This window comes from Sphingomonas aliaeris (genome assembly GCF_016743815.1).
In the GTDB taxonomy this organism is placed as follows: domain Bacteria; phylum Pseudomonadota; class Alphaproteobacteria; order Sphingomonadales; family Sphingomonadaceae; genus Sphingomonas; species Sphingomonas aliaeris.
In genome coordinates this window covers 3,399,958-3,628,768 of the sequence record NZ_CP061035.1, presented here as the reverse complement: position 1 = coordinate 3,628,768, position 228,811 = coordinate 3,399,958, and the positions used below count along the sequence as shown (strand labels likewise).

Sequence of the window (228,811 nt, the reverse complement as noted above, 5' to 3'; positions counted from 1 at the left end):
CCTGCGCCACGTCGCGCGCGGCATAGCGTTCCCGGTCCGCCTTCACCGCGACCTGCAACTGGTGCGATTCCCAGCCGACCTTCACCTTGGCGATACCGAGGCGGTAGGCGGGCTTGGCCAGATCGACCAAGGCGGTCGGTTCGTTTGCCTGTGGGGGGCCGTCGACCAGCCCGATCTTCTGCCCGATCCCGCTCAGCCAGTTCCAGAAGCCGCCTTCGACCCGCCCGCGCACCGCCATGACGGAAACGAACACGTCGGGGGCATAACTGCCCGGCATCGGCACCTCGACCACCGGGTCCTTGCCCGACAATTCGGTGACGAAGCTGGACAGCACGCCTTCGCGCTCCACCGTGACCAATGCGGTCGCGCTGCGGAACGGCATGCGGACCTGGAAGCGCGCGGTCTCGCCGGCCTTGTACGTCATCTTCTCGGGCACGATGTCCATGCGGTCGCCATTGTCGCCGCCGAACCACCAGTCATCGTCGCCCGCCAGCCACACCGATTTGGTCGCGCGCGCGACATTGCCGTTCGCATCCGCCGTCGTCGCGACGGCATAGACTTCGCCCGACACGCCGGGATCGACCGCGCATTGGGCGAGGCCCTGTGCATCGGTGCTGGCCGAACACGTGCCCGACAGCTTGGTCGTGCGCATCTGATTGTCATAGGCGTAGAAGCCGCCGATCAACCGGCGGCGCGCGGTCAGCACCTGACGGCTGTACAGGGCGACGGAGATCTTCTGGTTCGCGATCGGCTTGCCGTCCGTATCCAGCGCGACGAAGCGCAGGCGCAGATCGTCCTGCTTCATCAGCCAGCCATCGGTCTTCACGCCCAGTTGCACGCCCGACATGAAGATCGGGATGCGGCGCGACGCGGTCAGCACTTCGCCATTCGCGTCCTGATAATCCATCTCGACCAGCATGTCGGTCGTGTCGGCCAGCGTCTGCGGCACGTCGATCGTCGTGCGCGCGGTGCCGTCGCCGCCGAGCGTGGAGGGCAGGGTCTGGGTCGGGGGCAGGGGCGTCCTGTCCTCCTCGCCGTCACCGTTCAGCGGCTTCACGCCTTCGGCAATGTCGATCCCGCCGAAGCTGTACGCCTCGTAATCCTTCGGGGAGTCGCCGTGCGTGGAATAGCCGACGCGCAGATCGACCGGCATGTTCGACGCGCCGCCGCCGGACAGATAGCCGACGAACAGGTCGAGCGGCAGCATCTTCGGGCGGACGACCGCGTCCTTCGGGCCCGCGACGCTCGCGCGCATCGTCGGCAATTTGTATTCGTCCACGCGGAACGACTGGCCGGTATAGATCGTGCGGTCGCCGACGATCACCTGCAGATCGTAATCGCCCATCGGCGCGCCCGCCGACGCGGTCCAGCTCGATTCCCCGATCCCGCTCGCATCGACCGACAGCGGCATGTCGAACTGCGTATCCGATCCGCGGTGCGACAGGCGCAGCGTACCGGTGAAGGCCGGGGTCAGCGCGAAGCCCGCGCCCAGCGGCTTGCGGACGATATGCTTCATGTTGATCGTCTCGCCCTGACGCACCAGCGCGCGATCGAACACGGTGTGCAGGATCTCCTCGCGCGCGTCATAGCCGTAGGGCAGGTCGAAATCGTATGGGCGGATGCCCTCGCCCCAACTGGTCAGAGTGAAGCTGAAATCGTCACCGGCGCGGGCGGAGATCATCAGCGGCGCGGACGACCCGTTCTCGCAACTGCCATAGGTTTCGACCTCTGGCAGACCCGGTGGGACGTACAGTCCGCCCGATCGGTCGGTCGTCCCGCGCGCGAGCAGCCGCCCGGTGCAACTGTCCGTCACGCGCACCTCGGCATTGGCGACGGGCTTGCCGCTGTCGAGCGCGGTGACCCAGGCGAGGCTGCGTTCGCGGCCCCATTTGAAATGCACGGCCATGTTGGTGACCAGCGCCGCACTCGCCACGTAGCGCGGCGCTTTCCGCCCGAGCAGCGCCTGGCCGAGTACCGGGCTGGCCAGCTCGACGACATAGAATCCGGGCTTGGTCAGCGGTACGCCGACGACCTCGAAATCCTTGCCCTTTCCGGGCAGGCCAAGCTGGAACGGCGTGGATGCGCCCGCGGCGCTCGTCAGGACGGGCTGCGATCCGGTGTCGTTGATCCGCACCGTCTCCTTGCCGCGCTTGATCTCGTGCGATGCATATTCGTCGGACTTGTCGACCGTGCGCAACCACTGCGCCACGTCGCCGTCCGATCCGTCGACGCGCAGCGACTGACCCTCGACACCCCTCGTGCGGCCCTGCAAGGCGGGTTCGATATTGCGCACCGTGACCGGCAGGATCCCGCCCTCCTTGGCCTCGATAATGCCGAATTTCGCGGCGAACTTGACCAGCGGGGGTGCCTCGTCGAAGCGCAGGTCGAGCGGGAAGCGCTCGGCATTCGCGAGCACGCGGCCGCTTTCGTCCTTCAACCCGGCGGGAATCGACAGTTTCGCCGTCATCGCCGAAGGCAGCGGGGCGGCAAAGCCTATGTCGCTGATCGTGGCTTTCTTCTTGTCGTCATCGCTGAACACCGGCGCGATCGTCTTTCCGTCGGCGGTGGTGATGGCAATCTTCGCGGCATCCGACATCGCGATCGGCGCGGTGAAGCGGACATGCGCCTTTTCGACCGGCGAACATCCCGCCTGCGCGTTGACGCGGCTGCATTCGAACCGCGCGGTGAACGGCTTGCGCACGGTATAGTCGAACCGCTGATCCGCCCCGGCCAGCTTGCCCCCGGCGCCGGCGATCCGCGCGCCCCAGACCAACGCCATCTCACGTCCGGCCGGCAAAGGGCGGCGGCATTTTAGTGCGGTGACCCCGGCGAATGCCTTTTGCCGATCTGCGGCGCTTGCGGGTATCGTCGCGGGCAGCCCGGCGCTTTCCAGGAAGCTGCGGACCGTCCAGCTTTCGGTGCCGATCTCGCCGAGCAACGTTGCCGGCACGTCCGCCGGCAGCACGTCGACCGCGATCTTCTCGCCCAAACCGTCGACCGCGCAATAGGCGTTCGCCGCGACCGATGACGGTGTCGCGGGCAGGTTGGCGGCGACGAGGAAGACCTGCCCTTCCTCGATCTCGCCATCATATTGCGCGGGCAATACGGCGCGCGCGACCGGGCCGCCGGCATCCACCTTGAACGCGCGTTGGCCGGTCGCGGCATAGCCACCGGCGCTCTTCAGATCGCTGCGGAGCTTGAAGTCGCACGTCGTGCCGCCGGGCAGGGGCGATTTGAATTCGTGGACGAAGGTCTGCGGATCGACCCAGCGGCCCTCGCCCTCGACCGGGCATGCGACGGTGAAGGGACTGGCGGCGCGCGGATCGCCCAAAGCGACCATCGGCTGGCTGAAGCGCGCGGTGAAGCGTTCTATCGCGCCGCCACCGATCCCCGGCGTCGCCATGATGACCTGCGGGCTGTTATCGCCGAACCCGGCGACTGGCGCGATCGCCAGCGTCAGAAGTGCGATGCGCCATGCGATGTTCATTCCGGCACCCCCCGTTTGGTCCGGGATAGTGGTTTTGAGGATCGCGATCCAGCGCAGTTTGCGGCACTTAACTCGCCGCCCTTGCGCCATGGTTGCACTTGCGAAACATGTAGATTGCGTATCGGGTTTCGGGACGGAATCGGGGGACTTCATCTGGACGGCTGGACTGGCATCATTGCCGTCGTGGATGTGTGCGCCCGCGAGGCGATGCTGTTCGCCGCGATCGGGTTCTTGATCGGAGGAATCGACGATGCGACGATCGATCTGGTCTATGCTCGTCATCGCGGACGGCGGGGTGCCGTTCCGTCCGTTGCGGACCTTAGGTCTCCGGACGAGCCGGGCCGCATCGCCGTGTTCGTTGCCGCCTGGGACGAGGCCGCGGTGATCGGCGCGATGCTGTCCAACGCGCTCGCCCGTTTCGACCATCCCGACTATCGCATCTATGTCGGCACCTATCCCAACGATCGTGCGACGATCTGGGCCGTGGCGGCGGTCGCGGCGCGCGATCCGCGCGTCAGGCTGATCGTCGGGCGGGAGGATGGGCCGACGACCAAGGCCGATTGCCTCAACACGATCTGGCGCGCGATGCTCCGCGACGAAATGTGCGACGGCATGCCGGTCAAGGCGATCGTCCTGCACGATGCGGAGGATGTCGTGCATCCGGCCGAGTTGCGCATCTTCGATGTCATGACCGAGCGGCATGCGGTGGTGCAGTTGCCGGTTCACCCGTTGATCGATCCGCGCGCACGCTTCGTCTCGGGCCATTATGCGGACGAATTCGCCGAGGCGCACAGCAAGACGCTGGTGGTGCGGCAGGCGCTCGGGGCGAGCCTGCCGCTGGCCGGGGTCGGCTGCGCGATCGAACGGATCTGTCTCGGCCATATCGCCGAGCGGCGACACGGCGCGCCCTTCGATGCGGGCAGCCTGACCGAGGATTACGAACTGGGGCTGCTGATCGCGGGACTGGACGCGGGAAAGCGGCGCGGTGGCGGTGTGTTCGCAAGGATCGCGGAATATCCCGGCGGGCCGATCGTTGCGGTGCGGGCTTATTTTCCGGCGCGGATCGACGCGGCGGTCCGGCAGAAGACGCGGTGGATGATCGGGATTGCGCTCGCCGGATGGGACCGGGTGGGATGGGGCCGCGCGCGCGACTGGCGCGAACACTGGATGCGGATGCGCGACCGGCGCGCGCCCGTCGCCGTTCTGGTACTGATAGCGGCCTATCTGGCGGCCTTGTTCTGGGCGACGTCCGCGATACTGCACGCGATCAGTGGTATCCCGCCGGTCGCATTGTCGCCCGCCATGACGGTGTTGCTGACGATCAATTCCGGTCTGCTCGTCTGGCGACTGGCGGTGCGGGCGGCGTTCACCGGGCGCGCTTATGGCTGGCGACAGGCTTTGTGGTCTCTGCCCCGGGCGGTGGTGGGGAATTTCATCGCACTCGCCGCCGCGCAGCGCGCCGTGTTCCAATATATCGCGATGCTGCGTGGTGCGGCGCTCCGCTGGGACAAGACGGCACATGCCTTTCCCGACGATCTGCACGAAAGGTGATCGTCGGCCGCCCGCTGCGCTTTCTGGGCGTGACATGCAGCGGCTGGATCGCGATTCGGGCTGCGATCCTATGGTGGCCCATGCCGGACGCCACCGCTTCCCGAACACCGATGACCGACACGCGACCCACACCTGCGACGGTTGTTGCCCTGCTGCCGCGGGCGAAACCGCCTGTATCACGACCGGAGCATCGGTCGCGGCCGCACCCGCCGGTCGTCCTGCGGAGGGTCATGAGCGGAGAACGGGATCGTCCTGGCTCCGAACCCGTGCCGGACGGGATCGGACGCGCTGCTGCGGCAGGCATCGTCGCGTCCGTGCGTCCGGCGCTCGTCCCGCCCCGCCAGCCGCCGCTCTCGCGTTTCGGGGGAAGTTTCTGGCTCGTCGCCCGGGGCGGCAGCGGTCCGATCGCGGGCGTTCTGGGGCCGCAACTGGGTGGGTCGCAGGCGGGGGCTCGCATCACCTATGCGCTGGATGCCAGCCGCCGCTTCGCTCTCGCCGCGCGAATCACGTCCCCGCTTGGCCCCGGCGCGCAGGAACTGGCGCTTGGGGTCGACTGGCAACCGACGCGCCTGCCGGTGCGGCTGATCGCCGAACACCGGATCGGGTTGAACGGGGGGCGCGGGGGGCCGGGCATCGGGATCGTCGGCGGCTTTGGTCCCCGCCGGATCGGGCGCGGCTTCGCCGCCGAGGGCTATGCACAGGCGGGCGCGATCGCGCGAGACGGGGGCGAAGGCTTCGCAGACGGGGCGGTTCGCATCACTCATCCGGTCGCATTGCTCGGCAGGGTACGCTTCGATCTTGGCGCGGGCGCGTGGGGCGCCGCACAACGGGATGTGTCGCGTATCGATCTCGGCCCGTCGCTTGTCGCTAACGTGCCGATCGGTCCACAGAAAGTTCGCGTGCGGCTCGACTGGCGCCAAAGGATCGCCGGCAATGCCACGCCGGATTCGGGATTGGCTCTGACGGTCGGCGCGGATTTCTAGGTCCCAGAACGGCGGATAGGCCTGCAACCGCTTCCGCCCGCGCCGCTTAGCGGTTAGTCCGGGCTTGTGGACCTGTACCTGCCCATCGCCAATCTTTCGGTCAACGCGATCTTCATCGTCCTGCTCGGCGGTGGCGTGGGGATGCTGTCGGGCATGTTCGGGGTCGGCGGCGGGTTCCTGACCACGCCGTTGCTGATCGTCTATGGCATACCGCCGACCGTCGCCGCCGCATCGTCCGCCAGCCAGGTGACCGGCGCGAGCATCTCCGGCGTGTTCGCGCACGTCCGGCGGGGCGGCGTCGATTTCAAGATGGGCGGGGTGCTGGTCGCGGGCGGGGTGGTCGGATCGCTGGCGGGCGCGTGGATCTTCCGGCTGTTACAGGCGAGCGGCCAGATCGATATCGTCATCGCGATCGTCTATGTCCTGATGCTGGGATCGATCGGCGGCCTGATGGCGAAGGAATCCTGGGGCGCGATCGCCGCCCGTCGATCCGGCCAGTCGGCGCGGCCGATGAAGCGGCGGCATCATCCGCTCGTCGCCGCGCTTCCGCTCCGCACGCGCTTCTACGCGTCGGGCCTGTACATTTCACCCCTTGCCCCGCTGCTGCTCGGCTTCTTCACCGGCATCCTGACGATCCTGCTGGGCGTCGGCGGCGGGTTCATCATGGTCCCCGCGATGCTGTATTTGCTCGGCATGGGGACGTCCGTTGTGGTTGGTACGTCGCTGTTCCAGACGCTGTTCGTCACCGCCGCCGCGACGATGGTGCACGCGACGACCACCAAGGCGGTGGATATCGTCCTCGCCGGGCTGCTGCTGCTGGGATCGGTGATCGGCGCGCAGGCGGGCGTACGCTTCGCCGGCAAGGCGAGACCGGAATATCTCCGGCTCGCGCTGGCGATGATCGTCCTGCTCGTCGCGGTACGTATCGCGCTCGGCCTCGGCTGGCGCCCGGACGAGATATATTCGGTCGAACTGTCGTGAGGCGGATCCTGCCGCTGGTTCTCGCGCCGCTGCTGATGGCGCAGGCGAAGCCCGTGTTGGTGCCCGACGTATCGCAGCGCAATATCGAGATCGCCTATTCGTTCACCGGCGCCGAATTGCTGCTGTTCGGCGCGATCCTGTATCCGGGCGGACGATTGCCCGACGATACCAAGCCGACGGACGTGGTGATCGTCGTCAAAGGACCGGTCCAGTCGATCTTGGTCCGGGAAAAGGAGAAGGTCGCGGGCATCTGGGTCAACGCCTCGCGCCTGCGCTACAGATCGGCGCCCAGTTTCTACGCGATCGTCTCGTCCAAACCGATCAAGCGTCTAGTCGACGATCGTACGCAGGCGATCTACGAACTCGGGCTGGATTCGCTGCAATTGTCGCCCGCGAGCAATGCGCCGCCCGCGGAGCAGGACCGGTTCGCGCGCGGGCTGGTCGATCTGAAACGGCGCGCGGGCCTGTATTACGAGGCGCCCGGCGCGGTCGAGATCACCGATGGCGTGCTGTATCGCGGGCGCGTTTCAATTCCCGCGCGCGTTCCGGTCGGGCGCTTCACGGCGGAGACGTTCCTGATCCGCGACGGCCGCGTCCTCGCCGCCGCCACGCGCGACATCGACATCCGCAAGTCCGGGTTCGAACGATTCGTCGCGCGATCAGCGGACAATCACGCGATCCTCTATGGTTTGGTCGCGGTTGCCGTCTCCGTGCTGTTCGGATGGGCCGCGGGCTGGATCGCTCGCCGCATCTAACCCCTTACGACGGAACGCTATCTTTACCTTCGCTGCATAGGATGGGTCGGTAATCCCCGGGGGACAGACTGATGACCGAGATGATGGGCAGCGACGCGTTCGCGATGAGCGCCCCGGCCGTATTGGTCGGCGCACCGATCGGCATCGTACTCGAAATCGCCGGATCGAGCAGCCAGGTGATGATCGATTCGCATGCGCTCGTCGCGACGGCGGGCAGTTCCGATCCCGCCATTGCCGGCGCCGGATCGGTCGGCAGCCAGATCAAGATGCGCGTCGGCGGCACCTGGTTGATCGCCAATATCCGCTCGCTGCGGCTGGTCGGGGGCGCCAACGCCCTGGAGGACGGACGCATCGTCGCGCAGGTCGATTTCCTGGGCGAAGGCGACGAGGAGCGGCTGACCGGCAAGCTCTACAAGTTCCGTCGCGGCGTGACGCGCTACCCGAATCCGGGATGCGAGGTGTTTCCCGTCTCCACCGCCGATCTCAAGCAGATCTACGCGGCCGAAGACCGCGCGACGATCGAGATCGGCACCGTCTATCCGACGCGCGATATCCGCGCGTCGATGTATGTCGATGCGATGCTCGGCAAGCATTTCGCGCTGCTGGGATCGACCGGTACGGGCAAGTCGACCGGCGCGGCGTTGATCCTGCACCGGATTTGCGAACTGGCGCCGCAAGGTCATGTCGTGATGATCGATCCGCACGGGGAATATGCGACCGCGTTCAAGACGAACGGCGCGCTCTACGACGTCGGCAATCTGCAGATGCCGTACTGGCTGATGAACTTCGAGGAACATTGCGAGGTGTTCGTCACGAGAGAGGGGTCCGACAGCCAGATCGATGCCGACATCCTCGCCAAATGCCTGTTGATCGCGCGCGGCAAGGGGCGGCTGGGGCAGGAGATCGGCAAGCTGACCGTCGACGCGCCGATCCCCTATCTGCTCAGCGACCTGACCAACATCATTTCGCTCGAAATGGGCAAGATGGATCGTGCGGGCGATACCGCGCCCTATTTGCGGCTCAAGACCAAGATCGACGAGATCAAGGCGGATCCGCGCTATGGCTTCATGTTTTCGGGCATGCTCGTCGCGGATACGATGGCCGACTTCCTGGCGCGCATCTTCCGCCTGCCGGGCGACGGAAAACCGATATCGATCATCGACGTATCGGGCGTGCCGAGCGAGATCACGTCGGTCGTCGTCGCGATGCTCAGCCGCATGGTGTTCGATTTCGCGATCTGGTCGCGCGGCGAGGCGCAGCGCCCCGTCCTGCTCGTCTGCGAAGAGGCGCACCGGTACATTCCCAACGAGCGGAATGCGGACTCGTCATCGGTCGGCCGTATCCTGGGTCGCATCGCGAAGGAAGGGCGCAAATACGGCGTGTCGCTGGGCCTGATCACGCAGCGCCCGTCCGATCTGGCCGAAGGCGTGCTGTCGCAGTGTGGTACGATCATCTCGATGCGCCTGAACAACGATCGCGATCAGGCCTTCGTCCGCGCCGCGATGCCCGAGGGTGCGCGCGGGTTCCTCGATTCGATCCCGGCCTTGCGCAACCGCGAATGCATCATCTGCGGCGAAGGCGTCGCGATCCCGATCCGCGTCTCGTTCGACGATCTGGACGACAATCGCCGCCCTGCGTCGGACGATCCGATCTTCTCCGATCTGTGGCGTCAGTCGGGCGGCGAGGACCAGATCATCGCGCGCACGATCAAGCGCTGGCGTTCTCAGGGGCGGTGAGGCGGACCCGCCCGGGCGGGTCGAACCATCTTCGATCGTGTGTGTTGGGGGGGCGGGTCAGCGCTGGCCCGGCTTTACCGCCATCAATTGCGCGACGCGCGACTTGAACGCGCGGAGCTTCTCGCCCGACAGCGTCGCGACGCTGGAGAAGGAGAAGCCGCGCGGATTGACCGACACGCCGTTGCGCCACACTTCCCAATGCAGGTGCGGGCCGGTCGACATGCCGGTCGAGCCGACCGCGCCGATCTGCTGCCCGCGCGAGACGTGCTGGCCGGGACGGACGAGGATGCGGCTCATATGGCCGTATCCGCTGGCGATCCCGCCGGCGTGCGACAGCTTGACGAAATTGCCATAGCCCGCGCTGCGCCCGGCGAACTGCACCGTGCCCTCGATCGCGGCATAGATTGGGGATCCCCAGGCCGCACCGATATCGATGCCCTTGTGCATCCGCATGAAGCCGAGCAGCGGGTGGCGGCGCATGCCGAAATTGGACGAGATCCGGCCGCTGACCGGCATGCCCATAAAGCCCTGGCGCTGGCTCTGGCCATTGGCTTCATACCACTGCCCGTCATCCCATTTGACGAGCTGCGTCTTTTTCGAACGCTGCTCCAGCCCCGCGAACATCAAATCGCCCAGCTGGACTTCGCCGGTCGCGGCGCGTGCCTGACGCAGTACGAAATCGAACGTGTCGGACGGGGCCACCGCGCCGATCGAGATGCGGCTGGCGATCGCCTTGATATAGGCCTCGACCGCCTTGGCGGGCGCACCGGCGGCGCGGGCCGAGCGGTACAGGCTGGACCCGGCCAGACCCTGAATGCGCAACGGCGTGTTGTCGATCGCGATCGCATGACGCGTCATCGCCAGCGTATCGCCCTGCCGCGCCAGCGACAGGTTGAGATCGAACCGCGCACGGAAAGCGAGATGATCGAGCGGGCGGGCGACGTTGCGGCTGGGCCGGCGGCCGAGCGTCATATCGATCCGCGTACCGGGCTTGATATCGTCGATGGCGACCGCGCCGGACACCAGATCGGCGGCGCGCGATGCGTCCGAGGCGGAAACGCCCGCGCGCTGCAGCAGGCGCGTGAAGCTGTCGCCGGTGCCGAACGTCGCGGTCATGTCCAGCGTCGGGCGCTCGGGCGTTTCGGCGAGTGGTGCGACGAGGTCGTTCGCCGCCATCCGCCGTCCGGTCGATCCGCCCCAGGCGAGCGGTGCGATCGATTGCGCGCGCGCCTCGTCCCACTGGCTGCCGGCAAGCGCGGGGGCGACGCTGCCCGGAATGGTCTGGTCGAAGCCCGGTGACAGCGCGCAGGTCGCGGCGATCAGCGCGGTGCAGGTCGCCGCGCCGCGCCACCATTCGCGCGATCCGATGCGCGATCCGAGGTCGGGTGCCCAATCGGTGCTGGCGATGAAGGCACGAGCCCGGTCGAGTGCGGAAACGGGTGCAGGAAGGATGACCGCGCGACCGAAGGACAGGGTTGCGGTGCCGCCAGCCTGATCCTGTCCATGATCGGTGTTCAAGAACAAAGCGGATATGCCCTTCGGGTCGTCCGCCGATCCCCCCGGCGTGGGTTGGATCACTGTGGGGGGCAAAGCCTAAAGTCAAATTAACCGGGCTGTTGCAGGGCTTTGCATCGGGCGAACCGTTTGCGAGATGCGGCGAAGCGAGGTCGCTCGCGGAACGATGCGGTCTATGCCGCTTTCCGGGTGCAATTCGACATCGGGCGGGTTGCGCAGCGCGCCGCGCGCGCCGATGTTGTTTATCGACATGTCGCGCAACGAAGAACGCCCCGTCACCGCGGTGCTGGGCCCGACCAACACCGGCAAGACGCACCTCGCGGTCGAGCGGCTGTGCGGACATTCCAGCGGCATGATCGGCTTCCCGCTGCGGCTGCTGGCGCGCGAGGTCTATGACCGCGTGGTGAAGATCAAGGGCGCGAACCAGGTCGCATTGATCACCGGCGAAGAGAAGATCGTACCCAAGGACGCGCGCTGGTTCCTGTGCACCGCCGAGAGCATGCCGCTGGACAAGGATCTGGCGTTCGTCGCGCTGGACGAGGCGCAACTCGGGGCGGACCGGGAACGCGGGCATGTCTTCACCGATCGTATCCTGCGTGCACGTGGGCGCGAGGAGACGATGATCCTGGGATCGGAGGCGCTGCGCCCGATGCTGAAGACGCTGGTGCCCGGCATCGACATCCTCAATCGCCCGCGTTTCTCGACGCTCAGCTATGCGGGGGCGAAGAAGATCAGCCGCCTGCCCAAACGCTCCGCGATCGTCGCCTTCAGTGCCGAGGAAGTCTATGCCGTCGCGGAGATGCTGCGCCGGCTGCGCGGCGGCGCGGCGGTCGTGATGGGCGCGCTGTCGCCGCGCACCCGCAACGCGCAGGTGGCGATGTTCCAGGCGGGCGAGGTCGATTACCTCGTCGCGACCGATGCGATCGGCATGGGGCTGAACATGGACGTCGCGCACGTCGCCTTTGCCAGCCTCGACAAGTTCGACGGGCAACGCCAGCGCCGGCTGACGGTCGCCGAAATGGCGCAGATCGCCGGACGCGCCGGACGGCACCAGCGCGACGGGACGTTCGGCGCGCTGGTCGAGGAAGGGCCGGGGGCGTTCACGCCGGAGGAAGTGCTGGCAATCGAGGAACATCGTTTCCCGCGGCTCGATCATCTGTTCTGGCGCAATGGCGAGCCGGATTTCTCCAGTGTCGACGCGCTGATCCACAGTCTGGAGGAACGCCTCGACCTGCGAGAACTGCGCCCCGCACCGAAGGCGCTCGACCTGCTCGTGCTCAAGCGGCTGGCGGAGGAGGATTGGGTGCGCGACCGGGCGCGCTCGCCGTCGATGGTCAAACGGTTCTGGGCGGCGTGCGGCGTGCCGGATTTCCGCAAGGTCGGGCTGGATCCGCACAGCCGCTTCTGCGGCAAGCTGTTCGGCTATCTGAGCGAGGGTGCGGGCCATATCCCGCACACCTGGTTCGCCGAGGAGATTGCGCGGCTCGACAATATCGCGGGCGATGTCGAGACGCTGGCGGGGCGGATCGCGGCGGCGCGCAGTTGGGCCTATATCGCCAACCGCGCCGACTGGCTGGCCGATCCGGCGCATTGGGCGGGACGCGCGGGCGCGGTGGAGGAACGGCTGTCCGACGCGCTGCATCTGAGCCTGACGCAACGCTTCGTCGACAAGCGCACGACGATGCTGCTGCGCCAGATCGGCGCCAATCCCCGCGACCTGCCCGTGACGATCGGCGAGCAGGGCGAGGTGATGGTCGAGGATCATACGATCGGCCATTTGCGCGGCTTCGGCTTCACCGTCGCGCCGGATGCGCGGGCGAGCGACAAGCGCCTGCTGCTCGCCGCCGCCGACCGGCGTCTGGGCGACGAACGCGCGCGGCGCGGTCGTGCGCTGGCCGAGGCGGAGGACAGAGCCTTCGCCTTGCTGGCGGAGGCGGGTGATGCCCCCGCGATCGCTTGGGACGGGCTGCCGGTCGCGGCGTTGCGCCAGGGGCCGTCGCTCGCACGGCCAGCCGTCGTGCTGGATCGCACGCTCGACTGTCTCGACGTCGCGTTGCGCGGCAAGATCAAGGCACGGATCGCCCTGTGGCTGGGGGCGCAAATGGACCGGCACGTCCCGGCCCTGCCCGCGCTGGAGGCGGTGACGCGCGATGCCGATGCGGGTCCGTCGCTTCGTGCTGTCGCCGCGGCGTTGATCGATCATGCCGGGCTGATGCCGCGGATCGACCACCGGATCGCGATCGACGGGCTGGATCCGGCGGCGCGCAAGCGGCTGCGCAAGATCGGCGTGACGATCGGGGCGCTCGACCTGTTCGACGCGCGGCTGCTGAAACCGGCCGCCGCGCGCTGGCGGCGCGCGCTGCTGGCGGCGCGTCACGACCGGCCGGTTGCGGATGCACCGGCGGAGGGGGCGACCGTCCTGCCGCGCACGGCGCCGGGCGCACATCTGTCGCAGGGGTATCGCGCGATCGCCTTGCAATCCGTCCGCGTCGATCTGGTCGAACGGATCGCCAAGGCCGCGTTCGAGGCGCGATCCGGCCGCAAGTCGTTCGCGCCCGATCCGGCGCTCGCCATATCGATCGGGGTCCATCCCGCGACGCTGGAACGGCTGATGGTCGGCCTCGGGTTCAAGATGGCGCGGGCGGAGGACAAGGTGTCGCGCTGGGTCTGGCGTGGACGTGCGCCTGCGCCGGTCGCCGCCCCGCGTCGCGACAACGCATTCTCCGCGCTGGCGGACCTGAACCTGCGCCATGGCTGATGCCGGTGGAGCGGGCGGGGGCATATCGATGCGCCTCGATCGGTTCCTCTGGTTCGTGCGCCTGGCCAAGACGCGAAGTGCTGCCCAAGCCCTTGCCGCGCATAGCCGGCTGCGACTCGACGGCCGCCCGATCGACCGCGCCCATGCCCAGGTGAGAATCGGCAACGTATTGACGTTGTTGTATAATGACCGCGTCCGCGTCATCCGGGTCGCGGCATTGCCGGCGCGGCGCGGGCCGGCGCCCGAAGCTCGCGCCTGCTATGACGAACTGACCGCCGCGGCGGGCGAAGCGGGGCATGAGAATGTCTCGCAGCAAGCCGCATCCGATTGACGGGGCGGAACGGCGGGCATAGCAGGCACCGTTCGTCTAACGGGAAGACCAAGAATGACCTATGTCGTCACCGACGCCTGCATCAAGTGCAAGTATATGGATTGCGTCGAGGTGTGCCCGGTCGATTGCTTTTACGAAGGCGAGAACATGCTGGTGATCAACCCCAGCGAGTGCATCGATTGTGGCGTGTGCGAACCCGAATGCCCGGCCGAAGCGATCCTGCCGGATACCGAATCCGGGTTGGAACAGTGGATGGAGTTGAACAACACCTTCTCCGCGCAATGGCCCAACGTCACGCGCAACGCCGGGCAGACGCCCGCCGATGCGGACGAGCATAAGGGCGAAGAGGGCAAGTACGACAAGTATTTCTCACCGGAGCCGGGCGCGGGCGACTGACCAGCGGCGGGCGTGCCGACCGTTCCGGTGCGACACCAACATAGATAAATCGGGGCAATCGTCCCGTTTCGGCGCGCCGGCCGCGCTGACAGTCATGTCAGGCTGGTAATTTTATTACGACTCTGCTAAACAGGCGGGGACGGAAGGCGTGTTCGCGCGTTATTCCGATCTGGAGACATACCAAAACCCACATCCCCCGCATCGCGCGTCCCCCGACATCGTTCGTGGGTCGCTTCCTTTGGGGATCAGTACACGGAAAGGCTCAACGATGGCTGCCAAGGCGCTGTCTTTCGACGTCGGCGATTATGTCGTTTACCCAAAGCACGGCGTCGGCCGTGTGATCGAACTGCAGAAATCGGAAATCGCCGGCATGCAGCTCGAACTGTATGTCCTGCGGTTCGAAAAGGAGCGCATGACGCTCCGCGTACCCACCAACAAGGCGGAAAGCGTCGGCATGCGCAAGCTGTCGAGCGACAAGACGCTGCGCGAGGCGCTGGACACGCTGACCGGCAAGCCGCGGGTCAAGCGGACCATGTGGTCGCGTCGCGCACAGGAATATGAAGCGAAGATCAATTCGGGCGACCTCGTGTCGATCGCCGAAGTGGTCCGCGACCTGTTCCGTGCCGAGGACCAGCCGGAGCAGAGCTATTCGGAGCGTCAGATCTTCGAAGCGGCGACCAGCCGGCTCGCCCGCGAACTCGCGGCGATGGAGCAGGTCGACGAGCCGACCGCACAGGAAAAGATCCTCGACATCCTGCGCAAGGCGGCGGCGATCCACAACAAGGACAAGACCCCGGCCTGATCGCCGGATCCTGTTCGAACGACAAAGAGGGCGGCCAAAGATGGTCGCCCTTTTTGTTGCTCCGCGCCTGTCCGCGGCTTGAAGCGGCGGGGCGTCTCCAATAGCGCTATGGCCGATCCGGCATCAGGCCGGACGCGAAGGGAGAGCGGACATGTTCAATCATGTGATGGTCGGCACGGACGATATCGAGCGGTCGAAGACGTTTTACGATGCGGTGCTGGGCGTCCTCGGTGCAGGCGAACCGATGCGCCACAAGAGCGAAGCGGGCCAGACGCGGCTGTTCTACGTGCATGCCGGCAATACGTTTTCGGTGAGCGAGCCGATCAACGGCGAAGCGGCGACGTGCGCCAATGGCGGCACGATCGGCTTCAAGTGCGATTCCGCGGAACAGGTGAAAGAGTTTCACGACGTCGCGGTGGCGCATGGCGGCACCTCGATCGAAGGCCCTCCCGGCCTGCGCGAAAGCAGCATGGGTGCGCTACACTTGTCCTATGTCCGCGATCCGGACGGCAACAAGCTGTGCGGTATCCACCGGCCTAAATAAGAGAGCGGCGGGGGAAGCCCCCGCCGCATTCATCCGGGCGTCAGGCCTTTTCCAGCGTGCATTGCAGCGGATGCTGATGCTGCCGGGCGAACTCCATAACCTGCGCGACTTTCGTCTCGGCGACTTCATAGCTGAACGTTCCGCACACGCCGACGCCCTTCTGGTGGACATGCAGCATGACGCGTGTCGCGGCTTCCATGTCCATGCGGAAGAAGCGCTGCAGCACCAGGACGACGAATTCCATCGGTGTATAATCGTCGTTGAGAAGGAGCACGCGGTAGGGGGTCGGCTGCTTGGTCTTGGCGCGCGTGCGCGTCGCGATTCCCAGACCCGTGCCGTCCTCGTCCCCGCCATCCTCGCGGCGTTCGGCCATGGCCGTGATATCCTGCTGATCGATCATGTGTTCCCGAAATATGGCATCCCCGGCGGTGAGGGCAAGGGCTTGTAACAACGAAGTGCGTGGTCCGCCGCTCCGTTCCTTCCGGCGGGCGACGCCGGGTTGACCGAAAAACAAAAGGGCGGCCCCTCGCGGAGCCGCCCTCTTTCGTTCCGATAAACCGGCGTAAGGGTTTACGCGGCGATCTTCACCTTTTCGACGGCGACCGCGACGCGGTTCGAGATCGGCTGGGCGACTTCGCCGGCCAGCTTCAGCATCGTCTCGGTGTTCTTCGACGTCTGGGCGACCAGCGAGTCGAAGGCCGCGCGGGCGTAATCGCTCTGCAGCTTGAAGAAGTCGGTCGGCGACTTGATAGCCGACATGCTCTTCAGCGCGGCAGTCGCGGATTCTGAACTGCTTGCGGCTATATTCCGCAGCGTCCTGCCCCATCGCTTCCATGCCCTTTGCGGCGATCTTGCCGCTCTCGACGATGGCTTCGATGTTGCCCTTCGAGAATTCGTTCATGTCTTCGAATGCCTTGGTGCTCTTGGCATTGGCATCGGTGAACATGGTCTTGGCCTTTTCGGCGGCGTTCTTGATCGAGGTATCCATGATGTTCGCTTCCTTGCTGACGACGGCCTTCGCCTTGGCGGCGACCGGCTTGATGGTTTGAATGGTCTTCTGCGCGACGATTTTCGGGGCGGCCTTCACGGACACCTTCTTCTTGGCCACCGGCGTTGCAGCCGGGGCGGTAATGATCGCCTTGCGGGCGGTCTTGACGGGGCTGGCCGCGGCCCTGGCGACCGGCTTCACCGCATCCTTGACCGCTTCGACCGCGGTCATTCCTTCAGGCTTGGCGACGGGTGCCTCGACCTTGGCGGGAGCGGCAGCGACCTTCGGGGCGGGCGGGGTGACCGCGTCGATAACGGCGGCCGGAACTACAGGCGCATCCACCTTGGCGGCAGGCTCGGTAACGGGCGTGTTGCTGGCCAAGGCGGGCCTCCTGTTTGTCGTTGCTGCACTGCAATATAATCGGCCCATTGGCCAACGCAAGAACTTTCTTGCTGCACCGCAACATTACTGCCTTCAAGGGGCAACATTCCAGAAACTTACGGCGTCACCTCGCCCGGACATACTCTCCCGGCGCATCGCCGATCGCCTTCAGTTTCCCTTCGCCAGGAAGGCGTGCGCCCGTCGCTGACACAGTTGCATCGTCCTGATCGTGCAACCAGCCGATCCAGTCCGGCCACCAGCTTCCCTTGGTCTCGGTCGCGCCGGCGATGAACTCGGCCAAAGTCTCGACGCGGTCAGGATTGCTCCAATACTGGTATTTGCCCTGTGTCGGAGGATTGACCACGCCCGCGATATGCCCCGATCCGGCGAGCAGGAACTTCACAGGTCCGCCGAAATGCCGGGTAATCTCGAACACGCTTTCCACCGGCGCGATATGATCGTCCTTGCCCGCCTGAATATAGGCGGGCGTCTTCACCTTGGTCAGATCGATCGGCGTGCCCCCGGCGGATAAGGCCCCCGGCTTGACCAGAAGATTGTCGCGGTACAGATCGCTCAGATACGACAGATGCCATTTCGCCGGCAGGTTGGTCGTATCACCGTTCCAGTGCAGCAGATCGAACGGCGTATAATCCTCACCCAGCAGGTAATTGTTGGTGACGTAGTTCCAGATCAGGTCGCGCCCGCGCAACATGTTGAACGTCAGCGCCATGTAGCGCCCGTCGAGAAAGCCGTCCGGCGACAATTTGGCGATCGTCTCCAGTTGCTCGTCGTCGATGAAGTTGAGCAATTCGCCCGCGCGCGTGAAATCGACCTGCGCGGTGAAGAAGGTCGCACTTTTCACCTTCTCCGCCTCGCCGCGTGCGGCAAGGACCGCGAGCGTCGCGGCAAGCGTCGTGCCCGCGACACAATAGCCGATCGCATGAACGCTCGGCACGTCCAGCGTGTCGCGGATCACGTCCACCGTCTCGATCTGCGCGGCGATGTAATCGTCCCAGACGATATGGCTGAGGCTTGCGTCGGCCGACTTCCACGAAACCATGAACACGGTGATGCCCTGTTCCACCGCCCAGCGGATGAAGCTCTTTTCCGGCGTCAGGTCGAGGATGTAGAAGCGGTTGATCCACGGCGGGAAGATCACCACCGGCACCGCCAGTACCTTGTCCGTGGTCGGGCTGTACTGGATCAGTTCGTACAAGTCAGTGCGATGCACCACCTTGCCCGGCGTCATCGCCAGGTTGCGGCCCACTTCGAACGCGTTCGGGTCGGTATGCGTCAGCTGCCCCTTGCCGAGATCGGCGAGCATGTTCTGCAAGCCTTTCAGCAGATTCTCACCGCGCGTCTCGATCGTCTTTTCCAGCACGACGGGATTGGTCGCGGCGAAGTTGGACGGGCTCATCGCCTCCAGGAAGCCGCGCATGGCGAAGCGGATCTGTTCCTTCTGCTTCTCGTCGACGCCGTGCAGTGCGTCGATGCCCTGCATCATGTGGTCGGAGATCAGGAAATAGCTCTGGCGGATCCAGTCGAAGACCGGGTTCTCGCGCCAGGCCGGATCCTTGAAGCGCTTGTCGCGCGCATGGTCCGGCGATTCGACATGATCCGACGCCTTCGCCGGATCCAGGAAACGCTGCCACAGGTTCAGGCTATCCGCCCAGAAATTCTCGGTGCGCTTCAACGTCGCCGGGTCGGTCAGCCCGGGAATGGGTGGGATGGCCGTCGGCATTGCGGGCAGATCGGACGGGGCGGTCGGGATGCCGCTTTCCATCATCAACTGCTGCGCCCGGCCCATCACCCAGGTCCAGTGCTGCATATCTTCCAGCGTCGGCAGCTTAGCGTCTTCGGCCATGTTCGCTCTCCTGCGGACGACCTTAGCCGCACTCCTCATTCCCACGATAGCCCGAATGCCGTATGGCGGCGCTTCCTCGCATTAACGAGAGTTTCGATGTCCGAAGAATTCTACCGCATGAAGCGCCTCCCGCCGTACGTGATCGCCGAAGTGAATGCGATGCGGGCGCAGGCGCGCGCGGGCGGGGAGGACATTATCGACCTTGGCATGGGCAATCCCGATCTGCCCCCGCCCGAGCATGTGATCGCCAAGCTGGTCGAGGTCGCGCAGAAGCCCGACGCGCATGGCTATTCCCAGTCGAAGGGCATTCCGGGACTGCGACGTGCGCAGGCGAACTATTATGGCCGCCGCTTCGGCGTCGATGTCGATCCGGAGACGGAGGTCGTCGTGACGATGGGGTCGAAGGAGGGGCTGGCCAGCCTCGCCACCGCGATCACTGCGCCGGGCGACGTCGTGCTCGCGCCGAACCCCAGTTACCCCATCCATACGTTCGGCTTCATCATCGCCGGCGCGACGATCCGCGCGGTGCCGACCACGCCCGACGACGCCTATTTCGAGAGCCTGGAGCGGGCGATGGCGTTCACCGTGCCGCGTCCGTCGATCCTGGTCGTCAACTATCCGTCGAACCCGACGGCAGAGGCGGTCGATCTCGCTTTCTACGAACGGCTGGTGGCGTGGGCGAAGGCGAACCAGGTCTGGATCATCTCCGACCTCGCGTATTCGGAACTGTATTATGACGGCAATCCGACGCCCTCGATCCTGCAGGTGCCGGGTGCCAAGGATGTGGCGATCGAGTTCACCTCGCTCAGCAAGACCTATTCGATGGCCGGCTGGCGGATCGGTTTCGCGGTCGGCAACAAGACGCTGATCGCCGCGATGAGCCGCGTGAAATCCTATCTCGACTACGGTGCCTTCACCCCGATCCAGGCGGCGGCCTGCGCCGCGCTGAACGGCCCGCAGGACATCGTCGAGAAGAACCGTCAGCTGTATCACAAGCGCCGCGACGTGCTGGTCGAAAGCTTCGGCCGCGCCTGGTGGGACATTCCGTCGCCGCGGGCGTCGATGTTCGCCTGGGCACCGTTGCCCCCGGCGCTCGCGCATCTCGGCAGCCTGGAATTCAGCAAGCAGATGCTGACCCATGCCAAGGTCGCGGTCGCCCCCGGGGTCGGGTATGGCGAGAATGGCGAAGGTTATGTGCGCATCGCCCTGGTCGAGAACGAACAGCGGCTGCGTCAGGCGGCGCGGAACGTGCGAAAATACCTGCAATCGATGGGCGTCAACGTGCCGACGACGAAGGCCGGCTGATGTTCCTGTTCCGCGGCGTGGAGAGCCATCCACGCTCGCTGGTCAAGGCGGTGTCGTGGCGCACGGTGGGCAGCATCGACACGTTCGTGCTGGGGCTGTTGTTCACCGGCGGCAATGCGAAGATCGCCGGATCGATCGCCGGAACGGAAGTGATCACCAAGATCCTTCTCTTCTATTTTCACGAACGCGCCTGGTCGATGGTCAAATGGGGCCACCGTCCGTTCCCGGTCGAGCCGGACCAGTCCGGCGAGGGTGCCGCCACCCCCGTCTGACCACGAGCCGGTGAGCAGCCGACGGGCACCCGGCCATTGACGCGCCCGCCGCGCCACGGCATCCCGCCCCGATGACCGATCGCATCGCATCCAAACTCGCCGAACTTGGCCTCGAACTGCCGCAGGCCCGCAGCCCCCGTCGCCAGCTATGTCCCCGCCGTCACGGCGACCGGGCTGTTGCATATCTCCGGGCAATTGCCGTTCAAGGACGGTGCGGTGATGACCGGGCGGCTGGGCGAGGACAAGGATCTCGCTTACGGGCAGGACGCGGCGCAGCAGTGCGCGCTGATGCTCGTCGCGCAGATGAAGCTGGCGCTGGGCGAACTTCACCGCGTGAAGCGGATCGTGAAGCTGGGCGTGTTCGTCAATTCGGCCGGCGACTTTACCGACCAGCCGAAGGTCGCGAACGGCGCGTCGGACCTGATGGTCGCCCTGTTCGGCGATGCCGGCAAGCACGCCCGCGCCGCGGTCGGCGTGCCCGCATTGCCGCTTGGTGCGGCAGTCGAGGTCGACGCGATCGTCGAGATCGGCGACTGAGTGCGGTCGGGGTGCAGGGGCTGGCCTAGAGCCGCTCACGCCCGAAATTCAGCCGCTTCGTCACGTTATAATCCAGCACCGCGATGACGAAATAGGCCGCGGCCTGTTTCGTCCGCCGCCAGAGCGTGGTGCGGGACTTGTACAGCGCCTTGGTGATCAGTTCCGACTGCGCGATTTCGCCCTCGACATAGGCACGGGCATGATCGGCGAACGCCGTGTCCTCGATCCGCAGCATGATTTCCAGGTTCAGGAACATCGACCGGATGTCGAAATTGGCGGAGCCCACATAGACGACCGAGTCGATCACGAAGAGCTTCGTGTGCAGCTTGGTCAGCAGATATTCGTAGATCTGCACGTTCTTGCGCAGCAGCCCGGCATAGGTGAAGCGCGACGCCCAGATCGCGGCGGCATGATCGTTCTTCGACGGCAGCACGATCCGCACCCGCCCGCGCTGCCCGACCTTGTCCAGCCGCCGCAACATCGCGGGATTGGGGGCGAAATAGCCCGCGATCAGATCGAACGTCCGCGCCCGCCGCAGGTCGGCACGCACCGCCTTGGCCCAGGGGCTCAGATGCCGCGTCGGCCCGCCGAGCAGCCAGCGCGTCTGTCCGTCATGCTGGCTCCACTGCGTCAACAGGCGGCGGAGCGCACGGATCGGCGCCTTGGGCGTGCGGATCCACGTCGCCAGCGTATCGAAATAGCCGGTGAGCGCCGCCGCCGACGGCCCCTCCACCAATAGCCCCAGGTCGCGCCACGCCTGTTCGGCGGGGGTGCCGAAATACGAATCCTGGATGTTGAATCCGCCGATGATCGCGCTGGCATCGGCCTGCTCGCCATCCGCCAGCGCCAGTTTCTGATGGTTGCGCAGCAGGTAGCGCCGCCCCAGTCGCGGTTCGAAGCGGCACACCGATGCGCCGGCCGCGACCAAAGGCTCGAAGAAATTCTCGGATGCGGCGGGGGCGCTGCCCATCCCGTCGACGATCACCGACACGCGCACCCCGCGCGCCGCCGCATCGATCATCGCCTGTCGCACCTTCACGCCGGCATCGTCGTCGACATAGATGTAATAGAGGATGCGGAGCGAGACGCGTGCGCCGTCGATCAGCGCGATCAACGCGGCCAGCCGGCGCGGGCCGGTGTCGATCATCGTCAACCGATCGCCATCGACCAGGAAGCTCGGCTGCGGGGGCGGTTCGGCCATCGTCCGGCTGTGGCGGCGGGCGGGGCCGCGCGCAAGCCGGATTTCTTGACTCCGGCGCCTGCGCGCCCTAGATCGCGGCGCTTCACCTATTGTCCGTTCACGAAGGAAGCCATTCATGGCGCGCGTCACCGTCGAAGATTGCGTCGACAAGATCCCCAACCGCTTCGATCTGGTCCTGCTGGCCGCACAACGCGCCCGCCAGATTTCCGGCGGCGCCGACCTGACGATCGACCGCGATCGCGACAAGAACCCCGTCGTCGCGTTGCGTGAGATCGCCGAGCAGACGGTCAAGCCGCCGCATTTGGAAGAAGCCGTGATTTCCGGCCTGCAGCGCGTCCAGGTGGATGACGAGGACGAAGCGGATGCCGTCGGCAACCTCGCCGCCTCGGCCGAAGCGCTTCGCCTCACGGCTGCCGCTCCGCCGCGGAACCAGAATCTGGGCGCGGATTACGACGGTTGAGGCAGGGGATTAGCGAACGCTAATCCACGTCGCGGCCGAAACCGCGGCCGGCGGGCACAGCCCGACCGGCGACGCGGCTTCGCCGCGGCGCAGCCCCAAACGCAAAGCCCGCGAGGTCGCCCCTCGCGGGCTTTTTCGTGTCTGCGGCTGATCAGTAATGTCTGGCCGCTGTCCCGGTCAGCCATGGCATACGCCCCGATCACACGACGGACGGCGGGCACGCACGCGCCGAAGTTCACACAAAGTCACACGGTATCGGGTCTGACGACGGCACGGATGACCGAAATTCACACAAGGTCACACGCTATGCGGCTTGAATGGGGCGCGGCCGGCGGGGGGGGCGGCGATGTCAAAGAGCAGCGGCAAGCGTAGCGGAATGCCGAGGTGTAGGACATCGTAGCGATCAAACTTGGTAGCGTCCAAACTTGGTGGAGATCGGACTGGCGCCTTTTGGGGAGGCGAGTGGCAATAGCTGACATTGCGCGGCTGACCTTCCCCAAAGGATCGAATTTTGGGAATAGTCGGGTTTGATGGAAGGCCGTCGCTAGACGATCTGTGGTCCGTTGCGTAGAGATCGAGATAATGTCGCCAATGTTCACATCCGTTCAAGATTTTAGCCAATCGCATAAAGTGCGAATCGGTGTAGACGTCGCATTCGGCTTTGCCGGGGCCAAGGAAACGCTGCTCGAGGCACCAGTCAGTATCCGCAACGGTATTTATGACGTCGATTTTGTCGGCGCCTACAGTTACATCGGTGGGCGAGAAACGTTAATTCGGCATGTATCTACGATCGGTCGGTTCTGTTCTATCGCCAGTAACGTCGTTTCAGGGCAGGTCGAACACCCAACCGATTTCCTGTCCGCATCACCTGTTTTGACCGGATTCGATGAATTCGGCGATTTAGATGATTTCTATAATGGCAACCGTCCAATGGTAGACAAGGCGATCGCCGCGCTCAGCACTTCAATGTCGAACAGGATCGAAAAGATCACTATCGGTAATGATGTCTGGATTGGCGAAGGTGTATTTATTCGACGTGGCGTAAAAATAGGCGATGGAGCAGTTATTGCTTCACGCTCAGTTGTCACAAAAGACGTTCCGCCATATGCAATCGTCGGTGGTGTTCCCGCTAAAGTTATCCGATTGCGGTTTGATTGCAAGGTAATCGACGCACTTATCGGACTTCAATGGTGGAACTATGGATTGTCGGCGATAAAGGGCGCGGACTTCACCGATGTCCATCAAGCGATACCTGTCATTGAGCGCAACATTGCGTCGGGTGATGCCCAGCTATACAGTGGAACGCTAATCAAAATTGGCGAAGATGGGCAAGCAACAGCCTGGCGCTACAGTCGCGAACAAAACGCCTTGCTTCCCCACGGCTGAATCTGGTTTTCAACGCTTTTCCCGGACGTTTTTAGATGCCCGCTGGTGAGCGCAGGCTGTCAATCTAAGTTTCTTGAAAACAAACGGGTTTTTTGGGAACGTCTTATTGGCTTGCAGAGTAAGCCCTATGCTCTTTGGGGACGCAGAAACAAGCGTGATATTATGAGAACCGCAGCAACGAGACCGGCGATCAGCATTACAGTCTGCGACGGCGAAGCCATTCGATTTTTCAAGAGCCAAAAGATCACAAACGCACCCGAGCCGATCCAAAGATTTTTCGGAATGATAAGCCGATCCTCACAGCCATTGTAGGCAAATGGCTTTCCAAGGCGCCACTGGGTCTTAAGAAATGGCACCGGTTTGCCACAGGTGGGACATCAGGGCGACAGAGAAAACATGCATGCAAAAGCTATCGATTATTTTGACGCTTGCAATAGCGTTGTAAGCGAATGCTGTGTTCTCTTCATCCCCGGCGTTCGTGGCGTAACGGCAGCCGAATAGCCCCGTCGCGGCGAAGCCGCGCCGTCGGTCGGGTGCTGCGCCCCGCCGGCCGGGGCTCGGTGCTCGCTGACGCTCGACGCGGAATAGCGTCGCTATTCCGCTCGCCGGCCCTTGAACCCCTGCGCGACCACGAACCATTCCACCGATCCCTTGCGGCTCGCCGGGGGCTTGGCGTGCTTCACGGTGGTGAAGTTGCGCTTCATCTCCGCGACCAGTTCGGGATCCGCGCCGCCCGCGAACACCTTGGCGACGAACGCGCCGCCGGGTTCCAGCACGTCGACCGCGAAGGCCAAGGCGGTCTCGACGAGGCCCATCGTGCGCAGCGCGTCCGTCTGCGGGTGGCCGACGGTGTTCGCGGCCATGTCGGACAGGACGAGATCGGGCGCGCCGCCCAGTTCGGCGATCAGCGCGTCGGGCGCCGCATCGTCCATGAAATCCATCAGCAGGATCGTGACGCCGTCGATCGGATCGACGGGCAACAGATCGATCCCGACGATCGCCGCCTTGGGCACCTGCCGCCGGACGACCTGGCTCCATCCGCCGGGCGCGAGGCCGAGATCGATCACGCGCCGTTTGCCGCGCAGGAAGCCGAAGCGTTCGTCAAGTTCGATCAGCTTGTACGCCGCGCGGCTACGATAGCCATCCGCCTTCGCGCGCCGGACGTACGGGTCGTTCAACTGCCGCTCCAGCCAGCGCGTCGATTGCGCGGTCCGCTTGCGCGCGGTCTTCACGCGGACGCGCAGTCCGCCCCCATCCTTGCTCACAACCGTTCCCTGTTCATCAATCGCCGCAGGATTCCCTCGCGGATACCGCGATCCGCCACGCCCAGCCGTTCCGCGGGCCACAGATCCATGATCGTCTCCAGGATCGCGCAGCCGGCGACCACCAGATCGGCGCGTTCGGTGCCGATACAGGGCAGGGTGGCGCGTTCCGACATCGCCATGCCCGACAGGTCGCGGCTGATGCGGCGCATCGAGGCGGCGGGAACGATCAGCCCGTCGACCTGGCTGCGGTCGTAATGCGACAGTTCCAGATGCACGCTGGCAAGCGTCGTCACCGTGCCACTCGTCCCCAGCAGGCGCGGGCGGACGATGTCGCGCGGCAGACGGCTGGCAAACCCGGCAAAGCTTTCCGCGACGATCTCGCGCATCCGGGCATAGGCGGCCAGCCGACCCTCGCGGTCCTGCGCATGGCCGATATGCTCCGTCAGCGAAACGACGCCCCACGGCGCGCTGTGCCAGTCGAGCACGCGCGGCACGGGGCCCTTCGTGTCCACCAGCACCAGTTCGGTCGATCCGCCCCCGATGTCGAAGATCAGGGCGGGATCGTCGCCCGGTTCGATCAGCACGTGGCAGCCGAGCACCGCCAGCCGCGCCTCTTCCTCGGCGGAGATGATGTCGAGATGGATGCCCGTCTCGGCCAAAGCGCGCGCGATGAAGTCCGGCCCGTTGGTCGCGCGGCGGCACGCCTCGGTCGCGACCGAGCGGGACAAGGTGACGTTGCGGCGCTTCAGCTTTTCCGCGCAGATCTTCAGCGCGGTCAGCGTCCGCTCGATCGCCGCATCGCTCAATCGCCCGGTCGAGGCGAGGCCTTCGCCCAGCCGCACGATACGCGAAAAGGCATCGACCACCGCAAAGCCATCCGCCTGCGGACGGGCGATCAGCAGGCGGCAATTGTTGGTGCCGAGATCCAGTGCGGCGAAATGTTGCGCCGCGGGCCAGCGCCCGCGCGGCCGTTCACCGTCCTTGCCGCCGGCCTTGCTGCCGTCCCTGACGGACGCCTTGGGCCGTTCGGGCGCGTTCGTCTTGTCGCGCGCCGGAGCGGCGGGCGTCTTGCCGGAAACCGGCGCCGAACGGGCAGGGGGTCCGCTGGACGATCCCGGCCGGTACGGCATTCTGGGCGAATGATCCCCCATGCCGTCTATACTCGCAATTCTGTTCTGCCGTCGCGGGGCCGCAGGTGGCGATCCCGTCCGGTGCTTGAAGGCTTAGGTAGCGTAACGACAGGCGACCGGCAAGCATCCGGCCCGGCGTACCGGCTGGCCCCCGCGTCGTGCCTGATCGACCGTCCTCCTCCTTCACGCCGCCATCCGCTCGCGTCGCACATGCGGTTGACACGCCCCGGCACCGCGCCTATTCGCAGCCCCCCGCTGATGCCCCGTCGTCTAATGGTAAGACTGCGGTTTCTGATACCGCCTATTGAGGTTCGAATCCTCACGGGGCATCCAGCGCTACGAACACTTCGGCAGATCGCACCGGTTCAAACGGGTTCCGGCGAGACGGCTGTGATGTCCAGAACAGCATAATTACCCGAACGACAGGGATCGGAGACAGGCGGTGCCTGTTGCCGTTACCTTCCGTCGCTCGATGAAAGCTGGCGCGCCGACGACGCGAATCAGCGGGAATTGCACGTACGGCGCATCTTCCCGGTAACCGTCGGCTTGGCGTACCGCCCGGGGTCACGGATTGACCCTGGACGTTCGCCTACTCTCTCGGCCCGGAAGCAGGGACGACGCCGTCCGGTCCAGCTGCGGGTGCGCCGACTTTCGACGCTTCCACCCCTTCGACACCCCTGACCCTCGCGACGAAGGAGAGATCGTTTGCGGAGTGCCAGAACCGGTTTCTCGATGACATGCCAGGAGAACATCGAGAACAGGATGATGACTGGCAGTGCCAGGCCCAATTGCAACAATGGGTCTCGAACCGAGGGAAAGAGCGCGACCATGGTTTGCTGCACTGGCATACCGTAAAGGTACACGCCGTAAGAATAGTCCCCATGGTGGAATACCGGCAACGTGGGGAGATCCGTCGCCCCCAGAAAGGCGGTGATATAGGCAAGCGGAAGCGCAAGAATGCATGCCAGTGCCGGGTAGCTCATCCATTTTGCCGGCCCAATGGCTGCAACGACGACGCATATCCCGACCGCGGCGGCAAAGAGAATGGCACTATAGGGAATACGATGACGATACAGGTACATCGTGATGCCGAGCAGAAACCCCACGTAAAGTCGCGAACCGCGACCGACGAACAGGAAATCGAGAACTCGCCCTACAAAGCCCAGCGATTTGAACGCCCCGGCTTCGCCTATGAACCCGGCCGCGATGATGAACACGATCGCCATCAGCACCACTGAAGGACGACGCAGAAATCCGGTGATCATCAAGGCCGACATGATGGCATAGCAGACGAATTCGTGAGGCACGGTCCAGAGCGACCAATTCACGACACTTACCGGATTCGATAGAAAAACGCCGGGCAGATGGAAATTCATCTTGCCGACGATGTTCGTGAAATAGCTCGCCGTCCCGGGATCACGGAAATATTCGCCAAGGGTCAGCGTGGTGAAGAGCGGACCGAGGACGAGGGCCGAAAGGGCAATCTCAACCCCCAGGGCCGGGAAAATGCGCAGCCCACGGTTGATCAGGAAATCGTGCAGCTTAAGCCGCTGAGCGCTGCCGGAGATGAGAAACCCGCTGAGTGAGAAGAACATCACCAGCATTCCGTACCCGAAGATCCAGGCGAAAGGCGTCCCGTCGCCCCATACCGGGTTCCTCGCCACGCCGAAAGAATGCCAAACTACGATCCCGACTGCCAAAGCCACGCGCAGAAAGTCGAACCCGGGACCCATCCCGCGTCGCGCATCGAGTTTGTCGCCGATCGTTTGCATTGCCGCCCCGCTTCGTTGCGCGCCCCCATCGCGCCCACACGGCTGCTATCTCCTATATGAGTTAAATGGCAATACATTAGTGCGGCACCGTATGACGGCAGCGCTTTTCGTAGTTTTCGATAGCGCACCGGTTTGCCTTTGGGCGTTTTTGGCGGGCATAGAAGTCGCTGGATTGCACGCTGAAGGCTCACAGGATACGCTTGGCGATGGTCTTCATCAGGAGCGCGTTCGCTGCCGGCCGACGTTTTTCGGACTGGTTTGCGAACAAAGGCGGGGCGGAGGCTTGCGTACGGAGAAGAAGGTCTAAAAGACCTGGCAAGGAACCTGTGCGCGGCGCGATGTGTGGGTGGTCGTGACTAAGCGTGGGCGGGGCTGCCCCGCCGACGGTTTCGTAACGCTTGCATAGTAGGTGCAGGCAACGCACCCGGGGCCGAATGGACGGCTGTATCGGAACTGAGATTTATGGACCGCGTCAAAGCTCATCGTTACGGTGCCCTGGACAGCCTTCGAGGTGTCTGCGCATGCATGATCGTGCTGCTGCATTTTCGAACCTTGGGCACAATCGGTGGCTTGCCGTTCGTTCAAAATGCCTTCCTGTTCGTCGATTTCTTTTTCGTGCTCAGCGGGTTCGTGATCGCCGCGAGCTATGGGGAGAAACTGCAGGCCGGGTTTTCGATCGTCCGTTTCATGGGGCTGCGGCTCGGACGTATCTACCCACTTCACATCTTCGTCCTGGGCATCTTTTTATTGTTCGAGATAGCCACGATGGGCGTTGCGCGGAATACATCCCATCAGCCGTTCGCCGGAAACTACAGCCTAGAGCTTTTGTTGGCGAACATGGCGCTTGTCCAAACGTTCGTCGGACCGGAAGGCGCCTCATGGAACATGCCCGCGTGGAGCATCGCCGTGGAGGTATGGACCTACCTCGTCTTCGCGATTAGCTTCCGGTACCTCGGGCGCTTCATCGTGCCGACGGCGATCGCGCTGGTATTGGGTTGCTCGCTCTATCTCGTGTTCGCGACCGATCGCTATCTCAACGTCTTCCATGACGGCGCGTTCGCACGGTGCCTTATCGGCTTTTCTATCGGGGTGATAACGTACCACGCCCACCGACGTCTCCAACTCGAACCGCCACGACCGTTCGCTTCGGCTATCGAGATCGCGGTGGTGGTCGCGGTGACGGGAATGGTCAGCGTCGCGGGAATGGGCGCCTTGTCGCTGCTATTGCCTCCCCTATTCGGCGTTGCGATTTTCGTCTTTGCCACACAGTCCGGCATTATAAGCAAACTTCTTCTGGCTCCTGTGCCGCGTTATCTGGGCAAGATATCCTATTCGATCTATCTGGTTCACCTTTTCATCGTGTACCGATTTTTCAATATGCTTGAGGTCGTGCAACGTAAACTCGGAATCACCGGCCTCGTTACCTCCGTCAACGGCGAAGATTTGGCAGGCCCAACGCCTTTGTGGGGCGATCTGCTTTCGATTACGATGCTGGTCACCGTCATCGCGGTCGCTTCTTTTACCTATTCGTATGTTGAGCGCCCGGCCAACGAATGGTCCCGCCGAAAGCTTCTCGGCAGACGGGAGAAAGGCGTTCCGACAGGGCTTTTGGGCGCGGAAATGCCTGCAACCGAAGGCCGTCCGCGAATATAGCAAACGTGTAACATCGTACTGCGATGTAAGTCGGATAGTGCCGAAACCGCGTTGCTGCGCGGGTTGTGGGACTATTCGACAATCGACGTGGCCATTACACTCCATCAACCACAGTTGAAAATTTGCCGTTCATGCTATAGAGCCATGTCGTGCGCCGGCAACGAAGTTTGTGAGCCGGTTTTAAAAGAAACCAAAATGGGTTAGTTAGGTTTCCTTAAATCGTCGCAACTAGTTACATCGCGCCGGGCCTGAAAATCCGCATGTCCGGGGGGAGATGGAATTTTGGATCGAAGCGCGGAAGCCGGCCTGCTCGGTGCATCGGGGACGATACCCCTGTGCGAACGCGCGGCGACTTCGATCGCGCGCGAGGCCTACGCCCTTTTAAGCCAACCGAACCGGATCGCGCTGGACGATATGCTCAGCCGTGCCGGGATCGGCATCCTGCACCGCGATCTCGATCTGCGGGTCCTGTCGGTCAACGACTATTTCTGCGAGATGGTCGGGCGCAGCAAGGATGAGCTGTGTTGCCTGCCGATGGCGGCGTTCAGTCATCCGGACGATCTGGCGTGGAATGCCGCGCTACACGACGCGAATTTCAGCCGCGCGACCTCGTTCCAGATCGAGAAGCGCTATGTGAATCTTCAGGGCAAGATCACCTGGTGCGATGTGCACGTCTCGTTCGTGTGCGACGCCGACGGGCAGGTCACGTCGACCCTCGTCGTGGCGAAGGACATCACCGCGCGGCGGCTCGCGGAACAGGATCTGCGCGAAAACGAGGAGCATAACCGGCATTTCGCGGAACTGAGCGCGCAGATCACCTGGACCGCACTGCCGAGCGGCGGGATCGATGCCGTCAGCCCGCGCTGGGCGGACGTGACGGGCAGCGATCCGGAAGAAGCCTTTGGCGAGCAGTGGCTGGACAAGCTTCATCCCGATGACAAGCCGGAGACGATCGCGTCCTGGCGGTTTTCCACCGAAACCGGATCCCCCGTCGATGTGGAATACCGGCTGGAGACGTCGCTCGGCCAGTATCGCTGGTTCCGCGCGCGCGCCGCACCACGCGTCGACGAGGCCGGAGCGGTGGTGCGCTGGTACGGTACGCTGGAGGATATCCACGATCGCAAGATCGCCGAATGCGCATTGCGGGACAGCGAGGAACGCTTCCGCTTCGCTGCTCAGGCTGCGGGGCTCGGCATCTGGGACTATGACGCGCGGCATGACCGGCGCGACTGGTCGGACGAATTCAAGCGGATGCTGGGCCTGCCGCGCGATGCCACGGTGTCGCTGGAGGCGGCGATGGCGATGGTCGTGCCGGAAGATCGCCACCTGTTGCAGGCTTTGGTCGATGCGGTGCGCGCCGGGGATGGCGATGCCCGGTTCGAGATCACCGTGCGTATCCACCGGGCGGATACCGGCGAACAGCGCTGGATGAAGACCGGTGGCTGGCGGATCGATGCCCCGTCCGGCCGGCTGGAGCGCGTGCTCGTCACGATCCGCGACGTGACGGAGGAGCGGTCGGTCGAGGATCGCGTCCGCTGGGCCGCGGAACACGACATGATGACCGGACTGCCCAACCGCGCTGCCTTCGGCGACCGGCTGGAAGCGGCGATCCAGCGCGCGACGCAGAACAAGACGACGATCGCGTTGATCCTGTTCGACGTCGATCATCTGAAGGAAACGAACGACACGATCGGACACGATGCCGGCGACGTGCTGCTCAAGACGTTGGCGTCGCGTTTGCGCGATGCACTCGGCCCGGATTGCATGATCGCGCGACTGGGCGGCGACGAATTCGCGGCGGTGATCGAAACGATCGATGCGGATGCCGCGGCGGACCGCGTGCAGGTCGCGCTCAAGACGTTGCGCGAACCCTTCACGCATGACGGCCGCATCCTGGATTGCCAGGCGACGGCGGGCGCTTCGTTGTTTCCCGTGCATGGTGAAGTCGCCGCGGAACTGCTCAAGTCGGCGGACATCGCGTTATATGCGGCGAAAGCGCGCAATCGCGGCATATTGCTGACGTTCCGCCCCGAAATGCGTGCCGACCTGCAGCGTCGATCCTCGATGATCAGCGTCGCGCGGGATTCCGCGCGCGATGGCCGGATCATTCCGTTCTACCAGCCGAAAGTGCGGCTCGGCAGCAATGCGATCTGCGGGTTCGAGGCGCTGTTGCGCTGGCAGCATCCCCGGCTCGGTCCGCAATTGCCCGGCACGATCTCGGCCGCGTTCGAGGATCTGGATCTCGCGGTCGCGCTCAACGAACGCATGCTCGACCATATCACGCGCGATATGCGCGATTGGCTCGACGCGGGGCTCGATTTCGGGCGGATCGCGGTCAACATCTCGCCCGCCGAATTCCGCCACGACTCGCTCGTGTCACGCGTGCTGGATCGGCTGCACCGCACCGGAATCCCGACATCACGGTTGGAACTGGAAGTGACGGAAACGGTGTTCGTCGGACGCGATGCGGAATCGGTCGCGCAGGCGCTGGAGACGTTCAGCCGCGAAGGCGTGAAGATCGCGCTGGACGATTTCGGCACCGGCTATGCATCGCTCACGCATTTGAAGGCGTTTCCGGTCGACGTCATCAAGATCGACCGCAGTTTCGTCAGCAATCTCGACAATAACAGCGGCGACGCGGCGATCATCGACGCGGTCGTCGGCCTCGGCCACCGCCTGTCGATGGAGGTCGTCGCGGAAGGCGTCGAGACGGAGGCACAGGCGCGCTACCTGCTCGCGCAGGGGTGCGATTATGGTCAGGGCTGGCTGTTCGGCCACCCCGCGCCGGCGGCGGACGTGCGGACGATGCTAGTCGACGCGTCGCGTAGTCTGGCGGGGTAGGGGCGGCCGGGCCGGCGTTCAGAGCGGCGTCTCAAATACATCGTCATTCCCGCGCAGGCGGGAATCCATAGTGGCTGTCGTGCGTGAGACATGACCACACGGTGTGGGTTATAGATTCCCGCCTGCGCGGGAGTGACGACTTTGAGAAGTGTCGCCCGGCGTTGGTGAGTCGCGGACGGCGGCGGCAGGTGCTTAGACAGGCTCAGCACGAACGTAACGGGGGGCCCCTGTTACGTTGCCTCCGCCAGCAAAGCGGTCGCCTTGTCCGACGTCCAGTCCATCCCGCCGGTCACGCGCCACACTTCCTTGCCAGCGGAATCGTACAGGATGCTGGTCGGCAGGCTCGTTTGATAGGTGGTGCTGAGCGCGACCGCGGTGTCGAGATACGGCTTGATGTTCTTCAGGCCGGCTTTCGCCATATAGGGCGCGACCTTCGTCGTGCCGTCCAAATCCTGCGACACCGCGACGACCGTCATCCGCCCGGCCAGGACGTCCAGCGTGGGCATCTCCTTCAGGCAGGGGGCGCACCATGTCGCCCACAGATTAACCAGCACGGGCTTGCCCTTGAACGCGGCAATATTCGTCTGCTTGCCGTCCGGTGCGGCGAAGGAGACGGCGGGGGGGGGGCCTCGCCCTTGTGGCTGCGGTCGATCGGGCCGGCGGCCTCGTCGGGCGCGGTGGCATTGTCCTGCGGGGCGGCGGCGTCGGCGGCGTTGGTCGCCGCTGCTCGCCCGCGCGAGTCTTGCCCGTTGCCGGAGTCTTGCCTATCGCACGCGGCGAGGCAGCCGAGCAGCAGGAGCGGTACGATCGTCGATCGGAAAGACATGAACGCATCCAATACGATGTGGGGTGGGCGCTTCGCGGAAGGGCCCGCTGCGGTGATGCGCGAGATAAATGCCTCGATCCCGTTCGACAAGCGATTGTGGCGGCAGGACATCGCCGGGTCGCTGGCGCATGTGAAGATGCTGGGCGACAGCGGCATCGTCTCGGCGGAGGATGCGGCGGCGATCTCGGCCGGGTTGGAGCGCGTCGCGACGGATTACGAGGCGAACGGCGTCGCGGAGGATCTGACGCTCGAAGACATCCATATGCAGACCGAGGCGAAGCTGGCCGACATGATCGGTCCGGTCGCCGGCCGGCTGCACACCGCGCGCAGCCGCAACGATCAGGTCGCAACCGATTTCCGCCTGTGGGTGCGCGATGCGATCGATCAGGCGGATGCCGCGCTCGCCCGGTTTCAGCAGGCGTTGCTGACGCGTGCGGAAGAGCATGCCGACAGCGTGATGCCCGGCTTCACGCATCTGCAAAGCGCGCAGCCGGTGACGCTCGGGCATCACCTGATGGCGTATCACGAGATGATCGCGCGCGACCGCAGCCGCTTCGTCGATGCCCGCGCGCGCGCCAACCTGTGTCCCTTGGGGTCTGCGGCGCTCGCCGGAACCGGCTTCCCGATCGATCGCGAGTCGACTGCCCGCGCGCTCGGCTTCGACGGGCCGACGCGCAACTCGCTGGACGGCGTCAGCGACCGTGACTTCGCGATCGAATATCTCACCGCCGCGACGCAGACCGCGTTGCACCTCAGCCGGCTGGCGGAGGAATTCATCTTGTGGGCGTCGCAACCGTTCGGGTTCGTGTCCCTGAGCGACCAATGGTCCACCGGCAGCTCGATCATGCCGCAGAAGCGCAATCCCGACGCGGCCGAACTGGTGCGTGGGCATAGCGGGCGGATCATGGGTTGCCTGACGTCGCTGATGGTGACGATGAAGGGCCTGCCCCTCGCCTATTCGAAGGACATGCAGGACGACAAGCCGCCGGTGTTCGAGGCGCACGACCTGCTCGGCCTGTCGATCGCGGCGATGACCGGGATGGTCGAAAGCGCGACGTTCCGCACCCCCCGGATGCGCGCGGCGGCGGAGGCGGGCTTCTCCACCGCGACCGATCTGGCCGACTGGCTGGTGCGCGAGGGCGGCATCCCGTTCCGCGAGGCGCATCACATCACCGGCAGCGCGGTGAAGCGCGCCGAGGATCTGGGCGTCGCGCTCGACAAGGTGCCGCTTGCCGACCTGCAAGCAATCGATGCGCGAATCGACGAACGCGTCTATGGCGTGCTCAGCGTCGATGCCTCGGTCGCTAGCCGGGTGAGTTTCGGCGGCACCGCGCCGGCGCGGGTGCGCGCTGCGATCGCCGCTGCGCGAGAAGGATCGTGACGATGAAAGCTGCCTTGCCCATCCTCGCACTGGCCGCGCTTGCGCTCGGCGGGTGCGGCGCGTCGACCGGCCTGTCGCCGGCCAAGGGCGACAAACTGCCCGTCGCGCCCTACGGCGCCACCGCGACGCCGACGCCGAACCAATTGCTGACGCCCGACAGCCAGGCGCGGCCGCAGCGCAGCGACGAACTGCTGACCCAGTCGCAGGAACGTCGCAGCGACGAATTCGACCTGCCGCCGTCACGCTGATGGACTATTTTCACACCCAGAACGGTGCCTTGCACTGCGAACAGGTCGACCTGACCCGCATCGCGGAAGAGGTCGGCACGCCCGTCTACGTCTATTCCACCGCGACGTTGCGACGCCACGCGCAGGTCTTTCGTGACGGATTGAAGGCCGCAGGCCGAGTCCATCTCGCGTTCGCGATCAAGGCCAATCCCAACCTCGCCGTGCTGCGCGTCCTGGCGCAGGAAGGCTATGGCGCGGACGTCGTTTCGGGGGGGAAATGCGCCGCGCGCTCGCCGCTGGCATCCCCGCCGAAGACATCGTCTTTTCGGGCGTCGGCAAGACGCGCGCCGAATTGTCCGCCGCGCTGGATGCCGGAATCGGCCAGTTTAACCTCGAACTGGAAGAGGAAGGCGAAGTCCTCGCCGCGATGGCGCATGCCCGGGGCCTGCGCGCGCCGTGCACGCTGCGCGTCAATCCGGACGTCGATGCCGGGACGCATGCCAAGATCTCCACCGGCCGCAAGGAGAACAAGTTCGGCGTGCCGATCGCGCAGGCGGTCGAGATGTACGGACGCCTCGCCGAACTGGATGGCATGTCGTTGCGCGGCATCGCGATCCATATCGGCAGCCAGTTGCTCGATCTGGGGCCGCTCGAGGCCGCCTATGCCCGTATCGGCGAACTGATCGCGGAACTGCGCAAGTTCGGCCATTTTATCAGCCGCGTCGATCTGGGCGGTGGTCTGGGTGTCACCTACAAGGCGGGCGACGTGCCGCCGAGTCCGGCCGAATATGGCGCGATGGTCGCGCGCGTGACGAAGGACTGGGACGTCGAACTGATGTTCGAACCGGGCCGCGTGCTCGTCGCCAATGCCGGCGTGCTGCTGACGAAAGTGATCTGGGTGAAGCCCGGCGCGGTCAACCCGTATGTCATCGTCGATGCGGCGATGAACGATCTCGCGCGGCCGGCGATGTACGATGCGTGGCACGATTTCGCCGCCGTCCACCCGTCCGGCGCGCGGATGACCGCCAACATCGCCGGGCCGGTGTGCGAGACTGGCGACACGTTCGCGATGGGCCGCGACATCGACCTCGTCTCGTCGGACGATCTTGCCGTGTTCCGCTCCGCCGGGGCGTATGGCGCGACGATGGCGAGTACCTATAACAGCCGTGCGCTGGTGCCCGAAGTGCTGGTCGATGGCGATCGCTATGCCGTGGTCGCCGACCGCATCCATCCGGAAACGATCCTCGCGGCCGAACGCGTGCCGGAGTGGCTCAAGCCGGAATGACGCTGCACAGCCTGCCCGTGTTCGTGCGGCTCGCCGGGCGAGGCGTGATCCTGCTCGGCGATGGCGAACCGGCCGAGGCGAAGCGGCGGCTGCTGGTGCGTGCGGGCGCGGTGATCGGCGGCGAGGAAAGCGACGCGCGGCTCGCGATCGTCGCGATCGAGGACGAGACGATGGCGCTGGCGGCGATCGCCCGGCTGAAGGCGCGGGGCGTGCTGGTCAATGCCGTCGACCGCCCCGATCTGTGCGACTTCACCCTTCCCGCGATCGTCGACCGCGATCCGGTGCTGGTCGCGATCGGCACCGGCGGCGCGTCGGCGGGGCTGGCGGCGGCGCTGCGCCAACGGCTCGAGACATTGCTGCCCGCCACGCTCGGACAGTTGGCGCGCGACCTGTTCGACGCCCGCCCGCGGCTGCGCGAACATTACCCCGAAGGCGGCGCCCGCCGCCGGGCGCTGGGCGCGGGGATGCGCAGCGGCGGATGGCTCGACCCTATGAACGGCGATGCCTCGGTCGCAAGGTGGTTCGAAACGCAAGGGGCGGTCGACGACGCTCTGGTCGAGATCCGATTGACCTCGGCCGATCCCGACGACCTGACGTTGCGACAGGCGCGTCTGCTGGGGCAGGCCGACCGCCTGTATCACCGCGCGGACGTGCCCACGGCGATCCTGGATCGCGCACGTGCGGACGCCGAGCGCTTCGAATGCGATGTCGCGCCTGCCGAGCCGGGGCCGGGTCTGTCGATCGATCTCGGGTTCGGGGAGCGTAGGACCGGGTAAAGCTCGTCCTGCCCCCCGCGTTCGTGCTGAGCCTGTCGAAGCACCTGTCCACCGGGCCCGCCATTCGACAAGCTCGGGACGAACGGGGGGAGATTTATAACGGGAAGTTCAGACGTGAACGGATTCCGTGCCCAGCCGCTCGACCTGATCGTTCAGCGCCTGGATCGATGCGATCAGGCGCTGCCGGTCGGCGCGGGTTTCGGCGAGTTCCATCTTCGCCTCGCCCAGTTCCATCGCGCGCGTGGCGATGCGGGCGTCGAGCGCCTTGTTCGCGCGCTTCAGTTCCGCGATCCGACGACCACGCGCCAGCACCCGTTCGATCCGCGCCGCCAGTATTTCGAAATCGAACGGCTTGGCGACATGATCGTCCGCGCCCGCCGCCAGCGCCTGCACCGCGGCGGCCGGATCGCTGCGCGCGGTCAGCATGATGACGGGCAGGTCCGCCGTTTCCAGCGACCCGCGAATTTCCTGCAGGACGCGAAGCCCGGGCATAGTCGGCAGCGCCATGTCCAGCAGCACCACGTCGAACCCGCGACCCGCGATCAGGCTCAGCGCCTCCGGCCCATTGTCGCTCAGCGCGGTCAGATAGCCCAGATGCCCCAGCCGCCGGCCGATCACGCCCAGATTCGTGCGATTGCCATTGACCGCCAGAACGGTCCGTACGGTCTTCCCGGTTTTCCCGAACAACTCCATCATGCCAGCTCCACCTGCGATCCGGGCCAGCCTAGGCGGGGGAGAGTCACGAAATGGTTAATGGCGTCGCAACCGTAATCGAGCGCGCCTGCTCACGCGTCGGTCCTCCCACCCTCCGTTCGTTTCGAGCGAAGTCGAGAAACCTTGGCCTGTCCCCGGTTTCTCGACTTCGCTCGAAACGAACGGGAAGGGATGTTTCAAGGCGGTTCCGGGCCTGAGAACCTCAAGTCGTGCGGTTCGGTCCACCACTCCGTTCGTCCTGAGCTTGTCGAAGGGCGGGCCCCAGGTGCTTCGACAAGCTTGTCTGTCTGGAATGGTGTAATCGGCAAGGTGCCTGAGCCGGGTGGCCACCCGGCTCAGGCGGCGGATGTGAGGCCGTTCGACAAGCCGGTCGACAAAGACCGTTCCTGAGCAGGGCCACATCCGTCTTCCCAAACCCCGGACAGTTGCCTGGGGCCGTGCTTACGGACCCCGCATGACAAGCTTGGGAGACCGGATCATGTCACACTCCGACCTCTTTGTCGGCATCGATGTTGCCAAGGACGAACTCGTTATCCACGCTCATCCGGCAGGAATGCTCTGGCGGGTACCCAATACCAAGACCGGCATTGCCGCACTCGGCCGCAAGCTTGTCCGGCTTGCCGGTACGGCGTGCCTGCGGATCGGCTTCGAGGCATCGGGCGGTTACGAGCGCAAGCTCGCCATCCTGCTCGATCGGATGGACGTTACAGCCTATCTCCTCGATCCGGCACGCGTGCGCAGTTTCGCCCGTGCCGAGCGACAACTCGCGAAAACCGACCCACTCGATGCGGCCGTCATCGCGCGGTGTCTGGCAGCACTGCATCCCGAACTGACGCCCTATGTCCATGATCCCGAGGCCGTGAGGCTGGCCGAGCATGTCCGCATGCGCGATCTTGCCGTCGCCCAGGCGGTCCAGTTCGGCAATCAGTTGGAGAGCATCGCCGATCCCGCCATGCGCCGCCTCGTCGTCGCGCAGGTCGCACGGCTCAAGGCCCTGGTTCTGCGCATCGAAAAAGCCATTGCCAGCGTCATCGCCGCCTCGCCCGATCTGGCCGCTCGCGAAGCCCTGCTCCGCACAGCACCCGGCGTCGGGCCGGTCGTTGCCGCATGCCTGCTGGCACGCATGCCAGAACTCGGACGCCTCTCCAGTCGACAGGTCGCAGCGCTTGCTGGCCTCGCCCCCTTCGATCGCCAAAGCGGCAAGACCAGCCGGCCGGGGCGATGCTCGGGCGGCAGGCCCAGCATCAGGCGTTGTCTCTATCTGGCCGCGCTCAGCATCGCGCGCTCGGGCAAGGGGCAACTCGCCGCTACCACCAACCGCCTGCGAGAGGCCGGCAAACCCTTCAAGCTTGCCATCGTCGCCACAATGCGAAAACTGCTCATAACCCTCAACGCGATGGTCAAAAACAATACCGAATATCGCACCGCGTGAACACAGTTGCTCAGCACGAACGGTCTGGGATTTGCGTCGAACGGAGGGAAAGTGGTCTCGCCGACACCCACCGCCCCCCTCAAGCCGCGCGCATTGTCGCCCACGCCGCCGAAATCTCCTCCAGGCTCGTCGCTACCTCGCGAAACGGGGCGGGGTCGTGCCCGATGCTCGCATCGACGATCTGCCGCCGCGCGCCGCCGTAAACGCGCGCCAGCGTGTAGGACAATTCGCCGCCGGCCTGGTAATCCAGCCCCGTTTCCAGCGCGAAAAGGATCGCGGTGGCGCGGGTGATCTTCTCGCTCTTCATGCGGAACTGGCGGTTTTCCGTCGCCCATGCCGCGACGCGCAGCGCGCGGACGAGTTCGTCGTACAGCACCTGCACCAAGGCGGGGCCATCCGCCGTCGCAGTCTTTCCGGCGATGTCGATCTGGCGATACGTCGCCTCGGGGTCGCGGCCCAATGCGCTGGCGTACATCATGAGCTGCTATTCCATGCTTCGACCTGTTGCTTCAGGAATGCCTGGGTCGATTTGTACGCCGCCACGCGGGCATCCATCGCGGCATATTGCGCGGTCAGCCGCTTGGTCATCACCGCTTCGGCATCGCTCAGGTCCGACTGGTCGCTCGCCACGTCGCCCTGCGCCTTGGAATAGCGCATCGCGCTCGCGCCGAGGCCCGTCTTGACGTTGGTCGCCGCTTCCGAGATCGCGGCGAGCGCACCCGAAATGCCGTTGCCCGACGCACCCTTGCCGTCTGCGAACATCGCCTCGACCGCGGTCGGATATTTGTTCAGCATCGAAGACAGTACGTTGGAATCGACCGACAGGGTGCCGTCCCGATTGGTCCTGACGCCGATTTCCGCCAAGGTCGTCGGCGCGCCGGTCGCGGCGCCCGTCGACAAGGGGGTCAGCGTCAACTGACGCAACTGGCGTTGCAGTCCGGTCGCCGCGGCATCGCTGCGCAACGCGCCCGTCACCGGATCGGTCTGCTCCTTGATCGCGCTATTCAACTGGTTGAACGTCTCGACGAAGTCGCTGACCGCCTGGCTGAGCGACGCGGTGGGCGCGGTGCTGCCGATCGTCACGGTCGTGCCGACGGAAGCGGAGACGAGGTCCAGCTTCACGCCGGTGATCAGGTCGCCGATGCTGTTGGTCGGGCGTTTCAGCGCGGTGCCATCGACCGCGACGATCGCGTCCTTGGCCACCGTACCGATCGTCGTGGTCCCGCCCGGCCCGATGTTGAGGGCGGACAGGCCGGGTGCCTCGGGGTCTTCCGTCGCGGTCAGCGTGAAGGCCTTTGCCTCGCCCGTCGCGCCCTTGATGCTCAGGCGGGACCCGGCGGAATCGGTCAGCACGGTCGCGGTCACGCCCGCCCCCGCCGCGTTGATCGCGCGCGCGATGCCCGACAGGCCGGAATTGCCCGCCGTGATCGGAATGGAGATCGGCTCGCCGGCGCCCGCGGTGAAGCCGGTCATCGCGCCGTTGGCGACCTCCGCCGTGCCAAACGTCAGCGTGAAGCTGCCACGGCCGACCGCCGCGATCGTATCGGGGCGGGGCGTGCTGGTCGCGACCTGTGCCGTCGCCAGCTGTCGCACCTCGACGCTGGCCGACAGTCCGGCGAGCTTCGCCCCGGACAGCGCGCTGACATTGACGATCCCGGCGTTGGAACTGGTCGGCGCGGTGGCCAGCGATCCGCCCTTGACCAGGCTGGTCAGCGCGCTGGCAAAACTGGTGATGCCGCTCTTCAGCGACGAGACGCCCGAAATCTGCTTGGTGATCGTCGCACTCTGGTTGGTCAGCTGCGCGGTCTTGTTGGCGAATTGCGCATCGACCAGGGATCCGACCAGAGCGGCGACGTCCACTCCGGATCCGGCGCCCAGCGCATTGGTGATCGACGATATGGCCATGCGCGGTTCCCGGAATGTCTATCCCCAGGAACGACCGGCGCAGGGAAATCTTTAGGCCTGTTTGACGCCGTTCTCGTCGAATTTTGCGGTCGGCGGGACGGCGACGACCGGCGCGGCGGCGGGGGCGGTGCCGCCGGCTGCCACGTTGATGCCGAACACGAACGCCAGGATCGTCGCGATCGCGATGTACAGGTCGTCGCGCACCTCCTGCCCTTCCTTGCTGGTGTAATAGACGGCGCGCGCGATCGCAGGATATTCCAGGATCGGCACCCGGTGCTCGCCCGCCACTTCGCGGATCGCCAGCGCCAGCACGCCGCGCCCCTTCGCCACCACCACCGGCACCTGGTCGCGGCCCCGGTCGTAGCGCAGGGCGACGGCGAAGTGCGTCGGGTTGGTCAGGATGACGTGCGCCTCCGCGACGGCCTTGCGCATGCCGCGCCGCAGGACCTGTTGCTGGCGGCTTCGGATCGCGTGCTTCGCCTCGGGCGACCCTTCGCTTTCCTTATGCTCGTCCTTGATCGCCTGCTTGGTCATGCGCAGCTTGAACAGGCGGCGAATGATCTGCACCGGCACGTCGATGCCGGCGATGATCACCAGCCCCGCCGCCATCGCGAACAAAATCCCCATCAACGTCCCGCCGAGCGCCCCCGTCGCGCTCTCGACATCGGTCGAGACCAGCCCGATCGTCATGTGCGATGCAGACATCAGCATGTAGGTGCCGATCGATCCCAGCAGGATCACCTTCAGCAGCGACTTGCCGAGTTCGATCCAGCCCTGCGACCCGAAGATCCGCTTCAGCCCCGATGCCGGGTTGATCCGCGACGCCTTGGGCGCGAGCAGCTTGCCGTTGAACCCGATCGAGCCGAGCCCCGCCTGGCTCAGGATCGCCGCGGCGACCGATATGACGAACAGGCTTATCATCGACGGCGCGAGCTTCCACCCCGACGCCATCAGTGGGCGGAACGGTTCGAAATCCTCCACGTCGCCGCGGCCGAACTGGAAACTGGACATCATCACCGCCTTGCACGCGCCGACCAGCGACGGTCCGAACATCGCCAGCCAGCCGCACCCGGCCATGATCACCAGCGCGGTCGCGAACTCTTTCGATTTGAGGATGTCGCCCTGTTCGGCCGCATCGCGTTTGCGCTTTGCGGTTGGTGCTTCTGTCTTTTCGCCGAATTCCTCCGACATCAGAACACCAGGCTCTCGACCGCGGCCAGCCCCTCGCGGACGATGACCAGCATGAAATCACCCATGGCCGGGAACGCCATCGCCAACGCGACCACGCCGACCGCGAGGCTGGCGGGCAGGCCGACCGCGAACAGGTTCAGCGCGGGCGCTGATCGCGACAGCATGCCGACGACGAGGTTGAGGCACAGCAGAAGGAATCCCACCGGCAACGCCAGCAACAGCCCCGCGGTGAACGTATATCCCCCGAAAAATGCGATGTTCTTCAGTTGCGCGGCGCTCAGCCATGCGCCGCCGACGGGCAGCACGTCATAGCTTTTGACGATCATCTCGACCAGCACGAGGTGCCCGTTGACCGACAGGAACAGCAGCGTCAGCATGATCGAGAAGAATTGCCCGAGCGCGGGCGACGACCGGCCGTTCTGCGGATCGATCGCATTGGCGAACCCGATTCCCATCGAAATGCCGATGATCTCGCTCGCCAGCATCGGCGCGGCGAACGCGATCTGCAGCACGAATCCCATTGCCAGCCCGACCAGCGCCTCCGACGCGACCGCCAGGAACGTCGCGAAACCGAACACCTGAGCCGGCGGCACGACGCTGTGCGTGCCGAGCACGAGCACGCCGATCGCGCCCGACAGCGTCACGCGCACCATCACCGGCACCGTCACCGCGCCGAACACGGGCGCCGCGACGAACGCCGCACCGATCCGCACCATGACGAAGATCAACGCCCACAATTGCGGCTCGATCGAAAGGCCGAAGCCGAGCATAGCTAGATTCCCCTCCCGCTCGCGGGAGGGGTTAGGGGGCGTGCCTCATACGGGATGCCCCGAGATGGTAAGGCCCTCCCCCGACCCCTCCCGCAAGCGGGAGGGGAGAAGAAAAAGGGCCCCCTCCCGCAAGCGGGAGGGGAGAAGAGGAGGCCCCTCCCGCACGCAGGATAACAGAAGACGATCGACGCGACACTGCTACCGGACCAGTTCCGGGATGCGTTCGAAGATCCCGATCGTGAAGTCGCTGAGCAGCCCTAGGATCAGGCTGCCGAACACCAGGATCGACACCGCGACGACGATCAATTTGGGGACGAACGACAATGTCTGTTCGTTGATCGACGTCGCCGCCTGCACCATGCCCAGGATCAGCCCTGCGAACAAAGCCGGGATCAGGATCGGTGCGGCGGCGAGCGCCAGCACCCACATCGTCTGGTTGGCAACGGTCAGGAAATATTCCGCGTCCATCGGCCTAACTCACGAAACTGTTGGCAAGCGATCCCATCGTCAGCGCCCAGCCGTCGACCAGCACGAACAGCAATAGCTTGAACGGCAGGGATATGATCGTCGGCGACAGCATCATCATGCCCAGCGACATCAGCACGGTGGCGACGACCAGGTCTATTACTATGAAGGGTAGGAAGATCAGGAAGCCGATCTGGAAGGCGGTTTTGAGTTCGCTGGTCACAAACGACGGAAGGAGTACGGAAAAAGGGATGGCGGCGGGGCTGGCGAACTTGCCCGTTTTGGCGATGGTCGAGAACATCGTGATGTCCTTGATCCGCGTCTGCTTGACCATGAAGTCGTGCAGCGGGACGCCCGCCGTCTTGATCATGTCGGTCGCCTGCATGCGGCCTTCGGAATAAGGCTGGATCGCGGTCGTGTTGATCTGGCTGATCACCGGCGACATGATAAAGAAGCTGAGGAACAGCGACAGGCCGATCAGCACCTGGTTCGGCGGCGTCTGTTGCAGCCCCATCGCCTGGCGCAGGATCGCCAGCACGATGATGATCCGCGTGAAGCTGGTCATCATCAGCAGGATGCCCGGCAGGATGCTGAGCAGGCCCATGATGATGAGCACTTGCAGCGACAGAGCGAGCGGCGCCTGTCCGCCCGTGCCGCCGGCATTCGCGCCCAGATCCTTGATCGCGCGGTCGATGCCGTCGCCCACGCCGGGTGCGGCGGGAATGGCGGGAGCAGCCTGCGCGAAGGCGGGATGCGCGACGACCAACGCGACGACGATGCCGAGCATCACCAGCAGCGTCTTGGCGAACCAGCCGAGCGGGATGGTGTGGACGATTCCGGGCAGCTTGACCAGCGACGGACCGTGGCCGTGACGGGAGATGGAGGTCTTCATTTCGGTTCGATCTTGTCGATCAGCGTCACCCCGCCGCGACCGACCGCGACGAGCAGCTTGCGGCCTTCGAATTCCAGCACCGCCATGCGCAGGCCCGGGGAGATCATCATCGTCTCCTGCACCTTCATCATGCGGTTGGCGGGCTGGCCCGGCATGCGCGATGCAAGCTTCCGCCACGCCCACAGGCACCCGATCATCAGCCCGCAGACGAGCGGCAGAAGGACGACCAGCTTCAGGATATAGGACCACATCATGATCGATCAGGCCCGCTTTTCCGGCGAGACCAGTTCGGTCATCCGCACGCCGAACCGATCGCCCACCGTCACCACTTCGCCGCGCCCGATCAGCGTGCCGTTGACGAACACGTCGAGCAGTTCGTTGGCCTGGCGATCCAGCTCGATCACGCTGGATTCGCCCAGCGCGAGCAGCTCGCGCAGCGACAGCTGCGTCGATCCGATCTCGACCGTCAGCTTGACGTCCACGTCCTGCAACAGCCGGAAATTGGCCGCCAGCCCTTGCGGGATCTGGCCGTCGATCGGGAAGCCCCCGGTCATGTCGTTCATTGGAAATCCTCAACCATATGCGAGATCGAATTGAGCCGGATCGCGGCCTTGCCGTTGGACGTGCCGACCGTGCCGAAGCCCAATTGGTCGCCGCCGACCATCACCGGCACTTCCGCGCCGAAGCTGATCGGGATGACGTCGCCGGCCTTCAGGTTCATCAGCAGCGACAGCGGCACCGTCGGTTCGGCCAGCACGGAGCGGACCGGAAACTTCACGCCCATCACCGCACGGGTCAGGCCGTTGCGCCACGCCGGGTCGGGTGCCGCGGTCTTCGCGTGCACCTTGCCGATCAGCGAGGGCGTGTGGGGTTTCAGCGCGGCGACCGGATAGACGATGTCGACGAACACCGGCTTGGCCGTCCCCGCCGCGATGCCGAAGCGCGTGACGATGACGGCATCGTCGCCGTCCAGCCCCTGGATCATCGCCGGATTGGCCTCGACATGACCCGGCACGAAATCGATCCGCGCCAGCGGTTCCCATGCGGTCTTCAGCGGATCGGCGATCAACGCGCCCATCCGCGCGATCATTGCCTCGGCGGCCGGGGTGAATTCGGCCGGCAGTTCGCCCGGCGTCGCGCCCGTGCCGCCGAAGAACAGGTCGAGCACGCCCAGCACGAAGCGGCCGTCCAGCACCATCATCGCCTGCCCGCCCGCCTGACCCGCACCCTGGGTCATGGCCAGCGGCAGCCATGCGGTCAGCCCGTCGGGCCGTTCCGCGCGGTAATCGGCGAATCGCTGCACCACCAAGGGTTCGGCGAAGCTGCGGCATTCGGTACGCAACAGGGGTTCGAACACGGCGCGCAACCCCCGCGCAAGCCGCGCGGAGAGGTGCTGCAGCGTGTGCAGGTCGCCGAACGGATTGAGATTGGCCGCGCCCAGGGTGGCTTGCGCCACCTCCGGACGGGACCGTTCCCGCCGCTCGTTCGCCGTGTGTGAACCCTCGTTAACCATCGATGTTCACTGAACAACAAAATTGGTAAAGTAGACGTTACCAACGCCCCCAAATCCTTCCTTTTCTTTCAACGTCGCATTGATCGCCTTGGCCAGGCGGACCTGCAATTGCTTCTTCCCCTCGGTGCTGAACACCTGGTCCTCGGTGGTGTCGCTCAGCGCCAGCAGGATCGCGGATCGCACCGCAATCTCGTTGGTCTTGATGTTGTCGATGACGGTGTCGTCATAGGGGGACGAGATGGCGAGCCCGACCTGGATGAAGTGCACGCTATCCTGCAGGTTGGAGGTGAACTCCTTCTCCATCGCGTAATAATTGGAGGCATATTTGTCGCCGCCGGCCCCGGACGGCGGCGCCTTGCCCGCCTCGCCGCCTTCGCCGCCCTCTCCACCGGCCGCGCTGAATCTTTTCTGCTCGCTCTTGGGGACCAGCTTCGGGCCGACCGCTTCCTCTTCCTTTTCCTTGCCGTGGCCGACCATGCCGGTCGCATACAGGCCACCGCCCACGCCGCCGCCCAGCACGACCAGCGCGCCGATCCCGATGATCAGCTTCTTCATCATGCCGCCCTTCTTTTTCGGTGCGGCTTCGGTCTTGTCACTCATCGGTCAGTCCTTCGTTCGGTTGATGTTTGAAATGTCAGGCGATTCGCGAATCGCTCGCGGCCGATCCGTCGGTGCGGGTCGCGCGTGCCGGGCGAATCGGTTGCGCCGGTTCCGCCCGCTGCTGGCGCGTCTGGCCGCGGTTGGGATCGGTGCCGGTATCGACGCTGGTCTGGCCCAGCTTCACGCCGCGCGCTTCGGCCAGGTCGGCGAGCCGCGGCTGCGCATCGCTCAACAATTGCGCGCTGGCGCGATTCTCGGCGGCGAAATGGACGTGGACGCGGTCGCCATCCTTGCGCACCGACACATCGACCGCGCCGAGTGCGTCGGGGACGAGCCGGATGCGCGTATCGTTCGCGTCCGCACCGTCGCGCAGCATCTCGATATGGTCGATCATCCCTTGCAGGCCGGCATCCTGTTTCAGGTCCAAGGCGGCCTGACGGACGTCCGTCGTGGCGGCGACGGCATTGGCGTGCAGCGCGTCGAACGTCGTCGCGCCGATCGCCACGGCTGCGCGCGGGTCGCCCGGTTCGCGATCGTCGCGGCGGGATTGCTGGACGACGGCGGCGATCGCGGCGGCGAAGACCTGTCCCGCCGGCAGCGCGACCTGCGCCGTCGTCGGGGCGGTGGTCGGCGCTGCCGTCGTCGTCATCGAGACGGGGGCCTGCGTCTGGCTGGCCGATTGCGCTGTCGTGGCGGCAGGGGCCGCGGGTGAAGGCAGGTCCGTCTTGCCGACGATCTCCGTCGCGACGGGTATCGTCACGACGGGTGTCGTCAGAACGGGTGTCGTCACGACGGGCGCCGTCGTTGCGCCAATGGGAGCCGCCGGGCTCGATACCGCGCCTGTTACCGGGATGCGTACCGGATCGAGGTTGGTCGCAACGTCCCGAACGATCTGCTGCGCGATCGGCTCTGCCACGGGGGCGAAGCGGATCGGCGGCGGGGCGGCGCTTTCAGCCACGACCGGGATGTCTGGCGCGACTGGTGTCTTCCCCACTCGATCCGCAGGCGTGGCACCGGTCGTGTCCACCCGTATGACCGGCGCGCCCGGCGACGCCTTGATGGGCAGCGGCTGGTTGCTGCTCGGAATGTGAATATCCGGCGTCGTGGTCGGGCTGGCTTCGACCGGGCCTGCGCTGACCGGCGAGGTTGTGGCCGCGATCGACGCCGGATCGGAATTGGGTAGCGGCGGTGCTACCGCGATCGGCCGATCAAGCGTGCCGACCGGAACCTCCGGTGCGGGGACGACCTCGGGCGAAGCGGGCAGCGGAACGGACTTGGTCGTCTGGCGTGCGGCAAGGGTCTGGATCGTCGGGACGCCCGGCGCTGCGGGCATGGGTGTGGCGGGCGATTTCTGCGCTCGAACGGCCTTGTCGGGTACGGTCGGCGCGGCCGGTGCTTGGTTCGCGCGCCCGCGCCGAACCGCCACGGGGCTGGCTGGCGGCGCCGTCCTGTCGCCCGCCGGTGCCGCGACCTTCGGGTTTGCTGACACAGCGACTGATGCGTCGCGTGCGCCGGGCTTTGTTGCAGCCTCGGGCAGGGTCGGGGTGCCATCGGCCACCGGAGTGCCGGGCGCGACCGGGATCGGTTCGACGGGCTTCTCCGGGCCGGCGGGATCGACGGCCGGTATCGCCGGCGCGGCTGGATCCTGCTTCACCGGGGCGGTCCCTACGGCTCGGGGCGTGGCGGGCGGAGCCGCCGCGACGGCGCCGGATGCGATCGGCGCGGCCTCCACCGACGTTGCTGGCGCGGCGGCGAATTTCGGCGGCGTTGCGGTGCGGGCGACGGGCAGGCTGGTCGGCAGCAATGCGGACGGCAACCAGATGGTGTCCGCCGCCATGTCCCGGGTCGCATCGTCGGTGGCAATGTCCGCAGGCAAGTCCTTGCCGTCCACGGCAACATCCTGCCCCGCGGCGGGCGGCAAAAGCATGTCGGGCAGGGCCGACGCCGCATCGTCCGGAGACGCTACGGATGGGACTTGAACCGGCAGGTCCGGCAGTTCGGCCGCACCCGCCCGGCCGGGCTTTGCAGGCTTGCCGACGATCACGTCGCACCACGCCATCGCACTGGGCGAGGCGGCGACCGTCAGTCCTGCAAGTGTCTCGGAAAAATCACTTTTTGCCTGATCGACGGCAAAGCCGGTCGCCAATGCGGCGACGCCGGTCCCGGCGGTGCCGACAGGCGGGATCGCGCCGGTCAGCGACGGTGGCAAAACGGATGTGGAAAGTGCGATCATGCGATAACCCCGGTCGGGCGAACGTCGCCCTCCGGGCTATCAGCAAGGACCGTGCCGATTTTTACGCGTCGGCGGCGTGGCCTCCAGCGCGCGCATTTCCTTCAGGGCGTCCTCGGCGGTCGCGCGGTCCAGCAGCTTCTCGATCGCGGACTGGTCGCGCTTGGCTTCGCGCGTCTTTTCCGCCGCGCGCATCGCGACCTGTTCGGCCGCGCGCATGCGACCTTCGGCAGCGTGCGCCGACTGGTGCAGCCGGTCGCGGAAATGCGCGGCCGCACCCAGGGACGCGGCATTGGCGGTTTGCGGGGCAGGGGCGATCCCGGCGGCGAGCGAGGCGATCCGGTTGCGCAGCGAAACCTCGCCCGCGAACCGCTCGTTCGCGCGCGCTTCCTCGGCCCGCACCAGCCCCAGTTGCAGTGTCCGCACCTTCAGGATGCGGTTCAATTTCTTCGCATCAGGCATCGCCGAACACGCCGACCAGCTCGGCGACCGAATCCGCCAGCGTCACGGTTTCGTCCGGATCCTGCTTGATATATTCCATCACCGCCGGGTGGCAGGCGATTGCGGTATCGATCGCCGGGTCCGCGCCCGACCGGTATGCGCCCATCAGCACCAGATCGCGATTTTCCTCATAGGTCGCCAGATGCCGGCGCAGCACGCGCGCGGCCATGACGTGCGGGCGTTCGGCGATATCGGTCATCACGCGCGACACGGACGGGCCAAGGTCGATCGCGGGATAGACGCCGCGTTCCGCCAGCTGGCGGCTCAGCACGATATGCCCGTCCAGGATCGATCGCGCGGAATCGACCACCGGATCGTTGCCGTCGTCGCCATCCGCCAGCACGGTGTAGATCGCGGTGATCGATCCGCCGCTATGCACGTCGGTGCCGGCGCGCTCGATCAGATTGGGCAGCATCGCGATGGCCGACGGCGGATAGCCGCGCGCGGACGCCGGTTCGCCCAGCGCGAGACCGATCTCGCGTCCGGCATGCGCGACGCGGGTCAACGAATCCATGATCAGCAGCACCTTCTTGCCCTCGGCGCGGAACGCCTCGGCTATGGCGTGGGTGCGGAGTGCGCCGCGGATGCGCAGCACGGGGGAATGGTTGGCAGGCACCGCGACGATCACCGATCGCGCGCGCGCCGCGCCGGCGACCTTGGTTTCCAGGAAGTCGGCGACTTCGCGGCTGCGTTCGCCGATCAGGCCGATGACGATCACGTCCGCTTCGGCGGCGCGCACGATCATGCCCAGCAGCACCGATTTGCCGACGCCCGATCCCGCCATGATGCCGATGCGCTGGCCTTGTCCGATCGTCAGCAGCCCGTTGATCGCGCGCACGCCGACATCCATCGGCTCCAGCACGCGCCCGCGGTCCAGCGGGGATTGCAGCTTGCCGCCGATCGGCCAGCGCGCCGCACCGCGGATCGGGCCGAGCCCGTCGATCGGCTTGCCCGCGCCGTCCACCACGCGCCCGAGCATCGCCGCGCCGACCTCCGCCTCGCCGGGCGCGCCCACCGGACGCACCGGCGCCTGCGGCAGCAGCGGCGCGGGGCCGCCGAGATTCATCAGCAAGGTACGGCCGTTGCGGAAACCGATCACCTCGGCCTCGACGCCTGTTCCGGGCGTGCCGATCTCGCAGACGGTGCCGACCGGCAATTGCAGCCCGACCGCCTCCATCAGCAGCCCGTCGAACGACGCAAGCCGCCCGGAAACCTTCGGCTTCGGCGCGAACCCCGATGCGGACAGGGATTCCAGATATTCCTCGGTGAAACGGTTCAACATCCGGGCCGCTTCAGACGGACGGCACGGCGACGCGGTCGATCGCGGCGGCAAGCTGTTCCAGCCACAATTCCGGCCCGTCCTCGACGATCGTCGATGCGGATTCCAGCACGAAACTGCCCCGCGCGATCGCAGCGTCGCCGACCGCGAAGATGCTGCGCGGCAACTTGCCCTCCAGCAGCGCGACATCGTCCGGATGGACGCGCAGCATCGCGGATTCGGCGGCGTCGGCAAGCATGTCGGACGCGGCGTCGATCCGGCCCGCCAGCATGTCGGGTGCGACCCCGATCTCGCCGACCAGTTTCGACACAAGGAACAGCACCGTCTGGCGCAGATGCTGTGCCATCCGGTCGCGGTCCAGCCGGTCCTCGCTGCGCAACGCCTCGCCCAACCGGGTCAGCAGCGCACGATCGCGTTCGCCCGCTTCCGCGGTTTCGGCGAGCGCGGCGGCGATCCCCTCGGCATAGCCAGCGGCATGCGCGGTCGCGACGGGATCGACGAAATGCGGTGCCTCGGCCGTCGCGTTCGCGTCGAACGGGTTCCACCCCTCGGTCGGGTTGGTGCCGGGGTTTTCCGGCGCGAAATGCTTCGGGCTCGGGTTGTGCGGCGAAAAGCCCACCGGCCCGGATTGCGCCGCCCGCTCGCGCAGGTCGTAGGCGGCGAAGCCTTCGCCCGGCCGGTCGAACGCCTGATGCAGCACATGCGCGGCGGCATCGTGCCGCGCGGAAAATCCGGCCTGGAAGGTCGCGTGTAGTCGCGGCGACATATCAGACATAATCGTCTTCCCCTCCGCCCATCTGGATCGTGCCGTCCTTCGCCAGGTTGCGCGCGATCTGGATGATCACCTTCTGCGCGTCGAGCACTTCGGTCAGCTTCATCGGCCCGCGTGCTTCCATCTCGTCGCGAATGCCGTCCGCCGCGCGGCTCGACATGCAGCCGAGGAAGCGGTCGCGGATGCTTTGGTCCACGCCCTTCAGCGCGCGCGTCAGGATCTCGCCGTCGATGTTGCGGATCAGCGTGCCGAGATTCTTGTCGTCCAGCTCCAGCAGATTGTCGAACACGAACATCGCCTCCTCGATCGCCTTGGCAACTTCGCGGTCGATCTTGAACAGCTTCGGCATCACGCGCTGCTCGGTCGCCTTGCGCGCGCTCGACAGGATCTTCGCCGCATCGCGCGTGCCCCCCATCGTCAGCCCCGCCGACGCCTGCGGCTTGCTCGACCGGCTGGCGAGCATCGCGGTCAGCGTCTCGATCGCCTCGGGCGTGATCGGCCCCAGCTTGGCGATGCGGTGCAGGATGTCGGGCTGCACGCCGTCGGGCAGCAGTTCCAGCACCTGCGCCGCCACCGCCGGATCCAGATTGGCGATCAGCACGGCGGAGATCTGCGGATGCTCCTTCTCGATCATGCTGGCGATCTCCGGCGCATCGAGCCAGTCGAGCAGGTCGATCTGGCACGCATCCTCCGCCGGCACGATCCGTGCGAGCACGCTGTCGGCCTTTTCCTGGCCCAGCGCGCGCGTCATCACCGCCTCGATCTGCGGGCGCGGATCGAAACTGATCCCGGTCCGCTCGCGCGCCTTGCCGACGAAATCGTCCAGCACGTCCTCCACCTCGCGTTCGCTGACATCGGCGACGGCGAACATCGCCTTGCCCAGCTGGCGCACTTCCTCCGGATCCAGCTTCTGCAGGATCGCAGCCGCTTCCTCCTCGCCGACCAGCATCATCAGCACCGCGGCGCGCTCGACGCCGGTATAGCTGCGGCCCATGCCTCCCGTGGGTGCGTTCATGACTTGATCATGTCCCGGACGGCGAGCGCGGCGCGCGCCGGATTGTCGCGCGTAAAGCCGCGCACCATGCCGATACGGTCGTCGTAATTCGTCGCGCCTTCGATCTGTTCGATCCCGACCGGCGCGTGGTTCGATTGGCCGCCCTCGCCGGATGCCGAATTCATGTCGCGGCCGAGCGCCGGACGCGACGCATCGTCGCGCTTCTTCATCAGCGCCTTGGACAGGGGACGCACGCCCATGATCAGCACCAGCAGTGCGATGACGATCGCGGTCACGTTGCGTGCGACGATCGGCAGCCACGCATTGTCGTACCAGGCGGGCTTGTCGGTCAGCGTCGCGGCCCCGGCGAACTTGCGGCTGATGACGGTCACCTGATCGCCGCGCGCCTGCGCATAGCCGACCGCGGTCTGCACCAATTGCGTGATCTGCTGGATCTCCACCGGGCTGCGCGGCTTGCTGCCCTCGACATCGCGCAGCAATACCGCGACCGACAGGCGCTTGACCCCGCCCGGCGCGGCGCGCGTGACGGACACTTCCTTGCCGAGATCATAGGCGCGGGCGAACTGGTCGCTCTGCTTCATCGTCGGCGGGGGGCGTTGGCGGGGGCAGTGCCCGGTGCGGCCGGCGCAGCCGCCGCGCCGTTCGGGGCGACCAAAGTCGAGGCCGGCGGCGGCGTGTTCGACAGCGCACCCGGGATACCGCCCGGCTGCTGCCCGGCACTCTCCGGCTGGTTACCCGTCCAATTGCCCTGCTCGACCTTCAGCGATCCCTGCTTGTCATAGGATTCGCGCGTCGCCTGCGTCTCGTCCAGATCGACATCGGCTTGCACTTCGGTCGAGAAATTGCCCGCCCCGACCAACGGCGTCAGCAACTGCACCACCTGCGCGCGATATTTGTCCTCGATCCGGCGCTGGAACGCGATCCGCTCGTCGCCGGCCGCGCCGAGGCCGCCATCGCCGGACGACGACTTGGTCAGCAATCCACCCATCTGGTCGACGATCGTCACCGAATCCGCCTTCATGCCCGGCACGGACGATGCCACCAGATTGATCACCGAATTGACCTGCGCCTCGCTCAGCGATCGGCCGGCCTGCAATTTCAGGATGACGGACGCGGACGGCGCGGCATTGTCGCGCACGAACACGGAGGCTTCGGGGGTCGCGAGATGCACGCGCGCCTCGGCGACCGAATCGATTTCCTCGATCGATCGCGCCAGTTCGGTCTCGCGCGCCTGACGCAGGCGTTCGCCTTCCACCGCGCGCGACACGCCCATCGGCAGTTGGTCGAGGATCGCATAGCCGCCCGGCGTCGCCTTGGGCAGGCCTTGGCCCGCCAGCAGCATCTTCGCACGCGCATAATCGTCTTCATCGACGGTCAGCGCGCCGGCATCGTCGATCTTCGATGCGATGTTCGCCTGTTCCAGCGCCTGCGTGACGGATGCCTTGTCGGCATCGGCAAGCTGCGCGAACAGGATCTTCTGCGGTGCGGCGGCCAGCGTCATCCAGGCGAGGATGGCGGCACCGATCAGCCCCAGCATCAGGATCATCGGCAGGCTGCGGCGCACCGCGGGCTGGCCCATGAAACCGGAAATCTGGTGCAGCGGATTGGCGAACCGTTCGGGAACGGCGCCGTTGGGGATGAGTGCGTTGCTCATATTACACCGGCATGCTCATGATGTCCTTGTAGGCGGACAGGAGTTTGTTGCGGACCTGCAAGGTCGCCTCGAAGCCGACGCTCGCCTGCTGGCGCGCCAGCATCACCTTGGCGATGTCGACCGTTTCGCCGCGTTCATAGGAAGCGGACAGGTCGCTGGCCTTTTGCTGGCCCTCGTTCACGCTTTTCAGCGCGTCTTCCATTGCGGAGGTGAAGCTGGTCGGCTTCGCTTCCGTCGCGGGTGCGGGCGCCCCTGCGGCGGAATTCGCACGCGCGAGCGCCTGATTGCGTTCCAGGATCTGCGCACGCAGCGCCATCACCCGGTCCACCCCCATCGGGGCGCCTACGCCACCGACGCTCATGCCCCGGCCGCCTGATTGGCGGCGCTAACGCCCCACGCTGCCTGATTGGCGGCGGGCGTGATCGCCTCACCCTGTTCGCGCGCCTTGGCGAGCCGGTAGCGCAACGTGCGTTCCGAGATACCAAGCCGCTTCGCCGTCTCGATCCGGCTGCCGCCGCACGCGGCCAGCGTCTCGCGGATCGCCTGGAATTCATGCATCTGCACGATGTTGCCCAGCGTCGCGGGCTGTCCCGGTTGATCGTTTGCTGCATTTTGCTGCACCGATGCTGCGGGCCGGTCGAACACGATATGGTCCGCCCGGATCGTGTCGCCGCCACACAGCAACAACGCGCGCTGGATCACGTTTTCCAGCTCGCGGACGTTGCCGGGCCAGTCGTGGCCGACCAGCGCGTCGATCGCCGCGGTTTCCGGCCACGGCACGATGCTGCGGCTGCCCGCGTGGCGCAGGATCATCGTCGCGGCGAGCGCGGGGATATCCTGACGACGCTCGTTCAGCGGGCGCGTGCTCAGCGGGAAAACGGACAGGCGGTAATACAGATCGGCGCGGAAGCGGCCTTCGGCGACTTCGGTCTGGAGATCGCGGTTGGCGCAGGCGATGACGCGGACGTCGATCTTCTCCGGCGTCGACGCACCGATCGGAACGACCTCACGCTCCTGCAACGCGCGCAGCAATTTGGCCTGCAACTGGATCGGCATCTCGGCGATCTCGTCGAGCAGCAACGTGCCGCCGTTCGCCGCGCGGAAGAAACCTTCGCCGCCGGACGATGCGCCGGTGAACGCACCCTTCTGATGCCCGAACAGCAACGCCTCCAGCATGGTTTCCGGCAAGGCCGCGCAATTGATCGCAATGAACGGGCCGTCGCGGCGTTCGGACGACAGGTGGATATGCTTGGCCAGCACTTCCTTGCCGGTGCCGGTCGGGCCGTTGATCAAGACGGTGATGTCGGCACCCGCGACGCGTTCGGCCAGCGCGTACAGCGCCAGGCTTTCGGGATCGGCGGCGGTCGGTGCATCGGCCCCGGCGACCAGCGCGCGGACGAAGCCGTTGCCGACCGCGGCGTTGGCGGGCGAGAAGGCGATGCGCGCCGGGCTGCCGTCGCGCGACGGCTGGACGTAATCGCCATCCTCGCCGACGATCACCGTACGGGCGGGGGCGGGGGGCGTCTCGCCATCCGCGATCAGGAACAGTTCGCCCGGCTGCGGCTTGCCGTCCTCGAACGACCGCACCGCGAACCCCTGAGCGCGCAGGCCCGAGACCAGCGCATATCTCTGCCGCAGGATCGCTGCGGATGGAACGATGGACCGGATCGTGTTGGTGAGCGGCGGACGCATGAGAAATCCCCTTGATGTCAGGGGGTAATGCGGGGGAGTTGGTAAACAGCGCGTTAAGTACATTGCCGGGCGGCAAAATATTTCCGGGCGCGCGGCCCGCCGGTGCGTGCGTCGCCCTACGCGTATGCGCGCGTGAGGGGCCGGACCTGCCCCGGTCGCCCTTGCGCCAAAAGATTTTCGCGGGGGTACTTAAAGTCCGGCGATAGCGGTCGTTATCTCTGCTGACGGCTCAGCCATCCGCTAGGGGGCGGCGAGGATCGTCAAGTCACATACGGAGACTTTGACATGACTGTAATCGGAACCAATATCGGTTCGCTGCGCGCATCGAATGCGTCGAATTCCGCGAACATCAGCCTTCAGCAGAGCATCGAGCGCCTGTCGACCGGCAAGCGCATCAACTCGGCCAAGGACGATGCCGCCGGTCTCGCCATCGCCTCGTCGATGACCTCGCAGGTCAAGGGCATGAACCAGGCGATCCGTAATGCGAACGACGGCATGTCGATGGCGCAGACGGCAGAAGGCGGCCTGAGCGAAGTCACCAACATGCTGCAGCGAATCCGCGAACTGTCGGTCCAGTCGGCATCGGGCACCTATGCGGACGAAGACCGCGAGAACCTTCAGACCGAAGTCGGCGAACTCACCAGCCAGATCACGGATATTCTCGAGAACTCCAAGTTCAACAATGTTGAATTGTTTACTGGTGACGCCGGCGCTAGCGGCGTGGTCAAGATTCAGGTCGGCGCAAATGCTGACGAGACGGTCGATCTATCGCTGGCCGTTGTTACCCTCGACGGTGTAGCCGACATCGATATCTCAGATGCCGATGGCGCTAACGCGGCCCTGGCGACGGTCGACGCTGCGCTGAAGACGGTCAACACCAACCGCGCTTCGCTGGGTGCGTCGCAGAACCGCCTGCAGTCGGTGGTCAACAACCTGACGTCCAACGTTACCAACCTGACCGACGCGCGCAGCCGTATCGAAGACGCCGATTTCTCGGCCGAAACGACCAACCTCGCAAAGGCACAGATCCTGAGCCAGGCATCGACCGCGATGCTCGCCCAGGCGAACCAGTCGCAGCAGAGCGTGCTCTCGCTCCTGCGTTAAGGATCGGAAGCGGCCCCGGCACCGCCCCCCTATGGGTGCTGGTGGCCGACCGGGCCCTTCCTTCCCACCCGATGCGAAGGGCAAGCGAGAACCCCGGTGGCCGACAGGCCGCCGGGGTTTTTGCATCTGCACACCATATTCGTCCGGTGTCAGCGGATATTCAGCGCGACCGGCACATTCTTGCGACAATTGGCCGCTACTCGCTGCCCCATCACGGTGTCGGAGAATGTAATGCGCGTTTCGAATCTGGGTTTGCTTGCGGTGCTGGGCGGGATGCCGACGATCGTCGCGGCGCAAACCACCCCCGCCCCCCAGACTGCCGCCCAAACTCCGTCGACCTTCGCTGCGCAGACGCCGGAACCTGCATCGGATGCGGAAGCCGACGAAGGCGAGATCGTCGTTACCGGGCAGCGTCCGCGCGGATCGGTGATCGGGGATATTCCGCCCGAACAGCAATTGAGCCCCGCCGACATCCGCTCCTACGGCGTCGGATCGGTGTCCGAACTGCTCAGCGAACTCGCGCCGCAAACCACTTCCGGTCGCGGCGGCGCACCGGTCGTGCTGTTGAACGGCCGCCGCATCTCGGGCTTCCAGGAAATCCGCGACCTGCCGACCGAAGCGATCCAGCGTGTCGAGATCCTACCCGAGGAAGTCGCGCTGAAATACGGCTATCGTGCCGACCAGAAGGTGGTGAACTTTGTCCTGCGCCGCCGCTTCCGCGCCGCGACCATCGAACTGACCGACCGGATCGCGACCGAGGGCGGACGCAATACCCCGAACGGCGAGATCGACCTGCTCCGCATCGCGCAGGACAAGCGCACCAACGCGCATCTCGAATATACGCGCAGCAGCGCGCTGACCGAGGACGAGCGCAACATCACCCCGCTCGCCACGACCAGCATCGATCCGGTCGACCAGCGCCCGTTCCGAACCCTGCTCGGCTCGTCGCGGGCGTTCAGCGCGAACGCGAGCCACGCGCGCAACATCTTCGGGAATATCGGCGCGACGCTCAATGCCAGCCTCGATACGAACGACGGCAACGGGCTGAACGGTCTGCCCGGCCTGTCGCTCGGCGTGCCCGCGGGCAGTCCGTTCGCCACCGGCGGCAGCGCGGGGACGGTCGTGCGCACGCTGGGGCTGAACCCGTTATTGCAGCGGAAGACGTCGCTCACCACGCATCTCGGCACGACGCTGAACGGCGATGTCGGCACGTGGCGCTGGTCGCTGACCGGCAATTACGATCGGGTGCGATCCAAGACCTATACCGACGTCACCGACGCCTCCGCCTTCCAGGCGCGGATCAATGCGAACGATCCCGCCGCCGATCCGCGCGGCGTGCTGAACGCGGGCGATTTCGTCTCCACCAACCGCGCACGCTCCACGTCGAACGTCGCGGGCGCGGACATGCTGGTCAACGGCACGCTCTTCTCGCTCCCGGCCGGCAAGGTCTCGACCAGCTTCCGCGTCGGCGCATCGACCAGCGATTTCGACAGCGATTCGCTGCGTCTCGGCGTCACGCAGCGCGGCAGCGTCTCGCGCGACATCGTCAACGGCCAGGCGAATATCGACCTGCCGATCGCCAGCCGCGGCAAGGACGTGCTGCCGTTCCTTGGCCAGTTGTCGGCGAACTTCAACATCGCCGCGGATCACCTGTCGGACTTCGGCACGCTGACCACGATCGGCTATGGCGCGAACTGGGCGCCGGTCGATGCGGTGCGTTTCATCCTGACCGTCACCGATCAGGACGAGGCGCCCAGCGCGCAGCAGCTCGGCAACCCGACGATCGCGACCGCCAATGCGCGCGTGTTCGACTATATCGCCGGCACCACTGCGACCGTGACCCAGCTGACCGGCGGCAATCCCAACCTGATCGCCAGCAACAAGCACGTCATGCGCCTGGGCCTGACGGTGAAGCCGTGGAGCAAGAAGGACATTTCCTTCACCTCCAGCTTCGTCAAGAACCGCACCGACAATCCGATCGCGTCCTTCCCCACGCCGACCGCGGCGATCGAGGCGGCATTCCCGCAGCGTTTCCTGCGCGATGCCGCCGGCAATCTGCTGCAGGTCGATGCGCGCCCGATCAACTATGCCGAAAGCAGCAACTCGCTGCTCCGCTGGGGCGTCAATTTCTCGACGCCGCTCAAGTCCAAGATCCAGAAGGAATTGGAGGCGTTCCGCGCCGGCACCGGGCCCAACCCGTTCGCCGGCATGACCTTCCCCGGCCGTCGCCCGGGCGGCGAGGGCGCACCCGCAGCCGGTGCTGGCGGTGAGGGTCGGCCCGCGGGCGAAGGACGTGCGGCGGGCGAAGGACGTGGCGGCGGCGAAGGCCGGCCCGGCGGTGGCGGTCGCTTCGGCGGCGGCGGCGGGCAGGGCGGGGGACGCCTCAACTTCGCGGTCTACCACACGTACAATTTCACCAACCGCGTTACCGTCGCGAATGGCGGACCCCGGCTCGATCTGCTGAACGGCGATGCGATCGGCGGAAATGGCGGGCAATCGCGCCATCAGGTCGAGGTGCAGGCCGGCTATTCCAACAACGGCATCGGCGCGCGCCTGTCCGGCAACTGGCAGAGCGGCACGACCGTCAACGGCGGCACGCCGACGTCACCGGAAGTGCTCAATTTCGGCGGCCTCGCCACCGCCAATTTGCGCCTGTTCGCCGATCTCGGCCAGCGGCTGGATCTGGTAAAGAAGCACCCCTGGGTGCGCGGCATGCGGATCAGCGTCGGCGTCGACAATCTGTTCAACACGCGTCAGCGCGTCACCGACTCAGCGGGCGCGACCCCGGTCGGCTTCCAGCCGGATTATCTGGATCCGCTCGGCCGCACGGTGCGGGTGACGGTGAGGAAATTGTTCTTCTGAGGCGGGGAGTGGTCGTCCCCGGCCAGTTCCGTCATTCCCGCGCAGGCGGGAATCCATAATCACGACGTTGGAAATGGATCACCAGCGACAGCCAGTATGGATTCCCGCCTGCGCGGGAATGACGATGATGTGGTGACGTAAAGGGCTGCACCACCGAGCGAACATCACCGCGCCGCCCCCAGCGCCTTCTTCAGCTTCTGGTGCGCGCTAGCCTTGATCTGGCACACCCGCGCCGCGCCGACGCCCAGCACCAGCCCGATCTCCTCGAGGTTCAGTTCCTCGACATAATATAACTGCACCACCTGCGCTTCGCGTTCGGGCAGAGCGGAGATCGCCGCGATTAACGCGCCGCGCAGATCGTTCTCGGACAATTGCTCGAACGCATCGGGCTCCGCACTCGCAAACCACGGCTGGTCGTCGGCATAGACCTCGTCGATCGATTCGAAGCGCAGCGGTTCCGCCGCCGAATAGTCGAGCCGTAGTTTTTCCAGCGTCACGCCAAGCCTTTCCGCAATCATGTCGTCCTTCGGTTTCACACCCGTCTCGTCGGTCAGCGCTCTTACCGCCTCGGCATAGGCACGCCGCCGCTGCATCGCGCCGCGCGTCAGCGTCGCCTGCCGCCGCAGCGCGTCGATCATCGATCCCCGCACCCGCGTCAGCAGATATTGCTCGAACGTCACTTGCCCGCGATCCTCGAATCCGCTCGTCGCCTCGACCAAAGCGACAAGCCCGATCTGGATCAAATCCTCGACCTCGATCGCGCTGCTCATGCTGCCATGCACATGCCACGCGACGCGGCGGATCATCGGCAGATGCTTGCGCGCCAGCGCGTTGGCGTCCGCCGCCGGCCCGGTGCGACCATAGGTCAGCGGCACCGCACCAACGAAGGCGTTCTGGTTGGGCATCATGCTCATGCCGCCAACGCTTGCGGAGCACCGATCACGGCGACGACCTCGACCGCCTTTTCCTCCGGCACTTCGAAGAAGCTCATCACCGGCGTATCGGGCAGGATCGTGCGGATCAGCTTGCGGATCGCGACGCGGATCGCCGGCTGCACGACCAGTACGAACGGCTTGGCCTCCGCGATCAGCGGGTTCGCCGCCTGTTGCAGCGCATCGACGATGCGACGCCCCAGATCGGGTTCGATCGTGTGGCGGCGCGACGGATCGCTACGCACTGCCTGCCCAAGAAGACCTTCCAATTGTCCCTCCAACGTCATCACGCGCAACGGCTCGCGCACGCCGCACAATTTGCCGATGATCAGCCCGCCCAGTTCGGGGCGGATCAGTTCGATGATCTCGTCCGCGTCCAGCGACTTCTGCGCGGCGATCGAGATCGCCTGCGCGATGCTGCGGAATTCCTTCAGCGGCACGTTCTCCGCCAGCAGGCCCTTCAGCACCTGAGTCAGCGTGGTCAGCGGCAACGGATTGGGCGACAAAGCGGCGACGAGGTTCGCGGCGCGCTCCTTCAATCCGTCGAGCAAATTCTGCACCTCGTCCGGGCCGAGCAGGTCGGCCGCATGGCTGCCGAGCATGTGGTTCAGATGAGTCGCGACGACGGTGCCCGGATCGACCACCAGATAGCCGGCGCCGGTCGCGGCATCGGCATCGCCCTGCGAAATCCACACCGCGTCCAGCCCGAACGTCGGGTCCTTCGCCTTCTTGCCGACCAGCGACCCGATCGCCTGACCCGTGTCGAGCGCCAGCATCTCCTCCGGCGACACGCTGTCCTCGCCCAGCACGACGCCGCCGACCAGGATGCGATAGGCGAACGGCGCCATGTTGATGTCGTCGCGGACGCGCACCTGCGGCACGACGAAGCCCAGTTCCTTCGACAATTGGCGGCGCACGCCGGTGATCCGGCTCATCAGCGGCGAACCGCGACGTTCGTCGACCAACGGCACCAGTCCGTATCCGATATCCAGGTTGACCTGCATCGTGTCGGTCACTTCGTCCCAGCCGATCTTCGACTGGTCGACCGGCTCGATCTCCGCGACCTCGACCGGGGCGGGGCGCTTGGCCTTCTGGTTCAGCTTGTACGCGGCATAGCCGGCGGCGGCTGCAGCGGGCAGGATGATGATGTGCGGCATGCCCGGCATCAGCCCCAGCAGCCCGAGGATGATCGCGACAGGCGTCCAGGTCCGCGCGCTGGCGAACTGCCCGCCGATCTGCCCGGCCAGATCCTGGCTGGAGGTGACGCGCGTCACGATCGCGGCGGCGGCGATCGACAGCAACAGCGACGGGATCTGCGCGACCAAAGCATCGCCGATCGCGAGCAGCACGTATGTATGCGCCGCTTCGCTGATCGACAGGCCGTGGCTCACCGGGCCGAGGATAAGGCCGCCCGCGATATTGGCGAACAGGATCAGCAGGCCGGCGACCGCATCGCCTTTCACGAACTTCGACGAACCGTCCATCGACCCGTAGAAATCCGCCTCGGTCGACACTTCGACGCGGCGCGCCTTGGCTTCGTCGGGGGTGATCAGCCCGGCGTTCAGATCGGCGTCGATCGCCATCTGCTTGCCGGGCAATGCGTCCAGCGTGAAGCGTGCGGACACTTCGGACACGCGGCCCGCGCCCTTGGTCACCACGATCATGTTGATGATGACGAGGATCGCGAACACGAACAGCCCGACGATATAGTCGCCGCCGATCACGAACGTGCCGAACGCCTCGATCACATGGCCGGCGGCGCTTTCGCCCTGATGCCCGTGGCCCAGCACGACGCGCGTCGATGCGACGTTCAGGCCCAGGCGGAACAACGTCGCGAACAGCAGGACGGTCGGGAAGGCGGAGAAATCGAGTGGCTTCTGTGCATTGAGCGCGACCATCAGCACTGCGAGGCTGATCGCGATGTTCATGATGAAGAAGATGTCGAGGACGGGCGTCGGGATCGGCACAACCATCAATACGACCAGCAACAGCGTCGCCAGCGGCAAGGCCGAGGATCGCAGCAGCGGCAGGATGCGGCCCTGTTTGAGTGCAGCGGCCATCGTTTACGCCCCCAACGTCGCGAGCATCATGTAGGCCAGCTTGGCATTGGCCGGGGTCGGGCGGATCAGGCTCGCCATCTGGCGTTCGCTGCGATTGCCGCCGAACTGGTCCAGCGTCGCCTTCGCCCACGCGCCCGCGCTATGCGATCCGCTGTCTTCGTTATTGCCGGGAATGACGGTCGCGCCGTCTATCTCCATCGCCGCGGATGCCATCGTCACCGCCGCTTGGTCGAACAGGCCGCTTGCCGTCCCAGTCGCGACGCCCGCGCCCTTGTCCAGCTTCGCGGCGAAGCGGTCATAGACCTGTGAAAGCGACCGCGCCTGCCCGCCCGAGGTGAAGAAGACGCTGCGGTTCGCGCGCGCCGCGGCGGGGAACAGGCCGGCGGCGGGGCGGTCGGGCGTGTTCGCCATATTCTTCAGGAACGACTTGGCGCCGCCCAGTCCCAGGAAATGCGCCATGTACAGATCGGTGCCGGTCGCATCGCGGCCCAGCGAGTTTTCCAGCGCGTCCTTATTGTCCGATGCATGTTCGGCCGCCATCAGCGACGCGGCCTGCGGATCGTTGCGGAGCGCCATGATCGCGCGGCGCGTGGCGGGGATCGCTCACCGTCATCCGCCCGCTGCCGGTGGAGGAGATCGCATCCGATGCCCAGGCCATGCCGTGTTCGGCGCCATGCTGCTTCATCACGCGCAGCCAGCTCTGGTCGATGAACTGGTACAGGCCGGACGCGCTCGACGTCCCGGCACGCGCATCGCTGCGCATCCCGCTTTCCAGCTGCGCCTGTCCCATCAGGTACGAGAAGTCGACGCCGGTCTTCTGGCTCGCCAACGCGATCGCGGACTTGGCCGAGACGTTGGTGCGGGCGGCAGTGACGGCAAATGGGTTGAAGCTCATCGATCCTCGGCTGATTGACCTTGTCGGGGCCAGATCAGCAAGGAACGTGCCAGTTCGGGGCGTTTGGTGGGGAGGGCGTTCGGTGGGGGGGGCGGGGAGGGGTGTTCGGGGGGGGCGTAGGACCGCCTCCAGCCACCGTCATTCCCGCGAAGGCGGGAATCCCTAGGGGCTGACGCTTGCCGTCTTCAACGGGGCGTCGTGATTATAGATTCCCGCCTGCGCGGGAATGACGGTGGCTGGGTAATGTCCCGGTTTTCAACCGTCAGAAGTGGGATCGGCCCGACCTAAACCTGACATCACACCCCCACCCGTTCGTGCTGAGCCTGTCGAAGCACCTGTCCCCGGGGCCCGCCCTTCGACAAGCTCAGGACGAACGGAGGGTGTGGGGCGGCATACGGTCCGCGACGACGGCACATGCGGTGGCCAGTCTCGCAAAAACCCTCAGGCGTAAGCGCGCATAGACCCGGTCGCGCGGTAGATCGCGCCGCCCTGGCCGGCATCGCCGGTCAAGGTTTGCAGGCGGCGGCGAACATTTGCCGCCATCAGGTTGACGTAGATGCGGCACGTTTCGTTCAGCCGGTTGGCCTCGTCCGCCAGATCGCGCAGGTCCGTGCCCGCCGGGCCGGTGCCCAAGGCGGCGACCGCCTCGACCCCCTGCAACTTGTCCTGCGTCGCGCGTTCCAGCGCGGCGATGTCATTCGTCTTCAGCGCGGCAATCTCCTGATGCAGCGCTTCGATCACCCGGATCAGTGCGTCGCGGCGGGTGTCATTCGCCGTCATTGCGCAACCAGTCGTATTTCGACGCGATCAGCCGATCCGCGATGGTCGACGGATAGATCGGGAAATTGCCGTCCGCGATCGCCTTGCGGATCTTGGCGATCCGTTCGAGATCGATCGGCGGGGACGATGCGAAATCCTTCGCCGTGCTGGCGACGGTCGATTTCTCGACCGTCGACTGCTCGCCCCCGGATTGCTTGACGGTCGTCGCCTTGACGGCGCCGCGGTCCGCATCCTGTTCCACCGTCGGCGCGACCGTTGCGGTCGGCACGACGCGTGCGACGGGCGCGATGCGCTCGCCAGTCTGTACCGGCTTTACGCCGAGAGGATCCACCATGTTCGCCCCTTTCCGGGTCCTGCCACACAGGGATAAACGGCAGGCCGGGGGAAAGCTTTAGCACGATTTATTCGCTCCATCCGGGCAGGGTCGCGCGGCCGCTTTCGACCGCGACCGCCTGGACCGGTGTCTTGGCATCCTCCACCCGGACCATGAAGCGCGCGCCCGGTGCCGCATCGCCCAGCGCGACGCCCTCGCGCGTGATCGAAAAACCGTTCGATCCCGCGGCGATCGTCACCGGATCGCCGCGTCTGATGACGGGTTCGGCCTTGACCGGTGCCGCAACGCTCTGCCGGGCCGGCTTGTTGGTCTCGGTGGGGGTGAACAGGACCGGCACGAAGATCCGCCATTCCGGCCCCGTGCAGCTGACGACGACCGCATCGTGCACTTCCGACCGCCACGACATGGCGAGCGTCGGGCATTGCGCCAGCTTCAGCCGCGCATCGACCACGCTCCGCGCGCCGCCCTGGCTGCCGATGCCGCGCCCGGTAAAGGCGGCGACCGCGCGGTCCAGCGCCGCCGTGTCCTGAAATGCGGGCGCGGCGATCGCGGGGGTGGCGCACAATAATGCGGGGATCAGCAGGCGGTACATCTTGGGTCCTCCGAAACGGCAAATCATGGCCGGTCGCCCGGCAATCGGCCGGCAAAGCCGAGCGTGACGACGACCGACCGGCTCTTGCTGCTGCCGGTCACGATCGTCATGCGGTCCTGCGGCACCGCGCGGGCGCGGGCGAATTCGGCGGCGATCGCGCGCGCACGGTCGGCGGCGAGCACGGTGGCGCTGCCGGTCGCCGCATCCACGTCGCCGGTCGATCCGTCGCTATTCCCGCTGATCCTGATCGTCACGCGTGGATCGCGCGTCGCCTCGCGCGCCCAGCCGATCAGCGCATCGGCGGGGGCGGGCAGGGCGGCGGATCCGGCAGCGAAGTCCGCCATCGACGCGGCCGCGACCGGCATCGGATCCTCGACCACCCGGTCCGTCCCGAAGCCCTCGCGGATGCCCTTGGCCAGTGCCTTGCGATCCAGATGCCCGGTCGCCTGGATGAACACGAAGAACCCGACCAGCAGCAAGGCGAGATCGGCGAGCGTCATCAGCCAGGCCGGGCGGCCGGGCGCGTCGTCGGGGAAGTCGTCCGGCATCATGCCGCGTGCGCCATATCGCGGGCCAGATCTTTGGGCCGTGCGCGCGCGGCCAGCGCGACCAGCGGCGCCTCCAGCCGCGCGCGCTCGACCGCCTCCACCCGCACCTGCCGCCGCAGCCGCACCGCGATCGGGCTGCAGACCAGATTGGCCAGGATCGCGCCGTACAATGTGGCGAGCAACGCCACCGCCATCGCCGCGCCGATCGCGCTCGGGTCGGTCATCCGCGTGAACATCGCGACCAGCCCGATCAGCGTGCCGATCATCCCCATCGCCGGCGCGACCTCCGCCGCACCGCTCCACATTTCGACCGCCGCCAGCTGCCTCTCGGTCCGCAATCGCCGTGCATCGCGCAGCATTACGGCGACGTCGTCCGGCCCCTGTCCGTCGATGATCGCGAACACCGCGGCGGACACGTCGGGGTCGGTGATCACCGACCGGTCCAGCGCCATCACCCCGTGCCGCCGCGCGATCCGCGTGAAGGCGCCGACCTGATCCAGCAACCCGCCCGCATCGAAGCGCCGCCGCGGCAGTCGCGCCAGCGCCGCCATGCCGTCGGCCAGATCGCGCACGGGCGTACGCAGCATCGTCGCGACCACCGTCCCGCCGACGACGATGCCGGCGGCGACGGGGTCCAGGAACGGTGCGAGCGCGGAAGCGAGGTCGAATGTCATCGCTCGTGACGTAGCAAGAGGCGGGCCAGTTTCCCCCGCCGCCGCGGCCACCCCAGCACCGGCCGAAACCACCGGCAAAGCTTGCCGCCACCGGCAAGTCCTTGCCGCCCCGCCCTGCCGCCCCCCGGCAAAACACCCCGCCACGCCCGGCGAACGCAAACTGGCACGGCCATTGCTTAGCCATCGACGCACACTGACGTGCGGAGACCGACCAAGGTGGACGAGAACAGTCTTTTCGGAGTTCATGGGGCAGCCCTGCAAGTGCGTTCGCAGCGCATGGGTCTGCTCGCCTCCAATATCGCGAACGCCTCGACGCCCGGCTTCAAGGCGAAGGACCTGGATTTCAAGGTCGCGCTTTCGGCGGCGGAGGGCTCGGGGGGCTCTCCGCCACCGGCATGGACAGCGCCACGCGCTACCGCAATCCGATGTCGCCCTCGATGGACGGCAATACGGTGGAACTCGCCGCCGAACAGACCGCCTTCGCCGAAAACGCCGTCCAGTATCAGACGACCCTGTCGTTCCTGAACGGCCGCATCAACACGCTCACGCGCGCGCTGAGGGGAGAATAAGCCGTGGCCGATCCGCTGACGATCTTCCAGGTGGCCGGAAAGGCGATGTCCGCACAGCTGCTGCGGATGAACACCACCGCCTCCAACCTCGCCAATGCCGGCGGCATCGCGTCCAGCGAAGCCGCCGCCTACCGCACGATGAAGCCCGTCTTCCGCACCGAATATGACAAGGCGACCGGCCTCGCGACGGTCAATGTCGAAAGCGTCGTGACGGCGGGCGCCACCCCCACCAAGCGCTACGATCCGTCGCACCCGATGGCCGACAAGGACGGCAACATCTGGGAAAGCGCGGTCGATGAGACGCGCGAGCTGGTCGACATGATGGAGACCGCGCGCACCTACCAGAACAATGTCGAAGTGATGCAGACCGCCAAGTCGCTGATCCTCGATACCCTCAAGATGGGCCGCTGATCATGAGCAGTTTCGATACCACGCTGGCCAATCTCGGCATCGCCAAATCCTCCGGCGCCGCGGCCAATACCGCGACGACCAAGTCGTCCACGCTCGGCCAGGCGGACTTCCTCAAGCTGATGACCGCGCAGCTGAAGAACCAGGATCCGTTCGCCCCCGTCGACAATACGCAGATGGTCGCGCAGATGGCGCAATTCTCGTCCGTCGCCGGCATCAGCGAGATGAACAGCACGCTGAAGGCGATCTCCGACAAGCTCGCCGGCACCAGCCAGAGCGACGCTCTGTCCTATGTCGGCCGCACCGTGCTGATCGAGGGTACGAGCGCCTACGGCCGCACCGCAGGCGGTATCGCCGGCGCGATCGAACTGGACGACGACGCCGGCGAGGTCAACGTCTCGATCCAGTCCGCCGATGGTCAGGTGCTGAAGACGATCCAGCTCGGCGCGCACGTCAAGGGCACGGTCGATTACGAGTGGGACGGCAAGACCGCGGACGGCGCGGATGCCGGCAGCGGCCCGTTCAACATCAAGGTCAATGCCGGCACGGACGGTGCGGAAATCACCAGCCGCTCGCTCGTCTGGGCACCCGTCGCCTCGGTCTCGATGCCGTCCTCGGGCACCCCCGTCCTCACCCTGCCCGGTATCGGTCAGGTCCCCATAACCAGCGTCCGTCAAATCGGCTGAACCGCCAAAAACCGCTAATCTTCAGGAGTTTACTATGTCCTTTTACACTTCGCTCAGCGGCCTTCAGGCAGCACAGACCGAGATGTCGACCATCTCGCACAACCTCGCCAACGTCGGCACCGACGGCTTCAAGAAGAGCCGCACCAACTTCGCCGACGTCATCGCATCGAACCTGCAGACCGATCCGCGCAAGCTGGTCGGCTCGGGCACGGTGATGAAGGGCAATACGCAGCAATTCTCCGAAGGCAGCCTGAAGACGACCGGCTCCTCGCTGGATCTCGCGATCAGCGGCGACGGCTTCTTCGCGGTCAAGACCAACGGATTGAGCGCGGCGGTCGCCTATACCCGCAACGGCAGCTTCCACGTCGATCCCTCGACGCACAACGTCGTCGATGATCAGGGCAGCAGGCTGCAGGTCTATCCGGTCGATCAGGACGGCAACGTCACCGCGACGGGCAGCGACGGGCTGACCAATCTGCGCCTGCCGAGCACCAGCGGATCGCCCAAGGCGACCACCGGCGTATCGCTCGGCGTCAATCTGCAGACCACGGCGAAGATCCCGGTCGGCACGTTCGATCCGCTCAACGCCTCGACTTACAACAACGCCACCACCACGACGGTCTACGATTCGACCGGCAAGGCGATGACGATGACGAACTATTTCCGTCACGAAGCGGACAATAGCTGGTCGGTCCGCTCCTATGTCGGCATTCAGGAACTGACTGTCGGCGGATCGGCCACGCCGACCACGCTCAGCTTCGACTCGAACGGCAACCTGACCGCGCCCGCTGCGCCGATCGCCTATGACGCGATCCTGCCCGCGACCGGTGGCGCATCGCAGTCGATCGGCCTCGATCTGGCCGGCACGACGCGCAAGGCCAGCGCCTTCTCGGTCGTCGGCCGCAGCCAGGACGGCACCGCGGTCGGCGAATTGTCGGGCGTCACGGTCGACAAATCGGGCATCGTCACGGCCAGCTTCTCGAACGGCGACACGATCGCGCTCGGCAAGGTCGCGCTCGCCAACTTCACCAACCCGGCCGGCCTGCGCCAGAACGGCAACAGCTATTGGTCGTCCAGCGGCATTTCGGGCCAGGCGTTGCTCGGCAGCGCGAACGACAATGGCTACGGTTCGCTCAATTCGGGCACGATCGAGGGGTCGAACGTCGATGTCACCGAAGAACTGGTCAACCTGATCGCGGCACAGCGCAATTTCCAGGCGAATGCCAAGGCGCTCGATACCGCGAACCAGATTTCGCAGACCATCTTCAACATGCGCAGCTGATCGATCTGACGGACGGGATCACCTGAGTGGACAAACTGATCTATACCGCGGCCTCGGGGCTGAAGGCGCACATGGCGTCGCAGGCCTCGATCGCGAACAACATGGCGAACGCGTCGACGATCGGCTTCCGCGCCGACCGCGTCGTGTTCGACCGGATCGAGATCAAGGGCGCGGGCTTCGAAGCGCGCACGCCCTCGTCCGAAGAGGTGATCGACGCCGATCGCAAGCAGGGCGCCGTCCAGCAGACCGGCCGCGCGCTCGACGTGGCGATGGGCGGCGACAGCTGGCTCACCGTCCAGGCGACCGACGGCAGCGAGGCGTATACGCGTCGCGGCGACCTGTCGGTCACCGAAACCGGCGTGTTGCAGACGGGCGACGGCTTCCCGGTCATGGGCTCCGGCGGCCCGATCACCATCCCGCCCTATCAGTCGATGACGATCGCCGGCGACGGCACGATCAGCATCATTCCGATCGGCGGCGATGCGAAGAACCCGCAGGTGATCGACAAGCTCAAGCTGGTCAGCACCAAGGGTTCGCAGACGCTGAAGGGTCTCGACAACCTGCTCCACGTCAAGGGCGGCGGCGTCCTGCCCGAGGATTTGGAAGGCAAGGTCACCGGCGGCGCACTGGAAGGGTCGAACGTCAACATGACGCAGGCCCTGGTCGACATGATCGAGAATCAGCGCGCGTACGAGGTTCAGGCGAACCTGATGAAAGAAGCCAAGACGATGGACGAAAGCGGCGCATCCCTGATGCGCATGCCGTCGTGATGGCCCCCGGTTCTTCTTCCCTCGCTGAAAGGGAGGGGCCGCCCTCTTCTCCTCCCCTCCCTGAAAGGGAGGGGCCGGGGGTGGGTAGGTTGCGACAGCTCCCCCCTCACACCGCGCGAACCCGTAAGCGTCCGCCACACGCCGCAACCGGGTATCGAACGATCGGAACGGCATCCCGGGCGTCCACCCACCCCCAACCCCTCCCTTCCAGGGAGGGGAGTAAGATCAACACCCCGCACGTCCTTCACGGAGCAAGACCATGAGCAGCGCAGCAATGCACATCGCCCGCACCGGCCTGGATGCCCAGGACATGCGGATGCGGGTGATCTCGAACAACCTCGCGAACGTCAACACGACGGGGTACAAGCGCGACCGCGCGGCGTTCGAAACGCTCGCCTATCAGACGGTCACCGCCCCCGGCGCGCCCAGCACCGCGGAAACCAGATTTGCGACCGGCCTCAATCTCGGCACCGGCGTCCGCATTCAGGGGACGGCGCGGATCGATACGCAGGGGTCGATGCAGACGACGGGCAACTCGCTCGATCTCGCGCTCGACGGCGACGGCTATTTTCAGGTCCAGTTGCCCGGTGGTACGCTCGGCTACACCCGTGCGGGCAATTTCTCGCGCTCGCCCGAGGGGCTGATCGTCACGTCCGAAGGCTATCAGGTGATGCCCGGCATCACCGTGCCGGAAGGCGCGACCGCAATCACGATCGGCACCGACGGCACCGTCTCCGCGACGATCCCGGGCCAGGCCGCCGCCAGCGAACTCGGCCAGATCCAGATCGCCGCCTTCCCGAATACCGAAGGGCTGCTGCAGGGCGGGGACAATTACCTCACCGAAACCGCGGCCAGCGGTGCGGCGAATCTCGGCGTGGCCGGCGTCGATGGGCGCGGCGGCGTGCGTCAGGGCATGCTGGAGGCGTCGAACGTCAACGTCGTGCAGGAACTCGTCGACATGATCGAAACGCAGCGTGCGTACGAGGTGAATTCGAAAATGATCTCCGCGACGGACGACATGTTGAAATATGTTAACCAAAATATCTGATGATGGTTAACGCCATGAAACAGATCATCTTCTCCGCGATTCTCATCGCCGTCACCGCCTCCGCCGCCCCGGCGCCGGCCGATGCCCGCCTGTTCGGCCGGAAAACGCCGCCGGCCGATTTCTCGGCATCTCTGCCGCAGCCGGTGGCGCTGCCGCCGGCGGTCGCGACGGGGTCGATCTTCCAGATCAACGACGGCTATGCCGCGCTTTACGAGGGATCGCGCGCGCGCCGCATCGGCGATCCGCTGACGATCGTCCTGGTCGAACGCACTGCCGCGTCCAAGTCGGCGGGGACCAAGCTCGATTCGGGCGGCAGCTTCGGCATCACCCCGCCGACCACCGGCCTCGCGTCCAAGCTGTTCAATCCCAGCGACGTCGCCGCCAGCGGCAAGCGCAATTTCGCCGGCAACGGCTCCGCCGATCAGTCCAACACGCTGTCGGGCGAAGTCAGCGTCACCGTGGCGAAGGTGTTCCCGAACGGCACGATGCTGGTGCAGGGGCAGAAACGCGTGACGCTCAATCGCGGCGACGAGTTCGTCCAGATCAAGGGGCTGATCCGCACCGCCGACATCGACGCCGAAAACCGCGTCCTCTCGACCCGCGTCGCCGACGCCCAGATCGCCTATACCGGCAAGGGCGACGTCGCCCGTGCCAGCCGCCAGGGCTGGCTCAGCCGCTTCTTCTCCGTGGTGAGTCCGTTCTGATGGGTGCGCTGATGATCTGGAAGTTGATCCCGAACCTCCCCCCGTTCGTCCTGAGCTTGTCGAAGGGCGTGTTCCGGGCACGGGCTTCGACAGGCTCAGCCCGAACGGCGGGGGGGATTGCTTGTCCTCCTCGCTACACGCCTCGCCACACTAATCCCGAACCTCCCCCCGTTCGTCCTGAGCTTGTCGAAGGGCATGTTCCGGGCACGTCCTTCGACAGGCTCAGGACGAACGGCAGGGATCATGGCCGCACTATTGGCCACCCTCCTCGCCACCCCAGCCTCGGCCGACCGGATCAAGGATCTCGGCGGGTTCCAGGGTATCCGCTCGAACCAGCTGACCGGCTACGGCGTGGTCGTGGGCCTGCCCGGCACCGGGGACGACAATCTCGAATATACCGTCCAGTCGCTGAAGGCCGTCGCCTCGCGCTTCGGGCTGCAATTGCCCGCCAGCGCCAATCCGGGGATGAAGAATGCCGCGGTCGTGCTGGTCACGGCGGAACTGCCCGCCTTCGCCAAGCCGGGCCAGCGGCTCGACATCACCGTCGCGTCGATGGGGAAGGCCAAGTCGCTGCGCGGCGGCAGCCTGATCCTGATGCCGCTGCTCGGTGCCGATGGCCAGATCTATGCGATGGCGCAGGGTAACCTCGCGGTCGGCGGCCTGGGGGCGGAGGGCAAGGACGGGTCCAGCATCGTCGTCAACGTACCCTCGACCGGCCGTATTCCGGAAGGCGCGACGGTCGAACGTGCGGTGCAGACCGGGTTCGAAACCAGCGCCGCTCTGACCTTCAACCTCGCACGCGCCGACTTTACGACCGCGCAGAACGTCGCTTCGGCGATCAATGCGCGCTTCGGGGCGGGCATTGCGGAGGCGACCGACGCGGTCTCCGTCTCCGTCCGTGCGCCGCGGGGGCCGACGTCCGCGCGACGCTGATGAGCCAGATCGAGAATCTCGACGCGGCCTCCGCCGAGCCATCGGCCAAGGTGATCGTCAATGCGCGCACCGGCACCGTCGTCATCAACAGCGCGGTGCGCGTCAGCCCCGCCGCCGTCACGCATGGCAAGCTGACCGTGCGGATCGACGAACAGGAACGCGTCGCGCAGCCCGCGCCGCTCAGCGACGGCAAGACCGCACGAGAGCAGAAGAGCGGCGTCGCTGTGGACGAGGAGAAGCGGCCTATGTTCTTGATTCAAGGCGGCCCGAAACTTGCCGATGTGGTCAAGGCGGTCAACGCGATCGGCGCCTCGCCCGCGGATTTAGTCGCGATATTGGAAGCACTTAAGGAAGCCGGAGCGCTCAAGGCGGAGTTGATAGTGCTATGACCGACATATCGCTCCGTGCGGCACCTTCGCCACCATCCGGAACTTCCACCGACACCACCCGCCTCGGCAGCCGCGCCAACCTCGAAAAGGCGGGCAAGGAGTTCGAGGCGGTGTTCGTCGGCATGATGGTGAAATCGATGCGATCGGCCCACCTCTCGAGCGAATTGTTCGAGAGCAAGGGCCTCGACACGTTTCGCGAGATGCAGGACCAGAAAGTCGCCCAGTCGATGGCCGACACCGCACCGCTCGGCATCGGCAAGGCAATGGTCGATTTCCTCGCCAAGGCCCAGGCCGCGCAGGAAGCCGCCGCCGCGTCCGAAGGCACGCCCGCATGAGCGACCTGCTCGGCATCGGCGCCAGCGGGGTGCGCGCATATCAAAGCGCGCTGACCACCACGTCCGAGAATATCGCCAACGCCTCGACCCCCGGCTACACCCGCCGCACGTCGACGATCAACGAGATATCCTCGACCGGTGGTTCGGTCGTCACGCGCACCGCGAACGACGTCAACGGCGCGCTCCTGTCAGGCGTGAAGCGCGCCGACGACATGTTCCGCAGTGCCGAAGTCCGCACCGCCGGCGCGGATCTCGCGCGGTCGGAAACGAGCATCGCGTGGATGGGCCGAATCGAAACCACGTTGTCGGGCAATCAACTCGGCGACCGGCTGACCAGCTTCTTCAACGCGGCAAAGGCGATTGCCGCCGATCCCACCGCGACCACGCCGCGTCAGGCGATGCTCGAGTCCGCTACCTCGGTCGCCAGTTCGTTCGGCGCCACCGGCAAGGGGCTCATCGCGATCGAGCAGGATATCGACGCGACGGCCGACGCTGCAGTCGCGACGCTGAACGGTCTCGGCGTATCGCTGGCCAAGGTGAATTCCGCGCTCGCCCGCGTCCAGCCGGACACGGCGGCGGCGGCGCAGCTGGGCGATCAACGCGACCAGTTGCTCGAACAGATGAGCGCGATCAGCGACGTCAACGTCGTCACCGACGATTTCGGCCGGGCGACGGTTCGCCTTGGCGGGGGGCGGGCCGGTCTTCGTCGCCGGCACCGATTCCGGATACGTCACCTTCGCCCGCGGCGAGGCCGGGGCGGTGAGCTTCGCCATGCATCGCGCGGGTACGACGTCCGGGCTTTCGCCCAATGGCGGCGTCCTGGCCGGTGTGGCCGAAGGCGCCGCGCGCGTTACTGCCGCACGGGATTCGCTGGATACCATTGCCAGCGGGTTCGTCGATCTCGTCAACAAGGTGCAAGACAAGGGCGAGACGCTCGATACCATTAAAGGCTCCCCGCTGTTCGATGTCGGCACGAGCCCGACCGACATCACGTTGGTCATGACCGATCCGCGCGGTATCGCGGCCGCAGTGCCGGGCGGCGGTGCGCGCAACAACGGCAATCTCGCCGGTTTCGAAACCGCGCGTACCGCCGGCAAATTCGAAACGGCGACCACGGCGATGGTGTCCGGCAATGCGGCGGCGCTTGCCGCGCGCAAATCGGTCGCCGAGGCGCAGGGCGCGATCCGCGACAATGCGATCACCTCCCGTGATGCCGTCAGCGGCGTCAACCTGGACGACGAGGCGGTCGATCTGATGCGCTTTCAGCAGGCGTATCAGGCGTCGGCGCGCGTCGTGCAGGTCGCGCGTGAAATCTTCCAGTCGATCCTGACGATCCAATAGGCCGTATATCATGCAGATCAGCACCAGCCAGCTTTACGATCGGTCATCCACGCTGATGCAGCAACTGGCGGCAAAGGCCGACAAGCTGCAGACCCAGATATCGACCGACAAAAGGATCAACACCGCATCGGACGATCCCGTGGCGTTCCAGAAGCTCGCGCTGATCAAGCGCGCGAGCGCGAACGACAGCGCTTACGGTGCGAACATCAAGGTCGCGCAGTCGCTGCTCGCGCAATCCGATTCCACGTTGGGATCGATCGAAAGCCAGTTGCAGAAGGCCGCGGAACTCGCCGTGCAGGCGAACAGCGACGCGCTCAGCCCGGAGAATCGCCGCGTGATCGGGGATCAGCTGACCGCGATCGTGCAAGACCTCGTTGGCTTGGCCAATACGAAGGATGTGCGCGGCCAGCCGCTGTTCGGCGGGGCGTCCGGAGATACGGCCGTTTCCCAGGCGCAGAATGGCAGCGTCACGTTCAAGGATGTCGGTGAGCCTTCACCTATTCCGGTCGGCGAAGGCGTCGACGTCCACGCGACCGACAGCGCCAAGCGCCTGTTCGGCAACATCCCGACGGCGAACGGCCCAAGCGACGTGTTCGCGATCATCTCCAAGTTTGCCACCGCACTGACCAGCAATACCGGCGCGACCGCTGCCGCATCCGAGGCAGGTGCGGACCTGAAGACCGCGCTGACGCAGATCGGGGCTGCGCGCGGTTCGGTCGGCGCGCGCGCTGCGCGGCTCGATCTGGAAACCGCGCGCCTGACCGAAGTCGCGACGATCCGCGAAGGCGACCGGTCGAGCCTCGAGGATACGGACACCGCCGCCACGATCCTCGAATTGCAGAAGACGATGACGGTGCTGTCGGCCACGCAGGCGAGTTTCTCGAAACTCTCCTCGCTGTCGCTGTTCAATTATATGAACTGATCCGGGAGCCGTTTATCCTAACGCGGCTTAACTAAAAAAGCGCCTCTGGTTAACGGCTTGGCTACCAATATCCCCTAATCATGAGGATCGCAGGCCAACAGGCCCAAACCCCGGGGAATACGCACTCACATGTTCGTCGTAATCGGCCTCGTCGTCCTTCTCGTCATGATCTTCGGCGGGTTCGCGATCACCGGCGGCGCGCTCGGCCCGGTGATGGAAGCGATCCCCCACGAAATGCTGATCATCGGCGGCGCCGCGGTCGGCGCGCTGATCATCGGCAACTCGATGAAGGAAATCAAAGCGCTCGGCGGTGGCCTGGGCAAGGTCTTCAAGGGGCCGAAATACAAGAAGCAGGACTATCTCGACGTCATCTTCCTCGTCAGCAAACTGATGAAGATGTTGCGCACCGAGGGCCCGATCGCGCTGGAGCCGCACGTCGAGGATCCGAAATCCTCCGCGTTGTTCTCGGAATATCCGCGCCTGCTGGCCGATCATGCATTGACCAATCTGATCGCCGACACGTTGCGCCTGGTCGTCGTGTCGTCGGGGACGCTCGACGTGCACGCGGTCGAGGACGTCATGGACAACATGATCAAGACGCATCACCACGAGGTCGAAGGGCCGCACGGCACGATCGCGTCGCTGGCCGATGCCTTGCCCGCGCTCGGCATCGTCGCCGCCGTGCTCGGCGTGGTGAAGACGATGGGTTCGATCGACAAGCCGCCGGCCATCCTTGGCGCGATGATCGGCTCGGCGCTGGTCGGTACGTTCATGGGCGTGCTGTTGGCATACGGGATCGTCGCGCCGCTCGCCAACCGGCTGAAGCAGGTGCTGGACGCCGATGCCGCAATCTATCACGTCGTGAAGCAGATCATCATCGCGTCGCTTCACGGTCATCCGCAACCGCTGGTGATCGAAGCCGCACGCTCGGGCATTGCACACAACAACCAGCCCGGCTTTGCCGAAGTGTTCGACGGCCTGCGCGGACGCTGATCGATGGCCGCCCGCGCACCGCACGGTAACAATCAACCCCCGAAGATCATCTACAAGAAGATCTATATAGAGGGGCATGGCGGCCATCACGGCGGCGCGTGGAAAGTCGCCTATGCCGACTTCGTCACCGCAATGATGGCGTTCTTCCTGCTGATGTGGCTGCTCGGTGCGACCAACGAGAAACAGCGCAAGGCGCTGGCGGATTATTTCGCGCCGACGCTGATCGAGTTCAAGCAGAACAGCGCAGGCTCGAACGGCCTGTTCGGCGGGTCGTCGTTGATCGACAAGGACAATTACCCGCACAAGGCGGCGCAGACCGGAACGCGGTCGCTGACCGTCCCGGCGGATTCTGACCGGGGGTGTCAACGTCGGCACCGGACAAAAGGGCAGCCTGAAGAACCGCGGAAAGACGGGCGCGGAGGACCAGAAGAATTTCGAGCGCACACGCCAGCGCGTCGAGGCTGCGATGAAGGTCAATCCCAATCTGGCGAAGCTCGGCAAGCATGTCCGTTTCGTCAAGACGCCGGACGGGATGCGCATCGATCTGGTCGACGACGCGGACTATTCGATGTTCGCGCTCGGCACGACGCAGCTGGATCGTGAGGCATCGGCGCTGATCGGGCTGATCGCGTCATCGATCCGCGATACCGACAATCCGATCATGATCCGCGGTCATACCGACAGCCTGCCTTATGGCGACCCGATGGCGATGAACAACTGGATCCTGTCCTCCAGCCGGTCGGAAGCGACGCGGCGGCGGCTGCTGGCTGGCGGTATTCCGGAAAAGAGGTTCGAGCGGATCGAGGGCGTCGCGGATCGCGAACCGATGATCACGGCCAACCCGTCCGATCCGCGCAATCGCCGCGTCGCGATCACGCTGTTGTACCGCCCGGGTAAATTCGGCGAGTGATTGCACCCGCCGCGCCGGATACGGCGTTGAGTGGCGTGATGTCTGTTTCCGATCCATCGCGCCGGCCGCCGGCATGGCCCTTGTGGCTGGGGCTGGCAGGGTTACTGCCGCAACTGCTCGCATTGTTCGCATTGATCGGCGGCAATCCCGATGCGCGCTTCATCGCCCTGGCCTGTGCGTTCGCTTATGGCGCGCTGATCCTGAGTTTTCTCGGCGGGATGTGGTGGGGTCTAGCCGCAGCGAAGGGGCGTATGCCGCCATGGATATGGATCGCAGCGGTGCTCCCGTCGCTGATCGCCTTTGCCAGCGCCTATCCGTGGATGGTCGGGCAGCCCTGGCCCGGCCCGTCGCTGATCTGGCTCGGCCTCGCGATCATCTTGTCGCTTGGCGTGGATTGGAGACTGCGCGCGATGGGCGTGGCGCCCGACTGGTGGATGTCGCTCCGCATACCCTTATCGATCGGGCTGGGCGGGATGACGCTGGCGATTGCCTGGTTGTAGCGAGTCAGCCCTTTGGCTGGACGTCGCGCAGCCCCTGCCACTCCGGATCGTCCACCGCTTCCAGTTCGATCGGATAGATCGTCTCGCCAGCGAGTGCTTTGGTGAAGCGGTCGATGAAATCCTCGGCATTCGCGGTGTAGAAGCGCCATTGGCGGGCGCCGTTGCCGGTGATCGCCGCCGCTTCCGTCGCCCAGTCGCCCTCGTCCAGCGCGGCGAACAGCACGTTTTCGAACCCTTCGATCCGGTCGTAGACGGGGCGGGGCGGCATTCCGCCGGTCGCTTCCCCGTCATAGGCCCAGGTGATCGACACGAGCACCGGGCGGGCGGCGCGCTGCTCCGCCATCGGCACGCGGGCGAGCGCGCGAATGATCGTACCGTTGCCGCCGGCCTTGCCCTGCGCCAGCGTCCAGTCTTCGGGATTGCGTACCGGCACCGTCAGGCGGCCTTGCGGAGTTCCAGACGGCTCCAGATTTCCACCAATGCGCCGGTCAATTCGCGCATCATCGCCTCGTCATGCGCTGGACCCGGCGTGAAGCGAAGGCGTTCGGTGCCACGCGGTACGGTCGGATAGTTGATCGGCTGAACGTACACGCCGTATTCCGCGAGCAGGATGTCGCTGATCTTCTTCGCCTTGACCGGATCGCCGACCATCAGCGGCACGATGTGCGTGGTCGAATCCATCACCGGCAGTCCGGCATCGGCGAACATCGTCTTCAACGTCCGCGCCGCGGCCTGTTGCCCATCGCGTTCGACGCTGGAGGACTTGAGATGCCGCACGCTGGCCAGTGCGCCGGAAACCAGCACCGGCGACAGGCTGGTCGTGAAGATGAAACCGGGGGCATAGCTGCGGATGACGTCGATGATCGTCTGGTCGGCGGTGATATACCCGCCCATCACGCCGAATGCCTTGCCCAGCGTTCCTTCGATGATCGTCAGCCGATCGGCCACGTCGTCACGTTCCGAAATGCCGCCGCCGCGTGCGCCGTACATACCGACCGCATGCACTTCGTCGAGATAGGTCAGCGCGCTGTATTTGTCCGCCAGATCGCAGATCTCCGCGATCGGGGCGACATCGCCGTCCATCGAATAGACGCTCTCGAACGCGATCAACTTCGGCGCGGCGGGATCGACGCTGGCGAGCAATTCCTCGAGATGCGCGAGATCGTTGTGGCGGAAGACGTGGCGTTCGCAGCCCGAATTGCGGATGCCCGCGATCATCGATGCGTGGTTGAGTTCGTCCGAGAAGATGATGCAGCCGGGGAGGATCTTGGCCAACGTCGCCAGAGTTGCCTCGTTCGAGACGTATCCCGACGTGAAGAGCAGGGCACCTTCCTTGCCGTGGAGGTCGGCAAGTTCCGCTTCCAGATTAACGTGATAGTGGGTGTTTCCGCCGATATTCCGGGTCCCGCCGGAGCCTGCGCCGACGTCGTGCAGCGCCTCTTCCATCGCGGCGATGACCGCCGGATGTTGGCCCATCGCCAGGTAATCGTTGGAACACCAGACGGTTATCGGCTTCGGGCCGTTATGCCCGGCAAAGCAGCGTGCGTTCGGAAACGCGCCCTTGTTGCGGAGGATGTCGATGAACACACGGTATCGCCCCTCCACATGCAGGCGATCGATCGCCTGGGTGAAGATGCGCGAATAATCGACTCCGCGCCCGGCCTTGAGGTCCGCGTCCATGCCAGCGCCCCTAAACCCATGAGCTGCGGATTTCCAGCGATTTCGCGCGCCTTCACCGGACCGCGTGACGACATTGCTCGAAATCAATTTCCAGCGCTGCGTCCCGTGCTAAATTCCTCGAATCGCGGGCCTACAGCCCTAGAGCACGTCCGCGACCGAGAGATACTTTGCGCTCCCGCTTTGATGATGACGGGACATATGATGAACGAGATGACGATGATCGCTCCCGCCACCACGGGTGCGGATACTGGCCTTGACTCCGGCGGTACCGTCAAGCGCGACTATTTCGTGCGGCGCGAGGCACAGGAACGAAGGCTCGTCGAACGCGCGACCGATCCGGTCGCCCGTCGCGTGCATGCCGAACTCGCCAAGCGCTATGCCGAATTGATCGGAAACCCCGCCTAAAGCGCTTCGAGGCGCGTCAGGCCGTAGCGCGCGAGCGCCGGTGCCAGAGCCTGCGCATCGGCATCCAGCCGCGTGAACACCGCGATGCCCTCACCGGGCGAGTCCGGCCAATCCTGTCCGTCGGTCAGTGCGAGCACGCGACGCGCGATCCCCGCGCTGCCATCGATGAAGCGCACCCCCGGCGGCGCGGCTGCGGCAAGTTCGTCCTCCACCAGCGGAAAGTGCGTGCAGGCGTTGACGATCGTGTCGATCCGCGCGCCCTCCGCCTGTCCGAGCAATCCCTCCAGGATCGCCGCATAGCGACCGGCCGGCGCAGGCTGCCCGTGCAGCTTCGCCTCGGCCAGCTTTACCAGTTCGGCCGATCCGTGCCGCAACACCGTGCAATCGCCGGCAAAGCGCGCTGCGAGATCATCGACATAGGGTTGGCGCACGGTGGCGTCGGTGCCCAATATTCCGATCACGCGCGTTCGGCTCATCGTGGCCGCCGGCTTGATCGCAGGCACGGTGCCGACGATCGGCAGGTCGAGCGCGGCCCGCACGTCGCCGAGCGCGATCGTGGACGCCGTATTGCAGGCGATGACGATCAGCCGCGGGTGATATCGCTCCGCCAGTCGCCCGAGCAATGCGGGCACGCGTACCGCAATCTCGCGCTCCGTCTTGGTCCCGTATGGAAAACCCGCCGAATCGGCCGCGTAGACGATCGGTGCATTCGGCAGCAGCGCGCGGACCGGACCCAGCACCGAAAGCCCGCCAACGCCGGAATCGAACACGAGGATGGGGCGGGTGTCGGGCATCGTCGCTGCATGTAGGCGAATGGCGAGGCGTGTCGAGTGGTGGGGCACGCGCGCGCGCCGCTTCGTCTCCTGTCGGCAGGTCAAATCCCGGCGCGCTCTCGAACGCCCATTGGCACGCACGGCGCTCGGCGCTATACGTGAACATAAGGGGGCCATGCGCTACAGTGCAGACTGACATCTTCTGGATCGCGCAGATCTGCGCCGTGCTGCTGGGCTATCTGCTCGGCTCGATTCCGTTCGGGGTCATCCTGACCCGGATGGGGGGTGCGGGTGACCTGCGCACGATCGGTTCGGGCAATATCGGTGCGACCAACGTCCTGCGCACCGGCCGCAAGGGCCTGGCCGCGGGCACGTTGCTGCTGGACGGCGCGAAGGGCTGGGTAGCGGTGGTGCTGTGCGAACATATCTGGCCCGGCACCGGGCCGATCGCGGCCGGGGCGGCGTTCATCGGTCACCTCTATCCCGTGTGGCTGAAGTTTCGCGGCGGCAAGGGCGTGGCGACGTTGATGGGCATCGTGCTGGCGCTGCACTGGCCGAGCGCGCTGGTCTATGCGGTGCTGTGGCTCGGGTTGCTGGCGACGCTCCGCATATCCTCCGTCGCGGGAATGGTCGCGGCGGTCAGCACGCCGGTCAGCGCGGCACTGTTCGGCCGGTTCGACATCGTGCTGCTGCTCGGCGCGCTGGCGGTGCTGGTGCTGTGGAAGCATCGCGAGAATATCGATCGGCTGCTGAGTGGAACGGAGCCGCGTATCGGCCGCAAGCGTGAGTGAGCCGGGAGCGGTCGATACATCCGCCGTCGCGCGGCTACGATTGATCCGCACGGCCCAGATCGGGCCGGTCACCTATCGTCAATTGATTGCGCGCTTCGGCGATGCGGCGGCGGCGATCGAGGCTTTGCCCGACCTTGCGAGGCGTGGTGGCGGGCGATCCCCCGTCGTCGCACCGGCGGCAGTGGCCGAGCGCGAACTGGCGGCCGTGGCACGGCTTGGGGCGCGGCATCTGTTCATCGAGGATGCCGACTATCCGCATCTCCTGGCAGAACTGGACGACGCACCGGTGGCGATGACCATCCGCGGCGATGCGGCGCTGTTGCGCAAGACGGCGGTGGCGATGGTCGGTGCGCGCAACGCCTCCGCCGCCGCCTGCCGGTTCGCGCGCGAACTGGCGTTCCGGCTGGCCGAGGACGGCGTCGCCATAGTGTCCGGACTGGCGCGCGGCGTCGATACGGCAGCGCATGTCGGCGCGGTCGGGCAGACCGGGTCGGGCGGCGGCACGATCGGGGTGATCGCGGGCGGCATCGATGTGGTCTATCCGCCCGAAAACGCCGCGTTGCAGGAAAGGATCGCGACGGAGGGCCTGTTGATCGCCGAACAGCCGCCGGGCACGGAGCCACGCGCGCGGCATTTCCCGTATCGCAACCGGATCATCGCCGGGCTGGCGGTCGGCACGGTGGTGGTGGAAGCCGCGCCGAAATCCGGATCGCTGATCACCGCGCGCCTTGCGGGCGAGGCCGGACGCGAGGTGATGGCGGTACCCGGATCGCCGCTCGACCCGCGCGCGCAGGGGTGCAACGGACTGATCCGCGACGGCGCGATCCTGATCCAGTCGGCGGCGGATGTGCTGGAAACTATCCGCCCGATCGACGCAAGGACGGTCCGCGCGCCGGGCCGTACCTTTGGCGGGCCACCACCCGAGGATGCGAGTGACGGCGAACGGCGCGACGTCATCTCGCTGCTAGGGCCGGTTGCGGTGCCGGTCGACGAACTGATCCGCCAGTCCGGGTTGGCGCCCGCGATCGTCCAGACGGTGCTGCTGGAACTCGAACTGGCGGGGCGGCTGGACCGGCATGCGGCGGGGCGCGTGAGCCTGGTTTGAAGGCGAGTGACGGAATTGGGGGGGCGTGCGACGCCTTTGCGCCACAGGGGAAATGTAACGCTCCTCGGCTGATCGATCTTCACAATCGAAGGACATGAGCAGCCCAAAACCCGCCGTCACCCCGGACTCGTTCCGGGGTCCACCGCGGCAGGCCGGTCGGAAAGGGGCTCGAATTACGTCCCTTGATGCGCCGTGGACCCCGGAACGAGTCCGGGGTGACGAGGTGCGATGGAAGCAACCGTTTCCCGCCTTAATCCCGAATGGGGCCTGATCCCGTCCCGTCGCGAAGTATTCTGTTCAACGGTCGGAAATCCGTTATCCTACAGCAACTTGCGCGCTTCCCCCGGAACGCGCCGGACGTGTGGGACATTTTGTCTAATCGTCGCCCCGACCCCGCGACCTTAGGTATGCGCAATGGACAGCAATTCGGTTTCCGCCCCGCACTTCGCATCGGACAGCGAGAAATTTCGCTGGATCGTCAAATGCGGCTGGAAGGGCCTGTGCCCGCGCTGCGGCAAGGGTGCGATGTTCAAGTCGTGGTTGAAGGTGGCGGACCGGTGCGGCGTGTGCGGACTGGATTACAGGTTCGCGGCGCCGGATGATGGGCCGGCCTTTTTCTCGTTGTGCATCATCGCCTTCCCGCTCGCCTTCTTCGTGGTGTGGGTACAGGTCGCTTTCGATCCGGCCTGGTGGGTGCACCTTTTCACATCGCTACCGGTAATGGTGCTGGGCACGCTGCTGCCGCTACGGCCGATCAAGGGCTGGCTGGTCGCGTCCCAATTCGTCAATCGCGCGCAGGAAGCGGGCACGCGACAGCTCTGGTCGCAACTTCACGGGACGGAAGCGGATTCGAACGACTTCGACCAGTGACGCGCGTTGCTCGCTCAGGCTGACGGAGATGCGCCGCGCCGGTCGCGACGCACCAGCCAGCTGACGATCGGCGATCCGACGACCAGCATGGCAAGCGCGAAGATCGGTTGGATCATCCCCAGCGCAAATGCAAGCGTGCCGATGATCAGCGGGATCAGGCTCGACCTGCGCATCAGTTTCACGTCGGCCGGATCGGCATCGTCGCGCAGCATCGCAGGATTGCCGAGCGCGCTCACGATCAGCCAGCGGTTCATCACGCCAAGGACGATCAGCCAGCCGGCATAGAATCCGACCGCGACGCGCAGTCCGTTGTAATCGCTGAACACCGCGGTCGGGAACGGCATGAATGCGATCGCCATCAGGAACAGCAGGTTGATCCAGACGAGCCGCCGGTCGAGCCCCTTGAGCAAACCCATCACCGCGTGATGCCCGACCCAGAAACGACCCACGACCATGAAGCTGACGACGAAGCCGATATATTTGGGCAGAAGGTCGAGCAAGGCCTGGCCGAGCACCGCGTCGCTATGGACGTGGATTTCGGGCACGCGAACCTCGATCACGAGCAGCGTCATCGCGATGGCGAAGACGGCGTCCGAGAAGAAGGTCATCCGCTCGAGCTGCTGATGGCCCCCATTATTGACGCTATGAACCACCGCAACTGCCCCCTATTGACCCGCCTATTGACGGGGCCAGCCCCTGCTTGCCACCCTCGCGCGTACACGTAAGGACATCGCACACCTCCATGCAGCTCGTCATCGTCGAATCGCCCGCCAAGGCGAAAACCATCGAAAAGTATCTGGGCAGCGATTATCGCGTCCTCGCCTCGTACGGCCATGTCCGCGATCTGCCGCCGAAGGACGGTTCGGTGAATCCGGACGAGGGCTTCGCGATGGAGTGGGAGAATTACGCAGACAAGTCGAAGCAGCTGAAGGCGATCACCGATCTCGCCAAGACTGCCGACCGACTGATCCTGGCGACCGATCCGGATCGCGAGGGCGAAGCGATTTCCTGGCACGTGCGCGAAGTGCTGCGCGCGCGGAAGGCATTGCCGAAGGAGGTCGAGCGGGTGACCTTCAACGCAATCACCAAGGCGACGGTGACGGCGGCGATGAAGGCGCCGCGCGAACTGGACGACGACCTGATCGACGCATACCGGGCGCGCCGCGCGCTGGACTATCTGGTCGGCTTCACGCTGTCGCCGGTCCTGTGGCGCAAGCTGCCGGGGGCGAAATCGGCCGGGCGCGTGCAGTCGGTCGCCTTGCGCCTGATCGTCAGCCGCGAACGCGAAATCGAGGCGTTCCGGGCGCAGGAATATTGGTCGGTCACCGCCGACATGGAGCAGGACGGCACGCCGTTCCAGGCGCGGCTCGTCACGTTCGAGGGCAAGAAGCTGGATCGCCTGTCGATCGGCGAGGAAGGTACCGCGATGCGCGCGAAGGCGGCGGTCGAGGAGGGACGGTTCGCGGTCCAGTCGGTCGAGACGAAGCCCGCGATGCGCAACCCGCCCGCGCCGTTCACGACATCGACGTTGCAGCAGGAGGCGTCGCGCAAGCTGGGCTTCTCCGCCGACCACACGATGCGGATCGCGCAAGGCCTGTATGAGGACGGCGCGATCACCTACATGCGTACCGACGGCGTGCAGATGGATTCCAGCGCGATCTCGGCCGCACGTCTGGCCGTCGCGAACCGCTATGACGCGAGCTATGTGCCCGACAAGCCACGGCAATATACGTCTAAGGCGAAGAACGCGCAGGAAGCGCATGAGGCGATCCGACCGACCGATTTCGCCAAGGACAAGGTGGGCGGCGGGGATCATGCGCGGCTGTACGACCTGATCTGGAAGCGTGCGCTGGCGAGCCAGATGGCGAGCGCGCGGATGGAACGCACGACGGTCGAGCTGCTCGATGGCAGCGGCCAGACCGGTTTGCGCGCGACCGGGCAGGTGGTTCTGTTCCCGGGCTATCTCGCCTTGTACGAGGAAGGATCGGACGACAGCGAGGGCGAGGATGCGAAGCGCCTGCCGCGACTGCGCGAGGGCGATGCGCCGGCTAAGAAGGCGGTGAATGCGGAACAGCATTTCACGCAGCCGCCGCCGCGCTTTTCGGAAGCGTCGCTGGTCAAGCGGATGGAGGAACTCGGGATCGGGCGCCCATCGACCTATGCCTCGATCATCAAGACGCTGAAGGACCGCGCGTACGTCCGCGTCGAGAAGAACCGCTTCTTCGCGGAGGAGAGCGGGCGGCTGGTGACGGCGTTCCTCGAACGGTTCTTCGAGAAATATGTCGGCTACGATTATACCGCCGGCCTCGAGGACGAACTGGACGAAGTGTCCGGCGGGCGTGCGGAATGGCAGGCGGTGCTCGCGGCGTTCTGGCAGGACTTCAAGCCGCGTACGACCGAGGTGATGGAGCAGAAGCCGTCCGAAGTGACGGCGGAACTCGATATCTTCCTGGAGCCGTATCTGTTCCCGGCGCAGGCCGATGGCGGCGATGCGCGGCTATGCCCGAATTGCGGGCAGGGGCGGCTTGCGCTGCGTGGCGGAAAGTTCGGCGCGTTCGTCGCATGTTCGAACTATCCGGAGTGCAAATATACGCGGCGCTTCGGTCAGGGCGGTGGTGAAGATGGCGCGGATAGCGGGCCGGAGACGCTGGGCAACGATCCCGAGACCGGTTTGCCGGTGGAGCGCAAGTCGGGGCGGTTCGGTCCGTATATCCAGCTTGGCGAGGGCAAGGAAGCGAAGCGCGCGTCGATCCCGAAGGATTTGCCAGGCGAACTGGACCTGGAATGGGCGCTGAAGCTGTTGGGCCTGCCGCGCACCGTCGGGACGCATCCCGAGAGTGGCGAGCCGATCACCGCGTCGATCGGACGCTATGGGCCGTATCTGGCGCATGCGGGGAAGTATGCGCGGCTGCAATCGACGATGGACGTGTTCGAAACGGGCATGAACGCTGCGGTGGTCAAGTTGGCCGAGGCGGCGGCGGGCGGCGGCCGTCCGCAGCGCGGCGCGCAGGCGCCGCTCAAGGTACTCGGCCTGCATCCGCGTACCGAAGCGGAGATCAAGCTGATGGAGGGGCGTTACGGCGCGTATGTGACGGACGGCGAGACCAATGCGACCTTGCCCAAATCGATCGAGAAGGACGCGCTGACGCTGGAAGAAGCCGCGCAATTGATCGACGCTCGTGCGGCGGCGGCACCGGCGAAGAAGGGCAAGAAGAAGGCCCCGGCGAAGAAGGCGACTGCGAAGAAACCGGCGGCTGCGAAGGCAGCGGCGGTGGACGGCGCGAAGCCTGCTGCCAAGAAGGCGCCGGCCAAGAAGACTGCGGCGAAGAAGGCGCCGGTCAAGAAGAAGGCGGTGGTCGAAACGGAGGCGTAATCCCGTCCGCCGGTCGCGGTCGCTCGCGGAGAGCCACCTCTACCATTCGCTGAATGCTTATGGTCCCCTCCCCGTGCCGGGGAGGATCGGATTCAGGCGGCGCGGCGCTGCGTGGTCCGGAGCCAGGCACGGGCGGCGGTCTGCGCGGTCGCGATCTCGCGGGCCGTCATGTCCTCGGCGATTTCCGCGCGGCAGGCCTTGGCTTCCTCGCTGCCACCGACGGCCGCCAGGTTGAACCATTTGTGTGCCTCGATCAGGTCGACATCCACGCCGCCGCTGCCGCTCGAATAGGCCATGCCCAGATCGTAATAGGAGTCCACGTCACCGCGGGCGGCACCCGCCAGCCGGCTGTCGATCAGAAATTGCGCGCTCTTCAGGCTGCTGCCCATTGCATTCACCCCGTTAACCAATGTCCACGGCCTCACCTTGGCAAGGCGCGGTCAACAAATGGTTAACGGGGATCGGCGGCAGAGAGCGGAATCAAGACCCGAAACAATTCTATTCGGGTGCCGGACAGATGCAGCAGAGATGTGGCAGGCCGATCAGGGTTAATTTCGAAGCGTTTTCAGGTCCTCGGCAAAGTCGTTCTAATTCTGTTGGGCCGGTAATATTGCGAGATTGTCGATCAGTCGCGTGGTACCGATTCGCGCGGCGGCAAGCAGCCTCCGATCGCGTGTCGCATCTGGTACGCCGAGCGATTCGGCATCGACCAGTTCGACATAATCGATCGTGAAGCCTGCCGCGATCAGCGTCTCGCGCGCGGCATTCAGCGCGTCGTCCACGGGATCGCCCTTCGCGATCGACTTGGCTGCCACGCCGAGCGCACGGGGCAAGGCGACGGCGCGTCCACGTTCGCTTTCGTCGAGATAGATGTTGCGCGACGACAAAGCGAGACCGTCATCCTCGCGCTGCGTGGGGACGCCGACGATGTCGATCCCCATGTCGAGATCCGCGACCATCCGGCGGATCACGGCCAGCTGCTGGAAATCCTTCTCGCCGAAATAGGCGGTGTCGGGGCGCACCTGGTTGAACAATTTCGTCACCACGGTCGCGACGCCGTCGAAATGGCCGGGCCGCGCCGCGCCGTCCAGCCCGTCGCTGACGCCTGTGACCGAAATGTTGGTGGCGAAGCCCGCCGGATACATGATGTCGACCGGAGGCATCCACAGCATGTCGCATCCCGCATCGTTCAGCATCCGCGTGTCGGCCAGTTCCTTGCGTGGATAGCGGGACAGATCCTCGTTCGCGCCGAACTGTTTCGGATTGACGAAGATCGACGCGACGACGCGCGTTCCCGGCCGTTTCGCCGCCTCGATCAGCGCGATATGGCCGGCATGCAGCGCGCCCATCGTCGGCACCAATGCGATCCGGCTGCGATCGCCGCGCAGTTCCGCCAGTCCCGAACGGAGAAGATCGAGGGTACGGATGGTTTGCACGGGCGAAGGGCCTTCGGTAAGGGTGCGTACAGAACGCAGGATGCGGTTGGTCGGCCTTCTATGAGGGGGCTTCCGACCTAGCAACCAAGCAGGCGCCGGGGGCAAGTTTTCAAAGTGACGACGGTTGCGCAAAAGCCACACATCATCGTCTTCGCCAACGAAAAGGGCGGGACGGGCAAATCGACCACCGCTGTGCACGTGGCGATCGCGTTGCAGGCACGGGGCGCACGCGTCTCCGCGATGGATCTCGACCACCGGCAACGGACTTTAGGCCGATATTTCGACAATCGTGCGGAAACGGAGCGGCGCACGGGCAAGGACCTGTTCATCCCCCGCCACGCGACGCATGACGGCGAAAGCCTGGAATTCTTCACCGATACGTTCGACGCGCTGTGCGAGGGGGCGGACTTCATGGTCATCGATACGCCCGGTCGCGACGATCGCTTCGCCCGGATCGCGGCACAGCGCGCGGATACGTTGGTCACGCCGATGAACGACAGCTTCGTCGATTTCGACCTGATCGGTCAGGTCGATCCGGATACGTACAAGGTGACGCGCCCCAGCTTCTACGCCGAATTGATCTGGGATGCGCGCAAGGCCCGCGCCAAGGCGGACGGATCGACGATCGACTGGGTCGTCCTGCGCAATCGCGTCCAGCATATCGAGGCGCGCAACATGCGCCGCGTGTCCGAGGCGCTGGACCAGCTGGCCAAGCGCGTCGGTTTCCGCATCATTCCCGGCCTCGGCGAGCGCGTGATCTATCGCGAACTGTTCCCCAAGGGGCTGACGATGCTGGACGCGCGCGAATTCGGCGAGATGGGCCTGTCGCATGTCGCGGCGCGCCAGGAACTGCGCGAGATGATGGCCGCACTGGCCTTGCCCGAACGGACGGGCGACGCGACGATGCCGCTCTTCGCATGATGTCGTCCGCTCCGGCCGCGAACGGAGCCACCCCATGTCGAAGCTGATCCTGATCGGCCTGATCCTGTTCGGGGCATGGCTGCTGATCCGCAAGCCGCGTGCCGCACGCAAGGCCGCACAGCGCCCGACCTATGCCGAGGCGGAGGCGCGATCGCTGCTGGGCGTCTCCGCCACGGCGGACGACGACGCGATCCGCGCGGCCCATCGGCGATTGATCGGTACGGTCCATCCCGACCGTGGCGGATCGCAGGACATGACCAGCCGGATCAACGCCGCACGCGACCTGTTGTTGAAGCGTTAGGCGGTTGGTCCATAAGAGTTGAACCAAATTCGGTGCTGCGCTTTTCAGCGGCGACCGAAACTTCCCCAAGGAGCACCGATGACCCATCGTTTCGACCCCACGTCCCTGCGCGAATACGACATTCGCGGCATCGTCGGAAAAACCCTGGGAACGGCGGACGCCAATGCGATCGGCCGCGGGTTCGCGACACGCGTTCGGCGGGTCGGCGGGACGCGTGTCGCGGTCGGATATGACGGCCGTACGTCTTCGCCGGAACTGGAGGCCGCGCTCGTCGCCGGCCTGACGGCCGGCGGTGTGGACGTGGTGCGGACCGGCATGGGGCCGACGCCGCAGCTTTATTATGCCGAGGCGATCCTGGAAGTGGATGGCGGCATCCAGATTACCGGCAGCCACAATCCGGCCGAATATAACGGCTTCAAGATGGTGTTGCAGCACAAGCCGTTCTTCGGCGCCGATATCCAGGATCTGGCCAAGCTGGCCGAGGAAGGCGATTGGGAAGAAGGCGAGGGAACGGTTTCCGAGGTCGATCTGGTCGACGATTATGTCGGTCGCCTGCTCGCCGGTTATGCCGGTGGCGCCTACAAGATCGGTTGGGACGCCGGCAACGGCGCCAGCGGCCCGGTGATCGAGAAGCTCACCAAGCTGCTGCCGGGCGAACATCACCTGCTATACACCGAAGTCGACGGCAATTTCCCCAACCACCATCCCGATCCGACCGAGGAAAAGAACCTCGAGGACCTGAAGAAGCTGGTCGCCGAAAAGGGGCTCGATTTCGGGCTGGCATTCGATGGCGACGGCGACCGGATCGGCGCTATCGACGGTGAGGGCCGCGTGATCTGGGGCGATCAGCTGCTGTCGATCCTGGCGGTCCCGGTGCTGAAGGAACTGCCCGGTGCTACGATCATCGCCGATGTGAAGGCCAGCCAGATGCTGTACGACCGGATCGCGGAACTGGGTGGCCAGCCGCTGATGTGGAAGACCGGCCATTCGCTGATCAAGACGAAGATGCGCGAAACCGATTCCCCGCTGGCGGGTGAGATGAGCGGGCACATCTTCTTCGCGCACGAATATTACGGCTTCGACGACGCGCAATATGCCGCCGTTCGCCTGATCCGTGCGGTTCACATGATCGGCAAGTCGATGACCGAGATCCGCGGCGCGATGCCGGCACTCGTCAACACGCCCGAAATGCGGTTCCAGGTCGATGAGAGCCGCAAGTTCGCGGTGGTCGAGGAAGTGCTGAACCGTCTGGAAGCCGAAGGGGCCGATGTCGACCGTACGGACGGCGCGCGCGTCAACACGCCGGACGGCTGGTGGCTGCTGCGTGCATCGAACACGCAGGATGTGCTGGTCGCACGCGCCGAGGCGAAGGACGAGGCGGCGCTGGAACGGCTGCTGGCGATGATCGACGCTCAACTGGCGGCGAGCGGGCTGGAGCGGGGGCCACAGGCAGGACACTGATCCAAGCCCCCGCTATCCTTGGATAAAAACCTGGCATAGGACGTTAGGGACTGCATCGGCCGGGGGCTATGGACCGGCGCAATCGGGAGCGACGGTGCAGCCAGACCATTCCAGCGCAGGACCGGTGTCGCTTCACCGGGCGGCCATGACGGCCGCTGCGCTGGCAACCGCCATCGCGATGATCGGACTGTTCGGTCACGCGATGGCGGTGCCTGCGCTGTATTCGCTGCACGTCGGATTTCAGGCGATGTCGCTGACGACGGGGCTTGGGCTGGCGATCGTCGGCGCCGCGCAGATCGCATATTTCACCGGGCGACGGCCGATCGCCGCCGGTATGGCGCGGGTTGCGTTGACGCTGGCCGCTATCGTGCTGACCAGTCATGCCGTATCGAACGGCGATGTCGTCAACCCGACGCTCGCCACGATAATTGGGCTGGATCCGGCGATGATCGGACGGACATCGGTCAGCACCGCGATCGCCATCGTCTGCCTGTCGTTCGCCTTGCTCCCGCGCGCGGACCATGTCGGCTGGCTGGGCGATGCACTCGCGACCACCGCGTTCCTGATCGCGCTGCTCGCGCTCGCCGGCTATGCCTATAGTTCGACCGATCTGTACGCGCTGCCGATGTTCAGGACGATGGCGCTGAACACCGCGGTGGTGACGCTGCTGCTCAGTATCTCGTCGATCCTCGGCAAGCCCGGTCAGGGATGGGCAATGACGATCGGCGCGCCGGGCGAAGCGGGGGCGACGACGCGGCGGCAATTGATCTTCCTCGTCGTGCCACCGGTGCTGGGCTGGTTCCTCGTGCGCGCCGCGAACGCCGATCTGCTCCAGTTGGGCAGCGCGATGGCGCTGCTGGTCGTGCTGACGATCGCGCCGTTCCTGTGGCTGATCCTGCGCGACGGGCAACGGCTAATGGCGCTGGATCAGGAACGCGCGCGCAGCGATGCGCTGGAGGCGGCGCATCTGGATACGCTGGAGGCGCGGCTGGCGGCGCAGGCGGTGGAACTGGACGACAAGAACCGTGCGCTGATCCAGTCCGCCGAACGTGCGCAGGCCGCCAGCGAAGGGCGTTACCGGCAATTGTTCGATTCCATCGATGCCGGTTTCTGTGTCATCGAAATGCGCTTCGCGGCGGACGGAACCGCGGAGGATTACCGCTTCGTGGAGGTCAATCTCAGCTTCGTCTCGGCGACGGGGTTGCAGGACGCGCAGGGGCGGTGGATGCGCGAGCTTGCGCCCGAGCATGAACAGCATTGGTTCGACACTTATGGCGAGATCGCCCGGACGCGGACGCCGCTGCGTTTCGAAAGCCCGGCGCGCGCGCTGGAGGATCGCTGGTACGACGTGCATGCCTTTCCGGTCGACGATCCGGCGCTGCACCGGGTCGGCGTGCTGTTCAACGACGTCACCGTGCGGCGGCGGGCCGAGATCGCCCTTCGCGAGTTGAATGCCACGCTGGAACAGCGCGTGGAGGCCGAGGTGGCCGAGCGCGAACTGGCGCAGGCGGCGCTGCGCCAGAGCCAGAAGATGGAGGCGATGGGCCAGTTGACCGGCGGCGTCGCGCACGATTTCAACAATCTGCTGACACCGATCGTCGGCAGTCTCGACATGCTGTCGCGACGCGAGGGCGCAACCGACCGGGAGAAAAGGCTGATCGACGGCGCGTTGCAATCGGCGGAACGTGCGCGGGTGCTGGTGCAGCGCCTGCTCGCGTTCGCGCGACGCCAGCCGTTGCAGCCGGGGCCGGTTGATGTCGCCGCGCTGATCGAGGGGATGGCGGATCTGGTGATCAGCACGTCGGGTCCGCAAATCCGCGTTCAGGTCGAAACGGGGGATGCGCTGCCGCCGGCGATCGCCGATGCCAACCAGCTAGAGATGGCGATCCTGAACCTGTGCGTGAATGCGCGCGATGCGATGCCCGATGGCGGCACGCTGACGATCGCCGCCGCCGCCGAAGCGGTCGATCCCGGGGCTGCGCTTGATCTCCCCGCGGGGCGCTACGTGCGGTTGACGGTAGCGGATACCGGCATGGGCATGGATGAAGAGACGGCGAAGCGCGCGGTCGAGCCATTCTATTCTACCAAGGGCGTCGGCAAGGGGACGGGGCTCGGCCTGTCGATGGTGCACGGACTGGCGGCTCAGCTTGGCGGGACGCTCGACATACGCAGCCAGAAGGGGTTGGGAACGCGGATCGACCTGTGGTTGCCGGCCAGCGAGGCGGCTGCGGCGGTCGAGGCGGCGGGCGGCCCCGACACCGCAATCGAACGCGTGCGCGGGTCCGCCTTGGTGGTGGACGACGAGGCGGTCGTGCGCATGACGACCAGTGATATGCTTCAGGACCTGGGGTATGCGACGACCGAGGTCGCGACCGCGCGGGAGGCGGTGGAACTGCTCGAACGCGGCGCGGCGTTCGATCTGGTCGTGACCGACCACATGATGCCGGGGATGACCGGCGGCGATCTTGCCGTGGCGATCCGCACGATGCGGCCCGGGCTGCCGGTGTTGCTCGTCACGGGCTATGCCGAGGCGGAGGGCATAGCGGCGGATATACCGCGTCTCGCCAAGCCGTTCCGGCAGGAGGAACTCGCGCGGGCGCTGGCCGAAATCGTCTGACGCTACCGTATCCGGCGGGCCTTACCCGCGCAGCCGCCGTTCCTCCTCGATCATGTAATCGCGGGTGATCGGGACGCCGATACGGCTGCGGGACAGTTGGAGCTGATAATTGCACAGCCCGCCGAAGCGGAACGCCTGGCTCGCGCCCGCCAGATAGAAGGTCCACATCCGGTAGAAACGTTCGTCGTACAAGGCGACGATCTGGTCCTTCGCCGCCACGGTGCGATCGTACCATGCGTCGGTGGTGTAGGAATAATGCAGCCGCAGGATCTCGATATCCGTCGGGAACATGCGCAGCCCTTCATAGCCGCGAACGATCTCCGACAGAGCCGGGCTGTAGCCGCCGGGAAAGATGTATTTGGCGGTGAAGTCGTCCGTCACCCCCGGACCACCCATACGCCCGATCGTGTGCAGCAGCATCACACCGTCGGTGGTCAGCAGTTCGCGGCACTTGCGGAAGAAGGCGCGGTAATGTGCGGGACCGACATGTTCGAACATGCCGACCGAAACGATGCGGTCGAAATGCCCGCCGAACCGGTCGGGCGTGACGTGGCGGTAGTCGACCAGTTCGAAGCGCACCTTCTCGGCGACACCCGCTTCGTCCGCACGGCGACGCGCGACTTTCAATTGTTCCTCGGACAGGGTGATGCCGATCACCTCCGCGCCGGTTTTCTCATGAAGATACAGCGCCATGCCGCCCCAGCCGCAGCCGATGTCCAGCACGCGCATGCCGGGCTTCAGCGCAAGCTTCGCAGCGATGTGCGCTTTCTTGTCGTCCTGCGCCTGCTCCAGCGTGTTCGACGGATCGGTATAGTAAGCGCAGCTATACTGGCGGTCGGCATCCAGAAACAGGTCGTAGAGCCGGTCGCTGAGATCGTAATGATGCGCGACGTTCCGCTTCGACTTGCGTGCCATGTTGATGCGGTTCAGCCGGTGCGTGACCGCGGCGACGGCTCGGCGTCCCGGCGACGGTTTCAAACCACGCCCGCCTTCTTCCCACAATCCATTGCCCGACAACAGGTTGACGAGATCGCGAATGTCACCCTGTTCGATCAGCAGGCGGCCGTCCATGAACGCCTCCGCCGCGCCAAGCCCCGGATTGCGCACGATGAAGTTCGCCGCGCCGCGATCGGCGAAGCGGATAGTGACGTCGTTGAACGCGGCATCCGCGGTGCCGAAGCGGCTCGTCTTGCCATCGGCGTGGTGGACGGTCAGCTGCCCGCGCTTGACGCGGCGCGCAAGAAAGAGATCGATCAGGGCCATGACCGATTTCGTAACCAATCCGAAGTGGTTTGAAAACTTAGATAGGTAAAGCGGCGGACTTAAATCCCGGCGAACCAGTCATAGTCGATCCGGTCCTCCCAATAGCCGCCCTTGCCCAATCCGATCCCTGACAGCGACGGTACGGCGTCGATCGCCATGACATATTTGGCATGCTTGTAACCCAGTTGCCGCTCGACGCGCAGGCGCACCGGCGCGCCGTGGCCGACATCCAGCACGCGATCGTTCATTGCCCAGGCGAGGATCGTCTGCGGATGCAGGGCATCCGTCATGTCGATCGTCTCGTAATATGGTTTGCCGCCATACAGGTCCGCGCAGGTGAACAGCACATAGCGTGCCTCGGGTTTCACGCCCGCCAGTTGCAGCAGGGATTTGAGCGTCGGACCGTGCCATTTCCCGATCGCGCTCCACCCTTCGACGCAGTCGTGACGCGTTATCTGCGTGCGGGCGGGGATCGACCGCAGTTGCGGAAGCGAGAGTTCGGTCGGCTTCGTCACCAGCCCGCCGATCTTCAGCCGCCAGTTAGCGAAATTCTCCGCAACCATCCGGCCATATTCCGGAGTACCGGGGTTTGCGGTGCCGTTGGTGCGAAAGCGGGGCGACATCTGGTCGGGGCGGAATTCGGGCGCGAGCGCATTCCGGTCAACAACCAGACGCTGCAGATGGTAATTGATCTTCTCACCCGAGAAGAGGATCTGCCGGAACTGTTCGTTCTCCGCCAACCGGTCGCAGCCGGACAGCAGCATCCCCCCAGTCGCCGCCGCACCGCCGGCCAGTGCGCCCCGGGAAATCAGGGCACGTCGCGTCATCAGCGTCATATCTCGCCCTCCGGCGGTACGGTCCAGCGACCGGTGATCATCGATCGTACCTCGTTGAACGGGCCGGCCAGAATGACGAGCGCGAGATGCACGATGGTGAAGGCGACCAGACCGGCGGCGGCGATGAAGTGGATGGACCGCGCTGATTGCCGCCCGCCGAACAGATCCAGCAGCCACGGCCACCCCGCATTCATGCCCGGCGACATGGCGAGCCCCGTCAGGATCATCAGTGGGATCAGGACGAAGATGACGAGCGCGTAGGAGAGCTTCTGGAAGACGTTATAGGCCTGGGGATTCTTCGGATCGTGGAACCGCAGCGCCAGATGTTCCTTGAAGTCGTGCCACAATACGCCGCCGCGAAAATCCCGCGCGCGCAGCCGGAGATCGCGCTGGAAATGTCTGTTCAATAGGCTGGCGATGATCAGGAACAGCAGGCTGAATGCGAAGATGAGTGCGAAGCTCAAATGCCAGCGGCGGGCGATGGCGAGATTGTAACTCGCTGGAATCGTAAGGTAACTTGGCCAGTGCGGCGTGTGAAGCCAGGCATGGTCGAAGTTCGCACCATAGACGCCCCAATACAGATGCGGATGCGCATTCAGGATCGTAAGCCCGCTGCCGAGAAGCACGAAGATCGCGATCGCATTTACCCAGTGCCACAGGCGCGTGGCAATGCGGTGACGATAGACGGTCGGTCGTGTACCGGGTGACGCCGCAGCGGGCGGCAGCATTTCGGGGTCCATCGTGTCAGGCATGTACGCCCCTATTTCCCGGACCCGATCGTTCGCGTTCGGCAGCGGCCTGCTTATCGGCTAACGCCTTCGAAGTGAACAGCCTTCGCCGGAACGGAGACGCATAAACATGGTCGATCCTCACTTCTACCAGCCCGCCGACGGGCATGGACTGGCGCACGACCCGCTGAACGCGATCGTCGCACCGCGCCCGATCGGCTGGATCAGTACGGTGAACGAAGCGGGGGTGCGCAATCTGGCGCCTTATTCCTTCTTCAACCTGTTCAATTATTCGCCGCCGCTGATCGGTTTCTCGTCGATGGGGTGGAAGGACAGCGTCGCGAATATCGCGGCGACGAAGGAATTCGTCTGGAACCTCGCGACACGTCCGCTGGCCGAGGCGATGAATGTCAGTTCGGCGATGACGACGGAGGACGAATTCACGCTCGCCGGTCTGGAATCCACGCCCTCCCGGCTGGTCGCGCCACCCCGCGTCGCATCCAGCCCCGTCGCGTTCGAATGCCGCCTGACGCAATTGATCCGGCTGGAAACGAAGGAGGGCCGAGCGCTCGACCAATGGCTTGTGATGGGCGAGGCGATCGGCATTCACATCGATCCCGCGCTGATCGAGGACGGCGTGTACCAGACGGCGAAGGCGCACCCGATCATGCGCGGCGGCGGCTGGGGCGATTATTTCGAGATCGGCGAGGACCAATTGTTCAGGATGCGTCGCCCGACCGGCCCTCATCCATAAGCGCGCCAGAAGAAGACCAGGGTCGTCACGCCGGTGACGAGCAATGTCCAGATTCGCACCGCGAGCGGCGGCAGCATCCGCCCGACCTTCGCGCCGAACCAGCCGCCGAGGATCGATCCGGCCAGCATCGGCAGGCACGCGGCCCAGGCGACCAGCCCGAAGGCGACGAACACGATCGCGGCGGCGGCGTTGGCGACCGCCAGCATCAACGTGCGCGGCGCGAACAGGGCACGCGGCGACATGCCCGCCAGCAGCCCGTAGATCGCGGTCGTCATCAGCCCCACGCCGCCGCCGAAATAGCCGCCATAGATGCCCAGGATCGTCTGCGCCGCGACCAGGCTCCGCGCGCCGATCGTGACGCGCGAATGCAGCCAGTCGGCGGCATGATGCCCGAACGCCAGCACGACGAACGCGAACAGCAGCAGCCACGGGATGATGACGTCGAACGCGCGGCTCGGCGTGACGACGAGCAACAGGCTGCCGGCAAGCCCGCCAGCGAAGGTGATTCCGGCCAGCAGGCGATGGCCGACGCCGCCGACCGGGCCCAGTTCCTCGCGAAAGCCGTACGCGCTGGTCGCCGCGCCCGGCAGCAATGCGACGTTCGACGTGGCATTGGCGACGTTGGCGGGCAGGCCGATCGCGATCAGGGCGGGCAATGTGGCGAAGGTACCGCCGCCCGCGAGCGCGTTCATCGTGCCCCCGACGATCCCGGCGCAGAGCGCGAGCGCGATGGTCGTCGGTTCCAAGTGTCGGCGCTCCCCCGGTTAAGCTGCGCGCCGTAGCCGGATATCCTGCCGGAACGCCAGTTATCTGTGGTGCGCGCGTAGGGAGCGGCGCTGTTTTCCCGATCGTCCAATCGCGCGGCAGGTCTTCCCGGCGTCACGCCGCTTCGACCCTTCACGGCCGGTGCATCACTCCACCGTCACGGCCGCGTGGCGCCGCATCATCGCCGTCACCGCCTGCGATACCCGGCGCAGGCACGCAATCTCCGCGTTGCTCAGCGAATCCCGCGGGTGCTTGTCGATCACCCACAAGGCACCGAGCGGCATCCGGTCGTCATCGAGCAATTGCATGCCGGCATAGAAACGAAACCCGTCCCGGCGGTCGACGGTCGAATGGCTGCTGAAGCGATCGTCTTCGCGCAAGTCGGGTACGATCATCAATTCTTCGGATTGAAGTATCGCATGCGCGCAAAACGAGTCGGATCGATTGTATCGGCCGACCGGAAAGCCGGACGCGGCAATGATGAACGCCGACTCTTCATAGATGATCGTAATGCCCGCAGCGTCGCTATTCAGCTCGTTCCGGATGACCTCCAGTATCGGCGTGAACGCCTGACGCTGAAACAACGTGAGTGCCCCGGACCGGATCACGGAACGCCCGCGCCGTCTTTCCTCGGGATGTTTCCCGGGATCTGTCGAAGTCGAAACTGTCATGGGCGGCGAAAGAAACCGAATAACCGGGATCGGTCAAACGAATTCAGAATCAAAATGGTATATAAATTTTCAGGGCTTACGGGAACCTTCGACGAAAGCACGTAAAGCGCGGTGTAAAAGAAATCGAGATCAAGTAACGAATAGGTCGATCCGCGTTTTAAGCGTCGGACACCAAGCGAAGTAATTGTAAAAAAACGACAGGAATTTGCGGCTCTGCTTGTTGTGTTGCCGTAACGTAGGTCGCGGCGGATTCGTGCCGAGTTATAGTAGGTGGGACCCGCAACGCCTTCACGTTGCGCAGGACTTAGCCGAGCGCAGCCTGCTTTTCGGCGGCCATGCGATCGAGATCGGCGCGGCTCTGCTTCTCGCTCGCAGTCTTCAACTGGCCGCAGGCGGCGTCGATGTCGCGCCCGCGCGGCGTGCGGATCGGTGCGGAGATTCCGGCGTCGAAGATGATGTTCGAAAACGACTTTATCCGCTCGGGCGTCGAACATTCGTAAGGCGCGCCGGGCCACGGATTGAACGGGATCAAATTGACCTTCGCGGGCAATTGATAATGCTTGATCAGCCGGACCAGTTCATGCGCCTCGGCGTCGGTATCGTTCTTGTCGCGCAACATGACATATTCGAATGTGATGCGGCGGGCATTGTTCGCACCGGGATAATCGGCGCAGGCCTGCAGCAATTCCTCAATGCCGTACTTCTTGTTGATCGGCACGATCTCGTCGCGCACTTCCTTCGTCACGGCGTGCAGCGACACGGCGAGGTTGACCGCAATCTCTTCTCCCGCGCGCGCCATCATCGGCACCACGCCCGAGGTGCTGAGCGTGATCCGGCGGCGCGACAGGCCAAGCCCGTCGCCATCCATCACGATCTTCAGCGCATCGCGGACATTGTCGAAATTATACAGCGGCTCGCCCATGCCCATCATCACGATGTTGGTCAGCATGCGCCCCTCGGGCTGGCTCGGCCATTCGCCCAGCGCATCGCGCGCGAGCATCACCTGGCCGACGATCTCACCCGGCGTCAGATTGCGCACCAGCCGCATCGTGCCGGTATGGCAGAACCGGCAATTGAGCGTGCAGCCGACCTGGCTGGACACACACAACGTCCCGCGATCCGCATCCGGGATGAACACCATCTCGTAATCCTGGGCATCGTCGCTGCGCAGCAGCCACTTGCGCGTGCCGTCGGCCGACACCTGCGCCTCGACTACTTCGGGACGGCTGATGACGAAGCGCTGTTCGAGCCAGGGCTGCATCGTCTTGCTGATGTCCGTCATCAGCGAGAAATCGGTGACGCCGCGATTGTAAATCCAGTGCCACAACTGCTTCGCGCGCAGCTTCGCCTGTTTTGGCTCCAGCTGCGACGTCTCCAGCGCCATGCGCAGATCCATCTTGGTCAGGCCTAACAGGTCGATCCGGCCATCGGCGCGCGGCTTCAATTCGCGCGGCACGGGTACGGGGTCGAAATGCCCGGGAATGGGCATGAGAGCAGTCGCGGAATCTTGCATGCGCTACATATAGCGTAACTGGCGTCTTTTTTCCAGCGCGCGGGGCGACGGTCCGGCCGCGACTTGACCACGCTATATGTTCTTTATATGTTCCAATTCTGAAATGGGGGGGCAATATGATGATACGTGGAAGTTGTCTGTGTGGGGACGTTGCGTTCGAGCTATCCGGAAAACCGCATTCTCTCAGCTATTGCCATTGCAGCAGGTGCCGGAAGTCGGAGGGTGTGTTTGCCGCGGTACTGATCGGTTCGGCCGAGGACTTCACGCTCGTGCGTGGGGCAGACAAGATCACGCGGTTGGAGCCTGTCGCTCCCTGGACCCACGCGCGGGCGTTTTGCCGAACTTGCGGGTCGGCACTGGGCGAAATGCAGGCGGGGAAAATCTATGTGGTCGCGGCGTCGGCGCTGGATGACGATCCGGGCCTGCGCCCAACTGCGCATCTGAACATTGCATCGAAACCGGCATGGTATGAGATCGAGGACGATCTCAAGAAGTTCGAGGGCAATTACGTCCCTGCTTGAATCCGATCAGCGCCCCGCGCAACCCAAAGCGGCGGCATCGATCGCGGTCGCTGCGCCGCGCAGGGCGTAGACGTCGGCAAAGGGCTGGCCGCCCTTGCCGAGCGATTCGACGCTCATGCTGCGGCCGGACCGGATCGCGGCGACGATCGCGGCGTCGGTGCGCTTGTCTGGCGACCAGGCGTCGGCGGCGCCCGCGATCAGGGCGAAGCGCCGCTCCCCGACCGACAGCGTCACGCGCGCACGCGGGTCGCGTTCGCGGCTCAGGCGGATGTGGAGCTGGTTGCGCGCACCGCGGCGTGGCCAGCTGGCGATGCTCGCGAACGGGCGCCAGCGGGATGCGCCGCCGGACTGGACCGGCTGGGCGATGGCATAGCAGCGTAAGGGTGCCGGATCGACGAACGCGCCCCAGCGATCGAACACGCCGAGCGATTGCCTGGCGGGCGTCGCGCTTTTCGGATCGGCGGCCGCCTCACGCGCGGCCAGCAGCGCCAGCAAGGCGATCGGCAGCGCGATACGACGCCGGATCAAGCCCCGCCGCCGCCCGTGCCAAGATGCACGACACGCTCCAATCCGCCCCGGATTTCCACCACCGAGCCTTGCGGCAGGCCGGGCAGGGCGGGTGCCCCGAATCCGGCGACGTGTGGCGCATCGGTCAGCACGCCGCGCAGCACGCGGCTGGAAATGCCGTGCATCACGACCAGACGGTCGCCGTCATCCTCCGCCGTCTCCGCCGCCCATGCGCCGACGCGGGCGGCGATCTCGGGATAGGTTTCGCCATCGGGCGCGCAGAGCAGCAGGTGGCTGACGGGATCGAAGACCGGGCCGACCTCCGCAATGACGTCGGCATAGTATCGGCCGCCCCAACCGCCCATGCCGATCTCCACGAGCCGCGCGTCGGTGCGCGTGTCGTGCCAGTCGAGTTCGAGGTGTTCGGTGATCACCGCCAGCGTCTGCAAGGCCCGTCCGGTCGGCGACGACCACAAGGTCAGGCGCGGTTTCGCCCCCAATTCCTTGCGCAGGGCGATCCCCATTTCGTGCGCCTGCGCGAAACCGGCATGCGTCAGCGGGGTGTGCGGGGCGTCCCCCTGCAATCTTTTCGCCGCATTGAATACGGTTTCCCCGTGCCTTGCGATCAGGTCGCGGCCTTTCCTCCGGCCGGTATGCGGCGGCATTGTGGCGTTGGTTTCCATCGGCCGTCCTTCAACCCCGTGTGACCCAAAAGCAACGGATTTCCGCGTTTATCTGAGGTTCATGCAACCTCCGATCGCGCCGCCTATTTACGCAGTCCCAGCCGCGAACCGGCGGGCCCAGCCGTCAATCGGCGGGATAGTCGCAATGGAGTTACCAGTATGAAGATCGTTATGACCGCCGCCACCGCCGCGATGGCCCTGGGCCTTGCCGCCCCCGCATTCGCACAGGACGTTCCCGTCGAGCGCGCGCCGTTCACCGGTGCCCGCGCCGAAGCCATCCTGGGCTATGATCGCGTCGCGGACGGCGAAGACAATTCGAACGGCAAGGACGGCCTGCTGTACGGCGGCGCGGTCGGTTACGACGCGCAGGTCGGCGGTGTCGTGCTCGGCGTCGAGGGTGAAATCACCGGTTCGACGATCAAGACGCGCACCAACAACCTGCTGACCGCAGGCGACAATGTCCGCGTCAAGGCCGGCCGCGACCTGTATGCCGGTGCGCGCCTGGGCTTCGTGATCTCGCCGGACACGATGATCTATGCGAAGGGCGGCTACACCAATGCGCGCTTCAACACCGACTACCGCGTCGGCACCGCACGGCTCGAGCAGGGTGAGAATCTCGATGGCTTCCGCGTCGGCGCGGGCATCGAGCGGATGCTCGGCGCGAACACCTATGTGAAGGGCGAATATCGCTACTCGCATTACGGCGAACTCGACGGCTACGATATCGATCTGGATCGCCATCAGGTCCTGGCCGGCGTGGGCGTGCGCTTCTAACCACACCACCAATTCCGATATTTCGGACAGCGGAAGAAGGGCTGGAGCGCTTGCTCCGGCCCTTTTTTCGTTAAGGTTGGACGACGAACAATACCCCCGACTCCTTACGCTCGGCGGGAACGAAATTTGGGCGGCGGCCCGGGGGAATCACGATGAAGGCGACGATCGAACGCGCAACCCTGCTGAAGGGGCTGAGCCACGTCCAGTCCGTGGTCGAGCGGCGCAATACCATACCGATCCTCAGCAACGTGCTGATCGAGGCGACGGCCGAGGGCGGGTTGAAGCTGATGGCGACCGATCTCGACCTGCAGATCAACGAGACGATCGCGGCGGCGGTGGATCAGCCGGGCGCGACCACCGTCTCCGCGCACACCCTGTTCGACATCGCGCGCAAGCTGCCGGAGGGGAGTCAGGTCAGCCTTGCCGCGGCCGAGGGCAAGATGACGATCATGGCGGGGCGTGCGAAGTTCCAGCTCGGCACGTTGCCGCGCGACGACTTCCCGGTGATAGCCGAGGGCGAGTTGCCCGTGTCGTTCGAACTGCCGGCCGAGACGCTGAAGCAGATCATCGACAAGACGCGTTTCGCAATCTCCACCGAAGAGACGCGGTATTATCTGAACGGTATCTTCTGGCACGTGTCGGACGATCCGCAGCCGGTGCTGAAGGCGGCTGCGACCGATGGCCATCGCCTCGCGCGCATCACGCTGCCCCGTCCGGACGGGGCGGAATCGATGCCCGACGTGATCATCCCGCGCAAATGCATCGCCGAATTGCGCAAGCTGCTGGAAGAAATCGACGGCTCGGTCGGCGTGTCGCTGTCGCCGACCAAGATCCGCTTCGATCTGGGGCAGGCGCTGCTGACGTCCAAGCTGATCGACGGTACCTTCCCGGATTACAGCCGCGTCATCCCGACCGGCAACGACAAGATCCTGAAGATCGACCCGCGCAGTTTCGAGGAAGGCGTCGACCGCGTCAGCACGATCGCGACCGAAAAGACGCGGGCGGTGAAGATGGCGCTGGATCGCGACAAGATCACCTTGTCGGTCACTTCGCCCGAAAACGGCACTGCGGCGGAAGAGGTGCCCGGCGACTATACCTCGCTGGGGTTCGAAATCGGCTTCAACAGCCGGTATCTGCTCGACATTCTCGGGCAGCTGGATGGCGACACGATCGAAGTCCATCTCGCCGACGCGGCTGCCCCAACGCTGATCCGCGAGAACGACAAGAGCCCCGCGCTCTACGTCCTGATGCCGATGCGCGTCTGAGCGGCGCTCAGCGCAGGCGCATGACGACCGTCGTGATCGTGCGGAGCGACGCGGCGGTGCGAACCAGCGGTTGCGCGTGACGTAGCGGGAAAGCCCCGAATGTCATGCCGGCCGGGCTGGTCCGACGGTCCCGGCCCTCAGCGCCGACATGGCGACAGCGAGAATGTCGCCGCCGCCCTCGACGAGGATGTCGGGTTCCAGCAGCCAGCGTGGCCGGTCCATCACGTCGTAGACCGGCTCGGCCGAATATTGCAGTTCGAGCCCGGTCCGATCGAGCCGCAGCGGAAACACTGCGGCGCCGACGCGCATCATCGGCGTTCCGACGATCATCGCGCGGCCTATCCCGCGCATGCCCATCGGAAATCCTTCCGCCATGCTCGCGCTCCAGCGCGTCGTCAGGACCGCCACCGGCTTGTCGTACGTGAAGGGACCACGCGGCTCGACGGTCTCGGTCCACGCGGAACGCAGCCGCGCGCCCTCGCGGCGGCGCATTCGGGCATACGGTTTGGGGCGCGTGATGAAGCGTCCCATGATCGGCCGCGCGACCGCCGTATCGCCGCCGCCATTTTCCCGCACGTCGATGATCAGCCCGGCCGTATCCTTGAAGCGCAGCAAGGCGGCATCGACGGCAGCGACGACCGCATCGTCGTCGAAGTTCCGAATGACGATAAGCCCGATATCGTTCGCGAGCATCCGACTGTCGACGTTGGGCTGTGCCACCGGGGTCTTCACCGGCACCCGTATCTCGCGCACGCTGCCGTTGGCTGAGCGCAGGGAGAGGCTGCGGGGCTGGGCGCGGCGGCCGGACACCGCGACGTTATAGGCAAAGGCTGTGGCGGCGGGGTCCGGACGGGACAGGCACCGGGGCATCACACCGGCGGCGATCGTACGGATCGGGCGCCCGTCCACGGCAAGGACCGCATCGCCGACCCGTATGCCGATATCCGCCGCGGCCGAACTGGCCCGCACGCTGGTGACGAGCGCGGATCCGTCCTGCGCCGGTTCGACCCATAGATCGAAATACGGCCCGCGCGGCCCATCGGCGGGCGGGTCGCTCATATGCGTATGCGCGTCGTACAGCTCGCGCAGCACGTCCGCGACGATCGCGCCGAACGCCTCTCGGGATTCCGCCGCAAGGGCCCGCGGCCGGTAGAAGCGGCGCACGGCGTTCCAGTCCGTCGTCTTTTCGCCAAAGTAGCAATAGCGCTCCCCCAGCGTCCGCCAGAGTTCGTCGAAGTCCTCCGCAAAGGTTACGTCGTGCGGGGGTTCCTTCGCCCATGCCGGTACGACGCCGATCGCCTGCGCCCCGATCAGTCCGAAGCCGGTACGCAAAAGCGATCGTCGTGTGGGAAGGGTCATCATTGAAGCGGCCTCGACTTCAGAAAGGTTTGCAGAGCGCGCCCCTGTCGACTACGCTCGTAAACATCGTTCAACCACATTTGTAGTCGGTGCGGAAGGCTATTTATCACCGCCATGGTAACGAACGCGAATTTCCGAAGCGCGCTGAATAATTTTCGAAGCAGGACACTTGTTGCCAAGCAGAGAATGGCATTAAGCTCAGAATCCTGCCGGGCGGGGGACGTCCGGCGTCAGGGGAACAGGTATGATGATCCACCGCCTCGGCACCATGCTGCTTCTCATCGGTATCGGCGCTCTTCCGGCACAGTCGCAAGTCGCTCCGCTGGCCCCGAGCGACATCACCAACATTCCGCCGGACCCTGCGCTGAAGAACTGGAGCGTCCGCACGGTGCAGATCCCGATGCGTGACGGGGTGAAGCTGAACACGATCGTAATCCTGCCGCGCGGTATCAAGAATGCGCCGATCATCTTCGCGCGCACGCCCTATGGCGCCGAAAAGGCGCTGACCGGGGCGCCATCGAACGATTTCCGGTTGGCCTTGCCGACCTCCTATGCGGATCTTGCCGCGGCGGGATACATCGTCGTCGTGCAGGACGTGCGCGGGCGGTACGGTTCCGAAGGCGACTATATCATCAATCGGCCGCTGGTCGGGCCGCTCAACGACACGAAGGTCGATCATTCGACCGATGCCTATGACAGCATCGACTGGATGGTGAAGAACATCGCCGAAACCAACGGCAAGGTCGGGACGATCGGGGTCAGCTATGGCGGTCTCACCACGCTGTACAGTATCGTGAATCCGCATCCCGCGCTGAGGGCCGCCGTGCCGATCAACCCGTTGGTCGATGGCTGGATGGGCGACGACTGGTTCCATAACGGCGCCTACCGCCAGAGTTTCCTGGACTGGGTGTACCGGATGAGCGCGGACAAATCGTCCAAATATGCGCTGCAATTCGACCGGCAGGACGTCTATGAAAGCTGGCTGAAGGCGGGGTCGGTCAGCGACATGGCGAAGCAGTTGGGCGTCGATACGATGCCGATGTTCCGCAAGCTGGTAGACCATCCCGCCTATGACGAGTTCTGGCAGTTGCAGGCGCTCGACAAAAGGCTCGGCAAGGAGCCGCTCAAGGTGCCGACGCTCCACGTCCATAGCCTGTGGGATCAGGAGGATATCTACGGCGCGCCCGCCGCCTATGCCGCGATGGAGCCGAAAGACCGCGGCAATGACGAGAATTACATGATCATCGGCCCGTGGCGCCACGGCCAGGGCATGGTCGCCGACGGATCGAAGCTGGGCGCGATCACCTTCAACGGCAATTCGGCGTCATGGTATCGGCAGAAAGTGCTGATCCCGTTCTTCGACAGGAATCTGAAGGGCAGCGCGGATCCCGGAATCGCTCCGGTGACCGCATTCGAGACCGGCGCGAACGAGTGGCGGCGGTACGATCGTTGGCCGATGTCGTGCGCCAGCGGCTGCCCGTCGCGGTCGAAACCGATCTACCTGTCGTCAGGTGGAGGTCTCGGCTGGACTTCGCCGACCGGCGCGGGCGGGTTTTCCGAATACGTCTCGGACCCGGCCCGGCCGGTCACGTACCGCCAGCGCCCGATCCTCGGCACGTACAACCCGCTGACCACATGGGGCCAGTGGCTGGTCGACGATCAGCGCTTTGCCGAGGCGCGTCCCGACGTCGTCACGTTCGTCAGCGAAGTGCTGACCGACGAGGTGCGCCTTGCGGGGCAGCCGATCGCCAAGTTCTTCGCCTCGACCAGCGGCACCGACAGCGACTGGGTCGTCAAGCTGATCGACGTCTATCCCGCCGAATATGCCGAGGCGCCCGAAATGGGTGGGTACGAACTGGCGATCTCGATGGACATCCTGCGCGGCCGGTATCGCGAGAGCTTCTCCAAGCCCGCACCCATCCCGGCCAATCAGGTGCTGCCGTACGAGATCAAGCTGCCGAACGTCAGCCACCGGTTCCTGAAGGGACACCGTATCATGGTGCAGATCCAGTCGAGCTGGTTTCCGCTGTACGACCGCAACCCGCAGAAGTTCGTGCCGAACATCTTCACGGCGCAGAAGTCCGACTATCAGAAGGCGACGCAGCGTATCTGGACGAGTGCCCGCTATCCCAGCCGGATCGAACTGCCCGTCATGCCTTGACGTGGGATCGGGGCACGACGTCGGACGGCGCGATCATTGCGATACGCGCTTCAGCTTGGCCTGCGCGGTTCCGACCTCGACCTCCAGCGTATCGCCGCGCGGATCGAGCGCGATCGCCGGAATGTCGAACGGCTCCTGGTCGCTGGGATAATAGGTGAAGCGGAAGCTGTTCGGACCGCCGGGCGTGAACTTCACCGTCCGCAGGATCGTGCGGTCGGACGATCGTACGATCTTCACCAGCGTCGCCTTGTCGATCTCCTGCGTCCGCGTGACGTGTCGGCCGTCCGACATCATGTACAGGCCGTTCGCGTTTTCCCATGTCACCCCCAGCCCCTGGGCGGGACTGCCATCCGCGTTCGTCGCCTCGACCGACAATCCCACCGAGCGATCGCGCGTCGGCGTGCCTTTCGGCTCCAGCCGGACCGGCCCGGGCTTGTTGTGGATGTGAATGTACGGATTATCCAGCGTCCAGAACCCCGTCAGGCTGATGAAGTCCGCCTGATCTTCACCCGTCCTGATCCGGTAGAGCGCGGTGTGATCCGCGTTCAGATGCACGTCCATCTTGAAGCCGTCGCTCTCTTCCTCGTAATGATAGTTGCCGATCAGCACGCGCTCGTCAGCGATGAATTCGGGAAGACTGTTCGACGGCAATTGCGCGGCCGCGGGGGCGGCCACGACGAACAGGAGCGGCAAGGTGATGCGTATTATTCGGGTCAGTCTACGAAACATTCGAGCTTCCTCCCGGCGATATCCGCCAGCCTGACGTGGTGTGGACGAGACCTAGGGTAAAGCCGAATATCTGCGCAGCGTCATCCACAACCTACGCGAAAATAACGAAACTCCGCCAGTCATGGAAACGTGATCGCCAACCGACCGGGCATCCGATATCCATTGCGGAGCGATGGCTGACATGCCGTGCGTCTCGACGCAGCAGGCCGGTCCACGCGCGGAGACCGGGAAAGTGAAGGCCGTTTCGGTGCGGCTGCATAATTGCAGGTCAGCCCCGCGGAAATGTTCGTTGCCTGCAATCGTGCAACACGGCAGAGTTATGGAAACAGGAGAGTGAGCATGCGTATCATCGATCATCTGATCGCGGGGCATTCGGGCGGTGGCGCGGGTCCCACCGGCGATGTCTACGATCCCAATACCGGGCAGGTGCAGGCGAGCGTCAAGCTGGGCGACCAGGCCTTGCTCGATATCGCGGTGGCCGCAGCGCAGAAGGCGCAGCCGGGCTGGGCGGCGACCAATCCGCAGCGTCGCGCGCGCGTGATGTTCAACTTCAAGGCTTTGGTCGAACAGAATATGGAGGAACTGGCGCATCTGCTCAGTTCCGAACACGGCAAGGTGATTGCGGATTCGAAGGGCGACATCCAGCGCGGGCTGGAAGTGATCGAATTCTGCTGCGGCATCCCGCATGTGCTGAAGGGCGAATATACGCAGGGTGCCGGGCCCGGCATCGACGTCTATTCGATGCGCCAGCCGCTCGGCATCGGCGCGGGCATCACGCCGTTCAACTTCCCCGGCATGATCCCCCTGTGGATGTCGGGCGTCGCGATCGCGACCGGCAACGCCTTCATCCTGAAGCCGTCGGAGCGGGACCCGTCCGTACCGGTGCGTCTGGGCGAACTGTTCCTGGAGGCGGGCCTGCCGGAAGGCATCCTGCAGGTCGTGCACGGCGACAAGGAGATGGTCGACGCGATCCTCGATCATCCGGCGATCAGCGCGGTCAGCTTCGTCGGATCGTCCGACATCGCGCATTACGTCTACAAACGCGGCGTCGCGGCGGGCAAGCGCGTGCAGGCGATGGGCGGCGCGAAGAACCACGGCATCGTCATGCCGGATGCCGATCTGGACCAGGTCGTCGCGGATCTTTCGGGTGCCGCGTTCGGGTCGGCGGGGGAACGCTGCATGGCGCTGCCCGTCGTCGTGCCGGTGGGCGAGAAGACCGCGGTCGCCCTGCGCGAGAAACTGATCCCCGCGATCGCCGCTCTGCGGGTCGGCGTCTCGACCGATAACGACGCGCATTACGGCCCGGTGGTCAACGCCGCGCACAAGCAGCGCGTCGAGAACTGGATCCAGACGGGCGTGGACGAAGGCGCCGAACTGGTCGTCGACGGCCGCGGGTTCGAGTTGCAGGGGCATGAGAAGGGCTTCTTCATCGGCCCCAGCCTGTTCGACCATGTCACGCCGCAGATGGAATCGTACAAGGAGGAGATTTTCGGCCCCGTCCTCCAGATCGTCCGCGCGGACGATTTCGAACATGCGCTGCGCCTGCCGAGCGAGCATCAATATGGCAACGGCGTCGCGATCTTCACGCGCAACGGGCATGCCGCGCGCGAATTCGCCGCACGCGTGAACGTCGGCATGGTCGGAATCAACGTGCCGATTCCGGTGCCGGTCGCCTATCACACGTTCGGCGGGTGGAAGCGCAGCGCGTTCGGCGACACCAACCAGCACGGCATGGAAGGCGTGAAGTTCTGGACCAAGGTCAAGACGATCACGCAGCGCTGGCCCGACGGCGGAGTGGGCGACGGCGCCAACGCCTTCGTCATCCCGACGATGGGCTGACGACCGCACGGCGGCGAACGGCGGGAAACGGACGGCAGGGATCATGTGACACGATCCCTGCGTTCACCCTGCAATCAGCCGTCAAAAGGCGTCGTCATCACAAGGGAGCATCCATGATCCGTCACCTTCTCGCCGGCCTGCTCGCCGCCACTGCGCTCGGCGCCTGTAACCGCGAGCCGTCGTCGGCCGAGAAGGATGCGGCGGCGGAAGCGGCGGTGGCGCGGGCCGAGAAAGCCGCGCGGGACGGAAAGGTCGCCCCCGGACTGCCCGTCGCGGCAAACCCGGCAAAACCGGTCGCGCCCGGTTCGCTGCCGCCCGCGTTCGACGGCCATTGGGGCATGCGGCCGGCGGATTGCGACATTTCGCGCGCCGATACGAAGGGCCTGCTGATCGTGAAGGGCGACACGCTGACCTTCTACGAGGCGACCGCCACCGCGAAGGTCGTCGGCGGCCCGTCGCGCTACAAGGTGGTCACCGACTTGACCTATAAGGGGGAAGGTCAGGAATGGAGCACCCGCGAGACTCTGGAACTGACCGCCGCCGGCACAGTGTTGCTGCGGACCGGGCAATCCCCGACCAAGACGTACCGGTACGAGCGCTGCTAGACGCGATGGGTGAAGCGCACGCCCGGCGATCGCACCTTCACCCGCCGTTCCCGATTCCCTAGAGAGACCCCATGACCAATCAATTCGACCTGACGGACGACCAGCGCGAGATCCAGGATCTGGCGCGCAAATTCACCGCCGATCGCATCACGCCGTTCGCCGGCGAATGGGACGAGAAGAAACACTATCCGGTGGATGTGTGGAAGGCGGCGGGCGAACTCGGCTTCGGCGCGATCTATGTGGGTGAGGAATCGGGCGGCATCGGCCTGGGCCGGCTGGAAGCGGCGCTGATCATGGAGGCAATGGCCTATGGCTGTCCCGCGACCAGCGCGTACATCTCGATCCACAACATGGCGACGTGGATGATCGACCGGTACGGCGACAAGCAGCTGAAGGACCGCTTCCTCCCCGATCTGGTCGGCATGGACAAGATCGCCAGCTATTGCCTGACCGAGCCCGGTTCCGGCTCCGACGCCTCCGCGCTGAAGGCGACCGCGCGGCTCGACGGCGATCACTATGTCATCAACGGCACGAAGCAGTTCATCAGCGGCGCGGGCTATAACGACGTCTATGTCTGCATGGTCCGCACCGGCGACCACAAGTCGAAGGGCATTTCCTGCCTGGTGGTCGAGAAGGATACGCCCGGCCTGTCCTTCGGCGCGCCGGAGCGCAAGCTGGGCTGGAACGCATCCCCGACCGCACAGGTGATCTTCGAGGATTGCCGCGTGCCGGTCGAAAACCGCGTCGGTGCGGAAGGCGACGGCTTCGGCTTCGCAATGGCAGGATTGGACGGCGGACGGCTCAACATCGGCGCCTGCTCGCTCGGCGGGGCGCAACGCTGTCTCGACGAATCGATCCGCTACACAAAGGAACGCCAGCAGTTCGGCCAGCCGGTCGCCGACTTCCAGAACACGCAGTTCATGCTGGCGGACATGGCCACTGACCTCGAAGCCGCCCGCGCGCTCCTGTACCTCGCCGCAGCGAAGGTCACCGCCAACGCACCGGACAAGTCGCGCTTTTCCGCAATGGCCAAACGCCTGTCCACCGACAGCGGCAGTGCGATCGTCGACCGCGCGCTGCAACTCCACGGCGGATACGGCTATCTGCAGGATTACCCGATCGAACGCTTCTGGCGCGACCTGCGCGTCCATTCGATCCTAGAAGGCACCAACCAGGTCATGCGCATGATCATCGGCCGGGACCTCACCCGCCAATGATGTATTTTCCCCGCGCAGCGGCTCCTGTCGCTTTCTTCGTGCCTTCGCGCCTTCGCGTGAACCATTTTTCTTTCTCGCGAAGGCGCGAAGACGCGAAGAGGACATGAATATGGACGTCCTTACTCCGATCGAGGGATCGATCGCCCGCATCCGCCTGAACAGGCCTAAGGCGCTGCACGCGCTCAACACCGCGATGTGCACGCAGATCCTGTCCGCACTCGACGGATGGGCGAAGGACGAACACGTCGCCGCGGTGATGATCGATCATGCCGAGGGCAGGGGCTTTTGCGCCGGCGGCGATATCCGCATGCTCGCCGAATCCGGCGCGAAGGACGGCGCCGATGCGCGCGCGTTCTTCCATGTCGAATATCGCATGAACCACCGCCTGTTCACGTATGCCAAGCCGACGGTCGCGTTCATGGACGGCATCACGATGGGCGGCGGCGTCGGTCTGGCGCTGCCGTGCGATTTCCGCGTCGCGACCGAAAACACCAAATTCGCCATGCCCGAAACCGGCATCGGCCTGTTCCCCGATGTCGGCGGCGGCTGGTATCTGTCGCGCCTGCCCGGCCGCATCGGGCGCTATCTCGCACTCACCGGCCACCGGCTGGACGGCGCGGAGTGCCTCGCGCTCGGCCTCGCGACGCATTATCTCACCAGCGACGCGCTGGACGAGGCGAAGACGCGCATCGCCGCCGACCCGCAGGACATCGCCGGGATCCTGGACTCCCTGTCCAGCCCCGCGCCGGACGCCCGCATCCTCGCGCACCGCGACGCGATCGACCGCCTGTTCGCCTCGGACGAACTGGAGGACATCTTCGCCGCGCTTGCCGCCGACGATGGCGAATGGGCGCAGCAGCAGCTTGCCACCCTCAAGACCAAATCGCCGCAGACGATGAAGGTCTCGCTCCGCCTGCTTCACGAAGGCGCGATGATGAAGACGTTCGAGGACGAGATGCGCCAGGAATATGCCGTCGGCGCGCATGTCGTACAGCGTCACGATTTCCTGGAGGGTGTCCGCGCGGTGATCGTCGACAAGGACAATGCGCCAAACTGGAACCCGGCGACGCCCGAAGGCGTCACCGACCATGTCATCGACCAGATCTTCGCGCCGCTCCCCGATGCGGAGGCGTGGGCACCGTCCTGACCCTACACCGTCATCCCGCGTAGGCGGGGCTTCATAATTACTGCGGGAATGAAATCATGTCACAGTACGAAACCATCCTCGTCGAACAGCGCGGCCCGGTCACGCTGATTACGCTCAACCGGCCGCAGGCGCTCAACGCGCTCAATGCGCAGGTACTCGCCGACCTGCTCGCCGCGCTTGCCGCGTTCGATGCCGATGACAGCCAGGGCTGCGCCGTGCTGACCGGCAGCGAAAAGGCGTTCGCCGCGGGTGCCGACATCAAGGAGATGCAGGCGCAAGGCTTTGCCGAAATGTACGGCACCAACCATTTCAGCGGCTACGAGACGCTGACGAAAACGCGCAAGCCGATCATCGCCGCGGTCGCCGGCTTCGCGCTTGGCGGCGGTTGCGAACTGGCGATGATGTGCGACTTCATCCTCGCCGCCGATACCGCCAAGTTCGGCCAGCCCGAGATCAAGCTGGCCGTCGCCCCCGGCATGGGCGGATCGCAGCGCCTGACGCGCGCGGTCGGCAAGGCCAAGGCGATGGAGATGGTGCTGACCGGCCGGATGATGGGCGCGGAGGAAGCAGAACGCGCCGGCCTGGTCAGCCGCATCGTTCCCGCCGCCGATCTGGTGGAGGATGCGGTGAAGACCGCGACCACGATCGCCGGCATGGCCCCGCTCGCGGTCAAGGCGAACAAGGAAATGGTCGACGCCGCATTCGAAACCGGCCTGTCGATGGGGGTCCAGTTCGAACGCCGCCTGTTCCACGGCCTGTTCGGCACCGCCGACCAGAAGGAAGGCATGGCCGCGTTCATCGAAAAGCGCCCCGGCGCCTGGACGGGGAAGTAACTTAAACTCCCTTCCCCTTCAGGGGAGGGGCACCACTAAACTCCCCTCCCGCTTGCGGGAGGGGCAGGGGAGGGGAAGGCCACAAGCGAGACGCTCGCGGCACTGCCCCACCCCAACCCTCCCCTGAAGGGGAGGGAGCAGAAAGGAGAGAGAAATGGCGCGCATCGCATTTATCGGCCTCGGCAATATGGGCGGCGGCATGGCCGCGAACCTGGCGAAGAAAGGGCATGACGTCCGGGCCTTCGACCTGTCCGCCGGGGCGCTGGATCGCGCCAAGGCCGCCGGCTGCCTCGCCGCCGGCACCGCGGTCGAGGCGCTGGACGGTGCCGAGGCGGTCGTCACGATGCTGCCCGCGGGCACGCATGTCGAAAGCGTCTATACCGACGCCGTCTTCGCCACCGCACCGACCTCCGCGATCCTGATCGACTGCTCGACGATCGACGTCGCCACCGCCAAACGCATTGCCGAAGCGGCGCAAGCCAAGGGCTTCACCCCCGTCGATGCCCCCGTCTCGGGCGGGATCGGTGCCGCCAATGCCGGCACGCTGACCTTCATGGTCGGCGGCAGCGCGGAAGCGTTCGACCGCGCACAGCCGTTCCTCGCCGACATGGGCAAGGCGGTGATCCACGCGGGCGCGAACGGCAGCGGTCAGGCAGCCAAGATCGTCAACAACATGCTACTCGGCGTCACGATGGCCGGCACGTGCGAGGCGTTCCTGCTCGCGCAGAAGCTCGGCCTCGATCCGCAGAAATTCTTCGACATCTCCAGCGTCTCGTCGGGCCAGAGCTGGTCGATGACGACCTACGCCCCCTTGCCCGGCGTCGGCCCCGACACCCCCGCCGACCACGATTATCAGGGCGGGTTCGCCGCCGCATTGATGCTCAAGGACCTGCGCCTCGCCATGCAGGCCGCGACCGACGCCGACGCACAGACTCCGATGGGCGCGAAAGCCGCCGAACTCTACGAACGGTTCAACGCGGACGGGCAGGGCGGCAAGGACTTTTCCGGCATCATCCGCATGTTGGACGCGGCCGAGTAGGACCCTGCGTCGGGGCGCGTGCTAATATTGAGGACATCAGCGTCCTCCGGCCGCCCGCATCCCGCCACGACGCGGCCAAACTCGTCGTTGCAGGCGGGGACAAGTCGTCGCATCATGACCGCCGTCAACCATTCTTGGACTCGTCATCATGCTCAGGAAGATCGGTCTGGTCGCGGCGCTTCTGATCGTGGCGCCTGTTTCGGCGCAACTCAGCCCCGGCGTGCGGATGCCGCCGGAGATCGGCGCGGCGTACGGACGACTCGGAAAGGCCATGATGGCGCGCGATGCCGACGGCGTGCGGGCGGTATGGGCCGAAGACTTCGTCGTGAATTCGCCCAACAACACCGTCCTGCACCGCGAGGACGTGATCGCCGCGATGGCCAGCGACTTCCTCGATTATAAGGACTTCCGCAAACACATCACGTTCGTCGGGGAAAAGCCCGAGGTGACGGTGGTGATGGGCTATGACACGATGGTCCCGGTCAAGGGACCGGGCGCGGGCAAGCAGGTGATGCGGCCGTTCACCGACGTCTGGGCGAAGCGCGCGGCGGGCTGGCAATTGATCGCACGGCAGGCGACGATCGCCGAGGCGCGCTGAGCGGCATCGCCGCGCGCCCTATCGTTTCAGCGCGAAGCGGCGGCAATGCTGAAGATAGCCCGTCTCATGCGACCCGGCGAGCGAGACGATCGCCTCCCACAGCCAGGATGGCGCATCCAGCGTGCCGTCGCGCGCGGTCAGCTTGTCCCGCCACGCCAGTCTCGCCTCGTCGCTCAACTGACGGGCATGCGCCTCGCCGACGATGAACGACAGATAGGCGGCGGCGACGATCGCTTCCTTGCGGCTGAACTGGTCGATCTCGATCTTCAGATCCTGCGGCGCGAGTTCACGCAGGATGACGGGTTTGCCCAGGATATGTGCAGCGATCATGCGGTCGCCCAGATTCGGCGACAGCGCTTTCGCCCCTGCAAGTACGCGCTCGCCAAAGTCCGCGGGCATCGCCGCCTTTTTCGCGACGGGCACGACCGGGGGAACGGCTTCCTTGATATCGACCAGCGCGAGGCGTTCGGTCTTCGCCTTCCCGTCCGAAATGCCGATCAGCACCGCGTAGCGCAGGCGCCCGAGCGAGCTGCACCCCTTGCGCCAATAGGCGGCATCGACGACGCGGAGCGTACCCGCGCCCGTCACGCCGGCCAGTTCCATGCTCTTCGCGCGCACCGGACGTTCGGCGAACAGCGCCTCGATCGCGTCCTTCTCGACGCGGGCGAGCTTCCAGAAGCGCTTGTTGTGCGGGATGGTCGGCTCGACATCCTCCAGCCGGTCCTTGGCGAGGTGCCGCCAGCGCCGGCCGATCGCCTCGCGCCGGACGGAGCGGACGACATCGGGCTCGCGCGGGTCGTCCTCCTGCGTCGGGGTCATCGCCCGGCTATACCCGTCGATCATCGCCTCGATCATCTGCGCGGTGGTGACGCCGGGCAGGTCCGAACTGCGCGCGGCCGTTTCCAGCGATAGCCCGAGCCGGATGAGATCGTGCGCCGGATTCCCGATCACCGTCTGGTCGAGATCGCGGATCTGGATGTCGACGTGGCGATCCGCATCGGCGAGCGGCCCCAGGTTGCCGAGATGGCAATCGCCGCAAATCCACACCGGCGGACCTTCCGGAATGCTTCTGGCGACTTTGGATTCGGCCAACCATTCGTAGAATTGCGCCGTATTGCCGCGCACATAGGCATGGACGGACCGCGCCATCTTCAGCGCACGCGTGCGCTCCAGCACGGCCGCGCGTTCGTCGGGAGCCACGGCCATGCAAAGACTTTCGAAGCGAGAAGCGGAAGATCGACGCACGCCGCCTCGCCGATCCGACAGCCACTAGGCCGTACGAAACGCGCGGGCAACATTCGCGGATCCGCTACGTCGGGCTGCGAGCTTTGGCGCGGTCCAGCACACGCTCGACAGTACCGCCCTGTACGATGACCGAGAAAAGCACGACGATGTAGGTGGCGGCCAGCGCGATCGACCGCGCCGGGCCGTCCGGCAAGCCAAGCGCCAACGCCACCGAGATGCCGCCACGCAGCCCGCCCCAGATCAGCGTCAACGGGGCGAGCCGACCCAGGGAAAGGATCGGTCGCAGGATCGCAAGCGGCGCGACGACTGCAATCCCGCGGGCGAGGAGCACCAACGGCACGGCCGCCAGGCCGAGAGCGATCAGCCGCGGATCCCAGGGAATGGTCACGACCTCGAGCCCGATGAGAAGGAACAGGACAGCGTTGAGGATGTCGTCGATCAACGCCCAGAACTTCAGCAGATAATCGCGAGTGATGTCGCTCATCGCATCGGCGACGCCCTTGTTGCCGATCAGCAGGCCGGCCACTGCCATCGCCACCGGACCGCTGATGTGAAGTTGCGTCGCGAGCGCATAGCCCCCCATCACCACGGCCAGCGAGATCATCACCTCGACATTGTATTCGTCGATCGAGCGCATCGCGCGGTAGCCGATCCAGCCTGCGACCAGCCCCAGGAGCAAACCCCCACCGGCCTCTCGCAGGAACAGCGCAGCGCCGTGGCCGAGCGACAGCGGCTCCGTTCCGAGCGCCGCCTCCAGCAAGATCGCGAAGACGACGACGCCGACACCATCGTTGAAGAGGCTCTCCCCGGCGACCGTCGCCTTCAACGTGGGCGACACCTCCGCCCGGCCGAGGATGCCCATGACGGCGACGGGGTCGGTGGGGCTGATAAGAGCACCGAAGACGAGGCACCAGATCAATGGGAGGGCGAGGCCGAGCCACCCGGCGATCAGGTGAAAACCTCCGCCGATGATCATGGTCGACAGTAGGACGCCGAATGTGCTGAGCACGACGATCGGCCAGCGACCGCGTCGCATGTCGTCCCACTTCACGTGCAACGCGCCTGCGAACAGCAGGAACGACAGCATGCCGTCCATCAGCGTCGTGTGAAAATCGATACCCGCGATAAAGCCGACGACCTGTTCACCAACCTGACTGCCGGGCAGTAGTCGATCGATCCCGACCACCAGCAACGAGGCGACCGCCCCCATGATCGTCAAGCCGATCGAGGTCGGTAGTTTCAGCACGCGATGATTGAAGTAGCCGAGCACTGCGGCGAGCACGATGAGGATCGCGGCAGCGTCGAACGGGGTCAGCACAGGCGAACTCATCCTTGTTTATCTGCCAACGATCGCCCGGGGGAGCATGTTGCGCGGAGTATAGCGTCGTCGCTCGCCGGACAGCCTTTTTTCAGGCCGTCCCGGCCAGCCACGCCGTGCCGTCGCGCAGGCGACGCTTATAGTCGGGTTGGTCGAGCGCGCTGCGCAACTCGGCCGTGCGGGTCCGGACTCGGGTCAGGTTGAAGCCCTTCAGCGCCTCGGCCGCCAGTTCCTCAAGCCTGTCAGCATGGAGGCGGATCGTCGTCAGCCGGTCAGGTGCGTCGCAGTCGAGCGACACCTCGCCCAGTGCGTTCAGGTAGCGCAGGCTCGCCACCATGTCGGCCGCGCAATATTGCGCCAGTGCGCCGAACGAACGGTCCATCAGCGATGCGAAGGTGGTGGGATGCGCGATCACCCGGAGCATTCCCTGATCGTCGACCCGCAAGTGCGACGGCAGCGACCGTTCGGCCAGGTCGGACATGGCAGCGCTCAGCCAGTCTAGGCAGGTCACCGCCGTGAAGGGATCGTTGACGCCGGGGGACAAGGCCCGTGCCGCGATCTCGACCAGTTCATCGACGAGGAAGCGCAGGTCTTGCAAAGCCGATCTCTGGGAGCCAACCGAGAAGGTATTGCGTAGATCGTCTGCACAGGCATCGTCGCACCTTTCCGGCGGCCAGGCTTCGACCAGCGCCCGGCCGACATGGACGAAGTCACCGGGTTGGTATTGCAGGCGCAGGACAAGATCGTGCTTGGACGCGATGCGCAGGACCGCCTCGTCGTCGAGGAACTGGATATACCCCGTATCCTTGGCCGCTACGATCCGACGCTGCTCCCCGACGCTCTCGCTGGCATCGTCGCGGAAGGTGGCCGGCATCTCGGCTTTGGTCGCTGCACGATCGTCCGGCGCGCTGCCGACGAAGCGGGGGAAGCGATCGTCGATGCCGCGCAGCAATCGGTCGCCGACATCCTCGATCACACTGTTGATGTGGATTTTGCTGGGTACGTGGTGGATGAAGTAGATCAACACCGCGATCGAGCAGAGCGCCAACAGTACGCCGACCAGCAGGGCGAGGTTGGGCACGAAGCCGTAGCCACCGGACTCCTCAGCCGAGTGGATCGTGCGCAGCACCAGCAGGCAGTAGAGAAAGGTGGCGATGAAGGTGCCGAGCGTCACCTGATTGCCGCGATCGCGCATGAAGTTCGTCAGCAGCCGAGGCCCGTACTGGCCCGAGGCGTAGACGACCGCGGCGATCGTGACCGAAAAGACCGTGCCGGCGACGGTGATCATCGACCCGCCGACCGACGACAGAACCTGCCGCGCCCCGTCCGGTCGCGACGCGTATAGCCAGACATAGTCGTCCATCCAGGACGAACCGACCATCGTGTCGAGCGCGACCATGCCGCCCGCCAACAGCACCGCGGCGACGGCCATCACGGTAGGGACGAACCAATAGCTGGAGCCGAGATAATCGGCGAGGCGGCGAAAGCCGGCGTTCATGGGCAAGGCTTTCGGATAGGGCCCGGCCGCGTTACCAGCCAGGCGCTGGGATCAGCGGACGGCTGCCGCCTGATTGGCGACGATTGCGTCCCGCTGTTCCTGGCTCATTGCCGCGACGTTCATATCGGCCGCTTCGATCGCATCCGAACGGGATTCGCCGGTGTCGCGGGCCTTTTCGGCACGATTGTCGAGCTGGGCTGCCTGATTGCGCAGGACGTCGGCGTTGGCCTCCATCGCATCGGCACGGGTGTCGGCTGCGTTTTCGACACGATCAGCGAGTTTGTCGGATGGGCTTTTGTTGCACGCGGACAGTGGAAGCAAGGCGGCAACAGCAACCAGGGTGACGATCGACTTCAAGGCATCTCTCCTGACGAAAAGCGCCAGGACGGGTACCGAGCGCGCCGAGCGCATGGTCCGGTATGGGTCAACAGCGGAACAACCGCGGCGGTTCCCAATCTGGATCAGCTTTCCACTGCGTTTTCCGAGGCAAATCGGGCCTTTCGGTGGGCACCAGTGATTTCGCGCGGGCCGCTTGAACCTTTGGAGGTGAACAACTTTCCGAACGTGGGAAGTTTCTCGGGCGTCGCTAGCGGCTGCATCCGGGTCTCGCTGTTCCAAGAAGGCCTCCACGAGCCGACGACGGTTCGTTGGTTGAGTGGATTCAGCGCTCCATATAACCCCGGCTTGGCGTTGAGGGCCGCTCAGCCATATTGTGTCCGGCCAGATCTGGCGGCAATGACTATCAAATGCGCATCAGCCGAACCGATCTCGCGGATTATGCCTATTTTCTGGCTCTTGCAAAGCACCGGAGCTTCCGACGTGCAGGGCTGGATCTGGGTGTCAGCGCGTCGGCGCTCAGCCATTCGCTTAAAGGCCTGGAGACACGAATTGGCGTGCGCCTCCTCAACCGGACCAGCCGCAGCGTTACGCTGACGGCCGCGGGGGAAGAACTTTACGGGGCGCTTACCGCGCCCTTCGACGCGATCGGGTCTGCGGTCGAGGGGTTGAACCGCTATCGCGACGTGCCGGCCGGTCGGATCAGCCTGAATGTCATGGAACAGGCAAGCTCGCTTCTGCTCGGGCCGGTGCTGCCGGTGTTCGTACAGCGCTACCCCGGCATCGCGGTCGATGTCACGATCTCCAACCTTCTCGTCGATGTGGTCGCGCGAGGGGCCGACGCAGGCATCCGCTGGGGCGGGACCGTTCCAGAAGACATGATTGCGCAGCGGTTGTCGAGCGACGTCCGCTGGGTCGTGGTCGGGGCGCCGGCGTACCTCGATCGCCACGGCACGCCGACGCATCCGTCCGAGCTTGCCGAACACCAGTGCCTGCGGATCAGGCTGGGAGACGAGAGCCTCTATCGATGGGAGTTCGAGAAGGATGGGGAGGAGATCGCGATCGAGGTACCAGGGGCGATCTCGCTCGATGAGACGCAGTTCGCCTTGGCCTTGGCTGCGGCCGGGACGGGGCTTGCTTACCTTCCGGCTCCCAGTGTTGCCGGGTTCGTCGCCGAGGGCAAACTGCGCATCGTGCTAAAGGACTGGGCGCCACTCGGGGCCGGATTTCACATCTACTATCCAGGCCGACGCCAACTCCCTACCGGACTGCGGCTCCTGATCGATCTCATCCGTGAGTTGAAACCCCTAGGGCTCTGAAGGGCCACAACCGGTGAGCTCAGCTCATCGCTTCATTGCATGACCTTGGGCTCATCTTCGCCGCTGCCCGGCATATATCCGATAGATCCGTCACGCGCCTTCTGCCTGTGACGGTTCGTGGAGACCTTGTGTGGCGCAATCAGCTGTCCTGGATGGCCAAGCAAATCCGCACGAGCAAGCGCGGACAGGGTGGTCTGCCGTGTGGGCGCTCACGCTGTGCGTGTCGACGCTGATCGCGTCGGAGTTCATGCCGGTCAGCATCCTCACTCCGATCGCATCCGACCTTCATCTCACCGAGGGTGCGGCTGGGCAGGCCATCGCCGTTTCCGGCCTGTTCGCGGTGCTGACCAGCCTGTCGATCGCGACTCTGACCCGCGGGATCGATCGCCGCACGCTGTTGCTCGGCCTTACTCTGCTTATGCTGCTATCTGGCCTGACGGTCGCCTTTGCGCCCAACTACCTCGTGTTCATGACCGGTCGCGCATTGCTGGGTGTCGTCGTTGGCGGCTTCTGGTCGATGTCGGCGGCAACCGTGTTGCGGCTGGTACCCGAGGATCAGGTACCCAAGGCGCTCGGCCTGCTCAACGGCGGCAATGCGCTGGCGACGACGGTGGCCGCGCCGCTCGGCAGCTTCCTTGGCCAGTATATCGGCTGGCGCGGCGCGTTTTTCGTAGTCGTCCCGCTCGCGGCCGTTACCTTCGCGTGGCAGTGGCTGACGCTCCCTGCCATGCCGTCCGACCGGAGAACGGTCGGTACGAGCGCGCTCGGTATTTTGCGCCGCCCGCGCGCTCGGATCGGCGCCGCCGCCGTGGCGTTGCTCTTCGCCGGACAATTCGCCTTGTTCACCTATGTGCGGCCGTTCCTCGAAGGGGTAACGCAGCTTGGCGTTTCGTCCCTGTCTGTCGTCCTGCTGCTGATGGGAGCCGGAGGACTGTGCGGCACCTGGCTCTTTGGCCGTTTGGTCGCCCGCAGCCTGTCCACCGCGTTGATCCTCGCGCCAGTCGCACTGGCCGCGATCGCGTGCATGCTGGTGGCGTTCGGGACGCTGGCGGTGCCCACGGCCATCCTGTTGACGCTCTGGGGCGTGGTTGGCACGGGCGCGCCTGTCGCATGGTGGACGTGGGTCGCGCGGCGCTTCCCCGACGATGCCGAAGCGGGCGGCGGGTTGCTGGTGGCAGTCGTCCAGCTCGCCATCACGCTTGGCGCGGCCGGTGGCGGGCTTCTGTTCGATGTCGGCGGGTACCGCGCGACCTTCCTGGCCAGCGCCGTGCTGCTGCTCGCAGGGGCAGTGCTGGCTGCGCTCGACGCTCGACCGGCGAACGCGGCCACAACTGGCGTTGCACGTTGATGCTCGGCCTTCTTCTGGCAGTCTCGTCCGTTCTGGCACCCGACGTCTCGCCGCCTATACCGCGAAGGAATCACATGATGGAAATCAGCCGCAAAGATGACATGAAAACGGTCGATGGTCCGGCCGAATATTTCACGGGCAAGGTCACCATCACCGGGCAGTTCCAGCGCCCCGATCCGTCGCGCGTCGGCGGCGCGATCGTCCACTTCGAACCGGGTGCCCGCTCTGCCTGGCACAGCCATCCAGCAGGTCAGACCCTCATCGTAACCGAGGGCGTTGGCTGGACGCAGGTCGAAGGCGGGCCCAAGCTCGAGTTCAAGGCAGGCGACATCCTGTGGTGCCCCGCCGGGCGCAAGCATTGGCACGGCGCGACACCTCATCAGGGGATGACCCATGTTGCCGTTCAGGAGTCCGTCGACGGGAATGCCGTGACCTGGATGGAGAAGGTGACCGACGAACAATATCTCGCCAGCACAGAGTAGGGGCGGCCGTGACCGCTTCGGCCAAATATTCAGCGTTGGTCGAGGGAGTGCCGTCATCCCGGTGATCTGGCTGAGAGCTCACGGCATGCTGGCTGTAGCGTACCAGAGTGCAAGGGAGCACATGCGATGAGGAAGATCCTGATGGCCATATCTTCTATGATCCTGTCGCTCTCGGCGACCGAAGCGATTGCTGCCAACGCTTCGCCGATGGTCCGGATCGCGGAGATCGAGGTCGATCCCGACCAGCTCGCCGCCTACAAGGCTATTCTAGCCGAAGAGCAGGAGGCGTCGGTGCGGCTGGAGCCCGGCGTCCTGATGCTACACTCGGTAGCGATCGCTGCTCAGCCAAACCAGATCCGCTTGCTCGAGGTGTACGCCGATCGAGCCGCCTACGAGGCCCACATCAGGTCGTCGCACTTCGTGAAATACAAAACATCCACCGAACGGATGGTGCGGTCGCTGAAGCTGATCGAGACGACGCCGATCCTCCTCTGCGCTAAAGCTGCTGCCGACTCGAAGAGCTTAGTTCCTACCTGCCGATGAACGCACGCGCGACACCTATAGCGGTTGCGGCGGGCATGAACGATGGTCCGAGACCCGGGGGCGACCGGCTCACTCTGAACGCCTGCAACCGGGTTTGGTTGAAGGTACGCGGCATGGATTTCCGATTCCGACCGAGAACTGCCGAGATTTGAACGTAGATTTGGCGGACTGATCTGCTGCGGGTCCTACAGACGAGAGGTCAGGCTATGGTTCAACCAGCGTCCTGAGCTGTCCGTTGCCATCGCCGCAAAGAATTTCTACGATCGCGTCGGCTTATTCGGAGTGTCATTCCGCCGCCAGATTTCCTCGGACAGCAAGGTCGCAAAACCGACCCACGCAACCAGCGGTACGCCGACGCGAGATGCGGTCCTGTCCACCTTTTCCGCGGCAACAACGTACTCCAATGCCGAGGCGCCAAGCGCCGCTGATGCCACGGTGCCCCAGCCTGGCGCCCGTCGGCCGAAAAACACCTCAGTCCATCCGCCGATGCCGATCTGGTTCGTACCCCACAACGCCAACGCGGTCGTGCGTTGCGGCGATGGCTCGGCGCGCAACAATCGGTAGCCGCCATAGGCCAGGCCAGTCTGAATGGCCGTCCAGGCAATCGGGTAGATCGCCGACGGGGGTGTGAAGTTCGGCTTGCGCAGACGACGATACCAGCGCCGCGTGTTTGGATTGTCAGGGGTGGGGCCGGCCCGGCTGCCAGCTAGCAGTGCCAGCGATACAGCACCGAGCGCGAGCCCCGCGGCCCATCCCGGCGATAGACCATCAGTCTGTCGATCATCTGCCATCGCTTTCATCTCCCTTTCAAGGAGACCAACGAGCGTAATCCTGGTTCCACTGATTACAGTTCACCCGATCACTCGTTTCCGGCACGCCGCACGGTATCCCGGGTCGCGGATCACGCAACCAGCCGGCCAAATACGACAAGCGCCGCGACCAGCGCCGCAGTCGCATCGAGATGGTGTTCGGGCGTGTGACGGACTGGAGTCGCGTCGCCATTGGCTACGACCGATGGCCCACGGTCTTCTTCTCCGCCATCGTCCTCGCGGCCACCATCATGCTCTGGCTATGACCAATGAATCCTGACGCTAAAGTGTAAAAAAAAAGTTGGAATATGAGTGCGCTAGCCACCTCCGAGAGATTATTTTATTATACCGAACACATCATTGTTGATACTTACATCCTTGAGGCAACCCCAATGAGCACTAACTCTTTCAGTTAGCAGAAGACTTTTTGGGTTGCCTGTCGATGGAAGTCTCTGTCCTATCAGCAACGGCATACATGTTCTTGATATATCTAAAGTCTCTAATTCGTTTAAAAACGAACGCCAATTATTAGTGACAGTGATTGTCAATCGCCGATCTCCGATTGCTCATGTGGGTAGATTGACAGGCTACTCGTGATTCGATCTAACTGACCTCGAAGCAAGCCACTGGCTGCTCAGCATTAGCATCGTTTTACCATCGCCCGATCTTGATCGGTCGAATGTATATTCGCGCCTTTTATTTATTTGCTACGGCAATGTTCTCTGCCGACGTTCATCAGTATGACGATATCACTATGAGGGAGGCTTCTAAGTACCATGACGCAAACTGCTCAATTGAAGAATAGCGCCGCTTGGACGGCAAGCAGCTTCTTCAGCACGACCGCCGAAAAAACTCCCGTCGTGGACGGACCGATCGGCAGGTCCTATGGCTATTACACCGGAAAGGTAGTTACGACTGCATTCGATCTATTCTACCCTGGTGCGATCGGCGTGCCTGAATTCAGTCGACAGTGGCATCTGACCCGGTTGGGCGATATCGGCAAGGTGTGGGAAGACTATACCGGCCGCGGTGTAAGCGTCGGCGTGTATGACTCCGGCGTCCAGAGCACGCATTGGGATCTGGCAAGGAACTACGACGCCTCCAAGCACGTCGTGGTCGATGGCATAACGATGAGTGGTGAGCCCGGCGCGGACATGCAGGGACACGGTACATCCGTCGCCGGCTTGATCGCCGCGGCGCGCAACGGTCGCGCCGGCGTCGGCGTCGCGTTCGATGCGCAGGTCACGGGCATCAATATCTTCAACGCCGCTCTTCCGATCGACGTCAATGGAGGAAATAGCGCCGCCTTCTTCAACGCGCTGAGCCAAGCGAACCAGTTCGACGTCGTCAATCATAGCTGGGGCGACAGTCGCACATCGGTCAGCACGGCGAATTCTCGTGCAACCCCCGGCACGTTCCAGAACCTGTTGTCGGAGTCCTTTGCATATGCAGCCGAAACCGGTCGTGGCGGTTTGGGCACGATCACTATCGGCGCCGCGGGGAATGACGGACGCGACCATCAGTCGCAGGGTTCCAAAACCGATCGCCACGGCATTGCGGTGTCCGCCTATCGCGAAGCCGACGGCGTATCGTCCTATTACACGTCCAAGGGCGCACACATCCTGGTGGCCGGCCCCTCGAACGACTTCAGCGAGCTGGGCGGGACGGGGCTGGTGGCCACGGATCTTCTCGGCGTCGATGGCTATAACATGAATATCGATCCCGAAACGGCCGCTGATTACACGGACTCGTTCGGCGGAACCTCCGGCGCGACGCCAGTCGTGACCGGCGTCGTGTCGCTGATCCTGGATGCCAATGAGGGGCTTGGCTGGCGTGACGTCAAGAACATCCTCGCAGCGTCGGCCAAGATGCCCGTCGCATTCGAAACTGGTGCGGTGGTCCAGAGGCTCGTCAGCAACGGCTTCACGGTACTGGTCGGCATGAACGAGAACCCGTTCCAGCTCAATGGCGACACGGCCGGATGGAACGGCGGCGCGATGCACTTCAGCAACGATTACGGCTATGGCGCGGTAGATGCCTATGGTGCGGTGCGCATGGCCGAGGTCTGGTCGCTGTTCCGCGCAGCGCCGCTGGTGTCCGGCAACGAGACGATGGCGACCACGGGCATCATGCCTGTGGGACTGACGGCAAACACCGATATCGATCTAAGCTCTATCAGCACGTTCGATGCCAATTCCGACATCACCGGAACACCGCAGCGTTTTACGTTCGAGGTCAATCAAAGCACTGACGTAGAGCATATCGACCTGACTATTAACTATACTCATACTGCTATCGAAAAGCGCAACGGCCAAATAGAGTCGACGTTGGTCGGTGGTCTCGCAAACGCGCAATTCAAACTGATCGCTCCCGACGGAACCGTCGGCTTCACGTTCCAGGACGGCGATTTCTTTGAAGATTCTGGGCCAGGGCAAGAGTTCGTCTTCGGGTTCTCCGGTTTCCGGGGCGTCGAGACGAAGGGCACATGGACGCTGGAGTTCCAGTCGCTGGACATGGACTTCGATGTCCGGTTCCCGGGGAACGATTTTCCGCTCATCGACAATTCACTGACGCTTAACAGTATAAAGATGGATATGTTCGGCTCCACGCCGACCGCGGATGACGTGTACACCTACACCAACGAGTTCTTCACGATGAAGGCCATCGATGGTGAAAGCGCGACGCGCGGTGTCCTGTCGGATACGAACGGCGGGGCGGACTGGATCAACGCGGCGGCGGTGACGAAGGCCGTCGATGTCTCGCTGGCCGCAGGCGGTCGCACCACCTTCGGCGGCAACGCTGCCTTCACGATCGCAGCCGGCAGCGTGATCGAGAACGTCGTCACCGGCGATGGTGCCGACCGACTGTTGGGCAACGGGGTCGACAACAAGCTGTACGGCATGCGCGGCAACGACTGGTTGAACGGCGGAGCCGGCAACGACACGCTGTTCGGCGGAACCGGCAACGACGTGTTCTGGTTCGAGACGCTTGCCGTCAGCGGCAAGGACAAGGTTCTCGACTGGAGCTTCGGCGACACGATTGCGACGTCAAAGCAGCTGCGCGGCGCGGATCAGAACGGCATCCTGACGGTGGGATCGAATGCGCTGCTCCTGCTCGATAACAGCGTACGCGGCGATACGGCCGAACTGGTCGGCGAAGGCGGCGCGACGCTGATCGCGCTGGGCAAGTCGAACGGCCAGTGGATTTACGGTTTCCTGACCGAAGGCGATGCCGACTTCACCGACGGTCGCGTGCAGGAATCGTCACTCGGTCAGACTGGCCGCGCTGCAAACGACACGGCGGCGTTCGCGTTCGCCGAACTGCCGGGGGCGCATACGGGCAACAGCTTCGATATGCACCAAGCCGCCTTCTACCTCTACGACACGATGGGTGACGCCATGGCGACGGGCGCTCAGCTCTACGCCTGACGACCTTGCCGGGGCAGTCCATCACGGACTGCCCCGGTCCTCGTTTTCCCGATACCGACCGGAGTTTCCCCTTGTCGATAATGCTGCACCGGCGCGCTGGGCCACTGAAAGCGGGTGGCCCTTCGCCACGTCCTTCGGCGGCCGCCTCTTTCGCCCGTCGGCGCTGATCCGATCATGCGGAAGATTCTGCACCGGCTTGCGACGGTCGCCCTGTCGAGCGGCACCATGGCCATCGCCACCCCAGGCGCGGCGAGCGGCGAGACGCTAGCCGATGCCATCGTCGACGCCTATCGGAACAACCCCGTCCTTCAGGCGCAGCGCGCCGAATTGCGTGCGCTCGACGAGACGGTGATCGAGGCCATGAGCCCGTACCGACTCGGCGCCCAGCTCGACGGCAACATCAATTACAACGAACGCCGTCAGCGCGGGCTGTCGACGTCCGGCTTCACCATCTTCGAACAGCGTTCGATCGGCACGGCAGTGACGGTCAACCAGTTGCTGAGCAGTGGCGGCCGGGTGGCCGCACAGGTTTCCGCGGCGGAGGCGGACGTCCTCTCGGGACGCGAACGGCTGCGCGACGTCGAGAACTCGACGATGTTCGAGGTCATCAACGCCTATGTCTCCGTGCGGCGCGACCAGCAGCTCGTCGCGATCCAAGCGCGCGCGGTGGACAATTACGACAGGCAGGTGAAACAAAACCGCTCGCGCGCCAAGGAAGGCGATCTCGCCAGCACCGATGTCGCACAGGCGGAGGCACAGTTGCTCCTCATCAGCGCCGCCCTGGCACAGGCGCGCGCCAATCTGGAACAGAGCCGGTCACGCTTCGCCGCTGCGGTCGGCCGCAATCCCGGCATGCTCGATCCCGAACCGGATTTGCCGAACGTGCCCACCACTTCCGGGGAGGCGCAGCGGGTCGCCGCCGCGGAAAGCCCGGTGCTGTGGCAGGCCAAGCTGGCCGAAAAGGCGAGCGGCTACCGGATCGCCGCGGCGCGTGCCGAACGCCGGCCGACGATCACGGCGCAAGGATCGTTCGGCTACGTCAATCCGCAGGGGTTCGAGACACGGGATCTGGGTACCAACATGGGTGGCGGGGTCAGTTTCAGCCTTCCCCTGCTCACGCGTGGTGTCGTGGGGTCGCGGGTCCGGGCGGCCATCGCGCGCCAGCAATCGGCGGAATTCCAGATCGAAGATGCGCGGCGCACGCTGGCTGCCGGCATCCTGAACGCGTGGAACCAGACCGTCACCGCGCAGGAGCAGCTCCGCGTCGGGACGGCCGCAACGACCGTCGCCGAAGCCGCCCTCGGCGGTGTGAAGCGTGGTTTTGCGGAGGGTTTCCGTTCGAATTTCGAAGTGATCGATTCCGAACAGCGGCTGCTCAGCGCTCAAATCCTCACCGTCAACGCCCGCTATGGCCTGTATCTGGGGCAGGCGACGATGCTTGCCTTTATCGGCCGGCTCCAGGCGGATACGCTCGTCACGGGATCGATCGCCTATCGCCCGGAAACCAATCTCGTCGTGCAGCGCCGCGGTCAGTTCGGCCCGTTCGTGCCGGTCGTCCGTCTGCTGGACCGCCTGCCACCATATGAGGGCAAGGGACGTCCGGCCCCGGTCATACCGCAGGCATCCTCGCCGCAGATCGTGACGCCTTCGCCCGCTGGCCCTTCCGGTCCGCCCGACGGTCCACTGGCCGACAGCCTGCCGCTGTCGACCGAGACGGTCGAACCCATCGCAACCAATACCAATCAACCAGGGAGAAAATGACATGACGAAGACCATCAAGGCAATGCTGCTGGCCGCCCCGCTGGCACTGGTTTCCACATCGGCAGACGCGGCGACCTATCGCTTCGACTTGTCGGGTGCATTCGACGCAAGCTTCACCATCGATTCCGATCTGCTCGCCCCGCCGGTCGACAGCGGCAGCGATTATTTCCTCGTCACAAACATCGGCGGCACCTTCGGCGGCATGGCGGACGTCGCCAGCTCGATCCAGTTCAGCACGCTCGCCGGAAACGGCGGCCTGACGCTCGAACTGTCGGGTGGCGATTTCCTCGGCTTCTTCGGGTCGCAGCTGTTCACCGGCATGACTTCCATGCCCAGCTTCACGCTCGGCCAATACACGCTGACCGCGGACATCGACGGTGCTCCCGCGCTGCTCGACATTTCCGAGATCACCGCCTCGGCGGTTCCGGAGCCCGCTTCCTGGGCGATGATGATCGCCGGCATGGGGGGAATCGGCTTTACGATGCGCCGTCGCAAGCCGGTCGTCTCTGTCTCCGTGGCGGTCGCCTGATCCGTTAGCGCTTCAGCGTAGACAATATCCCGAGACGCTCCGAACCCGAAGGGGTTCGGAGCGTCTTCGGCACCAGGACAGCGTGATGCCCGATCTTACTGCACCCAATTGCCTGACGGAGGCGCTGCGTTCCGCGCGACGCCATTTCTGGGCGGCGGCGCTGTTCAGCGGGCTGGTCAACCTTCTGTACCTGGCACCATCGCTGTTCATGCTCCAGGTCTATGACCGGGTAGTCCCGACGCGTGGGGGCGCGACGCTGGTCGTACTGATCCTCATCCTGATCGCGGCACTGGGCGTGTTCGCGGTGCTCGATCTGGTTCGCATGCGCCTCCTGCTGCGTGCCAGCGTGCGCCTGGAGAAGCTGGCGGCCCCGGCGATCCTCGACCTCGTACTCGGGGCGGGCCGCGTGACGACGGTCGAGCGGACGACGGCGCTGCGCCAGTTCAACGCAATCCGCGGCACATTGACCGGGCCCGCGATCGTGGCGCTGTTCGATGCGCCCTGGACCCCGATCTATATCCTGGTCTGCTTCATGCTGCATGCCTGGATCGGCGCGATGGCGATCGCGGCGATGGTGGTGCTGACGATCGTCGCCATCGCCGGCGAGCGCGCGACCCGCAACGATCTCGCCGCGGCGGGGGCAGGCGAAGGTGCGCTCTCCCGTTCGCAGGATTATTCGGTAGCTGCCTCCGAGGTCGCGCGCGTGCTGGGCATGCGCGGTGCGCTGGTCCACCGTCATCTGGGGGAACGCGCGTCGATCGTTGCGCAACAGGGCGTCGTCGCGGCCACATCGGGTGGCTTTCTCGCCGCGACGAAGTTTCTCCGCATGCTGTTTCAGTCGCTGGCGCTGGCGCTCGGCGCCTGGCTGGCGATCCAGCAGAGCATTTCCGCCGGCGCGATCTTCGCCGCATCGCTGTTGATCGGTCGCGCGCTTCAGCCGGTCGAGCAGATCCTGGGGGCGTGGAAGAACGTGAGCAGCGCGCGGGTCGCCTATCAGGGCCTGTCCGCCTTCCTCACGCGGAATACCGCGCCGGTATCGCGAACGGCGCTGCCCGATCCGGAGGGGAAGATCGAGGTGAGCGGGGTCACCGTACGGGTGCCCGGCGGGCATCGTCCGATCCTGAAGAATATCGGCTTCACGGTCGCGCCGGGCGAGGTCGTCGCGCTGGTCGGGCCAAGCGGCGCGGGCAAGTCGACGCTGCTGCGCGTCCTTTCCGGCGCGATCGACCCGGATGAGGGGGAGGTCCGCCTCGATGGCGCAAGTCTCGCCGACTGGGATCGCGAGGCGCTCGGTCGCCATATGGGGTACCTGCCGCAGACGCCGACCCTGTTTCCCGCCACCGTGCGCGCCAATATCGCTCGCCTCCAGACCACGACCGGTGATGACACCGCGGCGTTGGATGCGCAGGTTATCGAGGCGGCGCGACGGGCAGGCGCACACGAAGTGATCCTGCGTTTCGCGCAGGGCTACGACACGATGCTGACGGTTCGCGAGGGCGGTGGCCTTTCGGCGGGACAGCGGCAGTTGGTCGCGCTGGCCCGGGCGGTGTTCGGCCGGCCGCGCGTGCTGTTGCTCGACGAGCCCAACGCCCATCTCGACATAAGCGGCGAGGCGATGTTGACCGAATTGCTGAAGCAGGCGCGCGCGGCGGGCATCACCGTCATCGTCTCAACCCATCGCACCGGGCTGTTGCACGCGGCCGACCGCATCCTGCTGCTGCGCGACGGAGAGGTGCAGTTCTTCAAGAGCCGGGAGGACGCGATGCGCGCGCAATCCGGTCCGAACGATTCCGGCCAGATCGTGAAAGCGGAAGCAGCGCCGACCGCGGCACCAGCGGCATGAGCGTCCACACCATGTCCACCACCGTCGCATCCGGCTCGCGGGTCGCCGATCCGGCCGCGCTCGACGACTCGCCGCGCCGTGCCATCCTGATCGGAGGTATCGTCGCCGCGCTGTTCTTCGTCGGCTTCCTCGGCTGGGCCGCGCTGACGCGGCTCGACGCGGCCGCGCACGGCGAAGGACGCGTCATCGTGGCGGGCAATCGCCAGGTCATCCAGCACCGGTACGGGGGAAACATCGAACAGCTCCTCGTGAAAGAAGGGGATCATGTCCGAGCCGGGCAGATTCTGGTCCGACTGTCCGAATCCGAGGTGATGGCGACCGAACGTGCTCTCGCCGCAGCGGTCATCGATCTACAGGCGCAGCGTGCGCGGCTGGAAGCGGAAGTGACGGGTGGCCCGATCCGCTGGCCCTCGGCCTTCGCCAAGGCCAGCGATCAGGACCGGCCGTTGATCGAGGCCGCCAAGCAAATCCAACTGGCGCAGGCCACCGCTCGGCGGAGCGTGCTGACGTCGGGGCGCAGCGTCTTCAGCGAACAGCAGGACCAATATGGTCGCCAGATCCAGGGCTTCGAGGCGCAGGCGATATCGATCGCGCAGCAGCGCCGGTCGCTTCAGGCGCAGCTGGAAAGCACCAGCCGCCTCGCCGAACGCGGCGACGTCTCGCGGAACACGGTGCGGGCGCTGGAACGCAGCCTGGCCGAACTGGACGGCAATGCTGCCGACTACGCCGCCCGCGCCGCCGCCCTGCGCGAACAGATCGCCGGCACGGGAGAACAAAAAACCCAGCTTGCCCGACAATCGACCAACGAAAGCGCGAAGCTGCTGCGCGATACCCAGTTCCAGCTTAATGACGCGCTGCCGAAGTGGATCGCCGCCAAAGAGCAGGTGGAGCGCGTCGTGATCCGCGCGCCGGTCACCGGGCGTGTCGTCGACCTCCGGGCGCATTCCGTCGGTGGTGTCGTCGCGCCCGGGGAAACCGTCCTCGACATCGTTCCCGATGTCGCCTCGCTGGAGATCCGGGCAACGTTCGCGCCCGAAGACATTGACGGTGTCCAGTCCGGGGTCGAAGCGGAAGTCAAATTCCTCTCCCTGCACGACCGTGCCCTGCCGATCCTGATGGGCAGGGTTCGATCGGTTTCGGCCGACAGCGTCCAGAACCAACGCACGGGGCTTTATCACTTTACCGCGGACATCGTCGTTCCCGACGACCAGATCGCGCGTCTTCGCTCCGTCCGCGGGGCCAACACGGGCATCCGCCCCGGCGTCCCCGTTCAAATCACCGTAAAGCTGCGCCGCCGGACCGCACTGGAATATATGATCGAACCGCTGCGCGACACCATGACCTATTCGATGTCCGAGCGATAAATCGGTTGGCGCGCGGCTTGCGGCAGCTGATCAGAGGAGAGAGCCCCGGACCGATATCGATGCTGCATGAGGTGTTCGATCCCACGGCTTGATGGTGCAATCCTTTCGTCGGAATGGAAGGAAGCCGCATAGGACAAGTTCGTCACGGGCGCGCCACGCCAGTCCTGAGCCTGGCGAAGCGCCCGCGCACGCCGTCCGAGCGGCAACATCGCGATCGCAAGCTTCGCTCGCGACGCCGACCCGCACCGTCGAGACGCGAGGTCAGGGTTTATCGGAGCCGCGACAATGTCGAACGCCTCGCCCTGATCGCACCCGGCCATGACGAGCCGATCGCGCCGACCCATTGGTCGTTGGCCAGTTTTGGAGCTTGGTCGCAGCGCCCTCGGCTATCTGCGAGAGCTGCCCGCGCCGCTTGCCGGTATCAACCTCCAGCACGGGCTGCTCAACCCCCGTGCCGAGCTGATGAAAACGCTCGAAACCGAGGACGGGCGTACCGGGCTGGGCGCAGTGACGCGTCCCGATTACGGCCGGGTCCGGGATCATGAGCTCGTCGCGGCGGTCATGAAGATCGCCGGCAACGGCACCGGCGACACGCGCTGAAAAGTGCCTGGCCTGCTCGACTGGTTCACGATGATGCACGATCCGAATGTCGAGATCACCAAGGACAACACCACGCTAAACTCCAGCGAGCGACGTGTTCCCGTTCCCCCTCGACGACGCCCACCCGATCAAGGCCGTCCGGCTGCCTGATGGCGATCCCGAGAGCAAAACCTCGAAGCTCCTCGCCCCCGTGTACTGACCCACGTCGGTATCGCCAGGCGCGCAGTCTCCTTCCTGGAACTAGCGGGCTGTGCCATTCCCGTGGCGGGATGAATGTCGGGAGAGGGCCTCAGTACCTTCCCGCCATATGGAGAACTGACGTGGCGAAAGCCCAACCCAGGCTTGTCCCGGCGCCCGCGCAGGGATGGTGCACCCGACTGGATTCGAACCAGTGGCCTCTGCCTTCGGAGGGCAGCGCTCTATCCAGCTGAGCTACGGGTGCCGGCGCGCGGATGTGCCTAGCAAAGGCGTCGGCGGGGCGCCAGCCAATTAACGCCGGGCTTTCTTCGCCAGCGTCACGGGCTGGAACTGGCCGAGCCCGCAACTGGCGCCGCGCATGACCGGCGGGCTTTCCAGCACGGTGATGATGTCGGTCGAACAGAGCTGGCTGAGCGACGTCTGATAGGCGAACGATTCGCGGAAGCCCAAACCGGGGCAGGAGTTGGGCAGGGTGTTGCGATAGGTCTTGCCGCCGTTCGTCTCGAAATCGATCACGCTGTCGCTGCGCACGTGCGACGCGCGGATGCGGGAGATCGAGATGCAGCTTTCCGCCTTGCCGGCCGGCACCGCCTCGGGAACCTTGTTGCGGTCGCGCGCCATGCCGGGCGCGGTGAGCGCGATCGCGGCGATCGCCAGTCCGGTTCTAAGCATCGTCTCCCTCCTCATCCTTCCGCGCGCCCGGCACGACCGGCGCGGGCGTCTTGGGCTTGAACGCGCAAAGATCGCGGACGATGCATCGCCAGCATTCCGGCCGCCTCGCCTTGCAGACATAGCGCCCGTGCAGGATCAGCCAGTGATGCGCGTGCAGCCGGAACGGTTGCGGCGTCGCCGTGTCGAGCTTCAGTTCGACCGCGAGCGGCGTCTTGCCGCGGGCGAGACCGGTGCGATTGCCGACGCGGAAGATGTGCGTGTCGACCGCGAACGTCTCCGCGCCGAAGGCGACGTTCATCACCACGTTGGCGGTCTTGCGCCCGACACCGGGCAGGCGTTCCAGCGCGTCGCGATCCGACGGTACGACGCCGCCATGTTCGTCCACCAGCATCCGCGACAGCGCAATGACGTTCTTCGCCTTGGTGTTGAACAGGCCGATCGTCTTGATATGCGCCTTCAGCCCGTCCTCGCCGAGCGCGAGCATCTTTTCCGGCGTGTCGACCTCCGCGAACAGAGCGCGGGTCGCCTTGTTGACGCCGATATCGGTCGATTGCGCGGACAAGGCGACTGCCACGACGAGCTGGAACGGATTGCCGTATTCCAGTTCGGTCACCGGATGCGGATCGTGTTCCGCCAGCCGCCGATAGAATTCGAAGACGTCCGCGCGCTTCATGGCCGCTTATTCATTCCCGTGGCATCACAGCCCGAGCACCTGCCCCATCGTATAGCGTCCGGCGGGCTGGCCGGAGAGCCAGATGGCGGCGGTGATCGCGCCTTTCGCGAAGATCGCCCGATCTTCCGCGCGGTGGCCGATCTCGATCCGTTCGCCCGTGCCGGCAAAGATCACCTGATGATCCCCCGCGACCGATCCGCCGCGCAGGGACGCGAAGCCGATCGTGCCCTCGCTGCGCGCACCGGTCAGCCCGGCGCGGTCGGCGACGCGGGTCTCGGACAGCGTCGTGCCGCGCCCGGCCGCCGCCGCCTCGCCCAGCAGCAAAGCGGTGCCCGACGGCGCATCCACCTTGTGGCGATGATGCATCTCTACGATCTCGATGTCCCAGTCGGGGCCAAGCCGTTCCGCCGCCTCGCGCACCAGTTTCGCGAGCAGGGTGACGCCCAGCGAGACGTTGCCGGTCTGCAGCACGGCGATGTCGTCGGCGGCGGCGTCGATCAGCGCGTGGTGCGTCGGCGACAGGCCGGTCGTGCCGATCAGGATCGGCGTCCCCGTCGCGCGCGCGGCGGCCAGCGTACCCTCCAGCGCGGACGGGGCGGAGAAATCGACCAGCACGTCGGCATCGTGCGCCAGGACGACCGCATCGCCGCCCGCATCGATCCCGCCGACCAAGGTCCCGCCCAGATCGGGCACGACCGCTGCCAAAGCCTGACCCATGCGCCCTGCGCTGCCGATGATGCCGATGTTCGTCATGCGCGTCCTGCTGCCACAGGGGGACGGAAGCGAACAGCCCTTAGGCGCGTGACGGCACGTTTTTGTTCGCACGCATGTGGCGTTTGCGCGCTCCCGGATTCCGCGCTAGGGCGCGGGCATTCGCATGGACCCGGTGCAATTCCGGGTGGCTATTCCGGCCGCCGATCCGCCGGACAACGCATCCCTCGCACAGACATTCCGCACCCGATCGATGATTCTTCGTTCGACGGCGGCGCCGCTGCGATCAATTTGCGGACCGAAGATCATGAATATCTCTCCCATCGCGCGATACCGCGCCGAATGGTTCGTCGATGCAGGCGGCGCGCGACGCGACATACTGGCCGGGATGGTCGGCACGTTCGCCTTGATCCCCGAGGTCATCGCCTTCTCGTTCGTCGCCGGGATCGACCCGGAGGTCGGGCTGTTCGCGTCGTTCGTGATCGGGATCGTCATCGCCTTTGCCGGCGGGCGCCCGGCGATGATCTCGGGCGCAGCGGGGTCGGTCGCCTTGGTCGCGGCGGCGCTCGTCCATGCGCACGGGCTGCAATACCTGCTCGCCGCCACGGTGCTGGCGGGGCTGTTCCAGGTCGTGTTCGGGTTGCTCAAGCTCGACGTGCTGCTGCGGTTCGTGTCGCGTTCGGTGCGAACGGGCTTCGTCAACGCGCTCGCGATCCTGATCTTCTCCGCGCAGGTGCCGCAGATGCTGGACGTGACGTGGCATACCTATGCGATGATCGCGGGCGGGCTGGCGATCATCTATCTGGTGCCGCGGATCACCACCGCGATCCCGTCGCCGCTGATCTGCATCGTGGTGCTGACCGCGATCAGCGTCGCCTTCCCGATGCCGGTCCATGTCGTGGCGGATCTCGGGCGCTTGCCGGATTCGCTGCCGTCGCTCGGCCTTCCGGGCGTGCCGTTCGCGTGGGAGACGGTGCGGATCGTCGCGCCTTATGCCTTTGCGATGGCGGCGGTCGGGTTGCTGGAATCGCTGATGACGGCCAGCGTCGTCGACGATCTGACCGAGACCACGAGTTCGAAGGCGCGCGAATGCACCGGGCTCGGCCTCGCCAACGTGGCGGCCGGCATGTTCGGCGGGATCGCCGGGTGCGGGATGATCGGCCAGACGGTCGGCAACGTACGCTATGGCGGGCGCGGGCGGCTTTCCACCCTTGTCGCGGGCGTATTCCTGCTGCTGGTGATGGTGCCGCTGCGCCCGTGGATCGCGCAGGTGCCGGTGGCGGCGCTGGTCGCGATCATGATCATGGTCTCGATCAGCACCTTTTCGTGGAGCTCGCTCGCCGATCTCGCGCGGCATCCGAAGGTGTCTGGCGTCGTGATGCTCGCGACCGTGGCGGTGACGGTGTTCACGCACGATCTGTCCGCCGGGGTCGCGGTGGGCGTGGTGCTGAGCGGCGTGTTCTTCGCGTTCAAGGTCACGCGGCTGATGCGCGTCGACGTGACCTACGACGCAGCGATGGATACGCGCATCTATCTAGTTTCAGGGCAGATATTCTTCGCCAGCGCTGATATCTTCGCCGATCGCTTCGACCTGCGCGATACGGCGCGAACGGCCCGGATCGATCTGACCGCCGCCCATCTGTGGGACGTCACCGCGGTCGGCGCGCTGGAGGATGTCGTCACGAAGATGCGGCGGCACGGCATGACGGTGGAGCTGATCGGGCTGAACGAAGCCAGCGCGGTGCTGGTCGATCGGCATGCGCCGCTGGTTCGGGCGGACGTGGCGGCAGGGTAACCAGCGGCCGGTGGTGCGGAGAACGGCCGTTTCCGACCGGTCACCTGTCCTACACGCCTTCGATCCGCTACGGCCAGCACCGCTCTTTCGCATCGCTGACCATCCCGGCCCGCTCGCCGAATTTCGGATCCCGATAGTGTGACCCCAGTGTGACCCCAGTGTGACCCTAAGGCCGTTCCCGACCTCGCAAGACCTGATACCGTGTGACCTTGTGTGAACTTCGAACGGTTCGCATTGCCGCCTCCAAACACTTCCGAACAGCCCGCCGACCGCGTATCCCGTTCCGATGCAAGACATTCGGAACATCATCGTTCTCACCGGCGCCGGCATCTCCGCCGAAAGCGGCATCGCCACGTTTCGCGGCCCCGGCGGGCTGTGGGAGGGGCACCGCGTAGAAGACGTTTGCACGGCGGAGGCGTTGGCGGCGGATGCGGAGCTGGTGCACCGCTTCTACGATATGCGGCGGGCGGCGCTGGCATCGGTCCAGCCGAACGCGGCACATCACGCGCTCGCCCGGCTGGATGCCGAATGGCCGGGCGAGTTGCTGATCGTGACGCAGAATGTCGACGACCTGCATGAGCGCGCCGGGGCGAAGCGGATGCTGCACATGCATGGCGAGTTGCGATCGGCCTTGTGCGCCGACTGCGGCGCGCGTGCCGCATGGCCGGGCGACCTGCCGCCGCGTTCGGTCTGCGCCGCCTGCGGGGCGCCGGCGTTGCGGCCCGACATCGTGTTTTTCGGCGAGATGCCGTACCAGATGGACCGGATCGAGGATGCGCTGGCGACATGCGACCTGTTCGTATCGATCGGCACGTCGGGCGCAGTCTATCCCGCCGCGGGCTTCGTCCAGACCGCCCGCCACTACGGCGCACGAACGCTGGAACTCAATCTGGACCCATCCGCCGGCAGCATCTTCTTCGACGAAAGCCGCATGGGCGCGGCGGGCAAGCTGGTGCCGGAATGGGTGGACGAGGTTCTCGGCTAAAGATCCTCCCCGGCACGGGGGTGGCAGCCGCAGGCTGACGGAGGGGGCCATCCACGAGCGGTGCGCCTTTGGAGAGCCCCCTCCACCATTCCCTGAATGCTCATGGTCCCCCTCCCCGTGCCGGGGAGGATCAGAAGCTTTTCCCCGCCGGAAGCCCCGCTTCAATCGACCCAGTCGAGACCCATTTCACGGTACGAATCGCGATCCTCGTCCCAGCCCGGCTTGACCTTGACGTGCAGGTACAGATGCACCGGGCGGCCCATGATGTTCGACAGTTCGGCGCGGGCACGCGCGCCGATCTCCTTGATCCGCACGCCGCCCTTGCCCAGCACGATCGCCCGCTGCGTCGGGCGCTCGACCAGAATCTGCTGGTGGATCTCGACCGATCCGTCCTCGCGCTCCTTATACTGCTCGGTCTCGATCGCGGACGCATAGGGCAGTTCGGCGTGCAGCTGCAGATACAGCTGTTCGCGAGTCACTTCGGATGCCAGGCTGCGCTCGGTCGCGTCGGACACCTGATCCTCGGGATAGTGCCACGGCCCCTCGGGCATCGCCTTGGCCAGATGCGCCTTCAGGTCGGCCAGCCCGTCGCCGGTCGCCGCGCTGACGAAGAACGTCTCGGTAAACTCGACCGCGGCGTTCAGCTTCTCGGCATGCACCAGCAGCTTGGCCTTGTCCGCGAGATCCACCTTGTTGAGGATCAGATATTTGGGTTCCGGCCGACCGGCGATGCTTTCCGCAATATCGGTGACCTTCTTGCCCAGCCCGCCCTTGGCATCGACGACCAGAGCGAGAATGTCCGCGCCCTCCGCGCCGCCCCACGCGGCCTGAACCATCGCGCGGTCCAGCCGGCGCTTGGGTTCGAAGATGCCGGGCGTGTCGACCAGCAGCAACTGCGTATCGCCCTCGATCGCGACGCCCATCAACCGCACTCGCGTCGTCTGCGCCTTGGGACTGACGATCGCGACCTTCTGCCCGACCAGCGCATTGACCAGCGTGGACTTGCCGGCATTGGGCGCGCCGAGAATGGCGATCAGGCCGCAATGTTGAGTCATGTCAAAGTCCTTGGGTCATCGTTACGGCCCCACCTGCGTGGAGGGCGTGGGCCTGTCTGTCGCTGTACATATACCGTCTGCCTCCGATCTTGTCGAAGGGGCCGTGGCGCCTAGCCCAGTTTCGCGAGCAACGCCGCCGCCGCCGCCGTCTCCGCCGCGGACTTCGAGCTTCCCTCCGCCGTCGCCTCGGCGAGCGTGCCGATGCTCGCCTTGACCGTGAAGCGCGGCGCGTGGTGCGGGCCGGATCGGTCGATCACTTCATAAGCCGGGGTGCGCCGGTTGTGCGCCGCCGCCCATTCCTGCAACGCGGACTTGGGGTGTTGCGGCGCGGCCGAGCCCTGGGTGCGGACGCGGTCGCCCCAGGCGGTACGGACCGCATTCCGGGCGGCGTCCAGCCCGGCGTCGAGATACAGTGCGCCGATCAGCGCCTCCATCACGTCGCCCAGCACGTTGTCGCTGTCCTTCGCGCCGTCGTCGCGGGCCTGCTTGCCGAGCTTCAGATGCTGCGCGACGCCGAGACCACGGGCGACATCCGCGCAGACCGCGCCGGTGACCAGCGCGTTCAGCCGTTTGGACAGCGCGCCTTCGGGTTCGTTCGGGAACAAGGCGAACAGCCATTCGGCCATGACGAGCCCCAACACGCGGTCGCCGAGGAATTCAAGCCGCTCGTAATTCGCCGCCGCCTGGCTGCCATGCGTCAGCGCACGATCGAACGGCGCAAGGTCGGCGGGGCGGTGGCCGAGCGCGCGCTCGATCCAGTCCGCGACCGGCTCGCCGCCGATCGCCTCAGGCACGGCGCGGCTCACTCAGAAGCCTTCCCCGATGCGGCTCCACCGGGCGGCGCTGAACCAGGTCCAGGGCAGCAGCCACGACGCGCTGCCATCGGTGGAGAAGAAGCCGACCACCGCCTTGCCCTGGATATGATCCATCGGAACATAGCCCATGCCGACCGCTTCGCCCGGCATCGCATCCGCGGGGGCGGGGAAGCGGCTGTCTGCGCTATTGTCGCGGTTGTCGCCCATCACGAAGACGGACCCTGCAGGCACCGTATAGACGCCGGTATCGTCCGCCCCGGTGTCCGCCGCATCCAGCACGTCGTAGCTGCGCCCGCCGGGCAACGTCTCGCGGAAACGCTTGTAGCGGCACACCTGCTTGCCGTCCGCCCCCGTTTCGAGGTGCGCGGTGTCGCACTTGGCGTTGACGTCGCCGACCGCGGGATAGTTGGGGCTGATCGGCAGGATGAAGTCGGCGACGCGTTCCTTGGGGATCGCGCTGCCGTTCAGGATCAACTGGCCCGCCCGCATCTGCAGCGTATCGCCGGGCAAACCGATGACGCGCTTGATCACGTCGACATCGTCACCCGGCGGTCCGCGGAACACCACCACGTCGCCGCGCGCCGGATCGCGCGCCAGGATACGGCCGGGGATCAACGGTACGCCGAGCGGCAGCGACCAGCGCGAATAGCCGTAATTCCATTTCGAGATGAACAGGTAATCCCCGATCAACAGCCGTGGCAGCATCGATTCGCTGGGGATGCTGAAGGGCGAGAAGATGAAGCTGCGAAAGATCAGCACGATCACCGCCAGCTTCAGCAGAAACGTAAGCGTTTCCCGCGTTTCGGATTTGGGCTTGGCCGCAGCCTTGGATGCGGGTGCTTTTTTGCTGTCGGTCAGGGGAGTTTCGGCCATGCGCGGCGGTTTGGGGGGACGCGAGGATTGCGTCAAGCTGGCGGTTGTAACTGACCCATACTAGGGCGATCTAAGGCCCGGACCGAACGGAGTAGACGTGACGATGCCAAATGCCGACTGGAACGCGATTCAGGCGTTGCCCGCAAAGACGCTGACCGACCTGTTCGCGGAGGATTCCGCCCGGCTCGGCAAGTTCTCCGTCGATGTCGCGGGGCTGCATTTCGACTGGTCGAAGACGCATCTGACCCAGGATGCGGTGACCGCCTTCGAGGCGCTGGCGAAGGCGCAGGGGCTGGCGGCAAAGCGCGAAGCCCTGTTCGGCGGAGAGATCGTCAACGTCACCGAAGGCCGCGCGGTCGAACACACCGCCGAACGCGGCGAGGGCAATCCGGACAGCGTCGGCAAGGCACGCGCGCTGCACGCCCGCATGCGGGGCATGATCGACGCGATCGAGGGCGAGGCTTTGGGGCCGATCCGCCACGTATTGCATGTCGGTATCGGTGGCTCCGCACTTGGCCCGGATCTGCTGGTCGATGCGCTGGGGCGCGATGCCGATCGCTACGACGTGGCGATCGTGGCCAATGTCGATGGCGTCGCGCTGGAGGATGCGTTCGCGCGCTTCGACCCGACCGCAACGTTGCTGGTAATCGCGTCCAAGACCTTCACCACGACCGAGACGATGCTGAACGCGCAGAGCGTGCTGCAATGGATGACCGAACACGGCGTGTCGGACCCTTATGGCAAGGTCGTGGCGCTGACCGCCGATCCCGACAAGGCGCTGGAATGGGGCGTGGACGAAACGCGCATCCTGCCGTTCAGCGAAAGCATCGGCGGGCGCTATTCGCTCTGGTCCTCGATCGGCTTCCCCGCGGCGCTGGCGCTCGGCTGGGATTGTTTCGAGGAATTGCTGGAAGGCGCGGCCGAGATGGACCGCCATTTCCGCCTGACCGCGTTGCACGAGAACGCCCCCGCGCTCGCCGCCTTTGCCGACCTCTATTATACGCAGGTCCGCCATGCCGAGACGCGCGCCACCTTCGCCTATGATCAGCGGCTGAAGCTGTTGCCGCCCTATCTCCAGCAACTTGAGATGGAATCGAACGGCAAGAGCGTGACTGCGGAAGGCGAGCCGCTTGGCCGTCCGAGCGCCGCGATCACCTGGGGCGGGGTGGGAACCGAGGCGCAGCATGCGGTCTTCCAGCTGCTGCATCAGGGCACGCATCTCGTCCCGGTCGAATTCGTCGCGTCGATCGAACCCGGCGATACGCTGAGCGAGGATCATCATCGCCAACTGCTGCTCAACGCCTTCGCGCAAGGGGCCGCGCTTATGGCGGGCAAGCATAATGAAGACGCCGCGCGCAGCTATTCGGGTGACCGGCCGAGTTCGACCATCCTGCTCGACGATCTCGACGCCCGGTCGCTCGGCGCGCTGATCGCCTTCTACGAACACCGGACCTTCGTGAACGGCGTGCTGCTCGGCATCAATTCGTTCGACCAGTTCGGTGTCGAGCTGGGCAAGGAAATGGCCAAGGCCGCGGTCGAGGGAGGGCAGACGTTCGATGCCTCGACCGACGATTTGATCAAGCGGGCGTTCGGCTGACACGCCGTCCTTCTGCCCTGTTCGCACCACCTATCCCGTTCGCCCTGAGCCTGTCGAAGGGCCGTTCTTTTCTTTCCGTCGTCGAAATTACGAGCTGTGCTTCGACAGGCTCGGCACGAACGGATCTTTCTTGAGGCACTGAAGATGAGCGACTCCCAATACGATTACGACCTCTTCGTCATCGGCGCAGGATCGGGCGGCGTGCGCGCGGCTCGCGTTTCCGCAGCGCACGGCGCGAAGGTCGCGGTCGCGGAGGAATACCGGATCGGCGGCACCTGCGTGATCCGCGGCTGCGTGCCCAAGAAGCTGCTGATCTACGGCGCACACTTCGCCGAGGATCTGAAGGACGCGCGCCGCTTCGGCTGGAACGTGCCCGACCAGTGCGATTTCGACTGGAAGGTGCTGCGCGACAACGTGCTGGAGGAGGTCGACCGGATCAGCGGCGCCTATACGTCCACGCTGGAAAACCATTCGGTCGAGATGATCGCCGAACGCGCGGAGGTGACCGGTCCGCACGGCATCCGCCTGGCAAGCGGCCGCGAGGTCACGGCGAAGACGATCCTGATCGCCACCGGCGCGACGCCGTCGGTGCCGCAATGCCCGGGGTCCGAACATGGCATCACCTCGAACGAGGCGTTTCATCTGGACGCAGTGCCGAAGCGCATCCTGATCGCGGGCGCAGGCTATATCGCCAACGAATTCGCGGGGATATTCCACCAGTTCGGCGCGCACGTGACGTTGATCAACCGCACCGACGTCATTCTGCGCGGCTATGACGAATCGATCCGCGACCGTTTGCTCCAGATTTCCATGATGAAGGGCATCGAATTCCGCTTCCACGCCGATTTCCAGGGCATCGAGAAGGGCGAGGACGGTTGCCTGACGGTCAAGATGGCGGGCCATGAACCGATCACCGTGGATTGCGTCATGTTCGCCACCGGCCGCGAACCGAACACTGCGGGTCTGGGCCTCGAGACCGCAGGCGTCGAACTGGACGAAAAGGGCGCGGTGAAGGTAGACGACGACAACCGGTCGACCTGCGAGAGCATCTATGCCGTCGGCGACGTGACCAACCGCGTGCAGCTGACCCCGGTCGCGATCCGCGAAGGGCAGGCGTTCGCCGACACCGTGTTCGGCGGCAAGCCGACACGCGTCGATTACGAGAATATCCCCGCCGCCGTGTTCAGCCACCCGCCGATGGCCGGTGTCGGCATGACCGAAGCGGAGGCCAAGAACAAACTCGGATCGTGCAAGGTCTACACCTCCGACTTCCGCCCGATGAAGAACGTGCTAGCCGGTCGCAACGAACGCGCGCTCTACAAGATGATCTGCGACAGCGAGACGGGCAAGGTGCTCGGCCTGCACATGATCGGCCCCGACGCCCCCGAGATCCTGCAGGCCGCCGCAATCGCAGTGAAAGCCGGGCTGACCAAGGACGCGTTCGACCAGACCGTCGCACTGCATCCGTCGATGGCCGAGGAACTCGTGCTGATGCGGTGAGGCCGGGCGGCACGGCGGAGGCCGCCCGCTTCCCGGGCCGGTGTCGCCGGGACCGCCACTGACAAAGAAAAAGGCCGCCGTCCCGATTGGGGCGGCGGCCTTTTCTTTAGGCCTCAGATGAGGACCGATCCGATCAGAACTGGACGTTCAGCGTACCGATAAACGCGCGCGGCGAACCGATCTGGATGAACGGAACGTTGTACAGCGTTGACGAACCACCCGACGAACCGAAACCGCCGACATAATATTTGTCGAAGATGTTCTGCACGTTGAGCTGCAGATACGTTGTCTTGTTCAGACCGACGAAGTCCAGCGCGATACGGGCATCGACGTCGAACGTGGTATAGCCCGGAGCCTTCGCACCATAGACTTGATATTCGAAGCCACGCGTGCCGGTGAAGGCTGCCGGCGTCGCAGCGGCGGTCGGGCAGATCTGGTTCACTAGAGAAGCCGTGCATTGCAGGTTCGGCAGGTTCTGGTCGTTCAGGTAACGCGGACCGGTCCGCTTGCCCTGCACGCCAACGAAGACCGGACCGAACTCGCCCTGGATACGACCACCGAACGTGTAGACCGGCGCCGCCGATTCACGCTTGCCGGCGGTCAGTGCAATGATCGGCGCACCGGCCACGATGCAATTGTTGGTCGTGTTCGCGGCCGTCAGTGTCGTCGGGCAGCTGCCGATCTGGACGTTGTTCTTGATCTCCGACCACAGGTACGAACCATAGGCGTAGACCGTCATTTCCGGGATCGGACGGTAGGAAATGCTGCCGTCGATGCCGTACTTATCGACCCGGCCGAGGTTGCGGTAGATCGTCTGCTGCGTGTCCACGTCGAACGCCGATGCCAGACGGTTCTGGAAGCGCGTATACCATGGGCTCAACGTCGCCTGCACCCGGCTCGACGTGTAGCGAATGCCGGCGTCGAGGTTGTCGGTAGTTTCCGGCGCGGGGTTCGCGGCCGGGTTGCCGAGCGCATAGAAGAAGGTCTGGTACAGGTTGTCCGTACCCGGGACCTGCAGGCCCTTCGAATAGTTGGCATACAGCGTCACGCTCTGCATCGGCTTGAAGGTAACGCCGCCGTTCGGAAGAACGCGATTATACTTGAACGTGCGCGACTGGGGTGCCGCATAGTTCGGGTTGGCCGTGGCGTAGGTCGCATTGTCAGCCGTGTTGCCACGACCCAGGCAGTCGACGTTGCCGTTGGCTGCCGTGGTGAAGCAGAACTGGTTCAGCTGGCGCTTGAAGAACGGCGCACGCACGCCAAGATTGACGGTGATCGCGCCGAAGTCGCCACGATATTCGCCCGAAACCTGGTCCAAGGTTGCGAAAGAAAGACGATCGCGCTTTTGGATTACGCGACCGTTGACGTCGCGCAGCGGGTTGTTGATCGGGAAGACGTCCTGCGGGAAGCCGTTAGCTTGCAGCAGGCCGAGTTCGCCTGTCTGGCGATGACGACCATAATCGTGAACGTAGCTGACGCGAACGGTGTTGTTCTCGTCGAAGTCGTAACGCAGCGAAGCGTTGACGCCGTAACGGTTGGTGACCGTCTGGCTCGGTGCGAGGAAGGTGACACCGCCGTTGGTGGTGGTCGTGCCTACGACCGTCGTCCGGTCGAGAACGTCGCCGTCGCCGTTCAGGTCTCGTCCGAAATAATAGCTGTTCCCGATGAAGCCATAAAGCGGGGTGGTGATCGCGCCGCGCGGAACGGACGTGCTTACGGTTTGAGTATAACCGCCTTCCTGACCTCGGACGGTGCCGCCGCCATTGGCCTTGGTGTACTGGTAGCTCGGATCGACCGTCAGCACCACGCCCGGTGCCAGCGTGAAGCGCGAGTTGATACGAATGCTGCCGGTATTCGACGGGTTGTACCGTTCGTCGAAGCTCGTGCCACAGCTGTTCGGTACGTCGTTGGCGCCGGCAACGCCAGCGCCACGGACCTGGCAGCGAGCGACGCTGTACGGCAGTTCGTCGCGGCTATTGGGGAAACGGTTCGTCGAGCCAGTACCAGGCGTACGAACCGCACCCGTCACCAAAAGCGGATTTTGTGCCGTGATCAGCGGGTCGGTGGTTGACGAAGTCGCCTGCGTCAACACGTTGGTGTCTTCGCGGAGCGGGGCCGAACCGAAGAAGTTGTTCCGGTTGACGTTATAGTTACCGGCAACCGAGACGAAATCCCCGTTGCCGCCGATCGGCTGATAGACGCGACCATTATACTGGGCCTTGTCGATCTTGCCGAAATTGTTGAAAACGACGTCGTTCTCTGCGTGGCTGGCCGACAGCCAGGCTTTGGTGCCCCACGGCGTAAACACGCCGGTGTTGAGCAGACCGAAGATACGGAAGAACTTATAGTCGCCGATCGATCCCTGCATGCGCGCGCCGAATTCGTCGGTCGGCACGATCGTGCGGTAGTTGACGGTCGAACCAGATGCCGCGGCGGTGGGGCTGTCGACGTCGGTCGAACCGTAGCTGACGTTGACCTGCTCGATCAGTTCCGGATCGAGCTGCTGGTTCGAATAGACCGCGTAGTTGCCGGTATCGTTCAGCGGGATACCGTCGAACGTCAGGCCGATGCGGCTCGAGTCGAAACCGCGGATGGTCAGCGTGCCGCCGGCCGAACCGAACGGATCGTTGTTCTGGAAGCTGACGCCCGGCAGCGAGTTGATGGTATCGAGGATCGAATTGCCCGGCGTCTGCCGCGCGATGAATTCCTGCGTCAAGACACCCTTGGCCTTGCTCGTGTCAGGGATCTGTACGCCACCGACACCCTTGGTGCCGCGCGCCGTGACGACGATTTCCTGGTCGAGATCGGCCGATCCGGTCGACTGGGCGTAAGCCGCGCCCGGAATGATCAGCGCCGCAAATGCAACGCCGGCAAAAAACTTCGTCCGCATGATACTTCCCCTTGGCGGGCTCATGGCCCTGAAATTCCGGCGTCCCGCGCCACCGAATGCGCCTTGCGCGCTGTTCATGACGGATAAATGACAGCGTGGACCTTGTGTAGGGGGGCTTACAAGTGTTTCATGCTGCGTTGCAAAAAAGCATCACCTGAAACCATCTCGGTTCTATCCGGCAGCGGCGACGATCGCGTTCCAGGCGGCTTCGTCGATCACTTCTATGCCCAGTTCCGCGGCTTTCTTCGCTTTCGATCCGGCGCCCGGTCCGGCGATGACGAGGTCCGTCTTTGCGGAGACTGATCCGGCCACCCGCGCGCCGAGCGATTCGGCCTGCGCCTTCGCCTCGTCGCGGCTCAGCGTCTCGAGGCTGCCGGTGAATACCAGGGTCTTGCCGCTGACTCGCGACTCGCGGGTTTCGACAAGGAACGGCGGCGGGCTGACTTCCGCGAGCAGGTCGTCCCAGACCTGGATATTGTGCGGTTCGTGGAAGAAGTCGCACAGCGCCGCGACGACGACCGGGCCGACGCCCTCGATCAGCGCGAATCGCTCGGTCGCCTCGGGATCGCCCGCGCGGGCGGCCTGTGCGGTTTCGCGCAGGGCGGGGAGGGTGACGAACATCTTCATCAGGTCGCGCGCGGTGATCTGCCCGACGTGGCGGATGCCGAGGCCGAACAGCAGGCGCGCCGCATCCGGCGTCCGGCGCGCCTCGATCGCGGCGAGCAGCGCGTCGACCGATTTGCCTTGCCACCCCTCGCGCCCGACCAGATCGCCGCGGTGACCGGCGAGGCGGAAGATGTCGGCCGGTTCGCGGATCCAGCCGAGATCGAGGAATTCGACCAGGGTCTTCTCGCCCAACCCGTCGATGTCGAGCGCGCCGCGCGATACGAAATGGCGCAACCGCTCCAGTCGCTGTGCCGGGCAGATCAACCCGCCGGTGCACCGCACGTCCACTTCGCCTTCCTCCGCCACCGCCTCGCTGTCGCAGCGCGGGCAGTGCGTGGGGAACGTCCACTCGGCGCGTGGTTCGTCGCGGGTGAGGTTCTCGACGATCTGCGGGATGACGTCGCCCGCACGCTGCAGCACGACCCGGTCGCCCGGGCGCACGCCGAGTCGCGCGATCTCGTCGGCATTGTGCAAGGTGGCGTTGCGCACCACGACGCCGCCGACCGTCACCGGTTCCAGCTTGGCGACCGGGGTCAGCTTGCCCGTGCGCCCGACCTGGATCTCGATGTCGTTGAGCGTGGTCTGCGCGCGTTCGGCGGGGAATTTGTGCGCGATCGCCCAGCGCGGCGCCTTGCCCACCGCGCCCAAACGAGCCTGCCAGTCGAGCCGATCGACCTTGTAGACGACACCGTCGATATCGAACGGCAGATCGGCCCGCGCCGCCTCGATCGCGCGATAGACGGATAGGGCAGCGTCCACGGTCTCCACGCGCGTAAAGGCGTCCGCGACGGGAATGTCCCAGCCGCGGATCATGGCGACGATCTCCACCTGCGTCTCGCCCGGCATGGCGCTCGCCTCGCCCCAGCCGTGCGCGAGGAACCTCAGCGGGCGCGACGCGGTGACGGCGGCGTCCTTCTGGCGCAGCGACCCGGCGGCGGCGTTGCGTGGATTGGCGAACTGGCGCGCTTCCTTGCCCGTCGTCCCGGCCGCGGCGAGCAATCGCGCGTTGAGATCGGCGAAATCCGCTTTCGCCATATACACCTCGCCGCGCACCTCGAAGACATCGGGGGCTCCGGCGGGCAGCGATTGCGGGATGTCGCCGATCGTGCGGACATTGGCGGTCACGTCCTCGCCCACGCGCCCGTCGCCGCGGGTCAGTGCCTGCACCAGCCGCCCGCCTTCGTAGCGCAGCGAACAGGACAGGCCGTCGATCTTCGGTTCGGCGGTCAGCGCTACGGTCGCGTCGTCCGGCAATTTCAGGAACCGCCGGACGCGTCCGATAAAGTCCGCGACCTCTTCGTCGCTGAACGCATTGTCCAGGCTCATCATCGGCCTGGCATGCGCGACCTTGGCGAGGTGCGCGGCGGGTGCGGCGCCGACCGCGACGCTCGGCGAATCGCTGCGGATCAGATGCGGGAAGGCGGCTTCGATCGCGGCGTTGCGGCGGGTGAGGGCGTCATAGTCGGCGTCCGAGATCTCGGGCGCATCGTGCGTATGGTACAGCGCATTGTGCCGCGCGATCTCTGCAGCGAGCGATGCCAGCAATGCGCTGGCTTCCTCGTCGGTTTGCGGCAGGGCGATTTCGGTCGAGAGCGCGTGCATCGCCACGGGCTAGCGGAGGTGAGGGCAGGCCATCAACCCCGTTCGTATCGCAGGCTTCGCGCTGGGCTCGTATAGATCAGAGCACGGGCCGATCGCCGCGATTTACCGTCGATCAGCGGATTTTGATCGACGCGAACCGATCCGGGTTGCGGGTCGGCAATTTATCAGCGTCGAAGGACCTTAATCCTCTTCGCCAAGCATCGCCTTCGCTTCTTCGTTCACCGAACGGCGCTCGGCGGTCTTCTCTGCGCGCGTGGCCATCTCGTCCCAGGCTTTTGCGGCACGAGACCAACGGTCGCGGACATTGTCGAGCGTGGCGGAATCGGCGTCGGCTTCCGCCTGACGGGCGCGATCGCGATAGAACATGGCGGTGGTATTCAAAAGCACTCTCCCGGGCTGAATGAGAGCGCGGGCGGCGGACAATTCCGCCGCCCGCGCAGATCATTCACGCGGAAGCGAGATTGACCGCAGACATCTTGCCGCGACGGTCCTGCTCCAGCTCGTAGGAAACGCGCTGTTCCTTGTCGAGCGTACGCATGCCGGCGGCTTCGACGGCGCTGATGTGGACGAAAGCGTCATTGCCGCCCTCTTCCGGCGCGATGAAGCCATAGCCCTTGTCCGCGTTGAAAAACTTTACGGTGCCGATAGGCATAGGTATTTCCTTGGGTAGACGGAGCCGGAAGAAGAAACCGAGAGCGCCGCCCGGCTCCAGCCGGTGCGCCTCGAAACGGATCCTGCACAAGGCACGATACGGATGTGGGAAAGAGGATTGGCGAGAGGGCTGAGCGCGGCTCCGTGGCTTGAACAAGCGGGAGCGCGTAAAGTCTCTCAGCCGTGCGATGCTTGTGGGCAATCTCGCGCGATGGACTCGGTATAGCAGGTCGTTACGCGATTGTCGCGATGTTTAAATATGTGTGATTGCGCAGGCTATGATGTGTTGGGGGCCGACCCTCCGGCAGACGTCTCACGCCGTCTCCAGCAACCGCTTCGCCTGCGCCCGCGCCTCGTCGGTCACCGTGGCGCCGGACAGCATCCGTGCGATTTCCTCGCGCCGCTCGCCTTCGTCGAGCATGCGGACGCCCGTTCGCGTGACGGTGCCGTCATGGCTTTTGGCGATCAGCAGATGGTGGCGTCCGCGCGCGGCGACCTGGGGGCTGTGCGTCACCACCAGCAATTGCGTGCGATCCGCCAATCGGGCGAGTCGTTCGCCGATCGCGCTCGCCACGGCACCTCCCACGCCGCGATCGATCTCGTCGAAGATCATCGTCGCCGCGCCGCCTTCCTCCGCCAGCGCGACCTTCAGCGCGAGGATGAAGCGCGACAATTCGCCGCCGGACGCGATCTTGGTCAGCGGCGCGAACGGAGCGCCCGGATTGGTCGAAATCTCGAACTCGACCCGGTCCTTGCCCGCCGGGCCCCAGCCATCCTCCGCGACCGGAACCACGGCAGTGCGGAAGCGCGCGGCATCCAGCTTGAGCGGCGCGAGCTCGCCCTTGACCGCCGCGTCCAGTCGCATCGCCGCATCGCTCCGTTGCGCGCTCAACGCATCCGCCTCGATCACATAGGCGGTCGCCGCCTCCGCCAGAGCGCGTTCCAGCTTGGCCAGCCCGGCCCCGCCACTGTCCAGGCGGTCGAGCCGTTCGGACAGGTCCTGCGATAGCGCCGCCAGGTCCTCGGGCTGCACCCGGTGCTTGCGGGCGAGGGCACGCAGGTCGAAGAGGCGCGTCTCGTCCGCTTCCAATTGGGCGGGGTCGAACGCCAGCGCGGCGGCCGCCTCGTCCACCTTGTCCTGCGCCTCCGCCGCCTCGATGATCGCTCGGTCGATCGCCGCGAGTGCCTCGCCGAGCGCCTCGTGATCCTCGCCGACACGCTCCAGTACGCGGGCCGCCTGGCGCAACTTGGCGAGACCGCCGTCCGATCCCTCGAGCAGATCGGCGATCGCACGAAGATCGTCCGCTATCTTCTCGCCGCGCTGCATGCCTGCACGCCGCGTCGCCAGAACCTCCTCTTCGCCGTCTTCCGGGGCGAATGCAGTCAGTTCCGCGACGGCATGTTCCAACCATTCGCGGTCGCGCGCCTCGCTCTCCAGTTCGTCCTTAGCCGTCGCCAACGCCTCGGAAGCGGCGCGCCACGCACGATAGGCATGGGCCGCCGGACCGGTATCGATCCGCGCGAAACTGTCCAGCAGGGCACGGTGCCCGCGCGCATTGAGCAGCCCGCGATCGTCATGCTGTCCGTGGATCTCCACCAGATGGGTCGCCAGTTCGCGCAGCAGTCCGGCGGAGGCGGGGGCGTCGTTGACGAACGCGCGGCTTCCGCCGTCCGCCTTGACGATCCGGCGGATGATCAGCGGTTCGCCGGGTTCCGTCTCCAGCCCGTTCTCCGCGAGCAAGGCTGCCGCAGCGGGCGGGGCGTCGAAGCTCGCCGTGACCACCGCCTGCGTCGTGCCATGACGGACGAGCGCACTGTCGCCGCGCGCGCCCAGCGCCAGGCCCAGCGCGTCCAGCAGGATCGATTTGCCCGCGCCCGTTTCACCGGTCAGCACACCCAGGCCACCGGAGAAATCCAGGTCCAGGGCTTCGATCAGGACGACGTCCCGAATGGAAAGCGCGGTCAGCATATCGGCCGGGCCTTATCGCATTTCCGATTGTTCCGGAATTGTTCTTTTACAGGCTATTACGTGCCCGTGCGATTGCCCGGCGTCGGCGCGGCGGAACGATCGTCCTTCGGCGCGACGTCGTTGCTGCCGGGACGCGTCGGCGTTGCGGTCGCACCCTGGACCGGCACGATCGGCTGGCCCGGGGGAACGGCGGCGAGCGCAATGCCCGGATTTTCGCGCATCAGCTTGTAGGCACGGTCATACCATTGCGTGCCCGGATAGTTGGCGCCGAGCACTGCGGCGGATTTCTTCGCCTCGTCCGGAACGCCAAGCGCCAGATACGTCTCCGTCAGGCGCATCAACGCCTCAGGCGTGTGCGTCGTCGTCTGGTAATCGTCGACCACCTTGCGGAAGCGCATCGTCGCCGCGATCCACAGGCCGCGCGATTCGTAGAACCGGCCGATCTCCATTTCCTTGCCGGCCAGATGGTCGCGGACCAGATCGATCTTCAGCCGCGCATCGGCGGCGTAGCGGGTGTTGGGATAGCGACGCGTCAGTTCGCCGAGCGAATCGAGCGCCTGCTGCGTGATCTTCTGGTCGCGCGTGACGTCGCTGATCTGTTCGTAATAACCGAGCGCGATCAAATAGTACGCATATGGGGCGTCGCGGTTGCCCGGATGCACCTGCAGGAAGCGCTGCGCCGACTGGATCGAACTCGTATAATCGCGGCCCGAATAATTGCTGTACGCGCTCATCAACTGTGCGCGGCGCGCCCAGATCGAATAGGGATGCTGCCGCTCGACTTCGTCGAACAGCGCCGCCGCCTCCTTGAAGCGTCCCTGGTCGAGCCGCGTCTTCGCCGCGCTGTACAGCGTGCCGACGTCGCGCGCGACATAGGGAAGATCGTTCTTGCCGGTCTTGCGCGCACAGCCCGCAGTGATGGACAGGGCGAGTGCGGCGACCGCAAGCGCGATCGGGCGGGACATGAGGGTACGCATGGCCTGACGCCATAGCGCAGCCGCGCGGTTGCGAACAATGCTTTTCGAATACGACCGGAAATCGCGCGGGCCGGCGGCCGAGACACACCGGCGTGATTTGCGGATCTGCCCTTGCCTGCGGCGGAGCGAGTGCGCACCTTGTGCGTTGCAGCGCCCTGTACCGTTATTCGAAGGAACCCCCGACATGCCCGCGACCTTGCTCACCACTCGCCGGGTCGAAAAGCCGTGGGGGCGGCACACTTTGTGGCCGGGCTTTCCCGATCCTGCCGCGGATGCGCCGCCGATCGGCGAGATCTGGTTCGAGACGCCGGGCGAGAAACAGCCGGACCTGCTAATCAAATATCTGTTTCCAGGCGAGAAACTGTCGGTGCAGGTGCATCCGAACGATGAACAGGCGCACGAACGCGGCCTGCCGCGGGGCAAGGACGAATGCTGGGTCGTGCTGGCGGCGGAGCCGGGCGCGACGATCGCGATCGGCACGCTCGAACCGATGAGCAAGGAGGAATTGCGCGCCGCCTCGCTCGACGGGTCGATCGAGCACAAGTTGGACTGGAAGCCGGTCAAGGCGGGCGACTTCTATTATGCCCCCAGCGACACGATCCACGCGATCGGCGGCGGCATCACCGTGATCGAGATCCAGCAGAATTCTGACACGACCTATCGCCTCTACGACTATGGCAGTGACCGCGAACTGCACCTCAAGGACGGGATCGAGGTGGCGAACCCGAACCCCTATGTCGCGCCATCGGCGCCCGGACGCGTTGCGGACGACCGCATTCTCCTGGTCGAGGGGCCGAAGTTCGTGCTGGAACGCTGGCCCGGCGGCGACCGGACGATCACCTTGCCCGAAGGGAAGCCGGGATGGTTCGTGCCGGCGGTCGGCGAAGGCGTGGTCGACGGCGTCGCGTTCAAGGCGGGCGAGTGCCTGTTGATCGAAGGCACGGCGCATATCAGCGCGGCGGTCGGCAGCGATCTGCTCTTCGCTTATCCCGGCGACACCCGGATCTGATTGACCCGGAAACATAAAATAACACCCAGGGAAAACCGGGCTTAACTATCGCCGCGTAAAAGCGTGGCGAATGCTTCGCGTGCTTACCCTGTCCTCGCTCTTCCCGGATGCGTCGCGACCGAATTTCGGCGTGTTCGTGGGACGGCAGACGCGCGGCCTGGCGGCACTTCCCGGTGTCGACCTTCGCGTCGTTGCGCCGATCGGAATGCCGCCTGCCCCGTTCGGCCATCTGCCGCACTACGCCCCGCGGCGCGCCTTGCCCGAATGCGAAACGTGGCACGGGGTGGAGGTGCGCCGCCCGCGCTTCACGATTCTTCCCGGAACCGGGGGCGTTTTCACGTCGCCAGCCTGGTACGGCGACTGAAACCGGTTCTGCGCGATATCCGCCGCGATTTTCCGTTCGACATCATCGACGCGCAATTCTTCTTTCCCGATGGCCCGGCGGCGGTCGCACTAGGCCGTCACTTCGGCGTGCCGGTATCGATCAAGGCGCGCGGCGCGGATGTGCATTATTGGGGGACATGCGCCGGTACGGCGGCGCAGGTGCTGGACGCCGGGCGCCGGGCGGACGGGCTGCTATCCGTGTCGCAAGCCATGCGCGCCGACATGATCGCGCTCGGCATGCGGGGCGATTCGATCCGCGTGCATCACACCGGCGTCGATCTCGACCGCTTCGTTCCCGCAGACCGGGTCGCGGGAAAGGCTGCGCTCGGTATCTCGGGTCCGCTTGTTGTCTCGCTTGGCGCGCTGATTCCACGCAAGCGGCACGACGTGGTGATCCGTGCGGTCGCGTCCTTGCCGGACGTGTCGTTGCTGGTCGCCGGTGAAGGCCCCGACCGCGCCGCGCTGGAGGCGGAGATCGCGCGCAGCGGGGCAGGGGATCGCATCCGGCTGCTCGGCGCGGTCGCCCATGAGGACCTGCACCATCTGCTCGCGACCGCGGACGTCATGGCGCTGTGTTCGGCATCCGAAGGACTGGCCAACGCCTGGGTGGAATCGCTCGCCTGCGGAACGCCCGTCGTCATCACCTCCGCGGGCGGCGCGGCGGAGATCGTCGATAGCCCCGATGCCGGGCGGATCGTGCCGGCCGAGCCTGACGCCTTTGCCGGCGCGATCGCCGATCTGATCGCACATCCACCCGCCCAGTCGGCGACGCGGGCGAAGGCGGAGCGCTTCACCTGGGGTGCGAACAGCGCCGGATTACACGCGTATCTCGCCGGCCTCGTCGCGAACGCTCAGTCGAACGGATAAAGCGCGGCGGCGATCCAGCGACCTTCGCCGCGCAGCACGGCCCAGGCGCGCGCCGCGGCCCGGCTGTCCATCGCCTCGACGCCGAACCCCTTTGCCTCGAGCGCGCGGATCAAGGCCGGGGCGGGGCGCACGAGATTGGCGCCGGTGCCGAGCAGCACGAATTCGGGCGTAGGATCCAACGCCAGCAGCGGCGCGAGATCGGCTTCGGTCAGGTCGGCGAGCGGCGGCGGGCTCCAGCCATCCGCACGCACCGGGGTGATGAGCAGCGCATGATATACGCCGTCATCCACCTTGAACCCGCCACTGGAGAAGCCGGCGATGATCGGCCCGTCGGTCTGCGGTTTGTCCATCTTCATGCGTCCGGACTCCCTTGAGGCGGCATTCGCGGCGCCGCTCCCGATCAGCTGCGCGGGCCGACGCGCTCCGCAGTGTTCGGGGCGGCAGGCGCATCCGGCGTGTTCGGATCCGCGCGCAAGCCGAGCGTGATCAGCAGCGACGACGACACGTAGATCGACGAATAGGTGCCGACGAAGATGCCCAGGATCATCGCCGCGGTGAAGCCGCGCAGCACATGGCCGCCGAACAGCAGCAGCGCGCCCAGGGCAAGCAGGATCGTCAACGACGTCATAACGGTACGCGGCAGCGTTTCGTTGACCGACAGATCGACGATCTGCGGCATGTCCATCTTGCGATAGCGGCGCATATTCTCGCGGATACGGTCGTCGATCACGATCTTGTCGTTGATCGAATAGCCGATGATCGTCAGCACGGCGGCAACGATGTTGAGGTCGAACTCGTATCGGGTCAGCGCGAAGAAACCGAGCGTCATCAACAGATCGTGGACGATGGCGACGACGGTCGAGACGCCGAACTGCCATTCGAAACGCAGCACGGCGAACAGCCCGATGCCGATCACCGCAAGCACGACGGCAAGGACGCCGCGCCAGATCAACTCGCCCGAGACCTTGCCCGACACCGCATCCTGCTTGGAGAAGGTCGCGTCCGGAAAGTCCCTCGTCACTGCGGCCTGCACCTGTTGCACGGTGCGCGTCACGGCGCCCTCGTCACTGCTTTCGGGCGGCGGCAATTTGATCGAGATCGTCTTGCCGTCGCTGCCGACGGATTGCAGCCGGACCTCGCCCAGCTTCAGCGCGTCGACCGTCGTGCGCAGCTTGTCGAGCGAGGGCGGGGTCTGGAACTTCTCCTCGATCATCAGCCCGCCGACGAAATCGACGCCGAGGTTCAGCCCGCGCGTGAACACCAGGGCAAGTGCCGCGATCGACAGGATCAGGGTCAGCCCGAATGCCCATTTCCGCAGCGAAACGAACGGCAGGTTGGTATTGTCGGGTACGAGTTTCAGCAGGCGCATTGGATTTCGCCGATCAAATGTTGATGTCGGTGGGGCGGTTCTTGCGCAGCCACAGCGCGACCAGCATCCGGGTGAAGACGACGGCGGTGAACACCGACGTGGCGATGCCGATCAGCAGCACGACCGCGAAGCCCTTGACCGGGCCCGAGCCGAGCAACAGCATGATGACGCCCGAGATTGCATGCGTCACGTTCGCCTCGAAAATCGTCCGGCTCGCTTCCTTATAGCCGAGTTCGACCGCCTGCACGACCTTGCGGCCGCGGCGGCGTTCCTCGCGGATGCGCTCGTTGATCAGCACGTTGGCGTCGACCGCCGTACCGATCGTCAGCACGAAGCCGGCGATACCCGGCAGCGTCAGCGTACCGTTCAGCAGCGCCAGCACGCCGATGATGATGACGACGTTGATGACGACGGCGATGTTCGCATAGACGCCGAACCGGCCATAGGTCAGCAGCATGAACACGACCACCGCGACGACCGCGATGACCGAGGCAAGGATACCCGCCCGGATCGAATCCGCGCCGAGATCCGGCCCGACGGTGCGTTCCTCGATCACCTTCAGCGCGACCGGCAGCTTGCCTGAGCTGAGCGAGATGGCGAGGTTGTTGGCCGAGGCGACGGTGAAGCTGCCTTCGATATAGCCGGCGCCGCCCAGGATGGCGGTGTTGATGCGCGGTGCCGAGATAACCTGATTGTCGACCACGACGGCGAAGCGCTTGCCGATATTTTCCTGCGTGATCTTGGCGAAGATACGCCCGCCGGTGCTGTCGAACGAGAAATTGACGATCGGCTGGCTGTTATCCTCGGGCTTGAACCCCTGCGTCGCGCTGACCAGCTGGTCACCGGTCAGGATCGCGCGGCGCTTGACGAGGATCTTCGCCTGCGGACCGCCCTCGGGATAGTTGAGCAATTGCGTGCCCACCGGCAGCGCCTTGGTGGTCGGGTCGACCTGCGTCTCGTCGACCATCTTGAATTCGAGCTTGGCGGTCTTGCCGAGCAATTCCTTCAGCGCCTTGGGATCGTTCAGCCCCGGCACCTGCACGACGATGCGGTCCGCGCCCTGGCCGATGATCGTGGGTTCGCGCGTTCCCAGCTTGTCGATACGCGTCCGCACCACGTCCGTCGCGGTGCTCATCGCTTCCTTCACCGCCTGGTCGAAGCCCGCCTTGGTCGGCGTCATCACGATACGCGTCGAATCCACGACGCTCAAATCCCAGTCGCGCTGCCCGGTCATGCCGGCGCCTGCGGTCAGCTTGTTGAGCCGCTCGCGCGCCGCGTCGAGTTGCGTCACGTCGCGCAGCAGGAAGCTTAGCTGCTTGCCGTCGCTGGCGATGTCGCCGATCTGGATCGCCGGTGCGGTGCGCATCGCATCGGTGATGCTGTTGCGCATATTGTCGAGCCGCGTGCGCGCCAGTTCCGTCGTGTCCGCTTCCAGCAGCAGGTACGAACCGCCTGCCAGATCGAGTCCCAGATTGATCTTGGGATGCGGGAACGAACCCCATTTGTTGGTGACGGAATCGGGCAGGAAGCTGGGCACCGCCAGCAGCATCAGCGCGCCGATGAACCCCAGGATCGACAGCACTTTCCAGCGCGGGAAATCGAGCATGATCGGGCTCAGTCGTTCGCGGGCTTGGCGGTACCGGCGCCGGTCACGTCGCTCAACGTCGCCTTGACCACGCGGATGCGCACGTTCGGCGCGATCTCGACTTCGGCGACGCTGTCATCGACCTTGGTGATCTTGCCCAGGATACCGCCCGCGGTCACGACCGAATCGCCCTTCTTCACCGCGTCGATCTTCATTTGCTGCGCCTTAACGCGCTTCTGCTGCGGACGGATCATCAGGAAATAGAATACGACGAAGACGAGCAGCAAAGGCGCGATGCTCGCGAACATGCCGAGGGCGCCGCCATTGGCTGCGGCGCCGCCCGCGGTCTGGGCAAAGGCTTGGGGGATCAACATGCGTATACCTGAATGGACGGGTGGCGGGGCAGGGAGGCCCCACGCTACAAGCGCCGCGCGCTATCATCATAGAGTTGACGGTGCAACAATCGGTTGGTTCCAACCCCTGCCGCACCGGCGGCGGGCTCAGTGTCGTCTTAGGCGACACCCGGCGAATCACGACGGCGCTTGCATCGCACGCCACTCCCGCATAAACGCGCCGCCTCGGTCGGGGCGTAGCGCAGCCTGGTAGCGCATCACACTGGGGGTGTGGGGGTCGCAGGTTCGAATCCTGTCGCCCCGACCAAGAAACCATCTTAGATCAAATGGCTTATGAGTAGCGATACTTCGGGTGCCGCCGGTCGGATGGATAAACCGCCACGGAGTCGCCAAAAGCAGGCGGGATATGATCATGGTCATCCGGGGCGTGTCGGTTACCTTGGCTGTCGTATCGACGCTGGCGTATCTTCTTGCCCTCTACGTTGCGACATACGCCTGTTACGGCGATAGCGTCGGATGTGCCGCCGGCTGGACAGCGCGAACTATTGTCACTCTGGTCTACCTCATCGTGATGGTCCTGCTGATCGCGGCAACCCGGTTCATGCTCCGCATCCATGTCGAACGAGGATCCGACGAGATTTGACGCCCTGCACAGGGATCGAACCTCTGGCCGCTGGCTCGTGGTACTGGTCGTCTCCCACCAACACTCGGTAGTCGGCTGGAGCTCCAGCCATCACTTGGATACGGTCGGGCGCGCCGAAATTGCTGTATCGCAACAGATTCTTACGACTGGAAACTCCGAAACCTGTCGCTCCCGCTTACAGTTTCAATACTCGCAAGAAAAAAACGCCGGTTTTCCGCCAGTGGTGTGGGTCTTGCATGTAATCATTTGCACGGGCCACGTTAAGATCGCTTCAAACAGGGCGGAATTTGCGAGAAAGGTGCGAGTAGCAAAATAAAAATGGGAGTATGGATGTCATGACGAGATATATTTTGGCGGCCGTTGCCGCTGCTGCGCTGAGCACCGTGGCAACGTCGGCAAACGCCGCCGTTCTGGTCGCGGGCAGCACGGGCGTCGCGCCGACCGCCGGTGTGCCGGCTGGCCAGGGCACGCTGCTGGCGAGCCAGGTCACTTCGGGCCAGGCGTTCACGTTTGCGGCCACCTTCAATCAGGCTGTCTATCGGAATACGTTGGGCACGCTGGATTTCTATTTCCAGGTTCTCCGGACCGGGGCTGGCGCGATCAGCAGCCAGGAAATCCGCAGCTTCACGGTCAGTGATTTCGGCGCATATCTGGTTGACGGATATGCTTCTGGTCCGGATCCCGACGGCGCGGGCCTGTTCATCGCGGCGAACAATCCGACGCTCGCTAACGGAACCCCGAGCGGGTCGACCACCAGCTTCGGTCGTTCGCCGTCGGGATCGGTCGTCACGGTGGAGTTCGGGGCGAACGGTCTGACGGGCAACCAGAACAGCGCTACGTACATCTTCCGTACCAATGCGACGGCCTTCAATAATCTCGGCACGTTCGGCATTATCGATGGTTCGACGCTTCAGGGGCTGACATACCAGCCGACTGGCGCAGTTCCGGAACCAGCGACCTGGGGCATGATGATCCTCGGCTTCGGCATGATTGGTGCCGCATCGCGTAGCCGCAAGGTCAAGACGAGCGTCAAGTTCGCGTAAGCCTCATCCGAACAGGTGAGATTAAGCCGCTGGCCGAAAGGCTGGCGGCTTTTTGCTGCCAAAACCCGATTCATGCTCACGGGAGTCACCGCCTTCCAGCTTCAGGTGACAAAGCCCGAACCCTAGCCAAACACCCAGGTTCGCTGCAGATAGAAGCTCGCCAACGGCACGATCAGGATCGCCAGGAGGAGCGGCACCCACGCTGGCGTGCCGAGCCAGAACGTCAGTAACCATGTCACCGCGATATTGGTGCCGAGCTGCGCCAGCTGCACGATCAGGAAGCGAAGCGGACGCAGGCCACCGTCCGGACGACGCCCGTGCCCACGAAAGCTCCAAAGGCTGTGCAGCGCATAGCTGAACGTCAGCGCAATGGCGAAGGCTGGCGGTACGGCCAGGGTCGCGTGGGCGGCGGGCACACGGGCAGCCAGCGCCAGATACACGCCGCCATAGATCGACGCCGAGGCAAGCCCCGCGATACCGAAGCGCAGCAACTGCCCGATCGCGCCGACATCGGCTTGCCCAATCCTCATCGCGACGGCAGGTGGAACACGAGATCGCCGTCGCGCTCTTTCAGCGGATAGACGGCGTCGATCGCATCCGCGACGCGTGGATTGTAGCGTTCGTTGAACAGCCGGCTCGATCGGTCGCCCCGCGTCAGGAAGAAGCCGAAGTCGCCGCGGCGGATCTTCGCCACGAACCCCGCCTCGTCATACACCCCGCTATAGCCCAGCTCTGCGGCGATCGCGGGTTCGTATTCGACCGGCCTGCCCGCCCGGATAAGAAGCACCATGTCGTCGGTCACGACAGGTTTGGCGGAGGCGCGGATGCGATTCACGATTCCCGCCATCCGCACATCCCGCGCACGTAGCGCCGGGCGATCGATGTTTACTGCCGGAGTCCACCATGCAGAGATCGGCAGCGCGATCGTCAGGCAGGCGACAAGTATCGGGGATGGCCATGCATCGCCGCGATGCGCCACTCGCAAGACCGGCACCGCAGCAAGCCCGGCCAACGTAGCGATTCCACACGACCATTCGATAAGATAATTGGTGCTCGATCCGGATTTTAGGATCATGGGCAGCATCGCCGTTTTCACCGCGACGAACGACAGCAACAGCAACAACGTCGCATTGGTTTCGTCCCCACCCGTCCGGGTCCTCAGTGCTGCGTACCCTCCTTCGGCCAGCCGGCGCCAAGCGGCGTAGATCGCGAAACAGGCGGCTGCGATCAGCGGCGCCTGCGATGGCATGACCTCCATCAGCAATTGCCAGCGCTTCCAATCGAGCCGGTTGACGTTGTAGAACAGGATGTGACGCAGAAACCCGCCTTCGGTCGTGAGCGTCAGAACCGCGAGCGCAATCAGGCCCAGTCCCGCGCACCAGCCAAGCAGCGCCAGGGCTGATCGGGGGCGGATAAACCACAGCGCGACGAAGGCTGCGGCTGGCCCGGCGATGTTCGTCTGTTTGGTATAGACAGCAAGCACGAACACGAGCGCGGCCAGCGGCACCAGCGTCGGTCGGGTGAACGCGCGTACGCTCAGGACCAGCCCGCCCAGCGTCAGCGCGCAGCCGAGCATATCGACTCGCATCAGCACCGCCCATTCGACGATCGTCGAATTCATCGCGAGGCACGCCGCCGCCACTCCCGCCGACAGCCAGCGCACGACCGTGCTTTCGTCCTTCGAGACCGCGGAATATGTCAACATTCCGACGAACAGCATCGAGGCGAATGTCGATAACAGCGACACGAGCCGCCCGGCGAGCAGCTCGTCTATGCCCGCCGCCCATGCCAATGCTGCGGTCGTAAGATGATACACCGGCGGATAATGATAGACTATCGCCGGATAGGTGCGGAGCGGGGCGTAGCCCGTTCCCGCCAGCATGTTCCGCATCTGCTGCCAGACTATGCCCTCGCCATAGTCGAGGTCATAGGCGTAATCGAGCGCAAGCCAGGCCGCGACCAGCAACTTCGCCACGTTAAACAGCAATAGCCCGATCGTCAGCGCCAGTCCCGCGCGCAGCACCCAACGCTTGCGCTCCATCCCGATCGGCAATGCGTTGCGATCCTTGGTGTCGCGATCGACCGCTACGTTCATCGCGCCGGCTGCGCGACGACGAGCATCTGCTTGCCCATCGGCTTGATCGGCGACCATAGATAGGCCGCGATCAGCACCGGCCACGTCGGCAATCGCGACTTGACCGTCAGCGGCAGGAAACGGGGGCGAACCTCAAGGATGTTCCAGCCGTGCGCGCGCAACAGATCGGCCAGGCTGACATGCGAATAGACCGCGACATGCGTGTAATCGTCGAAATACTCGCGGTACGCATAGCGGTAGTTCGGCTGCAATATGGTGAGCGTGCCGCCGGGCGCGAGGGTCCGCCGGATTTCGGCCAAGGCGGCAACGAACACGTCCTGCGGCAGATGCTCGAATAGGTTGGAAGCGAATGCGTAATCGACCGCGCCGTCGCCGATGGCTCCAAGATCGTCGACCGGGCCCACGATCGCTTCGACGCCTGCATCGACCTGCTGCACCAGACCGGGCCAGGTATCGACTGCAATCCGCCGGCGCGCGACGACGGTGTTGATGAAATCCCCATATCCCGCGCCCAGATCGAGCACGCAGGCGTTCGCGGCGATCCGGTTGCGGAAGAAGTAGCGCCACAGCGCAGACCACACGCCGCCGCGCCGGGCGTCCATCTCCAGACGAGAACCGTGATAGTCGCCGCTCATGCGTAGCGCTTCCAGTCCGACAGCAATCCGACGATCATCCGCCAGCCGACCAGCAACCCGCGCCAGTTGTCGACGTTGCCGCCCTTGCTGAAGCCGATCCGCGGATGGAAGGTTATCGGGCATTCGAGCAGCACCAGATCCCGGTTCAGGGCGGTGTCGAGAAGATGCGCGTTGAATTCCAGGTTTACCGCCGGGTTGAGATGCGGCAGCAGCGCGATCAGCGCGTCGCGGCGGCAGAGTTTGTACGTCGTGCCCATGTCGGTGATCGTGCCCCGGCCGAGATGCTTCGCCTCCAGCAGCTTACCGACGAAGATGTTGCCATAGTACATGAACACGCTGAGCTGCGTCAGATACTGGCGTAGCGGTTCGACCGTGCGCGTGCCGTTGACGATGTCGGCGTGCGGAGCATAAGCGAGCAATTTCTCGATGTCATAGGCGCGGAACGTGCTGTCCCCCTCGCATAGAACCACGAATTCGGTATCCTCGAACGCCGCCGCTTCGCTCAGGCAGCGGAACACGCAACGGCCGTAGCCGGGGGCAAGTTCGTCGAACGTGATCGCGCCGGCCGCTTCGGCACGCTCGAACGTCCGGTCGCGGCTGTTGTTGCTGACCACGATCACGCGCTCGACCAGCGGATGGAGCAAGAAGTCCTGGACCGCGCCGGCAATGCTGTCTTCGTCATCGTACGCCGTCAGCGCCACCGTGACGCGACGGCGCTGCACCGGGGTGAAGCGGACCGGCACGTTGGGTTTCTTGTGGCGGTGCATATACAGCAGATCGACCAGCGAGAGCGCGATCCCCGTCATGATAGGCAAACCGCTATACCAGACGAGCGCCTCCGCGACCGGATCGAGAATATCGTGCAGGTTGAGCAGATAGCGCGGAAATACCAACAGTACGCCCGCCAGGTACATCACCATGCCGAACACGAAGCACAGCACGCCGTACAGCAATAGCGGCTTCTGGAACGGGTGCCGACTGGAACCCAAAGCGGGGAATCGTGTCGCTATCGTCGTCGCTCCGCTACACCCTCCCACCTGTTGAACAGGGCGTGGGTATGGCGTTACGGCAGAATGGTTAATGCTTTGTTCGCTCGACACGGCCTTCGAGCGTCTCCTCGCGAAGCTGCCCGCGGCTTCGGAATATGCGGCCAGCTTCCGATACTTCGCCGGAAATTCGCCCCTGCCGCGCCTTCCGCCTGTCTCTGTCGTCGCGGCGATCGCGCTGCGTCAAAGCGCCAGTTTGAGTTGCCGGGCATCCAGTTCGAGTCTGGTGATGATCGCCTGCGCGATATCGGCGGCAGCGCGATCGCGGACCTGTTCATCGTCCGATGACAGCGCGAGCCGGGTAACGTGCGACGTGGACATGATCGCGGCGGCTATCAGGGAAGCCGTCGCTGGCGAACTGGGCGATTCGAAGAACATGGATCGACGGATATGATCGTCAGGATGAACGGCGATTGGCTGAACCCGGTCGTGCCTCGATAAACCTGTTTATCGTCAGATCACGACCGTCATGGCACCGCAGGCGGCTTGAGCCGTTCTGATGTCTGGCCATGCCGGCTCGAGAGTAAGCACCATGAAATTGACCGCAAAATTCGATACCCGACGCGAAGCCGAAATGACCGTCGAGCGGCTCGTCCAGCAATTCGAAATCGATCGCGAAAAGGTCGCGATCGTCGCCGACGGTGACGAGAATACCGCCGGGGTCGCCGAGGCGGGTTCCGACAACAAGGCGGGAGAGCCGAGCCCCGAAGCGCGGGACGACGCGGAATTGAACGGCCGGGTCGTCGTGACCGTCGAGGTCGCCGACGATGCCACCGCCAGCGAGGTCCGCGCGGCGTTCAACGAATTCGACGCATCCGAACAGGCCGCGCAGTAATGGCGGCCGATCCCGTCACCCGGACCCGGCAGCGCGAGATCGCGACGGAACACCTGCTGTTCAAGCTGATGGAATATGTCGAGCAGCGCCAGGCCGGGCTGCTCGATTTCATGGAACAGAGCCTGGACCATCTGGGCGATCCGGCGACCGACGACACGAAGGATGACGAGGCCGTCCGCCGCATCGCGCGTGCCATGATCGACAGCGCCCGCAAGCAGGGGCCTGCCTAGGCGATCTCCGGGCGATCGCGGCCGGCCATGTACGTGGCTCGGATCGCGTTTCGCCCGGAGCCCGAACTCTACCGGCCGTTCACGATCCTTTCGACCGCCGCCGCAGTCCCCGGATGATAACCGGATTTAGCCTTGGCGAAGAAAGCGGCGGCGCGGGGACGGCCCCAGTCGCCCTGCGCCATGAGGCCGCGATAGACCGGATAGATGAGCAATCCGCGGCCGACGCGCTGCACGAACGCCTCGATCCCCGGCAATGCCGGATCGTATCGATTGGCGATGGCCAGTTCCGCCCAGGCCGAACGGACATAGCCGTTGGAGGAGGCCGAAAGGCCAAGCGTCTCGTCCAGTTCCTTCAGCCGTTCCGGGAGTCTGCCGGCGCGGCAGGCCATTCAGGAACCGCGACCATTGCTGCGTCGCCCAACCCTGCGGCTGGACCGCCGATATCGGGCCGCCGGCGTTTACGGCGGCCAGTTTGGCATCCACCTGCGCCAGCGTCGCGGAGGTGACATGGACCGCATTGTCCGGCAGGCCGGGTTGATAGGCCCAGCGGTCCAGCTCCAGCTTCGCCTCCAGCGGCGCATCCCCGCGGATCAGGTGGCGGCGCATATCCGCAAGGAACCCCGCGGTGGTTTGCGGCTGAAAGGCGTGGCGGTCGAAATAGGACCGCAGATACGCGTCCCAGCGCGGACGCCCGACCGCCTGTTCGATCGTCCGCAGGAACGTCGATCCCTTGAAGTAATCCAGTTGCCCGAACGTCGATCCCGGATCGCCATGCAGGCGCGTCGCGGGCGCCTGTGCGCCACCGGCTGCCTTGATATCGCGCTGGAGACCGTCCCAGTCGAGATCGGAATACATTGCCGCCCGCTCGCGTCCGTAGACCGCCTCCATGATGCGGTTCTCGAAATAGGTCGTGAAGCCCTCGTTCAGCCAGCTGTCGGACCAGGTCGCATTGGTGACGAGGTTGCCTGACCAGCTGTGCGCCAGTTCGTGCGCGACCACGTCGGTGTTCGAACGATCGCCGGTGATGATCGTGGGCGTCAGGAAGGTGAGGGTGGGGTTCTCCATCCCGCCATATGGAAAGCTGGGCGGCAGCACGAGCATGTCGTAGCGGCCCCAGCGATACGGACCGTACAGCGCCTCCGCGGCATCGATCATCTTCTCGACGTCGCCGACCTCCCGCACCGCCGCGTCCAGCATCGCCGGTTCGGACCACACGCCCGAACGCGGGCCGACCGGCTTGAAGGCGAGATCGCCCACCGCCATCGCGATCAGATACGGCGGAACGGGCTTGTCCATCCGGAACCGGAAGCTGTGTTCGCCGCGAGCAGCGGGCCGGCCGGTGCTGCCGTCCAGACGGTCGCCGCTCATCACCGCGACCAGATCGGCCGGCACGGTGATGCGCGCCTCCCACGTCTGGCGGATGCCCGGGCTGTCCTGCGTCGGAATCCAGCTGCGATTGTTGATCGCCTGGCCCTGGCTGAACAGATACGGCTTGCGCTTGCCGCCGGTGAGTTCGGGCGCCAGCCATTGCAGCGCGTAGGCACCCGGTTTCGAACTGTATGTCACCACCAGCCGGCGCGCGCCGTTCAACTGGATCTTCAGTGCCTGGCCCAGGTCCGGGTCGTCCGATCCGACGACGTACGGCAGCTTTTTACCCGATGCATCGGTGATGCTGCTTATATCCAGGTCGTCCACGTCGAGAACGATCTCCCGCGCGCCCTTCGCCGCGAGCACGTCCAGCGTGGCGGTGCCGGCCATCGTCTTCGCCGCAAAGTCCGCCCGCAAATCGAGTGCCACGTGAGTCACGCGCGCCACTTCGGGCCGGGCATGCGTCCACACGTCTTTCGCTTCCGGCGTGGTGAGGATCGGGGCCGGGATCTGCTGCGAGGCGGCGGGGGCGACGAACAGGGCCGCGACGGCGGCGGCAAGAATGATACGCATGCCGTTCTGCTATCCGCTGCGGAATAACACGGCAACTCCATAGGCGGCCCGCTATGCGGCGGGGCCAGCGCCGTTGGCCCGCCGCCGGACGTGGCGGGCGGACAGGGCGGCGATGTCGTTGACGCCGGCCAGCGTTAGGGTCCGGACGAATTCCTCGTGCAAAAGTGTCAGCAGCCGGTCGACACCCGGCTCGCCGCCCGCCGCCAGTCCGTAAAGATAGGGACGCCCGATCGAGCAGGCGGTCGCCCCCAGCGCCAGCGCCTTCACCACGTCCGAACCGCGCCTGATGCCGCCGTCGCAAATCACGTCCGGCGCATCGCCGACTGCGTCGCGCACCGCCGCGATCTGATCGACCGGGGCGGGTGCGCCGTCCAGTTGTCGCCCGCCATGGTTCGAGATCATCACCCCGGTCGCACCCGAATCGATCGATCGGCGCGCATCCTCGGGCGTCATCACTCCCTTGATGGACAACGGGGCGTTCCATTCGCGCGCGAGCCATTCGACATCGCGCCAGCCGACCGACCGGTCGAACTGCGCGCCGATATAGTCGAACAGGCTCATCGGTCCCGACGCCAGCGCGTCGATCTTGTGACTGACATTGGCGAGGTCGAATTTCGACCCGGTGAGCGCGGGAAGCGACCAGGAGGGGTGAAGCGCGAAACTGAGCATCGACCGCAGCGTCAGCTTGGGCGGCAGGGAAAGGCCGCTCACCCGGTCGCGCTCGCGATTGCCGGCAACGGGCGTGTCGACCGTCAGCGCGAGGCCGTGAAACCCCGCCTCGCGACACCGCGCGACGAATTCCGCAGTCAGTCCGCGGTCCTTGAAGATGTATATCTGGAAAACCTTGGGGCCTCCAAAAGCCTGCGCAAGATCCTCCAGCCGCGTCGTGCCCATCGTCGACAGGCTGTAGAGCAGGCCATGTCGCGCCGCCGCGTGGGCGACGGCCAGTTCGGCATGGCCGTGAAACATCCGGGTCAGCCCGGTGGGCGACAGCATCAGCGGCCAGCGCGAAGGCTGCCCGAAGATACTCGTCTCTGTCCGGATGTCGGAAACGTCGTTGAGGACGTCCGGGATCAGTTCATAGTCCGTGAACGCGTCGGCATTGCGACGCAGCGACACTTCGTCGTCTGCCCCGCCATCGATATAGTCGAAGATCGGACGTGGCAGGCGGCGGCGTGCCATCAGGCGCAGGTCGGCGACATTGTTCGCACGTTGCAATCGCGTCATGCCCCTAACCCGCCTTCCTGTTTGCCGACTTATGCAGACTCGTATCGACAGGAAGACCAATGATCTACATCGTTGCTCGATGCAGCTCCAAGGGGGCCGCTCCACCACCGGGCCGTCGAGCGGTGGGAAACCGACCCCACCGCTCGACGATGTGCAACTGGCACGAATGGCGGGTAAGATGCTCGTCCGTCGCGCCCGCCGTCAGAAGTCGAAGCGTGCGGTCGCAGATACCGTCCGGCCGTTGAGCGGGCGGACCCGCACGATGCCGGTCGCCGGGATCGCCGCCTCGTCGACCGACACGATGGCCAGCGTATCGAACAGGTTGTTCGCGTTCAGGCTCAGCAACAGCTTTTCCGTCGGCCGGACCTGTACGAACGCATTGGTCGTCACATAGCCCGGCACGCGCAGGGCGTCATTGTCCTGCGCATAGGAACCGGTGGTGCCGATGAAGGCCGCGCCGACCGCAAACCGGTCGGTCATGATCTGCGGCGTAGTCTGGAAGGTGAATTTCGCCTGGCGACGTGGTGTCTTGCCGACATTGGCGGGGTTGAACTGATCGGCGAGGATCTTTGCGGAGGTGTAGGTTCCGCCGGCGGTCAGGCTGAAGATTCCGGTGCGATATCCGCCCTCGAATTCTACGCCGGTGGCGCGGTACATTCGGGCCACGGGCTGGTTCGTCACGGAATCGACATTGCTGTCCTGCGCCTTGGCCCAGAAGCCGGTCAGGTTCAGCGTCAGATCCGATCGCCGATACTTGACGCCGATCTCGGCCTGTTTGACCGGGTCTGCCGCTGCACTCGGCACGTTCAGTGCGCCGGTCGTCGTGCTGACGATCGGACTGAACAGGATTCTCTCGCCATTGGCCCGCCCGCCCCGGCTGTACCGGGCGAACACGGCGATCGGCTCGGCGATGCGGAAATTCACGCCGGTCGAATAGGACAGGTAGTTGTAGCTGTAATCGACCGGTGCTGGCGAGGTCAGCGGCGTTACGCCGACCATCGTTTCCGGCGCGGAGATCACGCCGTCCCTGTTGACGTCCTGCGTGATCGTTCCGACCCGCCCGCCACCCAGATCCGAACCCAGCAGGAAGCCCTTCGCCGTGCCATAGTCGTAGCGGACGCTGGCGCCGATCGCGATCCGGCCGACATGATAGTTCACCGATGCGAACGGTGCGTTGACGGCATAATCGACGATCGTACTGCGGCGACGCGTTCCGCCCGCCAGCGCCAGATTATAGGCATAGACGCCATTCTCCGTCAGCGGCCGTCCCGTCGCGTCGAAGACGTTGATCAATGCCGCTCGGCCATCGCCGCGCACTTCGGACACCTTTGTCGTCCAGTACGCGCCGATATCGACCGTTTGCCGGCCGGCATAGAAGCCACCGGTGGTCGTCAGGTTGCCGCCGCCCAGTTCGAACGTGCGCGATCCGCGTATGTCGTTGGTGACGTTACGCTGCGATTCGACCCGCAGGTCCAGGATGTTGAGGATCGCGATCAGCCCGTTGCCGTTCAGGGTCGCCGGACTGGTGATCGCCTGCCCGGCCAGCGGGCCGTTCGCATAGGATGCACGGGCGCCTGCGCCGCCCAGCCGGCCGAGCGCGAGTGCCGCGGGAAGGTATGCCGACGTGAACGGCGTCGTCATCCCGCCCGACGCGGTGGCGTAGCGGAAGCGGTCGGTTATCGTCCACCCGGCCAGCTCGAACTGCGTTTCCACCCCGAATGCCGACGACTTCACCGTATGCCCGTCGCCGATGTCGCGCATGGCGACGGTATTGTTGCGATCGAGCACGACATTCTGGCGGATGTTGCGCGATAGCATGGTGTCGTGATTGGCGTCGAAACTCGCGATATCTGAGTATTTGGGGTCGTCGTTCGTCCCCGTCACCATCATCGGCGCGGCATCGTAGAATGGCGTCCTATCGTTCAGATATTTACCGTAAAGACGAATATAGCCGCCGGCGAATTCCTTGGTGATGTTCACCTTGATTTGCCCACCCTTTTGCGCATCATACCCAGCACGCCGCGGCCCTTCCCCCTGGCGATAGAAGCCACCGATATGGAAGCGCAGTGTGTCGCTCAGCCGTGCGCCATAATCGAAGTCGCTGCGATACAGGCCGTAATCCAGCCCGGCGGTCAGCGCGATCGCACCGCCTTCGACATCGCCGGTCTTCGACACGAAGTTGATGATGCCGCCCGGCGAATTCGAGGCGAAGGTCGACGCCGATCCGCCACGGATCACCTCGACCTGCGAGAGGTTCAGATCCGCGCGGATCAGCGAATCCGCCCCCATTCCCTGCAGGTCGCCGAATTCGAAGACGGGAAGGCCGTCCTCCTGCAACTGCACGAACTTCACGCCCGATGTTGCGATCGGCAGGCCACGGATCGTCAGATTACCGTATCCCTCACCGGTCGATGCCTCGGACCGGATCCCGGGCAAATCGCGTAGCAACTCGCCGGTCGATCGCGGCGCCAGCTTCGCGATATCGACATCCCTAAGCGTACTGGTGGAGGTCGCGCTGTCCAGTCGATCCCGTCCCTTTGCCACGCCAGTCGTCACCGTGTCGTTGTACGTCGGCTTGACCGGAGCGGGCGTGGGTGGACCGGCTACGGTCTGCGCGGCAGCGGGCATGATCAACGCGACAGGCGCGACGGCTGAGAGAAGAAGTGATTTGTACAAGGGAACTCCAATGGTTGGATTTCGACGAAGTGCGGCGATCGCGACTGAATGAAGTTTAGGTCGTCGATCGCGCGGTCGGGCCAAACAGCGGGAAAAATGCCGATACTTGTTTCCCCGACGCAGGACGCGGCGGCATCTTGTTGCCGATTGACGGTAAGTGGCCGTTCACGAACGACGTCGATCGCCATTGTTGCCGGGACGATCGGAAAGCATCCGGCATAGACGACCGCGATGTTCAGCGGAGCGCTCGACAGCAGGGCATCGATAAGTTCGACGGCCCGTTCCAGGGAAGATCCCCTTAGGAATCGCATCCGGCAGGCTCGTGCAGTACCCATGCGCCGCGTGAGACTGCGCCTGACTCTTACAGGATCCGTATCGCTTGGCCGACGGCAGGCGATCGGAACATCCCGTTACGCACGACGAATGCACCGTGTACCAGCGCTGCGCACCAGATCAGGCGCGCGCTTCCGCCTCGACACTGCCGGTCCGTTCCTGCTTGCCCCAGCCGACGCCCAGCCCGCTGATCGCCGCGCCGATCGCCTTCAGCACGACCCAGTACATCACCTGCCGATAGACGAAGCGTTGCGCGATCAGCAGGTGCGCGGGATAGCGCGGTTCGCGTGGTTCCAGGCGATAGGCGATCCAGCCGCACAGCACGTCGATCGTCGTGAAGGCGATCCAGTACGTGCCCATCATGAACACGTCGCTCTGCGTCTGCGCCCAGCCATGCTGCGACACCCGCACCCACGTATCGAAAATCGAGACGATCAGCGCCAGATCGATCACCGGCGACACCGCGGCGAACAGGATCTGGAACAGCCACGCCTGCGGCATGCCGACGGTCGCCAGGCCCCTTGGCTTGCGCGTCCGCAACACGCTGCGATGCTTGAACAGGCATTGCAGCGTCCCGAACGCCCAGCGGAAGCGCTGCTTGGCCAGTGCTGTGAAGCTTTCGGGCGATTCGGTCCAGGCGACGGCATCGACGTCATAGGCGATCCGCCAGCCGGCACGCTGGATCGCGATCGTCAGGTCCTGATCCTCCGCCAGCGTGTCGATCGGATAGCCGCCGACCTCATCCAGCGCAGCGCGGCGCCACGCCCCGACCGCGCCGGGCACGACCATCATCGCATCGAATTGCGCCAGCGCGCGGCGCTCGACATTCTGCGCGGTGACATATTCCACCGCCTGCCAGCGCGTGACCAGGTTGACGCGGTTGCCGACCTTCGCATTGCCCGCGACCGCACCGATCTGCGGATCGTCGAACCAGCGCACCAGCCGTGCGACGGTTTCCTTCTCGAATTGCGTATCGGCATCCAGCGCGACGATTATCTCGCCCCGGGCATGCGTCAGCGCGCGGTTGAGCGCCTCGGCCTTGCCGCCGTTCGCCAGTGTCAGCAATTGCACGCGGGGGTCCGAACCGAATGCCGCGGCGACGACCGCGCTGGTGCCGTCGATCGATCCGTCGTCGGCGACGATCACCTCGATCCGTGCATCCGTGCTCGCCAGCACACGCGTGATCGACGACACGATCACACGTTCCTCGTTCCATGCCGGGATGATCACCGACACCAGACGCTCCGTATCGAACGGCGGCGGGATGATGCCCAGTTCGCGGCGCTTGTTCCACATCGCCAGCCCCGCCATCAGGATCGCACGCGCGATACCCAGCGAGATGGCCAGGAAGAACATCCATTTCAGCGCCCAGCCGATAAACGCCAGAAAGGCGAAGATGGCGACGTCGACGCGCACCGCGAACAGGTCGTTGCCTGCGATGCTCGGCATCACCTGCTCGCGCGAAAGCCCGGCGAGCCGCGATACGGGCACGAAGCTGTACCCCTTCTCCCGCAACCGATCGATGATCCGCGGCAGCGCAATTACCGTTTCGGACCGGTCGCCACCGCCATCGTGCAGCAGGATTACGTTGCCCGATCGTTCGTCCGTCGCGGCCAGCACCTGATCCACCGTCTGGTTCACGATCGCATCGACGCCAGGACGCTGCCAGTCGTTCGGATCGACGTGCAGCCCGACGATCGTATAGCCGCGCTCCTGCGCCTGCAGCGCGGGGAACAGTTCGTCCTCGGTGGTCGGTTCGGCATCCCCGAAATAGGGTGCGCGGAACAGCCGCGTGCCGCGCCCGGTATAGGCCTGGATCAGCCGCTGCGTTGCGTTCAGTTCGACCCCGATCCCGCGCGGCGATGCCAGCGCCATGTTCGGGTGCGTATAGCTGTGGTTGCCGATCTCGCTGCCTTCGTCGACGATCCGCCGCATCAGCAGGGGGTGCGCGATCGCATTCTCGCCGACGATGAAGAAGGTGCCGACCGCCTTCTTCGCCTTCAATATGTCCAGGATCTTGGGCGTCCATGTCCCGTCCGGCCCGTCGTCGAACGTCAGCGCCAGTTCCTTCGGCCGGTCGCCGACGCGCTGGACGATGAACGGCGTCGGCAATTTGGTGTAGTTTACGTCGCGGATCAGCCGGTTCGCATCGCTGCGGACCGTCCGGCTGCCATCAGCCGGCGTAGCGGCGATGCGCAAGATCTCTCCATTTCCCTCGACATCGACATTGGTCAACGGGCTGATCTTCGACAAATCGGGCATCCCCTTGCCCTGCCATGCCGCCAATCCGGCCCAGATGCCGGGGTCCTCGCTGCCCAACCGCCAGAGCGCGACGGAATTGACCCCCATCGCATGCGTCACGCGCAACTGGTTCCAAACCGCGGTCGCATCCAGCATCCAGACGTGATGGTCGGTCGTGCCGTCGTTATAGGCGAAGGTCGTATTGCCGCTCGCAGGATCGAACGTGATCTTGGCGCCGCTGTCATGCGCGGCGAGCCACGCCTCCTCGATCGTCAGCGCATCGACATGCGCGTCCTTGCCCTCGCCGTGCCAATCATAGCCATAGCTGCCATAGGCGACGATCAGCTTGTCGCGCCCGACCGTGGCCACGGCGTTGCGCAACTGGTGCAGGAACCAGGGCTGCGATGCGATCGGCCCTGCGGTGCCGCCCTGCCAATGCTCGTCGTAATTCATCAGGAACACGCGATCGGAGACCTTGGCGAACGCGCGCAGATCCCACGCCTCGTCGCCAGCGGGAACCGTGACCGTGACGAGCAATTTGCGCGGCGCGAAGATCCTGCGCGCATCGGCCAGGAACGCACGATAATCGTTCAGCGAATTTTCCGGCAGGCTCTCCAGGTCGAACACCGCGCCGATCGATCGGTGCTTCTCGAGCGCGTCCGCGAATTCCACCAGCATCGCGCGCCGCTTGGGCACGTCGTGCATCAGCGTCGCCATGCCCGCACCGTCCCAATTGCCGCCCGCGATATTCTGCAGCATCGGCAGCACGGCAGGACGGCGGGTCGTGGTGCCCATGATCAGGTCGAAGCGCGGATCGGGTGTCTCGACCAGCTTATGATCCGGCCCGATGCTGAAAAAGGCCGGCACGACCCAGTTCAACTGGTCCATATGCGCGCTCAGCGACACGCGGCTGGCATCGTCCCACGGCACGTAGAAGCCGACCGACAGCGGCTTCCCACCCGGCTTGCCGCGGGCGTTATGCTTTGGCAACCAGCCGAGCGAACGCAGGCTGCCGCTGATCTTGCGGCGGATCGCGGTGACCTGGTCGACCAGCACTGGCGTGGCGTGCGCGCGTTCGTACCGGATCGGCAACGGCTCGCCCGATGGCACGTTCAGGATGGTCATAGCGAACAGGCCCGCGGCAATCACCAGGGCGGCGATCGCGGCGAACAGGCTGCGGAGCGACCAGCGACGGCGCGTCCCCCGGGCATCGAAGAAGATGGGCTTTGACATGGTGACGTGCGCAGCCCCTAGCGCCGGCGCGCTGCGCGGAGCGTGTCGGCAGGATGAAATATCTGTCACGCAATACACGTCGGCCCGGCGGCAGACCCGTGCCGTTTACCGTGTTGATTTGTATCAGTCGAGAGGCGGGTCCGCGATGGCCTTCGGGTCGCTGCCGCCGGTCAGGGGGGTCAGGCGATCAGCAATCCCGCCAGCGCCGCCGACATCAGATTGGCGAGGCTGCCCGCCGCCAGCGCGCGCAGGCCCAGCCTGGCGATCATCGGGCGCTGGTTCGGTGCGAGGCTGCCCGTCACCGCCATCTGGATCGCGATCGAGCTGAAATTGGCGAATCCACACAGCGAAAAGGTGACGACGGCAACGGTGCGCGGGCTGAGCGCGCCGTTCTGCGCCTGCTGCGCGCCGAGACTGATATAGGCGACGAATTCGTTCAGCACGATCTTCTGCCCGAACAGCCCGCCGGCGATCCCCGCCTCGTGCCACGGCACGTTCAGCAGGAACATGATCGGCGCGAAGACATAACCGAGCAGCCCCTGGAAGCTTAGGCCCGGATAGCCGAACCACGCCCCGATCCCGCCGAGCAGCCCGTTGGCGAGCGCGACCAAAGCGACGAACGCCAGCACCATCGCGCCCACCGCGACCGCCAGCTTGACGCCGGTCTGCGCACCCTGTGCCGCCGCCATGATCAGGTTTGCCGGCTTTTCCTCGTCATGCGTCGCCTGCGGCAGCGGCTCGCCCGCGATGCTTTCCGGCACGTCGCCCAGCGGCAGTTCGCCATCGGGCGTCGCGCGGCTGTCCGGCATGATGATCTTGGCCATCAGGATCCCGCCCGGTGCCGCCATGAAGCTTGCCGCGAGCAGATAGTCGATGCGGATCCCCATCGACGCATAGGCCGCCAGGATCGTCCCCGCGACGCCGGCCATCCCGCTGGTCATCACCGTGAACAATTGCGGCGGGGTCAGGCCCGCCAGATACGGGCGGATGACGAGCGGCGATTCGCTCTGCCCGACGAAGATGTTCGCCGCCGCGCACAGCGATTCCACCTTCGACACGCCGATCACCCATTCGATCGCGCCGCCGACCCAGCGCACGATCAGCTGCATGATGCCGAGATAATAGAGGATCGACACCAGGCTGGCGAAGAAGATGATCACCGGCAGCGCGGCGATCGCGAAGCTGCGTCCGCCGATCTCCGGCGTCGCCAGCGTGCCGAACAGGAATTCCGTGCCCTTTTGCGAATAGCCGAGCAGGTTCGCGACCCCGCCCGACATCTCGCTCAGGATCATCTTGCCGGCTTCGGAATACAGCACCAGCACGGCGATCCCGGCCTGCAGGGCGAACGCCGCGCCGACGACGCGCAGGCGGATCGCCCGGCGGTCGTTCGACAGCAGCACCGCGATGCCCAGGATCACGGCCATACCCGCCAGACCGATAAGGAACCTGTTCATCGTACCCCGTAATCCCCGCTCGGGCCCGTGGCCCGCCTTTCCCCACGCTTCGCAGCTTTGGCAGGGATTCCGCAACCGAATTGTGTGCCGCACCCGGCCCGGCCGCGCTTCCGGCCTCCCAGACGGATTGACGCGACCGCCCGAACGGGTAGCGTCGGCGCGATGGAAACCGCTCCGATCAAGATATCCCGCTCGCCCTTCGTCTTCTCGATCTTCTACGGCGGCATGGTGTGCATCGCCGGGGTGCTCGGCAACAAACAGGTCTCTTTGGGGCCATTGTCGGCGATCGGCCCGGTCTTCGGGCTCGGGCCGCTGGCGGTGGAGGCGGGGATATTCGCCTTCCTGCTGCTGGTCATCGTGTCCAGCGCGGTCGCCGAACTGCACGGTCCGAAGGTCGCGAACCAGCTCGTCCGCATCGGATTCGTCCCGCTGATCATCTCGATCATCCTGTCCTGGATCGTCCATCTGCTGCCGGCGTCACCCGACATGCAGCCCGCCAATCGCGACGCGATCCAGCTCGTGCTCGGCGCGACATGGCGGATCTGGCTCGGCGGGATCATCGCCTATGGCATCTCGCAGACGCTGAACGTCACGATCTTCGCCGCGATGAAGGGCAGGGAGGGGAGCAAGCTGCTCTGGTTCCGCGCCGCGATCGCCAGCGTGCTCAGCCAGATCGTGGATACCCTGCTGTTCGCGACGATCGCATTCTACGGCGTCTTCCCGATCGGCGAGCTGATCGCGGGGCAGATGCTTGCGAAGATCACGCTGTCGGTCCTGCTCGTGCCGCCGCTCATCTATCTGGTGGTGTCGCTCGGCCGGCGGCTGGATCGCGCCTGATCCGCCTCAGCCCACTCCTGCTTTCGCTCGCCGACACGAGCCGCTAAGGCGCGCGCCATGACCGATCATACGCCCCCCGCCGCCTTGCTCGAAAAGGCCGAGACGCTCGTCGAGGCGCTGCCGTATCTCCAGCGTTATGCGGGGCAGACGTTCGTCGTGAAATATGGCGGGCATGCGATGGGCAGCCCCGAATTGCAGCGCGATTTCGCCGAGGACGTGGTGCTGCTGAAGGCGGTCGGCATCAACCCGGTCGTCGTGCATGGCGGCGGGCCGCAGATCGGCGCCATGCTCAAGCGGCTCGGCGTCGAATCGCGCTTCGTGGACGGCCTGCGCGTCACCGATGCGGAGACCGCGCAGATCGCCGAGATGGTTCTGGCGGGCAGCATCAACAAGGAAATCGTCGGCTGGATCGGTCAGGCGGGCGGCCGCGCGGTCGGCCTGTCGGGCAAGGATGCGGGCTTCGTCACCGCGGAAAAGGTCGGCCGCAGCACGCCCGACAAATTGCAGGGGATCGAACGGCACGTCGATCTCGGCTTCGTCGGCGAACCGGTCGGGGTGGACCGGCGCATCATCGATACGCTCTCGGCGGCCGGAATCATCCCGGTCATCGCGCCGATCGCGATCGGGGCGGACGGGCACACCTACAATATCAACGCCGATACGATGGCCGGCGCGATCGCTGCCGCGCTCGGTGCGTCGCGCTTCTTCCTGCTGACCGACGTGGTCGGCGTGCTCGACAAGCAGGGCGAATTGCTCACCGATCTGGACCCCGCGCGCATCGCCGAACTGCGCGCGGACGGCACCGTGACGGGCGGCATGATCCCCAAGCTGGAGACCTGCGTCGCTGCGGTCGAGGGCGGGGTCGACGCCGCGGTCATCATCGACGGCCGCGTGCCCCACGGCATGCTGCTGGAAATCTTCACCCGCGAAGGCGCCGGCACGCTGGTCCACCGCTGAGAGGTTGATATTTCGCGGCTGAACCGCCGCAACTTCATCGTCATTCCCGCGAAGGCGGGAATCCATACTGGCTGACCTTGTTTCATCAGCCGCAAGGGTGCGTGATTATGGATTCCCGCCTTCGCGGGAATGACGACGGCTGGAAAGACCGGTCCCCGGCCCGGGCGCGCGTCGCTGTCGCCAAACCGTCACGTGGCGGTAGCGTAAGCATCACATCCCCGGCCTATCCTGCGAGTCCCCGAAGCAGGAGTACTCCCTCATGCCCGATACGAACCGCACCGAACCGACCGGCTGGGCCGACATGAACCGCTGGATCGCCGAACTCGGCAACGTTATCGCCCGCGTCACGCTGCAGGATCCGATGAGCCCGGATTGCGACTATCGCACCGGCGTCGTGATGCTGTCCTTCACCGTCTATCCCGATGGCGGCATCGGCGACATCCGCGTCGTCGGATCGTCGGGCGACGACAGCCTGGATCGCCGCGCGGTGGCCAAGCTGCGCCGCGCCGATCCGCTGCCCGCCGGCCCGGAAGAGGCACGCGCGCGCAACCACGTCGCGGTCGTCAGCGTCGCCGAACGCATCGTCACCCCCCGCGCGCCGTTCCGGCCCCGCCGACCACCGGACACTCGTCACCGCCTGATATCGGCGCGCCGGATCGCGGCGCATCCTCCGCCCGGACGGTCGGGTGTTGTTCCCCGATGGCCGCATGGGCTATCGGGGGACGACAACCTTATCCGGAGACCGTCATTGATCGTCATTCTACAGATCGTCCAGGTGCTCCTAACCGTCGTGTGGTGGATCATCATCGTGCAGGCGATCCTGTCTTGGCTGATCGCTTTCAACGTGATCAACACCGATAACGACACGGTGCGCACGATCTGGGAAGCGCTACGCCGGATGACCGAGCCGCTCTATCGCCCGATCCGCCGTATCCTTCCCGATTTCGGCGCGCTCGACCTGTCGCCACTGGTCGTCCTGGTCATCCTCCTGATCCTGCAGAAGCTGGTCAGCGCAGGGATCAACCAGCTGATGTTCGGCGTCGCCGCCTCGTCGGTGTGATCGGCGTCTTCACCCTGACGGCGTGAGTCGCGGCACGTGCCGGCCTGGACGACGGCGTCGGACGGCATCGTCGTCGCCGTCCGCGTCACGCCGCGCGCATCGCGGGAAACTTTCGCGCCCGGCACCCCCGAGCATTTCACCGCCCGGCTGACCGCGCCACCGGTCGATGGTGCCGCCAACGCGGCGCTCATCCCGCTGATCGCAAAGGCTTTCGGGGTCGCCAAGGGAAGCGTCTCGATCATTTCGGGCGACACCGCGCGCGTGAAGCGGCTGCACATCCCCGGCGACCCACAGGCGCTGGCGGAGATCGCCCGGCGTCTCTATGAGGCGGCGCCATGAGCGCACAGATCATCGATGGTAAGGCCTTTGCGGCGGGGCTTCGCGCGCGGGTCGGCGAGGGCGTCGCGGCCTTTCACGCAGCAAGCGGACGCGTCCCCGGGCTCGCCGTAGTGCTTGTCGGCGAGGATCCTGCGAGCGCGGTCTATGTCCGCTCGAAGGGCAAGGCCACGCGCGAGGCGGGGATGCAGAGCTTCGAACACCGCCTTCCCGCCGATGTCGATCAGGACGATCTGCTGGCGGTGATCGATCGGCTGAACGGCGATGCGGAAGTGGACGGCATCCTCGTGCAGTTGCCCCTGCCGCCGCATATCGACGAACAGGCCGTGATCACGCGGATCGACCCCGACAAGGACGTAGACGGGTTCCACCCGGTCAATGCCGGGCGGCTGGCGACCGGGCTGGACGGCTTCGTGCCCTGCACCCCGGCGGGCTGCGTCATGCTGCTGAAGGATACGCTCGGCGACCTGTCGGGCCTCGATGCGGTGGTGATCGGACGGTCGAACATCGTCGGCAAGCCGATGGCGCAATTGCTGATCGCCGAAAGCTGCACCGTCACCGTCGCGCACTCCCGCACCCGCGATCTGGCGGGCGTCGTCGCACGGGCGGACATCGTCATCGCCGCGGTCGGTCGCGCGGAGATGATCAAGGGCGAATGGCTCAAACCCGGTGCGTGCGTGATCGACGTCGGCATCAACCGCACCGCGGCGGGGCTGGTCGGCGATGTCGATTTCGCCGGCGCGATGAGCGTGGCGGGCGCGGTGACGCCGGTGCCCGGCGGCGTCGGGCCGATGACGATCGCCTGCCTGCTGCGCAACACCTTGATCTCCGCGCACCGCCGCGCTGGCGTACCGATGATCGAGACCGCGCCGAACGGGGGCGAGCGATGATCGAACTCTATATCTCGTCGCTGATCACGTTCTTCGTGGTCATCGATCCCCCGGGTTGCGCACCGATCTATGCCGGGCTGACGACGGGGGCGAGCGCGATCCAACGCCGCTCGATGGCCGTGCGCGCGGTGCTGGTCGCTGCCGCGATCCTGCTAGTCTTTGCGCTGTTCGGGGAAGCGTTGCTCAAGGGCCTCGGCATCAACCTGGCCAGCTTCCGCATCGCCGGCGGGATCATGCTGTTCCTCATCGCGCTGGAAATGGTGTTCGAAAAGCGCACCGAACGCCGCGAGGATCGCGCCGCCAAGGTTGCCGCGACTCCGGAAGTGGAGGACGTGTCGATCTTCCCGATGGCCATGCCGATGATCGCCGGGCCGGGGTCCATCGCCTCCGTCATGCTGTTGATGGGCCGGTCGCACGGGCTGGAGGCATCCCTGGTCGTGCTCGGCTCGCTCGCGACGATCCTGCTACTGACGTTGGTCGCGTTGCTCGCCGCCGGCCCGATCATGCGCGTGCTGGGTGCGAAGATCGAGGCGGTGATCACCCGCCTGCTCGGCGTCCTGCTCGCCGCACTGGCGGTGCAGTTCGTGATCGACGGGGTGCGGATCAGCCTGACCTGATCCCCGGCGCGGCTGTTATTCGATATGCCACAGCCGGAACGGGGAATTGCGCGGCAGCGGTAACGGCTTCAGCCAGTCGGGCCGCCTGTTGTGCGCCAGCTGGTCGTAGAACCCGCCGGGGTTGCGCGCCCGGTACACGGTCGATTCCGCCATGTTCGGGCAGACCAGCAGCAACGTCGCCCCATATTTGCGAGCGATCGCGCGGAAATTCGCAGGGCTGCGGGAAAAGGCGTGCTGCACGTCCAGGATCTGCTCGCCATTGCGGTGATACGGACCGGCGATGGCATTGTGATGCGTCAGCACGATCAGCCGCGGGCCGAGATCGACGAAGGTCATTACGGTCTGCTTCGGATAGCGGTCCAGCGCACGCATCGCGGGCAGGGTCAGGCACAGGCCGGTCGAGCGGTTGACCGTCTGGATGCGCTTGCTCGGCGGATTCGGCGCCGTATAATTCAACCGCCAGCCGAACAGGTTGAAGCTCTTGGGCGTCGCGATCAGTCCGGCGAACAGCCCCGACACCGTCAGGAACGCCGCCACCGTGCCGAACACGCGGACCAGCATGAATCGCGAATCGAGGCACCAGGGCAGCACGATCCAGCCCAGCGCCACCGCGCCCGGCACCGCCAGCAATTGCGCCGCCGGTCCGGCGCGCGTCTGCCACAACAGCATCAGCGCGGCGAAGGTGACGAACATCAACACCGGAACCCAGCCGGTGATGTTCGGTGCCTTGCGGGCGCGCCACGTCGCGACCGCGGCACCGATCACGCCGATCACTGGCAGCGCGACGATCGGGAAGGCCATGCGGAAGGCGTGTTTATAGACCGGCCGCGCTTCTTTGACGTTGTTCAGCCACGTCCGCGCCAGTTCGGGCGATACCTGTTCCGGCCGGCCCAGGCATTGCGGGAATAGCCAGGCGAACCCTCCGCCAACGACCGCCGCCGCGACGAGCGCAAGCGAAAGCCGCTGCCAGCGCTTCTCTGGATTCACCAGCCCCATCGCGTACAGCAAGGCTCCGCCGACGACCATCACGCTCAGCCAGACGGGGGGTCAGCGCATCGCATCGCAGCACGCGGTTGGCATTGGAGGCGAACAGGACGTAGCCGATCGCGCTGCCCGCACCCAGCGTCAGCGCATAGATCATCAGGCGACGTGCCTCGGCCCGGTCCCATACCCAGCGCAATCCGATGATCGCACCGGCCATCGCGACATAAGGCAGCATCTCCAGCCCGATCGTCAGCGAGAATGCACTGGCCGCGCCCACGATCGCGCCCCCCGCGCGCCTGACGGGGATCGCACAATCCCGCTACCGTCAGGCTCAGCATCGCCAGTTGCCAGCCGTGATGATCAACGCGGTCGGGCATGAACATCAGCATCGTCGCGGTCGCGCCGACCAGAAACACGATGGCGAGCGGCCATGCGACCGGGCTGACCAGCCGGCGCACCGTCGCGGCCAGACCGATCATCGTGATCGACAGGGGCAGCAACGGCGCCAGCCCGCACGCCATCCGCTCCGCCTCGCCCGTCCCGACGAATGGACGGAACAGCAGGATCATGCCCGCGATCGGCAGGTCGACCAGCCGGCTCCAGTGGATGTCGAAGCCCTTGGGCGGGCTCAGCCGGTATTGCCGCAGATCGTACCAGCCCTGCCCGTCGAGCAGCGCCCGCACCTGTGCCAGCCGCATATTGTCGTCGGTATCGCCCAGCGACAGCCAGTGGATCGAATTCCCCCGGTCGAACACGTACCAGCCGACCAGCAGCACCCATGCGATCAGCGTCAGCTTCACCCAGTTGCGATCCAGTTCGTCTCGCAACTGCACGCCGGATTTTGCAGGTTCGTTCAAAATGCTTTCCTCACCCCGTCCCGCGCTCTACTGCCACCGTCACAAAGGGCAAGGCAGGCGTGACCGCGATCATCAGACAAATCGAAAGCCTGCGCGCGAGTGGCCTGCTTGGACAGATCATCCGGTTCGGCATTGCCGGCGGAATTTCGACGGTGATCTATCTCGCCGTTTTCCTGCCGCTGACGCATTGGGTGTTTCTCGGGGCCAAGTCGGTCTACGCCGTGCCGCCCGCATTCGCCGTGGCGGTGACGGCGGGCTATTTCCTGCACAGCCGCTGGAGCTTCAAGGGGCACGGCACGCGCGAGGCGGGTGGCCAGCAGCAAGTGAAATTCGTCGCGGTGCAAAGTTCGGGCGTCGCGCTGAACGCACTCGTCACCTGGATCGGCACCGCGCATTTCGGGCTGCCGGCCTGGGCGATCGCATTGCCCGCGATCGCGCTGGCGACCATCTTCACCTTCATTCTCAATCGCTGGCTGGTGTTCGGCTGATGGCCAAAATCAATGGATAGAATCGTCTACGACCGCATGGCTGCGCATGATTCCACGCATTGGTGGTATCGTGCCCGGCGCGACATTCTGGCCGATTATCTGACGCGGGAGGGGCGACTGCCGGAACAGGCGCGCATCCTGGAGATCGGCTGCGGCACGGGGCACAATCTGCCCATGCTGGCCAGTTTCGGCAGCGTCGAGGCGATCGAGATCGATCCCGCCGCGCGCGACATCGCGTCGCTGCGGCTCGGCCGGCCGGTCGGCGATGCGCCATTGCCGATCCTTCCGGGCATCGAGCGCGATGCCTATGATCTGATCGCAGTGCTCGACGTCGTCGAACATATCGAGGACGACGTCGCCGCGCTGAAGGCGATGGCCGCATGCCTGAAGCCCGGCGGCAAAATCCTGATCACCGTCCCGGCGCATCAATGGCTGTGGAGCGCGCACGACGTGGTCAATCATCATCACCGGCGCTATTCGAAGAAGACGCTGGCCACGGCGCTGGCCAAGGCCGGGTTGGAGCCGCGAAAGCTCGGCTATTTCAATTCGCTGCTCTTCCCGCTCGCCGCCGCCGCACGGCTGGCGGGGCGGATGACCGGGCGCGACGACAGCGACGATTCACCGCCGCCAAAGGCCGTGAACAGCCTGTTCGAAACGATCTTCCGGATGGAACGCCATCTCGTCGGCCGCGTGCCGATGTCGCCCGGCGTGTCCATCATCACGCTGGCCGAACCTAAAGGCTGAGCGTTCGTCCGGCAGGATTGAACCACTCCAACCGTTCGTCCTGAGCAACTGTGTTCACGCGGTGCGATATTCGGTATTGTTTTTGACCATCGCGTTGAGGGTTACGAGCAGTTTTCGCATTGTGGCGACGATGGCAAGCTTGAAGGGTTTGCCGGCCTCTCGCAGGCGGTTGGTGGTAGCGGCGAGTTGCCCCTTGCCCGAGCGCGCGATGCTGAGCGCGGCCAGATAGAGACAACGTCTGATGCTGGGCCTGCCGCCCGAGCATCGCCCCGGCCGGCTGGTCTTGCCGCTTTGGCGATCGAAGGGGGCGAGGCCAGCAAGCGCTGCGACCTGTCGACTGGAGAGGCGTCCGAGTTCTGGCATGCGTGCCAGCAGGCATGCGGCAACGACCGGCCCGACGCCGGGTGCTGTGCGGAGCAGGGCTTCGCGAGCGGCCAGATCGGGCGAGGCGGCGATGACGCTGGCAATGGCTTTTTCGATGCGCAGAACCAGGGCCTTGAGCCGTGCGACCTGCGCGACGACGAGGCGGCGCATGGCGGGATCGGCGATGCTCTCCAACTGATTGCCGAACTGGACCGCCTGGGCGACGGCAAGATCGCGCATGCGGACATGCTCGGCCAGCCTCACGGCCTCGGGATCATGGACATAGGGCGTCAGTTCGGGATGCAGTGCTGCCAGACACCGCGCGATGACGGCCGCATCGAGTGGGTCGGTTTTCGCGAGTTGTCGCTCGGCACGGGCGAAACTGCGCACGCGTGCCGGATCGAGGAGATAGGCTGTAACGTCCATCCGATCGAGCAGGATGGCGAGCTTGCGCTCGTAACCGCCCGATGCCTCGAAGCCGATCCGCAGGCACGCCGTACCGGCAAGCCGGACAAGCTTGCGGCCGAGTGCGGCAATGCCGGTCTTGGTATTGGGTACCCGCCAGAGCATTCCTGCCGGATGAGCGTGGATAACGAGTTCGTCCTTGGCAACATCGATGCCGACAAAGAGGTCGGAGTGTGACATGATCCGGTCTCCCAAGCTTGTCATGCGGGGTCCGTAAGCACGGCCCCAGGCAACTGTCCGGGGTTTGGGAAGACGGATGTGGCCCTGCTCAGGAACGGTCTTTGTCGACCGGCTTGTCGAACGGCCTCACATCCGCCGCCTGAGCCGGGTGGCCACCCGGCTCAGGCACCTTGCCGATTACACCATTCCAGACAGACAAGCTTGTCGAAGGGCGTGTCCCCGGAACAGGTGCTTCGACAGGCTCAGCACGAACGGAATAATGGGATTACTCCGCAGGACGCGAGATCATAGCCTCGACCGGTCCCGGCGGCAGTGGCTCCATGCGAGGTTCGGCACGATATCCGAGCGTCGCGACCCCCTGCACCGGTCCGGCAATGTCCGACACCAGATACAGCGGCCGCCGCTTCGATTCGACGTACAGCCGCCCGAGATATTCGCCGATCATCCCCAGCACGAACATCTGCACCGCGCCGATCGCCACGACGATCAGCATGGTCGACGTCCAGCCCTGCACCGCGCTGCCCGACAGGAAACCGATCGCGATATAGACGAACAACAGCGCCGACATGCCCGTCAGCGCGAGTCCGACATGACTGGCGAAGCGCAGCGGCGCGGTCGAGAATCCGGTCACCGCGTCGAAAGCCAGCCGCACCATCTTGCCCAGCGGGTAATTGGTCTCCCCCGCATGCCGTTCCGCCCGGTCGTACGGGAACGGCACCTGGCGGAAACCGATCCACGCGACCATCCCGCGGATGAAGCGCGCCTGTTCCGGCAGGCTCAGGAACGCGTCCAGCGCACGCCTGCTCATCAGGCGGAAATCCCCCCGTGTCGAGCGGGATCGGCGTGTCGGTCAGCCGGTCGAGCATGCGATAGAAGATCGCCGCCGTCAGCTTCTTGAACACCGTCTCGCCTTCGCGCTTGCGTCGCACGGCATAGACGACGTCGGCATCCTGCGCGGCCATCGTTGCGCGCATGTCAGCCAGCAATTCGGGTGGATCCTGCAGATCGGCATCGATGATCAGGATCTGCTGCCCCGCGCACAGGTCCAGCCCGGCGGTCAGGGCAAGCTGGTGGCCGTGGTTACGCGACAGGTTGATCGCGACAAGGTGCGGATCGCCGGAGGCAAGCCGTTGCATCACGGGCCAGCTTTCGTCCTTCGACCCATCGTTGATCAGGACGATCTCGTAATCCTCGCCCACCGCGGTCCGCGCGGCGGCGGAAATACGCGCATGCAGGATGTCGAGGCATGCCGCCTCATTGTAGCACGGGACGACGATGGAAAGCGCAAGCCGGTTCATGGAACTCCAATAGCGCGCGCGATACCCGCCGTCACTCGCGAGATTGCAGTCATGGGGCGGGTTAGCTATATGACTTAGCTAAGGAGACTCAAATGGCGACGACGGTGAAAATGCACGAGGCGAAGACGCATCTGTCGAGCCTGGTCGCCCGCGCACTCGCCGGCGAGGAAATCGTCATCGCCCGCGGGGACAAGCCGCAGGTCAAGCTTGTGCCAGTCGATGCCAAACCCAAGCGCGTGTTCGGCGCGATGAAGGGCCAGTTTGCGATCGACGACCGCTTCTTCGAACCTCTGCCGGAGGAGGAACTCGCGGCCTGGGAGGGTAAATGAGGCTCCTCCTCGATACTCATGCGCTGATCTGGTTCCTGCTCGGCAATACGAGATTGAGCCCGTCCGCTCGCGAGGCCATCGATGATGACGAAAATGTCGTTCTGGTAAGCGCCGTTTCGGCGATGGAGATCGCGACGAAATACCGCATCGGAAAACTTCCCGACATGGCCGGGATCGCCGGGCGCCTCTCGACCATCGTGCCCGCGCAAGGGTTTGCGACGTTGGACATTACGGTGGCCCATGCCGACGCTGCCGGGCTGCTCCCGTTCGATCACCGCGACCCCTTCGACCGCCTGCTGATCGCTCAGGCGCAGGTCGAACAGGCTCTACTGGTGTCCAACGAGACCCTGTTCGACCGCTTCGGCGTGCGGCGCCTCTGGTAAGCCCGCGCCGCCGCCGCGCCGCCGCGACAGCGTGACGGTCGTCGCAAGGTCCATCATCACGTTGCCCAATGTCCGCACGATATCGGGCATCGTCTCCACTGCGACCAGCAGGCCCAACGGCGCGACCGGCGCGCCGATCGCCGACGCGACGGGCGCGATCGCGCTGACATAGCTGACCGTCCCGGGCAGGCTGACCGACCCCAACGAGGTCAGCGTGGCCACGACCGCGCCGACCGCCAGCGTGCCCGCGGTCAGTGGTACGTCGAACCAGACCGCGACATAAATCGCCACCGCGAAGTTCATAGCAGGCCCGGTCGCGCGGAAGATCGCCACGGCCAGCGGCAACGTGACGCCGGATGTCGTCACGGGCACGCCCAATTCGCTCGCCCCCTCGACCATCGCCGGCAGCGACGCGAGCGAGCTTTGCGTGCTGATCGCCACCGCCTGCGCCGGCAACGCCGCCTTGACGTAGCGCCCCAGCCCGATCCGTCCGCCGAACACCGCCAGCGGATAGGCGCAGGCCGATACGGTCAGCCCGACCGCCATGATCGTCAGGATATAATGGACCAGCGCCCCGAACGCGCCCGTGCCTGCCTTCGCACCGACCACCAGCGCCAGCGCGAACACGCCGACCGGGCCGACCCACAGCACCCATTCGATCACCACCAGCATCGTCTCGCGCACCGCGATGAAGAAATTCGTCAGCAGCGTGCGCAGGTCGGTGGCGATGCGCGCCATTGCGAAGGCGAAGATCAACGCGAAGATGATCAGCGACAGGAACGCGCTCTCCGACGCTGCCTTGACGACGTTGGACGGGATCACCGCCGCCAGGAAATCGCCCAGCGGGGGACGGGGCCGACCGCAGCGACGCCGGTCATCGCGGCGCGCAACCGGGCGGCCGATTCTGACCGGCAGCGGCACGATTTCGAGGAACAAAGGCGTCAGGATCGCCGCCGATACCGCGGAAAGGAACAGGATCGTGACGTACATCGCGATCGCCCGCCCGGCGAGCCGCCCCGCCTGCGCCGCTTCCGCCGTCGCCGCCACGCCGGTGATCAGCAATGCGACCACCAGCGGCACGATCGTCATCTGCAACGCGTTAAGCCAGGCAGTGCCGACCGGCTGCGCCACCGCGACCACGCCGTCCACCGATCCGGCGGCATAGGCGGCCAGCGCGATGCCGGCGATCAGCCCCACGACCAGCGCGAGCAGGATACGGGTGGCTTGCGACATGCAGATCCTTCGATATGGCGATATGACTGATAGACGTTAGAATGCGCGCACATAGCGGACGGGAAGCCGGGAAATGGCAAGAAAATATTTCGGGACTGACGGCATTCGTGGCGTGACCAACGGCGCGAACATGACCGCGGCGATGGCGATGAAGGTCGGGATGGCGGCCGGCGCGCACTTCCGGCGCGGCGATCACCGCCACCGCGTCGTGATCGGCAAGGATACGCGCCTGTCCGGCTATATGCTTGAAAATGCGATGGTCGCGGGGTTCACCAGCGTCGGGATGGACGTCGTCCTGCTCGGGCCGATGCCGACGCCCGCGGTCGCGATGCTGACCCAGTCGATGCGCGCCGACATGGGCGTGATGATCTCGGCCAGCCACAATCCGTACGGCGACAATGGCATCAAGCTGTTCGGGCCGGACGGCTACAAGCTCAGCGACGAGGACGAGCGCGCGATCGAGGCGCTAATCGACGGCGCTGAAAACGGCGAGATCCCGCTCGCCGCCCCGCCGGAAATCGGCCGCGCGCGCCGCGTCGAGGATGCGCAGGGCCGCTATATCCACTTCGCCAAATCGACTTTCCCGGAAGATCTGACGCTCGACGGGTTCAAGATCGTCGTCGATTGCGCGAACGGCGCGGGATATCAGGTCGCGCCCTCCGCCTTGTGGGAACTCGGCGCGGAGGTGATCACGCTCGGCGTCACGCCCAACGGCAAGAACATCAACGACGGCGTCGGATCGACAGCGCCTGGCCTGCTGTGCGAGACGGTGGTCGCCTCGGGCGCGCATCTCGGCATCGCGCTCGACGGCGATGCGGACCGGCTGATCGTGGTCGACGAACAGGGCCATGTCGTTGACGGCGACCAGCTGATGGCGACGATCGCCACCGGCTATGCCCGCGCCGGCCGGCTCCGGAACGACGGGCTGGTCGCGACCGTGATGTCGAACCTCGGGCTGGAACGGCATCTGGCAGCGCAGGGAATCGGCATGATCCGCACCGCGGTCGGCGATCGCCACGTGCTGGAGGCGATGCGCGCGCAAGGCTATAATGTCGGCGGCGAACAGAGCGGCCACATCATCCTGTCCGATTATGCGACGACGGGCGACGGCCTGGTCGCGGCGTTGCAGGTGCTCGCCGAACTCGCCTGGGCCAAGGCACCGGCGAGCGAACTGCTCCACCGGTTCGAACCGCTGCCACAATTGCTCAAGAACGTGCGCTTCAAGGGCGGCAAACCGCTGGAGGCCGACGCCGTACAGGCGGTGATCGCGGAGGCGGAGGCGGAATTGATCGGCAAGGGGCGGCTCGTGATCCGCCCCTCGGGCACCGAACCCGTCATCCGCGTCATGGCCGAAGGCGACGACGCCGCGCAGGTCACGCGACTGGTCGACCGCATCTGCGACGCGGTGCGGGTGGCGGCGGAGTGATTTTGGGTCGGGCTGCGCGTTGCGTGGTCCCGGATTGCCAGGATCGCCGTCATTCCCGCGAAGGCGGGAATCCAAAGTCTCCGATGCTTGAAGATGATCACCGGCGGCTGAGAATATAGATTCCCGCCTACGCGGGAATGACGGACGTGGAGCGAGGGCTTCCCTTCTCGCTCCTTCCCGCTCGCGAGAGGACGCCCTTCTAAACTCCCCTCCCGCTTGCGGGAGGGGCTGGGGGAGGGCATGAGAAACACGCTACGATCCCTGATCGCCCCGGCCCTCCCCGACCCCTCCCGCAAGCGGGAGGGGAGAAGAAGATCCTACAATGCTAGACATGCGCCCCGATTGCGAACGATGCGGAACCGACCTGCCCGCGCAGGCGCCCGGTGCGTTCATCTGCTCGTTCGAATGCACCTTCTGCGCGGACTGCGCCGATGCGCTGGACGAACGCTGCCCCAATTGCGGCGGCGAACTGCTGGATCGCCCGGCGCGGACCGGCAAGGCATTGTCCGCCAATCCCGCCTCGACCGTGCGCTACTTCAAGGGCTGATCCGGTGGCCGCATCCCGCACGCCACCACGCATCCTGATCGTCGCCGGCTCGGATTCGGGCGGTGGCGCGGGCATTCAGGCGGATATCAAGACGATCACGATGCTCGGCGGCCATGCCATGACCGCGATCACCGCGATCACAGCGCAGAATACTCTGGGCGTGCAGGCGGTACACATGGTCCCGACCGATATCGTGCTGGCGCAGATCGAATCGTGCGTCTCCGATATCGGCGTGGATGCGGTGAAGATCGGCATGATCGGATCGGCCGCGACCGCGCACGCCGTGGCGGAGCGGCTGGCCGGACTGAACGTCCCGATCGTGTTCGATCCCGTCATGGTCGCGACCAGCGGATCGGTGCTGGCGGACGAGGATACGATCGCCGCGTTCGAACGGCTGATGCGGATCGCCAGCGTGGTGACGCCGAACCTTCCCGAACTGGAGGCGCTGAGTGCCGCGCTCGCATCTAGTAGCGATCATCCCTCCACCGTTCGTGCTGAGCCTGTCGAAGCACCGTCCCTCCGACCGGACGCTAGAGAAAAGCACAGTGCTTCGACAGGCTCAGCACGGGCGGGAATGGAGTTGGCACGCCGATTTGGCACAACGATCCTGGTCAAGGGCGGTCACACCGAAACCACCGACGTCACCGACATTCTCTATGCCCCCGCCGGCGAAACCGCGCGCTGGTCCGCCCCCCGCATCGACACCACCAGCACGCACGGCACCGGCTGCACGCTCGCCAGCGCGATCGCAACCGGGCTGGGGCAGGGGATGGACCTGCCCGATGCCGTCGCCCGCGCGATCCGCTTCGTCCGCCGCGCGCTGCAGGCCGCCCCCGGCTTCGGCAAAGGGCATGGCCCGATGGGCCAGCAATCGGTAACGGACATCCGGTGACCCGCCCGTTCCGCCCCAGTTTGCGCCATGAAAAACTCTGCCTCGCCCCCGTTGCGGGCGTGGACGAGGCGGGGCGCGGTCCGCTGGCCGGACCCGTCGTCGCCGCCGCCGTCATCCTGCCGGCCAAGGGTGTGCCGCGCGGGATCGACGATTCGAAGAAGCTGTCCCATGTCGAACGCACCCGGCTGCACGATCGGCTGCGGGGCTGCGCGCAGATCGGCGTCGGGATCGTCGAGGCGGACGAGATCGACAGCCTCAATATCTATTGGGCGACGATGAAGGCGATGACGCTGGCGGTCGAGGCGCTGATTCGCGACGGCTGCGCGCCCGGCCACGTGCTGGTCGACGGCAACCGCCTGCCGCGCTGGAGCCATGCCGCCACCGCGATCGTCTCCGGCGACGCGATCAGCCTGTCGATCGCCGCCGCCTCGATCGTCGCCAAGCATACGCGCGACACGATCATGCTCACTCATGCGGAGGCTTTTCCGCATTATGGCTGGCACACCAACAAGGGTTACGGATCGCGCACGCACCTCGCGGCGCTGCGCGAACATGGCCCGTCGCCGATTCACCGGCGCAGCTTCGCCCCCGTCGCGCAGGCGGGTTTCGATTTCTGACGCGATCCTCGGCGGGTTGAGTCTTTTTCGCCACACACCAGTGCTTGGGGCCTGTGGATAACTCTGGACTCAACATCTGGCGACGGTGCCAGAATGTTCCGCTTCGACAACGAGTCCGCCCGGAATCCCATTAACCAAAGTTCGCTTGACCGGAGTCCCCACATCCGCAGGAGTGGCCGCGTTAACGACGGGGATGTGATTCATGGGGGTTATCGACAAGGTCCGCGAAAGCGCACCCGCGTCCGTTGCGGAGGCGCCTGCGCTGGCGTTCGAAACGCTGCCGCTGGACCAGATCCTGATGGGCGAATGCATCGCGACGATGCGCGCGCTGCCCGCCAAGTCGGTCGACCTGATCTTCGCCGATCCGCCCTACAATCTTCAGTTGGGCGGTGATCTGTCGCGCCCCGACGGCAGCCATGTCGACGCCGTCACCGACGATTGGGACAAGTTCGATTCGCTCAGCGCCTATGATCGCTTCACCCGCGAATGGCTGTTCGAGGCGAAGCGCATCCTGAAGGACAATGGCGCGATCTGGGTGATCGGCAGCTATCACAACATCTACAAGGTCGGCGCGGCGATCCAGGATCTGGGCTATTGGATCCTCAACGACATCGTCTGGCGCAAGGCCAATCCGATGCCCAATTTCAAGGGCACGCGCTTCACCAACGCGCATGAGACGCTGATCTGGGCGTCGATGGGCGAAAAGGCGCGCTACACGTTCAACTATCGCAGCATGAAGACGTTGAACGACGAACTGCAGATGCGCAGCGATTGGGAATTCCCGATCTGCGGCGGACAGGAAAGGTTGAAGAAGGACGGGGTGAAGGTTCATCCGACGCAGAAGCCGGAAGCGCTCATCTATCGTATCCTGCTCGCCTGCACGAAACCCGGCGACGTCGTACTCGATCCGTTCTTCGGCACCGGCACGACGGGTGCGGTGGCGAAGCGGCTCGGCCGGCGCTGGATCGGGATCGAGCGCGAGACGCTGTACGTGGCGGCGGCGCAGGAACGGATCGACGCGGCGCTCCCGCTCGATGAATCCGCATTGACCACGATGCAGAGCCCCAAGGCCGCGCCACGCGTCGCGTTCGGCACGATCGTGGAGAACGGCCTGCTTACCGCGGGCGCCGTGCTGGTCGATGCCAAGCGCCGCTACAGCGTCACCGTGCGCGCCGACGGCTCCGTCCTGTCGGGCGACCAGACCGGGTCGATCCACAAGCTCGGCTCCGTCCTGCAGAACGCGCCCGCGTGCAACGGATGGACCTTCTGGCATTACGAGACGCCCAACGGACTGAAGCCGATCGACACGCTGCGTCAGCAATATCTGCTGGCGACGCAGCCCTGACGATTACGGGCCACCCGGCTCACGGTCGTGTGGCCCTTCGTTCCAGCCCTCCGTTCGTTTCGAGCGTAGTCGAGAAACAGGTAATCGGGGCCGGTTTCTCGACTTCGCTCGAAACGAACGGATAATGGGCCAATGACCAAATTCCACCTCCGCCCGATCCAGTTCGTGGACACACCGATCGGCCTGCCCGACGGCTCGGTCGCGCGGCTTGCCGGCGGGATGCAGTGGTTCGCCGCTTATGAGGTGATCGCGGACGGCACGCGCCGCACCGTGCCGATCGCGGACTTCGATCGCATGCTGGGGGGCAACGACCGCGCGACCCGCCTGCACCGCGCGATCACGTCCCCCGCGCGCACCGCTCACGCTCGGCGACCGGACCTTGCGCTTCGACCAGCCGGCCATCGCCGGAATACTGAACGTCACGCCGGACAGCTTTTCGGACGGCGGTGCGCGGGGCGACGATCCCGCGCTTGCCGCCGCCGCCGGGTTCGACATGACCGTCGCCGGGGCCGCCCTGATCGACGTCGGCGGCGAATCGACCCGGCCCAAGGCGCAGCTCGTCTGGGAAGGTGACGAAATCAAGCGGGTCGTGCCCGTCATCGAACGGCTCGCGGGCAGCGGTTCGCTCATCTCCGTCGATACGCGCAAGGCCGCGGTGATGGAGGCGGCGCTCGCGGCGGGCGCGCACATCGTCAACGACGTGTCCGCCTTGATGTGGGACGATCGCGCGCTCGGCATCGTCGCGCAGGCCGGATGCCCGGTGATCCTGATGCATTCGCCCGATCCCGCAAAGGGCCCGCATGGCGACGGCAATTACCGCCACGTGCTGACCAACGTGTTCGACTGGCTGGAGGCGCGCGTCGCCGCAGCGGTCGCCGCCGGGGTCGATCGATCGCGGATTCTGGTCGATCCGGGCATCGGTTTCGGAAAAAGTTTATCGGATAATCTCGCGCTGCTGAACGGCCTCGCACTCTTCCACGGGCTCGGCTGCCCGATCATGCTCGGCGCCAGCCGGAAGCGGATGATCGGCGCGCTGTCGAACGAAGCCCCGGCGGATCAACGGCTTGGCGGATCGGTCGCGCTGGCGCTGAAAGGAGTCGAGGCGGGCGTCCAGCTGCTCCGCGTCCACGACGTGGCCGAAACGGCGCAGGCGATCCGCGTCTGGCGGGGGTTGAAGGACCAGGCACTGGTCGGCTGAAGATGCATCCCTTGGGCGTTTTCTGCGTTCCTGCGGCGCCAATAGGGGGAAATACATGATCGTGGATGCAGTGCCGCGCGTGCGGCATATCGTTGCGAACGTCTGGCGGCCGTTGACCGCTCTGTTCATCTGGGACGTGGCGGTGACGGTCGCCTATTTCTATTATCCACTGACCGCGCCGTCCTTGCCGCTGACGCTGTTCGGTTCGGCGCTGGCGCTGTTCCTCGGCTTTCGCGACACGTCCGCCTATCAGCGCTGGTGGGAAGGCCGCGTGCTGTGGGGCGCGATGATCAACGCCTCGCGCAACCTCGCCCGCACCGCGCGCAGCTATCTGCCGGACGAGGAGGCACGCGATCTCCAGCGCGCGATCCTCCTGCGGCAGATCACCTATGTCCACGTCTTGCGCTGCCAGTTGCGGCGGCAGGATACGTCGTTCGAACTCAACCGTTTCCTCTCGCCCGACGAGGCCGCCCCCGCCGCCGCGCGGACGAACAAGGCGAACGGTATCCTCGACGGCACCGGGCGGCGGATCGATCATGCCCGCGCGCAGGGCTGGATCGACACGATGCAGCAGGCGGCGATGGAGGATATCCTGGTCGACATCGCCAATGCGCAGGGCGGAATGGAGCGGCTGAAGAATACGCCGCTGCCCAATCAGTACCGCTTCTTCCCCACCTTCTTCACACGTTTGTTCTGCCTCCTCCTCCCCATCGGCCTCGTCGAAACCCTCGGCATCGCAACGCCGATCGGATCCACCGTCGCGGGGCTGATGTTCCTGGCGGTGCTGCAGATCGGCGACGATCTGGTCGATCCGTTCGCGGGCAAGCTGCACGACGTTCCGCTGACGGCGATGACGCGCACGATCGAAATCGATTTGCTGGAGGCGCTGGGCGATCCCGCGCCGCAGCCGGTCGTGCCGGTCAGCGGCGTGTTGTGGTAGCCACGGCTCAGGCGGCGGCGTTGTCGATCCCGAGTTCGCCGAGCTTGCGGTACAGGGTCGAGCGGCCGATCCCCAGCCGGCGGGCCACTTCGGTCATGCGCCCGCGATAATGGCCGATCGCGAGGCGGATGACGTCCGCCTCGATCTCTTCCAGTGCGCGCAGATTGCCGTCCGCATGGAATAAGGTCACCCCGCCCGAGGTCGCCATCGGCGACGGAACGGGCGTGACGTGGCGGGCGGCGCCCAGTGCCGCGATCTGCGGGAAATCCGCCCGGGTCAGCGCATCGCCGTCGCACAGCACGGCGGCCCGGAACAACGCGTTCTGCAACTGGCGGACATTGCCCGGCCAGTCATAGCTGCCGAGCAGGTCCAGCGCGTCGTCGGTGATCCCCAGCGGCCGCAGCCCCGGTTGCTGCGCGACCCGCGCGAGCAGGTGGCGGGTGAGCGCAGGGATATCGGCGATCCGGTCGCGCAGCGGCGGGATCGTAACCTGCACCACGTTCAGCCGGTAATACAGATCCTCGCGAAACCGGCCCGCCTCGACTTCCTCGATCAGCCGTTTGTTCGTCGCGGCGATGACCCGCACGTCGACTTCGCGGGCATGCCGCGCGCCGATCGGCTGGATATCGCCATTCTGCAGCACGCGCAGCAGCTTGACCTGCGCCTCGAGCGGCATTTCGCCCACTTCGTCGAGGAAGATCGTGCCGCCGTCCGCTTCCTGGAATCGCCCGATCTTGCGTTCGAACGCCCCGGTAAACGCGCCCTTTTCATGCCCAAACAATTCGGATTCGATCAGGTTGGGCGGCAGCGCACCGCAATTGACCGTGACCATCGGCTTCTTCGCGCGCGGGCTGGCGGCATGCACCGCCTCCGCGACGACTTCCTTGCCGACGCCGCTTTCGCCCTCCAGCAACACGGCGACGCGCGCGCGGGCGGCCTTGGCCGCGATCGCCAGCGCCGCGCGGAAATCGGGTGCCGATCCGACGATCTCGTCGAACGCCAGCAAGGCGGGGATCTTCTCCGATAAAGGACGCAACTCGCCAGCGCTCTTGCCTGCCACCGCTGCGTCGAGCGCGCTCAACAGGCGTTCGGGGGCCAGCGGCTTGACCAGGAAATCGGTCGCACCCGCGCGCATCGCGCCGACCGCCTGCGCGACCGATCCGTTGGCGGTCAGCATCAGCAGCGGCAAAGCGGGGCGCCGTTCGCGGATATCGGCGATCAGTGCGGCGGCATCCGCCTCGGGCGCCCAGTGATCCAGCAGGATCGCATCCAGCTGCATGCCGTCCTGAGTACCGAGGATCGCGATCGCCATTTCACCGTCATTGGCGAACACGGCGCGCCAGCCCCGGCGCGCGGCGATCGCCGCGACCAGCCGGCGCTGGGCCGGTTCGTCGTCGATCAGCATCAACAGGCGCTGTCCGTTGCGCGTCATTATTGGTCCCGTTCCCCGTTGCAGCAACCCCCCCTACACACGGCGAGTAAAGACCAGCTTAAGCCGCCCCAATCAGGGACATGGGGGACAGGGGGTTGAGGGGAGCGGTCCTGCGGGCTAAGCGAGACACTACAAAAGCTTTCTGGGGATAGAGGCAATGGCTGGCAAAGGTGATCTGAAGGCGCACGAACAGACCTATTTTCAGGTCATCGGTATGCTGAAATGGGGTGCCGTTGCCTGTGCCGTGATCGCCGCTGCGGTGATCTGGCTGATCGCGCGCTAAGCGCCGCGGGTGAAGATCGCGGTCCTGAAAGAACAGGCGACCGGTGAAAACCGCGTCGCCGCGACCCCTGAAACGGTGAAGAAGTTCATCGCCCTGGGCGCCACGCTGGCGGTCGAGGCGGGGGCAGGCGAGGCCGCTTCCTTTGCAGATGCGGATTATGCCGCCGCGGGGGCGACGCTCGGCAGCCGGGCCGAGACGCTGACCGGCGCGGATATCATCCTCGCCGTCTCGTCGCCCGATCCGGCATCGATCGGCGGCGCCGCGCCCGGCGCGTGGCTTGCGGCCAGCCTGAACCCCTTCGCCGATCCCGCACGGATCCAGGGCTATGCAGATGCCGGGGTCGAGGCGCTGGCGATGGAATTCATGCCGCGCATCACGCGCGCGCAGTCGATGGACATCCTGTCGTCGCAATCGAACCTTGCCGGCTACAAGGCGGTGCTGGATGCCGCGGCGGAATATGGCCGCGCCTTCCCGATGATGATGACGGCGGCGGGCACCGTGTCCGCCGCGCGCGTCTTCGTCATGGGCGTCGGCGTGGCGGGTCTCCAGGCGATCGCCACCGCGCGACGGCTGGGGGCGCAGGTGTCCGCCACCGACGTGCGGTCGGCGACCAAGGAACAGATCATGTCGCTCGGCGCGAAGCCGATCTTCGTGGAGAACGTCAAGGGCATCGAGGGCGAAGGCGCTGGCGGCTACGCTGGTGAAATGTCGCCCGAATATCAGGCAGCGCAGGCCGAACTCGTGTCCGGCCACATCGCCAAGCAGGATATCGTCATTACGACGGCGTTGATCCCCGGCCGCCCCGCGCCCCGTTTGATCTCCGCGGCGCAGGTCGCCAGCATGCGCCCCGGCAGCGTCATTGTCGATCTCGCGGTCGAGGCGGGCGGAAACGTCGAAGGCGCGGTCGCGGGCGAAGTCGTCACCGTCAACGGCGTCAAGATCGTCGGCCACCGCAACGTCGCGGGCCGCTTGGCGGCGGATGCGTCGGCCCTGTTCAGCCGCAACCTGTTCAACTTCCTCAGCGCCTTCTGGGATAAGGAGGCGGGCAAGCCCGTGCTCGACGAAGAGATCGGCGACGCGATCCGCCTCACCAAAGACGGCAAGATCGTAAACGCGCGGTTGCTCGGATAGGCATGGGCCTGCTCCACGCCACGGCAGCCGATCCGCGCGAACTGATCGAGAAGCATCGCGAGGCGCTGACCGATGGCGAGACGGTGTTCTACTGCTACAAGACGGTGCGCGATTATATCGCGTTCACCAACTGGCGCGTGCTGTACATCAACGTGCAGGGGCTGACCGGCAGCAAGCGCGAATATATGACCGTGCCGTATCGCTCGATCACCGCATTCTCGATCCAGAGCGCGGGCACGTTCGATCTGGATGCGGAACTCAGCATCTATCTGTCGGGTCACGATCCGATCGAGTTCCGCGTCGGCCGCAATACCGACATCCACAGCCTTCAGGGCTTTCTCGCCCAGAAGCTGGACCGGTAGCCGGATCGATGGCGCCTTTCCTGTCCTACATACGCGTTTTTTGCGACATCGGGCCTGACGGGGCTTCGGGGGGTGGCGTCAGCGTCGCACCGGGGCCAATACCGTGTGACCTTGTGTGAACTTCGCCTCCGGAGAGACTGAATGGACTTTATCAGCATCCTGTCGATCTTCGTCATGGCCTGCTTCGTCGGCTATTACGTCGTCTGGTCGGTGACACCGGCATTGCACACGCCCCTGATGGCGGTGACGAACGCTATTTCCAGCGTCATCATCGTCGGCGCGCTGATCGCGAGCGCGGCGGCGGGGATCGGCGGTACGGGCGCGACATCGAAATGGCTCGGCCTGCTCGCGGTCGTGCTGGCCAGCGTCAACATCTTCGGCGGCTTCGCGGTCACCGCGCGGATGCTGGCAATGTACAAGAAAAAGCCCGCGGCTGCGGCGAAACAGTAAGGTCCGCATCCCGGTTCGCCGGGCTGACGGTTAAGGGGGCAGGATGGAACACGTTGCAGTAAATCCTTGGGCGTCGCTGGCGTATCTCATCGCGGGCGTGTGCTTCATCCTCGCGCTACGTGGCCTGTCGTCGCCAGCCACGTCGCAGCGCGGCAACCGCTACGGCATGATCGGCATGACGATCGCGGTCGTCACGACGCTGCTGACGCATATTCCGATGATCGACCTGCTCGTCGTCGGGTCGACTCCGGCGTTCGATTATTCGGCGATCATCGCCCGCGTCGATTACGTCACGATGCTCGAAATCCTCGCCGCGATCGCGCTCGGCGGCGTCATCGGCCTGCTCACCGCGAAACGCATCGCGATGACCGACATGCCGCAGCTCGTCGCCGCCTTCCACTCGCTCGTGGGTCTTGCCGCCGTCCTCGTAGCCGCCGCCGCCTTCCTCAATCCGCAGGCGTTCGGCATCGTCGACGAATTCGGCCAGATCCTGACGGTCAGCCGGATCGAAATGGGTCTCGGCATCGCGATCGGTGCGATCACCTTCTCCGGATCTGTCATCGCCTTCCTGAAACTCAACGGCAATATGGGCGGCAAGCCGATCATGCTGCCCGGCCGCCATGTCCTCAATCTGGCGGTGCTGGCCGGGATCATCGGGCTGGTCGGCTATTTCACCCAGGATCAGAGCCCGTGGGTGTTCTGGACGATTACCGCGCTCAGCTTCGCGATCGGCTTCCTGCTGATCATCCCGATCGGCGGGGCGGACATGCCGGTCGTGGTCAGCATGCTCAACAGCTATTCCGGCTGGGCGGCGGCGGCGATGGGCTTTACGCTTCACAACAGCGCGATGATCATCACCGGCGCGCTGGTCGGTTCGTCGGGCGCGATCCTCAGCTACATCATGTGCAAGGCGATGAACCGTAGCTTCATCAGCGTGATCGCGGGCGGTTTCGGCGCGGAAGCAGCCGTTTCGGGCGGCGATGCCAAGGAACAGCGCCCGTGGAAGCGTGGTTCGGCCGAGGATGCGGCGTTCCTGATGCAGCAGGCCGAACAGATCATCATCGTCCCCGGCTACGGCATGGCGGTGGCGCAGGCACAGCATGCGCTGCGTGAAATGGGCGACAAGCTGAAGGCGCACGGCGTCCGCGTGAAATATGCGATCCACCCCGTCGCGGGGCGCATGCCCGGACACATGAACGTGCTGCTCGCCGAGGCGAACGTGCCGTATGACGATGTGTTCGAGCTGGAGGATATCAACGGCGAGTTCGCGCAGACCGACGTCGCGTTCGTCATCGGTGCGAACGACGTAACCAATCCGGCGGCAAAGACCGACAAGACTTCTCCCATCTACGGCATGCCCGTGCTCGACGTGGAGAAGGCCAAGACGGTGCTGTTCATCAAGCGCAGCATGGGCGGCGTGGGCTATGCCGGCGTCGATAACGACGTGTTCTATATGGACAATACGATGATGCTTCTCGCCGACGCGAAGAAGATGGTCGAGGAGATCGTGAAGAACCTCGAATAGCGCGGCCGGGCCACCGTCACCCGGCCCAAACCGTCCGGATCTGCCGTATCGGCGGCGATATCGATCCGGAATGGCGCTTTCGTCCTCGTCAACCCAGTGACTTAGCTTATCGTTGGTCCGGTCCGGCCATAACGGACACGATCTCGGGCCGTTGTAATCCGTAAATTGCGTACTCGGTCACTACAGGCGGGATTGGCCGGAACTTGCAACGGGCGGCGAACGGGAAGATGCACGACACCAGGTACGACATGCGTTCGGGCGCGATCGTCATCGCCGATGGTCTGACGGCCGAACGGCTGGCGGCCGACGCGGTCGAACTCGCCGGATGCCGTGTCGTCAACCGCTACGGCTGGGCCGCGGCGGATCGCTTGCGGGATCATGGCGCGATCGACCTGCTTGCGATCGATACCCGCACCGTTCCGGATACGACGCTCGACGCCATGTTGCCGATGATCGACCATGTCGCGCAGGATAACGGCGCGCGGATCGTCGCCGCCATCGACCTCGACCAGATCGATATCGTTTCGGCCGCCGTCTTCGGTCGCCACGTCCAGCTGCTGGTCGCCCCGTCGATGGCGGAGCAGGTCGCGGCGCTGACGATCGCCGGGGCGATGCGGCTGGACAGCCATGTCAACGAAGCGGGCGACGCCGAAGCCTCCCGCTTGCGACGCCTGAACGAGGAGGTCGCGCGGATCGCGGAGACGCTCGCCCGGCTGACACGCAGCGATGTTACCCCGGCCGATCGTCCCGGCACGAAGGTCGGCGATCGCGCATTGGGCTACGGCATGTCACCGGCGGATGGCGCTGCCGCAAACGGGGCGGCGGTCACCGCCCACGATCTGCGACAGTCGATCCGCGCGCGCCGCCTGCGCCAGCAATTCTTCGAACCGCGACTGCTGGAGGATCCCGGCTGGGACATGCTGCTCGACCTCTACGCTGCCGAACTGGAGCGGGCTCAGGTGTCGGTTTCGTCGCTGTGCATCGCCGCTGCCGTCGCCCCCACGACCGCACTTCGCTGGATCGGGAAGATGACCGATGCCGAGCTGTTCGTTCGCGTCCCCGATCCGTTCGATCGCCGCCGCGCTTACATGGAATTGTCGGAAAAAGCCCGTTCCGGCATGCGCGGCTATTGCTCCGCCGCCCGCCGCGCAGGCCTTCCGATCGCGTGAAAGGTTGCAACCGGGCGCAGCTTTTGGCATGCGCGCCGAACCACGCGGTGCATTCCCCGGGAATCGCGCCGCAGGGGGCGATTAGCTCAGTTGGTAGAGCGTCTCGTTTACACCGAGAATGTCGGCGGTTCGAGCCCGTCATCGCCCACCACCCTCCCTTCCCGTCGGCAGCGACCTATAGCGAGCGGACCAGCTTCACCGCTGGCGCGATCCAGGGCGGATCGCTGACCACCTGCTGCCGGCCGCCGGCTTCCATCGGCAGGATGTGCAGCTTTCCGCCATCACGGCCGATCAGCCGCCCGAACACGAACCGCCCCGCCGGGCGTGGCACCAGCACGTCGCGATTGACCGCATTGGCATAGCGATCCGGCGCGATCGTCTCGCACCAGATCTCGTCGCCGCGCCGATAGTCGCCCGTGCCCGCCGCGACGGTGATCGCAATCAGCCCCGGGGTCGCGGCGGGCGGGGTCAGCAGGATCGCCTGCTTCGGCGCAGTGACGCCGCCCGCATCGAGGATCGCCGCGACCGGAATGCCGCTCCGGTCGGGCAGGGTGACCAGGTCGGCCGCCGCGACGCCCAGCGCATCCGCGATCCGATTCAGCCATCCGACCGATACGGTGCGCGTTCCCGTTTCCAGCCGTCCGATCGTCTGCGCGGTCGTCGGCGGCTGACAGGCGCGGGCGACATCGTCCAGCGTCATGCCCTTGGCGCGGCGCACTTCGCGAATGGATGTGATCATGATGCTATCCCTAACCAGATCGGTTCCCGTCTGTCCTACAAAGATGACGATATGGCAAGCGCTCGCCTCGATCGATGGTGGAGACGGACGATGCGCGATTTGGTGGAACGGGCGATGCCGGGAAGTGCGCGACGCCGCGTCACGGTCAATCTCGCCGAATCGCCGCTCGGCTGGCTGCGTGCGCGCAAACTGATCGACGCGCGCCAGTTCGAGGCGGGGGAAAGGCTGCGGGCCGATTACGAGATGGCGGCGCTGGGCCCGCGCGTCACGATGCAATGGGAAGCACGCGTCGATGGCGGAACGACCGGCCTCGATCCCACCCTTTCGCAGATCGCGGCGAAACGGCGGTTCGACGCGGCGATCGATACGGTCGGACCCGGGCTGAACGACGTCCTGTGGCGCGTCGTCTGTGCGTGCGAGGGGCTGCCGACGGCAGAAAAGGCGCTCGGATGGCCCGCGCGCGCGGGGCGTGTCGTGCTGACGCTGGCGCTGGACCGATTGGCGAGCCATTATGGCCTGCGATGAAGACGGAAACTCAAGCCCGCGTCGAGGCGGCGGCGTCGGATGATGCCCACCGGTTCGGCAAGATATGCCGCGACGAGATCAGGCTGATCGCAGGGCTGGGCGTCGAGGGCGATGCGCATCTGGGCGTCACCGTCCAGCACCTGTCGCGCAAGGCGAAGGATCCGGACGCGGCCAACCTGCGCCAGGTCCACTTGATCCACGGCGAATTGCTCGACGAATTGGCCGCGAAGGGTTTCGCGGTTGCGCCGGGCGAGCTTGGCGAGAACATCACCACACGGGGCGTCGCGTTACTCGATCTGCCGGAGGGCACGATCCTGTCGCTGGGCGCGGAGGCGAGCGTGCGCGTCACTGGCCTGCGCAATCCGTGCGTCCAGATCGACCGATTGCAGAAAGGATTGATGGCCGCGACGCTGGATCGCGCGCCCGACGGATCTCTGATCCGCAAGGCGGGCGTGATGGCGGTGGTGGTGACCGGCGGGATCGTCCGGCCGGGCGATGCTGTCGGGATCACGCCTCCGCCAGGGGTGCCGCGCCCGCTCCCGGTCGTCTAGACCAGTCGAATATCCTCACGAACTTTCGAAAGGCCGGACCATGCCGATCAAGCGCGAAATGATGGTGCGTCGCGATTCGCTGGAGCAGATCGCGATCAACGATACGATCGCGCCCGAACCGCAGGACGGCGAGATCGTGCTGAAGATCGAGGCATTCTCGCTCACCGCGAACAACGTCACCTATGCGGTGGTCGGCGAGACCGTGAAATACTGGAATTTCTTTCCCGCCGCTGAAGGGTGGGGGATCGTTCCCGTTTGGGGCCATGCACGCGTCGCGGTGTCGCGCCACCCAGACATCGCGGTCGGGGAGCGGGTCTACGGCTATCTGCCGATGGCGACGCACCTGATCGTCCAGCCGGGCAAGGTTTCGGCGGGGATGTTTCGCGACATGGCGCCGCATCGCCAGGCGATGGCCGTGGTGTACAACCAGTATCGCCGCCTCGCCGCCGATCCGTCGCATGATCCCGCGCGGGAGGATGCCCGCATGCTGTTCGAACCGTTGTTCCTCACCAGTTTCCTGATCGAGGACCAGCAACGCCGCGCCGACTGGCAGGGGACCAGCACCGTCATGCTGACCAGCGCTTCCAGCAAGACCGCGATGGGGCTGGCGCATGTTATGCGCGCCGCCAGTCCCGGCGTGACCCGGACCGGCCTGACCAGCAGCGGCAATGCGTCCTTCGTCGAGGGCACCGGGCTGTACGACCGCGTCGTGACCTACGACACGCTCGACGCGCTGGAGATCGGCGGCACCGCGATGGTCGTCGATTTCGCCGGCAATGCGCACTTGCTCGCGCAATTGGCCGCTCGCCTCGGGCCACAATTGTCATACGTCCTGAAGGTCGGCGTGACGCATCATGACGAGAGCGAGGGCGCACCGGCCGCAGGACCCAAACCGGTCTGGTTCTTCGCCCCCGACGCGGCGGCGGCCTTGATCGGCGAAATCGGGCCGGACGCCTTCCAGTCGGCGGTCGCGACACGCTGGTCCGGCTTCGTCGGCGACGCCGATGCCTGGGTGAAGATCGATCATCAGTCGGGCAGCGATGCGTTGCAGCAGGTGTGGCGCGATCTGGTCGCCGGACGCGCCAAACCCGACACCGGATATATCATGCGCTGGTGAATGGTTGCCGCACGGGAAGGACGGGTTTAGGTCGTTCGCATGCGGTTCGATTTCATCAAATGCCACGGATCGGGTAACGATTTCCCGTTGATCGACGCGCGCGACATCCGTCTGGACGATCAGGTCTGGGCAGGCGTTGCGCGTGCGCTGGCGGATCGGCGCGGCCCCGTCGGCGGGGATGGCATCCTGTTGCTGACCGCCGGCGACAAGGCGCAGGCATTCGGCATGCGGATGTTCAATTCCGACGGGTCGGAGGCGGAGACGTGCCTGAACGGGCTGCGCTGCGTCGCGCGCGCCGGGTTCGAGGCGCTGGGCCTGGACCGGGCGGAGGTTCATCTGAAGACATCGACCGCGCATGCCGAACTGGACGACGATCTGGCGCCGGGCGTCTACACGATACGCGAAACGGCGGGGCCGGCCGACCTCGACGTGTCGCACTGGCCGCTGACCGGCCTGGACGTGCATGAGATCGTGGAACAGGTGATCCCGATGCTGCCGACCACACGGCGTTTCACCGCGGTGGCGATGCCCAATCCGCATCTCGTCAGCTTCGACGGCCCGATCGACGAAAGCGAATTGATCGTGGTCGGCGAACTCTGCGAATCCGCGCCCGACTGGTTGCCCAATCGCGCCAACATCTCGTTCGTCGAGTTGCGGGAGGACGGTCTGTTCGTGCGCACGTTCGAACGCGGGGTGGGGCTGACCGACAGTTGCGGCAGCGCGATGGCTGCGTCGGTCTTCTCATCCTGCCTGACCGGGCGCCGCACGTTCGGCACGGAGATGAAGGTGTTTAACCGCGGGGGCCTGGTCCTCGGCCAGGCGGAAAGCGACGGGATGGTCCGTCTGTCCGGCAACGCGACATGGGAGTGGAGCGGTTCGGCCGACGTCGACGCGGATCGCGGCATCGCCGGCGATCTCGTCGTCGCGCGACATTTCAACGAAGAGATCGCCGCATGGGGCGGGGTGGTCAAGGAGGCTCGGGCGGAACCAAGCGTTTAGGATACTGTTCTGACCTCGCCTCGCCCTGGATGCGATACGGCGGGGCGCATGGATTATTGGGGGCCACGTTCTGCTCGACGCGCAATCATCCGGAACCGGCTTCCTGACCGGCGGCGGCGATATGGCCGAGCTGATCCGCGCGCATGACTGGTCGGCAACGCCGGTAGGGCCGATTGAGCATTGGCCACACAGCCTGAAGACGGCGGTCGGTCTGGTCGTCGCGTCGCAAGTGCCGATGACGTTGCTCTGGGGTCCCGAAGGGCTGCTGATCTACAATGAAGGCTATGCCGAGATCGGTGGCGCCCGGCACCCGTTCATCCTCGGCCGGCCGGTGGCGGAATGCTGGCCCGAGGCGGCGGACTTCAACGACAACGTCCTGAAAACGGTGCTGGCGGGCAAACCGCTGCGCTACGCGTCGCAGGAACTGACCCTGTATCGCAACGGCATGCCCGAACAGGTCTGGATGGATCTGGATTACTCGCCGGTGCGCGACGATGACGGGACGATCGTCGGCGTCATCGCGATCGTGATCGAGACGACCTGCCGCGTTCAGGCGGAACGGCGGCTGATCGCGGAGCATGACCTGATCACGCAGATGTTCGATCAGGCCCCCGGTTTCATGGCGATGATCGATGGACCCGACCATCTGCTGACCATGACGAACACCGCATATCACCGGCTGATCGGGCGCAGCGACGTGACGGGCAAGACCATAGCGGAGGCCCTGCCCGAGGCGGTGGAGCAGGGATTCTGTTCGTATCCTCGACGACGTCTACGCCAGCGGCGTGCCTTATGTCGCGACCGGTGCGCTATTCTCCGCCGACGACAAGACCACCGGGCGGATCGAGGATCGCTATGTCGATTTCGTGTTCCAGCCGATCCGCGACACGATGGGCAAGGTCACCGGCATCTTCCTCCAGGGCACCGACGTCAGCGAACGCGTCGCGGGCGAAATCGCGTTGCGGCTTAGCGAAGAGGCATTGCAACAGGCCCTGTCTGCCGGCGACGGGATAGGATCCTGGGATTGGGACGTGCCCAACGACCGGGTCACGTCCGACCTTCGCTTCGCCCGTATGTATGGCGTCGATCCCGATCGGGCGCAGCGGGGCGCCCCGATCGACGAGTTTATCCGGGCGATCCATCCGGAAGATGCCGGCCGGGTCGAGGCGACGATCGCCCGTGCCCTGGCGTCGGGGGGAGGATTCTCGTCCGAATACCGACTGGTGCAGCACGACGGCAGCATCCGTTGGGTCAATGCACAGGGCCGCGCGATGCTGGACGAAGACGGCACGCCGCTGCGCCTTCCGGGCGTGTCGATCGACATCACCCGGCGCAAGGCAAACGAGGCGCGGCAGGCGGCGTTGATCGAACTCGCGGATACGCTCCGCGATCTCGCCGAGCCCGGAGCGATCGCCTTCGCCGCGTCGCGTATCCTCGCCCGCACGCTCGGCGTTTCACGTGCCGGTTACGGCACGATCGACCGCGAAGCGGAGACGATCACGGTCGCGCACGACTGGAACGCGCCGGGTGTGGACAGCATCGCGGGTACGCTCAACTTCCGCGATTACGGATCGTATATCGATCAGCTGAAAGCGGGCGACACCGTGACGGTCAGCGACGCCCGCACCGATCCGCGAACGTCCGCGACAGCCGATGCGCTCGAGCAGATCCATGCATCGTCCTTCATCAACATGCCGCTGCTGGAGCAGGGGCAGTTCGTCGCGCTCGTCTTCGTCAATCACCGCGAGCCGCGCGACTGGAGCGAGGACGATATCGCACTGATGCGCGATTTCGCCGAGCGCGTGCGCGTCGCGACCGAACGCGCGCGCGCCGAACTCGCGCTGCGGAAGGCGAACGACACGCTGGAGGAACAGGTCCGGCTGCGCACCGCCGAACTGGGCGAGAAGGAAGCTCGGTTGCGCGCGATCTTCGAAACCAGTTTCGGGTTCCAGGGGCTGCTGACGCCCGACGGCCTGTTGATCGACGCCAACGCCACCTCGCTCGCCGCCGCCGCCGTAACGTTGGCCGACGTGCAGGGACGGCCCTATTGGGACGCGCCGTGGTTCGCGCGTACGCCGGGAATGTCCGACACGATACGGGAGGCGATACCGCGCGTCGCGGATGGCGAGGTGGTGCGGCAGGAGGTGTTGCTCGACCTGCCCGTCGGCGGTTGGCGCTGGTTCGATCTGGTCATGCGCCCGATCCGCGATGCATCCGGCCGGGTGATGGGCATCGCGCCCGAAGCCAGCGAGACCACCGAACGCCGCATGGCCGAGGAAGCGTTGCGCCAGAGCCAGAAGCTGGAGGCGATGGGGCAGTTGACCGGCGGCGTGGCGCACGATTTCAACAATCTGCTCACCCCGATCATCGGCAGCCTCGATCTGCTGCAACGCCGCGGTATCGGCGGGGAGCGCGAACAAAGGCTGGTCCAGGGCGGGCTGCAATCGGCGGAGCGCGCCAAGATGCTCGTCCAGCGCCTGCTCGCCTTCGCCCGCCGCCAGCCGCTGCAACCGCAGCCGGTCGATGTCGGCCAGGTGATCGGCGCGATGCGGGATCTGGTGGCGAGCAGTTCCGGCCCGCGCGTCCGGCTGGAAGTCGCGATCGCCGACGCATTGCCCGCCGCCATCGCGGAAGTGAACCAGCTCGAAATGGCGTTGCTTAACCTCGCGGTGAATGCGCGCGACGCGATGCCCGATGGCGGTACGCTGACGATGGGCGCGGATGCGGTCACGATCCGGTCCGGCGACGATCAGGTCGGGCCGGGCCGCTATGTCCGCGTCTCGGTCAGCGATACGGGCAGCGGGATGGATGCCGCGACGCTGGCGCGCGCGATCGAACCCTTCTTCTCGACCAAGGGGATCGGCAAGGGCACCGGTCTCGGCCTGTCGATGGTCCACGGTCTGACGTCCCAATTGGGCGGGGGATTGCGGATCGACAGTCGCGTGGGGCTCGGCACGACGGTCGAGATGTTGCTGCCCGTCGCCGAGACCTCCATTGCCGCTCCTTCCGCGCCGACTGCCGACGTCGCCGGGCCGCGCGCGTCGGGCCGCGTCCTGCTGGTCGATGACGAGGACGTCGTTCGCGTCGCGACCGCCGACATGCTCGTGGAGCTCGGCTATCAGGTTACCGAAGCGGAGTCCGGGCAGGCCGCGCTCGACATCATGGGACAGCAGGATTTCGACCTGTTGGTCAGCGATCACATGATGCCCGGCATGGCGGGGACCGATCTCGCCCGGATCGCGGTTGCCCGGTGTCCTGCGCTGCGGGTGCTGATCATTTCGGGCTATGCGGAGGTCGAAAGCGTCGCGCCGGATCTGGCGCGGCTGACGAAGCCTTTCCGCACCGCCGATCTGGGCGAGGCGATCACCGCACTCGGCGGCGACCGCCCCGACTGACCGCTCCGACTGACCGGTCTGCCGCGGGGTGTCGCAGGTTGCGTCCATGCCGCGCGACCCTTACGGCGCCCTCATTGCAGATTTCGCTCAGGAGCGCCCGTTTTGACCACCCCAACCTATGACGTCGTTGCCGTCGGCAATGCCATCGTCGATGTCCTGTCGCATGCCGACGATGCCTTCATTACCGAACAGGGGATGGCAAAGGGCTCGATGCAGTTGATGTTCTCGCCCGAGGACGCCGATGCATTGTACGGAAAGATGGGCCCCGGGATCGAGGCGAGCGGCGGCTCCGCGGCGAACACCGTCGCTGGCATCGCGGCATTGGGCGGCAAGTGCGGCTTCATCGGTCAGGTCGCGAACGACCAGCTCGGCGACGTCTTCGCGCACGACATCCGCGCGATGGGCGTGACGTTCGGTACCGCACCCCGCGACGGCGAACCGACCACTGCGCGCTGCCTGATCTTCGTGACGCCGGACGGCCAGCGCACGATGAACACCTTCCTCGGCGCATCGCAATTCCTGCCCGAATCCGCGCTCGACCGCGCGCTGATCGCCGATGCCGCGATCCTGTATCTGGAAGGCTATCTGTGGGATCCGGAGGAACCGCGCCAGGCGATGCGCGCGGCGATCGAGGTCGCGCGCAAGGCCGGCCGCAAGGTCGCCTTCACGCTCAGCGACGTGTTCTGCATCTCGCGTCACGGCGGCGATTTCCGCAAGCTGATGGCGGACGGCCTGATCGACATCATGTTCGCCAACGAAGCCGAAATCCTCGCACTAATGGGCGTCGAGGATTTTGACGCGGCGGTCGCGGAGGCGGCACGCGAAGTGCCGATGCTGGTCGTCACCCGCAGCGAGAACGGCGCGATCGCGGTATCCGGCGGCAAGACCGTCGCGGTTCCCGCCGCCCCGGTCGAGCGCGTCGTCGACACGACCGGCGCAGGCGATCTGTTCGCCGCCGGCTTCCTGTCCGGCCAGGCCAACGGCAAGAGCGTCGAACAGTCGCTGAAGCTGGGCGCACTGTGCGCGGCGGAAATCATCAGCCATGTCGGCGCCCGCCCGCAGGTGGACTTGAAAGCGCTGGCCGCGAAGATGGACTGAGGCGGTTTGCGTTCCGTTTGAGCAACCCACTTCTTCCCACCCTCCCTGGAAGGGAGGGGCCGGGGGTGGGTCGAGGCCTGGCGATACTGTCACGTCATGCCTAAACCGTCTGCACCGCCAGGACGCCACCCACCCCCAACCCCTCCCTTCCAGGGAGGTGAGCAAGTGTGCGGCATCGGCACGATATATCCTGCCCCCAGCCCCCCGGCCCCAGCGCTGACACCACCTCATCCCGTTCGTTTCGAGCGTAGTCGAGAAACTCTCTCGATAGTCCGAACGGCCTGTTTCTCGACTACGCTCGAAACGAAAGGGTGCGGGAAGTAGCCAGACGGGGGCTCTTACCCGACCCAAGCAAAGCCAGAAGCAGCCCAACAAAAAAAGGGCCGGGAGATCGCTCTCCCGGCCCCTTTTCACATCGCTCGGCCTTAGCCGATCAGGGCTGCGTCCCCACCGGCGCGACATACTCGCCCATGTCCGGGCCGTCTTCCTCGTCCAGGCCCTTGGCCAGCCGGCTATTGTGCATCCCGTAGACGAAATACAGTATGATCGCGGCCAGCGTGTACCAGCCGAAGAACACCAGCACGCGGTATTCGACGGTGAAGATCAGCGCGATACAGGCGACGATGCCCAGACCCGGCAGGATCGGGAACAACGGCACCTTGAACCCGCGCGGGATCTCCGGATGCGTCTTGCGCAGCCAGATGACCGACAGGCAGACGATCGCGAATGCCGCCAGCGTGCCGACCGACGTCATGTCGCCCAGCGTGTTGATGTCGAAGAACGCCGCCGCGCAAGCCGTGATCAAGCCGACCAGGATCGTGTTGACCCACGGCGTCTTGAACTTCTGGTGGACGGTGGCGAACACGCGCGGCAGCAGGCCGTCGCGCGCCATCGTGTAGAAGATGCGCGTCTGGCCATACATCAGCACGAGCACGACCGAGGTCAGGCCGACGATCGCGCCGGCCTTCACCAGCTTGGCGAACCAGGCCCATTGCGGGCCCAGCGCATCGACTGCGACCGCGACGGGATCCGGCACGTTCAACGTCTTGTAGTTGACGATCAGCGTCATCACGATCGACACGAGGATGTAGATGATCGTGCACGCGGCAAGGCTGCCGAGCAGGCCGATCGGCATGTCCTTCTTCGGGTCCTTGGCTTCCTGGCCCGCGGTCGAAACCGCTTCGAACCCGATATACGCGAAGAACACGATCGATGCGGCGCGCAGGATGCCGCCCCAGCCGAACTTGCCGTCCTCACCCGTCGCTGCCGGGATGAAGGGGTCCCAGTTGGACTTCAGCGTATCGAAATGCGCGATCACGAAGCCGCCGCAGATCAGGATGAACGCGATGATCACGGTCAGCTTCACCGCGACGATGAAGTTGTTGACCTTCGCGCTTTCCGAAACGCCGACGACGAGCAGGGCGGTCATCGCCATGCAGATCAGGAAGGCGGGCAGGTTGAACAGATACGTCACCGGCGCGCCGTTGACGAGCACCGGCGCCAGATCGTTACCGACCGCCTGCATCACCGTATGCCCGGTCGGCCCGGTGAGTGCGACCGGAATGACCAGCCCGAAATCGCGGAGCAGGCTGACGACATAGCCTGCCCAGCCGACCGCGACGACCGATGCCGCCAGGCCGTATTCCAGCAGCAGCAGCGCGCCCATGATCCACGCGGCGAATTCGCCGATCGTGGTGTAGCTGTAGGTATAAGCCGATCCGGAGACGGGCAGGGTGGACGACAGTTCGGCGTAGCACAGGCCGGCAAGGCCACAGACGATCCCGGCGATGACGAAAGAGATCAGGACGGCCGGGCCGGCATGCAGCGATGCCGCGCTGCCCGTGCGGACGAAGATGCCCGCGCCGATGATGCAGCCGATGCCCAGGAACACGAGGTTCCATGCGCCCAGCGTGCGTTTCAGTTCACTCTTCTCTGTCTCCCGCTGCACCTGCTCCACCGTCTTGCGGAGCAACATGCGCGAAAGCACACCCTTTGTGGGCTGTGATGCCATTACTGATTTCCCCTATGCCGCCCCGACCCGAAACGGCGATCCGATTATGGCGCGAAGCCTAATGACAAATCGGTGACGTGCAATCCCTTATCGCCGGGGTGCGTTGGGTAGGGGGCCTTGAGCGGCATCCATATCGTCCGCTCGTTTCTGGCGCCGTTCTTCTCCCCTCCCTGAAAGGGAGGGGCCGGGGGTGGGTTGGCCAGTTGGCTGGCCTCGTACGCGCCTCGAACCAACCCACCCCCAACCCCTCCCTTTCAGGGAGGGGAGTAGTTGTGGCCTATCGACTCCGCTCGAAACGAACGGAGCCCAGATCCCCGCCGCTACTTCTTCGCCAGCATCGGGCCGAGCGGTTGCCCGGCGAGGATATGGACATGGAAATGCGGGACTTCCTGCCCCGATTGCCGTCCAGTATTGGCGAGCAAACGGTATCCCGGCACGACCAGCCCAGCATCGCGCGCAATCTTGCCGACCGCGCGGATGAAGCCGGCGATCTCCGCATCCGATCCCTTGGCGCTGAAATCGTCCCATGAGACATAGGGCCCGCGCGGGATCACCAGGATGTGGATCGGCGACTGCGCATTGATGTCGTGGAAGGCGACCGCCCATTCGTCTTCATACACGCGCTGCGACGGAATCTCTCCGCGCAGGATCTTCGCGAAGATGTTCTGGTCGTCATACGGCTTGGTGGCGTCGATCGGCATGAATCCCCCTCCCGCTTGCGGGAGGGGTTAGGGGAGGGCCTGCCCCACTGTCCCGACGCGGTGGTGATTTATGCCCTCCCCCAACCCCTCCCGCAAGCGGCAGGGGAGAAATAAAGGCACCCTCCCGCAAGCGGGAGCGGAGAATTAAAGGAGCCCTCCCGCAAGCGGGAGAGGACAGGTTCAGGTGCGGACCCCGAAAGCGGCAGGGAAAAATCAGGACGTCCGCGCCGCCTTCTCGTCGATCCCCGACACGCCTTCGCGGCGGCCGATCTCGGCACGGACGTCGTCCAGCGACAGTCCGGCATCCGCAAGCAGGACCAGCAGGTGAAAGACCAGGTCGGTCGCTTCCTTGACCATCTCCTCGCGGTCGTCGGCGACCGCCGCGATGACGGTTTCCACCGCTTCCTCGCCTACTTTCTGCGCGATCTTGGCGCGTCCGCGGGCAAACAGCTTAGCGGTGTAGGAGGTCGCGGGATCACCCCCGCGCCGTTCGCGGATCACTGCTTCCAGCGTGTTCAGGATATCGTCGGCCATCCGTCTCCGCTGACGCAAGCGTCAGCCGAGGTCAATCCTCGCGGCGGCCCGCGAACCGCGCCCGCATCGCGCGCCGCACGATCCACACGCCCAGAACCGCCATGCCGAACAAAGCGATATCCGAGAGTTCGGGCATGCTCCGGCTATGGATCACACCGCTATGGGGCTGCGCGACAAGCGCCGTTGGGAGAATGAACAGGAGGAAGAGCAGTGTGCGCATCCGGTCGAGATAGCGTCATGACGTTAAATTCCGGTCATCTAACTGCTTACTATTCCACACCCCGTTCGTGCTGAGCCTATCGAAGCACCTGTTCTGCCTTCACCGCTTTTCGGCAAGCTCAGCACCAAAGGCCGGAATTGGTTGGCTCGGTCGTTCCGGCTCAGACCGGTCGCCGAACCGCCACCCCCGCCGCTGCCAGCGCGGCATGCGCATCGGCGATACTCGCCTCGCCAAAATGGAAGATGCTCGCCGCCAGCACCGCGCTCGCATGTCCCTCGATCACGCCCGCGACCAGATCGTCCAGTCCGCCGACGCCGCCCGATGCGACCACCGGCACCGCGACCTGATCCGCGATCGTGCGCATCAGGTCCAAATCGTAGCCACTGCGCGTTCCATCACGGTCCATCGACGTGACGAGCAATTCGCCCGCGCCCAGCCGCACCAGATTGAGCGCGTGCTCAACCGCATCGATCCCCGTCGCGCGCCGTCCGCCATGCGTGAAGACTTCCCAGCCCCCCGAACCGACGGCGCCGGTCCGCCGCGCATCGACCGAAGCGACGCAGCACTGGCTGCCGAAGCGGTCGGCGATGTCCGCGACCAGCTCGGGGCGGGCGACCGCGGCGGAATTGACCGCGACCTTGTCCGCGCCTGCCAGCAACAGCGCCCGCGCATCCTCGGCGGATCGCACCCCGCCGCCGACCGTCACCGGCATGAAGCACACCTCCGCGGTCCGTCGAACGACGTCCAGGATCGTGCCGCGTGCCTCATGGCTGGCGGTGATATCGAGGAAACACAGTTCGTCCGCCCCCGCCGCATCATAGGCGCGTGCCTGCTCGACCGGATCGCCGGCATCTTTCAGATCGACGAAATTCACGCCCTTCACGACGCGGCCATTGGCGACGTCCAGACACGGAATAACGCGCGCGCGGACCGTCATCGGGGGGACCTAAGGCTTTGTTCACGCGGAGACGCGGAGACGCGGAGAGAAGAAGGTTTGTTCGCGCAGAGGCGCAGAGAGCGCAGAGAAGAAGCGCGCGAAAGCGTGCATGAATACAGCGCGAGACGATCGAGGACCGCATTCGCGGTAGAGCATGTCCTCTCTGCGCTCTCTGCGCCTCTGCGCGAACAAACCTTCTGCCTTCTATCTCCGCGCCTCCGCGTCTCCGCGTGAACCAACTTCACGCCGCCGCCGCCACGCTGAGCGCCGCGGCCAGATCCAGACGCCCGTCATACAAGGCGCGCCCGGTGATGACCCCCTCGACGCCATCCTTCGAATGCAGCGCGAGTACATGGATCTCGCCGATCCCCTTTACGCCGCCGCTCGCGATCACCGGAATGCGCACCGCGCGCGCCAGATCGACCGTCGCCTCGACGTTACACCCCTTCAGCATGCCGTCGCGCCCGACATCGGTGAACAGCAGCGACGCGACACCCGCATCCTCGAACCGCCGCGCCATGTCGATCACCTCGACGTCCGACACATCTGCCCAGCCGCGCGTCGCGACCATGCCGTCCTTCGCGTCCACCGCGACGACGATGCCGCCGGGAAAATCCTTCGCCGCCGTGCGCACCAGATCGGGGTTCTCCAGCGCCGCAGTGCCGATCACCACGCGCGATACGCCCAGGTCGAACCAGCGCTCGATCGCCGCCCGGTCGCGGATCCCGCCGCCCAGTTGCACATGCCCCGGGAATTGCGCGACGATCTCGCGCACCGCATCCCCATTGACGGACGCGCCCGCAAACGCGCCGTCCAGATCGACGACGTGCAGATATCCCGCCCCTTGCCCGGCGAAGACCATCGCTTGCGCTGCGGGATCGTCGCCATAGACCGTCGCGCGATCCATATCGCCCTCGGCCAGACGCACGACCTGTCCGCCCTTCAGATCGATGGCGGGAAAAACGATCAGGGACGCCATGTCAGGAACCTTTCGAGCAATGCGATGCCGTAACGCTGGCTCTTCTCGGGATGGAATTGCACGCCCAGCATCGTGTCCCGACCGATCGCGGCGGTCACCGCGCCGGCATGATCCGTCGTCGCGATGATGCCGTCGCCGCGATAGGCGTAGGAATGCAGGAAATAGGCCTCGCCCGGCACGATCAGCGGATGCGGGGATGTCGGCACGACGTCGTTCCAGCCCATATGCGGCACCTTCGCGCTCGCCTCGTCCGGTTCCAGCAAGGCGACCGTTCCCGGCATCCAGCCGAGACCGGCATGCACGCCATGTTCCTCGCCCGCCTCAGCCATCAATTGCATCCCGACGCAGATGCCCAGGAACGGCGTGCCTTCCCGCTGCACCCGCATGTCGAGCGCCTCGATCATTCCGGGCACGGCACGCAGCGCGGCGGCACAAGCGCCGAACGCCCCCCACGCCGGGCAGCACGATCCGCTCCGCCTTCGCCACGACATCCGCATCCGCGGTGATCGCCACGTCGCGTGCGCCCGCCGCTTTCAGCGCGTTGGCGACCGAGTGCAGATTGCCCGCACCGTAATCGATCAGCGCCAGCGTCATGCGATCAGTTCCGCAAACCCGTCGGATGCCTGCGACGCGTTGAATTCGATCACCTCGGCCTGCGCCGCGCCGCTACCGACGAACGGATCGCTCGCGACCAAAGCCTCGACCTCTTTCCGGTGCCCGCGAACCAGGATGACCCCGCCGGTGCGCGGCACGCGCCGTCCGGACGCGAGGAACAAGCCCGCCTCATATCCGGCGTCCAGCCACTTCATATGCGCTTTCATCTTCGCGTCGATCTCGTCCAGCGGCACGGTATAGGTCAGCAGGACGACGCACAGGGGCGCGTTCGGCCGCTCCACGGTTACAACGTGCCCTTGGTACTGGGAATCGCGTCCGCCTTGCGCGGGTCGATCTCGACCGCTTCGCGCAACGCCCGCGCCAGCCCCTTGAACGCGGCCTCGGCGATATGATGGTTGTTCTGCCCGTACAGCGTCTCGATGTGCAGCGTGACGCCTGCCGTCTGCGCGAACGAATGGAAGAAATGTTCGAACATTTCCGTATCCATCTCGCCGAGCTTCTTCTGCGAGAATTCCGTCTTCCACACCAGATACGGCCGCCCGGAGATATCGATCGCGACGCGCGTCAACGTCTCGTCCATCGGCGAGAGCGCGTCGGCATAGCGGCGGATGCCGCGTTTCTCGCCCAGCGCCTTCAGGATTGCCTCGCCGATCGCCAGGCCCGTATCCTCGACCGTATGGTGCTGGTCGATATGCAGGTCGCCGACCGTCTTCACCCTCAGGTCGATCAGCGAATGGCGCGACAATTGTTCGAGCATGTGATCGAAGAAACCGACTCCGGTCGAGACGTCGTAGGCGCCCGTCCCGTCGAGATCGACGGTGACGTCGATGCTGGTTTCGCTGGTCCGGCGGCTGATGGTGGCGGTGCGCATGCCCGCGCTAATAGCGGCTGGTTGGTTTCGTGCAATCTTGACCAGCCCGCCTTGACCAGCCCATCTTGAACCGTCCTGCCTTGACCCGTCCGGCAATCCCGCTACCCAAGGGGCCATGAGCGATGGAATGCCAGACAGCCTGATTCCTTATGACGAAATCGTCCAGGAGGCGCTTCGTGCCGTGGTCGGCCGGGTGCTCGGCTCGGTTGCGGAAAATGGCGGTCTGCCCGGCGACCACCACTTCTACATCACCTTCAAGACGCAGGCGCCCGGAGTCGATATCCCCAAGCGTCTGATCGAGCGTTTTCCCGACGAAATGACCATCGTCATGCAGAATCGCTATTGGGACCTGGTCGTCGACGACGAGAAATTCTCGATCGGTTTGAGCTTCAATCAGGTGCCGTCGAAACTGGTCATTCCCTATTCGTCGGTCACCGGCTTCCACGATCCCAGCGTGAACTTCGAACTCCGCTTCCAGGCGCAGGAAGGTCCCGACGGACCCGATCCGCATGACGAGGCGGAGAATGACGGCCCGACCGCGGTGCCGGTCGAGGACGGATCGAACGTCGTCGCCGTGGACTTCAAGCGCAAGAAATAAGGCTGGTCGCCACGTCCGGTATCAATTGCCGCCCGGACTTGTCCCGGGGGCGACCGATCCGCACATACCCCGTTCGGGACTCGTCGACCGGTCGATGCCGCGCCGGTCCCGCATGACGGAGGTGATTGCAGCGTGACCCAGGAAACCCGCACCGAAACCGACAGCTTCGGCCCCATCGAAGTCCCCGTCCACGCTTATTGGGCGGCCCAGACCCAGCGGTCGATCGAAAACTTCCCGTTCGGTGCGCACGAACGCATGCCGATCGAGATCGTCCACGCGCTCGCCCTGGTCAAACAGGCCGCGGCCCGCGTCAATCGCACGCACGGCCTAGACCCGAAGCTCGCCGATGCGATCGATACCGCCGCCGCCGAAGTCGCCAGCGGCAAGCTCGACGATCATTTCCCGCTGGTCATCTGGCAGACGGGATCGGGCACGCAGAGCAACATGAACGTCAACGAGGTGATCGCCGGTCGCGCGAACGAGATCTTGACGGGCAAGCGCGGCGGCAAGTCGCCGGTCCACCCCAATGACCACGTCAATATGAGCCAGTCGTCAAACGACAGCTTTCCGACCGCGCTTCACATCGCCGCCGCGCTCGCCGCCACGCGCCGCCTGATCCCCGCGCTCGAACAGCTCGAGGCCAGCCTGCTCGCCAAGGTCGAGGCGTGGGGAAAGATCGTCAAGATCGGACGCACCCACCTGCAGGATGCGACGCCGCTGACTCTGGGACAGGAATTTTCCGGCTATTATGCGCAACTCCGCCTCGCCCGGACGCGCATCGTCCCGTTGATCGATCACGGGCTCAGCAAGCTCGCACAGGGCGGGACGGCGGTCGGCACCGGGCTGAATGCGCCGCCGGGCTTCGCACAGGATTTCGCCACCGCGATCGCCGACCTGACCGGCTTCCCGTTCGAAACGGCGCCCAACAAGTTCGAGGCCCTGGCCAGCCACGACACGTTGGTCGATTTTTCCGGGCGGCTGAACGGGCTCGCCGTGTCTCTGACGAAGATAGCAAACGACATCCGCCTGCTCGGCTCCGGCCCGCGCTCGGGAATCGGCGAACTCAGCCTGCCGGAAAACGAACCGGGCAGTTCGATCATGCCGGGCAAGGTCAATCCGACGCAGTGCGAGATGCTGACAATGGTCGCCGCACAGGTGATCGGCAATCACACCGCGGTGACGGTCGGGGGACTGCAGGGGCATCTCGAACTCAACGTGTTCAAACCGTTGATCGGGGCGGCGGTGCTACGCTCGATCGATCTGCTCGCCACGGGCATGCAGAGTTTCGCGGAACGCTGCGTCGACGGGCTGGAGCCCGATCGCGCGCGGATCGCCGATCTGGTCGAACGGTCGCTGATGCTCGTCACCGCGCTCGCGCCCGAAATCGGATATGACAATGCCGCGAAGATCGCCAAGCATGCGCATGCCGAAGGGCTGACGCTGCGCGAGGCGGGGCTCGCGCTCAACCTGGTCGACGAAGCCACGTTCGATCGCGTCGTCCGCCCCGAGGATATGGTCTAGTTCCTCCCCGGCACGGGGAGGGGGACCATGAGCATTCAGCGAATGGTGGAGGGGGTTCTCCACCAGTGATCCACTCGCGGAGAACCCCCTCCACCACCCGGCTGAAGGAGCCGGCCGATCCCCATCCCCGTGCCGGGGAGGATCGGTAACGGAACTCCCGCCCCCCTCGCGCTTTATGCTGTCCGAACGATGCGAGGGAACAGAACGTGAGTGCAACGACCATTGGTGCGCTGATCGGCGGCGGGATCGACGCGATGAGTGGCGACGACGGTGCGGCGGACGGCGCGATCATCGGTGCGATCACCGCCAATGTGCTGAAGGTCGTTCTGCCGCTCGCGGTGACTTACGCGGTCGGCTGGGCCGTCTTGCGCGGTGCGGCCGAACTCAAGAACAAAGCATTCGGAAATGGAGAAGGTGCATGATTCGCGGTATTCTGGGGTCCCTGATCGGCGCTGAGATCGATCGTCGCAACGGTGACAGCGGGCTGAAAGGCGCCGCGATCGGCATGATCGCCAGTCGCGTGCTGACCCGCATGGGTCCGCTCGGCCTCGCGCTCGGCGGCGCCTATGTCGCGAAAAAGGCCTATGACCGGCACCGCGAGTCCCGGCGAACGGTCTGATCCGCGGCCTCGAATCTGGCATGGCGATGCGCGCATGACTTGACGGACGCCCCGTCACGCCGCCACTAGCGCCCATGCCGGATTCCGCAAAGACGATCGACCCCGAAGATCCCCACGGTTTCAAACGCCGGGGGATGATGTTCGTACTGTCCTCGCCTTCGGGCGCGGGCAAATCGACGATCGCAGGCAAGCTGCTCGAATCGAACCCCGAACTCGTCGTGTCGATCTCCTACACGACGCGGCCGATCTGCCCAGGCGAGGTGGACGGCGTCCATTATCACTTCACCGATCTCGAAACGTTTCGCGAGATGGTCGCCAATCACGAATTCCTCGAATGGGCGCATGTCTTCGGCCATCGTTACGGCACGCCCAAGGCGCAGGTCTGGAACGTGCTGGAACAGGGCAAGGACATCCTGTTCGACATCGACTGGCAGGGTGCGCAGCAATTGCACCAGCTGGCCGGCGGCGATGTCGTCCGCGTCTTCATCCTGCCACCGTCGATGCCCGTCCTGCGCCAGCGCCTGATCGACCGCCGCACTGACGCGATGGAAGTCATCGACGCCCGCATGGACCGCGCCGCGAACGAGGTCAGCCATTGGGACGGGTACGACTACGTCCTGGTCAACGACCATGTGGAAACCTGCTTCGACGGGGTGAAGACGATCCTCGCGGCGGAACGCCTCAAGCGCTCACGTCAGACAGGCATCATCGGCTTCATCCGCAAACTCCTGCGCTGATTTAGAAGGATTGTTCGCGCAGAGTCGCCGAGGACGCAGAGAAATCGTCCCCCGCTGCGATCGCGAGAGCTAAAATCGGACGGTCGAGATAGGACGTGCGGCAACCGCAAGCGCACCTCCTCCGCGCTCTCTGCGCCTCTGCGCGAACCAACTCTCTTATTCAGATGAGTTCACGCGAAGGCGCAAAGACGCGAAGACGTGCAAGCCGCACGTCCTGCTTATCTTTCACTTCTTGACGGCCACGCATCCACGTCGCCCGAAACAACCAGCCCGGGAAACATCCTTCGTGCCTTCGCGCCTTCGCGTGAACAAAATCAGGACCGATCAGGCTTCCGCCATTCCATCATCATGAACCAGGGCACCCGCCGATACCGGTCCCCCCTGTTTCGCATCCCCCCGACCGGCGCAGGCTCGGCGAAATGCGTCAGGACCAGCCCCTGACCGATCAGCAGCGACATATACGTCGACAGCGGCCGATGCCAGTTCTGGATACGGATCCCGCGCCAGCTGACCCAGTTCGCGCGCTCGTCCAGATAATCGTCGATCGCGAACTTCGAATGCCCGCTCCAATCGGTTTCCCACCCTTCGTTCGATGCCGTGTTGAAGCTGTTTAGGTTGGCGATCAGCAACGTGCCGCCCGGACGCAACACGCGCGCCATTTCCGCAATGCCCGCCGCAATGTCGGGAATGTCGATCAGCGCCAGATAGCTGACGACCAGATCGAACGACGCGTCCGCGAAATCCAGCCGCTCCGCGCGCCCGATCGCATAGGCACCCTCGGGGTGCAGCATCCGCGCATGGTCGATCAAGGCTGCGGTCGGATCGATGCCGGTCGTATCCATCCCCAGATCGGCGAGCATCCGGCAGAACCGCCCCTCGCCGCATCCGACGTCCAGCACGGTCGTGAACGGTCCCGATCCCGCCGCTGCCGCACGCTTCAGCATCGGCGCATCCAGCACGAACCGGCGCCCAAAATCCCCTTCGTCACCCATGTCGGCGATCCAGGCTTCGGCCGATTCCGCCCAGCCGTCGGACATCAGCCGATCAGTTCCAGGAAACGCGCACCCGCGAAGAAATCCCTGCGCCGCGATTCGAGTGCTGCGATCGACACTTCGTCGCGGCCCCATTGCTCGGTCTGCCAGTCCTCGTCCGCCTCGACCGCGCGCCACGCCTCTTCGGCGGTCGCCGCGCCCTCGACCACCGCCAGCGCCGCGATCAGCGATCCGCCGATCGTGACGATCGGGGACAGGCCGGCCAGTTCCCACGCCGTTCGCGCCGCGATCGCATCGCCCAGCCGCGCGATCGTCGCGGCGGGCTGCGTGCGGTGCATGACGCCTTGGACGATCTCGAAATGCACGTCGTACCGCGTCCGTGCCCAGCTTAGCAGCGGATCCCACAGCAACGCCTGCCGCGCGACCAGAGCATCCGGTTCCGGCGCGCGGTAATAGAGCAGGTCGCTTTCGCCGAACGTCGCCAGACTCGCGGCGAAGGCGGCGGTGTCGGGGGCGATCCGGTCGATCACTGCATTGGACAGGCCGGTCATCGGCATCGCGCGCGGATCGATCTCGCCCGTCACCCCGCGCCATTCCTCCGCCACCGCATCGGCGAGCGCGGGGAAGGGCAGGGCCAGCGGCACGCGTCCCGGCGTGCGCACCGGCCGGCCGTCCAGCGTCACGACGCCCGCGGCATCCACCGCCACATCCGTCCAGAATCGCTTCATCGTCTCTCAGCCCTCAGGCGGCGTGCGCCAGCGCCGGGCAAGCGCTGCGGGCACCACCGCCATCACGATCATCGCGGAGATGACGATCGCCGTACCCAGGATCTTCTGCCCGATCGAAATCCCGCGCGACAGCAACACCAGCCCGAACACCGCCCCCGCCGCCGCGACCGGCCGGCTGGCGACGATCGCCAGATACCGGTTGCGCGCAAGTGTGTCGGGATCGGTCATAGGCCGCGTCCTACACCGATGGGGGAGGGATGGAAAACCCTCCTTCTCCCCTCCCTGAAAGGGAGGGGCCGGGGGTGGTGGATGTCCGCGATACGGCAAGTACGGGGCGCACGGCATCGGTACGCCCGGCCCGCACCCACCCCCAACCCCTCCCTTCCAGGGAGGGGAGAAGCATGGGCCCTCCCCGGAAGACAGCCCAAACCTAACCCACCATCAACCCCGGCAAATCCGCCACTTCGGCCGCCACCGCATGCGCACCGCACGCCAGCAATTCCTCGGCCGGATGATAACCCCACGACACGCCCACCGTCCGCGTGCCCGCATTCCGACCCATTACGATGTCATAGCTGGTGTCGCCGATCATCACCGTCGTCTCGGGCGACGATCCCGCCTCCGCCATCGCGGTCTCGATCATCGACGGGTGCGGCTTGGACGGGTGGCGGTCGGCGGTCTGCAAGGTCACGAACCGCGCCTTGATGCCGTGCAGGTCCAGCACGTGCGCCAGCCCGCGATCGGACTTGCCCGTCGCCACGCCGAACACCCAGCCATCGGCATCCAGACGGTCCAGCATCGCGATCATCCCGTCGAACAACGGTTCGTCCGCCAGCGCGCCCGTCGCGCGCATCCGCTGGAACGCCAGCTTGTAATCCTCCGCCATCGCGCGATGCTGCGCGTCGTCGGCACCGGGCAACAGTCCGCGCATCGCCTCGACCAGGCTCAGCCCGACGATCCGGCGGATCGCCGCGCGTTCCGGGATCGCGATTCCGTGCAGCGCGAAGGCCTGTTCGACCGCAGCGCAGATGTTCGCTTGGCTGTCGACCAACGTGCCGTCGCAATCGAACAGCGCCAATTTGTTCATGCCGGATTCCGCATCAGGTGCGCGATCGCCCGGCGTCCCGCCGCTTCCACCCCGTCCGCCGCCGCCAGCCGCGCCGCCTCGGGCTTGTTCTGCCCAAGCTTGCGCGTGCCCCGCCAGCCCTGGATCTCCAGCCGATAGCCGACAATCCCGCGAAGGTGCTGCGCGAACAGCTTCGGGTCCATCTTGTCGCGGACCCAGGGCGTCTTGGGCGCGAGCTTCGCCTCCTGCTCGGCGCTCAGCCGGTCCAGCTGATCGACCAGCCCGGCCTCGTCCATCCGCCGCATCGTGCCTTCCAGTTCGACCGCGACATAATTCCACGTCGGCACCTGATCCGGCCCCAGCCCGTAATAATCCGGGCTGACATAACCGTCCGGCCCCTGCGCGACGAACAAAGCCGTCGCCCCGTCCAGATGCCGCGCAATGCCGTTGCCGCGCGCGACGTGCAGCGCGATCGTATCGTCATCCAGCCACACGACCGGCACATGCGCGACGCGGGGGCCGTCCGGCGTCCCCGCGAACAGCGCGCCGAACCCCAAAGCCGATACCAGATCGCGCATCGCCGCGCGGTCTTCCCAGCGGAACGACGCGTTCGGATGCATCAGGGGCGTGCCCGGGGTGGCCCCGGCTTTTTCGGCGCCGGCTTGGGTCCGGGCTTCTTGCCGGCCGGCTTGCCCTTCGGCGGCGCCTTGCCTGCCGCGCCGCGCACCGGTTCGCTGCCGCGGTTGCGCCGTTCGCCCTTGCGATCCTTGCGCAGGTTCTTCGCATGTTGCTTCGCCTGCTGCTTCTTCACCGCCTTGCTCGGCGGCGGCGGCGTCTCCAACGGCATTGTATTGCCAAGCATTTCGTCGAAACCGAGCTGTTTCAGGCTCTCCGCGAAATGCGTCGGCAGTTCGGCCTGCACGTCGATTTCGCCGCCATCGGGATGATCGACGCGGATGCGGCGCGAATGCAGGTGCATCTTGCGACTGATCCCGCCGGTCAGGAACGCGGCCTGCCCGCCATATTTCCCGTCGCCGACGATCGGATGCCCGATCGCCGCCAGATGCACGCGCAATTGGTGCGTCCGCCCGGTATAGGGGATCAGTTCCAGCCACGCGGTCGTCGTGCCCGCCATCTCGATCACGCGGTACCGCGTACGGGCCGGCGCGCCTTCCTTCTCGTCGACATGCATCTTCTCGCCACCGCTGCCCGGCTGCTTGGCGATCGGCAGTTCGATCGTACCATCCTCGATCGACGGCACGCCGACGACCAGCGCCCAATAGGTCTTGCGAGCGGTCCGTGAGGAGAAAGTCTTCGCGAAATACGCCGCCGCACGCGTCGTCCGCGCGATCAGCAGCGCCCCGCTCGTATCCTTGTCCAGCCGGTGGACCAGCTTCGGCCGGCTTTCGCCGTCGAACTGCAATCCGTCGAGCAGCCCGTCGACATGCTCGGTCGTCTTGGTGCCGCCCTGTGTCGCGAGGCCCGGCGGCTTGTTGATGACGATCGCCTGCGCATCGCGGTGGATCACCATCTCGCGGATATAGGCGTTCTGTTCGTCGGAAAGCTCGACGCGTTCCTTCTTCTTCGGCGCATCCTCGCGCACCGCCTCGACCGGGGGCACGCGGATCAACTGACCGGCGGCGATCCGGTCGCCCGGCGTCGCGCGCGCGCCATCGACGCGCAACTGGCCGGACCGCGCCCACATCGCCACCGTCGTGAAGCTGGTATCGGGCAGGTTGCGCTTGAACCAACGGTCCAGCCGGATGCCGTCGTCATCGGCCCCCACCTTGAAAGTACGGACGTCTTGCTCGCTCATGCGGCGATCCTCGTTAGCGTAAGGCCGGCGAACACGGCCGCGCACGATCCGATCACCGATGCGCCGACATACAGCGCCATCGATGTCAGGTCGCCGCGCTCGATCATCGTCACGACATCCAGTGAAAAGGCGGAAAAGGTGGTGAAGCCGCCGAGCATCCCGACCGCGATCAGCAGCCGCCACTGCTCGGCCGACCCCGCGGCCCGTGCAAGCACGCCGACCAGCGCGCCCATCAGCAACCCGCCGACCAGATTGACGGCCAGCGTGCCCCACGGAAATCCGGCGCCGAACAGCGATGCCATCGCCCGCCCGGTCAGAAAGCGCGCGCCCGAACCGACCGCGCCGCCGGCCATGACAAGAAACAGGGAATACATGCCGCCCGCGTTAGCGCGGATGACACGGAAAGAGAACTGCGCGCTTGGGGTATCCGTTCTGGCGGTGAGGAGCCCGGTCGTTTCCGGCTATGGAAAGGGAGCGGCCCCACTTCTCCCCCTCCCTGGAAGGGAGGGGCCACCCCCACTTCTCCCCTCCCTGGAAGGGAGGGGCCGGGGGTGGGTAGGTTGCGGCAGCACACCCCGCTAACCCCGAGCGACCCCCAAAGCGTCCACCCGATCCTTCAACCGATCCACAAATCGAAACCACATCCCGCGCGTCCACCCACCCCCAACCCCTCCCTTTCAGGGAGGGGAGCCAAAAGGAGGGGAGCTGGAAGTAAAAAACGCGTCAAAATCCAGCCTTGCGCACATTCAGTGCTGTGCATATGTAATACACATGCTCAACATCCTTTCGATCCTCATCGGCCTCGTGGCTCTGGTCTTCGCGCTTCCGGGGCTCATCCCGCTGCTCGGCTGGCTCAATTGGCTTGCCGTGTTCATCGGTGTTGTCGGCCTTGCGGTCGGCGCGTTGTCCAGCAGCAATTCGGGCCGTAACCTCAACATCGTCGTGCTGATCGTCGCGGCGATCCGCCTGTCGCTCGGCGGCGGCTTCATCTGAAGAGACATCAGCCGGCCTCAGCCACCGAAACGAAAAAGACCCCGGCGATCGCTCGCCGGGGTCTTTCCGAATTCGGGTAGGTCCGCTTAGCGGCAGGTCACGTTGCCGCGATCGACCGACCGGCCCAGCACCGCACCACCGGCCGCGCCCAGCAGGGTCCCCAGCGTGCTCGACCGCCCGTTGGTCAGCAGATTGCCCAGCACGCCACCCGCCACGCCGCCGACGATCAGACCGGTCGTGCCATCGTTGCGGCGGCAATAATATTGCCCGTTGCTACCGCGATAGATCCGATCGGCGCGCGTCAGGCGGCGCGGCTGGTAATAGCGTCCGTCGCGGTAATACCGATCGGCGTAATAGGTCCGCTGTCCGCCTTCGAAGCGGTTATAGTCGTAATTGCGATACTGCCGCCAATCGCGCACCTGCCGTACGTCGGCGCGGCGATCCTGGCGCGCATCACGCACCTCTTCGCGATACTCCCGGCGGGCATTGCGCACGTCGCGCGGCGAATCCGCGCGGCGAACGTCGCGGCGATAGTCGCGCTGCGCATCCCGAACGTCTTCGCGATATTCGCGGTTGGCGTCCCGGACGCCCTGTGCCGCTGCCGGTGCCATCAGCGGAACCGCCGGTGCAACCGTCGCCGCGATCAGGGTAGCCAACATGGTGATACGCATCGTCATTCTCTTTTATCGTTGGAGATAAGGCTAGAACCGCCGGATGCTGCCGCGGTTGCGTGAACGGAAAACTACGTTTCGTTCACGCAACAGACAGGGTCACGACAGCGTGTGCGTCAACGTCACTTCGGCGTTCAACACCTTGGACACGGGGCAGTTCGCCTTCGCATCCGCCGCGATCTCGGCAAACTTGTCCGGGTCGATACCGGGGACGCTCGCCTTCAAATCCAGTTCGGATTTCGTGATCGTGAAGCCCGCGCCATCTTGGTCGAGCGTGATCTTCGCGTTCGTCTCCAGCGTTCCGTCGGTGAACCCCTCCTTCGCCAACGCGAAGCTCAGCGCCATCGTGAAGCAGCTGGCATGCGCGGCGGCGATCAATTCCTCTGGATTGGTACCGGGCTCGTCGCCAAACCGCGTGTTGAAGCCGTACGGATTGTCCTTCAGCACGCCCGATTGTGTGGAAACATGGCCTTTGCCGTCCTTGCCCAGCCCGTCGTAGCGGGCCGATCCCTTGCGCGTCGTCATCGTTTTTTTCTCCGTCGCCGATAATGGTTCAGTGGTAACGTGGGGCCGACCGCAACGTTGCATCGCCGTAACGCTCGCCGTCTCACCGCCCGCGGCGGGAAGCCTGATCTATCCACGCTTTCCACGTTATCCACAGGATCGGATGATCGTTTTGATGACGCGCCGACGCGAAATCGATGTCATCATCGCTGGGTAGCCGAATGGATCGGACGCGCGGGAAATTGCGAACAGGATCGATCGGTTATGGCTCGGGAAGGGCTGGTGGCCGCAAGGCGACCGCTGGAACCAGGTCTGCCGCCTGCGGCATCGATCGCACTCTCCATCCCCCTGAAGGACGGGCGGTGCGGACGAAACCTGAAGGCGACACAGGGGCCGGCAGCGATGCCGGCCCTTTTTGCGTTTACGGTCATCGAGAACGCGCGGATAGTCCACGCGGCATGGGTGCTTGCTGAAAGACCGGATTGAACCGCTGCCATCCAGCGCTATGCCCAAACCATGATCCCCGTCGCGCACGTCATCCCCGAATTCGCCCCCTGGCT

214 protein-coding genes, 4 tRNA genes, 14 pseudogenes and 1 other annotated feature (2 of these 233 running past the window's edge) are annotated in these 228,811 nt (G+C 65.3%); of the genes and pseudogenes, 122 read left to right on the top strand and 110 right to left on the bottom strand.

The window, feature by feature from the left end; all coding sequences use genetic code 11:
* A protein-coding gene (locus H5J25_RS17180) for an alpha-2-macroglobulin family protein (protein WP_202093174.1) crosses the window boundary here: on the bottom strand, positions 1-3,487 show its 5' portion. Its footprint begins 2,315 nt before the window's first position; the window shows 3,487 of its 5,802 coding nt (coding positions 1-3,487); its start codon is at positions 3,485-3,487; the stop codon falls past the left edge of the window.
* Positions 3,488-3,601: 114 nt separating this feature from the next.
* On the opposite strand from H5J25_RS17180, the gene H5J25_RS17175 reads away from it, so the two are divergent.
* The 5 genes from H5J25_RS17175 (at position 3,602) to H5J25_RS17155 (ending at position 9,493) form a co-directional block, all read left to right on the top strand.
* Positions 3,602-5,038: a glycosyl transferase family protein gene (locus H5J25_RS17175; protein WP_225883209.1), complete on the top strand. Its 1,437-nt coding sequence runs from the start codon at positions 3,602-3,604 to the stop codon at positions 5,036-5,038.
* A gap of 230 nt (positions 5,039-5,268) precedes the next feature.
* The gene (locus H5J25_RS17170) at positions 5,269-6,021 is read left to right on the top strand and encodes a hypothetical protein (protein WP_202093172.1); all 753 of its coding nucleotides are present in this window, start codon (positions 5,269-5,271) and stop codon (positions 6,019-6,021) included.
* A 66-nt stretch (positions 6,022-6,087) separates the two neighbouring features.
* Complete coding sequence (locus tag H5J25_RS17165; protein WP_202093170.1) at positions 6,088-7,002, top strand: sulfite exporter TauE/SafE family protein; 915 nt, start codon at positions 6,088-6,090, stop codon at positions 7,000-7,002.
* Positions 7,003-7,037: 35 nt separating this feature from the next.
* Entirely contained in the window at positions 7,038-7,757 is a 720-nt protein-coding gene (locus H5J25_RS17160; RefSeq protein WP_202096461.1) for a TIGR02186 family protein, read from the top strand.
* A gap of 71 nt (positions 7,758-7,828) precedes the next feature.
* Positions 7,829-9,493: an ATP-binding protein gene (locus H5J25_RS17155; protein WP_202093168.1), complete on the top strand. Its 1,665-nt coding sequence runs from the start codon at positions 7,829-7,831 to the stop codon at positions 9,491-9,493.
* A gap of 57 nt (positions 9,494-9,550) precedes the next feature.
* On the opposite strand, the gene H5J25_RS17150 is transcribed toward H5J25_RS17155, so the two are convergent.
* A complete protein-coding gene (locus H5J25_RS17150; RefSeq protein WP_318781336.1) occupies positions 9,551-11,071 on the bottom strand; it encodes a M23 family metallopeptidase in 1,521 nt (506 codons plus the stop codon).
* A 187-nt stretch (positions 11,072-11,258) separates the two neighbouring features.
* On the opposite strand from H5J25_RS17150, the gene H5J25_RS17145 reads away from it, so the two are divergent.
* The 5 genes from H5J25_RS17145 (at position 11,259) to H5J25_RS17125 (ending at position 15,839) form a co-directional block, all read left to right on the top strand.
* Positions 11,259-13,766, top strand: coding sequence for a helicase-related protein (locus H5J25_RS17145; protein ID WP_202096459.1), 2,508 nt, complete (start codon positions 11,259-11,261; stop codon positions 13,764-13,766).
* Positions 13,759-14,097: an RNA-binding S4 domain-containing protein gene (locus tag H5J25_RS17140; RefSeq protein WP_202093164.1), complete on the top strand. Its 339-nt coding sequence runs from the start codon at positions 13,759-13,761 to the stop codon at positions 14,095-14,097. Before H5J25_RS17145 ends, H5J25_RS17140 begins: the two co-directional genes overlap by 8 nt.
* A gap of 54 nt (positions 14,098-14,151) precedes the next feature.
* Positions 14,152-14,493 (top strand): ferredoxin FdxA, encoded by a 342-nt coding sequence (fdxA, locus tag H5J25_RS17135; RefSeq protein ID WP_202093162.1) that lies wholly within the window; start codon positions 14,152-14,154, stop codon positions 14,491-14,493.
* A gap of 268 nt (positions 14,494-14,761) precedes the next feature.
* Positions 14,762-15,295 (top strand): CarD family transcriptional regulator, encoded by a 534-nt coding sequence (locus tag H5J25_RS17130; protein WP_202093161.1) that lies wholly within the window; start codon positions 14,762-14,764, stop codon positions 15,293-15,295.
* A 151-nt stretch (positions 15,296-15,446) separates the two neighbouring features.
* Positions 15,447-15,839, top strand: coding sequence for a VOC family protein (locus H5J25_RS17125; protein ID WP_202093160.1), 393 nt, complete (start codon positions 15,447-15,449; stop codon positions 15,837-15,839).
* A 40-nt stretch (positions 15,840-15,879) separates the two neighbouring features.
* Here the strand turns inward: H5J25_RS17125 and clpS are convergent, their stop codons facing one another.
* The 3 genes and pseudogenes from clpS to H5J25_RS17110 form a co-directional block, all read right to left on the bottom strand.
* On the bottom strand, positions 15,880-16,212 hold the full coding sequence (gene clpS, locus H5J25_RS17120; protein ID WP_202096458.1) for an ATP-dependent Clp protease adapter ClpS: 333 nt from the start codon (positions 16,210-16,212) through the stop codon (positions 15,880-15,882).
* Positions 16,213-16,683: 471 nt separating this feature from the next.
* Positions 16,684-16,740 (bottom strand): annotated as a pseudogene (locus H5J25_RS21730) (TIGR01841 family phasin); the annotation flags it as partial.
* Positions 16,741-17,332: 592 nt separating this feature from the next.
* Positions 17,333-19,072, bottom strand: coding sequence for a PHA/PHB synthase family protein (locus tag H5J25_RS17110; RefSeq protein WP_202093159.1), 1,740 nt, complete (start codon positions 19,070-19,072; stop codon positions 17,333-17,335).
* Between the two features lie 96 nt (positions 19,073-19,168).
* On the opposite strand from H5J25_RS17110, the gene H5J25_RS17105 reads away from it, so the two are divergent.
* The 3 genes and pseudogenes from H5J25_RS17105 (at position 19,169) to H5J25_RS17095 (ending at position 21,186) form a co-directional block, all read left to right on the top strand.
* Positions 19,169-20,377, top strand: a complete 1,209-nt coding sequence (locus H5J25_RS17105; protein ID WP_202093158.1) for an LL-diaminopimelate aminotransferase — start codon at positions 19,169-19,171, stop codon at positions 20,375-20,377.
* Positions 20,377-20,649, top strand: coding sequence for a DUF2061 domain-containing protein (locus tag H5J25_RS17100; RefSeq protein WP_202093157.1), 273 nt, complete (start codon positions 20,377-20,379; stop codon positions 20,647-20,649). The genes H5J25_RS17105 and H5J25_RS17100 overlap by 1 nt, the downstream gene beginning before the upstream one ends.
* A 71-nt stretch (positions 20,650-20,720) precedes the next feature.
* Positions 20,721-21,186: pseudogene (locus tag H5J25_RS17095) on the top strand (RidA family protein).
* 25 nt (positions 21,187-21,211) lie between these two features.
* On the opposite strand, the gene H5J25_RS17090 reads toward H5J25_RS17095, so the two are convergent.
* Complete coding sequence (locus tag H5J25_RS17090) at positions 21,212-22,387, bottom strand: phospholipase D-like domain-containing protein (protein ID WP_202093156.1); 1,176 nt, start codon at positions 22,385-22,387, stop codon at positions 21,212-21,214.
* A 115-nt stretch (positions 22,388-22,502) separates the two neighbouring features.
* On the opposite strand from H5J25_RS17090, the gene rpoZ reads away from it, so the two are divergent.
* Positions 22,503-22,847, top strand: a complete 345-nt coding sequence (rpoZ, locus tag H5J25_RS17085; RefSeq protein ID WP_202093154.1) for a DNA-directed RNA polymerase subunit omega — start codon at positions 22,503-22,505, stop codon at positions 22,845-22,847.
* Positions 22,848-23,438: 591 nt separating this feature from the next.
* The gene (locus tag H5J25_RS20910) at positions 23,439-24,233 is read left to right on the top strand and encodes a CatB-related O-acetyltransferase (RefSeq protein ID WP_225883208.1); all 795 of its coding nucleotides are present in this window, start codon (positions 23,439-23,441) and stop codon (positions 24,231-24,233) included.
* Between the two features lie 593 nt (positions 24,234-24,826).
* Here the strand turns inward: H5J25_RS20910 and H5J25_RS17075 are convergent.
* Together H5J25_RS17075 and H5J25_RS17070 are read right to left on the bottom strand one after the other, a co-directional pair.
* The gene (locus H5J25_RS17075) at positions 24,827-25,498 is read right to left on the bottom strand and encodes an RlmE family RNA methyltransferase (protein WP_202093152.1); all 672 of its coding nucleotides are present in this window, start codon (positions 25,496-25,498) and stop codon (positions 24,827-24,829) included.
* On the bottom strand, positions 25,495-26,649 hold the full coding sequence (locus H5J25_RS17070; protein ID WP_225883207.1) for a Ppx/GppA phosphatase family protein: 1,155 nt from the start codon (positions 26,647-26,649) through the stop codon (positions 25,495-25,497). The genes H5J25_RS17075 and H5J25_RS17070 overlap by 4 nt, the downstream gene beginning before the upstream one ends.
* Positions 26,650-26,887: 238 nt before the next feature.
* Between H5J25_RS17070 and H5J25_RS17065 the strand changes: the two genes are divergently transcribed.
* Positions 26,888-26,961, top strand: a tRNA-Gln gene (locus H5J25_RS17065).
* 167 nt (positions 26,962-27,128) lie between these two features.
* Here H5J25_RS17065 and H5J25_RS17060 read toward each other — a convergent pair.
* Positions 27,129-28,400, bottom strand: a complete 1,272-nt coding sequence (locus H5J25_RS17060) for an acyltransferase family protein (protein WP_202093150.1) — start codon at positions 28,398-28,400, stop codon at positions 27,129-27,131.
* A gap of 462 nt (positions 28,401-28,862) precedes the next feature.
* Here H5J25_RS17060 and H5J25_RS17055 point away from each other — a divergent pair, with 462 nt between their 5' ends.
* The gene (locus H5J25_RS17055; protein ID WP_225883206.1) at positions 28,863-30,053 is read left to right on the top strand and encodes an acyltransferase family protein; all 1,191 of its coding nucleotides are present in this window, start codon (positions 28,863-28,865) and stop codon (positions 30,051-30,053) included.
* Positions 30,054-30,335: 282 nt separating this feature from the next.
* Complete coding sequence (locus H5J25_RS17050; protein ID WP_202093147.1) at positions 30,336-32,894, top strand: sensor domain-containing protein; 2,559 nt, start codon at positions 30,336-30,338, stop codon at positions 32,892-32,894.
* Between the two features lie 230 nt (positions 32,895-33,124).
* Here the strand turns inward: H5J25_RS17050 and H5J25_RS21460 are convergent, their stop codons facing one another.
* Positions 33,125-33,472, bottom strand: a complete 348-nt coding sequence (locus tag H5J25_RS21460) for a TlpA family protein disulfide reductase (protein ID WP_318781373.1) — start codon at positions 33,470-33,472, stop codon at positions 33,125-33,127.
* Between the two features lie 264 nt (positions 33,473-33,736).
* On the opposite strand from H5J25_RS21460, the gene argH reads away from it, so the two are divergent.
* The 4 genes and pseudogenes from argH (at position 33,737) to H5J25_RS17025 (ending at position 37,389) form a co-directional block, all read left to right on the top strand.
* Positions 33,737-35,101 (top strand): argininosuccinate lyase, encoded by a 1,365-nt coding sequence (gene argH, locus H5J25_RS17040; protein ID WP_202096455.1) that lies wholly within the window; start codon positions 33,737-33,739, stop codon positions 35,099-35,101.
* Between the two features lie 2 nt (positions 35,102-35,103).
* Positions 35,104-35,349, top strand: coding sequence for a hypothetical protein (locus tag H5J25_RS17035; RefSeq protein WP_202093139.1), 246 nt, complete (start codon positions 35,104-35,106; stop codon positions 35,347-35,349).
* Positions 35,349-36,613 (top strand): annotated as a pseudogene (gene lysA, locus H5J25_RS17030) (diaminopimelate decarboxylase). The gene H5J25_RS17035 and the pseudogene lysA overlap by 1 nt, the downstream one beginning before the upstream one ends.
* Positions 36,610-37,389 carry a precorrin-2 dehydrogenase/sirohydrochlorin ferrochelatase family protein gene (locus tag H5J25_RS17025; RefSeq protein WP_202093137.1) on the top strand — a complete coding sequence of 260 codons (780 nt, stop codon included), beginning with the start codon at positions 36,610-36,612 and terminating at the stop codon, positions 37,387-37,389. Before lysA ends, H5J25_RS17025 begins: the two are co-directional and overlap by 4 nt.
* Positions 37,390-37,497: 108 nt before the next feature.
* Here the strand turns inward: H5J25_RS17025 and H5J25_RS17020 are convergent, their stop codons facing one another.
* Positions 37,498-38,085: a response regulator gene (locus H5J25_RS17020; RefSeq protein WP_318781335.1), complete on the bottom strand. Its 588-nt coding sequence runs from the start codon at positions 38,083-38,085 to the stop codon at positions 37,498-37,500.
* A 496-nt stretch (positions 38,086-38,581) separates the two neighbouring features.
* On the opposite strand from H5J25_RS17020, the gene H5J25_RS17015 reads away from it, so the two are divergent.
* The gene (locus H5J25_RS17015) at positions 38,582-39,535 is read left to right on the top strand and encodes an IS110 family RNA-guided transposase (RefSeq protein ID WP_202093135.1); all 954 of its coding nucleotides are present in this window, start codon (positions 38,582-38,584) and stop codon (positions 39,533-39,535) included.
* Between the two features lie 79 nt (positions 39,536-39,614).
* Here the strand turns inward: H5J25_RS17015 and H5J25_RS17010 are convergent, their stop codons facing one another.
* From H5J25_RS17010 to H5J25_RS16925, 18 genes and pseudogenes are all read right to left on the bottom strand, one after another.
* The gene (locus H5J25_RS17010; protein WP_202093133.1) at positions 39,615-40,013 is read right to left on the bottom strand and encodes a flagellar export chaperone FliS; all 399 of its coding nucleotides are present in this window, start codon (positions 40,011-40,013) and stop codon (positions 39,615-39,617) included.
* The gene (fliD, locus tag H5J25_RS17005) at positions 40,010-41,440 is read right to left on the bottom strand and encodes a flagellar filament capping protein FliD (protein ID WP_202093131.1); all 1,431 of its coding nucleotides are present in this window, start codon (positions 41,438-41,440) and stop codon (positions 40,010-40,012) included. The genes H5J25_RS17010 and fliD overlap by 4 nt, the downstream gene beginning before the upstream one ends.
* Positions 41,441-41,491: 51 nt before the next feature.
* Positions 41,492-42,631: a flagellar type III secretion system protein FlhB gene (gene flhB / locus H5J25_RS17000; protein ID WP_202093126.1), complete on the bottom strand. Its 1,140-nt coding sequence runs from the start codon at positions 42,629-42,631 to the stop codon at positions 41,492-41,494.
* Positions 42,631-43,401 (bottom strand): flagellar biosynthetic protein FliR, encoded by a 771-nt coding sequence (fliR, locus tag H5J25_RS16995; protein WP_202093124.1) that lies wholly within the window; start codon positions 43,399-43,401, stop codon positions 42,631-42,633. The genes flhB and fliR overlap by 1 nt, the downstream gene beginning before the upstream one ends.
* Before the next feature lie 198 nt (positions 43,402-43,599).
* The gene (gene fliQ / locus H5J25_RS16990; RefSeq protein WP_202093121.1) at positions 43,600-43,869 is read right to left on the bottom strand and encodes a flagellar biosynthesis protein FliQ; all 270 of its coding nucleotides are present in this window, start codon (positions 43,867-43,869) and stop codon (positions 43,600-43,602) included.
* Between the two features lie 4 nt (positions 43,870-43,873).
* Positions 43,874-44,653, bottom strand: a complete 780-nt coding sequence (gene fliP / locus H5J25_RS16985; protein ID WP_404829622.1) for a flagellar type III secretion system pore protein FliP — start codon at positions 44,651-44,653, stop codon at positions 43,874-43,876.
* Positions 44,654-44,754: 101 nt separating this feature from the next.
* Positions 44,755-45,012, bottom strand: a complete 258-nt coding sequence (locus H5J25_RS16980) for a flagellar biosynthetic protein FliO (protein WP_202093113.1) — start codon at positions 45,010-45,012, stop codon at positions 44,755-44,757.
* A 6-nt stretch (positions 45,013-45,018) separates the two neighbouring features.
* Entirely contained in the window at positions 45,019-45,321 is a 303-nt protein-coding gene (gene fliN / locus H5J25_RS16975) for a flagellar motor switch protein FliN (RefSeq protein ID WP_202093111.1), read from the bottom strand.
* Positions 45,318-46,271, bottom strand: a complete 954-nt coding sequence (locus H5J25_RS16970) for a flagellar motor switch protein FliM (protein WP_202093109.1) — start codon at positions 46,269-46,271, stop codon at positions 45,318-45,320. The genes fliN and H5J25_RS16970 overlap by 4 nt, the downstream gene beginning before the upstream one ends.
* A gap of 6 nt (positions 46,272-46,277) precedes the next feature.
* Positions 46,278-46,871, bottom strand: coding sequence for a flagellar basal body-associated FliL family protein (locus H5J25_RS16965; protein ID WP_202093108.1), 594 nt, complete (start codon positions 46,869-46,871; stop codon positions 46,278-46,280).
* A gap of 34 nt (positions 46,872-46,905) precedes the next feature.
* Positions 46,906-49,104 (bottom strand): flagellar hook-length control protein FliK, encoded by a 2,199-nt coding sequence (locus tag H5J25_RS16960; protein WP_202093106.1) that lies wholly within the window; start codon positions 49,102-49,104, stop codon positions 46,906-46,908.
* A gap of 39 nt (positions 49,105-49,143) precedes the next feature.
* Positions 49,144-49,563: a hypothetical protein gene (locus tag H5J25_RS16955; protein ID WP_202093105.1), complete on the bottom strand. Its 420-nt coding sequence runs from the start codon at positions 49,561-49,563 to the stop codon at positions 49,144-49,146.
* Positions 49,556-50,884, bottom strand: coding sequence for a FliI/YscN family ATPase (locus tag H5J25_RS16950; protein ID WP_202093103.1), 1,329 nt, complete (start codon positions 50,882-50,884; stop codon positions 49,556-49,558). Before H5J25_RS16950 ends, H5J25_RS16955 begins: the two co-directional genes overlap by 8 nt.
* Before the next feature lie 10 nt (positions 50,885-50,894).
* A complete protein-coding gene (locus tag H5J25_RS16945; RefSeq protein WP_225883204.1) occupies positions 50,895-51,656 on the bottom strand; it encodes a FliH/SctL family protein in 762 nt (253 codons plus the stop codon).
* Positions 51,649-52,668, bottom strand: a complete 1,020-nt coding sequence (gene fliG / locus H5J25_RS16940) for a flagellar motor switch protein FliG (protein WP_202093101.1) — start codon at positions 52,666-52,668, stop codon at positions 51,649-51,651. The genes H5J25_RS16945 and fliG overlap by 8 nt, the downstream gene beginning before the upstream one ends.
* Positions 52,665-54,322: pseudogene (fliF, locus tag H5J25_RS16935) on the bottom strand (flagellar basal-body MS-ring/collar protein FliF). Before fliF ends, fliG begins: the two are co-directional and overlap by 4 nt.
* Before the next feature lies 1 nt (position 54,323).
* The gene (fliE, locus tag H5J25_RS16930) at positions 54,324-54,683 is read right to left on the bottom strand and encodes a flagellar hook-basal body complex protein FliE (protein ID WP_202093099.1); all 360 of its coding nucleotides are present in this window, start codon (positions 54,681-54,683) and stop codon (positions 54,324-54,326) included.
* A complete protein-coding gene (locus H5J25_RS16925) occupies positions 54,680-55,990 on the bottom strand; it encodes a sigma-54 interaction domain-containing protein (protein WP_202096452.1) in 1,311 nt (436 codons plus the stop codon). The genes fliE and H5J25_RS16925 overlap by 4 nt, the downstream gene beginning before the upstream one ends.
* A 309-nt stretch (positions 55,991-56,299) precedes the next feature.
* Between H5J25_RS16925 and H5J25_RS16920 the strand changes: the two genes are divergently transcribed.
* Positions 56,300-57,118, top strand: coding sequence for a flagellin N-terminal helical domain-containing protein (locus H5J25_RS16920; protein ID WP_202093096.1), 819 nt, complete (start codon positions 56,300-56,302; stop codon positions 57,116-57,118).
* Between the two features lie 231 nt (positions 57,119-57,349).
* Positions 57,350-59,980, top strand: coding sequence for a TonB-dependent receptor (locus H5J25_RS16915; RefSeq protein WP_202093095.1), 2,631 nt, complete (start codon positions 57,350-57,352; stop codon positions 59,978-59,980).
* A gap of 164 nt (positions 59,981-60,144) precedes the next feature.
* Here the strand turns inward: H5J25_RS16915 and H5J25_RS16910 are convergent, their stop codons facing one another.
* The 8 genes and pseudogenes from H5J25_RS16910 to H5J25_RS16875 all read right to left on the bottom strand — a co-directional run bounded on the left by H5J25_RS16910 (position 60,145) and on the right by H5J25_RS16875 (position 66,795).
* Positions 60,145-60,894, bottom strand: coding sequence for a sigma-70 family RNA polymerase sigma factor (locus H5J25_RS16910; protein WP_404829549.1), 750 nt, complete (start codon positions 60,892-60,894; stop codon positions 60,145-60,147).
* Complete coding sequence (gene flhA / locus H5J25_RS16905; RefSeq protein WP_202093093.1) at positions 60,891-62,972, bottom strand: flagellar biosynthesis protein FlhA; 2,082 nt, start codon at positions 62,970-62,972, stop codon at positions 60,891-60,893. Before flhA ends, H5J25_RS16910 begins: the two co-directional genes overlap by 4 nt.
* A 3-nt stretch (positions 62,973-62,975) precedes the next feature.
* A pseudogene (locus H5J25_RS21725) lies at positions 62,976-63,867 on the bottom strand (lytic transglycosylase domain-containing protein).
* Positions 63,868-64,308: 441 nt separating this feature from the next.
* On the bottom strand, positions 64,309-64,647 hold the full coding sequence (locus H5J25_RS16895) for a flagellar protein FlgN (RefSeq protein ID WP_202093091.1): 339 nt from the start codon (positions 64,645-64,647) through the stop codon (positions 64,309-64,311).
* A complete protein-coding gene (gene flgM, locus H5J25_RS16890; RefSeq protein ID WP_202093088.1) occupies positions 64,634-64,981 on the bottom strand; it encodes a flagellar biosynthesis anti-sigma factor FlgM in 348 nt (115 codons plus the stop codon). The genes H5J25_RS16895 and flgM overlap by 14 nt, the downstream gene beginning before the upstream one ends.
* A 67-nt stretch (positions 64,982-65,048) precedes the next feature.
* On the bottom strand, positions 65,049-65,573 hold the full coding sequence (locus H5J25_RS16885; RefSeq protein WP_202093079.1) for a flagella basal body P-ring formation protein FlgA: 525 nt from the start codon (positions 65,571-65,573) through the stop codon (positions 65,049-65,051).
* Positions 65,574-65,596: 23 nt separating this feature from the next.
* Positions 65,597-66,124, bottom strand: a complete 528-nt coding sequence (locus H5J25_RS16880) for a flagellar motor protein MotB (RefSeq protein ID WP_202093068.1) — start codon at positions 66,122-66,124, stop codon at positions 65,597-65,599.
* Positions 66,121-66,795, bottom strand: a complete 675-nt coding sequence (locus H5J25_RS16875; RefSeq protein WP_202093066.1) for a motility protein A — start codon at positions 66,793-66,795, stop codon at positions 66,121-66,123. The genes H5J25_RS16880 and H5J25_RS16875 overlap by 4 nt, the downstream gene beginning before the upstream one ends.
* Positions 66,796-67,071: 276 nt before the next feature.
* On the opposite strand from H5J25_RS16875, the pseudogene flgB reads away from it, so the two are divergent.
* The 15 genes and pseudogenes from flgB to H5J25_RS16805 all read left to right on the top strand — a co-directional run bounded on the left by flgB (position 67,072) and on the right by H5J25_RS16805 (position 78,585).
* Positions 67,072-67,364: pseudogene (gene flgB / locus H5J25_RS16870) on the top strand (flagellar basal body rod protein FlgB).
* A gap of 3 nt (positions 67,365-67,367) precedes the next feature.
* Positions 67,368-67,775 (top strand): flagellar basal body rod protein FlgC, encoded by a 408-nt coding sequence (gene flgC, locus H5J25_RS16865; protein ID WP_202093064.1) that lies wholly within the window; start codon positions 67,368-67,370, stop codon positions 67,773-67,775.
* Between the two features lie 2 nt (positions 67,776-67,777).
* Entirely contained in the window at positions 67,778-68,458 is a 681-nt protein-coding gene (locus H5J25_RS16860; protein WP_318781332.1) for a flagellar hook assembly protein FlgD, read from the top strand.
* Positions 68,459-68,492: 34 nt separating this feature from the next.
* Positions 68,493-69,740, top strand: coding sequence for a flagellar hook protein FlgE (locus H5J25_RS16855; protein WP_202093062.1), 1,248 nt, complete (start codon positions 68,493-68,495; stop codon positions 69,738-69,740).
* Between the two features lie 26 nt (positions 69,741-69,766).
* Complete coding sequence (flgF, locus tag H5J25_RS16850; protein ID WP_202093061.1) at positions 69,767-70,510, top strand: flagellar basal-body rod protein FlgF; 744 nt, start codon at positions 69,767-69,769, stop codon at positions 70,508-70,510.
* Positions 70,511-70,769: 259 nt separating this feature from the next.
* The gene (gene flgG / locus H5J25_RS16845; protein ID WP_202093060.1) at positions 70,770-71,558 is read left to right on the top strand and encodes a flagellar basal-body rod protein FlgG; all 789 of its coding nucleotides are present in this window, start codon (positions 70,770-70,772) and stop codon (positions 71,556-71,558) included.
* 14 nt (positions 71,559-71,572) lie between these two features.
* A complete protein-coding gene (locus H5J25_RS16840; protein WP_202093059.1) occupies positions 71,573-72,262 on the top strand; it encodes a flagellar basal body L-ring protein FlgH in 690 nt (229 codons plus the stop codon).
* A gap of 243 nt (positions 72,263-72,505) precedes the next feature.
* Positions 72,506-73,584 (top strand): annotated as a pseudogene (locus tag H5J25_RS16835) (flagellar basal body P-ring protein FlgI).
* Positions 73,581-73,919 (top strand): rod-binding protein, encoded by a 339-nt coding sequence (locus H5J25_RS16830; protein WP_202093057.1) that lies wholly within the window; start codon positions 73,581-73,583, stop codon positions 73,917-73,919. The pseudogene H5J25_RS16835 and the gene H5J25_RS16830 overlap by 4 nt, the downstream one beginning before the upstream one ends.
* On the top strand, positions 73,916-74,866 hold the full coding sequence (locus H5J25_RS16825; protein ID WP_225883203.1) for a FlgK family flagellar hook-associated protein: 951 nt from the start codon (positions 73,916-73,918) through the stop codon (positions 74,864-74,866). Before H5J25_RS16830 ends, H5J25_RS16825 begins: the two co-directional genes overlap by 4 nt.
* The gene (locus H5J25_RS20905) at positions 74,832-75,260 is read left to right on the top strand and encodes a flagellar basal body rod C-terminal domain-containing protein (protein WP_225883202.1); all 429 of its coding nucleotides are present in this window, start codon (positions 74,832-74,834) and stop codon (positions 75,258-75,260) included. The genes H5J25_RS16825 and H5J25_RS20905 overlap by 35 nt, the downstream gene beginning before the upstream one ends.
* Before the next feature lie 10 nt (positions 75,261-75,270).
* Positions 75,271-76,182 (top strand): flagellar hook-associated protein FlgL, encoded by a 912-nt coding sequence (gene flgL, locus H5J25_RS16820; RefSeq protein ID WP_202093055.1) that lies wholly within the window; start codon positions 75,271-75,273, stop codon positions 76,180-76,182.
* Positions 76,183-76,311: 129 nt separating this feature from the next.
* On the top strand, positions 76,312-77,175 hold the full coding sequence (gene motA, locus H5J25_RS16815) for a flagellar motor stator protein MotA (RefSeq protein ID WP_202093053.1): 864 nt from the start codon (positions 76,312-76,314) through the stop codon (positions 77,173-77,175).
* 3 nt (positions 77,176-77,178) lie between these two features.
* Positions 77,179-78,085, top strand: a pseudogene (locus H5J25_RS16810) (flagellar motor protein MotB).
* 38 nt (positions 78,086-78,123) lie between these two features.
* Positions 78,124-78,585 (top strand): DUF3429 domain-containing protein, encoded by a 462-nt coding sequence (locus H5J25_RS16805; RefSeq protein WP_202096449.1) that lies wholly within the window; start codon positions 78,124-78,126, stop codon positions 78,583-78,585.
* A 4-nt stretch (positions 78,586-78,589) separates the two neighbouring features.
* Here the strand turns inward: H5J25_RS16805 and H5J25_RS16800 are convergent, their stop codons facing one another.
* Together H5J25_RS16800 and hemA are read right to left on the bottom strand one after the other, a co-directional pair.
* Positions 78,590-79,018, bottom strand: a complete 429-nt coding sequence (locus tag H5J25_RS16800) for a DUF695 domain-containing protein (protein WP_202093052.1) — start codon at positions 79,016-79,018, stop codon at positions 78,590-78,592.
* Between the two features lie 2 nt (positions 79,019-79,020).
* Positions 79,021-80,265 carry a 5-aminolevulinate synthase gene (gene hemA, locus H5J25_RS16795; protein WP_202093050.1) on the bottom strand — a complete coding sequence of 415 codons (1,245 nt, stop codon included), beginning with the start codon at positions 80,263-80,265 and terminating at the stop codon, positions 79,021-79,023.
* 183 nt (positions 80,266-80,448) lie between these two features.
* On the opposite strand from hemA, the gene H5J25_RS16790 reads away from it, so the two are divergent.
* The gene (locus H5J25_RS16790) at positions 80,449-80,670 is read left to right on the top strand and encodes a hypothetical protein (protein WP_202093048.1); all 222 of its coding nucleotides are present in this window, start codon (positions 80,449-80,451) and stop codon (positions 80,668-80,670) included.
* Here the strand turns inward: H5J25_RS16790 and murI are convergent.
* A complete protein-coding gene (murI, locus tag H5J25_RS16785; protein WP_202093046.1) occupies positions 80,667-81,464 on the bottom strand; it encodes a glutamate racemase in 798 nt (265 codons plus the stop codon). The genes H5J25_RS16790 and murI overlap by 4 nt on opposite strands.
* A 164-nt stretch (positions 81,465-81,628) precedes the next feature.
* Between murI and plsY the strand changes: the two genes are divergently transcribed.
* The 3 genes from plsY to H5J25_RS16770 all read left to right on the top strand — a co-directional run bounded on the left by plsY (position 81,629) and on the right by H5J25_RS16770 (position 84,209).
* The gene (gene plsY / locus H5J25_RS16780) at positions 81,629-82,234 is read left to right on the top strand and encodes a glycerol-3-phosphate 1-O-acyltransferase PlsY (RefSeq protein ID WP_225883201.1); all 606 of its coding nucleotides are present in this window, start codon (positions 81,629-81,631) and stop codon (positions 82,232-82,234) included.
* Positions 82,227-83,339 carry a DNA-processing protein DprA gene (gene dprA / locus H5J25_RS16775; RefSeq protein WP_202093044.1) on the top strand — a complete coding sequence of 371 codons (1,113 nt, stop codon included), beginning with the start codon at positions 82,227-82,229 and terminating at the stop codon, positions 83,337-83,339. Before plsY ends, dprA begins: the two co-directional genes overlap by 8 nt.
* Positions 83,340-83,753: 414 nt before the next feature.
* Positions 83,754-84,209, top strand: coding sequence for a DUF983 domain-containing protein (locus tag H5J25_RS16770; RefSeq protein WP_202093039.1), 456 nt, complete (start codon positions 83,754-83,756; stop codon positions 84,207-84,209).
* A 14-nt stretch (positions 84,210-84,223) separates the two neighbouring features.
* Here H5J25_RS16770 and H5J25_RS16765 read toward each other — a convergent pair whose 3' ends face one another.
* Positions 84,224-84,817, bottom strand: a complete 594-nt coding sequence (locus H5J25_RS16765) for a TMEM175 family protein (RefSeq protein ID WP_202096447.1) — start codon at positions 84,815-84,817, stop codon at positions 84,224-84,226.
* Between the two features lie 134 nt (positions 84,818-84,951).
* Here H5J25_RS16765 and topA point away from each other — a divergent pair, with 134 nt between their 5' ends.
* Positions 84,952-87,582 (top strand): type I DNA topoisomerase, encoded by a 2,631-nt coding sequence (gene topA, locus H5J25_RS16760; RefSeq protein WP_202093037.1) that lies wholly within the window; start codon positions 84,952-84,954, stop codon positions 87,580-87,582.
* A gap of 92 nt (positions 87,583-87,674) precedes the next feature.
* On the opposite strand, the gene H5J25_RS16755 is transcribed toward topA, so the two are convergent.
* A complete protein-coding gene (locus H5J25_RS16755; protein WP_202093035.1) occupies positions 87,675-87,971 on the bottom strand; it encodes an SEL1-like repeat protein in 297 nt (98 codons plus the stop codon).
* A 198-nt stretch (positions 87,972-88,169) separates the two neighbouring features.
* Positions 88,170-89,018, bottom strand: a complete 849-nt coding sequence (panC, locus tag H5J25_RS16750) for a pantoate--beta-alanine ligase (protein WP_202093033.1) — start codon at positions 89,016-89,018, stop codon at positions 88,170-88,172.
* A 114-nt stretch (positions 89,019-89,132) separates the two neighbouring features.
* On the opposite strand from panC, the gene H5J25_RS16745 reads away from it, so the two are divergent.
* The 4 genes from H5J25_RS16745 to H5J25_RS16730 all read left to right on the top strand — a co-directional run bounded on the left by H5J25_RS16745 (position 89,133) and on the right by H5J25_RS16730 (position 94,318).
* Positions 89,133-89,939: a division plane positioning ATPase MipZ gene (locus H5J25_RS16745; protein ID WP_202093031.1), complete on the top strand. Its 807-nt coding sequence runs from the start codon at positions 89,133-89,135 to the stop codon at positions 89,937-89,939.
* Between the two features lie 34 nt (positions 89,940-89,973).
* Entirely contained in the window at positions 89,974-90,240 is a 267-nt protein-coding gene (locus H5J25_RS16740) for a DnaJ domain-containing protein (RefSeq protein WP_202093029.1), read from the top strand.
* A 78-nt stretch (positions 90,241-90,318) separates the two neighbouring features.
* On the top strand, positions 90,319-91,701 hold the full coding sequence (gene pgmG, locus H5J25_RS16735; RefSeq protein WP_202093025.1) for a phosphoglucomutase/phosphomannomutase PgmG: 1,383 nt from the start codon (positions 90,319-90,321) through the stop codon (positions 91,699-91,701).
* A gap of 145 nt (positions 91,702-91,846) precedes the next feature.
* Complete coding sequence (locus tag H5J25_RS16730) at positions 91,847-94,318, top strand: hybrid sensor histidine kinase/response regulator (protein WP_225883200.1); 2,472 nt, start codon at positions 91,847-91,849, stop codon at positions 94,316-94,318.
* A gap of 21 nt (positions 94,319-94,339) precedes the next feature.
* On the opposite strand, the gene H5J25_RS16725 is transcribed toward H5J25_RS16730, so the two are convergent.
* The 3 genes from H5J25_RS16725 to H5J25_RS16715 are packed head-to-tail and all read right to left on the bottom strand — an operon-like array spanning position 94,340 to position 97,145.
* Positions 94,340-95,581 carry an SAM-dependent methyltransferase gene (locus H5J25_RS16725; RefSeq protein WP_202093024.1) on the bottom strand — a complete coding sequence of 414 codons (1,242 nt, stop codon included), beginning with the start codon at positions 95,579-95,581 and terminating at the stop codon, positions 94,340-94,342.
* 59 nt (positions 95,582-95,640) lie between these two features.
* A complete protein-coding gene (locus H5J25_RS16720; RefSeq protein WP_202093022.1) occupies positions 95,641-96,417 on the bottom strand; it encodes a molybdopterin-dependent oxidoreductase in 777 nt (258 codons plus the stop codon).
* Positions 96,414-97,145 carry a cytochrome b/b6 domain-containing protein gene (locus tag H5J25_RS16715; RefSeq protein ID WP_202096445.1) on the bottom strand — a complete coding sequence of 244 codons (732 nt, stop codon included), beginning with the start codon at positions 97,143-97,145 and terminating at the stop codon, positions 96,414-96,416. Before H5J25_RS16715 ends, H5J25_RS16720 begins: the two co-directional genes overlap by 4 nt.
* Before the next feature lie 130 nt (positions 97,146-97,275).
* Between H5J25_RS16715 and H5J25_RS16710 the strand changes: the two genes are divergently transcribed.
* The gene (locus H5J25_RS16710; protein WP_202093020.1) at positions 97,276-97,899 is read left to right on the top strand and encodes a flavin reductase family protein; all 624 of its coding nucleotides are present in this window, start codon (positions 97,276-97,278) and stop codon (positions 97,897-97,899) included.
* On the opposite strand, the gene H5J25_RS16705 is transcribed toward H5J25_RS16710, so the two are convergent.
* The 3 genes from H5J25_RS16705 to rlmN all read right to left on the bottom strand — a co-directional run bounded on the left by H5J25_RS16705 (position 97,890) and on the right by rlmN (position 100,848).
* Complete coding sequence (locus H5J25_RS16705; protein WP_202093018.1) at positions 97,890-98,645, bottom strand: sulfite exporter TauE/SafE family protein; 756 nt, start codon at positions 98,643-98,645, stop codon at positions 97,890-97,892. The genes H5J25_RS16710 and H5J25_RS16705 overlap by 10 nt on opposite strands.
* A gap of 165 nt (positions 98,646-98,810) precedes the next feature.
* The gene (locus tag H5J25_RS16700; RefSeq protein ID WP_202093016.1) at positions 98,811-99,272 is read right to left on the bottom strand and encodes a GAF domain-containing protein; all 462 of its coding nucleotides are present in this window, start codon (positions 99,270-99,272) and stop codon (positions 98,811-98,813) included.
* A 367-nt stretch (positions 99,273-99,639) separates the two neighbouring features.
* On the bottom strand, positions 99,640-100,848 hold the full coding sequence (gene rlmN, locus H5J25_RS16695) for a 23S rRNA (adenine(2503)-C(2))-methyltransferase RlmN (RefSeq protein WP_202093014.1): 1,209 nt from the start codon (positions 100,846-100,848) through the stop codon (positions 99,640-99,642).
* A gap of 116 nt (positions 100,849-100,964) precedes the next feature.
* Between rlmN and H5J25_RS16690 the strand changes: the two genes are divergently transcribed.
* Positions 100,965-101,369, top strand: coding sequence for a GFA family protein (locus H5J25_RS16690; RefSeq protein WP_318781331.1), 405 nt, complete (start codon positions 100,965-100,967; stop codon positions 101,367-101,369).
* Between the two features lie 6 nt (positions 101,370-101,375).
* On the opposite strand, the gene H5J25_RS16685 is transcribed toward H5J25_RS16690, so the two are convergent.
* Both H5J25_RS16685 and H5J25_RS16680 read right to left on the bottom strand, forming a co-directional pair.
* Positions 101,376-101,894 (bottom strand): hypothetical protein, encoded by a 519-nt coding sequence (locus H5J25_RS16685; protein ID WP_404829621.1) that lies wholly within the window; start codon positions 101,892-101,894, stop codon positions 101,376-101,378.
* On the bottom strand, positions 101,894-102,559 hold the full coding sequence (locus tag H5J25_RS16680; protein ID WP_202093010.1) for a histidine phosphatase family protein: 666 nt from the start codon (positions 102,557-102,559) through the stop codon (positions 101,894-101,896). Before H5J25_RS16680 ends, H5J25_RS16685 begins: the two co-directional genes overlap by 1 nt.
* A 159-nt stretch (positions 102,560-102,718) precedes the next feature.
* On the opposite strand from H5J25_RS16680, the gene H5J25_RS16675 reads away from it, so the two are divergent.
* The gene (locus H5J25_RS16675; RefSeq protein WP_202093008.1) at positions 102,719-103,333 is read left to right on the top strand and encodes an outer membrane protein; all 615 of its coding nucleotides are present in this window, start codon (positions 102,719-102,721) and stop codon (positions 103,331-103,333) included.
* Positions 103,334-103,485: 152 nt separating this feature from the next.
* Positions 103,486-104,598 (top strand): DNA polymerase III subunit beta, encoded by a 1,113-nt coding sequence (gene dnaN / locus H5J25_RS16670; protein ID WP_202093006.1) that lies wholly within the window; start codon positions 103,486-103,488, stop codon positions 104,596-104,598.
* 102 nt (positions 104,599-104,700) lie between these two features.
* Here dnaN and H5J25_RS16665 read toward each other — a convergent pair whose 3' ends face one another.
* Positions 104,701-105,960 carry a S41 family peptidase gene (locus H5J25_RS16665; RefSeq protein ID WP_202093004.1) on the bottom strand — a complete coding sequence of 420 codons (1,260 nt, stop codon included), beginning with the start codon at positions 105,958-105,960 and terminating at the stop codon, positions 104,701-104,703.
* Between the two features lie 241 nt (positions 105,961-106,201).
* On the opposite strand from H5J25_RS16665, the gene H5J25_RS16660 reads away from it, so the two are divergent.
* A complete protein-coding gene (locus tag H5J25_RS16660; RefSeq protein ID WP_202093002.1) occupies positions 106,202-108,118 on the top strand; it encodes a CocE/NonD family hydrolase in 1,917 nt (638 codons plus the stop codon).
* A 33-nt stretch (positions 108,119-108,151) separates the two neighbouring features.
* Here the strand turns inward: H5J25_RS16660 and H5J25_RS16655 are convergent, their stop codons facing one another.
* A complete protein-coding gene (locus H5J25_RS16655; protein WP_202093001.1) occupies positions 108,152-108,847 on the bottom strand; it encodes a hypothetical protein in 696 nt (231 codons plus the stop codon).
* A 339-nt stretch (positions 108,848-109,186) separates the two neighbouring features.
* Here H5J25_RS16655 and H5J25_RS16650 point away from each other — a divergent pair, with 339 nt between their 5' ends.
* The 7 genes from H5J25_RS16650 (at position 109,187) to H5J25_RS16620 (ending at position 116,125) form a co-directional block, all read left to right on the top strand.
* Positions 109,187-110,686 carry a CoA-acylating methylmalonate-semialdehyde dehydrogenase gene (locus H5J25_RS16650; protein WP_202093000.1) on the top strand — a complete coding sequence of 500 codons (1,500 nt, stop codon included), beginning with the start codon at positions 109,187-109,189 and terminating at the stop codon, positions 110,684-110,686.
* 113 nt (positions 110,687-110,799) lie between these two features.
* Positions 110,800-111,291, top strand: coding sequence for a hypothetical protein (locus H5J25_RS16645; protein ID WP_202092998.1), 492 nt, complete (start codon positions 110,800-110,802; stop codon positions 111,289-111,291).
* A 71-nt stretch (positions 111,292-111,362) separates the two neighbouring features.
* Positions 111,363-112,508: an acyl-CoA dehydrogenase family protein gene (locus tag H5J25_RS16640; protein WP_202092997.1), complete on the top strand. Its 1,146-nt coding sequence runs from the start codon at positions 111,363-111,365 to the stop codon at positions 112,506-112,508.
* A 103-nt stretch (positions 112,509-112,611) separates the two neighbouring features.
* Complete coding sequence (locus H5J25_RS16635) at positions 112,612-113,655, top strand: enoyl-CoA hydratase/isomerase family protein (RefSeq protein WP_202092994.1); 1,044 nt, start codon at positions 112,612-112,614, stop codon at positions 113,653-113,655.
* A 56-nt stretch (positions 113,656-113,711) separates the two neighbouring features.
* Positions 113,712-114,488, top strand: a complete 777-nt coding sequence (locus H5J25_RS16630) for an enoyl-CoA hydratase (protein ID WP_202092992.1) — start codon at positions 113,712-113,714, stop codon at positions 114,486-114,488.
* A gap of 154 nt (positions 114,489-114,642) precedes the next feature.
* Positions 114,643-115,527, top strand: coding sequence for a 3-hydroxyisobutyrate dehydrogenase (gene mmsB / locus H5J25_RS16625; RefSeq protein WP_202092990.1), 885 nt, complete (start codon positions 114,643-114,645; stop codon positions 115,525-115,527).
* Positions 115,528-115,675: 148 nt separating this feature from the next.
* Positions 115,676-116,125, top strand: coding sequence for a nuclear transport factor 2 family protein (locus H5J25_RS16620; RefSeq protein WP_202092988.1), 450 nt, complete (start codon positions 115,676-115,678; stop codon positions 116,123-116,125).
* Between the two features lie 18 nt (positions 116,126-116,143).
* On the opposite strand, the gene H5J25_RS16615 is transcribed toward H5J25_RS16620, so the two are convergent.
* The 4 genes from H5J25_RS16615 to H5J25_RS16600 all read right to left on the bottom strand — a co-directional run bounded on the left by H5J25_RS16615 (position 116,144) and on the right by H5J25_RS16600 (position 120,543).
* Positions 116,144-117,331, bottom strand: a complete 1,188-nt coding sequence (locus H5J25_RS16615; RefSeq protein ID WP_202092986.1) for a DUF2252 family protein — start codon at positions 117,329-117,331, stop codon at positions 116,144-116,146.
* A gap of 103 nt (positions 117,332-117,434) precedes the next feature.
* Positions 117,435-118,700, bottom strand: coding sequence for a cation:proton antiporter (locus tag H5J25_RS16610; RefSeq protein ID WP_202092985.1), 1,266 nt, complete (start codon positions 118,698-118,700; stop codon positions 117,435-117,437).
* A 79-nt stretch (positions 118,701-118,779) separates the two neighbouring features.
* The gene (locus H5J25_RS16605) at positions 118,780-120,186 is read right to left on the bottom strand and encodes a DUF2254 domain-containing protein (protein ID WP_202092984.1); all 1,407 of its coding nucleotides are present in this window, start codon (positions 120,184-120,186) and stop codon (positions 118,780-118,782) included.
* A 51-nt stretch (positions 120,187-120,237) separates the two neighbouring features.
* Complete coding sequence (locus tag H5J25_RS16600; RefSeq protein ID WP_225883199.1) at positions 120,238-120,543, bottom strand: hypothetical protein; 306 nt, start codon at positions 120,541-120,543, stop codon at positions 120,238-120,240.
* A 389-nt stretch (positions 120,544-120,932) separates the two neighbouring features.
* Here H5J25_RS16600 and H5J25_RS16595 point away from each other — a divergent pair, with 389 nt between their 5' ends.
* From H5J25_RS16595 to H5J25_RS16580, 4 genes are all read left to right on the top strand, one after another.
* The gene (locus H5J25_RS16595; RefSeq protein WP_202092983.1) at positions 120,933-121,841 is read left to right on the top strand and encodes a LysR substrate-binding domain-containing protein; all 909 of its coding nucleotides are present in this window, start codon (positions 120,933-120,935) and stop codon (positions 121,839-121,841) included.
* Between the two features lie 199 nt (positions 121,842-122,040).
* A complete protein-coding gene (locus H5J25_RS16590; protein ID WP_225883198.1) occupies positions 122,041-123,189 on the top strand; it encodes an MFS transporter in 1,149 nt (382 codons plus the stop codon).
* Positions 123,190-123,266: 77 nt separating this feature from the next.
* Positions 123,267-123,671: a (R)-mandelonitrile lyase gene (locus H5J25_RS16585; RefSeq protein ID WP_202092982.1), complete on the top strand. Its 405-nt coding sequence runs from the start codon at positions 123,267-123,269 to the stop codon at positions 123,669-123,671.
* Between the two features lie 126 nt (positions 123,672-123,797).
* A complete protein-coding gene (locus tag H5J25_RS16580) occupies positions 123,798-124,214 on the top strand; it encodes a putative quinol monooxygenase (protein WP_225883197.1) in 417 nt (138 codons plus the stop codon).
* A 257-nt stretch (positions 124,215-124,471) separates the two neighbouring features.
* On the opposite strand, the gene H5J25_RS16575 is transcribed toward H5J25_RS16580, so the two are convergent.
* Entirely contained in the window at positions 124,472-125,005 is a 534-nt protein-coding gene (locus tag H5J25_RS16575; protein WP_202092981.1) for a TspO/MBR family protein, read from the bottom strand.
* Positions 125,006-125,100: 95 nt separating this feature from the next.
* Between H5J25_RS16575 and H5J25_RS20900 the strand changes: the two are divergent.
* The 8 genes and pseudogenes from H5J25_RS20900 to H5J25_RS20880 all read left to right on the top strand — a co-directional run.
* Positions 125,101-125,289 (top strand): annotated as a pseudogene (locus H5J25_RS20900) (IS5 family transposase); the annotation flags it as partial.
* 510 nt (positions 125,290-125,799) lie between these two features.
* Positions 125,800-128,451, top strand: coding sequence for a S8 family serine peptidase (locus H5J25_RS21220; RefSeq protein ID WP_202092980.1), 2,652 nt, complete (start codon positions 125,800-125,802; stop codon positions 128,449-128,451).
* A 174-nt stretch (positions 128,452-128,625) separates the two neighbouring features.
* Positions 128,626-130,212, top strand: coding sequence for a TolC family outer membrane protein (locus H5J25_RS16565; RefSeq protein ID WP_202092978.1), 1,587 nt, complete (start codon positions 128,626-128,628; stop codon positions 130,210-130,212).
* Between the two features lies 1 nt (position 130,213).
* On the top strand, positions 130,214-130,741 hold the full coding sequence (locus H5J25_RS16560) for a PEPxxWA-CTERM sorting domain-containing protein (RefSeq protein ID WP_202092976.1): 528 nt from the start codon (positions 130,214-130,216) through the stop codon (positions 130,739-130,741).
* 85 nt (positions 130,742-130,826) lie between these two features.
* A complete protein-coding gene (locus tag H5J25_RS16555; protein WP_202092974.1) occupies positions 130,827-132,584 on the top strand; it encodes a type I secretion system permease/ATPase in 1,758 nt (585 codons plus the stop codon).
* On the top strand, positions 132,581-133,948 hold the full coding sequence (locus H5J25_RS16550; protein ID WP_202092972.1) for an HlyD family type I secretion periplasmic adaptor subunit: 1,368 nt from the start codon (positions 132,581-132,583) through the stop codon (positions 133,946-133,948). Before H5J25_RS16555 ends, H5J25_RS16550 begins: the two co-directional genes overlap by 4 nt.
* A 318-nt stretch (positions 133,949-134,266) precedes the next feature.
* On the top strand, positions 134,267-134,548 hold the full coding sequence (locus H5J25_RS20885) for a hypothetical protein (RefSeq protein WP_225883196.1): 282 nt from the start codon (positions 134,267-134,269) through the stop codon (positions 134,546-134,548).
* A gap of 3 nt (positions 134,549-134,551) precedes the next feature.
* Positions 134,552-134,698 (top strand): hypothetical protein, encoded by a 147-nt coding sequence (locus tag H5J25_RS20880; protein WP_225883195.1) that lies wholly within the window; start codon positions 134,552-134,554, stop codon positions 134,696-134,698.
* A 215-nt stretch (positions 134,699-134,913) separates the two neighbouring features.
* Here the strand turns inward: H5J25_RS20880 and H5J25_RS16540 are convergent.
* The 4 genes from H5J25_RS16540 to dapB all read right to left on the bottom strand — a co-directional run bounded on the left by H5J25_RS16540 (position 134,914) and on the right by dapB (position 136,844).
* Positions 134,914-134,990, bottom strand: a tRNA-Arg gene (locus H5J25_RS16540).
* 47 nt (positions 134,991-135,037) lie between these two features.
* Positions 135,038-135,418: a hypothetical protein gene (locus H5J25_RS16535; protein ID WP_202092971.1), complete on the bottom strand. Its 381-nt coding sequence runs from the start codon at positions 135,416-135,418 to the stop codon at positions 135,038-135,040.
* Complete coding sequence (nth, locus tag H5J25_RS16530) at positions 135,411-136,091, bottom strand: endonuclease III (protein ID WP_202092970.1); 681 nt, start codon at positions 136,089-136,091, stop codon at positions 135,411-135,413. Before nth ends, H5J25_RS16535 begins: the two co-directional genes overlap by 8 nt.
* Positions 136,092-136,115: 24 nt before the next feature.
* Entirely contained in the window at positions 136,116-136,844 is a 729-nt protein-coding gene (gene dapB / locus H5J25_RS16525) for a 4-hydroxy-tetrahydrodipicolinate reductase (RefSeq protein ID WP_202092969.1), read from the bottom strand.
* A 123-nt stretch (positions 136,845-136,967) separates the two neighbouring features.
* Positions 136,968-137,023, top strand: a sequence feature (sul1 is cis-regulatory element that is thought to sense ions involved in sulfur or methionine metabolism; They are found in Alphaproteobacteria).
* Between the two features lie 86 nt (positions 137,024-137,109).
* Between dapB and H5J25_RS16520 the strand changes: the two genes are divergently transcribed.
* A complete protein-coding gene (locus H5J25_RS16520; protein ID WP_202092968.1) occupies positions 137,110-138,597 on the top strand; it encodes a SulP family inorganic anion transporter in 1,488 nt (495 codons plus the stop codon).
* A 286-nt stretch (positions 138,598-138,883) separates the two neighbouring features.
* Positions 138,884-139,582 (top strand): NAD-dependent deacylase, encoded by a 699-nt coding sequence (locus H5J25_RS16515; protein ID WP_202092967.1) that lies wholly within the window; start codon positions 138,884-138,886, stop codon positions 139,580-139,582.
* A 161-nt stretch (positions 139,583-139,743) separates the two neighbouring features.
* Here H5J25_RS16515 and era read toward each other — a convergent pair whose 3' ends face one another.
* From era to lepB, 3 genes are all read right to left on the bottom strand, one after another.
* On the bottom strand, positions 139,744-140,637 hold the full coding sequence (gene era / locus H5J25_RS16510) for a GTPase Era (RefSeq protein WP_202092965.1): 894 nt from the start codon (positions 140,635-140,637) through the stop codon (positions 139,744-139,746).
* 110 nt (positions 140,638-140,747) lie between these two features.
* The gene (gene rnc, locus H5J25_RS16505; RefSeq protein WP_225883542.1) at positions 140,748-141,392 is read right to left on the bottom strand and encodes a ribonuclease III; all 645 of its coding nucleotides are present in this window, start codon (positions 141,390-141,392) and stop codon (positions 140,748-140,750) included.
* Between the two features lie 51 nt (positions 141,393-141,443).
* On the bottom strand, positions 141,444-142,325 hold the full coding sequence (lepB, locus tag H5J25_RS16500; RefSeq protein ID WP_202092962.1) for a signal peptidase I: 882 nt from the start codon (positions 142,323-142,325) through the stop codon (positions 141,444-141,446).
* A 103-nt stretch (positions 142,326-142,428) separates the two neighbouring features.
* On the opposite strand from lepB, the gene pgi reads away from it, so the two are divergent.
* Complete coding sequence (pgi, locus tag H5J25_RS16495; protein ID WP_202096439.1) at positions 142,429-143,922, top strand: glucose-6-phosphate isomerase; 1,494 nt, start codon at positions 142,429-142,431, stop codon at positions 143,920-143,922.
* Between the two features lie 144 nt (positions 143,923-144,066).
* The gene (gene gorA / locus H5J25_RS16490; RefSeq protein WP_202092960.1) at positions 144,067-145,422 is read left to right on the top strand and encodes a glutathione-disulfide reductase; all 1,356 of its coding nucleotides are present in this window, start codon (positions 144,067-144,069) and stop codon (positions 145,420-145,422) included.
* 133 nt (positions 145,423-145,555) lie between these two features.
* Here the strand turns inward: gorA and H5J25_RS16485 are convergent, their stop codons facing one another.
* From H5J25_RS16485 to H5J25_RS16460, 6 genes are all read right to left on the bottom strand, one after another.
* Positions 145,556-148,312, bottom strand: a complete 2,757-nt coding sequence (locus tag H5J25_RS16485) for a TonB-dependent receptor (protein ID WP_202092958.1) — start codon at positions 148,310-148,312, stop codon at positions 145,556-145,558.
* Positions 148,313-148,483: 171 nt separating this feature from the next.
* A complete protein-coding gene (gene ligA / locus H5J25_RS16480; protein ID WP_202096438.1) occupies positions 148,484-150,580 on the bottom strand; it encodes an NAD-dependent DNA ligase LigA in 2,097 nt (698 codons plus the stop codon).
* Between the two features lie 180 nt (positions 150,581-150,760).
* Complete coding sequence (locus H5J25_RS16475) at positions 150,761-150,961, bottom strand: hypothetical protein (RefSeq protein WP_225883194.1); 201 nt, start codon at positions 150,959-150,961, stop codon at positions 150,761-150,763.
* 64 nt (positions 150,962-151,025) lie between these two features.
* Positions 151,026-151,232 carry a cold-shock protein gene (locus H5J25_RS16470; protein WP_202092956.1) on the bottom strand — a complete coding sequence of 69 codons (207 nt, stop codon included), beginning with the start codon at positions 151,230-151,232 and terminating at the stop codon, positions 151,026-151,028.
* 312 nt (positions 151,233-151,544) lie between these two features.
* Entirely contained in the window at positions 151,545-153,200 is a 1,656-nt protein-coding gene (gene recN / locus H5J25_RS16465) for a DNA repair protein RecN (RefSeq protein WP_202092953.1), read from the bottom strand.
* A 56-nt stretch (positions 153,201-153,256) separates the two neighbouring features.
* Entirely contained in the window at positions 153,257-154,177 is a 921-nt protein-coding gene (locus H5J25_RS16460) for an outer membrane protein assembly factor BamD (RefSeq protein ID WP_202092952.1), read from the bottom strand.
* 184 nt (positions 154,178-154,361) lie between these two features.
* On the opposite strand from H5J25_RS16460, the gene H5J25_RS16455 reads away from it, so the two are divergent.
* Positions 154,362-155,186: a class I mannose-6-phosphate isomerase gene (locus tag H5J25_RS16455; RefSeq protein ID WP_202092949.1), complete on the top strand. Its 825-nt coding sequence runs from the start codon at positions 154,362-154,364 to the stop codon at positions 155,184-155,186.
* A gap of 70 nt (positions 155,187-155,256) precedes the next feature.
* Positions 155,257-156,437: pseudogene (locus H5J25_RS16450) on the top strand (glycosyltransferase).
* Here H5J25_RS16450 and H5J25_RS16445 read toward each other — a convergent pair.
* From H5J25_RS16445 to yajC, 4 genes are read right to left on the bottom strand one after another with little or no spacing between them, the layout of a single operon-like run.
* Positions 156,422-156,793 carry an Mth938-like domain-containing protein gene (locus H5J25_RS16445; RefSeq protein ID WP_202092947.1) on the bottom strand — a complete coding sequence of 124 codons (372 nt, stop codon included), beginning with the start codon at positions 156,791-156,793 and terminating at the stop codon, positions 156,422-156,424. The pseudogene H5J25_RS16450 and the gene H5J25_RS16445 sit on opposite strands and share 16 nt — an antisense overlap.
* 44 nt (positions 156,794-156,837) lie before the next feature.
* Positions 156,838-157,806 carry a protein translocase subunit SecF gene (secF, locus tag H5J25_RS16440; protein ID WP_202092946.1) on the bottom strand — a complete coding sequence of 323 codons (969 nt, stop codon included), beginning with the start codon at positions 157,804-157,806 and terminating at the stop codon, positions 156,838-156,840.
* Between the two features lie 13 nt (positions 157,807-157,819).
* Entirely contained in the window at positions 157,820-159,412 is a 1,593-nt protein-coding gene (gene secD, locus H5J25_RS16435) for a protein translocase subunit SecD (protein WP_202092945.1), read from the bottom strand.
* Between the two features lie 8 nt (positions 159,413-159,420).
* Positions 159,421-159,765, bottom strand: coding sequence for a preprotein translocase subunit YajC (gene yajC / locus H5J25_RS16430; RefSeq protein WP_202092944.1), 345 nt, complete (start codon positions 159,763-159,765; stop codon positions 159,421-159,423).
* Between the two features lie 209 nt (positions 159,766-159,974).
* On the opposite strand from yajC, the gene H5J25_RS16425 reads away from it, so the two are divergent.
* The 3 genes from H5J25_RS16425 to H5J25_RS16415 all read left to right on the top strand — a co-directional run bounded on the left by H5J25_RS16425 (position 159,975) and on the right by H5J25_RS16415 (position 161,430).
* Positions 159,975-160,051, top strand: a tRNA-Pro gene (locus H5J25_RS16425).
* Positions 160,052-160,150: 99 nt separating this feature from the next.
* The gene (locus tag H5J25_RS16420) at positions 160,151-160,387 is read left to right on the top strand and encodes a hypothetical protein (protein ID WP_202092940.1); all 237 of its coding nucleotides are present in this window, start codon (positions 160,151-160,153) and stop codon (positions 160,385-160,387) included.
* Positions 160,388-160,722: 335 nt separating this feature from the next.
* Positions 160,723-161,430 carry a PEPxxWA-CTERM sorting domain-containing protein gene (locus H5J25_RS16415; protein WP_202092932.1) on the top strand — a complete coding sequence of 236 codons (708 nt, stop codon included), beginning with the start codon at positions 160,723-160,725 and terminating at the stop codon, positions 161,428-161,430.
* A 122-nt stretch (positions 161,431-161,552) separates the two neighbouring features.
* Here H5J25_RS16415 and H5J25_RS16410 read toward each other — a convergent pair whose 3' ends face one another.
* From H5J25_RS16410 to H5J25_RS16390, 5 genes are all read right to left on the bottom strand, one after another.
* The gene (locus tag H5J25_RS16410; protein ID WP_202092930.1) at positions 161,553-161,960 is read right to left on the bottom strand and encodes a GtrA family protein; all 408 of its coding nucleotides are present in this window, start codon (positions 161,958-161,960) and stop codon (positions 161,553-161,555) included.
* Positions 161,957-163,582 carry an ArnT family glycosyltransferase gene (locus H5J25_RS16405; protein ID WP_225883191.1) on the bottom strand — a complete coding sequence of 542 codons (1,626 nt, stop codon included), beginning with the start codon at positions 163,580-163,582 and terminating at the stop codon, positions 161,957-161,959. Before H5J25_RS16405 ends, H5J25_RS16410 begins: the two co-directional genes overlap by 4 nt.
* The gene (locus H5J25_RS16400; protein ID WP_202092928.1) at positions 163,522-164,160 is read right to left on the bottom strand and encodes a class I SAM-dependent methyltransferase; all 639 of its coding nucleotides are present in this window, start codon (positions 164,158-164,160) and stop codon (positions 163,522-163,524) included. The genes H5J25_RS16405 and H5J25_RS16400 overlap by 61 nt, the downstream gene beginning before the upstream one ends.
* On the bottom strand, positions 164,157-165,149 hold the full coding sequence (locus H5J25_RS16395) for a glycosyltransferase family protein (RefSeq protein WP_225883190.1): 993 nt from the start codon (positions 165,147-165,149) through the stop codon (positions 164,157-164,159). The genes H5J25_RS16400 and H5J25_RS16395 overlap by 4 nt, the downstream gene beginning before the upstream one ends.
* Positions 165,150-165,389: 240 nt before the next feature.
* The gene (locus tag H5J25_RS16390; protein ID WP_202092926.1) at positions 165,390-165,584 is read right to left on the bottom strand and encodes a DUF6771 family protein; all 195 of its coding nucleotides are present in this window, start codon (positions 165,582-165,584) and stop codon (positions 165,390-165,392) included.
* A 154-nt stretch (positions 165,585-165,738) separates the two neighbouring features.
* Between H5J25_RS16390 and H5J25_RS16385 the strand changes: the two genes are divergently transcribed.
* Both H5J25_RS16385 and H5J25_RS16380 read left to right on the top strand, forming a co-directional pair.
* The gene (locus H5J25_RS16385; protein ID WP_202092924.1) at positions 165,739-166,041 is read left to right on the top strand and encodes a hypothetical protein; all 303 of its coding nucleotides are present in this window, start codon (positions 165,739-165,741) and stop codon (positions 166,039-166,041) included.
* Positions 166,041-166,271 (top strand): PX domain-containing protein, encoded by a 231-nt coding sequence (locus tag H5J25_RS16380; RefSeq protein WP_202092922.1) that lies wholly within the window; start codon positions 166,041-166,043, stop codon positions 166,269-166,271. Before H5J25_RS16385 ends, H5J25_RS16380 begins: the two co-directional genes overlap by 1 nt.
* 68 nt (positions 166,272-166,339) lie before the next feature.
* Here the strand turns inward: H5J25_RS16380 and H5J25_RS21720 are convergent.
* The 6 genes and pseudogenes from H5J25_RS21720 to H5J25_RS16350 form a co-directional block, all read right to left on the bottom strand.
* Positions 166,340-168,212, bottom strand: a pseudogene (locus H5J25_RS21720) (M1 family metallopeptidase).
* Between the two features lie 51 nt (positions 168,213-168,263).
* Positions 168,264-169,439 (bottom strand): alpha-hydroxy acid oxidase, encoded by a 1,176-nt coding sequence (locus H5J25_RS16370; RefSeq protein ID WP_202092920.1) that lies wholly within the window; start codon positions 169,437-169,439, stop codon positions 168,264-168,266.
* 201 nt (positions 169,440-169,640) lie between these two features.
* Positions 169,641-172,067, bottom strand: a complete 2,427-nt coding sequence (locus tag H5J25_RS16365; protein ID WP_202092918.1) for a TonB-dependent receptor domain-containing protein — start codon at positions 172,065-172,067, stop codon at positions 169,641-169,643.
* 2 nt (positions 172,068-172,069) lie between these two features.
* Positions 172,070-172,450, bottom strand: coding sequence for a hypothetical protein (locus H5J25_RS16360; RefSeq protein ID WP_202092912.1), 381 nt, complete (start codon positions 172,448-172,450; stop codon positions 172,070-172,072).
* 118 nt (positions 172,451-172,568) lie between these two features.
* On the bottom strand, positions 172,569-175,922 hold the full coding sequence (locus tag H5J25_RS16355) for a glycosyltransferase (RefSeq protein ID WP_202092911.1): 3,354 nt from the start codon (positions 175,920-175,922) through the stop codon (positions 172,569-172,571).
* Between the two features lie 179 nt (positions 175,923-176,101).
* The gene (locus tag H5J25_RS16350; RefSeq protein ID WP_202092901.1) at positions 176,102-177,376 is read right to left on the bottom strand and encodes a NupC/NupG family nucleoside CNT transporter; all 1,275 of its coding nucleotides are present in this window, start codon (positions 177,374-177,376) and stop codon (positions 176,102-176,104) included.
* A gap of 162 nt (positions 177,377-177,538) precedes the next feature.
* On the opposite strand from H5J25_RS16350, the gene H5J25_RS16345 reads away from it, so the two are divergent.
* From H5J25_RS16345 to H5J25_RS16320, 6 genes are all read left to right on the top strand, one after another.
* On the top strand, positions 177,539-178,213 hold the full coding sequence (locus H5J25_RS16345; RefSeq protein ID WP_202092900.1) for a queuosine precursor transporter: 675 nt from the start codon (positions 177,539-177,541) through the stop codon (positions 178,211-178,213).
* 57 nt (positions 178,214-178,270) lie between these two features.
* On the top strand, positions 178,271-179,170 hold the full coding sequence (gene argB, locus H5J25_RS16340) for an acetylglutamate kinase (RefSeq protein ID WP_202092898.1): 900 nt from the start codon (positions 178,271-178,273) through the stop codon (positions 179,168-179,170).
* A gap of 259 nt (positions 179,171-179,429) precedes the next feature.
* Positions 179,430-180,230 (top strand): YggT family protein, encoded by an 801-nt coding sequence (locus tag H5J25_RS21445; RefSeq protein WP_202092896.1) that lies wholly within the window; start codon positions 179,430-179,432, stop codon positions 180,228-180,230.
* A gap of 36 nt (positions 180,231-180,266) precedes the next feature.
* A complete protein-coding gene (locus H5J25_RS16330) occupies positions 180,267-180,569 on the top strand; it encodes a DUF167 domain-containing protein (protein WP_202092894.1) in 303 nt (100 codons plus the stop codon).
* Positions 180,566-181,456: a bifunctional methylenetetrahydrofolate dehydrogenase/methenyltetrahydrofolate cyclohydrolase FolD gene (gene folD / locus H5J25_RS16325; RefSeq protein ID WP_202092892.1), complete on the top strand. Its 891-nt coding sequence runs from the start codon at positions 180,566-180,568 to the stop codon at positions 181,454-181,456. Before H5J25_RS16330 ends, folD begins: the two co-directional genes overlap by 4 nt.
* Entirely contained in the window at positions 181,453-182,073 is a 621-nt protein-coding gene (locus H5J25_RS16320) for a MarC family protein (protein ID WP_202092890.1), read from the top strand. Before folD ends, H5J25_RS16320 begins: the two co-directional genes overlap by 4 nt.
* A 15-nt stretch (positions 182,074-182,088) precedes the next feature.
* On the opposite strand, the gene H5J25_RS21440 is transcribed toward H5J25_RS16320, so the two are convergent.
* Together H5J25_RS21440 and H5J25_RS21435 are read right to left on the bottom strand one after the other, a co-directional pair.
* A complete protein-coding gene (locus H5J25_RS21440; RefSeq protein ID WP_318781330.1) occupies positions 182,089-183,099 on the bottom strand; it encodes a hypothetical protein in 1,011 nt (336 codons plus the stop codon).
* A gap of 5 nt (positions 183,100-183,104) precedes the next feature.
* On the bottom strand, positions 183,105-183,914 hold the full coding sequence (locus H5J25_RS21435; RefSeq protein ID WP_318781329.1) for a hypothetical protein: 810 nt from the start codon (positions 183,912-183,914) through the stop codon (positions 183,105-183,107).
* 59 nt (positions 183,915-183,973) lie between these two features.
* Here H5J25_RS21435 and H5J25_RS16310 point away from each other — a divergent pair, with 59 nt between their 5' ends.
* Complete coding sequence (locus H5J25_RS16310) at positions 183,974-184,402, top strand: GtrA family protein (protein WP_225883188.1); 429 nt, start codon at positions 183,974-183,976, stop codon at positions 184,400-184,402.
* 12 nt (positions 184,403-184,414) lie between these two features.
* Positions 184,415-185,146, top strand: coding sequence for a class I SAM-dependent methyltransferase (locus H5J25_RS16305; protein WP_202092882.1), 732 nt, complete (start codon positions 184,415-184,417; stop codon positions 185,144-185,146).
* A gap of 54 nt (positions 185,147-185,200) precedes the next feature.
* Here H5J25_RS16305 and H5J25_RS16300 read toward each other — a convergent pair whose 3' ends face one another.
* Together H5J25_RS16300 and H5J25_RS16295 are read right to left on the bottom strand one after the other, a co-directional pair.
* Positions 185,201-186,154, bottom strand: coding sequence for an IS110 family RNA-guided transposase (locus H5J25_RS16300; RefSeq protein WP_202090443.1), 954 nt, complete (start codon positions 186,152-186,154; stop codon positions 185,201-185,203).
* Between the two features lie 265 nt (positions 186,155-186,419).
* Positions 186,420-187,452: pseudogene (locus H5J25_RS16295) on the bottom strand (glycosyltransferase family 2 protein).
* A 92-nt stretch (positions 187,453-187,544) separates the two neighbouring features.
* Here H5J25_RS16295 and H5J25_RS16290 point away from each other — a divergent pair.
* Complete coding sequence (locus H5J25_RS16290; protein WP_202092880.1) at positions 187,545-187,781, top strand: type II toxin-antitoxin system Phd/YefM family antitoxin; 237 nt, start codon at positions 187,545-187,547, stop codon at positions 187,779-187,781.
* Positions 187,778-188,164 carry a type II toxin-antitoxin system VapC family toxin gene (locus tag H5J25_RS16285; protein WP_202092878.1) on the top strand — a complete coding sequence of 129 codons (387 nt, stop codon included), beginning with the start codon at positions 187,778-187,780 and terminating at the stop codon, positions 188,162-188,164. The genes H5J25_RS16290 and H5J25_RS16285 overlap by 4 nt, the downstream gene beginning before the upstream one ends.
* Here the strand turns inward: H5J25_RS16285 and H5J25_RS16280 are convergent.
* Positions 188,108-189,397 (bottom strand): dicarboxylate/amino acid:cation symporter, encoded by a 1,290-nt coding sequence (locus H5J25_RS16280; RefSeq protein ID WP_202092876.1) that lies wholly within the window; start codon positions 189,395-189,397, stop codon positions 188,108-188,110. The two genes, H5J25_RS16285 and H5J25_RS16280, sit on opposite strands and share 57 nt — an antisense overlap.
* A 73-nt stretch (positions 189,398-189,470) precedes the next feature.
* Here H5J25_RS16280 and glmM point away from each other — a divergent pair, with 73 nt between their 5' ends.
* The 7 genes and pseudogenes from glmM (at position 189,471) to H5J25_RS16245 (ending at position 196,362) form a co-directional block, all read left to right on the top strand.
* Complete coding sequence (gene glmM, locus H5J25_RS16275) at positions 189,471-190,823, top strand: phosphoglucosamine mutase (protein ID WP_202092875.1); 1,353 nt, start codon at positions 189,471-189,473, stop codon at positions 190,821-190,823.
* A gap of 322 nt (positions 190,824-191,145) precedes the next feature.
* Positions 191,146-191,370: a DUF1272 domain-containing protein gene (locus H5J25_RS16270; RefSeq protein ID WP_202092874.1), complete on the top strand. Its 225-nt coding sequence runs from the start codon at positions 191,146-191,148 to the stop codon at positions 191,368-191,370.
* A 4-nt stretch (positions 191,371-191,374) separates the two neighbouring features.
* Positions 191,375-192,262: a bifunctional hydroxymethylpyrimidine kinase/phosphomethylpyrimidine kinase gene (gene thiD / locus H5J25_RS16265; RefSeq protein ID WP_202096497.1), complete on the top strand. Its 888-nt coding sequence runs from the start codon at positions 191,375-191,377 to the stop codon at positions 192,260-192,262.
* Positions 192,259-192,879: a ribonuclease HII gene (locus H5J25_RS16260; RefSeq protein WP_225883187.1), complete on the top strand. Its 621-nt coding sequence runs from the start codon at positions 192,259-192,261 to the stop codon at positions 192,877-192,879. The genes thiD and H5J25_RS16260 overlap by 4 nt, the downstream gene beginning before the upstream one ends.
* 202 nt (positions 192,880-193,081) lie before the next feature.
* The gene (locus H5J25_RS16255) at positions 193,082-194,224 is read left to right on the top strand and encodes a site-specific DNA-methyltransferase (protein ID WP_318781328.1); all 1,143 of its coding nucleotides are present in this window, start codon (positions 193,082-193,084) and stop codon (positions 194,222-194,224) included.
* A 132-nt stretch (positions 194,225-194,356) separates the two neighbouring features.
* A pseudogene (gene folP, locus H5J25_RS16250) lies at positions 194,357-195,422 on the top strand (dihydropteroate synthase).
* A 55-nt stretch (positions 195,423-195,477) separates the two neighbouring features.
* Positions 195,478-196,362, top strand: coding sequence for a bestrophin family protein (locus tag H5J25_RS16245; RefSeq protein WP_202092873.1), 885 nt, complete (start codon positions 195,478-195,480; stop codon positions 196,360-196,362).
* A 7-nt stretch (positions 196,363-196,369) separates the two neighbouring features.
* Here the strand turns inward: H5J25_RS16245 and H5J25_RS16240 are convergent, their stop codons facing one another.
* On the bottom strand, positions 196,370-197,794 hold the full coding sequence (locus tag H5J25_RS16240; protein WP_202092872.1) for a sigma-54-dependent transcriptional regulator: 1,425 nt from the start codon (positions 197,792-197,794) through the stop codon (positions 196,370-196,372).
* 157 nt (positions 197,795-197,951) lie between these two features.
* Here H5J25_RS16240 and H5J25_RS16235 point away from each other — a divergent pair, with 157 nt between their 5' ends.
* The 7 genes from H5J25_RS16235 to H5J25_RS16205 all read left to right on the top strand — a co-directional run bounded on the left by H5J25_RS16235 (position 197,952) and on the right by H5J25_RS16205 (position 202,865).
* Positions 197,952-198,077 (top strand): aa3-type cytochrome c oxidase subunit IV, encoded by a 126-nt coding sequence (locus H5J25_RS16235; protein ID WP_202092871.1) that lies wholly within the window; start codon positions 197,952-197,954, stop codon positions 198,075-198,077.
* 9 nt (positions 198,078-198,086) lie between these two features.
* Positions 198,087-199,208 carry an NAD(P) transhydrogenase subunit alpha gene (locus tag H5J25_RS16230; RefSeq protein WP_202092870.1) on the top strand — a complete coding sequence of 374 codons (1,122 nt, stop codon included), beginning with the start codon at positions 198,087-198,089 and terminating at the stop codon, positions 199,206-199,208.
* A gap of 2 nt (positions 199,209-199,210) precedes the next feature.
* Complete coding sequence (locus tag H5J25_RS16225) at positions 199,211-199,570, top strand: PH domain-containing protein (protein WP_202092869.1); 360 nt, start codon at positions 199,211-199,213, stop codon at positions 199,568-199,570.
* Between the two features lie 141 nt (positions 199,571-199,711).
* Positions 199,712-200,020: a proton-translocating transhydrogenase family protein gene (locus H5J25_RS16220; protein ID WP_202092868.1), complete on the top strand. Its 309-nt coding sequence runs from the start codon at positions 199,712-199,714 to the stop codon at positions 200,018-200,020.
* Positions 200,021-200,063: 43 nt separating this feature from the next.
* Positions 200,064-201,545, top strand: coding sequence for an NAD(P)(+) transhydrogenase (Re/Si-specific) subunit beta (locus H5J25_RS16215; RefSeq protein WP_202092866.1), 1,482 nt, complete (start codon positions 200,064-200,066; stop codon positions 201,543-201,545).
* Positions 201,546-201,772: 227 nt separating this feature from the next.
* Positions 201,773-202,714: a MarR family winged helix-turn-helix transcriptional regulator gene (locus H5J25_RS16210; RefSeq protein ID WP_202092864.1), complete on the top strand. Its 942-nt coding sequence runs from the start codon at positions 201,773-201,775 to the stop codon at positions 202,712-202,714.
* A gap of 75 nt (positions 202,715-202,789) precedes the next feature.
* A tRNA-Val gene (locus H5J25_RS16205) sits at positions 202,790-202,865 on the top strand.
* Positions 202,866-202,889: 24 nt separating this feature from the next.
* On the opposite strand, the gene H5J25_RS16200 is transcribed toward H5J25_RS16205, so the two are convergent.
* Positions 202,890-203,453 carry a helix-turn-helix domain-containing protein gene (locus H5J25_RS16200; RefSeq protein ID WP_202092862.1) on the bottom strand — a complete coding sequence of 188 codons (564 nt, stop codon included), beginning with the start codon at positions 203,451-203,453 and terminating at the stop codon, positions 202,890-202,892.
* 90 nt (positions 203,454-203,543) lie between these two features.
* On the opposite strand from H5J25_RS16200, the gene H5J25_RS16195 reads away from it, so the two are divergent.
* From H5J25_RS16195 to H5J25_RS16170, 7 genes are all read left to right on the top strand, one after another.
* Entirely contained in the window at positions 203,544-203,978 is a 435-nt protein-coding gene (locus H5J25_RS16195) for a DUF6456 domain-containing protein (RefSeq protein WP_202092860.1), read from the top strand.
* Positions 203,975-204,529 (top strand): MOSC domain-containing protein, encoded by a 555-nt coding sequence (locus H5J25_RS16190; protein WP_202092858.1) that lies wholly within the window; start codon positions 203,975-203,977, stop codon positions 204,527-204,529. Before H5J25_RS16195 ends, H5J25_RS16190 begins: the two co-directional genes overlap by 4 nt.
* Positions 204,530-204,569: 40 nt before the next feature.
* Positions 204,570-205,646, top strand: coding sequence for a DUF2855 family protein (locus H5J25_RS16185; RefSeq protein ID WP_202092856.1), 1,077 nt, complete (start codon positions 204,570-204,572; stop codon positions 205,644-205,646).
* Between the two features lie 39 nt (positions 205,647-205,685).
* Positions 205,686-206,645 (top strand): diaminopimelate epimerase, encoded by a 960-nt coding sequence (gene dapF, locus H5J25_RS16180; RefSeq protein WP_202092854.1) that lies wholly within the window; start codon positions 205,686-205,688, stop codon positions 206,643-206,645.
* Positions 206,646-206,766: 121 nt separating this feature from the next.
* The gene (locus H5J25_RS20855) at positions 206,767-207,615 is read left to right on the top strand and encodes a PAS domain-containing protein (protein ID WP_225883186.1); all 849 of its coding nucleotides are present in this window, start codon (positions 206,767-206,769) and stop codon (positions 207,613-207,615) included.
* Complete coding sequence (locus H5J25_RS16175; protein WP_225883540.1) at positions 207,536-210,040, top strand: GAF domain-containing hybrid sensor histidine kinase/response regulator; 2,505 nt, start codon at positions 207,536-207,538, stop codon at positions 210,038-210,040. The genes H5J25_RS20855 and H5J25_RS16175 overlap by 80 nt, the downstream gene beginning before the upstream one ends.
* Before the next feature lie 102 nt (positions 210,041-210,142).
* A complete protein-coding gene (locus H5J25_RS16170; RefSeq protein WP_202092844.1) occupies positions 210,143-211,138 on the top strand; it encodes an adenosine kinase in 996 nt (331 codons plus the stop codon).
* Between the two features lie 433 nt (positions 211,139-211,571).
* Here the strand turns inward: H5J25_RS16170 and H5J25_RS16165 are convergent, their stop codons facing one another.
* The 8 genes and pseudogenes from H5J25_RS16165 to hisB form a co-directional block, all read right to left on the bottom strand.
* Positions 211,572-213,149 (bottom strand): amino acid permease, encoded by a 1,578-nt coding sequence (locus tag H5J25_RS16165; protein ID WP_225883185.1) that lies wholly within the window; start codon positions 213,147-213,149, stop codon positions 211,572-211,574.
* A 320-nt stretch (positions 213,150-213,469) separates the two neighbouring features.
* Positions 213,470-213,850: a histidine triad nucleotide-binding protein gene (locus H5J25_RS16160; RefSeq protein ID WP_202092842.1), complete on the bottom strand. Its 381-nt coding sequence runs from the start codon at positions 213,848-213,850 to the stop codon at positions 213,470-213,472.
* A gap of 213 nt (positions 213,851-214,063) precedes the next feature.
* Positions 214,064-214,384, bottom strand: a complete 321-nt coding sequence (locus H5J25_RS16155) for a phosphoribosyl-ATP diphosphatase (protein WP_202092841.1) — start codon at positions 214,382-214,384, stop codon at positions 214,064-214,066.
* A gap of 380 nt (positions 214,385-214,764) precedes the next feature.
* Entirely contained in the window at positions 214,765-215,541 is a 777-nt protein-coding gene (gene hisF / locus H5J25_RS16145) for an imidazole glycerol phosphate synthase subunit HisF (protein WP_202092837.1), read from the bottom strand.
* Between the two features lie 241 nt (positions 215,542-215,782).
* Positions 215,783-216,520 (bottom strand): 1-(5-phosphoribosyl)-5-[(5-phosphoribosylamino)methylideneamino]imidazole-4-carboxamide isomerase, encoded by a 738-nt coding sequence (gene hisA / locus H5J25_RS16140; RefSeq protein ID WP_202092830.1) that lies wholly within the window; start codon positions 216,518-216,520, stop codon positions 215,783-215,785.
* Positions 216,508-217,114 (bottom strand): annotated as a pseudogene (gene hisH, locus H5J25_RS16135) (imidazole glycerol phosphate synthase subunit HisH). The gene hisA and the pseudogene hisH overlap by 13 nt, the downstream one beginning before the upstream one ends.
* Complete coding sequence (locus H5J25_RS16130; RefSeq protein ID WP_225883184.1) at positions 217,111-217,416, bottom strand: YciI family protein; 306 nt, start codon at positions 217,414-217,416, stop codon at positions 217,111-217,113. Before H5J25_RS16130 ends, hisH begins: the two are co-directional and overlap by 4 nt.
* Positions 217,417-217,418: 2 nt before the next feature.
* Positions 217,419-218,006 (bottom strand): imidazoleglycerol-phosphate dehydratase HisB, encoded by a 588-nt coding sequence (gene hisB, locus H5J25_RS16125; protein ID WP_202092823.1) that lies wholly within the window; start codon positions 218,004-218,006, stop codon positions 217,419-217,421.
* Between the two features lie 115 nt (positions 218,007-218,121).
* Between hisB and H5J25_RS16120 the strand changes: the two genes are divergently transcribed.
* The 5 genes from H5J25_RS16120 to gmk all read left to right on the top strand — a co-directional run bounded on the left by H5J25_RS16120 (position 218,122) and on the right by gmk (position 221,481).
* Positions 218,122-218,604, top strand: a complete 483-nt coding sequence (locus tag H5J25_RS16120) for an SspB family protein (protein ID WP_202092821.1) — start codon at positions 218,122-218,124, stop codon at positions 218,602-218,604.
* A gap of 132 nt (positions 218,605-218,736) precedes the next feature.
* Entirely contained in the window at positions 218,737-220,125 is a 1,389-nt protein-coding gene (gene fumC / locus H5J25_RS16115) for a class II fumarate hydratase (protein WP_202092819.1), read from the top strand.
* 206 nt (positions 220,126-220,331) lie between these two features.
* The gene (locus tag H5J25_RS16110; RefSeq protein ID WP_202092814.1) at positions 220,332-220,547 is read left to right on the top strand and encodes a hypothetical protein; all 216 of its coding nucleotides are present in this window, start codon (positions 220,332-220,334) and stop codon (positions 220,545-220,547) included.
* A complete protein-coding gene (locus H5J25_RS16105) occupies positions 220,544-220,744 on the top strand; it encodes a hypothetical protein (protein WP_202092812.1) in 201 nt (66 codons plus the stop codon). The genes H5J25_RS16110 and H5J25_RS16105 overlap by 4 nt, the downstream gene beginning before the upstream one ends.
* Before the next feature lie 74 nt (positions 220,745-220,818).
* Positions 220,819-221,481 (top strand): guanylate kinase, encoded by a 663-nt coding sequence (gene gmk / locus H5J25_RS16100; protein WP_225883183.1) that lies wholly within the window; start codon positions 220,819-220,821, stop codon positions 221,479-221,481.
* Between the two features lie 314 nt (positions 221,482-221,795).
* On the opposite strand, the gene H5J25_RS16095 is transcribed toward gmk, so the two are convergent.
* The 7 genes from H5J25_RS16095 to crcB all read right to left on the bottom strand — a co-directional run bounded on the left by H5J25_RS16095 (position 221,796) and on the right by crcB (position 226,457).
* A complete protein-coding gene (locus H5J25_RS16095; protein ID WP_202092806.1) occupies positions 221,796-222,518 on the bottom strand; it encodes a class I SAM-dependent methyltransferase in 723 nt (240 codons plus the stop codon).
* A complete protein-coding gene (locus H5J25_RS16090) occupies positions 222,518-223,201 on the bottom strand; it encodes an ATP12 family chaperone protein (protein ID WP_202092804.1) in 684 nt (227 codons plus the stop codon). Before H5J25_RS16090 ends, H5J25_RS16095 begins: the two co-directional genes overlap by 1 nt.
* A 6-nt stretch (positions 223,202-223,207) precedes the next feature.
* Positions 223,208-223,429, bottom strand: a complete 222-nt coding sequence (locus H5J25_RS16085; protein ID WP_202092802.1) for a hypothetical protein — start codon at positions 223,427-223,429, stop codon at positions 223,208-223,210.
* Between the two features lie 202 nt (positions 223,430-223,631).
* Complete coding sequence (locus tag H5J25_RS16080; protein ID WP_202092800.1) at positions 223,632-224,288, bottom strand: HAD-IA family hydrolase; 657 nt, start codon at positions 224,286-224,288, stop codon at positions 223,632-223,634.
* Positions 224,285-224,887 carry an FMN-binding negative transcriptional regulator gene (locus H5J25_RS16075; protein WP_202092798.1) on the bottom strand — a complete coding sequence of 201 codons (603 nt, stop codon included), beginning with the start codon at positions 224,885-224,887 and terminating at the stop codon, positions 224,285-224,287. Before H5J25_RS16075 ends, H5J25_RS16080 begins: the two co-directional genes overlap by 4 nt.
* A complete protein-coding gene (locus tag H5J25_RS16070; RefSeq protein ID WP_202092796.1) occupies positions 224,887-226,083 on the bottom strand; it encodes an RluA family pseudouridine synthase in 1,197 nt (398 codons plus the stop codon). The genes H5J25_RS16075 and H5J25_RS16070 overlap by 1 nt, the downstream gene beginning before the upstream one ends.
* Positions 226,080-226,457, bottom strand: coding sequence for a fluoride efflux transporter CrcB (gene crcB / locus H5J25_RS16065; protein WP_202092794.1), 378 nt, complete (start codon positions 226,455-226,457; stop codon positions 226,080-226,082). The genes H5J25_RS16070 and crcB overlap by 4 nt, the downstream gene beginning before the upstream one ends.
* Before the next feature lie 397 nt (positions 226,458-226,854).
* Between crcB and H5J25_RS16060 the strand changes: the two genes are divergently transcribed.
* Positions 226,855-227,076: a hypothetical protein gene (locus H5J25_RS16060; RefSeq protein ID WP_202092792.1), complete on the top strand. Its 222-nt coding sequence runs from the start codon at positions 226,855-226,857 to the stop codon at positions 227,074-227,076.
* 86 nt (positions 227,077-227,162) lie between these two features.
* On the opposite strand, the gene H5J25_RS16055 is transcribed toward H5J25_RS16060, so the two are convergent.
* Together H5J25_RS16055 and H5J25_RS16050 are read right to left on the bottom strand one after the other, a co-directional pair.
* A complete protein-coding gene (locus H5J25_RS16055; RefSeq protein ID WP_202092790.1) occupies positions 227,163-227,747 on the bottom strand; it encodes a glycine zipper 2TM domain-containing protein in 585 nt (194 codons plus the stop codon).
* A gap of 99 nt (positions 227,748-227,846) precedes the next feature.
* Positions 227,847-228,272, bottom strand: a complete 426-nt coding sequence (locus H5J25_RS16050; RefSeq protein WP_202092788.1) for an OsmC family protein — start codon at positions 228,270-228,272, stop codon at positions 227,847-227,849.
* A gap of 495 nt (positions 228,273-228,767) precedes the next feature.
* On the opposite strand from H5J25_RS16050, the gene H5J25_RS16045 reads away from it, so the two are divergent.
* Positions 228,768-228,811 carry the beginning of a trimeric intracellular cation channel family protein gene (locus tag H5J25_RS16045; RefSeq protein ID WP_202092786.1) on the top strand. It continues 586 nt past the right edge of the window, so only the first 44 of its 630 coding nucleotides appear in the window; it begins with the start codon at positions 228,768-228,770; its stop codon lies beyond the right edge, outside the window.

Coding starts and splice junctions, on each gene's coding strand:
- H5J25_RS16655 (WP_202093001.1), bottom strand. CDS start 108,847: ATGTTTCGTAGACTGACCCGAATAATACGCATCACCTTGCCGCTCCTG.
- H5J25_RS17055 (WP_225883206.1), top strand. CDS start 28,863: ATGGACCGCGTCAAAGCTCATCGTTACGGTGCCCTGGACAGCCTTCGA.
- hisB (WP_202092823.1), bottom strand. CDS start 218,006: ATGCGCACCGCCACCATCAGCCGCCGGACCAGCGAAACCAGCATCGAC.
- era (WP_202092965.1), bottom strand. CDS start 140,637: ATGACTCAACATTGCGGCCTGATCGCCATTCTCGGCGCGCCCAATGCC.
- H5J25_RS16405 (WP_225883191.1), bottom strand. CDS start 163,582: ATGGTCGCCGATCAAGCCGATGGGCAAGCAGATGCTCGTCGTCGCGCA.
- H5J25_RS17170 (WP_202093172.1), top strand. CDS start 5,269: ATGAGCGGAGAACGGGATCGTCCTGGCTCCGAACCCGTGCCGGACGGG.
- H5J25_RS17125 (WP_202093160.1), top strand. CDS start 15,447: ATGTTCAATCATGTGATGGTCGGCACGGACGATATCGAGCGGTCGAAG.
- H5J25_RS17070 (WP_225883207.1), bottom strand. CDS start 26,649: ATGGGGGATCATTCGCCCAGAATGCCGTACCGGCCGGGATCGTCCAGC.
- hisF (WP_202092837.1), bottom strand. CDS start 215,541: ATGACGGTCCGCGCGCGCGTTATTCCGTGTCTGGACGTCGCCAATGGC.
- H5J25_RS16915 (WP_202093095.1), top strand. CDS start 57,350: ATGCGCGTTTCGAATCTGGGTTTGCTTGCGGTGCTGGGCGGGATGCCG.
- H5J25_RS16880 (WP_202093068.1), bottom strand. CDS start 66,124: ATGATGCCGGACGACTTCCCCGACGACGCGCCCGGCCGCCCGGCCTGG.
- H5J25_RS17025 (WP_202093137.1), top strand. CDS start 36,610: ATGACGCTGCACAGCCTGCCCGTGTTCGTGCGGCTCGCCGGGCGAGGC.
- H5J25_RS16235 (WP_202092871.1), top strand. CDS start 197,952: ATGGCTGGCAAAGGTGATCTGAAGGCGCACGAACAGACCTATTTTCAG.
- H5J25_RS17155 (WP_202093168.1), top strand. CDS start 7,829: ATGACCGAGATGATGGGCAGCGACGCGTTCGCGATGAGCGCCCCGGCC.
- H5J25_RS16645 (WP_202092998.1), top strand. CDS start 110,800: ATGATCCGTCACCTTCTCGCCGGCCTGCTCGCCGCCACTGCGCTCGGC.
- lepB (WP_202092962.1), bottom strand. CDS start 142,325: ATGGCCGAAACTCCCCTGACCGACAGCAAAAAAGCACCCGCATCCAAG.
- flhB (WP_202093126.1), bottom strand. CDS start 42,631: ATGTCGGAGGAATTCGGCGAAAAGACAGAAGCACCAACCGCAAAGCGC.
- H5J25_RS16085 (WP_202092802.1), bottom strand. CDS start 223,429: ATGACCGATCCCGACACACTTGCGCGCAACCGGTATCTGGCGATCGTC.
- H5J25_RS16240 (WP_202092872.1), bottom strand. CDS start 197,794: ATGACGCGCAACGGACAGCGCCTGTTGATGCTGATCGACGACGAACCG.
- H5J25_RS16555 (WP_202092974.1), top strand. CDS start 130,827: ATGCCCGATCTTACTGCACCCAATTGCCTGACGGAGGCGCTGCGTTCC.
- H5J25_RS20885 (WP_225883196.1), top strand. CDS start 134,267: ATGACGAGCCGATCGCGCCGACCCATTGGTCGTTGGCCAGTTTTGGAG.
- H5J25_RS17130 (WP_202093161.1), top strand. CDS start 14,762: ATGGCTGCCAAGGCGCTGTCTTTCGACGTCGGCGATTATGTCGTTTAC.
- H5J25_RS21220 (WP_202092980.1), top strand. CDS start 125,800: ATGACGCAAACTGCTCAATTGAAGAATAGCGCCGCTTGGACGGCAAGC.
- H5J25_RS16560 (WP_202092976.1), top strand. CDS start 130,214: ATGACGAAGACCATCAAGGCAATGCTGCTGGCCGCCCCGCTGGCACTG.
- topA (WP_202093037.1), top strand. CDS start 84,952: ATGCAGCTCGTCATCGTCGAATCGCCCGCCAAGGCGAAAACCATCGAA.
- H5J25_RS17100 (WP_202093157.1), top strand. CDS start 20,377: ATGTTCCTGTTCCGCGGCGTGGAGAGCCATCCACGCTCGCTGGTCAAG.
- H5J25_RS16630 (WP_202092992.1), top strand. CDS start 113,712: ATGTCACAGTACGAAACCATCCTCGTCGAACAGCGCGGCCCGGTCACG.
- H5J25_RS16105 (WP_202092812.1), top strand. CDS start 220,544: ATGATTCGCGGTATTCTGGGGTCCCTGATCGGCGCTGAGATCGATCGT.
- H5J25_RS16945 (WP_225883204.1), bottom strand. CDS start 51,656: ATGTCTGATATGTCGCCGCGACTACACGCGACCTTCCAGGCCGGATTT.
- H5J25_RS16460 (WP_202092952.1), bottom strand. CDS start 154,177: ATGCGTACCCTCATGTCCCGCCCGATCGCGCTTGCGGTCGCCGCACTC.
- secD (WP_202092945.1), bottom strand. CDS start 159,412: ATGCTCGATTTCCCGCGCTGGAAAGTGCTGTCGATCCTGGGGTTCATC.
- H5J25_RS16175 (WP_225883540.1), top strand. CDS start 207,536: ATGGGCAAGGTCACCGGCATCTTCCTCCAGGGCACCGACGTCAGCGAA.
- fliG (WP_202093101.1), bottom strand. CDS start 52,668: ATGAACGCACCCACGGGAGGCATGGGCCGCAGCTATACCGGCGTCGAG.
- H5J25_RS16710 (WP_202093020.1), top strand. CDS start 97,276: ATGGTCGATCCTCACTTCTACCAGCCCGCCGACGGGCATGGACTGGCG.
- H5J25_RS16680 (WP_202093010.1), bottom strand. CDS start 102,559: ATGGAAACCAACGCCACAATGCCGCCGCATACCGGCCGGAGGAAAGGC.
- fliN (WP_202093111.1), bottom strand. CDS start 45,321: ATGAACGACATGACCGGGGGCTTCCCGATCGACGGCCAGATCCCGCAA.
- dapB (WP_202092969.1), bottom strand. CDS start 136,844: ATGACGAACATCGGCATCATCGGCAGCGCAGGGCGCATGGGTCAGGCT.
- H5J25_RS16665 (WP_202093004.1), bottom strand. CDS start 105,960: ATGATGACCCTTCCCACACGACGATCGCTTTTGCGTACCGGCTTCGGA.
- H5J25_RS16185 (WP_202092856.1), top strand. CDS start 204,570: ATGCCGATCAAGCGCGAAATGATGGTGCGTCGCGATTCGCTGGAGCAG.
- H5J25_RS17145 (WP_202096459.1), top strand. CDS start 11,259: ATGTCGCGCAACGAAGAACGCCCCGTCACCGCGGTGCTGGGCCCGACC.
- H5J25_RS16345 (WP_202092900.1), top strand. CDS start 177,539: ATGGAAACCGCTCCGATCAAGATATCCCGCTCGCCCTTCGTCTTCTCG.
- motA (WP_202093053.1), top strand. CDS start 76,312: ATGTTCGTCGTAATCGGCCTCGTCGTCCTTCTCGTCATGATCTTCGGC.
- H5J25_RS16285 (WP_202092878.1), top strand. CDS start 187,778: ATGAGGCTCCTCCTCGATACTCATGCGCTGATCTGGTTCCTGCTCGGC.
- H5J25_RS16910 (WP_404829549.1), bottom strand. CDS start 60,894: ATGAGCATGATGCCCAACCAGAACGCCTTCGTTGGTGCGGTGCCGCTG.
- H5J25_RS16485 (WP_202092958.1), bottom strand. CDS start 148,312: ATGCGGACGAAGTTTTTTGCCGGCGTTGCATTTGCGGCGCTGATCATT.
- H5J25_RS16195 (WP_202092860.1), top strand. CDS start 203,544: ATGCGCGATTTGGTGGAACGGGCGATGCCGGGAAGTGCGCGACGCCGC.
- H5J25_RS16470 (WP_202092956.1), bottom strand. CDS start 151,232: ATGCCTATCGGCACCGTAAAGTTTTTCAACGCGGACAAGGGCTATGGC.
- H5J25_RS16090 (WP_202092804.1), bottom strand. CDS start 223,201: ATGAAGCGATTCTGGACGGATGTGGCGGTGGATGCCGCGGGCGTCGTG.
- H5J25_RS21445 (WP_202092896.1), top strand. CDS start 179,430: ATGCCCGATACGAACCGCACCGAACCGACCGGCTGGGCCGACATGAAC.
- H5J25_RS16860 (WP_318781332.1), top strand. CDS start 67,778: ATGAGCAGTTTCGATACCACGCTGGCCAATCTCGGCATCGCCAAATCC.
- nth (WP_202092970.1), bottom strand. CDS start 136,091: ATGAAGCGCGCGGACGTCTTCGAATTCTATCGGCGGCTGGCGGAACAC.
- H5J25_RS16575 (WP_202092981.1), bottom strand. CDS start 125,005: ATGGCAGATGATCGACAGACTGATGGTCTATCGCCGGGATGGGCCGCG.
- secF (WP_202092946.1), bottom strand. CDS start 157,806: ATGCGCCTGCTGAAACTCGTACCCGACAATACCAACCTGCCGTTCGTT.
- H5J25_RS16200 (WP_202092862.1), bottom strand. CDS start 203,453: ATGATCACATCCATTCGCGAAGTGCGCCGCGCCAAGGGCATGACGCTG.
- H5J25_RS16580 (WP_225883197.1), top strand. CDS start 123,798: ATGAGGAAGATCCTGATGGCCATATCTTCTATGATCCTGTCGCTCTCG.
- H5J25_RS16075 (WP_202092798.1), bottom strand. CDS start 224,887: ATGCATCCGAACGCGTCGTTCCGCTGGGAAGACCGCGCGGCGATGCGC.
- H5J25_RS16290 (WP_202092880.1), top strand. CDS start 187,545: ATGGCGACGACGGTGAAAATGCACGAGGCGAAGACGCATCTGTCGAGC.
- H5J25_RS16660 (WP_202093002.1), top strand. CDS start 106,202: ATGATGATCCACCGCCTCGGCACCATGCTGCTTCTCATCGGTATCGGC.
- H5J25_RS17140 (WP_202093164.1), top strand. CDS start 13,759: ATGGCTGATGCCGGTGGAGCGGGCGGGGGCATATCGATGCGCCTCGAT.
- pgmG (WP_202093025.1), top strand. CDS start 90,319: ATGACCCATCGTTTCGACCCCACGTCCCTGCGCGAATACGACATTCGC.
- H5J25_RS16790 (WP_202093048.1), top strand. CDS start 80,449: ATGATGACGGGACATATGATGAACGAGATGACGATGATCGCTCCCGCC.
- H5J25_RS16160 (WP_202092842.1), bottom strand. CDS start 213,850: ATGCCGATCGACGCCACCAAGCCGTATGACGACCAGAACATCTTCGCG.
- H5J25_RS16155 (WP_202092841.1), bottom strand. CDS start 214,384: ATGGCCGACGATATCCTGAACACGCTGGAAGCAGTGATCCGCGAACGG.
- H5J25_RS17010 (WP_202093133.1), bottom strand. CDS start 40,013: ATGATGTACGCCAGCGCATTGGGCCGCGACCCCGAGGCGACGTATCGC.
- H5J25_RS16840 (WP_202093059.1), top strand. CDS start 71,573: ATGAAACAGATCATCTTCTCCGCGATTCTCATCGCCGTCACCGCCTCC.
- H5J25_RS16615 (WP_202092986.1), bottom strand. CDS start 117,331: ATGGCCGTGGCTCCCGACGAACGCGCGGCCGTGCTGGAGCGCACGCGT.
- H5J25_RS16565 (WP_202092978.1), top strand. CDS start 128,626: ATGCGGAAGATTCTGCACCGGCTTGCGACGGTCGCCCTGTCGAGCGGC.
- flhA (WP_202093093.1), bottom strand. CDS start 62,972: ATGGCCGCTGCACTCAAACAGGGCCGCATCCTGCCGCTGCTGCGATCC.
- clpS (WP_202096458.1), bottom strand. CDS start 16,212: ATGGCCGAACGCCGCGAGGATGGCGGGGACGAGGACGGCACGGGTCTG.
- H5J25_RS16070 (WP_202092796.1), bottom strand. CDS start 226,083: ATGAGCGAGCAAGACGTCCGTACTTTCAAGGTGGGGGCCGATGACGAC.
- H5J25_RS16360 (WP_202092912.1), bottom strand. CDS start 172,450: ATGGGTACTGCACGAGCCTGCCGGATGCGATTCCTAAGGGGATCTTCC.
- H5J25_RS16245 (WP_202092873.1), top strand. CDS start 195,478: ATGATCGTGGATGCAGTGCCGCGCGTGCGGCATATCGTTGCGAACGTC.
- H5J25_RS16690 (WP_318781331.1), top strand. CDS start 100,965: ATGATGATACGTGGAAGTTGTCTGTGTGGGGACGTTGCGTTCGAGCTA.
- H5J25_RS16050 (WP_202092788.1), bottom strand. CDS start 228,272: ATGACGACGCGCAAGGGATCGGCCCGCTACGACGGGCTGGGCAAGGAC.
- ligA (WP_202096438.1), bottom strand. CDS start 150,580: ATGCACGCGCTCTCGACCGAAATCGCCCTGCCGCAAACCGACGAGGAA.
- gorA (WP_202092960.1), top strand. CDS start 144,067: ATGAGCGACTCCCAATACGATTACGACCTCTTCGTCATCGGCGCAGGA.
- H5J25_RS16885 (WP_202093079.1), bottom strand. CDS start 65,573: ATGTACCGCCTGCTGATCCCCGCATTATTGTGCGCCACCCCCGCGATC.
- H5J25_RS16420 (WP_202092940.1), top strand. CDS start 160,151: ATGATCATGGTCATCCGGGGCGTGTCGGTTACCTTGGCTGTCGTATCG.
- H5J25_RS16875 (WP_202093066.1), bottom strand. CDS start 66,795: ATGACATTCGACCTCGCTTCCGCGCTCGCACCGTTCCTGGACCCCGTC.
- argB (WP_202092898.1), top strand. CDS start 178,271: ATGACCGATCATACGCCCCCCGCCGCCTTGCTCGAAAAGGCCGAGACG.
- crcB (WP_202092794.1), bottom strand. CDS start 226,457: ATGTATTCCCTGTTTCTTGTCATGGCCGGCGGCGCGGTCGGTTCGGGC.
- H5J25_RS17110 (WP_202093159.1), bottom strand. CDS start 19,072: ATGGCCGAAGACGCTAAGCTGCCGACGCTGGAAGATATGCAGCACTGG.
- H5J25_RS16965 (WP_202093108.1), bottom strand. CDS start 46,871: ATGAGTGACAAGACCGAAGCCGCACCGAAAAAGAAGGGCGGCATGATG.
- H5J25_RS16605 (WP_202092984.1), bottom strand. CDS start 120,186: ATGAACGCCGGCTTTCGCCGCCTCGCCGATTATCTCGGCTCCAGCTAT.
- H5J25_RS16920 (WP_202093096.1), top strand. CDS start 56,300: ATGACTGTAATCGGAACCAATATCGGTTCGCTGCGCGCATCGAATGCG.
- H5J25_RS16385 (WP_202092924.1), top strand. CDS start 165,739: ATGAAATTGACCGCAAAATTCGATACCCGACGCGAAGCCGAAATGACC.
- H5J25_RS16585 (WP_202092982.1), top strand. CDS start 123,267: ATGGAAATCAGCCGCAAAGATGACATGAAAACGGTCGATGGTCCGGCC.
- H5J25_RS16755 (WP_202093035.1), bottom strand. CDS start 87,971: ATGGGCAGCAGCCTGAAGAGCGCGCAATTTCTGATCGACAGCCGGCTG.
- H5J25_RS16610 (WP_202092985.1), bottom strand. CDS start 118,700: ATGAGTTCGCCTGTGCTGACCCCGTTCGACGCTGCCGCGATCCTCATC.
- H5J25_RS16720 (WP_202093022.1), bottom strand. CDS start 96,417: ATGACGCTGATGACGCGACGTGCCCTGATTTCCCGGGGCGCACTGGCC.
- H5J25_RS16220 (WP_202092868.1), top strand. CDS start 199,712: ATGGACTTTATCAGCATCCTGTCGATCTTCGTCATGGCCTGCTTCGTC.
- H5J25_RS16255 (WP_318781328.1), top strand. CDS start 193,082: ATGGGGGTTATCGACAAGGTCCGCGAAAGCGCACCCGCGTCCGTTGCG.
- H5J25_RS16635 (WP_202092994.1), top strand. CDS start 112,612: ATGAATATGGACGTCCTTACTCCGATCGAGGGATCGATCGCCCGCATC.
- H5J25_RS16305 (WP_202092882.1), top strand. CDS start 184,415: ATGGATAGAATCGTCTACGACCGCATGGCTGCGCATGATTCCACGCAT.
- H5J25_RS16535 (WP_202092971.1), bottom strand. CDS start 135,418: ATGCTTAGAACCGGACTGGCGATCGCCGCGATCGCGCTCACCGCGCCC.
- H5J25_RS16165 (WP_225883185.1), bottom strand. CDS start 213,149: ATGGCATCACAGCCCACAAAGGGTGTGCTTTCGCGCATGTTGCTCCGC.
- flgM (WP_202093088.1), bottom strand. CDS start 64,981: ATGGTGGATCCTCTCGGCGTAAAGCCGGTACAGACTGGCGAGCGCATC.
- hemA (WP_202093050.1), bottom strand. CDS start 80,265: ATGGACGCGGACCTCAAGGCCGGGCGCGGAGTCGATTATTCGCGCATC.
- flgG (WP_202093060.1), top strand. CDS start 70,770: ATGAGCAGCGCAGCAATGCACATCGCCCGCACCGGCCTGGATGCCCAG.
- fliE (WP_202093099.1), bottom strand. CDS start 54,683: ATGAGCGTCGGTGGCGTAGGCGCCCCGATGGGGGTGGACCGGGTGATG.
- yajC (WP_202092944.1), bottom strand. CDS start 159,765: ATGTTGATCCCCCAAGCCTTTGCCCAGACCGCGGGCGGCGCCGCAGCC.
- pgi (WP_202096439.1), top strand. CDS start 142,429: ATGCCAAATGCCGACTGGAACGCGATTCAGGCGTTGCCCGCAAAGACG.
- folD (WP_202092892.1), top strand. CDS start 180,566: ATGAGCGCACAGATCATCGATGGTAAGGCCTTTGCGGCGGGGCTTCGC.
- H5J25_RS16355 (WP_202092911.1), bottom strand. CDS start 175,922: ATGTCAAAGCCCATCTTCTTCGATGCCCGGGGGACGCGCCGTCGCTGG.
- H5J25_RS17035 (WP_202093139.1), top strand. CDS start 35,104: ATGAAAGCTGCCTTGCCCATCCTCGCACTGGCCGCGCTTGCGCTCGGC.
- H5J25_RS17015 (WP_202093135.1), top strand. CDS start 38,582: ATGTCACACTCCGACCTCTTTGTCGGCATCGATGTTGCCAAGGACGAA.
- H5J25_RS16210 (WP_202092864.1), top strand. CDS start 201,773: ATGCACGACACCAGGTACGACATGCGTTCGGGCGCGATCGTCATCGCC.
- H5J25_RS20855 (WP_225883186.1), top strand. CDS start 206,767: ATGGCCGAGCTGATCCGCGCGCATGACTGGTCGGCAACGCCGGTAGGG.
- H5J25_RS20910 (WP_225883208.1), top strand. CDS start 23,439: ATGTTCACATCCGTTCAAGATTTTAGCCAATCGCATAAAGTGCGAATC.
- fliR (WP_202093124.1), bottom strand. CDS start 43,401: ATGCTCGGCTTCGGCCTTTCGATCGAGCCGCAATTGTGGGCGTTGATC.
- gmk (WP_225883183.1), top strand. CDS start 220,819: ATGCCGGATTCCGCAAAGACGATCGACCCCGAAGATCCCCACGGTTTC.
- H5J25_RS17105 (WP_202093158.1), top strand. CDS start 19,169: ATGTCCGAAGAATTCTACCGCATGAAGCGCCTCCCGCCGTACGTGATC.
- H5J25_RS16190 (WP_202092858.1), top strand. CDS start 203,975: ATGAAGACGGAAACTCAAGCCCGCGTCGAGGCGGCGGCGTCGGATGAT.
- H5J25_RS16350 (WP_202092901.1), bottom strand. CDS start 177,376: ATGAACAGGTTCCTTATCGGTCTGGCGGGTATGGCCGTGATCCTGGGC.
- rlmN (WP_202093014.1), bottom strand. CDS start 100,848: ATGCAAGATTCCGCGACTGCTCTCATGCCCATTCCCGGGCATTTCGAC.
- H5J25_RS16225 (WP_202092869.1), top strand. CDS start 199,211: ATGGGCCTGCTCCACGCCACGGCAGCCGATCCGCGCGAACTGATCGAG.
- H5J25_RS16380 (WP_202092922.1), top strand. CDS start 166,041: ATGGCGGCCGATCCCGTCACCCGGACCCGGCAGCGCGAGATCGCGACG.
- H5J25_RS16120 (WP_202092821.1), top strand. CDS start 218,122: ATGAGCGATGGAATGCCAGACAGCCTGATTCCTTATGACGAAATCGTC.
- H5J25_RS16095 (WP_202092806.1), bottom strand. CDS start 222,518: ATGTCCGACGGCTGGGCGGAATCGGCCGAAGCCTGGATCGCCGACATG.
- H5J25_RS16640 (WP_202092997.1), top strand. CDS start 111,363: ATGACCAATCAATTCGACCTGACGGACGACCAGCGCGAGATCCAGGAT.
- H5J25_RS16400 (WP_202092928.1), bottom strand. CDS start 164,160: ATGAGCGGCGACTATCACGGTTCTCGTCTGGAGATGGACGCCCGGCGC.
- H5J25_RS16950 (WP_202093103.1), bottom strand. CDS start 50,884: ATGTTGAACCGTTTCACCGAGGAATATCTGGAATCCCTGTCCGCATCG.
- glmM (WP_202092875.1), top strand. CDS start 189,471: ATGGCAAGAAAATATTTCGGGACTGACGGCATTCGTGGCGTGACCAAC.
- H5J25_RS16365 (WP_202092918.1), bottom strand. CDS start 172,067: ATGCCCGCTGCCGCGCAGACCGTAGCCGGTCCACCCACGCCCGCTCCG.
- H5J25_RS16675 (WP_202093008.1), top strand. CDS start 102,719: ATGAAGATCGTTATGACCGCCGCCACCGCCGCGATGGCCCTGGGCCTT.
- H5J25_RS21440 (WP_318781330.1), bottom strand. CDS start 183,099: ATGGTCGTCGGCGGAGCCTTGCTGTACGCGATGGGGCTGGTGAATCCA.
- H5J25_RS16730 (WP_225883200.1), top strand. CDS start 91,847: ATGACGGCCGCTGCGCTGGCAACCGCCATCGCGATGATCGGACTGTTC.
- H5J25_RS16830 (WP_202093057.1), top strand. CDS start 73,581: ATGACCGACATATCGCTCCGTGCGGCACCTTCGCCACCATCCGGAACT.
- H5J25_RS16270 (WP_202092874.1), top strand. CDS start 191,146: ATGCTAGACATGCGCCCCGATTGCGAACGATGCGGAACCGACCTGCCC.
- H5J25_RS16215 (WP_202092866.1), top strand. CDS start 200,064: ATGGAACACGTTGCAGTAAATCCTTGGGCGTCGCTGGCGTATCTCATC.
- H5J25_RS16370 (WP_202092920.1), bottom strand. CDS start 169,439: ATGACGCGATTGCAACGTGCGAACAATGTCGCCGACCTGCGCCTGATG.
- H5J25_RS16595 (WP_202092983.1), top strand. CDS start 120,933: ATGCGCATCAGCCGAACCGATCTCGCGGATTATGCCTATTTTCTGGCT.
- H5J25_RS16715 (WP_202096445.1), bottom strand. CDS start 97,145: ATGCTGCCGCCCGCTGCGGCGTCACCCGGTACACGACCGACCGTCTAT.
- H5J25_RS16980 (WP_202093113.1), bottom strand. CDS start 45,012: ATGATGTGGTCCTATATCCTGAAGCTGGTCGTCCTTCTGCCGCTCGTC.
- fliQ (WP_202093121.1), bottom strand. CDS start 43,869: ATGGACGCGGAATATTTCCTGACCGTTGCCAACCAGACGATGTGGGTG.
- fdxA (WP_202093162.1), top strand. CDS start 14,152: ATGACCTATGTCGTCACCGACGCCTGCATCAAGTGCAAGTATATGGAT.
- H5J25_RS16805 (WP_202096449.1), top strand. CDS start 78,124: ATGTCTGTTTCCGATCCATCGCGCCGGCCGCCGGCATGGCCCTTGTGG.
- H5J25_RS16515 (WP_202092967.1), top strand. CDS start 138,884: ATGCAAGACATTCGGAACATCATCGTTCTCACCGGCGCCGGCATCTCC.
- fliP (WP_404829622.1), bottom strand. CDS start 44,653: ATGCTCGGCATCGTCGTCGCGTTGGTCGTCGCGCATCCCGCCTTCGCG.
- H5J25_RS16620 (WP_202092988.1), top strand. CDS start 115,676: ATGCTCAGGAAGATCGGTCTGGTCGCGGCGCTTCTGATCGTGGCGCCT.
- rpoZ (WP_202093154.1), top strand. CDS start 22,503: ATGGCGCGCGTCACCGTCGAAGATTGCGTCGACAAGATCCCCAACCGC.
- H5J25_RS16725 (WP_202093024.1), bottom strand. CDS start 95,581: ATGGCCCTGATCGATCTCTTTCTTGCGCGCCGCGTCAAGCGCGGGCAG.
- dnaN (WP_202093006.1), top strand. CDS start 103,486: ATGAAGGCGACGATCGAACGCGCAACCCTGCTGAAGGGGCTGAGCCAC.
- H5J25_RS16280 (WP_202092876.1), bottom strand. CDS start 189,397: ATGTCGCAAGCCACCCGTATCCTGCTCGCGCTGGTCGTGGGGCTGATC.
- H5J25_RS16320 (WP_202092890.1), top strand. CDS start 181,453: ATGATCGAACTCTATATCTCGTCGCTGATCACGTTCTTCGTGGTCATC.
- hisA (WP_202092830.1), bottom strand. CDS start 216,520: ATGGCGTCCCTGATCGTTTTTCCCGCCATCGATCTGAAGGGCGGACAG.
- fliD (WP_202093131.1), bottom strand. CDS start 41,440: ATGGCCATATCGTCGATCACCAATGCGCTGGGCGCCGGATCCGGAGTG.
- dapF (WP_202092854.1), top strand. CDS start 205,686: ATGCGGTTCGATTTCATCAAATGCCACGGATCGGGTAACGATTTCCCG.
- H5J25_RS17090 (WP_202093156.1), bottom strand. CDS start 22,387: ATGGCCGAACCGCCCCCGCAGCCGAGCTTCCTGGTCGATGGCGATCGG.
- H5J25_RS16410 (WP_202092930.1), bottom strand. CDS start 161,960: ATGAGGATTGGGCAAGCCGATGTCGGCGCGATCGGGCAGTTGCTGCGC.
- H5J25_RS16445 (WP_202092947.1), bottom strand. CDS start 156,793: ATGAAGATGGACAAACCGCAGACCGACGGGCCGATCATCGCCGGCTTC.
- H5J25_RS16520 (WP_202092968.1), top strand. CDS start 137,110: ATGAATATCTCTCCCATCGCGCGATACCGCGCCGAATGGTTCGTCGAT.
- H5J25_RS16060 (WP_202092792.1), top strand. CDS start 226,855: ATGCTCAACATCCTTTCGATCCTCATCGGCCTCGTGGCTCTGGTCTTC.
- H5J25_RS16080 (WP_202092800.1), bottom strand. CDS start 224,288: ATGAACAAATTGGCGCTGTTCGATTGCGACGGCACGTTGGTCGACAGC.
- H5J25_RS16650 (WP_202093000.1), top strand. CDS start 109,187: ATGCGTATCATCGATCATCTGATCGCGGGGCATTCGGGCGGTGGCGCG.
- flgL (WP_202093055.1), top strand. CDS start 75,271: ATGCAGATCAGCACCAGCCAGCTTTACGATCGGTCATCCACGCTGATG.
- H5J25_RS17060 (WP_202093150.1), bottom strand. CDS start 28,400: ATGCAAACGATCGGCGACAAACTCGATGCGCGACGCGGGATGGGTCCC.
- H5J25_RS16300 (WP_202090443.1), bottom strand. CDS start 186,154: ATGTCACACTCCGACCTCTTTGTCGGCATCGATGTTGCCAAGGACGAA.
- H5J25_RS16390 (WP_202092926.1), bottom strand. CDS start 165,584: ATGTTCTTCGAATCGCCCAGTTCGCCAGCGACGGCTTCCCTGATAGCC.
- H5J25_RS16550 (WP_202092972.1), top strand. CDS start 132,581: ATGAGCGTCCACACCATGTCCACCACCGTCGCATCCGGCTCGCGGGTC.
- H5J25_RS17160 (WP_202096461.1), top strand. CDS start 7,038: ATGGCGCAGGCGAAGCCCGTGTTGGTGCCCGACGTATCGCAGCGCAAT.
- murI (WP_202093046.1), bottom strand. CDS start 81,464: ATGCCCGACACCCGCCCCATCCTCGTGTTCGATTCCGGCGTTGGCGGG.
- argH (WP_202096455.1), top strand. CDS start 33,737: ATGTGGGGTGGGCGCTTCGCGGAAGGGCCCGCTGCGGTGATGCGCGAG.
- H5J25_RS16855 (WP_202093062.1), top strand. CDS start 68,493: ATGTCCTTTTACACTTCGCTCAGCGGCCTTCAGGCAGCACAGACCGAG.
- H5J25_RS16415 (WP_202092932.1), top strand. CDS start 160,723: ATGACGAGATATATTTTGGCGGCCGTTGCCGCTGCTGCGCTGAGCACC.
- H5J25_RS16055 (WP_202092790.1), bottom strand. CDS start 227,747: ATGCGTATCACCATGTTGGCTACCCTGATCGCGGCGACGGTTGCACCG.
- H5J25_RS16770 (WP_202093039.1), top strand. CDS start 83,754: ATGGACAGCAATTCGGTTTCCGCCCCGCACTTCGCATCGGACAGCGAG.
- H5J25_RS16455 (WP_202092949.1), top strand. CDS start 154,362: ATGCCCGCGACCTTGCTCACCACTCGCCGGGTCGAAAAGCCGTGGGGG.
- mmsB (WP_202092990.1), top strand. CDS start 114,643: ATGGCGCGCATCGCATTTATCGGCCTCGGCAATATGGGCGGCGGCATG.
- H5J25_RS17020 (WP_318781335.1), bottom strand. CDS start 38,085: ATGATGGAGTTGTTCGGGAAAACCGGGAAGACCGTACGGACCGTTCTG.
- H5J25_RS16960 (WP_202093106.1), bottom strand. CDS start 49,104: ATGATCGCACTTTCCACATCCGTTTTGCCACCGTCGCTGACCGGCGCG.
- recN (WP_202092953.1), bottom strand. CDS start 153,200: ATGCTGACCGCGCTTTCCATTCGGGACGTCGTCCTGATCGAAGCCCTG.
- H5J25_RS16955 (WP_202093105.1), bottom strand. CDS start 49,563: ATGCCTGATGCGAAGAAATTGAACCGCATCCTGAAGGTGCGGACACTG.
- H5J25_RS16970 (WP_202093109.1), bottom strand. CDS start 46,271: ATGGTTAACGAGGGTTCACACACGGCGAACGAGCGGCGGGAACGGTCC.
- H5J25_RS16765 (WP_202096447.1), bottom strand. CDS start 84,817: ATGACCTTCTTCTCGGACGCCGTCTTCGCCATCGCGATGACGCTGCTC.
- H5J25_RS16825 (WP_225883203.1), top strand. CDS start 73,916: ATGAGCGACCTGCTCGGCATCGGCGCCAGCGGGGTGCGCGCATATCAA.
- H5J25_RS16895 (WP_202093091.1), bottom strand. CDS start 64,647: ATGACGGCGAATGACACCCGCCGCGACGCACTGATCCGGGTGATCGAA.
- H5J25_RS16740 (WP_202093029.1), top strand. CDS start 89,974: ATGTCGAAGCTGATCCTGATCGGCCTGATCCTGTTCGGGGCATGGCTG.